Raw genomic sequence first — 229,732 nt, forward strand, 5'->3', positions numbered from 1 at the left:
ACCTTCGAGTTCACCCGCGGCGACGAAAAGCTGATCATTCCGACGGACCCGCAGAACGTCGTCGCCCTCGACCCGCGGGACGGCCTCGAATTGTCCATCCTCGCCGGATACCCGGTGACCGCCTACCCGACCGGCGCCGCCGAACACCTGCGCCGTGAGGTCCCGGGTGCCACGGGTGTCGAGATCTTCGCCGAAGGCGCTTCGGATCCCAACTTCGAATACATCTCGACCCTCGGCGCAGATCTCCTTGTCCTCAGCGCAGGCTGGTGGGACACCGGGTCGTACGGCAACGACCGGATGCAGCAGATCGCACCGGTCCTGCCCGTCGGCAAGGACTTCACCCCGGAGTGGCGGAAGGTGATGTCGGACTTCCTGACCGGTATCGGGCGCAGCGATCGCGCCGAAGAAGTACTGGCCGAGTACGACGCCCATGTCGCTCGGGTCCGCCCGACCGTCGAACCGCTGATGGCCGGGAAGAAGGTTGCCTTCGTTGCCGCCGCAGAGGATCAGATCGCGTGGTTCCAGAACGATTTCCGCACCGCCGTCGCCGAGGACCTGGGGTTCGAGGTGCTCCGTGAAGGCCCCGACCTTCGCGTGATGCTCGGGTCGGAGCAGTTCAACCGTCTCGAAGAAGCCGACGTCATCTTCGCCTTGGATCGCAGCGCCTCCGGCAGCGTGTACACCTCGCCGACGTGGCAGCGCCTGCCCGCCGCACAGGCCGGTCGCGTGATTCCGTTCGACTACTACAAGGCCGCGGGATACGCCTTGACCGCCAAGGTCCTGGTCGACGACTTGGCGGCCGGGGTCAAGCGGTAGAACCGGTCCTGCGTCAACCCGACGGGCCCCGATCATTCGGCACCGGCGGCTCGTCCTGTCACGCGGTCCCGAAACTCGCGGAACGCTTCGAAGCCACCGGTAAGCGCCTGCGCCAGTTCCTCGGCGCTGTCGACCCAGACAACGTCCTCCAACTCGGAAACGTCTTCGGGCTCGTGATTGCGCTCGGGAACGAGAAACGTCGGGTCACCCTGAGGGTTGACGATCAGGAATCCAGCGGCGGCACAGAGGTCGTAGACGAACGCGCACTCGGCAGGCGACAGTGTCGCGTGGAAGATTCCACCACTGAGTGGATTCCTCTGCTCGAGCGAGTCGAGATGAAGGTCGGAGAAGACCCCGTCGATCGTCAATGCCCTGTCGTCACGGTCGACGATCTCGCCTCCGTACGGGCTCTCGACCACGTGCAGCCCGTGCTGATCGAGGAAAGCGGCGACCGCCGCCCGATCAACATCGAGTTGCACGTCCTTCGTCATACGCATGAAGTGCAGCGAGAAACCCATCGATCCCCCTCGTCCATTCACGACGCACTTGCGCTCGCCAGTACCTCGACAGTCAAGAAGCGTCAAAACTACCTTTTCAGTAGGGTGCGGATCGTTTCGACCACTTCGGCAGGCGACTCTTCTGCCATGAAGTGACCAGCGGACAGCGTGCGGTGTTCGAGATCGGGCGCCCACGCTTTCCACAAAGCCTCGGCGTCGTAGCCGAGCATCGAACCCCAGTCCTGCTGAATGACCGTGACCGGCATGTGTAGTTGGTTGCCCGCATCGCGATCGGACTGATCGTGTTCGACGTCGATGCCTGCCGACGCCCGGTAATCGGCAACGATCGACGGCACCGCCTCCCGTGAGGCGCGCAGGTATTCGGACCTCACGTCTGCCGGAATCGCTTCGCGGTTCTGCGTCCACACGTCGAGAAAGTACTCGAAGAACGCGTCGGCGCTGGCGCTGATCATCTGCTCGGGAAGACCGGGTGGCTGAGCCATGAGATAGAGATGGAATGCCACAGCAGCATTCGATCCGTGCAGGATGTCCCACATATCCAAGGTGGGGAGCACGTCCAGCGAACCGAGCTGCGTGATCACATTCGGATGATCCAGCCCCGCTCTGATGGCAACCAGTGCGCCACGATCGTGGCCGACAAGGGCGAACTTCTCGTGTCCCAATTTCTTCGCCACCTCGACAATATCGGCAGCCATTGTTCTTTTGGAGTAGCTGTCCGGGTTTTCCTCGACCGGTTTGTCGCTGGCTCCGTATCCGCGGAGATCCGGGCAGATGACGGTGTGATCCGACGCCAATGCAGTGGCTACGTGACGCCACATGAGGTGTGTCTGGGGAAAACCGTGAAGAAGGACGAGTGGTGTTCCGCTACCGCCGACCGCGACATTGAGTCGCACGCCGTCCGTGGCGGAAATCTGCTGGTAGTCGAAGTCTGGAATGGTGATCGTCATCGGTTGCTCTCGTTCGTCGGGGTGATGGACATCAGCCTCGCCGCAGTCGATGAGCATTCGATGAGCGCGATAGCGTGGGGAAATGCGAGACCACACATTTATCGGAGTTCTCGGACCCGTGGTCGCGTGGAACGAGACTTCACACCAGATCGATCTGAAGGGCCCACGACACCGAGCGGTCCTCGCTCGTCTGATCGTCGCCCGCGGACGTGTTGTTCCGGTGGACGTGATTGTCGACGACCTCTGGGTCGATCCTCCGACCGGTGCGACCAGCGCAATACGAACATTCGTTTCCGCACTGAGGCGCGCGCTCGAACCGGATCGCGCGCCGCGAACGAAGCCGAAAGTCATTGTGACCGAAGGGCCCGGCTACGCCTTTCATGAGGCACCCGAAGCGGTCGACGCTTGGAAATTCGAAAGACTGGTGCGTGAAGCCGCCGATTCGTCGCCGGCGCGATCACTCGAACTGCTCCGAACGGCGCTCCAACTGTGGAGAGGGCCAGCGTACGCGGAATTCATCGAAGAGTCTTGGGCACGATCGGAGCGATCGCGCTTGGAGGAACTGCGTCTGACGGCCGTCGAACGAATGGCGTCCGCCCAACTGGATCTCGGGCAAGCCGCGGAAGCGATTCCCGATCTGGATGCTCATGTGACGGAACAGCCTTGGCGAGAGGATGGTTGGCGATTGCTGGCCCTCGCCCTGTACCGCTCCGACCGTCAGGGCGATGCGCTGGCAGTCCTTCGTCGCGCACGAAAGTTACTCGCCGAAGAACTGGGTATCGACCCCGGTCCACGACTGACTGACCTCGAGTCCGACATTCTCCGCCGGGAAAGCCACCTGAATCCTGTAGCGGCAGAACAGATCTTTGCCCAGGTGTCGGCAGCGTACGACCGGACCGTAGCGGCAGGATCGAAATCGAGATTGGAGTCCACCGTCGGCCTCCTCCGAAGTTTGGCAGTTACGGGCGGAAGCGGACTGGAGACTGCCCGAAACCAGCGACTGACCATCATCGGCGCCGCTGAGCAAGTGGACGATGTCGAACTCACCGCACGGATCATCGGCAACTACGACGTGCCTGGAATCTGGACACGATCCGACGATCCTCGGCAGGCTGCGCAGATCGTCGAGGCCGCTCAGCGCACCCTCGATCGCCTTCCGGACGGCGACGAACTCGCTCGGGCCCGACTGTTGGCGACGATCGCACTCGAATCGCGCGGACTATCCGGTCATCGTGGACTCAAATGTGCCCGTGCCGCAGTGCAGATCGGTCGCGCTCTCGATGATCCAGGGCTCCTGGCGTTCGCTCTGAACGGATTGTTCATGCAGACGTTCTGGACTACCGGTCTGGCCTCCGAGCGCGACAACATCGGCCGTGAACTGGTCGACCTCGCCATTCGACACGGCCTGGCTACCTTCGAGATCCTCGGCCATCTGATCCGCATGCAAGCCCTCAGCGCGATGGGGCAATTCGATGCAGCCGGGCTACATGCCGGGACAGTTGACCGATTGGCCGGACGTCATGAGCGACCGTTGGCAGCGGTGTTCACCACCTGGTTTCGCGCTATGCGTGCTGCCGCTACCGGCGCGGAGGCGGCGCACTGCGAGAAGCTGTACGAAGCTGCGGCGGTGAACCTTTCCGATTCCGGTATGCCCGGCCTCGAGGACTGCATACTGTCTCTCGCAATTCTGTCACTCCGAGTGTGGCGCGGTTTGCCGGCAAGATTCGACGCCGCCACACAGTGGGGCCCCTACGAACCCTGGGCCCGGCCGCACGTCCTTCTCGCGCACGGAAAGGTGAACGAGGCCGCCCAGGCAGTGGACGCAATGCCGGGCCCACCCAAAGACCTACTCTCCGAGGCACTGTGGTGCCTGACTGCTGCTGCGGCGATTGCAGTCGGCGACAGTCGAGCCAAGGAGCAAGCCCGAGCGGCACTCCTGCCTGCCGCAGCCGAAATTGCCGGCGCTGGAAGCGGAATGCTCACTGCGGGACCTGTCTCGCACTATCTCGCGAAGCTGGGCTAGACCGGGCCCATCAGGTGAATGCGATCACCGTGTCACCCCATGCCTCCCGGATCTCGCGGTCGAGGTCAGCGACGACGGCATCGTGCTTGTCGATCAACAGTGTCGAGCGTGTGCCGGTGTCGTAAGTGGGCCACCCCGGGGCCGCACCCAGTTCGCGATCGGACCCGGTCTCGTAATCACTTGCAGCTCTGGCGAAATCCAGCCACCTCGCCTGCATACGCTCCGATACCTGACGCGCCGCGCTCAGCCCGCCCAGTTTGTAGGTAATGTCCCGCGCTCCATGATTGATGTTGCCGAAGACGTAGGCAAGTTCGGTACCGTGGGTCGCACCGATCTTCAACGCCTTGAGCATCGGCGGCGCGTAGTCGAATCGGTACAACCACGTCGGTGCAATCTTGCTGTGCGCCTCGGCAATCCACAGCGTAGGCAGTCGAAATCCGAAGTCACGGGTCAGCCCGAGACCGGCGCCCAACTTGGACAGCCCCGAATACGCGCCTTCGATCTGAGAATGATCGGGTAGCTCGAGCCCAGGGTGCTCGTCGGCGATCTCTGCGAACATGGACGTGATCACGACGGGATCGATCGGCATCAACGGCGACTTCATCATCCGGAAGAGCGAAGACTCGTCCTTGTTGGTTCCGATGATCAGCGGAATCGGGTGTGCGTTACCGTGACGGAACGCTCGCACCGGGTAGTCGGGGAGCAGATCACCGTCGACAATTGGCGCGAACGCAAGAGTTCCAGGCGTCTCCTGAGGGACGCGCGCGAACAACTCGTCCGAAGGCCCGACCAAGTCTTCGGCGGACGTGGACCGCAACAGCCCCAGATCGGCTTCGCCGCCGCTGAAGATCTCGAGAAACAGCTTCGCGACGATCTCGCCACGTTCACTCCCGTATACCGAAGTGGCGGGCGAACTTTCGGCGATGGCGCGGTGAAACAAGCCGCGGGCGGACGGGACGGTCATCAGCGTCGTCACGGCGCCGCCACCTGCCGACTCGCCGAACAACGTCACTTTGTCGGGATCACCACCGAAAGCCGCGATGTTGCCTTGAACCCATTGCAGCGCTGCGATCATGTCGCGGAGAGCGACATTGGGCTCGAAGGTATGTTCACTCGAATTGAAGGAAGAGAAATCGACGAAGCCGAAAACACCGATACGGTAGTTGATCGAGACGACGACAACGTCACCGTTCTCGGCCAATGTGGTTGCATCGAAAAGTGGTTGGCTGGATGCTCCACGGAAGTACGCACCGCCGTGAATCCAGACCATCACCGGTTTACCCGGCGCATCCGCACCGCCCGGGCGCGGCGCCCACACGTTGAGGAACAGACAGTCCTCGTTCATCGGAACGTTCTCACCGAGCGGGATCATCGCGAGTCGACTTTGCGGCTCGCATGGCCCGAATTCTGTTGCGTCCTGGACTTCGGTCCACGGCTGCGGCGGAACCGGCGCGCGGAATCGCAGCGGACCGATCGGAGGCGCGGCGTAGCGGATCCCCTTCCAACTCGACACCGAGCCTTCCGTCGATCCTCGAACCGGCCCGTACGTTGTCTCGACTACCGGCGCTTCGCTGGGTGTGATCGTCATTCGATTTCTCCTCGAAAACAAAGTGGCTACTTCGACAGGGCTTCGACAACGTGCGAGAGTTCCAATGCTGCCAGCATCAGGAATAAAACGGTCATGATTGCCGCATTGTGGCGGATCAGAGTGCTTTTGGTGGAGCTCAGCGCATCGGTCACCTTCGCCGAGGGCACGGCAGCCAAGGCGGACAACACGATCAAGGCGATCGACGCCCCGACCGCGAACAGTACCGAGTACGCGATCACGGTTATCCAACTGAAGTGCCCGCCACCGATGATCGAACCTGCCTTGAGTTCGAGCGGCAGGTTCTTCGCGTTGGGTACGGTCAGCAACAGTCCCAGGACGGCAGCTTTTCCCGGTTGCATCGAGTCGATCTGCGCCAGCCACGACGGCATCGCCGGCTCGGCATCGTCTTTCGGACGGCTACGCCAACTCGAGTAAGCAAGCGCCAGAAAACCGACAGTGAACACAACGGCAAACACCGTCTGGACGGTATGCGCGCCGCCGCTGGACTTCGATTCCACTCCGGTGGTCGAAAGTGCCGTCGCTGCTGTAATCGCAGCCGCGGCCAGGACGATGCTCGCGGTGTACGCAAAAGCATTTGCTTTCGCCCGAGTCGACAGCAGGATCGCAATTATCGCAACCAGAGGAATCGGGCTGATGACGACGCCGGTGGCGATCGGGATGAGCTGCGCAGTAATCGATTCCATTTCTGTGACCGTACAAGCCGCCAATCCGGCCACTGGCGAAATGTTCGGCCACCACGACATCGCCACTCACGGTGTCACAGAAGCACGGCGGTGAGGACCACCCGGTCTTCCTCTTCGACAAGTTCGAGGGACGTTACCGTACCGGCGAGCGATTCGAGCCCGATCCCTGAGTCCCGTGCCACCGGCAGCCGACCCGGCGAACTGATTCGCGCTACTACCGCCCGAGCATCGGAAAGTGTCACCTCGAGGAAGACGGGGCCTCCTGCACCGTGTTTCACGGCGTTGGTCAGTCCCTCCGACAGGATCTCCACCACGCTGTCGAGCCGAGCGCAGCCTGAACCGATCACCGCCCAGACTTCGTCGTCGACGTGACTGACAACAGGAATTGCGTAGCGCCACACCGTGACAAGATCATGGACGCGTTTTCGGGCGTCAGCATTGGCCGGCCGATCCGGAGGCGCGGACAGGTCACTTTCCAGGCCGTCGAGAATGTGGGCAATGGTTGCAGCAACATCGACTCGACGATCGGCAACGGTGCCCGAAGACCATGCGGCCGCAATGAGTTCGCCCTGAACCGACGAGTGCAACAACCTGGCGAGGCCACGTCGCGTGTGCATCAGCTCACTGTGAGTGCGAGCTGCATCGAGCGCTTGCCGACTCAGGGCACTGCGGAGTTGATGCTCCTCGTCCTGGCGCTGAGTATCCGCCGCCCGGATCAGGCACACGGAAAGCGCAACTACCGGGTAGATGGCAATCGACGAGAGATAGAAAGTGGCGGCACGGCCGAACATCGTCAGGAGCAGACACGTCGCGGTACTACTGATCAGAGCACTCGAGCAGTACACGGCGGTAAGAGTTGCGAGCCTTCGGAGAGGGCCGTCTCCCTTGCGAACGGCTCGGCGAGCACACACATTGCCACCGACGAAGATCCCGAATCCGAGGGCAACCTGGACCGCCGTGAACGTCACGCCGTAAGTCGCGAGCAGGTAGACGGTCACCAGTGCCGTGTACGCGAACACCGGTACGTACAGTGGCGCCGGTTCAACGCTGCGTACGACGCCGATCAGTCGATCTCTCGCCGTCAGCCGCACAGTCGGCGTCGGTGATTCGATCGGGGGAATCTCCCGGAACAGTCGATGACTCATCGGGCGAACCACGTCGTCGGAGATTCGCTTCAAGAGAGCTGCCCCTCGCACTCCCTCGAGTTCCGTTTCAGCAACCGCGTGCATGACTGTCTCGATACTGCGCTCGAGCTCTCTCCGACACTGCGCACGGGTCTGCTCAAGGCGGAATCGATCGCGGGTCTGTTGGAGCTGCACGGCGGCCACGGCAACCTTCAAACTCCGTTGCAGCGCGATGCGGTCGCGGAGAGCACTTACCAGTACGGCAGTCAACGACAAGAAAACAACGGTGCACACGACATTGAGTGCCACCCGTACGAGCATCGGTCTGGGGTCGACGGGGAGTTCGAGCGCGCGGGTGATCGCGTCGAGGACGAACGGGCGGATCGCGCCGATCACTGCGAACAGGGCCAGGGCCGCGAGCTGCGATCGGCGTGCTGCAAGGACAGCCCTCGCAATCAGCAGCATCACCCCGACAACGCAGTGGGTCGCAAAGGCGCCGACTGCCATCACGCCGACCTCGCGCACCCCGGTACACAGGTAGTAGTTGGCCATCACGGTCACCGCGAACGGCAGCGTCAGAATCCAAGACCATTTGGTGACGATGTTCCGATCACCGAGTCGAAGCCACCACTCGCGCGGGTTCACACCGAGTCGGTCACTTCGGGTACACCGAAATGGCGGATGAAGATGCTCGCAGCAAGCACTCTCGGATTGGTGGACGAATCGTGCGTCAATCCCAGGCTCTCGAGAGTGCGCGCTATGAGCTTCTCCACACCTCGGATCGAGGACCCACGATGCGCTGCGATTGCGCTGTTCGACCAGCCGAGCGAGATGTAACGCAGAAGATCGAGCTGTGATCTGGTGAGGCTCGACAAGGCGGAGTCCGGATCACTCCCGAGCGTCGGTGGCTCGGTTTCCGTCAACGCGGCCTCCACTACGCCGATCAACTGATCCGCCGACTGGACAGCCGCCTTGTCCACGAACAGCGATTTCGGCGGCACACCTGCAGAACCAGGTGCCGTCGATGCGTTGGGGTAGTTGGTCAGGAACACGATCGCGCAATGCGGAGCCTTCACTGTGACGATGTTCGCGAGATCAACGCCGTTCGGCCGCACGCCCAGATCGATGTCGGTAACCAAGAGGTCGGGGTCGAATCCGTCGAAGTCCGCGAGCGCTTCGACCGCCGATCCGGCGGCATGGACCACGAACCCGGCGTGGGTGAGCGCGTCACCGACGAGTGCACGCATCAGTGGTTGGTCCTCCACCACCAACACCCGTCGCATCCATCGGCCGCTCTCCATGACCAGAGATTAACCGTTGGGAGAGTGCGGATTCGACCGAGCAGGCAGCGCCGGATTCCGAGTAACGCGGTAGTTATCGACAATATGTGTTCCGAGAATTTCGCCCGATATGTCCCAAGCGTCGGAACGCAGCCGTCGAGATCGACCTGGTACCCATCACACGCGTCGACCCGGAGAAGATCGCCCGAACCTACGACGAGCCGGATTTCGTGAACTTTGCCAACTCGCGCAATCGGACCAGATCCCAGGCATGCCTGGGGCGACGGACGCCCGGACGGTCTCGGGGGACTCTGACTCTCAGTGCTTGCGGACTGACCGTGCACCTGACGGGAGTTGGCATCACCAGAGCCTCACCGTCGACGCCGACCGGAATCTCGTCGGTGTCTGCGTCGATGACCACCTCGAATCCGGTGCCCTGAGCCAGCCCGTGTTGATGCGCCCGATGGAGCAACCCGACGGCCTGACGGGCGCTGCCGACGGAGATCGCGACGATCCCGAGAGTGCCCCGGTCCAATCGCGGGCGATGGCCGAGCCCCGCCAGGTCGTTCATCTCGTAGGGTCCGTTGCTGACCAGCACAGCCTGGGGCCCGACCGCGGACACGCTCGGGGAGCGCGCGGTCAGCACCGCTCCGGCGCGTCCGGCGAGCAGATCCGGGAGTTTCTGCAGGAAGGTGCTGGTCTTGGCGTCGCGGTACTCCGGACTCTGGACAACTTCGGCGTATGCCCCGAACGATGCGTTGTTGACGAAAGTTCGACCGCCGACATTTCCCAGATCCACCTTCACCTCGACGCCGTCGACAAGAGCGTCGAGGCACCGGGACGGATCGTCGAGGTCGAGACCCAGGTCTGCGGCGAAGTGGTTGCGCGTCCCGGCGCTGACAACGAGGAAGGGCAGGTCGTGTTCGGCCGCGACAGCGGCAACCAACCCCTGAGTTCCGTCACCACCGGCAACGCCGAGCAGATCGGCGCCGTCCGCGACCGCCTCCCTGGCCAATGCCGTCACGTCGATCTTCTCCGGCCCCTCGAGCAGTGCAACCATGGCACCCAGTCCTTCGGCCTTGCGTTTCAAGTCGAACTTCTCGACCTTGCCACCGCCGGAGTTCGGGTTCATCACCAGGAACGGTTTGGTGGGCGGCGATGCCGGTCGCTCGACCACCGGCAATTCCTTCTCCTCCCCCTCCAAGGCGGCCCGCGCGCAGATACCGGCTACGACGAACAACCCGATCGCGAGCAGCACCACCCACAGGAGGCGTTCTCGGACCAGGAAGGTGAGCACCACGATCGGTGTCAGAACCGCCACAGCCAACGAGATCCAGCGGAGGAATCCGCGGGTGGTCAGAAACCAGTACACCGCTATAACGCACACAATCACCCCGCCGGTCCCCAGGATCAGCATGGTCAAGGTTTTCAGTCCGGCGAAAATAAGCAGCACCATCACTGCAAGAACAAGCGCCGCAAATGCCGCGCGAGCCAACCAACTCTGTTTCGACGAGGGTCGATCCGTGTGGGCAGGAGTCGCCATCGAGCCACCTCCCGTAGTTTGCCTCGTCGGTTATTCAACTGTTGATGCTGCCGTGTCTGTCTCCTCAGGACTAGCCACTTACCTACCCTCGGAAACCCACTTGTCACGCACTGCTATTTTATGACGACACCTCGTCATAAAAAGGAGAAGGCCCGTGACAACACCGACGCCCACAGCATGGGGATCTTCGGAGGAGCCTCTGACCGTGACGCGGAAAGCCGGTCTTCACGGACTGCGATGGACGGCCTGGCTGGCCGGCGCGACAGGCCTCGCACAATTGGTGTCGATCGGGCTGAACCTAACCGACACCGTCCGCGGAATCGTTCCGGCAACGTACCCGCCCGCAGATGTGGCCTGCGGCGTCGTCGCGCTCGTTCTTCTGGTCACGCTGCTTGTCGGCCGACCCAACGGTCCCGCGATGTTGTCAGGTCTCGCCCTCCTCATGGCCATGCTGATGTCGCCGACCCTCCACAAACATGCACCCGAGTCGCTCTGGCTGGCGGCGGCACACGCCGTCTCGGTCGTGGCCGTCGTCATGTTGTCTGTGATGACTTCGCGGTTCTCCAGTGCCGAGTTGGAACGGACGTGACACCGGGTTCACCCCTCTCGCTTGCGGCCGAAGAATGGATCACTGATCTGACTTCCGCGGAGATGGAGCGATTGCGCAAACGCACGACGCTTACCGCCGCCGAAGAGCAAGAGGTCTGCCGATCCGTACGCTCGATCGCGCAGCAGATGATGCTTGTACCCGTCTCGATGTGGCAGGGTGATCCACGCCTTGTTGCGGATCTGTTCGGCCTCCCCGTGACCACGAATCAGACACAGGAGGATCGACCATGCCGAAGCTGACCGGTGGCGCGACAACCGCAGAACACAAGATCGCGACCCGAGAAGCCATGTTGGACGCGTTCATTCACGAACTTCACGAGCAGGGCTGGCAGAACGTGAAGCTGCAGACCGTGGCTCAGGCAGCCGGCGTCTCGCGGACAGCGGTGTACAACTACTTCCCCGACAAATCTGCGTTACTGCTTGCCTGGTCCACCCGCGAGATGGATAGATTCCTGCTCCTGGCCGAGCGTGAACTCGCGGATCGCGAGAATCCTGTCGACCGAATCGAGATCCTCGTCAAACTGACACTCGTCGAGTTCTCACTGCAGCGATTCACGGGAATCGCTTTGGTCGAATTGTTGTCAGCGCAGGATCGCGAAGGCTTCCTCGAACATATTGTCCCCCTGTCTGTTCTGGTCGAACAACTCGTCCAGGAAGGTATCGACGCAGGCACTTTTGTCGATTCGGACGCCGGCGCTACGGCGCAACTCATCCTCGCCTGCGTGGAGAGCCGACGCCCGATGCTCATGGCCGGTGACCGAGTGGATAGCGCCGTGGCAACCACCGTCCCGTTCATCATGCGCGCGTTGGGCGTCTCGTGGCCGACTTCCCTCACCGCCGATCCCACCGATCGGTCTGCTCACGATCGGTAGGATCGCAGGTATGCACTTCGACCTCCCGACCATCGATCAGCAGGCCGAGCGATTGATCGAACTCGGGGTACACGAGATGGCCGGACTTTCTGCGGACGACGTCAGGGCAGCCGCCGCAGCCGGACAAGGAGATGTGGGACTGCTTGCCGTGCACGAAAAACTCGCTCCAGCTTCTATTTTGGCTTCACTGCTCGAACACAAGAACAAGCGGGGCTTCATCGTCGTCGACATGGCCGACGTCGATCTGTTCGCCCCTACCGAGCCGGCCGCGTTGCCTGACACCGCGATGTATCTGCTCGGTGAAGTCGACCGCGGGGATCACATGGCCAATTGGAGCCCGGACGAAGCGCTGCCTGCAATCGTCCAGGTAGAGCGGACGCCGCTGACACTCACCGAAGGCATCCACTGGTTGCTGCAGCGACCCGACGTCCTCGAACGCGGAAAGTGCTTCATGACCATCGGTTCCCGATTGCGCAAGCCCGATGGATCTTTCGACACCAGGACTCCCGCCGTGTGGATCAGCAACGGAACCGGTCGCGACGGCAAAGACAACCGCAACGCCCCGAAAGTCGGGTGGTGCTGGTGGGGTAACCGCCACACGTGGTTGGGGTTCGCATCGGCGAGCGACCGGGTTCCTCTCTCGAACTAGAGCACGGTTGCGCGGTCGAATCGGTACCGATCCTTCCACGGCATCTCGGCCTCGAGCATTGCAGCGGCAGAGAGCAATTCCGCGTCGCAACCCCACTTCGCCGAAATCATCACACCGAGCGGAACGCCGTCTTCCGTCCAACCGAGTGGCAGACTGATCGACGGGAAACCGGTTGCATTGGCGACGACGGTGTTTCCGGTGAATGCGACCATGTCGATCAATTCGGTCGCGGGATCTTCATCGTTGCGCAACTCCCCGATCGCGAGCGGAGGCTTCGTCACCGTCGGGGTGACAACAAGGTCGGCGTCGGCGTAGTCGAGGCTCCATCGCCGCGCCCAAGCCTGAACAATTCCGATTGCCGCGGCCAGATCGCCCGACGGCACCTCGCTTGCTTGAACTCGCAAGTGCTGCACTATCGGACGGAGAAGGTGCTCGTACTCCTCCGGGATCGGCTTGGTGCCGGCCAAGGACGAGAACATCTTGACGAACGCATCGACGAAAACATCATCGCGGGCTTGGGGTCGCTCGAACACGTTGTGCCCCAGGCTCTCCAAAACACTGCCAACCTTCGATACAGCGTCCGAGAGTTGCGGATCCACCACTCCGCCGGAGACCGATCCGTGAGCTAGAGCGACGGTCAAAGGCCGAGCGCGCACTCCCCCAGCCTGGACGACGAACTCTTCGAACGACTTCGGCCGGGGCGGGTGGATAGTTCCGCGCCAGGTCGCGTCGCCAGAACGTCCAGCAGCGCAGCGGTATCGCGAACCGTCCGGGCGATCGGCCCCTTGCTCGCAAATCCGAAGTTGTCATGCCCCGCCACGCCCATCGTGATCAAACCGCGGCTCGGCTTGAGGCCCACCACTCCGCACGTACTTGCCGGAGAACGCAACGACCCCGCCGTGTCACTTCCCTGCGCAAACGGCACCAGACCAGCTCCGACAGCGGCAGCAGCACCACCACTGCTGCCGGCAGCACTACGTGTGCGATCGAACGGACTGCGAGCAGGCGGAGCAACTTCCGGCTCGGTGTAACAGGCTGCCCCGAACTCGGGCACCGTCGTCTTACCGATGTCGATCAGCCCACCTTCTCGGATCGCCTGGACGATCTCGTCGTCAGCGTCCGGCACGAAGTCGCGAAAGAGCGCCGATCCGAAGGTCGTGCGAATGCCACGAGTAGCGTCAAGGTCTTTGATTGCCGTCGGAACGCCGAACAGGCGGGGAAGGGGCCCGGCGTCCTGCTCGTCCAACCTGCGCTGCGCTTGTTCGGCGAGGGCGACTGCGTGCTCCCCGGCGATCGTCGCGAAGGCACCGACGTCGTCGGAAGTGGTCGCACGGTCGACGAAGTACCTGGTGACTTCGGGAATCGAGACCTGCTTGGCGGCGATCACACCGGCAAGTTCGACGGCGGACAGTTGATGGAGGTCAGTCATCGGGCAGCGCTCCTTGTAGGTCAATAGACACTTGTAATTTCGATACGCGTATCGCTATTGTTGTAAGCATGGTATCCGAATCCGCCAGCTCCGCAAGAGCCGGTCGACCAAAAGCATTGAGTCACAGACAGATTCTCGATGCAGCGGCAGCGATCGCCGATACGGACGGCCTGGATGCAGTGTCATTTCGAGTGCTCGCCGAACGACTCGGCATATCGCCGATGTCCGTCCACCGCACAACCGGCGGCATCGACGCCTTGAGGCGAGATCTGATCTCGACCCTCGTAGGTGAAGCCGTCTCGTCGATCGAATGGCCGACCGACTGGCGCGAGGTTGCCCGCACGTTCGCCTACGGCCTCCACGATCTCCTGATGCGCCATCCCCTTGTCCTGGAGGCCCATCGGCAGGCATCACTGGAAGCACCTGGTGCCGACGACACTGCCCACCGAGTCGTTCGAGCGCTTTCGCAGGCCGGCCTCGAGGACGAACAGGCCACGTACGCGTACGGCGCCCTGCATGATTTCGTGACCGGACACGTCGCAATTCAACTGGGACGCGGAGCTTTCGACAGTGCACCCGCCGATCGACGCGAGGCATCGGTGTTCACGCTTCATCACGATCCCACCCGAAGGTTCGAGTTCGGAGTCGCCCTCATCCTGGACGGTGTGGCGTCGATCGCGCAGCAAGGAACCACACCATGACGAGCAGCGTGACCACAACCGAAATTCGCGACGCCTCGGGGCGTCGTATCGCATTCTGCGAGTACGGCGATCCGACTGGCCACCCGGTAGTCGTGGCCCACGGATCACCTGGCAGCCGATACGAGGGGCTCTCACTCCACAACGCGGCTGCGACGGCAGGCATACGGCTGATAGTCCCCGATCGACCCGGCTTCGGACGCACGGATCCTTATACGGACAGGGGATTTCATTCCTGGGACGACGACTACGTCACCCTGATCGATCACCTCGAGGTGGACTCGGCCACACTGATGGGTTTCTCCGGAGGCGGCGGCTACGCGCTCGCAGTCGCTGCAACCGCTCCCGAACGAGTCTCGAAATTGGTGCTGGCGTGCGCCATGATTCCCGGAGCCCCACGAGATACTTTGCGGCGCAGGATAAAATTGGTATCCGCGCTGTATTTTGCCGCCAACTGGGCACCCCGCGTGGCCGGCGCAATGCTCGCGGGAACTGGAGTGTTCTCCAAACTACGCAGCGACTCCGTCTCGATCTGGCCGGCCGCCGATCAAGCTGTCATGACCGATGAGTCGCATCGTCCCGCTCTCCAATTGGATTCATCCGAAGGGATCGCGCAGGGCGGGTCAGCAGCGGTTGTCGACTTGGCTCGGTATCGCCACGAGATGCCTGGATTGTTTCAATCCATCTCGGTACCAACGGTTTTCCTGCACGGAACCGAGGACGGGAACGTACCCATCGAAGTAGCCCGCTGGGCACACTCTTTGATCCCCCACTCTCGCTTCGAAGAGGTCAGCGGGGGCGGTCATCTGTTCGTAGTCGCGGACCCCACCCCCCTGATTCGCGCCCTCACATAATCCCCCTTGACTCGAATGCATGTTCGAGTATGGTTTGTGTAGGGGATCGGGGGATTCAATGAGTGTTCTGTTGTCGGATGTTGTGTGTGGCTCTGCGGTGGGATTGCGTGGTCGTCTGTGGCGGTTGTCTGCTGCCGAGTTGCGTGAGGCTGCTATCGAGGCGAGTGCGGAGATTCTGCGTCTCGAGGCGGTGCGGGTGGCTGTGGTGGACGAGCTGTCGATGCGTCCCGATGATCAGGTGATCGCGTGCCGCGGAGTGGGTGCGTGGTTGGCGGCGAACACGATGCTGCAGGTTCGGGACGGGAAGAAGATCGCCGCCCTCGGTGCAGCGCTGCGGCCGTTTCCGGCTGTGGCGGCTCGGTTCGATTGCGGGGACTGCTCTTTCGATCACGCCGTGTTGATCGTGGCGTTCTGCGAATCACCACCGAAGGGGATGCCTGAGAAGGCACTCCCTCGCTGTATCGACCTGTTGCTTGCGGCTGCGTCGGGGGTGGAGGCGACGACCACGAAAGTGCGGAACGTTATCGCGACCTTGGAGCGAGTGTTCGAGTCCGATGAGATTCCGCCCGCCGAAGATATCGACCGGAACGAGCTCCGGATCGCGTCGACGTTGAACGGTCGGGTGGTGGTCCGCGGAGATTTCGACGCCCTCACCGGCGAAATGCTGCTGTCGGCGTTGTCGAATCTGACGATGCCGACACCAGCGCCCGATGGAACGCCCGATGCCCGGTCCGCGGCGAAGCGAACCGCGGACGGGTTCACCGAACTGATCCGCCGCTACCTCGACTGTGCCAAGACCGGTACCGATGGTGGGCAACGTCCGCACGTGAACGTGCACATCAACGCTCGCGATCTGGCGGAGCACCGCGATTGCGCCGCAACACCAACTGATGGTGGAGAGTCACTGTCGGATCCTGATGTGGGGCACATGCCCTGGCTCGGGCCGCTGTCGGTCTCGCAGACCAGGCTTCTCGGGTGTGACTGCTTCCTCTCGACCGTCCTACTCGACGATCACGGCGCACCGCTGGATGCGAAACCCGGAAAACGGTTGGTCACCGCCGAACAACGAGTCGCGTTGATCGCCCGAGACAAGGGCTGCGCGTTCCCGGGCTGTTCATGCGTGCCCGCCTGGACTGATGCGCACCACATTAGGCACTGGGCTAACGGCGGCCCGACGGTGATGAACAACCTGGTCCTGCTGTGCCGTTCACATCACCGGCTGATGCACCGGAAACGGGGTTCGTCGGCAAGTGGTCGATTCGGATCGGCGTCGACAACAAACCCTGGTTCATCCCGCCGCCCTCGATCGACCCCGGGCAGCATCCCAGGCCGGCGAACACCACATTCAAAACCTGACGACGAACCTCAGGCACAACAGAACATGGCCCAGCACCGCATCGAAGGAGTCCTCGATGCGGTGCCGAAAGCCGTGCTCAGGCCTAGCCGGTGATCGTTCAGCCCAAGTCGGCGACGATCCGCTCGGCGAGCGGCTTCGACGAAGCCGGATTCTGGCCGGTGTAGAGCTTGCGGTCCACCACGACATAAGGCGACCACGCCTCAGCCTTCGAGAATTTGCCGCCCAACTCGCGTAGCCGAGTTTCGAGCAGCCACGGAGCCTTGTCCGCCAGACCAGCCTGCGTCTCCTCTTCGTTGGTGAACGCGGTCAGCTGATAGCCGTCGAACAGCCAGCTTCCATCGGGTCTCTGTGCCGGCAAGAGTGCCGCCGGCGCGTGACAGACCGCCGAAACCACCTTGTCCGCGTCCAAGAACTTCACCAGAAGCTCGCCGAAGGATGCCGACACCGCAAGATCTTCCATCGGTCCATGTCCACCCGGTACGAAAACCACGTCGTAGTCGGCAGCATCTGCGTTCTCCAGAGTCTCCGGCGAATCGAGAACCGGCTGCAGATCGGCGATGTACTTGCGCATACGGTCGGCGCCTTCTTGCCCGCCGTTCACCTCGGGTGCCAGGCTTCCCTCGTCCACAACGGGAGCCTTACCGCCAGGCGTCGCGATCACGATGTCGTAGCCGGCGTCGACGAAAACGCGATGCGCCTCGACCAACTCTTCCGCCCAGTACCCGGTCGGGTGGGGTGTTCCGTCCTTCAGCGTCCAGTGATCTGCAGAAGTGACCGCAAACAACAGCTTTGTCATCGCGCAACCTTTCGTCGGTAACAGGAACCCATTGGTGACAAGACACCATTTTCAAGGCCCGATCAATGAAACAACGTCCAGTCAGTGCAACACGCTGCCCCTGTGAGAATTCCTCACCACCGCAGAATCACGTCGCCCATTAGGCCCCGATCGGCTTGCCGAACAGGCCTGCGACGAGTTCACCAACCGCATCCACCCAGACTGGCCAGGTCCTCTGATCAAGCGCCATAGTTCCAGCGTCGAAGGTGCTGCATCCCTGTTGGGCAGGGACACCAGCGAAGCGATCACGAAGCCACAGTAGAGCACTCGGCAATGCGACGACTTCCATGCTGACGTGCTCACTGAAGTGGTCTCTGGTGTAAACGACACTCGCAGAAGGATCTTGGCAATAGGTATCGACAAGTTTGTTCACCGGGCCCACGGGCACCAACCAGTCGGGATTCGACTGATAGATGTACATCGGCACGTCAGGAACCGACTTACCCATGGCAGCGCGGGAGAGCGCGGCTCTCACTGTGGGGTGTTGGACGGGATCTCCCGGGACATCGAGGAAACCTTTGATGTTGAGAAAGGGCACCGCAGCCGACGTCCAGAGCATGCACAGGTTGTCCTTGGCAGCGAAAAGCGCTCGACCGGCGGGGTTTATGTGCTGATCGATGAAGCCGGCGAGTTCCGAATCTTCTCGGCTCACTCCGATGACACCGGCAGCGACGATCCCGGCACCTAGAGCGTTGTTGGCATTGTCGAGCAAAGCGCCGAGATCCGCGGCAACACCACCTTCGGCGACTCCGACGATATTCAGTTCCGGGGCATACGCCTGCCGTATTTCAGCTGCGTGACCGGTAGGAATCGATCCACCCGAGTAGCCGAGCAGCCCTACGCGAGTTGACCGCCCTTGCAGCTCCATGGGTTCGAAGTTCTCAGCGGCACGAATACCGTCGAGCGTGATCCGGGCCGCGACGGGGCCGGAGGCGAAGGAAGAATTGGGTCCCTGATGATCGGGCACCGACAATGCCCAGCCCTGCGCCAGCGCCGCCTGTACTTCGAGGAACTGAGCCCCACCCGTCGCAGCGCCCGTCACCAGCCACGGCAACGCGCCTTGCTGCATGACATACGAAGGTGCGCAGTAGCTTCCGAGTGAATCCTCTGCCATCTGAAAGGACAGCAGCGGGCGCGGGCCTCCATCGCGAGTGTCGCCGCGCGGCTTGATTACTGTCGTGACAGCCGGAATCGCCTCGCCTGCAGCATTATTGGATCGATAGGAGATCTGCCACGAATCTACGCTGGTCGGAATCAGGTTGAGAGTGCCGAGATTCACCGCGCGAGCGGCGATGATCTCACCCGGCTGCTTGGATTCGACGACCTCGACAGGCGGTTCATAGAAGGCCTGGTCCAGTTCAAGCAATGGCGGTGCAACCGCAGGCGGCAGGGCAGGCTGGACTTGAACTTGGGCGGCAACACCTTCGTCCGGTGCCGCTGAGGCGGGTGCCGAAAATCCGATCTGCCCGATTACTGCAACCACGGCAATTGCGAAGCCCCCGCGCTGTCGGTCAGTTGTCCAGCGTCGTCCCATACCAATTCCTCCCCGGAAAAGCACAGATTGCCTTGTGTTGCCGCGGTTCTCATCACAAGCACACAAGTTAGATGCGAGTGTCTAACATATTGAGGACGAGAGTAGAGCGTTGTGGGCTGGATTACAATCCCCTGGTGTTCGTGACCTATTCGCGGGCACGAAGGGGCGCGTCGTCAATCAACGCATTCAAGAGCACCGTCATCAGATCGACCAGTACCGACACAGGAGGACGAGGCTCCGTAGTGCTCCACTGGTGCACCAGCGCGGTAAGGGCGCCGATGAAGGCGGTGGACGCCCACCGGTAACCACCCGGTGGTTCGTAGTGGTCGCCCACAATCCCTTTGATAATCGACTCGAAAAATGTTGCCCAGACCGAACGTTGGTCCACACGATGCTTTTCCACCCGAGGACTCACACCTACGACGTCGATGAAGGCAACGTGTGCGCGTCGTGGGTCACTTCCGACCGACTCGACGAAGGCGGCCATGGCCGTTGCCGCCTTGTCACGCAGGTTGACCGAAGGCTCCGCATCGAGTGCATCGACCATTGCAATTCTGGCATCGAGTTGAATCTGGTCATACAGCGCGAGGAGTAGATCCTCGCGGCTACCGAACTCGTCGTAGAACTGTCTTCTCGCCAGACTCGCGGACGCGCAGATGTCCGCCACCGAACTTCCGGCGTACCCCTTGTCTGCAAACACGCTGAGAGCAGCATTCAAAAAGAGGGAACGGCGTTCGGCCTTGCGAGCCGCGACCGACCTTCCGCCGTAGTTTCTGTCCGTTTCAGCGATTGCCACGCCTGCCAGAGTATGCGGCATCGTGCCGCACACAAAACGCATCTGACCTGCTGCGTAGTTCCTTCACCGCCACCACTGGCGCACTAGGACGGCAGCTCGATCAGGCCAATACGAAGGCCACGGCAAAAAGTGTCCAGGCGGCAGCGAGAACCGTTGACGCCGCAGTAACTGCCCCGGTCACGGCAGGTCGAGTGCTGCGGTTGCGTGCCGCGATGATCCCGACCGCTATCAAGGTCAGCGCGACCAGGAACGACAAAACCACGATTTTCACCAGCAAACCCTTCGACGTCGGTCAACAGAACCGGAGACTATTTAGATAGTACAGAAATAGATCGTGCATTAATCAAACTTAGAATCCGTCAGGAAGTTCTTGACTAAACTCAAGGGGGACTGTCAGGCGAATCCTGACGAAAGGAGAACTTCTGATGGAAGACCTGATCGAACTCGCCCTGACTGCGAAGGTCGAGACCGCCGCGATCACCACGGTCAACGCCGCGATCACCTAGGCCGGCACTCAGGCAGACAAGATTGTCGGAACAGACCCTTTACCTGGCAGCCCTGAGTGGGAGGCAGAACAGGACACCGATATCCCGGCGCAGCGTCAGATGGCGTGGCAGGTGGCCTGTTTCCGGATCCAACTCGCCGCGGGTATCGATTCGACGGCAAGCGTCATGAGCCTGCGTAGATTCGGCGCAACGTGGACAACCATAGGCCGGGCAGCCGGAATGACTCGTCAGTCCGCGCATGAACGGTGGGGTCGACGCGTATCGGACATGCTCGATCCTTATGGAGTCGGAATGCCGCCCATGGTCCCTGCCGACGATCCGTCGCAAGCGTGACCACTCATCACAGGCTACAGATCCGGGAGTAGTGCATCCGCCTTCGCGACCAGCACTGCACGCTCACGATCGTTCCCAGCCAGCCGAGCGGCATCGAGGAGTTCGGTTCTAGCCTCCTCGGATCGGCCGAGCTGACTGAGTAACTCGCCTCGAACGCTCGGAAGCAGGTGATAACCGGCCAATTCACCTGAAGCGACAAGCTTGTCGACGAATTCGAGCGCAGGGCCAGGACCGTAGGCCATCGATACCGCCGCCGCATGATTGAGGTCGACCACAGGTGAGGGCGCCAGTTGCGCCAAAGCCTCGTAGAGGATGACGATCTTCTTCCAATCGGTGTCCTCGAAAGTTGCTGCTCGCGCGTGGCATTCGGCGATCGCGGCTTGCAAGCCGTACGGGCCGCGTCCACGCCCGACGGCGTCAGCCCGTTCCAGCGCCGCAAGCCCACGCGAGATCTGTAGGCGGTCCCACCTGGTCCGGTCCTGATCCGCCAGCAGGATGGGCTCACCTGTCGAGGTAGTCCTGGCACCGAATCGTGAGGCCGTCAGCTCCATCAACGCGACAAGGCCGTGCACCTCGGATTCCCGAGGTACCAGCTCGGCCAGTATCCGCGCGAGCCGCAGCGCTTCTGCACTCAGATCCGCACGCATCCACTCGTCCCCCGAACTGGCTGCATAGCCTTCGTTGAACACCAGGTACAGCACTCCGAGTACGGCGCCCAACCGTTTCGAAAAGTCTTCTCTCCCTGGAACTTCGAATACCGCTTTCGAAGCGGTCAATGCCTTCTTCGCGCGCACGATCCGCTGCTGCACTGTCGCCGTCGGCGTGAGGAACGCTTTCGCAATCTCTTCCGTGGTCAAACCGCCCACCACCCGAAGCGTCAACGCCACCTGCGCTTTTCGATTCAGCACGGGGTGGCAGGCGATGAACATCAGCCGAAGGATGTCGTCGTCGATGCGATCCGGATCCCAGCTGACGTCGTCGAAGTGCGAAGCGTCGTTCTCGAGTTCGCGCGCAAAGTGGGCGTAGCGTTCGTCCAATCTCTCGCGTCGTCGCCACCCGTCAATTGCCCGTCGCGTCGCAACAGATGTAAGCCAGGCACCGGGATTTCGCGGAACCCCGGTGGCAGGCCACTGCTCGACGGCTTCGAGCAGAGCCTGCGCGGCCAGATCCTCGGCAAGATCAAGATCTCCGACGGTGCGAGTCAACGTGGCGACAATCTTCGCGGATTCGATACGCCAGACCGCGTCGACAGCCGTTCTCGTTTCCTCTCGCACCGCCTCGTCGGTCATGGTTCAGCCTGCGACCGGACGATCAGTACCGAGTTCTTCGCGCCAGCCGGCCTCTTTCTGGATGTACTCGTTGTCCTGATCGAAGTCCGACATCTCACTCACCCGACGCACCTCGAGCTTGCTTCCCGGCCCCAACGGGCAGCGCTTTGCCCACTCCAATGCTTCGTCCTTGGTCGACGTCTGAATGATCCAGAATCCCGAGAACAACTCCTTCGTCTCCCCGTATGGACCGTCGGAAACCAGCGGAGGATCGGACTCGAAATCGACGATGAATCCCTCCTCCATCGCCAATCCCTCACCCGCCAGCAGCACACCGGCCTTGATCAGGGACTCGTTGTACTGGCCCATCGCGGTGATGATCTCGTCGAAGTCCATGTCCTTGGATGCTTCGATGGCCTCGTCGGTGGAACGCATGATCAGCATGTACTTCATGAGAATCTCCTTCGTTTGTGGGCCGTTCCGTTCGGCCCCTCTGCCTACACGTCGAACGGCACACTCACCGATCGACAAACTTCCGAAAATAATCTTCCGAGGACATAACCGCCGGTCGGGATACGCTGCCCACGGTATCGGCAGACGGGCCGTCCGGCCGGTCAGAAGTCGAGAAATCCCGGCACAACTTCGCGAACGAGCCCAGTCGCGTCAGCGCTCCCGTAGAAATACACCGAGCCGTAGCCAAACAGGTATTCCTCGACGAACTCGGGTTGCGGCTCGGCAACCACTGGCCACCCCTCTTCATTGATTTGGAACAGGAAGCGGTGCCCGTCCGCCTCGACAGCATCGGCGTAGGACGGTTCATTTTGTATGAGTACCGGTTGCTGCGCGATCAGTACCAACGGCATCACCTCACCCTCTGCGGGAAGATTGATCAACGCCGCGCTCCCGAGCCCCTTATGACCGCCGGCCGATTCCGCACTTCGTGATGACGGCGGGTGCAGGACTGCCCTAAGCCCGATATCCGGGTATTCGAGGTCGTCGTCGCCGATGGTGAAACCTCGACGGATGAATACCGAAAGCTCTCGCGCACCGAGCCACGGCGCCGTGTGTGTCCCGAGCGTCAGGAGATACTCATGCGTCTGCAAAATCGGCTGACCAGCGAAAACCTGCGGCGGGCGTCCACCGATCCTGGCCCCGACTTCCGAGTCGATCGAACCCACCCCGAGATGTACTCTGTCCACCGGCGTCATCCTAGGGAGATCCGACGGGCGTCGGAAGAAGACTCTCCGATTTCCTACAAGCCACTGGTGACGTAGGCCACATTCAGGCTCGATGATGAGTGCATGACAACCTTCCCCACTCTCGACCCCGAACTCGCCGCAGCACTCACCATGCTCCCGAAGGTGGACTTCGCTGACCTCCCCAACGCACGGGCCACCTACGATGCTCTGGTCGGCACCATGTTGGCCGACCTGTCATTCGACGGAGTCACGCTTCGTGAACTGTCCGCTCCTGGTCTGGACGGCGATCCGGAAGTCACGATTCGTTTCTTCACCCCGGACAACACCGCCGGTGCTGTCCCCGTTCTGCTCTGGATCCATGGCGGCGGATTCGCAATCGGCACCGCAGAGTCCAGCGATCCATTTTGTGTCGAGGTAGCGCGCGAACTCGGATTCGCCGTTGCAAACGTCGAGTACCGCCTCGCCCCCGAAACCCCCTTCCCCGGCCCCGTCAACGACTGCTACGCCGCACTCCTCTACATCCACGCCCACGCCGAGGAGCTGGGAGTCGATCCCAGCCGCATCGCAGTAGGAGGGCAGAGCGCAGGCGGTGGACTGGCCGCAGGCACTGTCCTCAAAGCCCGAGACGAGGGCGTTGTGCCCGTGGCATTCCAATTCCTCGAAATCCCTGAACTCGACGACCGTCTGGCGACGGTCTCGATGACGAACTTCGTCGACACCCCCTTGTGGCACCGCCCCAACGCCATCCTGTCGTGGAAGTACTATCTCGGCGAGTCGTATTCCGGTCCCGAAGATCCTGACGTCTCCATCTACGCTGCACCGTCCCGGGCCACCGACCTCACAGGTCTGCCGCCGACCTATCTGTCCACCATGGAACTCGATCCGCTCCGCGACGAAGGAATCGACTACGCCCTTCGGCTGCTGCAAGCGGGAGTCAGCGTCGAATTGCACTCCTTCCCCGGAACCTTTCACGGGTCGGCACTGGTCGCGACCGCAGCGGTCAGCGAAAGGGGTGCCGTCGAAGCCCTCACTGCGCTCCGGAGAGGGTTGCGTTGGCTGTCGCCAGTCTCGTAGCGTTGCGAGATGCAAGGACTGATGTACCGGCTTGCCGAGCTCGATGCAGACTCGGCAGGCCTGGTACGTGTCATCGACTACTTCGACGCCCTCGTGCGGCACGGCTCCGACACCGCATCTTTGCTTCGCGCGAGCGCGCAGTTGGCGGACTGCGTTGTGGGTATCGAAATCGTGGAACACGGTAGAAGCAAGAAGAATTTGCGCCGTTGTGACCCCCGCGGCCGATGGTCACCCGAACCCCAGTTCCCTCCGAGCATGGCCAGGGACATCACTGTAGACGACGAAGTTCTCGGGAGAGTATGGATCGAGCGTCCTGGTGCGCACTTGCCGCTCGACGAAATGCTCGTCGACCGGTTGGCCCTGACCGCAGCGATAATCCTGCAACCCCGACGCTTGCCTACCGAAGCCGAGCACACTCGAAATCTGTTGTTCCCGATGGATGAACTTGCGGTGCTCACCTCCTGTGCCGGTCTCGGTATCGAACCCCATACACCAGTCCGTGTAGTGGCAACCAAGGCAGTCTCAGACACAGCCGACGGCACTGCACACCTTGTTATTTCCCAAGATTGCACACCTGGCAAAGCCGCTGGGATAGAAGCTGACGGCGAGTATCTGAATCTCGTGGCGGGTTCGTTCGCACCGACACCCGAGCTGTCCGACGCAGCGCTGTCGTCATCCATTCGCGCCGGAATATCTTTGACTGCTTCGGCTTCCGAAGTGAACACAATACTCAGCACTGCACGATTCGCCCGCGCACAGGCGTCAGCAACAACACCGATCGTGAACGCCGACGATCTCGGCGCCCTCAACCTCCTGGCGCCGGGATCACACATCGATCACTCACGAATACCAGATCTAGTTCTTGCCAAAGAGATCGGCAACACCAAACAAGGATTAGAACTACTCGAAACCTTGAGGGCATACCTGCAATCCGGAACATTGAGGGCCGCAGCCGATGCCATGCATCTTCATCACAGCAGCGTCGCGCACCGATTGTCGAAGCTGTCCCAGCACGTCGGATTCCACGTCGACACCATCGAGAACCGTGCACGCACAACGGCCATGATGCTGGTCCTCGATGGCGGATAGGCCCCACCCCGCATCACATGCGCTACGCAGTCGTCGACGATCTTTCGCGTTCAGCGAGCGCAACAAACGGTGCAAGCGCCGGATTCGGATTATCCGGGCGGTAGGTCACTGCAACGTCGAGAGTTGGTTGCTCACCAGCGATCTCACATAGATGGACGCCTGGGATTCGGAGCATCCGTGCCCTGCCCTGGGGAATCGGCGCAATACCCACCCCGTCCGAGACGGCATGTAGTACCTGCTCGTCGTCGGCCTCAAATCGAACGATGCTAGGCGCCCCGTTAGGCCAAAGTTGTTCGAGCGTACGCGAATACATTCCGGGAGCATTGGCCTCGGGCCAGAACACAACGGGGACGTCCACCAGATCTCCGAGTTCGACTGTCGCTCGGCCCCCGAATGGATGATCCGCGGGAACCGCAACCAGTATCGGTTCCGTATCTAGGACGATCAGGGGAAGTTCGCGATCGCCGTCATCGAGTGGCGGGCGCACAACCGCGATGTCTACCGCTCCGTTTCGGACGAGATCAACTGTCTGCGCTGAAGTGCCACGATGGACGACGACCTCCACGCCCGGGTACAGCTTTCGATAGGTGCTGACCAGATCCGCGACTGCGCCGCCTGCCCACGAGCGGGTGTACGCAATGCGCAGTTCCCCATCCACACCGCGCGCAGCCAACCGAATTCGTTCGACCGCACGGTCTGCACACCCGAGCAAAAAGCGCGCCTCTCGTACCGCCACTCGGCCGGCGGCGGTGAAGGTGAACTGCGGACCACGACGATCCACCAACGGCACTCCGAGTTCGCGCTCGAGAACCTTGATCTGCTGACTGAGCGCCGATTGCGCCACGTGGACGTTCGCGGCGGCGCGAGTGAAGCTGCCGTGATCCGACAGAGCGATCAGATAGCGGGCACGCTGCAGGTTCATACGGCGATTATAAGAAGAACAGATGGAGGTGTCACTACTTGGTCTTGGACAGGGCATCACCTGAGGTCGGAGGATCGAGTTCACGGTGCTCCACCACTTGTCCCCCGAAAAATTGTCACCCGAACGATCACAAGGTTGCATATGAACCCCCGAACACTCGTCGAACCTCGCGAACCTGGAACGGACGCGAGACTCCTCGATGCCATCGCGGAGATCGTCGGCGAAACGCACGTCCTCGCCGATCCCGAACTGATCGAGGGCTACACACGCGACTGGACGGGACGTTGGATCGGCGACGCGATCGCGGTCATTCGACCGGGCAACACTTCCGAAGTGTCTGCGGTGCTTCGAGCCTGTTTCGACGCGGGGGTTCCCGTCACACCTCAAGGCGGAAACACCGGACTGGTCGGCGGTGGAATCGCCTCGGCTGGGTCCGTGGTGCTGAGTACCAGACGTCTCGAGACGATCGAATCCGTCGATCCTATCGGCCGGACAATCGCGGCCGGCGCCGGTGTGACCGTTGCTCGCGCCGACCTTGCCGCCTCTGCACACGGACTCCGATTCGGAATCGACTTGGCATCAAAGGAATCCGCGACACTGGGCGGCATCGTCGCGACCAATGCCGGTGGTACACGCATGGTCCGATACGGAAATACACGGGCGCAGATCCTCGGCATCGAGGCAGTACTCGCCGACGGTTCCGTCTTGAGCAGGTGGACGCCACTCGTCAAGGACAACGTCGGTTACGACATTCCAGGCCTCCTTGCCGGTAGCGAGGGAACTCTCGCCGTCATCACCAAAGTCTTGATGAAGCTGGTCACCCCCGCGACCGACACCCAGGTCGTGCTCGCCGGTGTGCGCGACGTCGATCAAGCGCTTCATTTGTGTAATCGCGTGCGCCAGGGCGGATTGACCGTCGAAGCCGCCGAGATCATGACCGACGACGGCATCGCCCTCGTCTGCGCTCACACCGATGCCCGACGTCCGTTCGGCACCCCTTCACCGATGTACACACTGATCGAGGTTTCGTCGCCGCGCGAGACGGAAGAGTCGCTCCTGGAAGTTCTCTCCGCCTCTGCCGATCTCATCGAGGACGCGACAGTCGAGCCAGGTCCGGCCCGGAAGCTGTGGACCCTGAGAGAGAGCCACACCGAAAGCATCAGCGCATCGTCGACGACTCCGGTGGTCAAACTCGACATCTCCGTCCCCCTGTCCGTGATGGGTATGTTCATCGAAAGCCTCCGAGAGACGCTGGCCGATCGTTTCCCCCTCGTCCGGCCAATCCTGTTCGGGCACTTCGCCGACGGAAACATTCATGTGAACCTCCTGGACGCCGAGCCGAGGGTCGCCGACGAACTGACCGATACGGTGTTCCGACTCGTCGCTGCCCACCATGGAAGCATCAGCGCCGAGCACGGGATAGGTCGCGCGAAGTCGCCGTGGATATCGCTCGGGCGCACTGAGACCGACATCGCCGCAATGCAGTTGATCAAATCGTCCTGGGATCCACGTGGAATCCTCAATCCTGGAATACTGTTGCCGGAAAAGGTGTAAGCAGAAGGGGTCTCGTGCAGGATCTTTACGTCGTCACTCATCCTCATGCCGAACACACCGCGCAGGATGTGGTCGGAGGCTGGCACAATTCGGTTCTCACGCCTGCCGGCCGGTGTGATGCCGAATTGATCGCCGAAGAGTTGAAGCGTCGACGCACAGGCACTTCGGACCCGATCCGCATCACCTCGTCCGACCTCGAACGGTGCTCTGAGACATCCGCAATCATCGCCCGGACACTCGATGCTCCGGCGACGACAGACTCTCGATTGCGCGAAATCAGCTTCGGAGAAGCCGAAGGGCGCTCGAACTCGTGGCTTGCCCAGCGGCAGGTACCGGCTCCCGACAACAACCGCCTCGATCACCGTGGCCCCGTTGCCGGTACCGAGACCCGCCGCGAAATCGCGTCGAGGGTCGGCGAATGCGTTCACGAATTGATGACCGACCTCGACCACGATCACATCGTCGTAACACACGGCTTTGCACACACATTCGTCGTCGCCGCCTGGTTGCAGATCCCCGTCGAAGCCACAGGGTTTGCAACCTTCGCGACCACCCCGGGTGCAATCACCCATCTCCAACACGACAACTACTGGCGCAACCGCACCCTCGCGCAACTAGCTGATACGACGCACCTGGACTGTGGCACGATGTCCTGATGCGACATGTCTCCGACGACGAACGCCGTGCACGCATAGGAGTACGTCATGCGCTGGCGCCTTCGTTCCGTGTCGATTCTCCGGAAGGTGCGGCCAAGGCCATGACGGTGCTTCACGCCACCGAGTCGGCGACGGTCTACCTGTCTTGCTGGGCGAGGGTGCGGTCGTTGGACGCCGCCGACGTCGACTGCGCCCTGTACGAGCAGCGAAGCCTCGTGAAGCAATTGGCAATGCGCCGCACACTCTTCACTTTTCCCCGAGACTTGCTACCTGCCGCGTGGTCGAGTGCGTCCGTCCGCGTCGCGAACACCGAGCGCGCCAGAATGTCCAAGGACGTAGTCAAAGCCGGACTCGCCGTCGACGGCAACGACTGGCTCGATCGCGCACGCTCCGAGGTACTGTCACTGCTCGCCGATGCACCTGAAGGGCTTTCAGCAGTCGACGTCCGTCAGGCAGTGCCGATGATCGATGTGAAGGTCGAGGGTTCGGCAGGTGAAATCTGGTCGGCGCCGAGGGTTCTCACTCATCTGGGCGCCACCGCAGACGTCATGCGCGGCACCAACACCGGACGCTTCCCCGTCTCACGCCCACTGTGGACTCTCACTCGATACTGGCTCGACGACGCCCCCGTCGCTCTCGAATCTGCAGACGGATACCGAGAAATAGTCCGACGCTGGCTCTACACCTTCGGGCCGGGGACGGAGGACGACATCGTCTGGTGGTTGGGCTCGACGAAGACGGTCGTCCGGGCTGCCCTCGCCGAACTCGATGCCGTTGCAGTCACACTCGATGGCGGTGGCACAGGCTGGTTGCTGCCGAACGACGTCGCGGAGGTGGTGGATCCAGGTCCTTGGGTGGCACTCCTACCGGTGCTCGACCCGACGATCATGGGATGGAAGGGCCGCGACTTCTATCTCGGACCGCACCGCAACCAACTCTTCGACACCCGCGGCAACGCCGGTACCACCGCATGGGTCGATGGTCGCGTCGTAGGGTGCTGGATCCAAGACGAAACCGGTGCGGTGCACGTTCGATTGCTCGAGACCGTGTCAGAGCCTGCGCGACGTTCTCTCGATGCCGAGGCGGCGCGCCTGACCGAGTGGCTCGGTGGCGTCAGAATCGGCACCGGATATGTCTCACAGGCCATGAAGCAAGCGGCTGGAATTGCTGCAGCCACGCCTTGAACGGTCACGACGAACCTCCTCGGGACAATTCGCTTGGTCGGCCAGTTCATCCCGCATCTGTTGACGAAGCCCAGCGCCACTATCGTCACTGTCTCATCCGCTGTCGGCTTCGTCCCGCTACCCATCACGTCCACGTACAACGCCACGAAAGCTGCTGTTCATCTCTTCACTGAGAGCATGCGCGCACAACTCGCCGATACTTCGATCCAGTGCATCGATCTCATCCCACCGGGAGTCCGCACTACGCTGATGGGCCAGGAGAACTCGGAATCTTCCCTACCCCTTGATGATTACGTCGCAGAAACCCTTGCTCTGTTGAAGGCTGACAACAACGCCACAGAGATCGTGGTCGAGGCCGCCAAGCCGCTTCGTCATGCCGAGATGAACGGTGAGTACCAGAACGTCCTGAAGATGCTCAGCTGACGGTACCGAATTGACACCCGCCGCAACGCTGGAGAGGGCCGGATCACCCTCTCCCACACAAGCGATTTCAACAGTCAACCCTCTTGATCGCCACTCCGGAGCCCACGAACTGCGTGATCGATGATCGACCGCACTGTGTTGTCGTCGATACTCGAGTGCCCGACCAACATCCGGTAGATCAACGGCCCGAAGAACAGATCGATCGCTTCCTCGGTCTCGATGTCTTCACGGAAGTAGCCGGAATTCACACATCGCCGAATCAGTTCGGCGAAGCCTCGACGACGTTCGTCGAGGAAGAAAGTACGGAAGTATGCCGCCGTCGTCGGATCGTTGGCACACGCACCGACAAGTTCGGCAAAGATCGAACCGAGTGGACCCCGGTAGAACTCTCCGATGTCACCCAGATAGTCGTTCAAATCGGCTTGCGCACTATCGGTCTCAGGAAATGTCAGATGACGAGCCATGAGCACACCGAATGCTTCAGCAGCGATCGCCTGCCGCGACGGCCAGTGCCGATACAGAGTCACCTTGCTGACGCCCGAGTGTTCGGAGATCGCATCGATGGTCGCAGCCTTCATGCCACCGGACTTCAAAAGAGATTCCGCCGATCGGAGGGCCTTCTCGTGGGCCACCTCACTACGTGTACCGCTCGGAGGAGTGAGCAATCCCGTCTCGGCATCACCCGGGCCGCGAGACACATCGCCACCGGGAGCGCACTTACCCATGTCTACCCCTTTGTCCTTCAATACCTTGCAGCACAGAGCATTTCCCGACACCAGACGCCCCTGAACGGCTATGGGCGACCCAAGGCAGCAGTTCGACGCGATAGCTACTAGTCGTATCGTACACATGACGCCCTGGACTGAATCATCCAGAAACCGGTGACGATCTCAATCCCATTGCATCCATAAGTGATCCAAAGAGGCAAGACACACTCTCTCGTTTATTACTCAAAAGTAAGATAGCGTGTGTTCGTCATCACAGCAGTTCGTCAAGCGTCGAAGGAAATACGACATCGAAGGGTCGATCGTGACAACAAGGATTCTCTTTCGTGGAGTGGTGGCGCTGACCGCCATTGCACTCACAGGCATCACAGCACCTACTGTCGCCGCGCAACCGTCGGCGGATTCCTTCTACCAGTACGACGGTTCGGCACCGCTGTCGACGTATCCGCCTGGGGCCGTTCTCAAAACGAGAACCTTGCCCTATCACGTCGTCAACATTCCTACCCCATTACAGGCCGTGCAGGTGTTGTACCGGTCGACCGACGCTCTCGGCCGGCCGTCTGCGAATGTCACATCGATTCTTCGACCGCCCAATGCCCAGCCGGACAAAGTTGTCTCGTTCCAGTCGGCTTACGATTCACTGAACCCGGAAGACGGTCCGTCACGAGCTATCGCTGGGGACACCCTGATCGGCGGCCTGACCACCAGCGGACGCAATGTCGCCTTCGGCGGGACTCTCGCTTCCGGCGAAGCGGTCATGTTCGGTCCCCTACTGGCGCTGGGGTACACCGTCGTCATTCCCGACACCGAAGGGCCGAACGCAGACTTCGCTGCGGGACCCGAATACGGAATGATGACTCTCGACTCTCTTCGCGCCGCCCGGAATACTCCCGAGACAGGTATTGCCGAATCAGCCGAGATCGGCCTGATGGGATACTCGGGCGGAGCAATCGCCACCAACTGGGCGTCCATCCTCGCTCCTGACTACGCCCCGGAGATCAACGAGGACCTGATCGGCGCCGCCCAAGGTGGACTGTTGGTCAACCCCGCAAACAACCTCCGGTACGCAAACGGAAGCATCGGTTGGGCAGGCGTTGTCGGGATGGCAGTCGTCGGACTTGCCCGTGCCTACGAGATAGATTTCGATCCGTATCTCGGCGATCGGGGACGCGAACTCCTACCTCGCATCGAGGATGCCTCGATCGGGAACGTCATCCTGCAGTACCCGGGGGTGACCTGGCAGGACCTTGCCAAACCAGAGTATGCGAACCCCAACTCGGTGCCCGAGTACGTCGACGTCGCCAATAAGATCAACATGGGCAACGCGCCGATACCCACCATCCCGATGTTCATCGCTCAAGCCGCAAACGGAGCCCTCGAGGGCACCCAGCCAGGTGGACCGGGCGTCGGCCCTGGCGACGGAGTCATGGTTGCCGGGGACGTCCGTTCACTCGCTACTCGCTATTGCGCCGCAGGTTTGTCCATCCAGTACGACCAGTACGACACCATCAGTCACGTTCCGGGTGGCGCGCTGTGGCTCCCCGGCGCCATCACCTGGCTCAACGACCGTTTCAACGGGGATCCGGCGCCGGACAACTGCTCGAACATCGCACCGGGCAATTCCCTGGTGCCGGAAGTACACGCGGCGGGTTGAAGAATCCAACAGTCGCGTCAGATTCCGATTGCCAGATCGTCGATATCCGCAAGTGTGCCGCCGCTTTCGAGGATGCTCGTGTAGTTCCGAAGTCGATTCTGATAGATCTCGGTGGTGCTGACTCCACGCTTCCAGTAACCGAAGACAACCACGTCATCCTTCGCCAGGCCGACTGTCTCACGGAAATGCGCTCGGATGGCCCGCATCTGGTCCAGTTCCCTTGCTCCCCACACCGCGAACGCCTCGGTGTCATCGGTAGCGACCCAACCGACGCCGGTCAGACCCTCGGGCCGCTGAAGCCGAATCAGCACGACGTCGAAGGTCATCGAACCGCTCGACGCGTCGAAGGTGCGCACCGCGTAGATACGAGAAACGTCGTCGTACCGCGGACCTAGCTGGTTGCGGAATGCGACGTTGGGACGCAACCAGTTCGGGTCGTCCGCCGACGAAGTCAACTGGACGGTGATGCGCAGGATGCTCTCGGTCGGGCGTTCGACTCGTTCGACGACGGGGCGAGGGAGGTAGTCATCGATTTCGCCTGATCGGGGTTTCACTTCTAGACGGGTAGCTGGCTGACAGGTCTAGCGGTATTTCGTGGAGGAAACCGGCCTCACCTTCACTCGGTGGCGCCTTCGAACACGGATCGCCGCCTCGTCGGAGTACCTGAAACAGAACCGCGAGATCGGTTGGATAGCAAAAGAATTCGGCTCCGAAACGGGCAGTGGATTCACCCGCGCCTTCCGGGCGCGGACGGGAGAGAGCGCGAGCGACTATCACCGACGGGTTCACTGCTGCTACTGCTCGGCTCCCGTGCCGCGAACGGGTCGACCGTATCTGCCGACGTCCTCGGAGCTATCCAGTTCTCCCCACACACGAATTGGCACTGTTGCACACATTCGTTGCCGCGTACACACCCGTGCGGCCCCGTGACCACAACAGCACCGCGGTCTTCTATATCATCGCCACCGACCCTCTCGCGCACCCAACTCCAACTCGGGATTGCACCCGGCACGGCGGACCGAGCCGAGCACTCGGGTTCTTCACACCCACTGAACGAGTTGCCACACGATTCCGTTGGGGTCGACGAACTGGCAGTAACGCTCACCCCACGGTTCGGTCTCCGGCCCGGTGACAACGGAGGCACCTTCGGCGGCGATTCGGGCAAACTCGGCGTCGAGGTCATCGACCACGAATGCGATGAGCATGCCCTGGCCGGCTGGACCTGCGACGAAGTCGGGCTTGAACGTCCCGAGGCCGGTGCGCAGGAACACCACGTTGACCCCGGCATCCGGATGATTCAGGGAAACGAAGCCGTCGTCGGCCATGGCCTCGGTGAAACCGAAATGGGTTTTCGCAAAGCGCGCCGACGCGTCGGTGTCGGCAACGTTCAAGGACAGAGCAGTGCTGGTGATTTTCATCGTGGCCTCCATGATCATAAACCTTATGCAGTGAATACAGTATGCACCGTATAAGGTATATCACGGTTGAGATATTCCCGATTCTTGGAGATGACTGATGGCACGCGAACTGATCGACCTACTCTGGCGCGATCACCCCCTCGCGCCGAAGGGTGGCGCCCGCGGCCCGCGTGCGAAGGTCACGACCTCGCAGGCGGTCGACGCTGCGCTCGCCCTCGCAGATACCGAGGGGCTCGACGCCGTGACCGTGCGTCGCCTCGCCACCGACCTCGGCATCTCGGGAATGGCGCTGTACACCCACGTCGGATCCCGCGACGATCTGCTGGTGCTGATGGTCGACGCCGTACACGGAAACAACCCACGCCTGCCGTACGCAAACTTGACCTGGCGCCAACGTGTGCGCCAGGTCGCTGTGGAAGAACTTGCCCTCTATGCGGAGCATTGGTGGCTCCTCGACATCACCGACCAGCGCACCGCGTTAGGTCCGGGCACCATCGCGAAATACGACCACGAACTTCATGCCTTCGACGGCGCGGGACTGACCGACATCGACCGGGACTCCGCGCTGACATTCGTGGCCGACTTCGCCCGATCCTCGGCGCAAGCGCGGCGCCCCGACCCTCGCGCAGCCGACATGGCCGAGGTGTGGTCGTCCTGGAACCAGCGTCTGGCCGCATACCTCGACGACGACTTCCCGTTGGCGCAGCGAGTCGGCGGCGCGGCCGGCGAGGCCAAGAACACCCCGTACAGCCCCGAGGCGGCGTGGGAGTTCGGACTGGACCGGGTCCTGGACGCCCTAGAGGGCCTTGTTCACATAGAGTGACCAGCTCACATCGAATGACCAGTTCACTTCGAATAACATTCTTGCGATTCGTGGGCGAGAATATGTCCGTGCTGCGCTTCGGTTGGTCTCGACGGTCTGGTGGCAACCCCTCATTGTTCGATCCGCGAGAGCTGTTGCACGCCTACGAGAATCGATCGACCCGAGAGGTACGAGATTCAGGTGAGCTTCTGATCGAGATCCCGCTGAGCGACGCGAGCATCTTGGAGATCACCATCCTCGATCCCTCCGCGGACTGGATCGAGCCCCGAGTACGAGGGCTCTGCAGTTCGCTGGACGAGATCGACCGACGAGCCCAACGCATCCTCCGCGGGGGATTCAGCATCGGCTGGATCGAACTCGAATCAGAGCGACACGGCATCATCGACTACTGGGAAACCGGGGTGAACAACGAGTACCCCGTCGCCATCGTGTGGAACGGAAATTCCTGGGAAGAAGCGACGACCTGCTAGCCCCGAATTCAGCGGCATATATCCGCCAAGACGGGGTAGACGAGTAGATACCAACGGCTCATCGACCGAGCTCATCAACTCAACTCCTGCGGTGGTGAAAAATGTTTCTCAGCGACCAGTCGATCCGTCGCCGCACCCGCCGTTTCGGAGCAGCGCTGACGCCTTCTCACAAGTGGCCTCCCCCGACCGAAACACAGCGCGTCGCGCGCTGGAGTGAAAGATCGGAGATGCTCGGTGCGCTGTCGGTGCTTCTGTTCTGGGCTTTCGGCTTCGGCATCCTGCTGGGCGCCGGCGCGATTACAACAGGAATCTTCGCGCTCCGACGTCACCCGAGGAAGTCTGGCGGGCATTTGCTCTCGAATGCCCGCCAGCTGCCCTGGGATGCAATAGTCGGCCTCTTCACCGGATTCATCGGTCTTGCGCTGAGCGGATGGTTCTTCGTGGTGGTCCTACCCAACATGTAGGCGTCTGCTAGCCAAGGCCGTTCGCGTCCGTGGCCAATGTTCGGAGTTCACGTCGGAGGATCTTGCCGGTAGTGGTGAGCGGCAAGCTGTCGATGAACGTGATCTCCCTGGGGTACTGGTAGAAAGCAAGGCGGCTTTTCACGTGGGTCTGCAACTCCTGGCGAAGCTCTTCCGAAGAGTTCGTACCTTCGGACAGAACGACAAAAGCGTGAACAGCTTCCCCGCGCAACGGATCCGGAACACCGATGACGCCGGCCATGGCTACCTCGTCATGCGAGAGCAGGCACTCTTCGATCTCTCCGGGGCCGATGCGGTACCCCGCGGACGAAATGACGTCATCGGCACGCCCCTGGTACCAGAAGTTCCCCGCTTCATCGGTCCGACCCAGATCACCGGTATGAATCCACCCGTCGTAGACCTTTTCATCAGTCTTCAACGGTTGGTTCCAATAGCCGAGGAACTGTCCGGGGTTGCCTGCCTTCACACAGATCTCGCCTACCTGCCCCACCTCGACCGGCTCGCCGAGCGGATCGAGGAGGGTGACGTCGAAACCCGGAAAAGCGCGACCCATCGAGCCGCTGGCGGGACTCCACTTCGACCGCGACGTGCCGATGGTCAGATTCATTTCTGTCTGCCCGTAAAACTCGTTGACAGCCACGCCGAGCGTGCTCGCAACCCATGCCTGCAGCGCGTCACCGAGCGCCTCGCCACCAGTTCCCAATGCCCGCAACTGAATACCACGCGCCGCAGTCTTGTCGACACCGATGCTTCGCATCTGCTTGAGCGCAGTGGGCGGAATGAAGGCGCCCGTCACCTTGTGGCGGCTCAGAACCTCGACCGCACGCAACGGCGTGAATTTGTCGGGCGTCGCAACAACAGGGCATCCCAACGCAAGAGCAGGAAAGAGAACGTCGAACAGACCACCGATCCAGGCCCAGTCTGCAGGTGTCCAGAAGACATCTCCCCGCTGCGGCGCATTGTCGAATGCCGTCCGCATACCGGGCATGTGCGCCAAGAGAATTCGATGCCCGTGGAGGGCGCCTTTCGGATTCCCCGTCGTTCCCGAGGTATAGATGATGATGGCGTGTGAATCGGGGCCTGTCGCTGCCAGTTCACTACTTTCCGCGGCGGCGTCGATGAGGCCGTGGAAATCGAGGAGTCGCGCGGGCCTCGAATCGGAGGGCTGATCCGTCTTTCCGACGACGATCACGGCTTCGAGGCCGGGGATCTCACCTATTCCGTCGGCAACTCGTTCGTAACAGTCCTTGTCGACCACAAGCACTTTCGCACCGGAGTCACGCATTCGATGTACTAGCGCGTCCGACCCGAACTTGACCGAAAGCGGAACGGTGACCATTCCGGATCGGAAGGCGCCCAGATGTGTCGCGAGGACCTCGATCCCCTGTGGGACCATCACACCGACGCGATCCCCTGAGACAAGGCCGAGATCCGCAAGCACGGTTGCGAACTTTCGGCTTGTCGTAGCGACTTCGCCGAATGTGTACCGACTCCAGTGTCCACCGGTGTCTACGACGAGGGCTAGATCATCTGGATTCTGCACATCGACACATGCGTGCGCGATGTTGAATTGCTCTGGCACAGTCCATTCGAAGTGTTCTGCTTCGAGATCCTGCCACCATGACATATGCGGCCGAGAACTCACCGAGCACCCACTTCGAGGTCGAGGAAATGGGTCTCGCCTACCAGGAAAGAGAATTCGCCGGAGAAAACAAGGTCTCCGTCTTGGTTGACGAGTGAGCCTTTCGACGTCACGATCGCGGTCTCACCGTCCGAGCGAGGGCGCACCGACAGCACTTCCGACACCGCATGCACCGAGTCGCCGAGATAGGTCGGCCGGTGGAACCTGACGTGGTCGAGCCCATAGAAGCACTGCAGGTAACGGGGATCCAACTCCACCAGGCCGAGCAAGGTGGACAACATGAGAGCACCGTGGGCGATCTGTCGACCGAAGCGCGTCCGCTGCGCGTAGTCGGGGTCGAGGTGAAGAGGATGGCGGTCCCAGGTGAGGTCGGCGAAACTTCGCACATAGTCTTCGGTGACGACTCGCGGGTCTGTTACCGCAATGTCTCCGATAGAGATCTCTTCGAAACTCTTTGTGATCATTGAAGTTTCCTCTATTAGTTGACAGCCGTTGAGCGTTGATCGACCGGCGGCAGATACGCCCCGTTGTCATCGATGTACATGTCGCGACTTCCTTCGTCGAGATCGGTGTCACGGACGAAGTAGACGCTGATCAGCGAAATAACCGACAGGGCAGCGATATACACAGCGACCGCGAACGATCCACCTGTCGCGCGAACCAACATGGCCGCGACCATCGGTGCGATTGCGCCACCCAAGAGAACACCGATCTGGAAAGCGATGGACGCCGCGCTGTAGCGCACCCGCGCATCGAACAATTCGGCGATGAACGTCGCCTGCGGTCCGTACGAAATGCTGAGCATGAAGGCGCCGACGGCCAATGCGCCTGTGGTGATCCAGAAGTTGCCGGTATCTATCGCGGCGAAGGCAACGAAGACCCAGAGACCCATGCCGGTGATGCCGACCATCAGGATCCGGCGTCGGCCAAATTTCTCGGACAGTTGACCGAAGATCGGAATGAAGATGACTGCAACGAGTGCGGACACCATGACCGCTCCGAGCATGAGGTTTCCGGACAGCAGATCGAACTGGTCGGCGTAGGTCAGGCTGTAGGTGTTGAGGATGTAGAAGTAAGCGCCCGTGCTGATCATCGAACCTGCGGCAAGAATGATCTGACGAGGATAGTTCTTGAACGCGTCGACCATCGGAATCTTGACCGCGGTGTTCTGCTGCTTTACGCGTGCGAATGCGGGAGTCTCTTCCAACGCGGTGCGAATGTAAAGTCCCACGGCGACCAACGCGATACTCAGCAGGAAGGGAATTCTCCATCCCCACACCAGGAATTGGTCTCCGGTGAGCGCCTTGGTGCCGAACATGACGGCCGTCGCCAGCAGAAGACCGGCCGGCACACCGACCTGCGGCATGCTGCCGTAGAAGCCTCGGCGATTCTTGGGTGCGTATTCCACAGCAGTCAGAACTGCGCCACCCCACTCACCGCCGACACCGAAGCCTTGGATCAGCCTCAGCACAACAAGAAGAATCGGGGCCCACACACCGATCTGATTGGACGTCGGAAGGACGCCGACCAGGAATGTTGCGGCTCCCATCAGAAGAAGTGCAAGAACCAAGACCTTCTTGCGTCCGATACGGTCCCCGAAGTGGCCCATCACAACACCGCCGAGTGGCCGCGCTAGAAAGCCGACCGCGAAGGTAGCGAAGGAGAGAATCGTCGCCAGAGCGGGATCTGCGCCCGAAAAGAACAGCGGCGCAAAGACCAAAGCGGCGGAGGCACCGTAGATCTGAAAGTCGTACCACTCGATCGTGGTGCCGACCAGAACTGATCCGGCCACCCGCCGCAGGGCGGGCCTGTCGACAGTTGCGGGAGATGGGGGATTCGCGTCGTTCATGTCATTGCTCCTTGTATGGAGTGCCCTGTTAGCTCTCGCACCGAGAGGGAGGCTCGACAAGCACACTATGCAGTGACCCAGGGCACAGTCAAGCTTTTTTCAATCGATCGATTGATTATTTGAGATGCAATTTGCCAGTATATGAGCAGCTATCAATCGAATGATTGACCGTCGTTCGATTTCGGCGGCGATGCTAGCATGATTGGGCAACCAAACGAAATGAGGATCATGGACCTGGGGCGCGTTCAACGGGCGGCAGTCACGCTGTTCGCGACGAAAGGGTTCGCCGCCACGGGCATTCGTGAACTCGGAGCAGAAGCCGGCATCAACTCGGCAACGCTCTATCACTATGTCGGCAGCAAAGAGTCACTGTTGGCTTCGATCATTCGGTCGTGCCTCGACGAGCTGACACAGTCGGGAGAGCGGGCGATGCGCCGCAGCGCCGATCCCGTAGTCCAGCTCGCCGGCCTGGTGTCGTCACACGTCGGCATTACCGCCGTCAACCAACTGACTGCCCGCGTCGCCGAGTACGAGATGCGCGGGTTGACCGGCGACAACCGCATCGAGTTGCAGACGCTGCGCGACGAGTACGAGCTTCTTTTCGGACAGGTCCTCGAACGCGGCCAACGCGTGGGCGCCTTTGACATCGAAGATCTGGCATTGAGCCGACTCGCAATACTCGAGATGTGTACCGGGGTCGCGCACTGGTACCGGCCCGGTGGGCGTCTCGAGTTGGAAGATGTACAGCGATTCTTCGTCAGCACCACCTGCAAGCTTCTGTCGGTTCCTGCCGAAGAATTGCACGGTGTGGAGTTCATTCACGACGTCCGAAAGCTGGACAGCGAACCCGAGACTCAGTCGTCCGAGATTTGGGGAAGCACTGCACAGAGCGATTTCGCGCGCCAGTCCGAGCTGTAATCAGGCCAGAACGCCCGGGCTCTGATACGAACTGAACATGCAACTACCCGCGGACAGTCATGTTCACAGCGAGTGGTCGTGGGATACCGGCGGGCCAATCCGACGCTTCCGGGCGAATGCAACAGACTTGCGCGCGTGCCGAAGCAATCGGATTGCCCGCGTTGGTGTTCACCGAGCATCTCGACTTCGATGCTCGTTGGCGCACAACCGCCGCAGATCTGATGCCCCATCAACATCACCTGTTGAGCACCAACGGCTACGTCCGCGCACCCATCCTCGACCTCGACGGCTATCTCGACAGCATCGAACAATGCCGACACCGTTTTCCTCAATTGCGAATTCTCACCGGAGTCGAGTTCGGACAACCGCACCTGCACGAAGCGCAAGCGGCGCAATTCCTCGATCTCGGCGGCATCGACCGAGTATTGGGTTCCTTGCACACGCTCGAAGTCGGCGGCGATCGGAGTGAACCGAACACTTTGTTCCGAATTTGGGGCGCTGACGAGGTGATCTGGGCGTACCTCGAAGAGATTCCGTGCATGGTAGCGGGTTCCCGCGCCTTCGAAGTGTTCACCCACATCGACTACGCGGTGCGCGCATGGCCGACCGAAAGCGCCGGACCTTTCGATCCCCGCCGATTCGAAGACGGATTCCGAAATGCCATGCGCGCCATCGCCGACAGCGGCCGAGCCCTCGAGATGAACACCCGTCGGCTGTGGCCCTGGATACCGCAGTGGTGGAGCGAAGAGGGAGGCAAAGCGGTGACATTCGGAAGCGATGCCCATGTGCCCGAAACTCTAGCGGCGAACTTCCCGGAAGCGACAGCGATGCTCGAGCACTACGGATTCCGTTCAGGTAGGAGGCCCGAAGACTATTGGACTCGCTGATCGACAGGATCCGCCAGACCGATATTTCCGTGAACAAAGGTTGTCGGAGGCGGATCTACCCGCAATAGTCGATGTATGGATCGGTACAAGATCACGATGCCCGACGGCTCCTCGACCGAGGAACCTTTCGACTCCGACAAGGAAGCAATCACTTGCGCAGTGGATGCCAACCGCGGAGTCAGCAAGAACCTCGTAGTCGAGAAGTACACGGCCGACGGTCATCTGGTTCCAACCTCTCAGGCACCTGCGAAATATAAAGGTCATCACAGGAAGAACCGTTCGAAGAGTTGAATACTCGACTAGTTCACAACTCTCGAGCTCGCTGTGTCGCGGCCGGATGCGTGACGCAGAAGTAGTTGGATCGCGTGCTCGACAGTTGCTCTCAGGACGACTTCGGGGGCACCTGAGAACACCTGCTTCTCCGTGTCAGCGGTCCCATGGTCGACGACCCCGAACCACACAGTTCCAGGTGGATCGTTCTCCTGTGTATCCGGTCCGGCTTCGCCGGTGACGGCCAGCGTCAAGGTCGCGCCCATCAGCGTGGCAGTGCTGTGTGCCATGACCAGGGCAGCCTCCTCACAGACCACTGGCCCGTCCGGAACATGAAGTAGGGAATGCTTGACCGCTCGGGTGTACGCGACGATCCCGCCACAAAACCACGATCCGGCGTTCGGTGCCTTCCCCAGGTGCGCGGCGATATTCCCGGCAGTCAGCGATTCCGCGGTAGCGACTGTCAGGTCGCGCTCCTCGACCAAGGTAGCGAGCCGAATGCACAGCGCATCGAGGTCCTTGTCCGACGGAAGCGCGGGGCGTGGATCGTCATTCATATGTTGTCCCTCCGGCCATCTGATCGACACAGGATGGCCGATGCAGCAAACATCACGTCCGACGCACCGACGTGAACGCGTAACACGATTGATCTGTCAGATCATCACGTTTTCCTGTCTTCGCTCCTCCCTACGCCGGTTTGATGTGCCGGCCCCACTCCGCTTTCACTGGAAGCCGATTCAGTCGTCTCCGCGGCGGGTTGCTCGTCTGCAGGGGATGCAGTTCGTCCACCAGGAGTCTCTTCCGCCGGTGGTGCCTTGAACTCAGAATCGACGACAGGTTCGCCGGCCCCTCCCGTATTCGGTCCACCAGAACTCTCGGCCTCCTTGAAGGCCGACTTCTTTGCGGCCTCCTGACGTCCGTCGTACGGCGGCACAGCCGGTTCGGATGCGGTGGGCTCGGCGGGAGTTGTCGCGGTTCCTTTTACCCCCGAAATCGTCTCCTCGTCGTCGAACGAGCCGGAAGGCCGATCTACCGGACCGCCTCCAGGTTCATTCGAGCCCGTACCTCGGGAGCCCGGCGCTCCGCGCGCAGACTGAGGTTCTTCGGACGCCCGTTCGCCAGATTCGTTTTTCATGACTAACCCTTCGCCAGTATGCAACTCGCGACACGACCTACAGACGGGATGATCTCTGCACGGGAGGAGTCGACAAGTCCTCATTTCCAGTGAACTCGGCACAAAATTGGAAGTCAACGCCTCCCCGTTGCCTACATCTCACTGCTCCCGTGCGAACTGCACCCTTCGAAAGTGCGTCGGGCGCACTCGTCGATCACATCAGCCACCCGTGACCGGCGGGCGAGTTGCCGGCGCTGCACGATCGCTCCGTTTCCGTTGCTGAAGACCTTGTCCAAGGAAGCCGTGACCTGCTCGAACTCTCCGAATGCGGTCAGCGCAGGTTCAACATGATCCACCAATCGCCGAACTGCCTGGTGGGCGGTCAGCAAGCGCACGGATTCCACGTCCAGCGACCTCCCGTCGAGTCCGTCGCGTGCCGCCCGCCAGCAAGCCGCCCGGAGTAGTTCGTGATCCACAGCGGGCGCCGCCTCACCTTTGGTGATCGCGGCGGATGCGGTGCCGACAAGGGCCTGCACCAGCGTGGCGAGAGTCAGCGTCTCCTCGACGGTGGCGGGCACGTCGCTGATCCGAACCTCCACGGTGGGAAGGTGATCCGACATGCGCACGTCCCAATAGACCATGTGCGGATCGAGAATGACCCCTGTCTCCAGCATCGCTGCAACAGCATCTTCGTAGTGCCCCACAGACTCGAAGTACGGTGGCGGGCCCGAACTGGGCCATCTGCCGAACAGGACGTAACGCCAACTCGCATAGCCGGTATCGCGTCCACCGCTGATCGGGGAGTTCGCCGTCAACGCCAGCAAGGTCGGTAACCACGGGCGCAGATGATTGACGATCTGGACCGATCGTTCTCGATCTTCCACACCCACATGAATGTGGCAGCCACACATCACACCTTCGGTGATCGCACCGAATTGACCGGCCATCCGCTGATATCGCGACTTCTGAGTGATCTCGTCGACCGGCGGATCGTAGAACGGTGTCCCGACTGCAATGAGCTGACAACCCACGCGAGCAGCAGCGTCGGCGGTGAGGGCACGAGATTCACAGAGTTGATCACGAAGATCACGAATATGACTTCCGATCGAAGTGGACGTCTCCACCTGACAACGCGTGAGTTCGAGTTGCAGCGAGATACCGAGTTCTCGCCCGGCAGATGCAACTTCGACGTTGCGCGGACTGGGATGCCCAGTCCGCGGATCGCAGAGCAGAAACTCCTCCTCCACACCGAGAGTCGGTGTACCTACGGAGAATAGGTCGGGATTCGGCTTCGCATTCATAGGCCTTCCTCGCACCGGTTTCCTGCACATCCGATACGTCGAGCGTACGACGTTCTCCGTCTTTCGGCACTACTCCATCCGTTTCATCCAAGCGTCGATGGGGTAGTTGCCCTGTGAAGCGACCACAAGCGAAGAATCTCAGGTCTTCACGAGTTCAGGATGGAGTGCGCCGTGACCAACACGAGCGGGAGTTCACCGGTAGATGACGAACACACCAATCGATCGCACGTCGGGGAGGCAATCAGCGACGGCCGCAACTATCCCGGATATCTGCTGATCGGGCTGGGCCTGGCCACGCTCGGATTGACCTTGGTGGCAGCGGGTTACGGATTTCGCGGATGGTCGATCATTGCCGGCGTCGTCTGCGTGGTGTCCTTCATCGTCGGGACAGCGGTCATCTTGATGGAACACCGTCGGGTCAAACGACTGGAAGGTCAGGAACTCTTCGATCAAGAAGGTCATTGAACCGAACGCTCGAGTCGTATTCCGCACAAGCAGAATACGACTCGAGCAGAATGACGCTCAGTGATTTCGGAGTTTCTCGATCAGCTCACCCTTGTTCAGTTTCGAATACCCGTGCAGATCGAGTTCCTTGGCGCGTTCTTTCATCTCGTCGACCGTCCACTCCTCGTACGGTGAGGATTGACCACCGGACTTGGCGACGTTCGACCGCCCTCGATTGGCGGCCGCATTGGAGATTCGGGCCGCCTTCTCCTTGGAATCGCCGTTCTCGCGTCGCTCTTCGTAGAGTTCTTGATCCTTGAGTTGAGGTTGTGAGTCCTTGCGAGCCACTATTTCGTCCCTTCCCTCGTCTTCACTCCGGCGGTGTGGCCGAACTGCCGATTCGGCCACACCGCAAGTTCGAACGTACGCCGGCACTCAGGATGTGGGCGGCACCTCGAAACGCCCCCACACGCGGTGCGTCTTCAGAAGCTGAGCCAGCGAGGCCAGGGCCCCTTCCGCGTCCGCATCGACCACGACTCCCAATGCAGACTCGTCGATACCGGCGGCAGCCAGCGCACTCATGCTCTCACCCCAACCACCAATTGCCTTGCTGTGACGATACATTTCGTTCAGCAGAGTCTCCACCCGTGGATCCAACTTGCCCTCGCCGATCCGAGAAACGTCGCCGCTCAGCAGAATTGCATCGAATTCGATCGAACGAGCGGTGAGGTAAGTCCGCTGCACTGTCACCGCGTCGTCACCGTCCCCGATGGTTCCGCCGTGCGGGCCGAGTATCAGCGGCACCATACCGGCGTCAAAGATCTTGTCTCGAACGGCGGCAACCGTTTCGAGGTCGGAGTTCTCGTCGACCAGTAGTGCGATGATCCTTCCGTCTACCGGCCATTCCCCACCAACCTGGGACAGCGCAGGGCTGAGCTCCGGATCACTCAACGGCTCCGTCGGTTCGGGAACCGGAAGGCCAAGCCCCCCTGCGACGATCGACACGAGACCCGCGTCGATGTTCGCCAAGATCCCCAGATTCCGGGTCTTGATGTTCTCCTCGTAGCACTTGCCCAATTCGAAGGTATACGCCTGCGCGACGTGCTCCTGTTCGACAGGGGAGAGACTGCGATAGAAGAGTCGAGCTTGCGAGAAGTGATCGTCGAACGATGCCGGCGCCTGCCTTACCTTTCGCCCTGAAACTTCCTCGGGCACCTCGATATAGGCCGCGCTGTCCGCCGAGGCCAAGAACGGGCACCCACCGTCCAACGAATTGGGATGGTACGGCGCGACTCCGGTATGCACACCGTCCTGATGGAAGCCGTCGCGAAGCATGTCGTTGACAGGCGCGTGAGGACGGTTGATCGGAATCTGGTCGAAGTTGGGGCCACCGAGTCGCGTGATCTGGGTGTCGAGGTACGAGAACAAACGCGCCTGCAGGAGACGATCGTTGGTGATGTCGACGCCCGGAACCAAGTGACCCGGATGGAATGCAACCTGCTCGGTCTCGGCGAAAAAGTTCGTCGGATTGGCGTCGAGTGTCATCGTTCCGATGACCTGAACCGGCGCGAGTTCTTCGGGCACGATCTTGGTGGGATCCAATAGATCTATGCCTTCGAACATTTCGTCTTCGGTATCAGGGAACACCTGCACGCCCAGATCCCAGGACGGATATGCGCCCGCCTCGATGGCGTCGGCAAGATCGCGTCGATGGAAATCCGGATCCACACCGCCGGCGATCTGCGCTTCCTCCCACACGAGTGAATGCACTCCGGCGGCCGGCTTCCAGTGGAATTTCACCAAATTCGTCTTACCGTCGGCGTTCACGAGCCTGAATGTGTGAATGCCGAAGCCCTCCATCATGCGATAGGAGCGCGGGATGCCTCGATCGGACATGTTCCACAGTGTGTGCGCGGTGGCCTCGGTGTGTAGCGACACGAAGTCCCAGAAGGTGTCGTGAGCGCTCTGTGCCTGCGGAATCTCGCGGTCCGGGTGGGGTTTCGCGGCATGGATGACGTCAGGGAATTTGATGCCGTCCTGGATGAAGAACACCGGGATGTTGTTGCCCACCAGATCGAAGACACCTTCGTCGGTGTAGAACTTGGTGGCGAACCCGCGTGTGTCACGGACGGTGTCCGCCGAACCGCGTGAACCCAGAACCGTCGAGAACCGCACGAATACGGGGGTTCGGGCACCTGAAGCGAAAACCGAAGCTTTACAGATGTTTTCGGCTGCACCGTTTGCCAGGAACGTACCGTGTGCGGCCGCGCCGCGAGCGTGGACGACTCGCTCCGGAATTCGCTCGTGATCGAAATGTGTGATCTTCTCACGAAGGTGGTGGTCTTGAAGAAGAGTCGGTCCTCGCTCACCCGCAGTGAGTGAGTGGTCGGTCTCGTAGAGTCGTGTACCGGTTGCGGTGGTGAGGTACTCACCCCGCTGGCCGCGACCGTTTCCCTTCACCTTCCCCTCGGCACCCGCTACCGTACGCACTTCCGGTTGCCTCTGGTCGTCCTTGGGAGGCAACGGCTGTCGCGGCTTTACCGGCTCTGTCAGGTCCGGCGTTCTCGGGGCCGGTGCACCTGGGACGGACTGGGATGAAGGCATCGAACAGCTCCTCTTGATCGTGTTGCTGGGCGCATGAATTCTGTTACGCCGCAATAAAGTAGAGATTTCATTTCGAACGCGGAGCCACGACACACCCCCGGGCTGGGATCAATCCCAGGCCGAGGGTGACGAGTGCGCCAGGGCTATTGCTCGGACTTCTGCCGCGCTTCGTCCGCGGCAGCTTCCGCGCGGGCCTTCTCGGCTTCTGCCTCTTTCTTCGCTACTTCTCGCTGGCTCTCGGCCTTGTCCTGCTGGGCGCGGCCCTCTCGGGTCAAACTGTCGTTCCCGGAGACCGCACCAACGGCTTCCTTGGCCTTACCCTTGACGTCCTCTACGACGCCTTTGATGCCCTCGCTGGGGCCGCTCTTGTCGTCTGTCACGTTGTTCCTCCAGGTCGTTTCGATTCGCGCTCGAGATTCCTGCCTCGCAGGATTCCCACGAAGAAGCCCTACCCGGTCGAAATTCGCATAAACATCCGTGCACCGACCAGGCGCGGACCATGACTCGTCGTAGTCGAACGACGACGTTGTTCCTCGAGTAGCGATCAGCCGTTCTCAGAAACTGTTTACTGGGCACAGGAATTGGCGGGACTCGTTCCAGAAGGGGAAGAGGTCCGTGGTCGTGGCCGCGGGGTGGTCGATCCCGGCGAGAGTGTAGAAATCGAGAATCGTCCGACCAGCTGCGGCGCTGACCTCGCATGCTTGCAAGCTCAGCTTCGCCTCCGCCACGAAGCCGATACTGCGGGCGAAGGGGCCGAGAGTTCCCGCATTGACAAAACTGTCGAGGTCTTGTCCCCACTGGTTGTAGTCCGACTGCAAAGCGAAGCTGCACGTTTCGCCGAACAACTCGCTGCAGGTGGTCGGCTTTCCGCCGATCGGGTGCACCGTATCGGCAAGCTCGTGCGAGGTGCGTTCGCGCGGAGATCCGGAAAGGAAAAGCAAGATGGCGACGGCCAAGGCAACCACCAAAAGGATGCTTGCGGCCGTTGCCAGTATCGCCTTCACAATCCCTCGATCCACGTAAGTTCATGAGGGCAACCGATTTTGGACCACCGGCCACTAGATTTGTACCCGTGGCGTTCAGGGTCCAAACATCGACCAGGCTGGGAGCCGTACGTCAGTCTGGGGGATCTGTTACAGGAACTGTGAGGGAGGATCAACACTCCCTTCCACTATCAATATATAGCTCACCGGGGGCCTTGCGGCAAGGCCCGGGTAGTGCCGCAGAATGGCTCTTCCGTTCCCGCACGACCGACTACGGGATCGGAACAGCCAGCGGAAGTGAGGGCACGTGCCAACCCAGGGATACGAAGAAGAACTGCGATCCGAGCGGAACTATGTGGAGGGGCTCTACGCACGCCTCGATGCGGAGCGCGCCCGAGTCAAAGGCAGGTACAACACCGCTCTGCGCGGAAACGGCGAAGCACTCATGGAACGCGACGCCGAGGTGCGCGCGCTTGCCAAAGAGGTGAAAAGGCTGGACGTAGCCGACAACGGACTGTGTTTCGGCCGGTTGGACTCGCTGTCGGGCGAGACCTCCTACATCGGCCGGATCGGCCTTCTCGATGCGGACAACGACTACGAACCGGTGCTGCTCGATTGGCGGGCGCCGGCGTCTCGCGCGTTCTACGTTGCCACCGCTGCCAACCCGGAGAACATGCGTCGACGCCGTCAGTTCCGCACCCGGAGTCGACGCGTGGTCGATTTCACCGACGAGGTACTCGGGCGCCCCGACGGCGTAGAACACGACACGCACAGCGATTCCGCCCTACTCGCGGCAGTCAACGCACCCCGCGGCGAGGGAATGCGGGACATCGTGGCAACCATCCAGGCCGAACAGGACGACATCGTCCGACTCGAACACCCCGGAGTGCTGGTGATCGAAGGTGGCCCAGGTACCGGGAAAACCGTCGTCGCCTTGCACCGCGTCGCCTACCTGCTCTACACCCAGCGAGAGCGGATGGAACGTCACGGCGTTCTCGTGGTCGGGCCGAACCCGGCGTTCCTGAACCACATCGGCCGCGTACTGCCCTCGCTGGGAGAGTCCGACGTGGTGTTCATGACCACCGGTGATCTCGTTCCCGGTCTACGCGTCACCGCCGAGGACACTCCGGAGGCCGCTGGGCTCAAAGGTTCGCTGAAGATCCTGGACGTTCTCGGCGCAGCGATTGCCGATCACCAACGATTGCCCGAGAACCCGTTGTTGATCGAATTGGCGGACGTCACGGTGCGGATCGACACCGAAACCGCGGAGTGGGCCCGAGAAGAAGCCCGTTCGAGCAGACTCCCCCACAACGACGCACGCACTGTGTTCACCGAAATCCTCACCTGGGCGCTGACCGAACGGGCGATAGCGCGGATCGGCAAGGGGTGGTTGACACGCAGTGACCGTGAAGCCTGGGAGCAAGTGCGGACGGACCTGACCGCAGAGCTGGTGGAGAACAGCGCATTTACCGCGGCGCTCGACACTCTCTGGCCGATCCTGACTCCGAAAGAGCTACTGACACAGCTGTTTACTTCTCCCGCTCGACTACGCGCGGCAGGCGCGGACGAGAAGCTGTTTCGCCAGGACGGTGACGCCTGGACTGTCTCGGACGTTCCGTTACTCGACGAGTTGGTGGACATGCTCGGCCGGGACAAGCCCGTCGACCAGAGTGCCGAACGTGAACGCCGCGACGAAGCCGCGTATGCAGCGGGCGTGCTGGACATGATGATCAGCCGCGAGGATCTGATGGACGACGAGGATCACCTTCTCGCCCAGGACATGCTGTACGCCGAGGACCTGGCGGATCGTTTCGTCGAACGCGATACCCGGGAACTCGCCGAACGCGCTGCTGCAGACAGAGACTGGACTTACCGGCATATCGTCGTCGACGAGGCACAAGAACTGTCCGAGATGGATTGGCGCGTCCTGATGCGCCGTTGTCCGGATCGGTCCTTCACGGTGGTAGGTGATCTCGCGCAACGACGTTCACCTGCAGGTGCCCGCTCGTGGGCGACGATGATGGAGCCGTATGTCCCCGGTCGCTGGATCTACCGATCACTGTCGGTGAACTACCGCACGCCGGCCGAGATCATGAGCGTCGCCGCCGCCCTGCTCGCCGAGTTCGCGCCGGGAGTCCAACCACCCGAGTCCGTCCGCGACTGCGGGATGGCGCCGTGGTCCAAACAGATCTCGGCCGACGAACTGGCCTCCGCCATCGACGAATTCAATCAGGACGAGGACGGACGCGAAGGTACGAGCATCGTCATCGGGCCTGCGGATGTGCCAGGCGCTGTGCCGGTTTCGGAAACGAAGGGTCTGGAGTTCGATGCCGTACTCGTGGTGGAACCGGAACGAATCATCGCCGACGGTCCGCGTGGCGCGTCGGAACTCTATGTCGCCCTCACCCGCGCCACCCAACGTCTCGGCGTCTTGCACGAGGGGCCATTGCCGCAGGCCCTGAGCGGCCTCGTCCAGTTCGGGACGGCGAGGTCACCGCAATCGTTCGCGACGAGCAATCGTGCTGTGTAGCCCTTCGGCAGCGGCGCGCACGTAGGACACTTGGCTCTCGGGAACGAAGCGACTGGTGGGACCGGTGACGCTGATGGCGGCGACGGGTTTGTCATTGGTGCCAAATACCGGCGCCGCAACGCACGCGAGACCCGGCGCTGATTCCTCGCGCTCGAATGCAATACCGGTCTCAACCACTCTGTTCAGTTGGGTGTTGAGAATGCCGGGCGCGACAATTGTGTGCGGGGTGCGCCTGGTCATCGGTTCCGACAGCACTTCGCGGCGAAAATCGGTGTCGGAGAACGCTAGGAGTGCCTTTCCGATCGCGGTGCAGTACAGCGGTATCCGGCCACCGGTCCGAGACGGGGAGTTGGCTTGTCGATGTCCGCCGATCTTCGCGATGTACACGACGTCGTGGCCGTCACGGACCCCCAGGTGGACTGTCTCGTGGGTCCGCTCGTACAAGTCTTGGAGGAACGGCATCGCCATCTCCAGGAGGCTACGTTCGAGGGAGGCGAGCATGCCGAGTTCGAAGAGACCGCCGCTGAGTCGGTAACCGCCGTCGATACGGTCGAGTAACCGGTTCGCGACCAGTTCGTTGGCCAGGCGGTGCACCGTCGCCTTGTGCAGTCCTGTCCGTTGAACCAGGACGGCCAGCGGCAATATGTGGTCGTCGGCCCGAAAAGCCCGCAGGATCGTCACCGCCTTGCCCAGCACGGTGTCGAGGTTTGCGCCGCCAGTCACGTGCCCAGCGTATCGCTGAGTGAGACAGTTCCCTGGCGCAACCTCGGTACTGCGGCGAAGGTAGTGGTCATGAGCCAGCCCACGAATACCAGTACAGCTAGCGAGACCGACATCGCAGCTGCTGCGGACCGCCTCGCAGCCGCCATCGCGAGCGGTACTCCCTGCGCGCCCGTGCGCGATCTGATCGGCGCCGACGATCTTGTCGCTGCCTACGCTGTCCAGCGCCGCGTCGATGAAATCCGTCGGCAGGCGGGTGCCGTCGTCGTAGGCCGCAAGATCGGCCTGACCTCGGTGGCAGTCCAGCAGCAACTCGGTGTCGACCAGCCCGACCTAGGCGTTCTGTACGCCGACATGGAGTTCCCGGCCGGCGGCGCCATCCCCATGAGCCGTTTGATCCAGCCCAAGGTCGAAGCGGAAGTGGCCTTCGTACTGGGCGCCGACCTCGTGGATGGACCGCTGGACAGCGCGCAGGTGCGCGGGGCGATCGACTATGCCGTCGCAGCGATCGAGATCTGCGACAGCCGCATCGAGTCGTGGGACATCAAATTCGGTGACACCGTCGCCGACAATGCGTCCTCGGGCGTCTACGTCCTGGGCACCGAACGTCGGACCCTCGACGAGGTGGAACCCGCCGGCGTCGTCATGTCGATGTCCGTCGACGGCACCGAGGTGTCCACCGGCGTCGGAACCGCCTGCCTGGGCGATCCGATCGAAGCCGTCGTCTGGCTCGCCCGCACGGCCCGCGAGTTGGGGCAGCCACTGACGGCAGGCCAGGTGATCCTGTCCGGCGCACTCGGCCCCATGGCGCCGGTCACCGCAGGCAACGAAGTCACCGTGACCGTCTCCGGGCTCGGTTCCGTCACCACCAGTTTCTCCAGCGAAGAGGACAACGCATGAGCAAGGTCAAGGTCGCGATCATCGGATCGGGCAACATCGGCACGGATCTGATGATCAAGGTGCTGCGTAACTCCGACTACCTGGAGATGGGCGCGATGGTCGGCATCGACCCGGCGTCGGACGGCCTCGCCCGCGCGGCGCGTCTGAACGTGCCGATCACGGCTGAGGGTGTCGAGGGTCTGATCGGTCTCCCGAACTTCGACGAGATCGAGATCGTCTTCGACGCCACCTCGGCAAAGGCTCACGTCGCCAACAACGCGCGGCTGGCTCCCCTCGGCAAGCGCATGATCGACCTGACGCCTGCCGCCATCGGCCCGTACGTCGTGCCGGCCGTCAACGCGGACGAGCATCTGGATGCACCCAACGTCAACATGGTGACATGTGGTGGCCAGGCCACGATCCCGATGGTTGCCGCTGTTTCTCGGGTTGTCCCGGTGGCGTATGCGGAGATCGTCGCATCCATCGCCTCCAAGTCGGCCGGTCCCGGAACGCGCGCCAACATCGACGAGTTCACCGAGACCACGTCCGAGGCGATCGTGGCAGTCGGCGGCGCTCGTCGCGGCAAGGCCATCATCATCCTCAACCCCGCCGAGCCGCCGCTCATCATGCGCGACACGGTGTTCTGCCTCGTCGACGCCCCGGACCCGGCTGTTCACGAGGAGATCCGTCAGTCAATCGAGAAGATGGTCGGCGACGTCTCCGCCTACGTCCCGGGCTACCGCCTCAAGCAGGAAGTCCAGATCACCGAGATCCCGGTCGACCAGCCCGTCGAGACGTTGCTCGTCGACGGCAATCGCCCCACCCATCAGGTGTCGGTGTTCCTCGAGGTCGAGGGCGCGGCACACTACTTGCCTGCGTACGCCGGCAATCTCGACATCATGACGTCCGCCGGAATGCAGATCGCGGAGCGCATCGCCCAGCAGAAGGAAGCAACCAAGTGAGCAACCGCAAGATCTTCGTCCAGGACGTCACCCTTCGTGACGGCATGCACGCTGTTCGCCACCGCATTTCGCCGACCGACGTCAAGCGAATCGTCACAGCTCTCGACGCTGCCGGCGTCGACGCGATCGAAGTTGCACACGGTGACGGGCTCGCTGGCGGCTCGCTCAACTACGGTCCCGGTTCGAACACCGACTGGGAATGGATCGAAGCTGCGGCCGAGGTGCTCGAGCACGCTCGCCTCACCACGCTGCTGCTTCCAGGTGTCGGCACGATCAGTGAACTCAAGCATGCCTACGACCTGGGTGTACGCTCCGTTCGCGTTGCCACGCACTGCACCGAGGCCGACGTCTCCGCGCAGCACATCGAGACTGCCCGCGAGATCGGCATGGACGTCTCGGGCTTCCTGATGATGAGCCACATGGCTCCGGCCGAGGAGTTGGCTAAGCAGGCCAAGCTGATGGAATCGTATGGCGCGCACTGCGTCTACGTCACCGACTCGGGTGGACGTCTGGTGATGAACGACGTCGCGGATCGTGTTCGCGCATACCGCGATATTCTCGACGAGGGCACCGAAATCGGCATCCACGCCCACGAGAACCTTTCACTCTCGGTCGCCAATTCTGTTGTGGCCGTGCAGAACGGCGTCACGCGCGTCGACGCTTCCTTGGCCGGACACGGTGCCGGAGCCGGCAACTGCCCCCTCGAAGCGTTCATCGCTGTTGCGAACATCGAGGAGTGGGAGCACCGCTGCGACCTGTTCGCCTTGCAGGATGCTGCCGACGACATCGTCCGTCCGCTGCAGGATCGACCGGTCCGCGTCGATCGAGAGACCCTCACACTGGGCTACGCAGGCGTGTACTCGAGCTTCCTGCGCCACGCCGAAGCCGCGTCGGAGCGCTACGGAATCGACGTTCGCACACTGCTGCTCGAAGCCGGGCGTCGCCGTCTGGTGGGTGGCCAGGAGGACATGATCGTCGACATCGCGCTCACCCTCGCAGCGCAGGCGACAAAGGAAGCTGTCTGACGCGCTGCCGAGTTCGCTGATCCCCGAGTCCCGCTCCCGTCTCCAGACGGGGGCGGGACTTGTCAGTTCGGCCAAGAGAAGCCACCGACATAGCACTCGAAAACTGACAAAGTTCTTCGCACGACGTCTCTGACGCTCAGAATCGAACCTTCTCCGCTACAGACGAATTCAAGAGACTTACTTCATCGATACAAGGCCGGCAGGGCGATACTTTCGATATGCTGAGCTCGTGGAACCTGCCGAATACCGTGACGAATTGAGATCTGTCCTCGATACCGCGTCGGCGGTAGTGAGCGGTCGACTGTCAGCGATTCACAACGCGGCAACCCCGCGCACCGAAGGGATCGTCATCGATGTCTCACTCGACCAAGACGGCGAGGGAACATTCGGAGTCTGGGCACGATTCGAGGGTCCTGACGCATTCAGCCTCAATCAGCAAGTCGGTGACGAGAGAGAGCTATTCGGCGTGATCTGGGGCGAGGAAGGCTGGGAACCGCCGGTTCCGCATCGACCGCGAGAGTGGTCGCACGCGGCACTCGAGGAAGTTATCGTCGGTGTCGTCGCCGAGTGGATCGGCGCGCTCGTTCCCCCGACTGCATCCGAACTGCGCTGGGAAGTAACGACTCCCGACGGAGCGACCGACCCGATACCTGTAGGCCCCGATTTCAGTCGTGGACATTCGCCACGATGAAGCGCGGAAGCTGTCGGCGAGATGGACGACCTTTGCGATGTCACCGGCCGGCTGAACCGTCGATCAATTCGCGGAGGATGTCAGCGTGCCCGGCATGGCGTCCGGTCTCTTCGATCATGTGCACGAGCGCCCAGCGGACACTGGGAGATGGTCGTTTCGCCCCCGGTCGCGGGATGTGCGCGGCAAGATCTGCGCATCCGTCGAGAACTGCGTTGGCGCGCTCGACCGTCTCGCGATAGCGACTGACGACACCGTCCACGCTGTCTTCCGATGACGGTTCAAACGTCGCTTTCCAATCCGTCACGTTTTCTGCAAGGAACATCGATCGTTCGACAAAGGTCAGATGATTGGCCAGCCCGAGCAAGGTTGTTCCCGACGGAACAATTGTGGTGCGCACCTGAGGTTCCGGAGCACCTTCGACCTTGGCGGCAATCGAATCACGGAGGTAGTCGAGAAACGCTCGTAGTGTGGCTGCCTCGCTATTCCCTGTCCGGGGTGGTGGGGCATCTCGGCGGCTGCGACGCGACGTTGCCATGGCGGTTCTCCTTCCTCGGCGAAGAACGATGAAGAGGCTTCATTCCTGGATGGGCAGAACCGATCCTTCCGAACTCACTCCGATCCCGCATCAAATTTTGCCGTTACAGCAAAGACAACTTGGTTGCCGGTGTCAGCGTGCCGAGTTCAGGTCGCGCACAAGTTGGGGTCTCCGCCAGTTGCCGACCTCGAAAGGCCACCGCCGCAGCGGATAGGCGAGACGAGCCACGAAGTAATTGACGTACTCGACGACGCCGAAAGCCCACACCGCCACGACGGCCACCGCCGCGCCGGAGTGATCTGGTAACCAGATGACAACGCCGAGAAGAGCTATCGCCAACAAGAGAACATCGAGAACCCGAAAAACGCGGTAAAGCGCTGCGAGGCGGGCCGGCATCGGCTCCAACTCGACCCAGCCCCGCGCAAGCAGCCAATAGACACCTACTTGCACGAGGATCACAAGCAGTGGGGCCAGCGCCGACCACAACGCCGCGGAGTCTCGCGAACCTTCGAGCCGGGGCATCACGACACCGACCGCCACAGCGGCAAATACAGCCGCTGCAGCCAGTTCGCCGAGGCCGAGGCTCAGGTACCTGCGTCTCAAACTCTGTTGCCGTTGATCCACCACGTAAGAACCCTATCCGTTGATCACCATCCCTTGCCACGTGGCGGTCGGACCGATTCTGCAGCGCGAGTGAGGAATACACTTCATCTCGACTTCGATCTCGAGCGCCATGAGGCGGGTGGATCATCCTGGGACGTGTTGGCGGATCCGGCGGGAAACCTTTTCTGCCTGGGTGATCCGCACTAGGCCGGTCTGAAAGCTAGTCGAGATCGAGTCCCACTACCCATCCGACAGAGCCTGCAAATGCGTCACCCGAATAGCTGCACATGCATTCGTTGACTTACAGTCTGGGTGTCCCGGCGGCACCCCAGACTGGAATGTCCGCTGCGTCAACATCTGCCGATTGGGGGCTGGACGGATGGAATCGCCTGACTTACTGGGTCTGACGGTCTCACTGACGTCGTCGACGCTTATCCTCGCGTTCGTTGCTGGGCTCATGCCGCGACTCGTCGGTGATGAACCGAATCCCGTTGTCGGCATACGGACGAAGGCGACGATCGCGAGTCCAGAGGCGTGGCAGTTGGCACATCAGAGTGCGCAGCCGCTTCTCCGTCGGACGATGTGGACTGCCGTAGCGGGACTGTGCATGCAGGTCGCCATCGGCGTCGTGACAGGTTTCGGATCTGTGGTGTCGGCTGTCACCTCAACAGTCGTGTTTCTTGCGGTGCTCCTTGTCCTGCTCTTTGCAGGAGTGAAGGGCAACGCCGCGGCGAAGTCGTTGCAGCGTTGACCGCCTGACCCCGCCGCTGTCAGACGCGCCTTGGATCTCGGCTTTCAGTCCCCGATACGCGGTCGTTCGCGCCGACGTGGTCCTCGATCGCGCATCTCGAGAATCGCTGCTGCCGTGGACGCGACCGTCTTGTCGTCGTCGTGGGTGATCCTGGCGAGCGCTTCGCGTGCTGCCGCGCCGGGAATCTCGGCGAGCGCCTGCGTAATTCGCAACCTCGTCGGGGCGTCGTCAGTGCCGTCGAGCCTTGCCTGCACGGCATCGACGACCTCACCGCTTGTAGGTGAGCGCTCCGCGAGAAGACCGAGCACCTCGCCTGCCTCGACGTCGCGGCGCCCGTCAGCGACCATCTCGAGGAGAGCGGGCATCGAGACAGCCTCTCCGCGAGATCCGAGGGCGAGAGCGGCGTCGGCGCGGACTATCGCGTCCGAATCATCGAGAGCTCGCTTCAGAGACCGAGTTGCTTCCTCGGTGTTGATCCCGGATATGGCCGACGTCGCGCGGCGTCGAACCTCGACGTCCTCCGATTCGAGCCCCTTCGTCAGACCTGCAAGGCCCGCACCTTCGGTTCTCGCCAACGCCCACTGCAACGCTCCCGCCACGTTGGCATCCCTCTCCGACAGGATGGCCTCGACGAGTGCGTCGACCGGCAATGCCGCATTCGCGTCCTGCGACAGGATCGCTTGCTGACGGTGGGCGGCGAACTCGGATTCGAGTGCACGCAACAGCGAGACCATGCGCAGGACGTCGTCCCACTCCGAAGGGGCGGTGGCGTCGACCCTTTCGAGTTTGGTCAGCAATTCCTCCTCCGCCGCGATCCGTTGCCGAGTGTGTTGCATGAGTTCACCCACCAAATCGGCCGGTGCGAAGTCTGGTTCGTCGAGTGCACGCTTGGCCTCGTTCAACGAGAGCCCCAATGTCCTCAAGCTCTCGACGTGGAAGAGGCGACGGATGTCGTCAGCGGAGTACTCGCGGTAGCCACCGGACGTGCGGCCCGTCGGCTTCACCAGCCCCAAAGTGTCGTAGTGACGCAGCATCCGTGTGCTGACACCACAACGCCGCGACACCTCGCCGATCAACATCCGTCTCCCCTTCCTACGCGTCCGGGCCGATTGCAGCGACGCGCTTCGCCAACTCGTGTGAGAGAGCGAATCCACCGTCTGGGTCGTGCCAGAGTTGCTTTGTAGCATCAACATGCGCTCGGACACGCGGATTCGGGCTCGTACCGGCCGCGTCGAGCACAGGTAGTACAGCCTCGCCGAGTCCTGTCAGAGCTCGGCTGAGACTGAGCTGCATCTGGAGTTCGCCCCGTCCGAGTTCGGTGGCCAGCTCGGCCGCGAGCGCGCCCTCGTCTCCTAACGGCACGAGGGCCACAGCCGCACGCCACGCACTGCGCGCGACCTCGTCGTCCTGGTCGTGAACCAGCGCAGAGACCTCGGGCCACGCGATCGGATCGCCGATCTTGGACAAGGTGTGGAGCGCCTGACTGCGGGCTTGCGAACCGTCGGACCCGAGCTCACGTATCAGCTTCGGCACGGTGATTTCGGCCGGCAGGCGGCACAATGCCCAGGTCAACATGTCGCGGACGAAGAAGTCCGGCTCGACGGCACACCGATCGACCAGGGCATTCGTCAGCTCAGGGTCCGGGCGTGTGCCGGCGGCTAGCGCGGCGCTCAGCCGAACCGAGGGATCAGCTGCGGCCAGTGCATCGACGAGGTGAGCATTCTGCCCACCGTGGTTGGTTGTGTTCACGACAACCACCTCCTTCGTCGACCATTGGAGTCCTTGTCACTGTGTCAAGGTCAAGCGCCGCTGTCACCGACACGTGAAACATCGCCTCGGTTCACACACCGGTTGTCGATCCTGGCCGAAAGATCATCAGCACAACGACGACGACCCACAGCAGATTGAAGATTCCCGTCGCAGCACCCAATCGGCGGGTGAGCCGCGTTGCGACGTCCACGCCGGACCCAGCTCCTTCGATCGCCGCCAGAATCAGCCGCTGGGCGGGAGCACTACCGCTGTAAGTACTACGGCGGCAACGGCGGTGAGTGCGATCGAGCTGATGAGCCTCCATCACGCGCGGCTCCGCCAAGCGCAATTTCTGCTCGAGACTACCGACCACTCGATCGAACGTGTTGCGGGACAAGTCGGATTCAATGCCGTCACCACGTTCCGCGAACGCTTCCGCGACTTGGTCGGCACCAGCCCACAGCGGTACCGGACACAGTTTCGAACTTCCCGCTAGCGGGCCGGTCAGCCCTTGACGTTGCCGGCAGCGGTGTTCAGAACTGTGGCGACGTCGTCGAGGATGTACGGGATGGTCAGGACCGTCAGTCCGCCGAACGCGAAGTTCTTGTCGACGCTGAAGTCCTTGGTGGATGCAGTACGCCCATCGACGATCACCGGCTGAGCTGCCACCAGCGACTCGGCGAGGAACGCGTTCAGCGAGTCCTTGTCGTAGGCCACCACGAACAGCACGTCAGACGCAATCAGAGGCGCCTGCTCGGTGCTCAGCTCGAAGTGAAGGTAACCCTACCCTCAGTTGTTGTGCCCTACTCTGCACTCTGTCGTCGCACCATCTCCGCGATCCAGATGGGCGCAAACGGCGAGGTGCAGTTCGGGGGAGTCGGGTAATCCTCGAGCACCCGAAGTCGCTCACCGATCCCGATTGCCCGGGCGCGGTACCCGACATGTTCGATCCCGATCTGAGCCAGGCAGTGATTCATCGCCCATTGCAGGCGATCAGGGGCATCCTTCATCTCCGCCTCGATGACGTCGAGTAGCCCTGAAAGGTCAAGGCCCTCAGGCTTCTTCGCAACACGTTCGGTGGTCAGAGCCCACCCGGCGCCAGCGACCACGGGATCAGGGTCAGCGGTCCAGGCCACCCGCAACTCCTCGGCGTGCGGGTTCTTCTTCACCACGTAGTTGACGAGCCAGTCCTGCACCTTGGGAGTTCGAGCCTCACGCAACATGACATCCAACTCGTCACGCTCGAACGCCTTCGGGCGGCAGATCAAAAGGGCCAACAACCGGGCCGCGGTATCGCCCGTCGCCCAAAGCTGTTGTGCGAGTTCCTGCTGAGTCTTCAATCGTTTCGCAACAGCGCGCAGCTTTGTGAGGTTCACTCTGTGATCGTCACCGTGCTTCTCGTTCACCACACGCGCCTTCGGATCTTCGAGAGCAGCCAATTCTTCCATCACTGCGGCAACCGTCGTTTCGGCCACTTCGTCCTCCAGTCACTACTTCTGCGATTCCCCTGCTGCAATTCACCCACTGCAATCCACCTACAAGCAAAGCACGGGAAGGCGGGCGACCTACGTTTGAAACTTCGCCCAATGGGTACATGACTGCTCCTGAGGTGGCGGCACGTCACCATGAAGACAGGATGAACCTTGCACATGCGACGCGCCGCGAGGGCCGAGAACGTGGACGAAACCGCACGCCGCGACGAAGGCGGAGGTACGAACGTTCTCACCCGGGCGATAACCGGCCCACTCCTTTTCGTGTTCATCCTCGGAGATGTTCTGGGCGCCGGTATCTACGCATTGGTGGGCGTCATCGCCGGTGAGGTGGGTGGAGCCGTCTGGGTACCGCTGCTCGTAGCGCTGGTCATGGCGTTGTTGACAGCAACGTCGTATGCGGAACTGGTCACCAAATATCCGCGCGCGGGCGGTGCTGCGGTGTTCGCCCAACGGGCGTATGGGAAACCACTGATCTCGTTCCTCGTCGGCTTCTCGATGCTGGCGGCCGGTGTCACGAGTGCAGCAGGACTCGCTCTCGCATTCTCGGGCGACTATCTCAAAGCCTTCGTCGACGTCCCGACCGTTCCGGCAGCGCTCGTCTTCCTTCTGCTAGTAGGACTTCTCAATGCGAGAGGCATCAAGGAGTCGATGCGCGCCAACGTCGTCATGACAGTCGTGGAGGTCACCGGGCTTGTCCTGGTTGTCGTCCTTGCCTGCATAGTTCTCGGGCACGGCGACGGAACCCTGAGCCGCGTCGTCGAGTTCGACGACAGCCGATCACCTGCACTCGCGGTGTTGGCAGCTGCGTTGCTCGCGTACTACTCGTTCGTCGGCTTCGAAACGTCCGCGAACGTCGCTGAAGAAGTGAAGAACGTGAGCAAGGTCTACCCACGCGCACTGTTCGGAGCCTTGCTGACGGCGGGTGCCGCCTATGTCCTTGTCGGCCTTGCTGTCTCGGTGGTCCTGCCCGCCGACGAACTCGCCGCATCCTCCGGCCCCCTGCTGGCGGTGGTGTCTGCCGCCGACGTCGGTGTTCCGCCTCGCCTGTTCAGCCTGATCGCACTGGTCGCCGTCGCCAACGGCGCACTGCTGACGATGATCATGGCGAGCAGGCTTACATACGGAATGGCGTCGGAAGGCCTGCTCCCGAGCGCATTTGCACGGGTGCTCCCGCGTCGCCGGACCCCCTGGGTGGCGATTGTCGCGACCACAGCAGTTGCCATGACTCTGTGCGTCACCGGTTCGTTGTCGGCCCTGGCGGAGACGGTGGTACTGCTGCTGCTTTTCGTATTCATCAGCACCAACATCGCCGTCCTGGTTTTACGTCGTGACGCAGTGCAACACAAACACTTCCGAACGCCGATCATCTTTCCGATCCTCGCGCTCGGTACGTGCGTTGCATTGCTCACCCAGCAGAGCGCCGCGACATGGATGCGGGCATCATTGCTCCTGGCCGTAGGAGTAGTGCTGTATGCCATCTCCCACCGTCGATCCACGAAATGAGGTGCGATGTTCAGGAGGGGGTGTGATGACCGACAGTTCTGACGCGTCAGATGTCATTCAGCGTCGGGAGCGAAAGATCAACAGGCGAACCCTGACATACGGGCTGTCCGTCGTTCTGGCTACCGCGGTGCTGGTTGTCGCGATCGTGTGGTTGGGCTCCCGACGAGGCGAATGCTTCGGCACCGATACCTTGCTGTGCTCACCGAAAGATCGCCGGCTGGCAGTCTTCGTCCCGAGTCTGATGTTGCTGCTCGGGACCGTAGGCGCGTTCTTGCGAGCCTCCCTGCGATTACACCGGCTGCGGCGCCTCTACATCCGTCCTTACATGGCGTGGGCCCTGGCGGGACTCACTCTGACGTATCTGACCGGAGCTTACTTCTTGATCGGGGTTTAGATTTTCTGAATACGTCTGTTCAGCAACCAGATTTACAGACAGAGTCGACACCTGTAAATCAGAATCGCGGATCGTCGATCGCCGTGAGGACTACTTCCCGCACTGACGTCGAAGACGACAAACTCGAGATCGAGCGCACCGTGTCCACAACGTCGTGCACCGGGACCAGGGAACCCTCTCCCCTGGCCGCAGCGATGTCTCGGGGTACATCCAGTCCATCTTCTGTATTGAGATAGCCGAGGTGCAGGACCGTCACTGCGAGTCGGTCCTTCCGGTAGCCCTCTCTCACCGCATCGGCAATGCCGTTGATCGCGGACTTCGATGCACCGAACGCAACCTCCGGCCTGCCACTTCGCGGGAGTCCCGAGGTAGAACCGGTCAGGATGATCCGAGGTCGAGGGCGGTCGATCATCCGCGGGATAAGGCGCTTGAGCAGGAGGACCGTGCCCGTAACATTGGCATTGATCATTTCCAGCATTTCGACGTCGGATTGATCTGTGAACACATAATCGGAAGTGAAGGCATCCCCTTCCCAAATTCCGACGTTGCAGATCAGGGTATCTACACCACCGACAAGCTCCTGATCGATCGAGTTCGCTGCGGTAACAGGGTCGGTCAGGTCAGCTTCGATCCACTCGGAGACGTCGAACCCGTCAGGGCGCCGACGAGAGATGCCGAGAACATCGTGGCCATCGCTCCTCAAACCCTCGATCAACGCACGACCAAGACCTCGGCTCGCACCGACAACAACCGCCCTCGCCACAATTACACCCTTCGTCGCTTGCTCATTCCCATCCTATCGATCCAGCCGTCGCCGAACGCCTTGACGACTCGCACATTCAAGTGAGGGGTTTTCCACCCGTCACACCGATGACTTCCCCAGTGGTGTAGCTGGATTCGCCTGAAGCGAGAAATACGTAGGCAGGGGCAAGCTCGGCGGGCTGACCTGCCCGCCCGAGTGGAACGTCGTCCCCGAATGTCTCGAACTTCTCCTTGGGCATCGTCGCCGGAATCAGTGGCGTCCAAATCGGTCCAGGTGCAACGGCATTGACCCTGATCCCCTTTCGTGCGACATCGGCGGCCAGCCCCTTGGTGAAGTCGATGATCCCCGCCTTCGTCGTGGCGTAATCGAGCAGCTCGGGAGAAGGGGAGGCTCCTTGGATGGATGAGGTATTCACGATCGTCGAGCCGGGCATCATCTGCGCAATCGCCGCTTTGGAGAGCCAAAAGAGTGCGTAGAGGTTGGTTTTCATCACACGGTCGAACTGTTCGGTGGTGATGTCGGCGATACCGCCCATCTGCACCATCTGAAAGGCCGCGTTGTTCACCAAGATGTCGAGTCCTCCGAGTTCACGCACCGCGGTTTCGACCAAAGCAGAACAATGTTCCTCACTTCGGAGATCTCCCGGTACCGAGACGGCTTTCCGACCTGCCTCTTCGACCCAGCGAGCGGTTTCCCGAGCGTCTTGTTCTTCCTCGTCGAGATAACTCAGGACAACGTCAGCGCCTTCCCTCGCAAATGCAATCGCGACCGCTCGTCCGATTCCCGAATCTGCTCCGGTGACGATCGCACGCCTACCTTCGAGTCGACCACTTCCGCGATAGGTGTTTTCACCGTGGTCGGGAGGAGAGATCATGTCTGCGGTGAATCCGGGGTGGGCGATCTCCGGCTGCCGCTCACGTAGGGGGGCAGGGAATCGCGTCGTCGGGTCCTGCATTGCGTATTGGTCCGGCATATCGGCGCTCCTCGGTTGACGCAGTTTCTGGGTGGACTTGTGGATGGACGCACAGCACATGCCACCTTCCCGCCGATGCGAAATCGAAACCTCGGGGTGGCCGGTGTCTCACTCGTCCAGGCAATGGCAATCTGTTCATTCGCCGTGGTTGCCAAGCGGTGGTTACTAAGCGGTAGGTCGGGGTAGCCCGCGTAGCGGCGGTGGCTCCGCGGCCCGCGGAGCACTCGTCGAGCAGAAGCTGAACATCACGTAAAGCACGCACCGACGAAGGGACGACCCCGATATGAGCAACTCCGAAACCGCGTCCGCCTTGATCACCCAGCTGCGAATCCTCCTCGGTCTGACACACACCGAAATCCAGGTCGCCGAAACACGCGTCGCGCAGGCCAGAACCGAGGCTGTTCGACGCGAACTCACGGAAAACGCAGAGAACGGTCGCGAAAGGGCCAGTTCGATCGAGGCCACCATTCGCGATCTGGGCGGCGTACCCGAACTTATCGGTCCGTTCATCGGACGGGCGACTGCCGGAATGAAAGCAATGGTCGAACAGGCTCAGCCCTTCGACGAAGCGATCCTCGGCGACCTCGGGCTCGAACATCAGCTCCTCGACCGTTCCCGCTACCTCAAGGCCCTGGCCACCGCCGGCGGTGGCCAGACCGTCGCGACATTGGCCGACCGACTCATCACTGCACATTCGGCCACTGTGGACTGGCTGACGACCGTCCTGGCTGAGGAGGCACTCGGAGGACCGGCAGCTTTGCGGCGTACTCCGATGCAAGCTGCCACCGGCGCAGCGATACGGCTGGTCAATGTTCCGGTCTCCTGGTCCACCCGCAGTCTCGACCGTGCCATCGACGCGGTTCGCACCTCGCCGCCGGTATTGGGTGAGCTGATCAGTTGGGGCGCATACGCCGGCGACGTGACCGTGAAAACGCTCTCGGCCAGCAGGGACGCCGCTATTGCCACTGCAGAAAAAGTCACTCGCCGAGAAGGCGCGGACGGTGCCGCAGATGTCTTCCGTTCGGTACGGAAGTCGAGTGGTCTACTCGAGCCCGCGGAACTTCCCATCGAAGACTTCGACGAACTCAACGTCACCCAAGCCGTCTCCGCGGTAAAGGAACTGACTGAAGCCGCACAGGTACGAGACATCGTCGCGTACGAGGAAGCGCACAAGAACCGACATGGCGTCGTCTCCGCTGCCCAGGCCAGACTCGCGGCGATCGCCCAAGAAGTCGTCGGAATAAACTAGAGCGCTCGATCGAGATGCTCGGCGTCTGACCCGTGGAACCAGATACGCGAGAGTTAGACCTACGAGACCGAACCGAAAGGCACGAAACATGGTCGAAGTCACCCGAAAGTTCACCGCCGAAGTACCGATCGAAAAGGCGGCCGCGTTTCTCCGCGACTTCGCCAACGCCCCACTGTGGGATCCGGGCACCGAGAGTTGCACCCAGATCTCGGACGGTCCGATCGCAATCGGAACCCAGTGGCACAACGTATCCAAGCTGTTCGGCATCGGCACCGAACTGACGTACACCTTGGTGACCGACGAGCCGACTCACGTTGTACTCGAAGGCAAGAACAAGACCGCTACCAGTACCGACGACATCACCTTGACCGCGATCGGCGCAAGCTCCACCGAAATCAACTATCGAGCGAACGTCGAATTCAACGGCGCGGCCAAGATCGCCTCCCCACTCCTGAAAGCGGGATTCGAAGCCAAGGTGGCACCCGAAACTGTCAAGAAGATGACGAAGGCTCTCGAAGCCCTCTGATCAGTGCAGCGCGCGCGGAATCGAGAATTTCCTCGGAGAGAAGAGAACCCTTGGTAGCTCGCGAAAGAACTAGTGCACCGATCATGGTGGAAAGCCGGACGAGACCGTCGGCTTTTTCGTCAGCTGTTTCATCGGCTGTTTCATCGGCTGTTTCATCGGCTGTTTCATCGGCAAGGGCTGCGGCAAAATCCCTCACTCCCTTCGTGTAAACCCGACGGGCCTCGCTGTCTGCAGGCTCGCGCGCCATGTCGGCCGCGAGCGCGGCAGCGGGGCATCCGTCTGCCGGGTTGTCGCGATGCCCAACGGAGAGGTAATTGTCGATCAGGGCTTGCCGAGCCTCGTCACGTTGCCCTGCATGCCTTTCCAGTCCCGCAGCGTGCAGCTGAGTCAGTTCTGCAAAGGCATGGCCCGTCGCTTCGTCGATGAGCGCATCCTTGGACGCGAACTGCTTGTAGAAACCACCGTGGGTCAGTCCTGACGCCTTCATCAAGTCGGCAACGCTGAGGTGAGTGCCCTTCTCTCGGAACAGGCGAGCTGCGGTTTCCACGACGCGCCGACGGTTCTCTTCCGCTTGTTGCTGCGATACGCGGCCCATCAAACGCCTTCCTGTTTGGATTTCACTTGACATCTATCTTAGCTCGAACTTAGATTTGATTCATAATCTAATTGTCGGAGCCGCCGACGATAGCCATAGCACTGGGAGAATCATGGATCTGAACAAGACGGTTGCCATCGTGACCGGGGCCAATCGCGGGCTCGGACGCCATCTGGCCGCGGGGCTCGTTGAACGCGGCGCAAAGGTGTACGCAGCCGCCCGCAATCCGGAAACTGTCGATCTGCCCGGTGTCATTCCCCTGAAATTGGACGTGACGGACACCGAATCGATCGCGGCCGCGGCACGCACCGCCTCCGACGCGACGTTACTGGTGAACAACGCAGGTATCTCTACCTCGGCACCGTTGATCGTCGGCGACATAGATGACGTTCGCCGCGAGCTGGACGTCAATTTCTTCGGCCCACTCACCGTGACCCGAGCCTTTGCTCCTGTCATCGAAAACAACGGCGGCGGAACAGTACTCAATGTTCTTTCCGTACTGTCCTGGCTCCATCCGGCCGCACTCGGGTCTTACGCGGCATCGAAAGCCGCGGCGTGGGCGATGACCGACGCTGTTCGTGAAGAACTGGCGCCGCGCGGAATCTCCGTCTCTGCACTACATGTCGCATACATGGACACCGACATGGCCGCGGGCGTACCCGCCGAACAGAAAATCGATCCCGCCGATGTCGCCACTCAAGCACTGGACGGCATCGAAAGCGGGGTGGCCGAGATCCTCGCCGACGACACCACCCGCTACGTCAAACAAAGCCTGTCGTCGTCGAACTCCGAATGACCTAGACCCTCTTGGCGGGTGACACTCATCCCACCGTCTTGAGACTGGCCAATCTGCTCAGAATCGGTGCCCGCCAAGCCTCGAGGTCTTCGGGACCGTTCTCTTCCCACAACTCGTGCAACTCCGACGTGTCGCTGTCGGAGACTGCGCGCTCGAGAGCGTTGAGGATCCAGGTCTTCTGCTCCGGGCTCAAGGTTCCGGCATACCCTGCCGCGTCAATCTCGTCCAGCTGCACGGGCTTCGGCGCAACCCCGTGCGCAACCGCAAGAATCTCGGCGACAGCGATGGCTGTTTGAGCATCATCGGCATCGAGGTAGCCGTCGTCGGGGTGGCTTGCGTAATCGTCGATGTCGTAGTCACCCGCCTGTATCGCGCTGAGCAGGTCGCCCGCTACGTCGTTGTCGAAAGGTCCTGAACCCCAAGTCCCCATGCTGTCTCTCCGATCCGTGCCCGCGTCATCTGTCGTAGCGATAGTAGTGAATCACCGGCCTCGGCCAGGTTCGTCCGGCTGAAAGTGCTGCATTCGCCGGATATCGACTCAGCGCAACGGGACGCGAATGATCTGGTCGTCACCGGGGTTCGGGTCGCCACGACCGTCTGTGTTGTTCGTCAGTATCCACAGCGACCCATCGGGAGCGATGGCAACGTCGCGAAGGCGTCCGTATGTGTCGACGAACTGCTCGTCAGCCGTTGCGGGGTCGGTCAACGGCACAGCCCGCAGTCGCTCACCGCGGAGATTGGCGATGTAGATCGTGCCGTCGTGGATGACGATTCCGCTGGGGCTTGCATCATCAGGTGACCATTGTTGGAGCGGGTCGATGAATCCGCCTTCACCCGCAATCCCTTCGACCTCGGGCCACCCGTAGTTTCCGCCTGCTTCGATCTCATTGAGCTCGTCCCAGGTGTCTTGCCCGAACTCGCTGGCATACATCGTGCCGTCCTCGGTCCAGGCAATGCCCTGCGAGTTGCGATGCCCGTAGCTGTAGACAAGCGAGTTCGGAAACGGGTTATCTTGCGGCACATCACCATCCGGAGTCATGTGAAGGATCTTCCCGGACAACGAATCGAGATCCTGAGCCCGGTCGCGACCACCGGCATCACCGACGGTGGCGTACAGCATCCCGTCCGGGCCGAACGCGATGCGACCTCCGTTGTGGTAGTTGGCCGACAGGAGGCCGTCGAGAATCGTCTCGGCCGGTCCGAGTGCAAGCGCTCCGGGATCGCCGGTGATTCCATAACGTTCGATCCGGTTTTCCCCGTCGGCGGTGAAGTACACGTACAGGTCGTTTTCATGTACTGCGATCCCGAGGAGACCGCCCTCTCCCCTAGGGCTGACGCCGTCAATTGCTCCCACTTCACGGACGCTTCCACTGCCGTCGACTTCGAGGATTCGTGCGCTGTCGCGCTCACTGACAAGTGGAATCCGGCCGTGGAAAGCGATCGACCAGGGCGCGTCCAAGCCGTCGGAGAAGGTCTCGGGTTCACCGAACGCCGCAGCTGGCGCCGATCGTGTTGTCGTACTTGCCCCCGGACCAGGCCCTTCAGCGTCCTCGGCACTGCAAGCAGTCATCAAGGCCGATACGAGCACGGCGGCGCCAAGTACTCGGATCTGTCGTCGTGTCATGGGCGAGTCTCCCTGGTTCAGACAGTCTTTGCGCCGACGGTAGCGCGGAATCGGCCACGTCGGGAGCCCCTTCGAGTACCCCCAACAATCGGGACTCCCTCGCAGGCGACGGGCGTGATGCCCTGGACGGGCGCGCCACGACATGCGCGTCGTGAACAGAAAGAGAACTGACCACCTCATGATTTCCGCCCCGACCGTCGAAGAAACCGGCCGCCTGCCGCTCGTGATCTACGTGCTGGCCGTCGGAGTTTTCTTGATGGGCACAACCGAGTTCGTCGTCGCCGGCATTCTTCCCGAGATCGCGAGCGACCTCGATACGTCGATCGCGAACGTCGGCCTGATGATCACCGTCTTCGCGATCGGAATGATCGTCGGCACGCCGACGATGGCGATCTTGACACTCAGGGTTCCCCGACGCGCGACCTTGAGTTCGGCGCTGGTTGTCTTCGCGATCGGACACGTCGTCGTCGCGCTCTCGTCCAACTTCGGGCTCATTCTCGGCGCCCGCTTCCTCACCGCCGTGGCGACGGGCGCATTCTGGGCAGTCGCCGCAGTGGTCAGAGCGAAAGCGGCAGGCCCGGCGTCTTCCTCGCGCGCGCTCGGCATCGTCTTGGGCGGAGGCATGCTCGCGAACGTCATCGGTGTTCCGCTCGGCGCTCTGGCCGGTCAAACCATCGGGTGGCGTGGTCCTTTCTGGACCCTCGCAGCCCTCGCACTCGTTGCCGCGGTCGTCGTCCATCGATTGGTGCCCGCCGAATCCGACTCCGGTGCGGTGCCGTCTTGGCGAGCGGAGATCGCGAGCCTGCGGGACGGACGCATCTGGCTCGTTCTGTCCGGTTGCGCCGTCGTATGCGGCTCGTCGCTGGCGGCATACAGCTTCATCTCGCCGCTGTTGACCGAAAACACGGGACTTGTTGCGTCGGCAGTGCCACTGGTGCTTGTCGGCTACGGACTCGGTGCGTTCGTCGGCTCCAATCTCGGCGGCCGACTCGGTGCAAAGCATCAGTACGGCGTCTTGTTCGCCTCGGCAGCGATGACGTTTCTCGTACTCGGTGCGCTCTGCCTCTTCTCGTACAACGCATTCGCGACGGTGATTCTCGTAGTCATGCTGGGACTGTTCGGCATGTCGACCAATCCCATCCTGATCGGGATGGCTGTGCGGTACGCCGATCAGGCGCCGACGATGGCTTCTGCTCTCAGCACCTCGTCGTTCAATCTGGGCACAGCGGTCGGCTCCTGGATCGCCGGGTTCGCGTTCGCCTCGAGTCTCGGTGCCACTGGTCCGATGTTGGTAGGCACCGGCGTCGCCGCTCTCTACTTTCTGCCGCTGATCATCCTGTTGCGTAAGGAACGCACGAAGCGCACCGTCGTCGAAGTCTTCGACTGACGACGCACATCAACCGTCGCGCAGTTCCTCAGCCGTCCGTCAGCGAACGCTCCGACACGTGAGGCGCAGAGTCCGCATTATCACTGGCTGCCAACGAGGCGAGTAGCTGCATCCGCTCGGCGGAGGGCGATCCCGGCTCTGCGGTGTAGATCGTGAGTGTCAACCCTGGCTCGGCGGCCATCTCCAAACCTTCGAAAGCAAGCGTCAGCTCCCCCACGGCGGAGTGGTGAAAGGTCTTGAATCCGGTCCCGTGATGGCGGACGTCGTGCGCACCCCACCGCCGCCGGAATTCCTCACTCCGAGTGCTGAGTTCACCGATCAGGTCGTGCAATTCCTTGTTGTGCGGATCTCGCCCAGCCTCGGTTCGCAGAATCGAGACAGTCACTTCGGCAAAGGCGTTCCAGTCCGGATAGAACTCGAAAGCCCTTTCGTCGAGGAACGTGAAGCGTGCGATGTTCGGCGGCTGCCCCGGCATGTCGTACACATCCTTGTAAAACGCACGCGCGAGTGGGTTGACCGCAAGAAGATCCATGCGACCGTTCCGGACGAAGGCGGGTCCCGCTGTGACTGCATCGAGCGCCCACTGCAGGCTCTGATGGGGCTTCCAGCACTTCGTATTTCGCCGACGCGGGGGCCTGGCTACCGGGCTTGCCGCGTGCGCGAGATCAAAAAGGTGGGCACGCTCGGCGGCGTCGAGTAGTAGTGCCTTCGCAATGCTGTCGAGCACTCCCGGCGATGCGCCGCTGATCGCTCCGCGCTCGAGCCTCGTGTAGTACTCGACGCTTACTCCGGCAAGGGTTGCCACTTCACTTCGACGCAAACCTTCCACGCGGCGGTTCGATCCGGCCGGAAGCCCAACTTGCTCAGGCGTGACTCGGGCGCGCCGCGAGGTGAGGAATTCGCGTACCTGCGCTCGATCGTCCATGCCATCGAGGGTAAGTCAGTGACCGGTAGCGAGGGAGTCCCTCGCAGTACCACTATCGCGCAGGACTCCCGCAGGCCGCCAAATCGTGATCAGGTTGAAGGGACACGAAGAAACCGATGGTGAGGAGCCACGTCATGCGCGCTGTCGTCATGCATGCCCCCGGCGATGTCCGGGTCGAAGAGATCGAAGCACCTGTGATCGTCGAACCGACCGACGCGATCATTCGCGTTACAGCCACCTGCGTCTGCGGTTCCGATCTCTGGCCGTACCGCGGCATCGAAGAGCTGAATGGTCCGACGCCGATGGGACACGAATACGTCGGCGTCGTCGAACAGGTCGGCGCTGACGTCAACGACATCGAAGTTGGGGACTTCGTCGTAGGCTCGTTCGTCGCGTCGGACAACACCTGCGAAATCTGCGAGGCGGGCTTTCAGTCTCGCTGTATCCACCAGGTCATGATGGGCTCGGTCGGCACCCAATCCGAATACGCTCGCATCCCGCTCGCGGACGGCACCCTCGTCCCTGTCCGCGGAGAGCCGACCGAGCGGCAGGCCCGCAGTCTCCTTGCAGCCTCCGACGTACTCGGCACCGGCTGGTTCGCCGCCGTAGCTGCGGAAGCTGGACCTGGCAAAACGGTCGCCGTCGTCGGCGACGGCGCAGTCGGACTCCTTGCGATCCTCGCTGCCAGACAACTCGGCGCCGAGCGGATCATCGCCATGTCACGTCACGCCGACCGGCAGGCACTCGCCACGCAATTCGGCGCCACCGACATCGTCGAAGAGCGGGGCGACGCGGGCATCGCGAAGATCAAGGAACTCACCGGCGGCTACGGCGCCCACTCGACCGTCGAAGCCGTAGGCACCCAAGAATCGATGATGCAGGCTATCGGAGCTACCCGCCCCGGCGGGCATGTCGGCTACGTCGGGGTATCCCACGGCGTCGAACTCGACGGCATGAACCTGTTCTTCGCGACGGTGAGCCTGCTCGGCGGTCCCGCGCCGGTCAGGCGATTCCTACCTGAGCTGATCGAGCTCATCATGACCGACCAGATCGACCCAGGCATCGTCTTCGACCTCACTCTCCCGTTGGAGGAAGCCGCCGCCGGCTACCAGGCAATGGACGAGCGGCGCGCCACCAAAGTCCTACTCACCCTCTGACCGATACCGAAGGCGCGCAAGGCAGAACTCGGGCTCTACGCACAGATCGAGGAACGTCTCGGCTACCAACGAAAGGCACCTTTTGTTTACCGAGCAGCATGTTCACTGATCACCGCACATGCGTACGACACCGAAGGTGAGTTTGGGCACTTCGCTTGGCGCGCAGCTGCTTTGAGTCAAAATGATGCCACGCGACTGATCTGAACCCCGACAGCGGAAACCGATTGTACGAGTGAATGTTCGACGAAATGGACTCAGCGCTACTTCGTAGCAACGACGCTCGTCTCTACCTACGGTTGCGTACTGAATTCCTTGTGGGGCAGTCTTTCTGTGTACTGCTGACGAGCCGTATTACTGACGAGCCGTATTACTGACGAGCCAAGGTCGGAGAACAATGGGTCATTACAAAAGCAACGTCCGTGATATCGAGTTCAATCTGTTCGAGGTACTCGGGCTCGGCCAACTGTTGGATGCAGGTGCTTACGGGGACCTCGACACCGACACTGTGCGCAACATTCTTGCCGAGGTAGCGAGGCTGGCGGAGGGCCCGGTCGCCGCGTCCTTCGCCGACGCAGATCGGAACCCTGTCGAATTCGACGCACCCAACCACGCGGTAGTCGTCCCGGAACCCCTGCGCAAGACCGTCGAGGCGGTGAACGAGGCTGGTTGGTCGCGGCTCGGACTACCAGAGGGCATGGGCGGCGTTCCTGCTCCCGCGCCGCTGGTCTGGGCGATCGGCGAGATGTTGGTCGCGGCAAACGGATCGGCGAGCTTTTTCAACATGGGTCCGCTGATGGCAAGCGTGCTCTACAGCATCGGAAACGAACAGCAAAAGCACTGGGCCAAAGAGGGTTTCGAGCGGGGCTGGGCCGGAACGATGGTGCTGACGGAACCCGATGCCGGCTCAGACGTGGGCGCAGGCCGAACGAAGGCGATCGAGCAGAATGACGGCACGTGGCACATCGAGGGTGTCAAGCGGTTCATCTCCGGCGGCGACGTCGGGGACACTGCCGAGAACCTCTTCCACTTGGTGCTTGCACGACCGGAAGGGGCAGGCCCCGGAACCAAAGGGCTGAGCCTGTTCTACGTTCCGAAGTTCCACTTCAACTTGGAGACACTTGAACTGGGAGGGCGCAACGGCGTCTACGTCACCGGCGTCGAACACAAGATGGGCCTCAAGTCGTCCCCGACCTGCGAACTCACGTTCGGTGCCACGGACGTGCCCGCGGTCGGCTGGCTCGTAGGTGATGTGCACAACGGTATCGCCCAGATGTTCCAGGTCATCGAGAATGCCCGGATGATGGTGGGTACCAAGGCGACAGGAACCCTGTCCACCGGCTATCTCAATGCTCTGGAGTACGCAAAAGAACGAATTCAAGGTGCGGACCTCACCGAACTGACAAACAAAACCGCACCCCGTGTGGCCATCACGCACCACCCCGACGTCCGACGCAGCCTGGCGATGCAGAAGGCCTACGCCGAAGGCCTCAGGGCGGTCTACCTCTACACCGCTGCCCATCAGAATGCCGATGTCGCCGAGTTGGTTTCGGGGGCTGATGCCGAATTGGCGGCGCGGGTCAACGATCTGCTGCTGCCGATCGTCAAGGGCGTCGGCTCCGAGAAGGCCTACGAACTGCTCACCGAGAGCCTGCAGACCCTGGGCGGCTCCGGGTATCTGCAGGACTACCCCATCGAGCAGTACATCCGCGATGCCAAGATCGACACCCTGTACGAGGGCACCACGGCAATCCAGGCGCAGGACTTCTTCTTTCGGAAGATCGCACGCGACCGCGGCGTTGCACTCGCTCACGTAGCCGGTCACATACGAGAGTTCATCGACAGCGAGGCCGGCAACGGTCGTCTCAAGGCCGAACGATTCTTGCTCGAAACCGCGTTGACCGACGTGCAGGAGATGGCCGGGACGCTCACGGGCTACCTGATGGCGTCCCAAGACCAGCCTTCCGAGTTGTACAAAATAGGCCTCGGCTCGGTGCGCTTTCTGTACGCGGTAGGTGACCTGCTCATCGGATGGCGACTGCTGGTGCAAGCCGAAGTCGCGTTGGCAGCCTTGGATCGTGATGCGTCGGCAAAGGACCGATCGTTCTATCGGGGCAAGGTGGTCGTCGCGTCGTACTTCGCAAAGAACATCCTGCCCGTCCTGGCGTCGACCAAAGAAATCCTGGGTTCCCTGGACAACGAGATCATGGAACTCGAGGAAGACGCGTTCTGACAACGTGCCATAGTGAAGGCATGTATATGCCCGACTTCGACTACGTGGGGGTATGGGGCTTTCCGATCATGGGGCCGGATGCACCAGACGGCGCCCCTACCAACGTCGTCGAGGCGTGCCACGCTGTCGGCAGGGATCTGCAATGCCGCTGGCACGGCCCTGACACGTACATGCAGAACTGCGTGTGGACGGTGTCGATGCTCGATGACGGTCAGTGCCACCTCGCGCTCGACGCTGGACCACGGCCAAAGGGCAAGAGTGCAGGAACCAGCCCACTGAGGGGCTTCGGGTTCGGCGGGCCGCACATCGAACAGCCTGTACAGGAGTTGACGGCCCTGATCGCCGGCGAAGTCCAGGACGAGCTGGCCGGCGGATTTCCCTATGTTCACTGGCCTATTGAGAAGGACCGATTCCTGATGCCTTCGTTACGAGACGGACGCGCGGTATGGGTGGTTCGCAGCGCTGATCGCATTGTCTCCGAGATCGGCGAGCTCTGCCCGAGATGAAAATGCTTGCTGCGTGATTCAAACGTGGTCGTGAACCGGCGACGGAATCTTGTTGGAACGATACGAGTCTCCGCTCCGGTTCGGCCGCCAGAGACGCCAGTGTTTCGCGGATAACCTGAACGGGAGATGGTCTTGTAGGTGACGAGCACCGGACGACAACCGTTCGTCTGCAGGCAGGTTGAGCCACAGGGACAGTGAGGATGCCGCGTTGCCGAGGGTTGCGCGTATGCCTGACTCGCCGAGAGTCCGGCCGTATCCATCCACGGCAAAACGGCCGAACGCGTCGGGGGTGATGTCGGGGTGCGGCGCGCGGGTGTTGGGGTCGATCAGGCGTACGGGCGCGCTGTATGTCAGTGCCGCCACAGAACGTCCGTGGGTTGTGACTGCATCGCAACCAACGAGGGCATCGAGCGCTTCGTTGACAGAACCAGGTGGGACGTTCCATTCGGTATGGGTTTGCGCTTTGTAGCGGGGCCCACCGAAGAGCTCGGTAGCGAACGATGACAACTGCGCGGTCGGCTCGGATGGCCCACTCTGGTAGATCTCGAACGTCCACGACGGCAACGACACTGGTTCGGTGCAGGATTCCAGGAATGTCTGCAGCCGCTGAAATGCAACATCGGGACGCTTGACTCGAAGCGAGTGTGCACCACCGGCGGACCCGGGCAACCCGTCGTATGTCACTACTTCCGGCAATCCGGCTTCCGGTGTCCGCGCCGTCACAGGTTAGCCAATCGCGAAATCACTACCCCGGCTGGTTCCTCCGTCGCGTGGCGATAGCCGGTGCCGGCCCACAGGTGCATTCGCTCGGGATCTGCCTGCGCAACAGCGGCTTTGCGCATCGGGTTGGTCAGGTGATGGATGGCCGGATACCCGATGGGCGCTTGTGCGTCGTAGCGATCGATGAACTCGTTCCGAAGTGCTCGTGCAGGACGTCCCGTGAAAGCTCTTGTGACGACCGTGTTCCCGCGGGACGTGTCGGCCAGAGCTGCCTTGTGCGGAGCCGAGGCACCACTCTCCTCGGTGCGCAGCAGCACAGTACCGACCACTGCCGCGTCCGCTCCGGCACGTAAGGCAGCAGCGACGTCGGCGGAGGTCGCCAGTCCACCTGCCGACAATAGCGGAACAGAGGTGCGATGACGGATTTGTGCGATCAGTTCGGTGATCGGTGTTTCTGCCGGAACCTGCAGGGGAGTGAGCGTTCCGGAGTGGCCGCCGGCAGCCGACGATTGCACGACAAGCAGATCGGCACCGGCGTCGACGGCAAGGAGCGCCTCTGCCTCCGAAGTCACAGTGAGGACGACAAGTGAACCGGCAGCGCGCAGCGCCTTGATGACGCCGGGTGTGGGAAAGCCGAAGGTGAAGCTGACCACCGGAACCGGGCTGGCCAGGAGCAGATCGATCTTGTCCTCGAAGTAGTCGTCGTCTTCGACCGGCTCACCGTCAGCCAGTGTGATGCCGTAGCGATCCGCCTCAACCTGAATCGCCCTGGCATAGGCACGGTAGGCATCGACGTCGACAGGCACCGGGTTGGGCGCAAAGACGTTGACACCGAACGACACTCCCTCGGCGCGCACGGCGTCGATCTGGTCGGACAGAGCCTGAGGCGTCTTGTACCCGGCGGCGAGGAAGCCGAGACCGCCTGCGCGAGAGGCAGCAGCAACAAGTTCCGGTGTGGAAGCGCCGCCAGCCATGGGGGCTGCGATGACAGGGACCTTCAGGTCGAGATCGGTTGTGAGTGCGCTCATTCGAACATCTCCAGTCCTACGTCGGGTAGTGCTCCGGCGGTTTCGTCATCTGACATCAAAAACTACCTCCTCAGTCGAGGTGGCCGTCCGAGGGTCCGCATCGAGATCGGAAGGGAATCGGAACCGCAATGCCGCGGCGGCCACTGCCGCGCCCAGGACGACGGCCGCACCCAACAGCAGAGCGTCGCGATACCCGTCTCGCAGCAACGGAGTGACAACGAGTGGGCCGAGAATCTGACCGACGCTGTATCCAGCGGTCAGCAACGCCACTGCGCGTGGGAACTGCAGGTGCGCGCCGATTGCCAACACAATTGACCCGATACCAAGGAAGGTGACACCGAACAGGAAAGCTGAAATCAGTGCGGGGCCGACGCCTCCGATCACAGCAGGAAGCGCTATGCCCACCGCCTGAATCAACAGGGCAACGAGAAGCAGAGTCGGCCTCGACCAACGCAGGCTGAGCCAAGCCCACAGGGCGCACGAGGGAAATGCGGCCAGACCGACCACTATCCAAGCGCCGCTGCCGACCCATTCTGGAGCGGCGAGATCGATTGCGGCAACAAGGAACGTGCCCGCGATGATGTAGCCGATGCCTTCCAGGAAATAACTGATGAACAGGGCAGTGAACCCGCGTTGGGAACTGGGAGTTCCCGGCGCGTCCGGTGTGATGATCGGACGCGTTTCCGGCGTCAATCCCCAGGCGGCGACCGCACACACCACTGCAAGGGCCGCAGATGCCAGCCAGGCTGTACTCCAGGTACCGATGAAGCGGACGACGAACACGAGGACCCCGGACAGGGCGATGCCCAACCCAACTCCACCGAATCCCCATCCGGCCAAGAATTGGGACTGCCCCCGAAGGTGCGCGTGCAAAGCGCTGACGGCGATCATGAAGACGAGGGCACTGGCAATGCCTGCGACGAGCCGCAGGGCGAACCAGATGGATCCGTCGTGGGTAGTGGGCATGAGCGCCAAAGTCGCGATGAGGACCACCAACGACGTACGCATCACCGCTGCCGAGCGCACCACGCCGGGAATGAGGATTCCCGCGAGCGCGCCGATCAGGTACCCGACGTAGTTGGCCGTCGCCAGGGTGGCACCGAGCGAGGCGGACAGACCGGCCTGCGTGTGCATCAACGGCAGGATCGGTGTGTAGACGAATCGACCGATTCCCATGCTCGCCGCCAGCGCAGCGGCAGCTTGGACAGCGTGCGCTCGCGGGGAGACGCCGTTGTGGACTGTGGTCATGGTCTTATCGTGTGCCCCGGCCGCGCCGGACCGCCACGACCGCTTTGCTCCTGACTGATAGGCACAACCTCCCACCGCACGTAGCATGAAGGATCGTGGAGCTGCGTCAGCTGAGATATTTCGAGGTCGTCGCCGAGGAACTGCACTTCGGCCGAGCCGCGGCACGACTACTGATAGCCGGGCCGTCATTGTCGCAGCAGATCATGGCACTCGAACGCGACCTCGGCGTCAAGCTGTTCGTCCGCGACCGTCGTTCCGTCGCTCTGACGCCAGCCGGCGCGGCCCTGCTCCCCGATGTCCGTGCGCTACTCGAGAGTGCCGAGAATCTGCGACGCCGCGCGGAACGTCTGTCCGGAGCGGAGCCCGTCCGGATCGGCTACGTCAATTGGCTTCCGACGGATCTCGTCGCACACACCTCAGGGGTCGCGCAACTGCACGTCGATCCGTGGGTGGCGCCCTCGCACGCGCAGGCCTCGCGAGTGGCAGACGGTAGCCTCGACCTTGCTATCGCCTGGGTGCGGAAAACCGATCTCGCCCAACATGCTCTGAGCGCAAGACTGCTCGGTGCGGATCGGCTGTTCGCGGTCTCCTCCGGTGCGGACACCACACCGGTGCGGGCACGCGACGTCGTCGTACTCGTCGACGACGACACCACGTCCTGGTATTCATGGAACGTCTACGCCGAAGAATTCGCCCGCGATACCGGCGCACAGATCCTGCGCATCAACGACGGTGGTATCACAGGCCCCGCATTCTTCGATCACGTCCGAGCTATCGGCCGCCCCGTGGTCAACTCGCCCAAGGGTCAGACCACAACGCTACCAACCGATCTCAACGCACGCTCAATGGTCGATCCGGCAGCAATCTGGACGTGGTCGCTCCTGTACCGCGATAACGAAACACGCTCTGCTGTTCTCGCCGCTGTCGACGCTCTCACTCGAGACGTCACTGATCTCGGAATCCAAGAAGACGGAATATGGCTACCCAAGGACGATCCCTACCGGAGGAATTGATGGCACGACGTGCAATTCGTGTGTTCTGGGGGCGGCGGCCCGAATCGGTTCAGGCCGTGTCGATCCGGTGGCGCCGGACCTTGGAACAAGTCGAGTTCCTGTTGCCGGAGGCAGTCGGTGGGTCGTGGCAACAGGTCCACTCATCCGGACCTGCCACCACCCTGACCGTCGAACAACTGACCCGGGTGCTCGATAATGCACGGACTGCCGAGAATTGGTCGGATCGTCTGGGAATCGGATTGAGACTCACATCCGGCGGTGGCCCCGAATGGGAACTCGAACTCTCCGGGCTGGCGGGCGGCGAACCGGAAATCGTCCTTCAGTCGATGGTTCTCACTGTCAGCGCGCCAGCTACCGCCGAAGTTCCTGAGACAGAACTACTTCGAATGCTCGCCGTTGTGTGGGAACCGGACTTCGGAGACGTCACCGACGACAACATCCTCGACGCTCTCGAAGACGAGTCCGACTATCGCGTTGGTGATCCCGTAGTAGGCCGAGTCGGTTTTCTCTCGGCAGCCAGGGCAGATGCGCTCCCTGCCGAGTTGGGAGTCACAACCTCCGAAGTGCCGGGCCGGGGCGTACTGCTTCAGATCGGATCCGTCGATACAGTCCTTCGGGCATACGAACGCCTCCGTGACGCCGGGGCGCTGGAACCGCTGCCCCGTCCATTGGATCGGGCAGTCTTCTGAAACCTTGCTATCGACGATGATCGCGAATCGGTAAAATTTCAGCCCTCTCCCGGCTGCCTCTTCGCGCCGCCGTTGCGAGCTTCGATAGCCTCGATGGACTTCGTGAACGACTTTCCCAACACCTGAGTGCCGAAGAGCCCAAGTACCGATGCCAGGAGCTTTCCCTTGAGATTCTTGCCATCGCGGACCACGACGGCGTCGACATCGGTCAGCCCCGTCGGTTGCTGCGTGAGTGTGTAGGTGTGGCTCGACGCCCCGCCCCACAAGTTGGAGTCAGTAGTTGTCATCACGACGCGATGCGGGTCGGTCCAGTCGTAGTGCAGGCGTTCCCAAATACCGCTGGAGCCCTCCGTGACATCCGCGTCGTGGGGCCCTTGTTGGTGCACTTTCAGGTAGGTGTCCGCGCTGCGGCCGAAGATCTCCTCGCGGCCCGGCCCGAAGTCGGTCAGGCCGGCGAGGACCTGTTCGGGCGTCGCGGTGGTCGTCTGGTGAAGATGGATCGTGGTCATGGCGCCTTCCTTCAGCTGTGGATGATCCGGTGCTGAAATACGGAGGAGTGACCCACCCAGCACACCACTCAGACGAAATGAATGAAAGAGGACAGTTCGCTCTGCCTCGATCCGCTATTCGCCGCTGCGCCGCCTGGCAGTGATCGCGCCGTGCGGCCGGTAGCCGCTCCCCGTCCGGGTATGGGTCTCGATCACGTCGAAACCCGCTGTGACCAGAACCTGGGCAAGTTCAGCCACCGGCCATCGATAACCAGTCGTCGCGGCGTGGTCAAAAGGCTCCACGCTTGAGCCCTCGAAGAAGCCGACCAACAAACCACCACCTGGGCGGATCACTCGCGCGAATTCAGCGAGCGGTGCCTCGATGTCTTGCGGGTGGTGATGAATGAGCGAGTACCAGGACAGCACGCCGCCCAGTGAATTCGTTCTCGCGTCCAATGCCTCGAAGCCCCCGACCTCGAAGGAGAGATCTGGGTATTGGGTGCGTGCTCGTTCGACGAACTCGGGAACCAGATCGATCCCGCTCACAGCCAGACCGCTCTGGGCCAGGAAGTCTGTCCACTGCCCCGGCCCGCACCCGGCGTCGAGCACGGGGCCGGGCAAAGTGGCGGCCCAGCTGGTCACCAGGGCTCGATCAGACGGGTGCGTCGAATCCATGGAGCCGAAGAGATCCGTGTACTCCTGGGATCGGGCCGAATACGAGTCTCGGACTACGTCACGGCGCGTTGCACTCGAATTCTCCACGCCGTCAATGATCGTCGATGTGCACCTTTCCTTCACTACAACTCGCCGGACCGAAGGTTCATACGCTGTTGACTGCGAGCGATCACGACCGGAAGGTGTTTCATATGGAGGAAGAAAAGGATCTGTCGGCGAAGATCCGCGAACTACTCAGCACGCGATCAGCCGAGTCAAGCATCTGCACTTCAGACGTGGCCCGCGCGACGACACCCGACAATTGGCGTCCGCTGATGGAACCCGTCCGAGAGGCTGCCCGCCGAATGGTCGCCGACGGCGAAGTCCAGATCACCCAGGGCGGCGAAGTCGTCGATCCTGAATCGGCACGAGGTCCGATCAGGATTCGCTGGGCTCGTTGACCAACCGAGTGACTTCTGCCGGGTACTGCTCTCGCAGCGTGAAATCAGCGGAAACGGTCCAGATGCTCACGCAGGAACGCATCCAGGCTGCGGGGCTCACGCCCCAGGACACGTGTAACCGTGTCGGTGGGTGCTTCCGGGCGCGAGACGGCAAGTTGCTGGATCTCCAGAATGTGCTCGGCCAGCCACGGAGGCATGTGGGCATGATCGACGAGGTTTTGCCGCAGTTCGTGCGGTGGCAGGTCGATATAGCGGACGGGGCGACCGAGCATACAGGTCAGAGAATCGGCGATTCCGTCGTAGCCGACTGCCTCGCTGCCCGTCAGGACGTAGGTGCCGCCGGCGAGATCGGCGCGCGTGAGTACGGCGGCGGCAACATCACCGATATCTCGGCAGTCGATCCAGTTGCACGGCGCGTCCCGCATCGCGCCCAGAATCACCCCTTGCGCAGCCACCGCCGGAGCCAGGAGCAACAAATTCTGCATGAACGCGTAAGGGCGGAGCAGGGTGTGGCGGATCCCGGATGCGCGCAGGTGTTCTCCGACGGCATGGTGGCCACGGGAGAGAGCGATGGGGGAGTCGGCCGCGGCGGCAGGGTCGGAGATCTTGACGATGTGTTCGACGCCGCTCTCGGCGGCTATGTCGATGACACGCGTTTCGAGCTCGACCTGTTCCGGGCCGTTGGCCATGGCGAGGAAAAGCTGTTCGGCCCCTTTGAAAGCCGTGCGTAGCGAGGTGGGGTCTGCGGCATCGGCCGGCACTACTTCGACGACACCGTCGGCCAAGTCGCCGAGGTGGGCGCGCAGCCTGTCCGGGTCGCGGGACAGCGCTCGGCTCGGCACACCCGAGGATGCGAGACTGTGTAGCAACGCGCCGCCTGTGGTTCCGGACGCTCCCATGATGACGATCATCGTGTTCCTTTCGGTTGTTCCCCGGGAAGCCAGGGATCTTTGACATGTGTTGTCTGTCAGGGATTCTGACGTCGCCATCGCCAGCTCACGATGACGGCAGCGACAGCGGCGGAGATAGGCAGATCGAACTGCAGCCGAGCGAGCCAAGCGGTATCGACCATGCTCGTGTGGGCTGGTAGCCAACGGGAGGCGAACCACCCGACGAGACCTGCAATTACAGCGGCTCCGACGGCAAGAATTGCCGCCACCATGGTGCGAGGCAGGGCCGTGGTCCACGGCCGTGCCCGTGCGCGGCGCTGCAGCCAGGAGCCGATCAGCAACGCCACCACTGCCGACGTGCCCGCGATGGACGTAAATGCCGCCATCGTGAGGCCCGATTGGCCGGATGCGACTCCGCCCGCACCCGCCATCAACGCCGGGGCCAGATAGGCGACCAGCACCTCTCTCCACAGGGTGAAAGGTTCGTGCGCCGCGACGATCGGCGACCGGGACGCGTCGATTGGAATCGGTTATTTCCCTTTTGTTTTCGCGACGGATCGGTGGGGTGAGTCCGGACATGAAGGAGACCAACTTTCCGATTATAATTAGGTGGCTAACTATGTGGGCATGGAAGGAGAAGCCTCCGTCGAGAATTGACGACGATTCGAATCGCTACGCGAATGCCTGGAATCCCAGCCGACTACTCCGCAGTCAGCGCACCGATACCGCGAACGACCCGCGAGAGCAGATCCAGAAAGACCGCACGCTCGTCGACAGTGAGCTCGTCGACCATTTCCTCGAGGCGAGCAAAGTGTTCGGGCGCCATGTCACGTAAACGCTGAGCGCCACGAGCAGTCAGGACGACCACCGCACCACGCCCGTCCTCGGCGGACGGACGTCGAGCGACCAAACCCTCCTGCTCGAGCCCATCGACCAGGCCGGTGACCGTGGCTCGTGAGACGCCGAGATCAGCGGCCAGCCGCGAGGGAGATTTCTCCCCGTCGTGGTCTTCCAGATCCGCAAGCAGTCGGTAACGGCCGGTCGACAGTCCATACCTCGCGAAGTGAACCTCGGTTGCTCGACCGAGCCGCGCGCCCGCCGAGATCAGCCGCACCGCAACCAGCACCGCCTGCGGATCGGACCCGAGGCCGTAATGCTCCAACTGCCGCCGCGCCTGATCCAACGTGGGTGAGTCGTGATCGGTTCCGTCCACTGCCATGCAACTAATATGGCACCTAACTACATTCTGGTCAACCCGGCATCTGAGCTTGTTTCAAACCCCGAGCAATCCCTGCGGGTCGCGTAGCAGTCTGGATGCTCATTCGGATATGGCAAAACCTTCTCGAGGGCGAGACCAATCGAAAAGGCCGTGTGGTCGTCGTACGGCCGCGTAACTATCTGTGTGCCCGTGGGGATTCCGTTCCGAGCGAAACCGGTGGGGATTGTCAGCACCGGGCAGCTGCTCAGGATGTTGAAGGTGATGGCCGGGACAGCCTCGAGGTAGAACTCCAATTCTGTTCCAGCCACATTGATTCCGTGCCCGACGTAGTCGTCGCCGGCAAGAAACCCGCCCGTCGCCACTGCCGGTGTGATCAATGCGTCATAGGTGTCGAACAGAGACCCGATCGACTCATACAGTTCGGCTTCGATCGCGAGTCCGTCGAGGAAAGTCGCGTCACCACGGGTGCGGCGTGCCCAGCGGGCGAATTCCTTCGCGTACTCCGTGACCTTGTCGGGGTGCGCGGATGCTTCGGCAGAAATCGAAGCACCGAACACGTGGTCGTAGTGAATGGCAGCAGCGCGCATGATTGCAGCGCGTGACAGGTCGACTTCGATGATCTCCGCGCGTGCGCCCAGTGCAGTGAGGGTGTCCACCAACTTGGCGGTGTTCGCGACAACGTCCGGATCAACCGGCCAGTCACCCAACGCGGGGATCACGGCGATACGCATTCCTGCGCACGAATGCGTTGCGAGGCCGGGCAGCGGTGATGCCGGCACATGCGAGGCAATGTCAGTGGAGGTCGGTCCCGCGATGACCGACTGCATTGTGAGGCAATCACTTACGGTGCGAGCCATCGGACCGCTGTGGCAGTAGCGATCGAGATTAAAGGGCGGATCGACGGGGACACGGCCGTGCGGTGGCTTGAACCCCACAACGCCGTTGAACGACGACGGAGTTCGAATCGATCCCGCGACGTCGGAGCCGGTAGCCAAGGTCGTCATGCCGGCGGCAAGCGCGACCGCTGACCCGCCGGACGAACCGCCGGAGGAGTATTTCGTGTTCCACGGATTGCGAGTCACTCCCCACAGTTCGGACTGTGTGAACGCGGCCGAGGAGAATTCGGGCGCCGTCGATCTAGCGTGAACGATCGCACCGGCGTCGATGATCCGCTGCACGAAAGTCGAAGTGTGGGTGGCAATCACATCTTCGTAAACCTTGGAACCTTGGGTCCACGGTTGCCCTTGGATCGGTTCGTCCTCTTTCACGACAACGGGAACACCGGCGAGCGGAAGCCCCGCATCCCAGCCGCGGGCGTAGTGGCGTTCGGCTGATTTCGCTTGTGCCCGTGCAGCATCGAAGAAAGTATGTCCCACTGCATTCAAGGTTGGGTTGAGTGTCTCGATACGTTCGATTGCAGATTCGAGCACTTCCACCGGAGACAGCGATTTGTCTCGGTAGCGACTGAGCATCTCGGCCACGTCCATGAAGGTTGAATCGAGTGTCTCGCGCATATTTGTTGTCCTGCCTGTACGAAAGTTTTGCGTGGGCGACTAGGTTGTCAGTTCATGTCCGCTGCGACGGGTTTGCGGATTGTCGCGAGAAGGATTGCGAGAGCAGCGATTCCAGCCGCGATCCAGAAGACCGACTGGGAACCGGCGTGGTCGTGAATGCGTCCGCCGGCGAACGCGCCGAGGGCGATGCTTGCATTGAAGACTGCGACCCACAGAGCCGCAGCGGCCTCTCGGTGAACGGGGGCTGCTTGTGCGATCCATGTTTGAGTACTCACCGATACACCACCGTAAAAGAGGCCCCAAGCCGCCATGAGCAGAGCAGCTGTGATCAAGGTGGTAGCCGAGATCGGGAACAGGGCAAGGGTGATCGCTACTCCCGCGCTGAGGATGACGACCACAGTCTTCGGAGACTTGGTGGCAGATGGCCCGGCTATGAAGTTGCCGACAACGCCCAGAACCCCGTAGATCAAGAGCATCGTGCCGATCTGCGCAGGGTGCAATCCTGCGAAGAACTCCAGCCCCGGACGCACATAGGTGTACGCCGCGAAATGAGCGGTGACGATGAGCGCGGTAATCGCGATTCCGACGCGGACTCCCGGGTTCCGAAAAGCCACCGCGAGACTCCCGAGCGACAGGGCTTGATCAGCCGGCATCGTTGGTAGGACAGCGATCATAGCGAGCGCGATCAGCGTCGCTGCGCAGCTGAGAGCCCAGAATGCAAAGCTCCACCCGGCCGCTGCCCCGATGTACGTCCCGGCAGGAACACCGAGAACTGAGGCAACAGCGATTCCGCTGAAGATGATCGTGGTCGCCAACCCGACGGATCTGGTCTCCACCAACCTGGGAGCCAGGCTCGCGGCGAGTGCCCAGACTCCGCCCATGCTCACCCCTAGAAGGACGCGAGCCACAGCGAGGACAGCGAAGCTCGGCGCAAGGGCAGTGACGGCGTTCGCCGCGGCGACGACAAGCATCAGAACAATGAGCGTCGACCGACGATCGAAGCGCCGGGTCACAATGGGCACGAACGGCGCAGTGGCCGCTGCCACCAACCCGGTAATGGCCAGTGAGAGCCCGATGGTCCCTTCGCTTTCCATCAGAGCAGCACCGATCGGGGTGAGTAGTCCGACCGGCATCATCTCCGCTGCGACAACAATGAAGGTGGACGATGCGATCAGGGCGACAGCAGCCCAGTGGTTCTCGGTGGTGTGTGCGTGGGTTGAGGACGTGGGCGCAGGGCTGTGCTGCCCGGGCGCGGAATGTGGCATGTAACCAGGGAAGCTCTCGCAGGCCACCGGATCAACGGCGAATCGCTCATCCAACCATTAGCCCAATTCATCGATGGGCAAGGATGGGGTGCGCGGACGAGGCGAGGATCGGAGTGAAATATGTCGGAACTTCCGATGCGTGAGATCGAGTGCTTCCTCGTACTCGCTGAAGAACTGCACTTCGGTCGCACCGGAGAAAGGTTGTTCATCTCCCAGAGCCGGGTCAGTCAGCTGATCAGCGCGTTGGAGCGTCGTATCGGCACAAGCCTCGTAGCGCGGACCAGTCGCCGTGTGCATCTCACTGAATTCGGCGCCGAATTTCTTGCGTCGCTGGCTCCCGCCCACAGAGCACTCTCAGCAGTGATCGACGACGCTCGAACGAAGGCGCGCAACATACCGACACCGCTTCGGGTGGGTTTCCAAGGAGCAATTTACGATTCGGTCGCGACGGCCGTCTCTCGCTTCGAGATGCAACATCCGCAAATATGCGTGACCATCAAGGAATTACCCCTGGGTGATCCGTTCAGTGATGTACTCGCCGGGCGAATCGATGCGGCGGTAGCCCTTCTCCCTGTCGAAGAACCCGAGCTGACAACCGGGCTCGTCTTTTCTCGACAGCCCCAGACGCTGGCCGTCTCAGTCCATCACCCGTTCAGTGAACTGGACGTGATCGACGCCGAGCAGTTAGCGCAGATATGCCTGGTACCCATCACCGGACCCGCCCCTGACTATTGGCATCGCGCGAATTCCCCGAGCACGACGCCGAGCGGAGCCAAGGTTCCCACGCAGGGTGGGGCGAGCACCGTTCAAGAAGGCCTGTCGCAGGTCGCATTCAGTCAGGTCGGCCTCATCCTTTGCGCCGCGACCGCCGCCTACAATCAACGCTCGGACATCAGATTCGTACCGATCAATGGTTTACCCGAATCCGCTTTGGGTCTCGTGTGGCGTACCGATCTCGAGTGCCCCCACCATCGCCATTTCGCGAAGGCCATCGAGGAAGCACACAAAAGCCTTGTCTGACGGCGATCAGTCAAGTCACGGAAGGACTCCGGGACATTGGTGCGCATCGTCTGTGGGATGATCGCGCCATGTCTGCGATCACCGACTACTTCACCGCGCGCACGGATGAGCATGCCACCTCCGCCCTCGAGGGACTCGTCGACTTGGAACCAGCGGCGAACGATGCCTCTCGCCCGCGGATTCAGTTGACTGCGGGTGGGACTCCAGTTCTGCAGGCGAAAGGCATCGATCCAGTTGTCGCGCTGGGCCGACTGGAAGCAGCCCTCACCGCTCGCTCCTACGACGACGTCGCAAAAGGTCCACGCTGCGGGAAACTCGTCGCAATGAGCGACGACGGCGACACCCTTGTGCTCACGGTTACCGACGAATTACGTGATGCACTAGCGGAATTGAACGCTGAAGGCGTCGCGGCCGCCGCGGCCGCCTGGGCGATCGACGAGACGAGTGAACCGTCGGAGGACTCAGTGCCGTTCCTGACCGCCTTTGCCGAACTAGCGACCAGAGCTGTGGCTCAGGGCGAACGAATGTACGGCTACGTCGTCATTTGAGCTTCGCGACTCCACCGATCTGATCGGACAGGCCGTTCGTCTTCGACAACTCCCGACTTACCGTCAGCCCGGGATCTGCAGGGCCAGATCGTTGCGGTCGAAGTCGGAGAACTGCTGGGTGTCAGTGCAGTATCCGCAGCCCGGCCCGAAGAACTCGGTGCGGGCATTCGGATCGTCGAGTAGCCAGTACCGCAGCCACGCCGTGCTCGGCCCGCGCATATCGCCGCCGTTGATCGCAGTACCGAAGTGCGTGGCGCCGCGCAGTTCCAAATACTCGGCAGGCACGTGGTCGGCGTCCTCGTACATCGCCCGCACGATCGCCGGCCAAACGATTGCGTCGGCCTGGCCGGCCAGATAGAGAACTGGCTCGTCGATGAGGTCGACATCATTGAGCGGGCCTGGCTGGATCGCGACGGCGGTGTCGACGCGGTCGTCGATCGCAGCATTGATTGCCGCAGACCCGCCCTGCGAGTGCCCTACCGCACCAATGTGTTCCAGGTCGACTTTGCCGAAGAAGACGCTCGACGGGCTGGCCGCCTTGTCCGCGATGAGGTCGATTCCCGACCGCATAGTGATGGCGAAGTTGCTTGCCGGGGTATTGGCGGCGACCACGATGAATCCGTGGCTGGCGTAGTGGCGCAACAAGGAGGTGTACGCACCGGGGAGCACACCGGTCCCGTTCCCCCAGATCACAACAGGGTGCTTCTCGCCGCGTGCGCCGAGCTGGCGCGGGTAGTACAGAGTGTGCACCAGCCCGATCGAGACATTCGGCGTGTACGGCCCCGCACTCGCCCAGTCATGCCCGACGCTCGGGATGCCGAGCGTATCGGCGGCGGCCGGTCCGGCCGAACCAGCGAGTCCGAGTGTCGCGCACAACGCAACCGTCGCTGCAGCATTCGCGAAATACTTCAGCGATTTTCGCATGAAGGCCAACCTTTCGAAGTTGATCCGGAGTGACGCGTATTACATATTTACGGCACGGTGACCCGTCGGCTTTGTTCGCGGAAACGGACTATCCCAGAAGTGTTGTGCCTGTGCACAAAATCATCGTTCTCGGCGGATGACCGGCCGCCGCGATTACCCAGAGCCCCAGGGAGAGATCGCCTCCGCCTACGACGTTGGCGCGGAGCACACAGCCATAGGAAATATTCGACGATCTAAGGGTTCTGGCCGCCCGTTGCCACGGCTGCGATCTTCCGTGGTGGCGCGTCCTCGAGCTCACGGTCCATCCAATCGAAGAAACAGTTCGCGTCGTACGACAGCAGCGGATTTACCCGTGGGTATGCCCAATCGCGGAGTCCTAGCAGAAGCCGAGGATCTCGACTGACTTTGCCGGACCGACTGCAATGGTCAGCTTCGGCGGAGTGAAGAGTTCGAGGCGCTGCCGCACTGGATTCGACGGCCGTCACCAGAGTGCCAGAGATGGCTACAGCCCCAATGCTCAAACCACACGTCATCACGCAGCTGTTCCCAGGAACAGACAATCAGTGGTTAGGTAATTCGGTATTTCGAGGATCGAATCCACCAAAGCCGATTCTCGTCCGGAACTGGAGATGCAACGGCACGCTTCATCTAAGCCGTGAGCATTGGTAAATAATTGCAGATCAAGCCTGCAATATCGCCCATGAACTCACCTCGCCCCATGGTTTCGCCAGCCAAGCACACAATAGATTGTGGCGTGCGCCACAAATCTCCTATAGGATAACGGCTGTTAGCCTGCGACGGGGTGCGAGACATTGCCCAGCGCCGGATCCACGCTCTATCCCACTCCTGAACAGACCAAGCGAGAGCTGAGCGCTCCTGACGACGTCGTGGTGGATTGAGGATCAAGAAAGAAAGATGGTATTGCCGTGCAGTCATCACTTGTCTCTCTGCCGTCCATGGAGAGAGTCCGCATTGGCGCTCCGGTCGCGGAGGCCGCAGCCCAGGAAGCAGAGTTGCTCGGGGCGAACCGAGTCTTCGTCGTATGCAGCGGGACGCTCAACTCGCAGACCGACGAGATCGCTCGGGTGATCGAGGCCCTGGGTGATCGATTCGTGGGACTGTTCGATGCGGTTCGACCTCATGTACCGCGCGAAGACGTCATTGCCGCTACCCGAGTTGCTGCCGACGCCAATCCGGACATGCTGTTGTGCGTGGGCGGTGGATCGGCGACAGACCTGGCGAAGATCCTCGCGATCACTCTGGAGCACGGAGTTCGCGAGGCATCGCAAATGGACGCCTATCACCTGCAGGTCAATCCCGACACATCGGTGACCGCCCCCACCTTCTCCGCCCCGAAGATCCCGGTAGTGGTGGCGCCCACGACCCTGGCGGGCGGTGAGTTCAACGCGTTGGCCGGGTCGACGGATGAGAAGAGCAACGTCAAGGAGGGTTACTTGCATCCGGCGATGACCCCGAAGGCCGTCATCCTCGATCCTGCACTCACTCTGCACACGCCGGAGTGGCTGTGGCTGTCGACCGGGGTTCGCGCACTGGACCACGCCTTCGAGACCTTGGGCTCGCTCGAATCGAACGGGTACTACGACGGGATGGCGATGAATGCCATACGACTGCTCTCCGAGGGACTCGTCCGAGTGAAGGAAGACACCGAAGACGTGGATGCCCGTCTGATGTGCCAGGTCGGTGCGTGGTCGTCAATGGTCGCGATCGTCGCAGGCCTCGACATGGGCGTCAGCCATGCCGTCGGGCATGCACTCGGCGGTTCGTTCAACGTCCCACACGGGTACACCTCCTGCGTCATGGCGCCTTTCGCGCTCGAGTACAACCGCGAGGTCAACGAGCATCGCCAGGCGCTGATCAGTGCGTCCTTGGGTGCGCCGCAAACGCCGGCACACGAGTTGGCGGACTCGCTGATCCGGCGACTCGGCATGCCGAGATCGCTGGGAGAGGTCGGGCTGACCGACAACGACCTCCCCAGCCTGGCTACGTACACGTTCAAGGACATCTGGTGCGGGACCAACCCGAACCCCATCGCGAATCCGGACGCTTTGGTTCCTTTGTTGCGGCGGGCACTCTGATCGAGCCCGAAAACAGGTGATCCCCCTCCACGTCGGGTGGAGGGGGATCACCTGTTTTCGGGCTGAACAGGCGTCACCGTCGGCTGGACGTACCGCCGGTACCACTCTGCGTTCCGGGACGGTGACGGAGAATTCCGACGACGATGTAGTCCACGTAGGTTGCCACCAGCGCCTCGATATCGTGGTCGTCCCGGAGCCACCAGCTCACACCATTCATGAGGTCGAGCACGGCAACAGCCGCACGTTGTGGGTCGGCGATCTCGAACTCTCCGGCGCGGACCCCGGCAGCAATCACATCGCGCACACGCCTCTGGTAGTACTTGCGGTACTCGAGCACCCTCAGACGGTGTTCATCGGTAAGCGCCGAGATCTCTCGAAGGCTGACCAGATGCTCGACCCTGTTCATCGCTAAATACCGTAGATGAACATCGATCAGCGAGGTGAGTCGCTCGGCCGGTGTTCCAGTCTCGTCGAGGACAAGTAAATGCTCCTCGACCGGGTCCCGGGTCATCTTGAGCGCGATCGCGTAGAGGATCTCCTCTTTCGAGCTGAAGTGGTTGTAGAGGCTCGCGCCCTTGATTCCCACCGAATCTGCGATGCCACGCATGCCTGCCGAGTGGTAGCCCTGATCAGCGAAGTATTCGGCCGCCGCGGCCAGTATGTCGTCACGTCTGCTTGGAAGACCTTCAAGCCGTGGTCGACCGGATCCGGGTCTCGCGCTGCTGGCAGGATCGATGTTCAGCGTTTCAGTCCTTTGCATACAGGCGGCGTAGTTCTCTCTTGAGCAGCTTCCCCTGAGGGTCTGTGGGCAGCTCATCCACAATCGTGATCGCCTTTGGAACCTTATAGCCTGCGAGCACGGTCTTGCAGTGGTCTCGCAACTCCTGGCCGGTGAGGTCGCTGCCGTCTACGACGATGACGAAGCCGGTGACCGCCTCGGACCAGTAGGCGTCCGGAAGTCCCACGACGGCGGCGCGCGACACCCCGGGGTGGGCTTGTAGTACGCGCTCGACCTCCTGCGAGGACACGTTGTAGCCGCCCGTCTTGATCATGTCCTTGCTGCGATCGAGGAAGAACATGTTGCCCTCGGAGTCGCGACGGACGATGTCGCCGGTGTGGACCCAACCACCGTCGAGGACAGCGGCGGTCTTCTCGGGATCCTTGTAGTAACCCAGCATCACCGACGGCGTGCGACAGAGGAGTTCACCTCTCTCTGCTTCATTTCCGTCGGCGTCGACCACCTTGACCTCGAGATGGCCTACAGGCTTGCCGATCCAGGTCGGATCCTGATCGGGGATGTCCTCGAGTCGCTTGAACCAGCCGACGGAGCCCAACTGCGTCAACTCGGACTGTCCCCAGTAGGTGCCCCACACCGATGCGGGCGCCGCGTGGTGCCATGCGTCCACCGTTCGCGGCGAGACCTGACCTCCGTAGGTCAGGCAGCGCTGGATGGTCCCGACAGTCTCAGGACCGAAGTCAGGATGATCTGCGAGCGAGATGAAGAATGTCGGGGTTTGAGCCAGGACGGTGATCTGCTCCGTTTTGATCATCTGCAAAGCGTCGGCAGGCGCGAGGCTGGCCGGGAGCACGAGCGTCGCTCCCAGTAGCAGGAGCGAGGTCAGGGAGCCGATTCCGGCAATAGTGTGGAATGGCATGACGTAGAGCCAGACGTCATCGTCCAGGCATCGCAGTCCCCATGTGTACGCCGGTGCGGTGGAGACCAGGTAGTTGCGATGCGGCAGCATGACGCCCTTCGGAGCCGCCTCGGTTCCACTGGTGTACACGATCATTGCGAGATCGTGCTCGTCGACGTCGCAATCCGGCTCTGTCGGCGACGAGGACTCGAGGAGTCGATCGAAGCAGTGGCCGCCGAACTCGTCCGCGCTGTCGAGAACAACGATTTCAGGGCGGGTTCCGAGCTCCGCCAGTGCTTCTTCCAGAACCGGCAGGAATTCCGCGGCCACGACTACAACCGCGGGCTCGAGGTGCCCGATCTGTTGGGCCACTTCGTTCGGTCCGAAGAGAACATTGATCCCGGAGTACACCGCCCCGATTTTGAGAGCACCGTAGTAAGCGACTATCGATTCCACGCGGTTGCGGGCCATCACGGCGACCCGGTCACCGCGGGAGACCCCGAGTCCGAAGAACATGTGGGATGCCCGGTTGGCATCCTGATTGAGCGCGCCGTAGGTGGTCACGGTGCGTCGACCACCTGGGGCGTACGACACGATCGCCGGCTTCGAGTATCGACTCTGCGAGTGGCGACGTAGCTGGTCGCCCAACGTCGCTCGTCCTAGCGGTGACGACTGGATCGTTGTGAGGGATCGGACAAGCGGACCTGAACTCCGTCGCATATCGGTGGCATCCGATTCGACACTTATCGACAGATCCATGGTTCCTCAACTTCCTGAATACTTACAGCCGTTAGTATGATGTGTCTCATACTGTCATCGGCATCACCCCGGGTCAAGCAAAGTTTTCGAGCAAGAACCGGAATATTGAAATCACACTTGGTTGTACCGCTAACGACTGTTAGCCTGCATGGCATGACTATCGTCACTGACCTGGACCGTGACCACCTGCGTTCGGCGGTGTTACGGGGCAATGTTCCGACCATGCTCGCCGTGTTGCTGGAGCTGACCGCCGATGAGCGGTGGATGGCACCTCGCTATCAACCCACTCGCAGTCGGGGAATGGATGACAATTCCACGGGAGGGCTTTCGGAGGAGGTTCAGTCCGAAATCCGGAGCGCGTTGATCGACGCAGTGGAACGCTGGTGGACGCTGGACGATCCGTCCCGGCGGACGCTGGACAGCTCGGAAGTCGAGCGAATCCTCAACTTCACCTGCAGCGAGACCGTACCGCCGGACTTCGCGCCGATGATGGCGGAGATAGTCAATGGCCCGCAGATCAAGCCTGCCACCGCCAAGTGCGACGAGCGACTCCACGCCATCGTGATCGGAGCCGGCATCGCGGGGATGCTGGCCTCTGTCGAGCTCACCCGCGCTGGGATCCCTCACGTGATCCTGGAGAAGAACGAGGACGTCGGCGGATCATGGTGGGAGAACCGCTATCCGGGCGCCGGAGTCGATACACCGAGCCACCTTTACTCGATCTCGTCGTTCCCTCGTAACTGGTCGACCCACTTCGGCAAGCGCGACGAGGTTCAGGGATATCTCGAAGACTTTGCTGAGGCCAACGACATCCGGCGCAATGTCCGCTTCCGTCATGAGGTGACGCGCGCCGAGTTCCAGGAGTCGAGTCAGAGTTGGCGTGTGACCGTCCGGCGACCAGGCGAGGCGCCGGAGACCCTCGAGGCTCCCATCCTGATCAGCGCGGTCGGTCTGCTCAATCGTCCGAAGATCCCGCGCCTTCCGGGAATCGAGACCTTCCGTGGTCGCCTCTTCCACTCCGCCGAGTGGCCGAGCGAGCTCGACGATCCCGAGTCGCTCCGTGGGAAGCGAGTGGGCATCGTCGGTACCGGAGCCAGTGCTATGCAGATCGGCCCGGCTATCGCGGATCGTGTCGGATCGCTGACGATCTTCCAGCGCTCACCACAGTGGATCGCACCGAACGACGACTACTTCACGACCATCGACGACGGCGTCCATTGGCTGATGGACAACATCCCCGGGTATCGCGAGTGGTACCGGGCGCGTCTGTCGTGGATCTTCAACGACAAGGTGTACCCGTCCCTCCAGGTCGACCCCACCTGGCCCGAGCCGAGCGCCTCGATCAATGCGACCAACCATGGTCATCGCAAGTTCTACGAACGCTATCTCCGCGATCAGCTGGGTGATCGAACAGATCTGATCGAGGCATCTCTTCCTGACTATCCGCCCTTCGGTAAGCGGATGCTGCTGGACAACGGCTGGTTCACGATGCTTCGTAAGCCCGACGTCACACTGGTGCCCCACGGAGTCGACGCCCTGACACCTTCTGGACTCGTCGACACGAACGGCGTCGAGCACCAGCTGGACGTCATTGTCATGGCGACGGGTTTCCACAGTGTGCGCGTTCTTTACCCGATGGACATCGTCGGTCGATCCGGCCGGTCCACCGGAGAAATCTGGGGCGAGCACGACGCGCGCGCCTACCTGGGGATCACAGTTCCTGACTTCCCCAATTTCTTCGTCATGACCGGACCGAACACCGGCCTGGGACATGGGGGGAGCTTCATCACGATCCTGGAATGTCAGGTCCGCTACATCATGGATGCCTTGAAGTTGATGCAATCGGAAAACCTCGGCGCGATGGAGTGCCGGGCCGAGGTCAACGATCGATACAACGAGGCCGTCGACCGACAGCACGCACAGATGGTCTGGACCCATCCGGCAATGGAGAACTGGTACCGAAACCCGGACGGTCGTGTCGTGTCGGTCCTTCCCTGGCGGATCAACGACTACTGGGCCATGACCTACCGAGTCGACCCGGCAGATTTTCGAACTGAGCCGGCCCGCTCCGAGTCGGTCCCGACCCCGACCGCGCAAGGGTGATCATGCAGGACGAAGCCACCGGCGGAGTGCACGGCGGGCCGCTGTCGGGTATCCGGGTCATTGAAATGGAGGCCATAGGGCCGCTACTGCACGCCGGTCTCATGTTGGCAGATCTTGGCGCCGATGTCGTGCGCATAGTGCGCCCCATCTCGATGGGAGCAGATGACGGAATCGACGATGCGAATGCGGGGATGCTCCGAGGGCGGACCGAAATCACTGCAGATCTGACCAAGACCGAGGATCTCGCCAAGGTGCGCAGGCTGATCAGCCGAGCGGACGTCCTGATGGAGGGCTCTCGGCCCGGCACGATGGAGAAGCTCGGCCTGGGCTCCGAGGTCTGCCTGCAGGACAATCCGGGGCTGATCTACGGCCGAATGAGTGGCTGGGGCCAGAAAGGACCGATGGCCCGAGAGGCCGGGCACGATCTGAACTACCTTGCGCTTTCAGGCGCGCTCGAACAGCTCGGACCGGCTTCCGGGCCGCCGTCACCGCCACTTAACTACGTCGGGAACTTCGGCGGTGGATCAATGTTCCTGCTCGTAGGGGTACTTGCCGCGCTGCACGAAAGAGAACGCACTGGCCGAGGCCAGGTGGTGGATACAGCGATGGTCGACGGCGCCAGTTCGTTGACTGCGCTCGTCCGATCGTGGCAGCATGCCGGCCGCTGGTCAGCCCGTCGTGGAACCAACCTCCTCGACGGATCTGCCCCGTTCTACCGCGCGTACGAGTGCGCAGACCACAGGTACATGGCGGTAGGGGCCCTCGAAGACGTGTACTACGACCGGTTCGTGTTCGGACTCGGATTGGATCCCGCCTCGTTGCCGAATCGCTGGGACCAATCGAACTGGGACGACTTGTCCGAACGCTTCGGCAGAACCTTCGCCGCACAGGATCGCGACGCCTGGGTCGAGGTCTTCGACGGCCTGAACGCTTGTGTCACACCCGTGCTCACACTCCACGAGGCAACACTCCACGACCATGCAATACAACGGACGGCCTTCGTCGATGCAGGAGGCTTTTCGATGCCCTCCGCCGCACCACGGCTGGACTCGTCACAGGGAGCAGCCCCACCACGGAAAAACGACGAACTGGACGCAACCGTGTCGCGATGGGAGATTGCCTCAGAGCACCACGGGGGCAATTCCACTCGACATCGGTCCACTCGCATGGCGGTTGGTCCACGGATGTGGTGAGCGAGAGAACCGATGGCGCCAGGCGGGCTACGATTTCGGTATGCGCAGGCTGGCCGGATCGTTCGATCGTGACCTCCCCGGGTTGCCGCGTGGCCGCGGCCGACTGGCTGTGGACGAGGTCCAAGACGCGCAACGCGATCGCATTCTGCGTGCAGTGATCTCATCGACGGCGGAGAAGGGGATCGCCTCGACCACGATCGCCGATGTCGTCGGGCGTGCCAGGGTGTCTCGCCAAGCTTTCTACAAGCAGTTCGAGAGCAAAGAAGCGTGCTTGATCGCGGCGATCGACGCCGGCATCGAGGTGATCGTCTCCAACATCACCTCGACACAAAGCTTGACCGCCAATTTATCTCTACACGAACAGCTTTCGGCTGTCATCGAGAAGTATCTCGAGACGTGTTCGTCCGAACCGGAGTTCGTGCGAGCTTGGGTGGTGGACCTACCTGTGGCCGGCCCGGCAGGGGTGGCGAAGCGCAACGAGTACGTGGAACTGCTCGCCGACGCATTGCTCGTCGGCTACGCGTCCAGATCTTCAGAAGTCCCAGGGCGTGAAGTGTTTCTCGCGGCGATCGGCGGATGCAACGAGTTGTTCTACCGCCACGTGGTCGACGGGTCGAACTCGTACATGAATCTTCATGCGCCGATCATGTCTTTCCTTGAACGGGTACTGGATCTCTCGTCCGACGGTTCGTAGTCCGGTGTTGACAAGCCTCGGGTAGATCGCCATGCTCGTTCATAAGTACTGCTGCGTACTTATGAACGAGGAGTGGTCATGCGAATTACGAGTGGACCGGCAAAGCGTCCGATCGCACCGCCCGGCCGGGTAGCGATCCGTCCGCGGCGAGTCGATTTCGACTGGGAGAAAGCGCCTTTGGTGTGGTTGCCGAACGAGCCGATCGCCTCATACCTCCTCGGCTCGATGAACCTCGTCATCCCGGAGGGCGAACGGATGATGATCCAGGCGTTCGAGCAGGCCCTCCCGGACGTGCACGACGAGAAGCTTCGCGAGGACATGCTCGGTTTCATGGGTCAAGAATTGCTGCACGCAGAGGCGCATGACGAGGTCATGAACGAGGTGTTCACACGGCACGGCATCGACCCGGCCCCGTTCAACCGCCAGATGCAGTATTTCTTCCGTAGAACTTTGGGCATCGGTGACGACGCCGATCCGCGGGCCATCCGGCAGCGTCTGATCGAGCGTCTCGGGATTTGCGCGTCCTCGGAGCATATGTTCGCGTTCGTGGGCGACTGGGCGTTGAACGCGGACTTGGAGAAATTCGGCGCGGATCCGCAGATGCTTGACCTCTACCGGTGGCACGGGGCCGAAGAGGTCGAGCATCGTGCCGTGGCACACGAGGTCGCCACGTACTTCGGAGTCGGCTACTTTCGCCGCTGTATCTCCATGATCATCACGTGGCCAATCTTTTTGGGGTGGTTGCTCCGTGCTGCGATGTATCTGAGCCGCAACGACCCCAACACGCCGAACATCGGTTATCCGCGATTGCTACTGGAATTCGTCCGCGCCGGACGCCGCGGACTGGTGCCTGGTGTATCGAAATGGTTCTGGAGCGGTGCGTCGACGTTCGTGCCCGGATTTCACCCCGACAGTGTGGGGTCCACCGCCCAGGCCCTCGCCTACGTCGCGCAATCGCCAGCGGCCAAGCGGGTCAACACATGACACCCAACGCGCCCGAACTCACACAGCGGTGGCCGGCCCCACGCGAGATCCCGGTCGACCTACGCCGCGGCAAGCGCCGCGACTCGATTCTGCGCATTCTGGATGGCCTGGTCTCCACGCAGGTCAAGTGGGCGGTCTTGATTCATCGCGACGAGCCACCGGAAAACCGGATCGACGAGTACAAGACAACGCTCACGGTGTCGGAGCGCACGACGGTGTCCACCGACAACGACGTGGTCAGCCTCGAACTGCGAGCACCTGACGGCAGCGACCTCGAACGGTGGTATCCCGGGGCACACCTCGACCTGTACCTGCCCTCGGGACGGATACGTCAGTACTCGCTGTGCGGCGATCCCGCCGATCGACGCTGCTACCGGATCGCGGTACGCCGGATTCCTGATGGTGGCGGCGGATCGAACGAGGTGCACGACGAGTTGCCAGTCGGTACCGTCGTCGGCGTTCGCGGTCCACGCAACGCGTTCGGGTTCGTCGAACCCGGGCGAATCGAGCGCGCGAAGCGCGTTCACTTCGTGGCGGGTGGCATCGGCATCACACCGGTACTCCCGATGGTCTGCGAGGCGGAGCGTATGGGCCTGGATTGGTCACTGGTGTACGTCGGTCGCGAGCGTCGGACGCTACCGTTCCTCGACGAATTGTCGCCGTTTGGTGATCGGGTCACCATCCGCACCGACGACGAATACGGCCTACCCGCTGCGACCGATCTTCTCCCGCCGAATGTTCGCAGCGGTGATGCGATCTACTGTTGCGGTCCGGTCCCGATGATGGACCTGATCACAGCAGGTGTGCGCAACGAGCCCGGTGTGGAAGTGCACGCCGAACGCTTCTCCGCCGCACCGGTCGTCGATGGACGTCCCTTCCGCATCCAACTGGCTCGCACCGGTCAGGTCATCGATGTCGCCGCTGATCAGACCGCACTGGACGCGGTGCTGCGTGTGAACCCGAAAGCCCCCTACTCGTGTCGTCAGGGCTTCTGCGGCACCTGCATGGTCCGCGTCAGCGACGGCGTCGTCGATCATCGTGACAATTCGTTGAGCCCAGCCGAGCGCGCCGCCGGCAAGATGCTCCTGTGCGTTTCGCGCAGCAACAGTCCCTGCCTGACGGTCACCACATGAATCCACCGATGAGAAAACACAATTCCCGACGACCGGAGTACCTGTTGAACGACGATCAACTGACATCGCGGGTGGTGGACCTCCTGATCGCACTGGAGGAAATGGACGCCGATGCCGTGCGAGCACTCGTGGATCCCGACATCGAATGGCGCAACACCGGCCTGCCCAGCGTGAGGGGAAGCAAAAGCGTCGAACGGGCGCTCACGATCGTCTCTCGCCTGATCACCAGGTACGAGGTCGTGGAAGGGCTCACGATGACCACCGACCACGACACGGTGTCCTCCCGGCGAAGAGAGATCATCCGCATCGGATGGTTTGCCATGCACCTCGACGTAGACGGCCACTACACATTCGCAAACGGCCGGCTGCGCGTTTGGGACGACCGCTTCTCCTACCGCCGACTGCTCCGCGGATTGCGATTCGGCCCACCCACCCGCACCGCCGTGCAGATCCTCTTCCAGCGTTGGTGTCGACAACGTCGGGCAGTGTGAGAAACACCGGTATCGCACTACCGACCGGGTTGGCTCTCAACGCGGCCGGCGCCGCGGTCATCGCCGGGGGCGCCACTCTCCCGGCCGCCGGGGCCGAGGTCGCTCCCGACATCGCACCCAACTTCGAGGCCCGCTGCTCCGGGAATGGGACTTCCGGTAATTCGGGCAGTACCCCGAAACCGAGTCCTAGCGCGCAAACCGCACCCAGGTCGAGGCCCAATAGCGGGTTCCGTGGGTCACAAGGACATGCCTCCGTCAACGGGAATGACGGCGCCGGTGGTCCAGTTGTCTTCGAGAGCGAGGCGGGCGATCCAGATCGCGGCTTCTTCCGGGGTGCCGGCGCGTCTGAGGGGGAGTGTGGCTGTTCGGGTGCTGAGAAGTTCTGTTTCTTGTGCTTCGGTCATGCCGGCACTACGAAAGAGTGAAGTGGGCATGGGGCCTGGTGCGATGGCGTTAACACGTACTCCGTCTGGGCCTAGTTCCAGGGCCCAGCATCGGGTGAGCTGGGCAAGTGCTGCTTTCGAGGCTGCGTAGTGCGAGTTGCTGGCTGTGGGCTTGAGTGCCACAGTGCTGGCAACGTTGACGATGGACCCGTGCGATGCGCGTAGAGCAGGCAAGAATGCTTGCGTGACGAGCGTGGGTCCGATGACGTTGAGGTCGTGGAGTTTTCGAATTTGCTGCGTGGTTGTGTCTTCGAGTGAGGCGTAGAGATAGGCTCCAGCGCAGTTGACAATGTAATCGATGCGCCGGTGACGTGCGATTGCTTCGGCAGCTGCTGTGGTCACGCCTGTCTCGTCGGTGACGTCAACGAGGCAGGTGAGAAGGTGCTCGTCGGAGGGAAGAGCGTCGAGAGTGCTCTGATCCTTGTCCCAGGCTTCGACGGTTGCGCCGAGTTGGCGGAGCAGGGCGACGGATGCCCGTCCTATCCCTGAGCCCGCGCCGGTGACGATTCCGATCGGGGAGGATGGGTTGTGTGGCATCGCACTCACTTCCGTTCTGTGTGTCGCTCTAGGATACTGGGCTGGGTCGAGACCTGCGGGCGTACAACAGAGTCGGGCATTCCTCACGTGTGGGTATCTGTGTCTTGCCGCAGGCCAGTAAAGTGGAAAGTCATGCGTCAGAATCCCAATAGTTTTCCGGTGCAGGCAAATCGGTCCTGCGGGTGGCCACTGATCCGACCTCATCTGCACCGTTTCGCGCATCACTACTCAATAAGGGACACTCAGACAACAATCCGCTCGCCGCAGCTCATAACTGTCAGTACTTCGGGAAGTTCGCCGAACCGCACAAGGGTTGGGACGGGGGCGGACGGCGTGGATCAGGGCGGGTGGCCATCACTCTGCGAGCTGGAGATCGGATGCACTTCCCTTGTGCAGGCTCCCTCGGCGTTGCTACGACGGGCTGCTGCCGGTGATGCGTTCGCTGATAAGGTTGTTCGGCATACATCCGGCGTCCCCGTTCGGGGCGCATGTTGTCCCGCCGCTGCGGCTAGCGTCAGTTGAGGTGCGGTCGGATCAGACCGTTCTCGTAGGCGGCGATGACGAGTTGTGCCCGGTCGTGGGCCTGCAGCTTGGTCATGATGCGGTTGACGTGGGTCTTGGCGGTGTGCGGTGAGATCACCAGGTCAGTGGCGATTTCGTCGTTGGACCGGCCGGCGCCGACGAGAGTAAGGACCTCCATCTCCCGCTCTGTAAGGTGCGCGAGCGCTGGCGGCACCCGTTCGCTGTCGGCGGCGGGGTGAACGTACCGGTTGATCAGGCTACGCGTCGCGACCGGTGAGAGCAGAGCATCACCGCGGTGGATAGCGCGGATCGCGGCGATGATCTGGTCGTGATCGGCCCCTTTGCCGATGAACCCGCTCGCGCCGGCGCGCAGCGCTCCGACGATGTACTGATCCTCCTCGAAAGTGGTGAGTATCAGTACCCGCACCGACTCGAGGTTCGGGTCGGAGCAGATGGTCCGTGTGGCGGCAATCCCGTCGACACCTGGCATCCGGATATCCATGAGCACCACATCCGGTCGCAGACGGCGAGCGAGTTCGATCGCGCGCTCACCGTCGCCGGCTTCGCCGACGACGGTGAGGCCGACGCTGTGGGTGGCAAGGGTGGTGATCGCAGACCGGATAAGAGTTTGGTCGTCGACGACAAGAATGGTGATCATTGTGTGTCCCCCTGTGCGGCCACGTCGTCCGGTGCGTCCACGTCGTCCGGTGCGTCCAGGTCGTCCGGTGTGTCCAGGTCGTCATGGGCGGGTTCTGTGGGTAGATCGGCAACAAGCAGCCACCTACCTGTTCCGTCGGCCCCGTAACGGAGGGCGCCGCGAACCGAGTCGACCCGTTCCCTCATACCGATCAGCCCCTGGTTCATCCCGAGGTGTCGGGCCCCTGCTCCGTCGGAAGCGGTCGGGTTGCTGACGGTAATGCGGAGCGCACGAGGCAGGTAACCGATCAGCACGTGAGCGCGGTGTCCGGTGCCGTGCTTGTGGGCGTTGGTGAGCGCTTCCTGGACTACGCGCAGTGCAGTCACATCGATCGACGCCGGCAGTTCGTACGGATCGCCATCGATGTGGACAGCGACTTCCATTCCATGACTGGCGAATTCACGCACTACATCGTCGAGTTGGGACAGGCCGAACGGGCCGATCGCGGTGGTGGGGTCTCGTAGGGTGGCCATGAGGTCGCCGATCTCGGTGAGCGCGGTGCGCGACGCGCTGCGAATGATAGCCAGCGATTTCTCGGCGTCGGCCGGTCGGTTACGTAGCGAGGACGCAGCGACGCCGGCATGGAGGTTGATCACCGAGATCTGGTGCGCGACGACGTCGTGCAGGTCGCGAGCAATCGCCAGCCTGGTCTCGGCGACCCGCTGCCCGGCCACCGCGTCGCGAGTTCGTTCGGCACGCTCGGCACGTTCGGTGACGGACGCGACGTAGTCGCGTTGCGTGCGAACCGCATCGCCGATCGCACCACCGAGCAGCACGGTCAGGACGTTCTGGAGGCCGCTGTATCCGTCGACGAAGACGAAAGCGAGCATGGCGAGGGCAACGAGAGCGGTGAGTACGAAACCACGGCGCCGGGTCGCGTACAGCATGGTCGTGTAGACGGCGACTCCCGCCGCCAAGACGAGGCCCGGATTGAACAGTCCGAGTGGCACACTCACTGCGACGACGCCGATCACCGCGGCCAGGACCGCGAGCGGCCGCTGGTGTCGGCCCATCAGGATCGCCGCGGCCACCGCATTGAGTGCCAGGACGTCAGGTGACCACACGAAACCCGCACCCGGGTGGGGCGGGACCACGCCAGGGATAATCACGAGGACCACCGTGGCGGCCGAAACGATCCACCCCCTCGCACCGCGATGCCCGGCCGAGGCGCTGCGCGCGACCATGTCCGTCTCCTATCGGTCGCCGAATATCCCACCCGCATGGCGGCCACCTCATCATTTCAGAGGATCGAGGTGTCCACGTCCCACGAGGAGATCAATCCGTGTACCGCGCCTGCGGTACGACGGTGTCCACGCGTGGGGGATTCTTCCACTCGCGAATCGGAGGAAGGTCTATTCGACGCCGAAACGACCTCCATGAAAGACAACCAGACGGCGACGCCCTTGATTTCCGTACGGGATCTGCACAAGGCCTACGGATCCGACGGCAGCACATTTTCGAGCACTCCACCACGTAGATATCCGACTTCCAATCCAGGAGAACCTGAGGCATGAGCATTTTCGACCGGTTCCGAGATCCTCCCTCGAGGCAGCAAGAGGTGAACATTCCGACTGCTCTCCCCTCCAATGGTTTTCAGCAGACCGCTAGCAAGCTGCACTCGTTCAACCGCTACGAGATCAAATACTTCGTCGACGAGTTGAAGGTGCCGGAGTTGCGCCGAGAGCTAGTGGCACGAATGGAGACCGACCCTTACTCGCCGAAGGGCGGGTATCCGGTGACATCGCTGTATTACGACACACCTGATCTGTTGTTCTACTGGGAAAAGATCGAGGGGCTGAAGTTTCGACGCAAAGTGCGACTTCGTCTCTACGGAGAGCCGTCGGACTGTGTCGATGACACACCGGTCCAGATCGAGATCAAGCAGCGGGTCAATCGAGTCACGCAGAAGCGACGGATCGCGCTGCCGTACGGGACCGCGCAGCGGTGGCTCGACGGTCGAGAAGAAATCGATGTCGATATTTCGCAACGTCCATTCGTCAACGAAGTGACAACGCTGATGGGAAATCTTGATCTTCGTCCGATAGTGACCACTGGGTATCTGCGGGAGGCGTACGTCGGTACGGAAGCCGATCTCGGGCTGCGTGTGACCATCGATCACAAGGTGCACGGGCGGGACCGAGACTTCCACTTCGCTTCGGGAGCGGAGAACAGGTTCATCATCCCTCCGAAGCTCGCGATCGTGGAACTCAAAGCCAATGAACGAGTGCCTTATTGGGCTACGGATATGACGGCGCGAATGAATATGTCCATCATTCGGGTATCGAAATATTGTCAATCGATCGAGGCCTTCGGCATGGCCCCTCGATCACGTAGCGGTGCACCGGAATTGGCGATGCCCGCAGGTTTCGACAGTCGCGCACCGGAAGATCTACTTCGGCACCGCACACGTATCGCGTGATCCGACAGCACTATTGAGCATCCACTCCCAACACCGAAACAGGAAACCATGAACTTCGAGATACAGGACCTGAGTGGAACGTTCTCCACTTTCGACATCATCGTGTCGTTGTCGTTGGCGTTCGTTCTCTCCGCCATCATCGGCTGGGTCTATCGATACACACACAAGAACGTCTCGTACAGCCAATCGTATGTGCAGACACTGGTCATGGTGGGCATGATCGTTTCGCTGATCATGCTTGTCGTCGGGTCCAACGTCGCTCGCGCATTCGCTTTGGTCGGCGCGTTGTCGGTGATCCGATTCCGCAACGCGATCAAGGAAACCCGGGACGTCGGGTTCATTTTCCTGGCGATGGCGATCGGTATGACGACGGGCACCCGTTTCTATGTTCTGGCGATCGCTGCGACTGTAGCGGTGTGTCTTGTCATGTTGATCATGTACAAGTTCAACTGGTTCAAGCTCGATGTCCAGCGTCAGGTTGTCAAGGTTCAGGTTCCGCCTGGACAGGAATACGTCGCATACGTCGAGGACGTACTCATCAAACACTGCTCGGAGTTCGAGTTGGTCTCTACTGATTCGGCGCGATCGGGTGCGCTCAATGAGCTGTATTACACCGCGCAAATGAAGAAGGGCAATAAATCTGCAGAGTTGATATCTGCACTGAGCGCCGTCAATGCAGGTCAGCGCGTGACCGTTCTGACCGGATACGACCAGACGGACATCTGATGACTGTGACGGGCACCGGCTCTCCGCCTCCGCGGAGCAAGTTCAAACATCGGATACCGAAGACGCTGCGTCAGCATTGGAAGCTGTTGGTTGTGTTCGTCGCATTCGTCTCCGTCCTGGCCTTCGTGTTCGGTGAGACACGAATTCGTCCCTACATCACTGGTGACACATCTGTCATCGCCTCCGAGATCACCGACAACATCAGTGGCACCGTGGAATTGTTCGACCCCTCGGTCTCGCATCAATTGTCACTGGAGATAACCGATTCCGAGTACAACGACATGATCTCCTCGTTCCGGAAGAGTGGCGACAAGAAATGGATCACCGCGGACATCACCATCGACGGAACTTTCGTCAACGATGCCTCGGTGCGGCTGAAGGGTAACTCCACCCTCATGGGTGTTCGAGGAGATGGGGTGATGCCAGGAGGGGAAGGGTTCACGCCGCCTGACGGATTCGAGATTCCTGAGGGACTGGAACTACCAACAGATTTCGACCCACAGGACATGATGGCGGGAATGGGGTCGACGGCCTCGGCCGATGACCCGACGTCACTTCCCTTACTCATCAGTTTCGATGAGAACTCCGAGGGCCGCGCGTATCAGGGGATGACCGAGTTGTCGGTCCGGCCTGGATCGCCGGTGGTCAACGAAGCGATGGCGTTGTCGTTGACTGCCGATAGTGATCAACCGACGCAGCGTTACGCGTACACGGTGTATTCGATCAACGACAGTGCGACGTCGACTCGTCTGGTACTCGAACATCCGGACGACACTTATGCGAACTCACTCTTCGAGTCGGACGGGTACCTTTACAAGGCGGATGCGAGCTCACGATTTGCGTACGTGGGCGATGACCAGACCGCCTATGCGGGCCAGTTCAAACAAATCAATGCCGTCGACAACGGAAACCTACAACCGGTCATCAGCTTTCTGAAGTGGATGGATGCAGCCAACTCGGAAGAGTTCGACGCGCACCTCTCCGATTGGATCGACGTCGAATCCTTCGCTCGATACGTTGCCACGCAAAACCTCATCGTCAACGGCGATGACATGAGCGGCCCCGGCCAGAACTATTACCTCTGGTACGACCTGAACACCAAGAGGATCTCCGTGGTGTCCTGGGATCTCAACCTCGCCATGCAAGGTGATGCCGCCACCGGCCCTCATGACAGTGTTTCGATCGCTATGGGCCCAGCCGGCGGCGGAGGACCCGGGGGCGGCGCGGGGCCGGGGGGCATACCGGCTGGCGGAGGACCTGGGGGCGGCGCGGGGCCGGGGGGCATACCGGCTGGCGAAGCCCCAGAAGGCATGCCGGAAGGCGGCGCCCCTCGACAAGGCGTGGACGCGACAGCACCTGGTCAACAGGGATTTCCCGGTGGTCCACTCGGTACCACGAACTCTCTCAAGAAGCGTTTCCTCGAATCGCCTGCATTCGCCGAGCTGTACGAGAAGACGTATTGGGACCTGTTCGAGCAGATGTACCAGAGCGGCCGCGCGACCGAAATTCTCGACTCACTCGCGACGTCCATCCCGACCAGTGACGAACTGACCGCAGAGACGCTGCAGTCGAGCATCGATCAGATGCGTACGTGGATCGTCCAGCGCACATCAGCGCTGAACGAACTGCACACCCCCTGAACTGACCAGGGCAGTGGCACCGTGTCCCTCATCCACGCTGCCACTGCCCTGGTCTTCCCTGCAGCGACGCGAAAGACACATTCATGTTCTCCGGTTTCAAACCCAAGTCCGAACTGTTCTACGCACTGTTCACCTCCACGGCACAATATCTGGAATTCGGGGCCAAAACTCTTGCCGAATTGGCCAGCCCACAAGCCGATACCGCCAGCATTGCCGAACGCATGGTCGGGTTCGAGCACGAATGCGACCGCATAAAGCGCGAGCTGTTCCGAACCGTGAATTCAACTTTCGTCACTCCGTTCGACCGCTCTGATATCTACATGCTGGGATCAACTCTCGACGACGTGATGGACCACATGGAAGCGGCGTCGCATCTCGTGTCTTTGTACGGAGTGCGCGAACTACCGCACCATCTCTGCGACGTGATCGACACCCTCGACGCGTGCGCAAAGATAACGGCGGAAGCGATGCCCAAACTGGCATCGATGCAGGGACTCGAAAGCTACTGGATCAAAATCAATGAACTCGAGAATACGGCCGATCACCTCTATCGAACATGTCTCGCCAACCTCTTCGACGGCCATCTCGATGCCCTGACCGTCATGAAACTCAAAGACATCGCCGACGAGCTCGAAGACGCAGCCGATGCTTTCGAAAAGGTCTCGCATGTGATCGAAACCATCGTCCTCAAGGAATCGTGACCGGCTGTGCTGATGCTGCTCCTGGTCATAGCACTCGCTATGGCATTTACCTTCACCAACGGTTTTCACGACTCGGCCAATGCTATTGCGACATCAGTGTCCACGCGTGCGCTGACATTGCGTTCAGCATTACTGATGGCCGCAATCGGCAACCTTCTCGGATCCTTCTTCGGCGCCAAAGTCGCTGCCACAGTGGGAGAGGGAATAATCGAGCTCGACGTCAGCACTCACGCCTTACTGATACTCGGGTGCGCCTTGGTAGGTGCAATCGGCTGGAATCTCATCACGTGGTGGTACGGATTACCGTCATCGTCCTCGCACGCTCTTGTCGGCGGGATGGTCGGGGCCGCACTGGCCGGCGGGATGACTGTGCTGTGGGGTGGTGTGATCGAAAAGGTGCTGATCCCGATGGTTGTCTCGCCGATCGCCGGCTTCATCCTGGGATATATGGCCATGTCAGGCATCATGTGGCTGTTTCGACACGCATCTCCGGCATCGACCAGTCGAGGGTTTCGAAAGGCCCAGACATGTTCTGCGGCGGCCATGGCCTTCGGCCACGGGATGCAAGACGCAGCCAAAACCATGGGCATCGTGGTCCTGGCTCTTGTCGTCTCGGGTAGACAAGACGACTACTCGATTCCGTGGTGGTGTTTCTTGCTGACGGCAGTTGTTCTTGCCCTCGGTACCGCAACAGGTGGGATGCGTATTATGCGGACTCTTGGGCGCAGGATCATCGAATTGGATCCTCCCCAGGGTTTTGCAGCGGAACTGACCGCATCCTCGGTGCTCTACGTCGCTTCTGCCGGCATGGGGGCGCCGGTATCGACAACACATGTGATTTCGTCGGCGATCATGGGTGTCGGCTCGACCAAACGTCTCAGCGCCGTCCGGTGGGGCGTAGCGGGAAACATGCTCATCGCCTGGGTTACCACTTTTCCTGCAGCAGCAACGATTTCAGCCGTCGCCCTATACGGCGTCACGGCACTCCTGTGACGACGACGTACACAGCAAGCGATGGAAACAGTGTCGCGGACGGAACGTGCTTGTGTAGTGAAAACTCTTGTGCGCGTTAGTCCCGACGATCGGGACACTGCTCGGGTTTGCCATCATCGATACTCCCGACGTACTGCTGATCAGGAGTGACAGCCTCGTTCGCAGACGACCCACTGCCCACCCACTTCCTGACTACCCTGGACCATGTGATGGTCGAGCTACGCGGTGCGGCCCCCAAAACGCACGATTTCAACTCGATCGGTTTCGGAAACGAGCTGTCCGGGGTGACGAACCGGGCGCCCATTGATCGACACGGAATCCTCCATGACCATCGCTGCAGCCTGCTGCACCGTCAGCACGGGGTGTCGGGCGATCAGTGCGTCGACAACCGATCTCGTGGTAGCCATGAAAGAAAGTCTCGGCTGTCGCAGTGGATCGAAAACCTCGGCGAACCAAGCGCCCGCAGAACATTGGGTGAACAACACCGAATCCCGACACGCAGCCCGCCCGCCTGACATCAGTGAGCCTGCATCTCCGCCGTACGAACCACCGGAGTCCTGGATACCCGCCGATCAGCGGCGCTTCGGACTCGACCGACGCCCACACCAACCGGGGCGCGATCCCCGGGGAGACGACCAGGCTGTGAACGCATGATCGATCGGCTATCGGCCTGCCTGGGTCAGGTACGTCATTCGTTCACCGCGACTTTTTCGGGGAAACCGCATGGCGGTGGGAACTTTCCCGGCAAGGTAAACGTAGATTAAAGAACAAGGCTTCTTCCGCATCGACAGAGAGACCCATGGACAGTCACAGACCCAGGCCGGACACACCCCACTACGTCACCGCGTGTGATGGCGAGGTGTCCGGCTCATGATGATCGCCCTGACACTACTGCTGGGCGTCCTGGTCGTTCTGCTGATCACCGCAGTGACCGGCTACTTCGTTGCCCAAGAGTTCGCCTACATGGCCGTGGACCGATCCCGGCTCAATTCTCTCGCCCAGACGGGCGATTCTGGTGCAAAGCGGGCCCTTGCGGTGACCCGCCGCACCTCGTTCATGCTCTCCGGAGCTCAACTGGGCATCACCGTCACCGGTCTGCTGGTCGGTTACGTCGCCGAACCTCTCATCGGTCAATCGCTCGGAACGATCTTCGGCGGCATCGGCATCCCCACCGCAGTGGGGCTCGGGATCGGTGCCGTGCTGGCGTTGCTGTTCTCCACCCTGGTCCAGATGCTCTTCGGTGAACTGTTCCCGAAGAACCTGGCCATCGCACGTCCCGAACCGGTGGCCCGGTGGCTGGCTCGCTCGACCACCCTCTATCTGAAACTGTTCGGCTGGCTGATCTGGATCTTCGACCAGGCATCGAACCTGCTACTTCGCGCACTGAAGATCGAGCCGGTGCACGACGTCGAGCACTCCGCCTCCGCCCGCGATCTCGAGCACATCGTCGCCGAGTCCCGCGAAACCGGGACTCTGCCGCCCGAGTTGTCGACGATGCTCGATCGCATTCTCGATTTCCCCACCCGCCCGGTGGAGCACGCGATGATCCCCCGCACCCATGTCGATACCGTCCGCGCCGACGACTCCCTCGACCACATCCTCACTCTCATGGGGCGAGGGCACTCCCGGTATCCCGTCGTGGGAGCAGATTCCGAGGACATCGTCGGTGTCATCCACCTGCAGGATGTTCTCGACCTGACACCGACCACTGATCTGACCGTGCGCGCACTCACCCGCCCCGCCCTGATCCTCCCGACCACACTTCCCCTGCCGAAGGCCTTGTCCGAACTCACCGACAGCAAGAACCAACTTGCCTGCGTCATCGACGAATACGGCGGATTCGCCGGTGTCATCACCCTCGAGGACATCGCTGAAGAGCTCGTCGGCGAAATCACCGACGAACACGACCCCGATCTTCCACGCGAACTCCCCAGCGAGGACGGATCGTGGACCGTCAACGGTGGCGTGCACCTCGACGAGATCGAGCGCACCATCGGACACGACCTCCCGAGTGGTGACTACGAAACGATCGCCGGCTTCACCATCGCCCATCACGGCGAACTCCCACCAGAGGGAACCCGGATCCGCGTCGAACTGCCACCTGATCCCGCCGACCTGATTTCCGACGACGAACAACCCCGACATTCACTGGTCATCGATGTCCTGACCGTCAAGCGGCACGTCCCCGCCTCACTACGACTACGCCTCGACCCCACCGAGATCGCCGGGACTGAACCCGCGGAGGAGAACCGATGAGCAACCCCTGGATCGTCATCGCCATCACCGTCGCTCTCATCGCACTGAGTGCCTTCTTCGTCGCCGTCGAATTCGCCCTCATCTCCGCCAAACGGCACCGCCTCGAAGATGCCGCCCCCAACAGCCGCTCCGCCCGAGCCGCTCTGCGCAGCGCCTCCGAGCTGACCGTGCTCCTCGCCGGCTCCCAACTCGGCATCACCGTATGCACCCTCGCGCTCGGCGCGATCACCAAACCCGCCGTCCACCACTGGCTCACCCCTGCCTTCTCGAGTTGGGGCATGCCGCTCTGGACCGCGGACGTCGCCGGTTTCGTTCTCGCGTTGATCATCGTGACTTTCCTGCATCTGGTCGTCGGCGAAATGGCACCGAAATCCTGGGCGATCGCCCACCCCGAGAAATCAGCCACACTGCTCGCCATCCCGATGCGCGGATTCATGTGGCTCACCCGACCTCTACTGCAATGGCTGAACTCGATGGCCAACTGGCTTCTCGTCAAAGTCGGTGTGCAACCGGTCGATCACGTCGGCAGCGGCCAGGACCCCGACACCTTGCGGCACCTGGTCGAGCACTCCACCAACGTCGGAGCCCTCGACGCCGGTTACTCTGCGCAACTCTCCGGCGCCCTCGACATGCAGACCTTGACCGTCCGCGATCTGCTACGGAGCAACAAAGCTCCGACCTCCGTTACCAGCTCCGCGACCATGGACCAGGTGCGGGCAATCTCGAAACAATCAGGACACCTACGAATCCTGGTCCGTGACAACGGCGTCCCCCTCGGGATTGTGCACGCCCGCGACACCCTGCTCCAACCCGACCACACCCGCGCCGAGGCCATCATGCGACCGGCATTCACCCTCGCCTCCGAAACCCCCGTCCACCTCGCACTCGCGTCGATGCGGGAAAGTCGCAATCACCTCGCCGTGATCACCGACGAACGAACGACAGTCGGCATCATCACCCTCTCCGATGTTCTCTCACGACTGTTCCCCCGCCCCGAACCGGCGATCTGACACCGCATGAGGACGGCCTTTCTCACGGACAGCGCTCTCCGAACGGCAATAGTTCGGGGAAGCTCGCGATCTCAGATCTCCCCGTCCCAGGCATCGATGCCCTCGTGGGTATCCGGAGTTGGAATGCCATGCCCGAGTCCCCGTGCCCTCATTTCCTCGTTCACGAAATAGAACCGCGCTGTCTCGCGCGGAGTCAGGCGATCACACCGGCGGTACAGCGAGCGGTACTCCTTGACGAGATCGTCGCTCGCCATTCGGTAAACCGACAACGGCACCGGCTCACCCCACATCTGATCGCGTCCTCGGACTGCATGATCTGCCGCCCGGTGCTCGTCGCGGTTTGTCATTGGGCATGCCGTCTTCGGTCAGCTTCGCTCATGCCACCCCACGTTCCATACAGCTCGCCCGCACCGAGGGCGTACTCGCGGCACTGACCGAGCACAGGACAGGTCTGACATATCCGCCGCGCCCGCAGTTCCCGGCGGGATCGGGCATCGCCACGCTCGCCTTCCGGCGAAAAGAACACCGCCGCTTCGACCCCACCGCACGCGGCGTACTTCTGCCAACAACTTGGTTCAGCGGCAATCTCTTTCCCGGACTGCGCCGAGTGCACTGCGGACATCACTGCGAATTCCTCTCTCACCCCAGGACCTCGGATCGCTGAAACCAGATCCGAAACCAGAAGACGTATCTCAAAACTTCGCTCTTACAACGCCACTGACAGGCAATCAGGCGACTTCCTACGGGTTCATGCCAATATCAGAATGTGGCATGGCCGCCAAGTGACGCCGTGAAGATCGCCGGCCGCGGCAACGGGTGAAGACGGTAGTAGCTGTCGAGGTTGATCGCTTCCTCTTCGGTCAGGCGCCCTCGACGGAAAAGACCAGCCAGGTGCAGGTGATCAACGAGATGATTCATAGCGGGATCCTCGTCAGCATTGGGTGCAATCAGAGCCAATCAACACGAAACAGGCTGCAACGCAGCACCTTCTCCCCATACTCCGGCCAGGATGTATGGCCGGCCGGAGATAGAGCGTCCACTGCGGACGGCGTTGCCGCATTCGACATCACAGCTACGTCCAGCCCCGGCCAACAATGACCGAATTCGATCCGTCGTCACGGTTTGTATCGGCCTGACCGACCTGACTGCAAACCGCAGGTCGATCCGATTCGGGCACCCACCCCCCGGTAGGTAATCGGGCGCTGAATGCGCGACAGATCGCCATCACATGCCATGCCGTCACCGCAGCACCCGCGGTCGAGCACCCAACCGGCCGCCTCCCGGGACCGGACGGACCTTCGGAACGCCGAGGCGGGCCGACTGTCCGGCATTGGCGTAACGCAGAAGCAAAGCGAGCACGAGGAAAGAGAGGACGAGGACAAGGGTGAGAACAATCGAACCCACGGCGGAGCTTCCTTTCCGAGACCACGAAAGAACCAAGTTCACTCAGAATCGATCACCGAACCGGCCGAGGGAAGGATCCGCCCCAGATCTTCGCGATATCCATACAGCCGAGGTGCCAATCCGCGGCTCGGTAACCCTCGCCGGTCACATCATCCGCGTGTGTAGGTCACCTCTGCTGCACGCCGGAGCTTCTTAGCCGAGTGGTCAATCACCGCGATACAGCGTCCGCAAGAACAGCAAAATCCGTCATCAGTGTCACCGCCGGTCGAGGGAATCGATTGGCAGCGCACACATCATCGAGCGCATCGTCGAACCCCCTCGACAACTCCTCCTCCCGATCAACTGCCGACACCAGATCGGGAAGTGACATTGCTCCGACTTCGAGCACCAACTCCGTCAAGATCAAGCCGGGCTCACGGCGCACGGTGGGGCCCCAACTGAGCATTTCTGATCCAGCGGGCATGTTCACCGAACTTGTGGAGACACTCTCGGACCGCGCATGTAGATTCCGGGTCTATTTGTCCTATCGGACTGCGACTTTCGAGTTTTCCCACAACAATTGTCGCTGAAATTCCGCGGAAAGATGACCTTTTCCACGGCTCAGAACTATCCCAGCAGAAACGAGAAGTCCTGCTTCACTTCCATTCAAGTCAGTTCAGACTCGAAACACTTTGTAATAAAACGAGTTTGAAGTGCTTTCTTACACGCGTACCGAGTCGACTCGACTGAGTACACTTCTCGTGATCTACCGATGCCTGGGTCGAATGAGCGACGGACCGCACGCCACAGCCGCGCACGCCGGCAAAGCTCTCCCGAATCGGGTGTGGCTGTGGCACAACTATATTCGCAGCCGAAGTGTGACGGTCGCCGACTGGGCTTGCCTAGTCGGTCGTTCAGAGTTTTTCAGCGAGAACGTCGAGGTGGCTGATTTCGGGCGGCGCAGCGAAGAGTTCGTCGGCACGTTCGCCGAGAGCCTTGCCGACCGGACCATTGAGATGTGTCTCGCGGGCAGCTTGGTCGGGGAATGCGTCGATGATGCCGAACGACGAGGGCCCGAACCGCACCGCGAACCAGGGTTTCGTGCCGGGCTCCTGCTCGACGAGTGGCAGCGCCGATCGGAGAAATTCCTCGACCGCCTCTTCCTTGCCGGGTTTGGCTTCGAGTCGGACCAGCAGCGCCTTGGTAGCCATATCGGATCTCCTCTTCGAGGTGGTGGACACTGTCAAGCATCACACCAGCCATCGGTTAATGGAAGGAACCCAAACCCGCCGATCGAGGAAAACCGATCCCGCCCCTAGCGATCGTGGAGCCGAAAGAGGAGACTCCATGGTGAGGGAATACGACGCCTGGAATGCAGCCTCAGCTGCGGGCCGCGACGGAAAATGTTGGTGTGCCATTGTTTTGGCACGGCCTTGAGTTCCGTGCGCCGTGGGCCTGCCCCGAACAGCACGATTCATTCGGTCGGTCGCTCACGCGTAATCACCTGTGACCGGACGAGATCAACCGGAAACGCCGCAGCTAAGGGAGTGTCGCCATGAAAGCACTTGTGTACGACGGGCCACGTGAGGTTCATGTGAAGGATGTGCCCGACGCGAGGATTGAGCAGCCGACCGATGTGCTGGTGAAGATCACGAGCACCAACATATGTGGGTCGGATCTACACATGTACGAGGGCCGCACCGATCTGGAGCCCGGAATGGTCCTCGGTCACGAAAACTTGGGAATTGTCGCCGAAGTGGGCAATGCGGTGGTCAAAGTATCGCCCGGGGATCGAGTGTGCTTGCCGTTCAACATCGGCTGTGGTTTTTGCCGAAACTGCGAGGAAGGGCTGACGGCCTTCTGTCTGACGGTGCATCCGGATCCGAAGATGGCCGGTGCCGCATTCGGTTTCGCGGGGATGGGTCCGTTCTGGGGTGGACAGGCGGAATATCTGCGGGTGCCGTTCGGCGACTTCAACTGTCTGCGCCTGCCCGAGGATGCCCAGGACAAGGAAACCGATTACGTGATGCTGTCGGACATCTTTCCCACCGGATGGCATTGCACCCGCCTGGCCGACATGCAACCCGGCGATTCGATGGTGGTCTACGGCGCTGGCCCAGTCGGTTTGATGGCCGCGTATTCGGCGATGATCCAGGGAGCGAGCAAGGTGATGATCGTCGACCGTCACCCAGACCGGCTACGCCTGGCCGAAGAGATCGGCGTCGTACCCATCGACGACTCGAAGGGCGACCCCGTCGAGCAAGTCCTCGCGCAGACCAACGGGAAAGGCGCAGACAAAGGTTGTGAATGCGTCGGCTATCAGGCACACGACCCGCAAGGCCACGAGGACGCCGCCATGACGATGAACCGCCTCGTGGATTCGGTGCGATTCACCGGCCACATCGGCGTGGTCGGCATCTTCCTTCCCCAAGACCAGAACGGCCCCGACGAACTCGAGCGAAACGGCAAGATCGCCTTCGACATGGGCAAATTCTGGTTCAAGGGCCAAAAGATCGGCACTGGACAAGCGAACGTCAAACACTACAACCGGCAACTGCGCGACCTCATCCACGAAGACCGGGCAAAGCCCTCCTGGATCATCTCCCACGAACTCCCGCTCACCGAAGCCGAATCCGGCTACCAGCACTTCGACGCTCGCGACGACGGCTGGACCAAAGTCGTACTACATCCCTGAGGCGGCTTCGACCCGAGACAAACACAACCACGGCCAGACCTGGCACACCTGCGCCACGACGGGGAGAGAGCAAACCGACCCCCTGATCGAATTCCTGCCAAAGGATGTAGCAGAGGAACAGACGAGATCCCACGTAAGTCCCGATAAGGGGCGGAGGTCGAAACTTGTTGAATTGCAACCTCTTCCAATTCGGGCGATCTTCTGACCAGTCACGGAACTGGGCACTGAACTGTGCAGCGCGCGGGTTGTCGCCCCCACTCGCAACCACCTGAAACTGTCGATAGGTAGGTCATTACCTCCCTGCCACAACGAAATTCGATAGAGCCACAATGAATCCCATCCGGGTTCAACGAAGCTGCTGCCCGCTCGCTGCAAGAATCTTTCGCAACGGGAGTTCTACTTATGGATGCGCCGCGGTAGTGTGGACGTACCGCAGTAGCGGCCGACACTCGAGTTTTCACGTAGCGGCCGATACTCGGAGTTTCGTGCGATGGCCGCCTCGATCGGGTTCCGGTGGACATCTTCGATCAAGGGCAGGTGTGGTCGCCGCTGCCCCGTTGAACCCCACAACATCAACGCTGAGGGGCGTGATGTCAAAGCTCAGTGATGTCAAAGCTCAGTGGCGGAAATCCCCGCTGCGGCCGCTCTTGGACCTCACGCCGTCGTCCGTGAATTGGCGTCAGGTGCCGTTGCCGGCACCCTGCTCGGCCGCTCCTGCATGGGATGCAGGAGCAGGCAGCGTGATTCACCTCAATCCAGCCCTCAATCCAGTCATTGAAACCAGGTCACCACGAAGTCCTTGCCGACATCGAGGTCGCGGGCGGAACCGTGCACTTGCTCACCGGCCAGGCGATCGAAAGGAATGAGTCATGACAACTGCTGTAGGCATCGACTTGGGCACAACCAACTCGGTCATCGCAAGCTGGCAAGGCGGCGAGCCGGTGGTGATCTCCAATGTAGAGGGAGCACGGACGACGCCTTCGGTGGTGGCGTTCACCGAGAACGGTGAGCGTCTGGTTGGCCAGCTTGCCCGACGGCAGGCGATCTTGAATCCGAAGGGCACGATCTACTCGGCGAAACGCTTCATCGGACGTCACTACGACGAGATCTCCGAAGAGGCCAAAGCGGTCAGCTTCGACGTCGTACCGGGCGACAACGGTGAAGCCCGATTTGACGTGCACGGCAAGAAATACGCACCAGAGGAGATCAGCGCTCTCGTGCTGCGCAAGCTCGTCGACGACGCGAGTAAGTTCCTCGGCGAAAAGGTGAAGGAAGCGGTCATCACCGTTCCTGCCTACTTCAACGACGCGCAACGAAACGCCACCAAGGACGCAGGGCGTATCGCAGGCCTCGAGGTTTTGCGGATTATCAACGAGCCGACCGCTGCGGCACTCGCGTACGGCATGGACAAACAGACCCACGAAACCGTATTGGTCTTCGACCTCGGCGGCGGAACCTTCGATGTGAGCCTGCTGGACGTCGGAGAGGGGGTAGTCGAGGTTCGTTCCACGGCCGGCGACTCCCACTTGGGCGGCGACGACTTCGACCGACGCATAGTGGACTACCTCGCCGACGAATTCCAGAGCACGGAGAACATCGATCTGCGTAAGGATGCACAGGCGTTGCAGCGACTGTTCGAAGCCGCGGAGAAAGCAAAGGTGGAGTTGTCCTCGGTGACCCAGGCCCAGGTCAACCTGCCCTTCGTCACCGCTGACGCGAATGGTCCCAAACATCTCACCACCACGATCATGCGATCGAAGTTCGATGATTTGACAGCCGATCTGGTGGAACGGTGCCTCGGCCCGGTGAAGCAGGCGATGAGTGACGCCAAGGTCGCCGCCAACGACATCGACGAAGTGATACTGGTCGGCGGTTCGACACGTATTCCGGCTGTGCAGGCGCTGGTTCGCCGGCTGACCGGCGGTAAGGACCCCCACATGGGCGTCAACCCGGACGAGGTCGTTGCACTCGGAGCCGCAGTCCAGGCGGGCGTGCTCAAGGGCGAGGTTTCCGATGTGTTGTTACTCGATGTCACCCCACTGTCCCTCGGCGTCGAGACGCAGGGCGGGGTGATGACCAAGATCATCGAGCGGAACACGACGATCCCGGCACGGCGCAGCGAAGTGTTCTCCACGGCGGAAGACAATCAGTCCGCCGTGGACGTCGTGGTGCTGCAGGGCGAACGCGAACGTGCGGCCGACAACCGGGTGCTGGGTCGGTTCCGACTGGAAGACATCCGCCCCGCGCCACGTGGCGAGGCCCAGGTGGAAGTCATTTTCGACATCGACGCCAACGGCATCCTGAACGTCACCGCTCGCGACAAGGACACAGGCAAGGAACAGAGCATCACGATCAGTGAACAGGGCAACCTGGACCAGGGTGAGGTCGAGCGCATGCTGGCGGAGGCCGAACGGAACCGGGGTGAGGACGAGGCGCTGCGCAAGGCGGTCGACGCGCGCAACGGGCTCGATTCGGTTGCGTATCAAGTGGAGCGGCGACTCGCCGAACTCGGTGACAGTGCCCCGCCGCATGAGAAGGCGCGGGCCGAGATGCTGATTGCCGACGCCAGAAAGGCCGTGCAAGACGGCGCTTCACCCGCGGAGGTTCAGCCACTCACCTCGGAGCTGCAACAGCTGCTCTACGGACTTGTGCCGGACCAGGCAGACGCCGGCCAGGCAGGCGGCGCTGAGGCTGCGTCGTCGGATGACGGCGACGTGATCGACGCCGAATTCGATCGAAGCTGAGGTGCACGATGGAAGCATCTGCAGATCATTCGACGACTGAGCCGGCTATCGCCAGTACCGACACGGATCAGAGCAAGACGGCGCCTGATCGCACCGACATGGAAACCGAACTATCGCAACTCGAGGACCGTTGGCGCAGGACCCTCGCAGATCTGGACAACCTGCGCAAGCGGTACGCCAAGGATCTGGACCGTGAACGCGCCGCGGAAGTAGCGAAGGTTTCGGCGGCGTGGCTGCCGATACTGGACAACTTGGAGCTTGCGCTTGCACACGCGGGCAGCGATCCGCAGGCCGTCGTCGAAGGTGTGAAGGCGATCCGGGACCAGGCGGTGCAGGTGCTCTCACGACTCGGCTTCGAGCGCCACGACGAGGTCGGTGTGCCGTTCTCCCCGGAACTGCACGAAGTGGTCAGTGTGGTATCCCAACCCGACCTCCCGTCCGGGACCGTGGTCGAGGTCTTGCGCCCGGGTTATGGAGAGGACGGGCGACAGTTGCGGCCCGCCGCGGTGGTCGTCAGCCGCCCTGAGGGGTGAGCACCGATGGCCCGTGACTACTACGAGGTGCTCGGGGTACCGAAAGGCGCCGGTACCGACGAAATTCAGCAGGCGTACCGCAAGCTGGCCCGCAAGTACCACCCCGATGTGAACAAGGATCCCACTGCGGAGGACAGGTTCAAGGAGGTCAACGAGGCCTACCAGGTGTTGTCCGACCCCGACACCCGGAAACGCTATGACCGATTCGGTGACGACTTCCGGCATGTACCCGAGGACTACGACGAACGGGTGCGGGCAAACGCCGCCGGGTACGGCGGTGGCGGGAGAAGGGTGCACTTCGGCCACGGAGTCGGTAGTGAGGGTGCCGTCGACTTCGAAGACCTCTTCGGGCAGATGTTCGGCGGAGGCGGTGGGTTCGGACCGATTCCCGGCGCCGATCAGGAAGCCGAACTGGGACTGGCTCTGGAAGAGGCCTATCAGGGCGGAAAACGCACTCTCAGACTGGACGGACGGCAGTATGACGTCGACATTCCAGCCGGCGTCCTGGACGGACAGCGAATCCGGTTGGCCGGGCAAGGCGGCCGAGGCAACGGTGACGCGCCGCCTGGGGATCTGTACCTCGTGGTGCGGATCAAACCGCATTCACGGTTCCGCGTACAGGGCCGGGACATCTACGTCGATCTGCCCGTATCGCCATGGGAGGCGGTTCTCGGGTCGACAGTCGTCGTTCCCACACCGGGTGGTGAAGCGAAAGTCAAAGTGGTGCCCGGCTCTTCGACTGGCAGGAAGCTGCGCCTGCGCGGAGAGGGTATGCCCAATCCGCGCGGTGCCAACGGCAACCTCTACGCCGAAATCAAGGTGATGGTTCCGTCGAAACCGACAGCACGCGAACGTGAACTGTTCGAGCAGTTGGGCGCCGAATCGAACTTCAATCCGAGGAAAGAGACATGAGCACCTCAACGCCGATCACTCAGTACGTATTGGTTCGCCGTGCCGGCTTGTCGCCAGACGCCTTCGCCGAACGTACTGGCCTGCACCCGGATCTGGCACGAAAACTCGTGGCTCTCGGTCTGCTCGACGCCCACTTCTACGCCGGCGGGGAGATGTCGTTCGACCCATCCGAAGTAACCCACGCCGCACGCATCCAACGGCTGCGGACGGGTCTGGGCCTCAACTACTCGGCAATCGGGCTCGTGCTCGATCTGCTGGATCGAATCGAAAGACTCGAAGCCGCGGCCCGCAGAAGGAGGACGTCCTCATGGACACCGGCAGCTTGACCGAAAAGTCACGAGAAGCCTTGCAGGAAGCCCAGAATGTTGCGACCAGAATGGGCCACACCGAGGTCGACGGAGAGCATCTGCTGCTCGCATTGGTCGATCAACAGGATGGGTTGGTGCCCCGACTGCTCGAGCAGGCCGGCGCGAACGTCGACGCACTGCGATCCGATCTGGATCGCGAACTGTCGCGTAGGCCGAAGGTCAGCGGCCCCGGTGCAACTCCCGGCCAGGTGATGATCACCCAGCGTCTGGCCAAGCTGCTCGATGCCGCAGAGCGGGAGGCGAAGAGACTCAAGGATTCCTACGTGTCGGTGGAGCATCTTGTGATGGCCCTCTCCGAGGAAGGATCGGCCAGCGCGGCCGGGCGGGTCCTCGCCAGTCATGGGGTCACACGGGACGCCTTCCTCACAGCGCTGACGAAGGTGCGCGGCAATCAGCGTGTCACGTCGGCAACCCCGGAGGGGGCGTACGAGGCATTGGAGAAGTACGGGCGCGACCTCGTCTCCGAGGGGCGGGCAGGCAAACTCGATCCGGTCATCGGCCGGGATGCCGAGATACGCAGGGTAACTCAGATCTTGAGCCGGAAAACGAAGAACAACCCGGTGCTGATCGGCGACCCCGGTGTAGGTAAGACTGCGATTGTCGAGGGTCTCGCCCAGCGGATCGTCCGCGGCGACGTGCCCGAGGGCCTACGCGACAAGACGATCTTCTCGCTCGACATGGGTTCTCTGGTGGCCGGTGCGAAGTACCGCGGCGAGTTCGAGGAGCGACTGCAGGCCGTGCTGTCCGAGGTGAAGGCTGCCGAGGGGCGCATCCTGTTGTTCGTCGACGAGTTGCATACCGTGGTCGGAGCGGGCTCGGTCGGCGGCGAGGGGTCTCTCGATGCCGGCAACATGCTCAAACCGATGCTCGCACGCGGCGAACTGCACATGATCGGTGCCACCACTCTCGACGAGTATCGCAAGCACATCGAATCCGATGCGGCACTGGAGCGTCGATTCCAGACCGTTCTCGTCGACGAGCCCAGTGCCGAGGATGCGATCTCGATTCTGCGCGGACTTCGAGAACGCCTCGAGGTGTTCCATGGCGTGAAAATTCAAGACGGTGCATTGGTGGCCGCCGTGACCCTCTCGCACCGGTACATCACCGACCGCTTCCTTCCGGACAAGGCGATCGATCTCGTAGACGAGGCATGCGCTCGGCTCCGCACCGAAATCGATTCGATGCCTGCCGAACTCGACGAGCTCACCCGGAAGGTGACCCGTCTGGAGATCGAAGAGGCCGCACTGTCCAAGGAAACGGACGCGGCCAGCAAGGCGCGCCTCGAAGAATTGCGCAAGGAGCTGGCCGACCTGCGGGCCGAGGCAGACGCCCGGCACGCTCAATGGGAGGCGGAGCGGCAGGCGATCCGGCGGGTGCAAGAACTGCGAGGAGATTTGGAACGGTTGCGCGTCGAGGCCGAGGCCGCCGAACGCAACTACGACCTCAATCGGGCAGCCGAGTTGCGATACGGCGAGATCACCGAGCTCGAACGCCGGCTCGAGGCGGCGGAGGAGCAACTGGCCACCAGACAAGGCCGAAATCCGTTGCTGCGTGAAGTGGTCACCGAAGACGAGATCGCAGAGATCGTGGCCGCATGGACGGGTATCCCGGTCGCCCGGCTGCAAGAAGGTGAGCGGGAGAAGTTGTTGAAGCTCGACGAGATCCTGCACGAGCGGGTCGTCGGTCAGGACGAGGCGGTGCAACTGGTCGCGGACGCTGTGATCCGGGCGAGGTCCGGTATCCGTGATCCGCGTCGACCGATCGGTTCGTTCATTTTCCTGGGCCCGACAGGCGTCGGAAAGACCGAGCTCGCAAAGACATTGGCCAGCGCCCTATTCGACAGTGAAGACAACATGGTGCGCCTCGATATGAGCGAGTACCAGGAACGGCACACGGTGAGTCGGCTCATCGGTGCACCTCCCGGATACGTCGGGTACGACGAAGGTGGCCAGCTCACTGAGGCGGTGCGGCGCAAGCCGTACTCCGTGGTGCTCTTCGACGAGATCGAGAAGGCCCACGCCGACGTCTTCAATACCCTGCTGCAGGTGCTCGACGACGGCCGGATCACCGATTCTCAAGGGAGGCAAGTCGATTTCCGGAACACGGTGATCATCATGACCTCCAACATCGGATCCCAGCATCTCCTCGACGGGGTCACAGTCGACGGCGAAATCAAGCCGGACGCCAGGGAACGAGTGATGGCAGAACTGCGCGGGCATTTCCGCCCCGAATTCCTCAACCGGGTCCACGACATCGTGCTGTTCTCCCCACTCACCCTGCCCCAGATCGAGCACATAGTGGAACTGCAACTCACCGACCTTCGAAACAGGTTGTCGGAGAGACAGATACACCTGGAAATCACGCCGGAGGCACGCCGACTGATCGCCGAACACGGGTTCGACCCTGTCTACGGTGCGCGGCCGCTGCGCCGATACATCGCACACGAGGTCGAGACCCAGATCGGCCGTGCACTGTTGCGCGGCGAGATCAAACCGGACGGCACCATCAGCGTCACGGTGGACGGCGGCGAGCTTGCCGTCACGTATGCCGAACCCGCCTTCGCGGCGGCCTGAGAAGAGGTAACTGGTCATGGGATCCGAAAAGGTGAAGTGCCCGAACTGCGGCAAGACCAACAACATCCCGGCAGCAGGGGAAGGAAGACCTCGCTGCGGCAACTGCCACGAGCCGCTGCCATGGATCGCCGCAGCGGGAGACGGTGACTTCGCGGAGATCGTCGAAAAATCCTCGGTGCCTGTGCTCGTGGATCTGTGGGCGACGTGGTGCGGCCCGTGCCGCATGGTCAGCCCCGCGCTCGAGCAGCTCGCCAGAGAACACGCCGGCCAGATCAAGCTGGTCAAGGTCGACGTGGATGCTGCACCCCGGACGGCTGAACGATTCACCGTCCGCGCCGTGCCGACTCTGCTGGTGATGGACCGGGGTGAGGTTCTCGCTCGCCAGTCGGGCGCAGCTCCGGTACCCCAGCTGCGCACCTGGCTCGATCAGGCGCTCTCGGAAAATGCCGGCGAGGAGGCGAAGTCATGAGTCCTGTCCATGCGGACCCACATGTAACCGCGATCCGGGCCGTGGTGCCCCGTACCCCGCAGGGCTGCGAGGAATGTCTTCGCCTCGGCACCCCGTGGGTGCATCTGAGGCTGTGCCTGACGTGCGGACACGTCGGTTGCTGCGACTCTTCGCCGGGCAGGCACGCGAGTGCGCACGCTCACGCCATCGGGCATCCGATCGTCCAGTCGATGGAGCCCGGTGAAGATTGGCGGTGGTGTTATGTCGACCAGAACTTCGTCTGAGGGCGCCTCACCGATCGGGTACAGCCCGCCGGTCGACGACGAGACCCCAGACGAGGAGGGCGCCTTCCCGCGGCTGACGGACGACCAGGTCGCGAAGCTCGAGGTCGGTGGCTCGCGTCGACCGGTTCACGCCGGCGAGGTGCTGATCCGAGAAGGCGCGCCTGACAACGATTTCGTCGTCGTCCTTTCCGGAAAGATCGCAGTCGTCGACGAAGGCGACGCGGACGGCGAGCGCCGGATACTGCGCGTGCACGGTCCTGGGCGTTTCCTGGGCGAGCTCGGACTCCTGGAAGGTCAGGTGGCGTTCTTCACCGCCGAAGCGATCGAGGACGGCGAGATACTCGTCGTCCCGGCCGAGCAGGTACGCGAGCTGATTGCCCACGATCCCGTGCTCAGCGATTTGATCCTGCGCGCCTACCTTGTGCGTCGGCACTTGCTGATCGGGCTCGGCTCCGGGTTCCGGATCATCGGCTCCTGCTTTTCCCCGGATACGTTGCGACTTCGTGAGTTCGCGATGCGAAACCGTTTGCCCCACAAGTGGTTCGACTTGGAACAGGACGAACGAGTGGAGCAACTGCTACGCAGCCTGAACGTCGCACCCGAGGACACACCCGTCGTGATCTGGCACGGCGAGAAGGTGCTGCGCAATCCGACGAATGCGGAACTCGCACGCGTCGTCGGGCTTCCTGTCCCGGCACCCGTCGCGGACGGAGCCAAGGACGTCTACAACCTCGTCGTCGTGGGTGCCGGACCGGCCGGCCTGGCCGCATCGGTGTACGGCGCCTCGGACGGGTTGAACACGGTGACGTTGGAGCGGATTGCTGCGGGCGGCCAAGCCAGTACCTCATCCCGGATCGAGAATTATCTGGGATTCCCCGCCGGGGTCTCCGGCTCCGAATTGGCCGAGCGAGCCGTGCTCCAGGCCGGGAAGTTCGGCGCCCGCATCCTGGTGTCGGCAGAAGTGATCGGTTTGGGATCCGAGGCCGGGAACCATGTGCTCCGACTGGCGGACGGCGGGTCGGTGCACGCCCGGGCCGTTGTGCTCGCCGCCGGGGCGCGGTACCGCAAGTTGGCCGTTCAGGGGATCGAGGCGCTGGAAGGAACAAGCGTGTACTACGCCGCAACGCATCAGGAAGCACGGATATGCGGCACCGACCCGATAGCCATCGTCGGTGGCGGCAACTCCGCCGGCCAGGCCGCCGTCTTCCTCGCCGAGCATGTCTCACAGGTGCACCTGCTCATCCGCGGCGATGACCTCGGGAAGAGCATGTCCCGATACCTGGTCGACCAGATCGAACACCATCCGCGGGTCACCGTGCACCGGCACACCGAGATTCGTGCGGTCCACGGCGAGAAATACCTCGAAGCAATTGCGGTCGAGGACAATCGCACCGGCGACCAGGACACGATTCGGGTGCGCGCCCTGTTCGTCTTCATCGGGGCAGTACCGCACACGAGGTGGCTGGCCGAAGCGATCGCACTCGACGACCACGGCTTCGTCCTCACCGGCATGGACGCCATCCACGCCCGAGTAGACGGCAACCTGCCGAGCAGCAACGGTCTGTCCAGGACACTCGAAACCAGCCTGCCCGGCCTGTTCGCGGCCGGCGACATCCGCCGCGGCTCGGTGAAACGAGTCGCATCCGCCGTCGGTGAAGGAGCGATGGCCGTACGCCAAATCCATGAATACTTCGAAAGGAGCTGACGACATGCCAGTAATGGGCACCGTGAAATTCCAGCGGTTCTTCAGGGCAGCGGCTGGACTGCAGGTCGACCGGAACGACCTCAAGCGCTATACCGATTTCATCGACGACAAGATCTACGACGTGATCCTGATGGGCAAAGCCTCCGCGAAAGCAAACTTGCGCGACGTGATCGAACCGTGGGACCTGCCGATCACCAAGGGATTACAGGAGAGCATCCACCGGTTCGAAAAACTCGACGAGGAGATCGAACTTCAGCCGCTGCTCGACCAGCTCACGGCCCGCCCACCCTTGGACGTGGCCCTCTCCGAGGAGACCGAGCAACGACTGCCGCTGATCGCAGGAGGGTTGAGCGTAGCGCTGGCGCAAACTTTCGCCACGGTCGAACCGGACCGCAAAAACCCCGGCACAGCCCAATGGACAGTCGCCTTCGATATCTTCCACCTACTTCTGTGACCACTACCCGTCGCGTCTGACAGCGAGCGTGAGTTCGAATATGCTGTCCTGCTCCGAAAATACCGGTGCGATTCAGAACTGTCTGTCAGTTGGCGTCGACAGCAGAGGATTTCCCGAGAGAGGTGCAATTTCCGCACTCGATTCTTCAGCAGCGAGAGCTCCAGTGAGGGAATCGATTACAGCCCTCAGATCTTCTGCCGTGAGCGAGTTCGGCTTACATGCCGAACCTCTGACACCAGTAGTTGGCGTGGCCAGGCGGCGAGCAGAACTTGTCGATCGCCGATCGCTCCTTCGGCTCATTTCAGAACCTTTCGTCATCGCTTTGTCGATCCCCGCATCGGCGGGCCCTGAGCACTTCTCGGACTTCTGGGCGCGCACAGCCCAGGGCCCGGCAAGGAGACCAGAGAGGGTGATATGGCCTTGCCTTGACGAACACCCGCCCGATTGTTTGCCCCTCAAACGGAACGGGTGCCCCCGACCCGACATAGGTTATTTGCGCACTGTTTGTGGCCGACAGGGTCGAAAGTCCCAGTTCCATTGTGATGAGCAAGCTTTGACGGTAGCCGAAGTGTTTTCCCTTAGAGCCGGTTCGGTGTGTGCACGAACACCGACATCGGTCGCAGCGACTCCGACGAACGAGCACCCGCGATGTTCGATACCCGATCCACCCGCAAAAATCGGGAAAAGACCTATTTTGCAAAAGCATTCGGAACAGACGTCTGCAAACCAAATACCAGGCACGGGCCACCTTCCCAGCCACCGCGGCTACTGCGCAGCTAGCCTGACGACCAAGATGTTCACCTTGCCATGCAACGGCCATGTCACTTCTTGGCATCGAAGGTGACTGAACAACAATTTATACCGACTGTACCGTTTATGGTTGAAGATGTGTGGACGACATGGACGTCGACTGCGCACGGATAGTGGGTCATCGGTGTTGTGTGCTCAATGCCGACGTCGGTCATACGCCCCGACTCGCACACGCAGAGTCGGGGCTCCGGCGGATCCATTGCCGCACCGCCGCTACTGACGAAGTGCCATACCGCGGTGCCCGAATCGAGGTCGAAGGCGACCACCGCTTTCGCCGAAATCAGGCAACGCAGCGTCATCCCGACATGGGTTACATTGCCCCGGAACACGGCCGTGCGCAGCTGAATTTCGGCTTGGGTGGTGCACAGCATCGAGACTTCGACTGTTTCCAATTTATCCCCACCCCGCGCGCAGCAACCGTTTCTCGCGACCCCGCTGCTGCGATCTTCAGGGACCGGAACACTTCCCCAAAGATCTGGCACTCTCGGTTGCAGAGTGCTAATTCGTGTGGTTATCATGTTCCCGCACAGTAAGTTCGGTCGACCGCCACAGTGGCGGTGACCTTTCTTTTCACGACATGGGAGGTGTGTTGCTGTGCTTCGTTTCGATCCTTTCACCGACATCGACGCGATCACCAAGTCCGTTCTCGCCGCGGGAACCGGCAACGGACGCAGTCCACGGTTCATGCCGATGGACCTCTACAAGGTCGAAGACCAGTACGTCCTGCACGCCGATCTTCCCGGCGTCGACCCAGGATCAGTGGACGTGCACATCGACGGATCGACCCTGACGTTGACCGCGCGCCGCACTGCCCTCTCCGCAGAGGGTGTGAGCTGGCTGGCGAGTGAACGTTTCGCCGGAACATTCAGACGGCAGCTGTCGATCAGCGACGACATCGACGCCGAACAGATCGAGGCCTCGTACGACAACGGCGTGTTGACGGTGACGTTGCCGATCGCAGAGAAGGCGAAACCGCGGAGGATCGAGGTCTCTTCCGGACCGCCCTCCCGAACCGATAACGCCGGAGCGAAAACACAGGTGCAGATCGAAGCCTGATCTGGCTGGCCCAAACACCGTTTGATGGTGGGGTGACTCCCGAGGACACGCGATGGGTTCTCGGGCCTCACCCCACCATCGTTTCGATCTCCCACTGCACACCCGTGGCGCACACCAGCACATCCACCACACGAAAGAATTAGCACGAGAACCCTTTAGCTGTCATGACTGCATCCACCATCCCCCCGCACGAACAATCCGACAACACCGGCAACACCGAATCCCGCGCGCACACCCCACCCGATTGGTGGGATCACCACCGTCCTATCACCAGCGACGAATACAGCGACATGGCGTTGATGCTCGGTGCCCTCTCGATACTGACGTTCTGGATGTTCGGCCTCGGCATCCTCCTCGGTGCCGCCGCCATCGGAACCGCCCTGGCAGCGCGCCGACCCGACACCCCCGGACGCGATCTGGGCGACAACACCGCCGGCGTGGTCGGGATCCTCACCGGCATTGCCGGAATCACCTTCGGCGCCGTCTTCCTCACCGCAGCACTACCACACCTGTAGACAAACCGAATTCGGCACTAGTGGAATCGGATTGGTGCTTGTCGCAGAATCCCACAAGATCTGAAATCCGTCCCACCTTCAGGCGATAGCGGCGGCAGCAGCTATCCCCGCGCCATATCGACGAACTTCGAGAGGTGAAGCTGGTGCGCCACAGTGATTGTCGCGGTCGGGCCGTTACGGTGCTTACCCAGAATCAGGTCGGCCTCGCCACCACGGGGATCGTCTCGCTCCGTCGCGTCGGGGCGGTACAGCAGGATCACCATGTCGGCGTCCTGCTCGAGGGAACCGGACTCACGAAGGTCGGCGACCTGAGGACGCTTGTCGGTTCGCTGCTCAGGACCACGGTTGAGCTGACAGATCGCGACAACCGGAACTTCGAGCTCCTTCGCCAAAAGCTTTAGGCTACGGGAGAATTCGGAAACTTCCTGCTGGCGGGACTCGACCTTTTTGCCGGAGCTCATCAGCTGGAGGTAGTCGATCACGATCAAGCGAATATCGTGTTTCTGCTTGAGCCGCCGCGCTTTTGCGCGAATTTCCATCATCGTGAGGTTGGGGGAGTCGTCGATGAAAAGCGGCGCCTCACTGATCTCACTCATACGACGTGCGAGCTTGGTCCAGTCGTCGTCGGTCATCTTGCCGGAGCGCATGTCACCGAGCTTGATCTTTGCCTCTGCGGACAGCAGACGCATGACGATCTCGGTTTTGCTCATTTCCAGTGAGAACATGACGCTGGCCATGCCGTGCGTGATGGAGCAGGAACGCAAAAAATCCATTCCAAGGGTCGATTTGCCCACACCAGGTCTAGCCGCGACGATGATCATCTGACCAGCGTGAAGACCGTTGGTGATCTCGTCGAGATCCTTGAATCCGGTGGGCACACCGAGGGAAATTCCGCCGCGGCTGGCGATGGAGTCGATCTCGTCCATCGTGGGCTGGAGGAGCTCGGTCAGGGGTACGAAGTCTTCGGTGGTGCGGCGCTCGGTGACTTCGAAGATCTCGGCCTGCGCGCGGTCGACAACCTCGGCCACGTCCTGGCCCTCGGTGCCGGCGTAGCCGTACTGGACGATGCGAGTACCGGCGTCGACCAGACGACGCAGCACGGACTTCTCGGCCACGATCTCGGCATAGAAGGCGGCGTTGGCCGCCGTGGGCACTGTCTGGGTCAGGGTCACCAGATAGGCAGCACCACCGATACGACGAAGCTCACCGCGACGGTCGAGCTCGGCGGAAACCGTCACGGGGTCGGCAGGCTCGCCACGGCTGTAGAGGTCCAGGATCACGTCGTAGACGGACTGGTGGGCGGGCCGGTAGAAGTCACCCGGACGCAGTACCTCGAGCACGTCCGCGATGGCGTCCTTGCTCAGCAGCATGCCGCCGAGCACCGACTGCTCGGCAGTCATGTCCTGTGGTGGCTGGCGTCCGAACTCCTGGTCGGGCTCGGCCTCGGGAGGGCCCGGGTAGTCCGGCCCTGAGAAGTCGGAAGGTCCTCGATCATCTACAACAGCCACAAGCGAGACCTTCCCGTAAAACACTCGACGACACTGCCAGAAACCGCAGCGCCCTCATCATTTGTACCTGCCCCCACCGACATCCCCTAGCCGCATTCGGCCGGACTGTAGATAGACGCCGAGATGACGTTAGGGACTAGTAGGTCCGCATACAAACCGGACTGTGGATAAACCTGTGGATGCTTTGTGGAAACTCCCGCCCCACGGTGTGCACCGCCTGTGGAGCATTTGGGGACTACTTTGCCAAGTAACTATAAAAGACCAGGTAGATGGCTATCCACAATTTCACAGGCCTGTTGATGAAAATAGTTTTTCCACAGTCGGCGCGTCGGCGTGTCGGGCGTGTTGCCTCGCCCGATTCGTCACTGATCACCAAGTCGAACATCACAGTGTGAGAGTTATCCCCAGGTCCGATTCGGGACGCTGCCAGGCGGCACACCGCACCCCGAAACAAAACGTCGGGCCCCACACACCGAAGTGTGCGGGGCCCGACGAGACGAACAGTCGACTATGCGCCGACGACGTTCAGGTTGAACTTGGCAACCACATCGGGGTGCAGGTTCACGACCACGGCGTGCTTGCCCGTGTTCTTGATGTGAGCCTTCGGCAACACGATGGAGCGCTTGTCGACAACCGGTCCACCGGCAGCCTTGATCGCAGCAGCGACGTCAGCGACGGTAACCGAACCGAAGAGCTTGCCCGAGCCACCGGCGGTCTTGACCGTCAGTGTTACGGACTCGAGGCCCTCGATAGCTGCCTTGAGCTCCTTGGCGTGATCCAGGCCGCGCACAGCGCGCGCTTCCTGTGCACGACGGATGCCCTCGACCTGCTTCTCGGCGCCACGAGTGGCGACGATTGCCAGTCCGCGGGGGAGCAGGTAGTTACGGCCGTAGCCGTCCTTGACCTCCACGGTGTCGCCAGGCGCACCGAGGTTGTCCACGTCAGCGGTGAGGATGAGCTTCATGTTCTTTCCTCCCTTTCCTTAGCGAGCCACGGTGGCGTAAGGCAGCAGTGCTACCTCACGTGAGTTCTTGACGGCAATGGCAACGTCGCGCTGGTGCTGGACGCAATTGCCGGTGACACGGCGAGCACGGATCTTTCCGCGATCGCTGACGTACTTACGCAGCAACGTCGTGTCCTTGTAGTTGATCTGCGTGTTCTTCTCTTTACAGAAGGTGCAGACCTTCTTCTTCATAACCTTGTCGCGCAAGGGCGGCTTCGGCATGTCTTTGCTCTTTTCTGGATGTTCCTGATCAGGTACGGATCAGAAGGGCGGTTCGTCGCTGCCCGCACCACCGAAGGAGCCCGAAGCCTGAGGCGCACTGCCCCAAGGATCGTCTCCACCCGAAGGTGCAGCGCTCGGACGTCCGCCACCCGATCCGCCGGAGGAACCGCCGAAGTTGCCGCCTCCACCGCCGCCGCCACGGTTGGCCTTGTTGACCTTTGCCGTGGCGTACTTCAGTGAAGGACCGATTTCATCGACTTCGAGCTCGACGACAGTTCGCTTTTCGCCCTCGCGAGTTTCGTACGAACGCTGCTTGAGCCGGCCGCTCACGATTACTCGTGAGCCACGGGTCAAGCTCTCCGCGACGTTCTCGGCTGCTTCGCGCCAGATATTGCAGCGCATGAACAGCGCATCGCCGTCTTTCCATTCATTGGAATTACGGTCGAAGGTGCGGGGCGTGGAAGCAACCGTGAAGTTTGCAACCGCGGCACCCGCCGGGGTGAAACGAAGTTCAGGATCAGCCGTCAGGTTTCCGATGACGGTGATGATGGTGTCGCCAGCCATGTGGTTCCTCCTGCATTGATGTAAAACCGTTGGGCGCGAGAGTAGAGCTCGCTACCGACAGTAATTACTTGTTGTGGCGCAGAACCTTCGTGCGCAGAACCGACTCGTTCAGACCGAGCTGACGATCGAGCTCAGCGACGGTGGCGGGAGTGGCGTTGATGTCGATCACCGCGTAGATACCTTCAGCATGCTTCAGGATCTCGTAGGCGAGACGACGCTTACCCCAGACATCGACCTTGTCGATCGTGCCGCCGTGCTGGCGCACAACATTGAGGAACGTATCCAGTGAAGGAGCGACAGTGCGCTCGTCCAGGCTGGGGTCAAGGATGACCATCAATTCGTAATGACGCATAAGACCTCATCACCTCCTGTGGACTAAGTGAAAACGGCCACGGACTATCCGTGGCAGGAGGGTCGTTGCGTCAGCAACCCTCGTAGGTTACACGAGGGGCCTTGACCAGGGAAATCGTCCCGCCCCTCAGGGAGGATCATCGGGTCGATACGCGACGCGTGGCGCAGACGCGTCGCCCCGCAAGCCACTCCGCCCCCTAGGGTGAGAATCATGCGAACAGACCGCAAGACCCCGGCGTCGATCCTGGCGTTGGTCGTCGGATTGTGCGGCCTGACGATGGCGCTGGGCTATTTCAACAAGGCCAGATGCGGCGGCGCACCGTTCGCTCCCGACGGGCGAAGCCTGAACTTCGACGTCAACAAGAACATCGACGTCTGCTACTCCGACATTCAGTTGCTGTGGCTAGGACGAGGTATCGATCAGCATCTGTTCCCCTTCGTCACCGGCGGGATAACCCCCGAAGGGTTCCTGACCGGCGGAACCGTCGAGTACCCGGTGCTCAGCGGGATTCTGATGTGGCTGGGCGGAATCGGCTCACACACCGACACTGATTTCCTTCTGCACTCGGCACTGATCCTGGCTCCTTTCGGACTGCTCACCGCGTGGATGCTCGGCAAGATGAGCGGCGCGTACGCGCTCGTGTGGTCGGCAACACCGCCGCTGGTGTTGTACGCATTCCACAACTGGGAGCTCCCGGTGGTGGCTACCAGCGTCGGCGCGATCTTCCTGATGACGTTCGAGCGGATCCCGCTGCGAGCTCGCGCGATTCTGGCGGCCGTCATCCTGGCGATCGGCTTCTGCTTGAAGCTGTACCCGGGAATGTTCGTGCTGCCGCTCATGGCCTACGTGCTCCTGCACGGAACTGAAAGCAAGCGCTACGACGTTCGTGGGGCGCTGATGACGGCGGGCGCGGCGATCGGCACCGTGGTCCTGGTCAACCTGCCGTTCGCCCTCATCTCGTACGAAGGCTGGCGCGCGTCGTTCAGCTTCCAAGAGAAGCGAAGCGCGGACATCACCACAAACTCCGTGTGGTTCTGGGGTTTGCGCCCGTTCTACGGTTTCGGAGTTCGCGAACTCAACGCCGACTACGACGCGCTGGTGAGCATCCTGTCCCCGGTGATGATCCTGTTGTCGTTCGCGCTCGCGATGTATCTGGGTTGGCGTCGCTACGTCCGCGACGGCTACTTTCCGTGGATTGCAGTCAGTGCCGCGATGCTGTGCGGATTCGTGTTGCTGCACAAGGTCAATTCACCGCAGTACACACTGTGGATCCTGCCCTTCCTCGTACTGTTCAAGATCCGGTGGTTCTGGATCGTCGCCTATCTGATCGTCGATGCAGCGTTGGGCATCGGCGTCTTCCGGTACTTCTACCAACTGGACATGAATCTCGATCCGAGCAAGTACGAAGCCGTCGTCCAGGCGAGTGTGTGGGGCCACGTCATCCTGCTCGCCGTGTTCTTCTTCCTGTTCCTGCGAGTCCCGTTGCGGTATCCGCTTGCCGGTGGAACCGATCGGATTGTCAACTCCGACAACAACCTTCCGACTCACTCACGGGAGCACGCCTGATGACTGCATCGTGGTTCGAATCACCGACGCTGACCGGTGATCGTGTCCAACTCGAACCCCTGGGCGCCGCGCACACCGACGCTCTGCTCGCAGCTGCTGACGACCCGGCGATCTTTCGTTGGACCGCGGCGCCGATCACCGATCGGGAACAGGCAGAGAAGTACATCTCTGCAGCCGTCGACGACCCGAATCGGATCGCCTTCGCGCAGGTGAACATCGCGACGAACGCCGTGGTCGGCACTACGTCCATGTACCAGATCGACCCGGTAAACCGCAGTCTTGCAATCGGATACACGTGGTTGTCGCGATCGGTTCAGGGAACCGGGATCAATCCCGAATCGAAGCTGCTCCTGCTTCGTCACGCCTTCGACCAGCTCGAAGCCGTACGCGTCGAGTGGCATACGGACGAGTTCAACGAACAGTCCAGGGCAGCGATCACAAAGCTCGGCGCTCAGTTCGAGGGCCTGCTGCGCAAGCACCGACGACGCGTCGACGGCAGTTGGCGCACAACGGCACTGTTCGCGATGACCGACGACGACTGGCCGACCATCGCACCTCAGCTGGAGACACGTACCCGAAACTAGCCATCACCTGCACTCTTCGACGAAGTCCATGCCAAGATTCACCTCATGAGCGATCAGGGTGGGTACGGGTACCAGGGCAATCAGAATTGGCAACCGGCTCCGTACGGGCAGCCTGATCCGTACGGCAGGCGGCCGACGAACACGCTCGCGGTACTCGCTCTCGTCTTCGCCTTCCTCATCGCGCCGTTGGGGATCGTCTTCGGGCACATCGCACGCGGCCAGATCAAGCGGACCGGCGAAGAAGGTGACGGACTCGCTCTTGCCGGACTGATCATCGGCTACATCTTCACCGCACTGGGCATCCTGGCCGTGGTGGTGTGGATCGCGTTCTTCGGGCTGCTCGCGGCCGCTTTCGGCAACGCCGCGAACGAGGCGAGTTCGCGGAGTTTCACCTACACGACGCCGTACTCGTACTCCACGACCACGACTCGGGCACCGAGTGCACCCACCACAGCGCCGAGAACGACGACACCCCCACGCGTCACAACCTCGATCGGTCCGGCGCCTACCGTCTCCGGCACCGACCGTCAGGGCTTCATCTCCGGCGGTCCCAGTTGCAACTCCAGCAATCCTGCCGTCGCCATTGCCGTCACGACTGGATCCCGAATCGTCATCTGTGAGACCGGAGTTGGCCGTTACTACTACAAGGGTCAACGGCTGAGCGACGGCGCCACCATCGAACTCGACGATCCAACCCCCACCGGCAACGGATTCACCGTCACCAACAAGGACGTGACATACAAGCTCACCTCCGCCGGATTGGTCATCTCCGGTAGCGGAGGCGAGTTGAGCAGGGAAGCGGCGGTCGAGTTCTGGATGAACTGACCCGCGTCAGCCGGCGCACGGATCCTGGTAGGGAACAGGCGGTGACGTCAAACCGTGACGGGATCCGGTTCCTTCGCCTTGGACGGCTTCAACCAACCTGGTAGCCAGGCAGGTTGGTTGTCCGGTGCCTGATCGAGAACGCCGCCCGCCGGATCGTCGATGAACCCGTACCGCACGAGATCCCCCGACGGCCGGTAGATCTGCCGCACCACCAGCGCGCACAGAACCAGCACTGCGATGTCCCGGATCACGACGGTTCCGGTGAACCACTGCTCGGGCAGACCCTTGTTGGACACCCCGAGGTAATACATCATTCGTGGAACCCAGACCAGGGCGTCGATGGTCATCCACGCGAGCAGGAGTCTGCGATGCGGCAAGGCCAACACGGCCAGCGGCACCAGCCACAGCGAATACTGCGGGCTCCACACCTTGTTGGTGAGCAGGAAGCCTGCCACGAGCAGGAAGCACAGCTGCGCAACGCGCGGACGACGCTGCGCCGTCAGGGCGACGTATCCGACACCGATGCAGACGGCCACGAACAACAGCAGAGAGACGGCGTTGAGATTCGACGGCGACTCACCTTGCGCGAGAGGACCGTCGAGGCCCTTCCACGACGTGAACGACGCGATCACGTTGTAGAGCGAATCCGGATCGGCCCCGCGTTCGGAGTTGAGCCGGAAGAACTCGTACCAACCATGGGGGTACAGCGCGGCAATGGGCAGGTTCACCGCAAGCCATGCCGCGACCGCGCTGAGAGCGGTCACCAGCCAGTCCCTCGTCTTGCCCGCGCGCAGACACAGGACCAAGAGCGGTCCCAGTAGGAGCAGCGGGTAGAGCTTCGCGGCGCCGCCCAGGCCGAGCAGGATTCCCGCGAGCACGGGCCGCTTGCGTGCCCATGCCAACAACCCACCCGCCGCGAACGCCGTCGCCAGAGGATCGAAGTTCGTGAACACGTGCACGATCACCAACGGGGAACACGCGATGAGAGCGCCGTCCCACACTCGTCGTCCGGCCAGCAGGGTGCTCGCCCACACGGTGACCAGCCACGCCAACGCCAACCCGAACGCCACGACGTTGAAATAGAGCGCCACCTGAATCGCGCCCGGCAGCCAGGTGATCGAATCCCACGCCTTGGCGACTTTCATTGCGCCGTACTGATAGAGCCCCGAGATGACCGGATACTCCATGTACCGCATCTGGATCGAACCGTCGCCGCGTACTTCTTCCCACGACGTCTTGTACGGAAAAGCTCCCTGATCGAGGCGCTCGGCTCCGTACAGCGGAACGGTGTCGGAGTAACACATCGCCACGTACTGACGGCTGCCACTCCAATCGAGGCCGACCTGCCCGCTCTCGCCGACCGGCGCCTGCTGAATACAGCCCGCCTTGGCGAACCAGCCGAAAGCCAAGAACACCACGGCGAGCAGAAGGATCACTCGCATCGGTGTGAAGAAGCGAGTGCGCCCGATCAGTGCGTGACGACCTACCGGACCGCCGACGGTTCCCGACAGCGCAGACACCATCGCGTCGTTGCGACTGGGAACGTCCCGCCAATCCGCCGAACGACGATCTTCGGCCAGCGGAGCGGGGGAGGTCGGTTCGGCATCATCAGCATTCGCGGCCACTCCGCGAGGTTACCGTCTTTCGAACCGACCACCCTCCAACTACTGGCCGGGGCTCACACCTGCCGGTTCTTCCTCGGTGGTCTCGCCTGCCCCTGGTACCTGCGGCGTGGTCGTCGTCGGCCTGGAGATTCCCGGGATCGGAATCGTGATGCCCGGCAGAACCTCGACCTGCGTCGTCGTCACCACGGGCGGCGGAGTGGTTTCCGTCGTCGTCGGTGCGGTGGTCGGCGGCGCCGACGTCTTGGGCGGTGCGGGTGCCGTGTACTCCGGAACACCACCGGCCTGGCCGTTGATCTTGCCCGGCGTCGGGAACTTCTCGTTGTCAGTGCCGTCGAGGGCGCCGTCCATCGTGTCCTTCCAGATGTCCGAAGGCAGACCCGAGCCGTAGATCATCGCGCCACCCGAGTTGGTGATCGCTTCACCGTCGGGAGTTCCGACCCAGACCGCGGTCGAGAGTGACGGCGTGTAGCCGACCATCCACGCGTCCTTGTTGGCTCCGGTGTCACCGAGCTGCGCGGTACCTGTCTTCGACGCCGACAGACGTCCGCCGGCCAGGTTGTGACCGCGCGAGTACGCCGCGATCGGCTGCATCGCTGCCGTCACGTTGTCCGCCACGGCAGCGTCGATGCGATCCTCTCCCGCGGGTGCGCCGCGGTCCAGCAACACGGTGCCGTCGGCCGCGACGACCTTCTGCACGAAGTGCGGTGCGTGATAAGTACCGGACGCGGCGAGCGTCGCGTACGACGACGCCATGTCGAGCACGCGGGCCTGGTACTGGCCGAGCACGATGCCGTTGTTGGGACCGGAACCGTCAGCCTCGGTGAGAGACGGGCCGACGCCCGGGATGTCCTTCGGAATGCCTGCCTTGTGAGCGATGTCCGCGATTTCCTGCGGGCCGTTGCCGTCGAGGCTGAGCATCTGGCGGTAGAAGCTGGTGTTCAGTGAACGCTTGAGGGCTTCGGCGATGGTGCAGGTGCCGCAGCTTTCACCTTCGACGTTGCCGATGGAGATGCCGTTGACGGTCAGCGGCGAGCTGTCGTACATCTGCGAGAGCGGAATTCCCTGATCCAGGGCGGCTGCGAGGCCGAACACCTTGAACGAAGAACCGGTCTGAAGTCCGGCATTCGCGAAGTCGAATCCCGCGCCGTCCTCACCGCCGTAGTACGCCTTGACCGCCCCGGTCTTCGGGTCGACCGAGACGACTGCGGTGCGCAGGTTCTCCGGCTCGCCTTGCATGTTGGAACGGGCTGCCTCGACCGCTGCGGCCTGAGCCTGCGGGTCGATGGTCGTGGTGATCTGCAAGCCCTCAGTGTTGAGCAACTGCTCGCTGATTCCGGCGTCGCCGATCTCCTTCAGCACCTGACGCTTGATCAGGCCTTCGGGTCCGGTCGAGCCTTGGCTGCTGTTGTCGACCTGGGCGAGCGGGATGTAGGCGGGGTACTGCATCGGCGTGCGCGCAGCCTGATCCAGCGTGCCTGCGGACACCATGCCGTCGAGCACGTAGTCCCAACGAGACTTCGCGCCGGTCGGGTTGGTCTCGGGATCGAGGAGCGACGGAAGCTGAATCGACGACGCCAGGACGGCGCCTTCCTCGATGGTCAGCTGGTCGACGGGCTTACCGAAGTACGCCTTGGACGCTGCGCCGATGCCGTAGGCACCGCGACCGAAGTAGATGGTGTTCAGATACGCGGCGAGGATGTCGTCCTTGGACCATTCATTTGCCATCTTCGAGGCGATGACAAGCTCTTTCATCTTTCGCGTCAGCGAACGCTCCGAGCCGACGAGCGCCTTCTTCACGTACTGCTGCGTGATGGTCGAGCCACCACCGGCACTGTCGCGACCGAGGACGTTGTCTCGGGCTGCGCGTGCGAAACCGGAGATCGAGAAGCCCGGGTTCGAGTAGAAATCGCGGTCCTCTGCGGCCAGAACGGCGTTCCGAACGTGAAGCGGTACCTGATCGAGCGAAACCTCGACGCGGTTGCCGTCCGGCGGGACGACAGTACTGATCACCGTGGTGCCGTCGGCGGCGAAGACCGTCGCCACCTGATTGGTCTTGAGGTCACCGGGCTTGGGGACGTCCTGCACGATGTACGCCGCCATGAAGGCAAGGACGGGCAGAACAAGACCGAGCGCCACCAAGACGTAGGCCGAGCGGCGAACTGTGCGCCACTTGGACTTCTTCACGGTGCTCTTTCTTCCCTTCGGGGGTTGTCCGTCATTGCCACCCCCACCGGAGCCACCAGTCGGCGGCTTCGTCGGCGGAGGTCCGACCGGCGGGCGGGTGCCCGCGTTGGTACGGGTGGTCGCTGCTGCTGCCGCGACGCGCTGGGTCGGTTCGTTCGCCTGAGCGCGGGCAGGGCGATCTTGTGGCGGTGGGCCGGAAGGTCGGCCTTGCGGCGGACGACCCTGCGGCGGGGGTCCGGCAGGACGGCCATGAGGAGGCGGGCCGGAAGGTCGACCCTGTGGCGGGCGCCCCTGGGGCGGGGGCCCCATCGGACGGCCTTGCGGCGGACGCCCCTGAGGGGGCGGACCCATCGGAGGACGTCCCTGGGGCGGCGGACCCATGGGACGTCCCTGCGGCGGACGACCCTGAGGAGGTCCGGCGGGACGGTTGGGACCGACGGGACGGCCACCCGGGTTGTTGCCGCCCGGGTTGTTGTTGCTGGGGGAACTCACGAATCAAATCTCCAGTGGTCACGGACCGATCACGTGCAGACTTCGATCGGGCCCTTCTTCGGGTGTGGCGTTACTCGCTGGCGGTGCGCCGGCTTGGTGGGCGTGCTCGCCGCGGTCGCGGCGGCGCAGGTACTGCGCCGAGCACATAGGACTGCACCAAGTGGTTCCAACTGCAGGTACGGCACACCTCTACAACGTGCACCGTGAACTCCTCTGCTGTTTCCGCAAGCCGAGCGAGCTCGTCCGAGGTTCGGGCGGATCCCGAAACTTGGCCGAGCTTGTCGCCGAACACCCAGGACACGAGCGTCAACTGTTCCTTGCGGCAGATGGGGCAGACGACGTCGCTGCCCCGGCCGTGGAACTTCGCGGCTCTGAGTAGGTACGGATCGGCGTCACACACTTGCTTGACGTCGGTCCTACCCGCAGACACTTCGGCCAGCACAGACCGACGCGCGAGCGCGTAGTCCACAACTTGCCGCTGTATCCGCACCTGACCAGCGTACGTGCGTCGGCGCTGCGACGGACGGTTCGGGAGGGTCACGATGAACACATTTCGGGGGCTGGGGGCATAGCGACCAGCAATTATCATTGGAACCTGTGAGTTCTTCCAAGACGCCGGCCACCCGCGCACGCGATACGGATCGTATCGACGCCTGCGCCAGACTCGACGCCGCTTACGCCGAGGGACAGCTGGGCGCCGCCGAATACTTCGATCGCACCGAGCAAGCGCGAACTGCCACGACGGTGGTCGAGTTGGCGTCGTTGATCGGCGATCTACAGGAACCTGCACCTCGTGCACACGTGAAATCTCCCCACGTGACCTTTCGACGAAAAGTGCTCTACGTTTCGCTGGCCGCTGCGGCGGTGGCGGGCGCGATTGCACTGGCTGCAGCCCAACGCGGTCCGCTCGAGCCACCGGCCGACGTGGTCGAACGGTTCACAGCAAGCACCGAGCCTGCCGATTCTCCGTTTACTCCCACCGGCATCGACGACGTCTTCGCGTCGTTCGTGACGACGTACGGTTCCGAGCCGGTGCGGGTTGCCACCTTTTACCCCGATCGAGCGGTGGTCGGCCGCGTCGACGGATCAGGGAACTTCCGGAACTTCGATTTCCGCGGCACTCTCACTCCGTCCGACGAACCCGCGTCGGTGGCCGGCAACACGGACATGGACCTCACCTACGTGAACCGCGACGCCTTGGTATCGGTGATCGCACAGTCCCCCGCCGCGCTGGCCGGTACCCGCGTGGACCACATCACCTTGGCCGATTCGGGTGCGCCGGTGATAAGCATCTACGTCGTCGACGACACCGGGGCGTACACGGGCGTGCGCAAGATGACCTTCGACGGCAGGGTGTTCTGACGCACAGGCCTTGAATTTAGGATTCTCGGCATGGCCCAGAAATATCCGCCGAACACCCGCGCCGCAAACCGGGACAGGGAGACAACCGCGGCCGTCGTTGATGCGGCGTTCGGGGACGGACAGTTGAACGCCGCCGAGCATCGCGCCGCCGCGCAGGCAGTGGCGAAAGCGCGCACCCTCGACGAACTGGCCGCCATCGTCGCCGACTTGCAGGGCGCAGCGAATCCGCCGTCCGATCGACGTCGCCCACCAAAACGACCGGTGCCGTGGTTCGCAGCGGCAACGGTGGCGGCAGCGCTAGTCGTCGGCGTCGGGGCCTATTCGCTCACGCACCGAGATCCCGTGACGCCGCCGTCCGCAGTTGCGCCTGCCGCTGTCCCGAACCCGGAGCCCTTGGTCATACCCACACCCTTCATGGCGAGCGCGGAAGGGATCGCCCTCTTACGTGACCGGTTGCGGGAAAAGTTCGGCTCCACCGTCGTCGACGAGATCACCTTCAACAACAGCGCAGCCTATTTCTCCCTCGCTGTTCCCGGTCAACCCAACCGGAAGATCAAGTACTCCTTTCGCGGCGGCTTCACTGCGGATGGCGATCCGGAAAGCCGTAAGATCGACACTGCGACAGTCGATCTCGACGCGATTGATCTCGAAGCCGTACGACGAAACATCGAGGCGATCCAGCGGCACGTCAATGTGCCCGACGCCCAGGTCTACTACATTTCGTACACTGCCGGAGAAGAACCTCTGCTGGATATTTCGGCGAAAAACAGCTTCGGCGAAGGCGGATTCGTCAATACCACCTCCGCTGGCGAACTCGTCCGCGTCTACGCCTTCACCGACTAGGAATCAGATCATGCCGTCGAGTCCCTCCCCGTCCAAACGTGCACGAGATTCCGACCGAGCCGATACCTGCGGGGTGCTGGACAACGCCCTCACAGACGGGCAGTTACATGCCGTAGAATACGAGTCTCGAACATCAAAAGCAATGTCCGCCAAAACAATTCATGACCTTCAGGTTCTCGTGAATGACCTTCAGATCCCCTCTCGATATCTCGACACCGAGGTGGTCCGGCCCCGCCTGCCTGCGCCACCGAAATCGGTGAAAGCTGCTGCGTCCGTCGTACTTGTCGCCGGTGTCGTCGGGGCGCTGATCGGTTCGGCCACCAACCCGGACACGTCACCGCTCGGGACCGACGCACCGATCCCCAATCTGATGACCGGCCACGGCGTGGCGCAGTTCATCGACGATTACCGGGCCGAATTCGGCGACACCATCGCCGACACCGTCTCGCTCAGTACCGAAAACGCAACCGTAGAACGAGTGGCCCATGATCAGCCCGGCAACTACGTCAGATACATCTACGATGGTGACTTCAAATCCTGGTCGACACCTTCACCCCGAAAAACCGGGACACGAACAATCGACCTGTCGACGGTCGATCTCGAGATTCTGGCGCGGCTGATCGCCGGCGCACCGGAAACGCTCCGAGTTCCGGGCGGAGTGGTCGACCAGATCCGTTTCGAATACCCCACCATCGGCCGAGCCAATGAGCCGACTGTCTCCATGTACGTGAGAAACGAGGCCGACGACTCCGGCCACCTGGAGACCACACTGTCGGGCGAGCCGTTGAGCGTCTACGCGTTCACCCCCTGATCTAGCCGTGACACCTTGGTACACGTATCGGGCCGCAGTGTGGTTTTATATATCGGCGCGATATAGTTGGTTATCGCATCAAGCGGTTAGGTTCAACGACTCGGGAGGTTTGTCAGTTGCTCGAACTCGCAATCCTCGGGCTGCTCCTCGAGTCACCGATGCACGGATACGAGCTGCGCAAGCGGCTCACTGGTCTGCTCGGCGCATTCCGCGCGTTCTCGTACGGATCGCTGTACCCGGCACTGCGGCGCATGCAAGCCGACGGATTGATCTCGGAAAACGTCGACACTGCCACCGGCGCTCTCAAGCGTCGGGCGCGGCGCGTTTACGAGCTCACCCCGGAAGGGCGGCAACGGTTCACCGAACTGGTCGCCGACACGGGACCGCAGAACTACACCGACGACGGTTTCGGCGTTCACCTCGCCTTCTTCAGTCGCACCCCCGCAGTAGCGCGGATGCGGATCCTCGAAGGCAGGCGACGCCAGGTCGAGGAGCGCCGCGAGGGGCTCCGCGAGGCCGTCGGTCGGGCCAGCGGATCGCTGGACCGCTATACCCGTCAGCTCCACCAGCTCGGACTCGAATCGAGTGAGCGCGAAGTGCGTTGGCTCAACGAATTGATCGCAGCCGAGCAATCGACAACAGGAACATCCCGGAAAGAAGGAGAACCCGACCATGGGTGAGAACAGCACCGCGGTGCGCGTAGCCATTGTGGGCGTGGGTAACTGCGCCTCGTCCCTGGTTCAGGGCGTCCACTACTACAAGGATGCCGACGAGACCCAGACGGTCCCCGGCCTCATGCACGTCAAGTTCGGTAAGTACCACGTCCGCGATGTGCAGTTTGTCGCCGCTTTCGACGTCGACGCCAAGAAGGTCGGCTTCGACCTCTCCGAGGCCATCCTCGCGAGCGAGAACAACACCATCAAGATCGCCGACGTCCCGCCGCTGGACATCCCGGTGCTGCGCGGCCCGACCCTCGACGGCATCGGCAAGTACTACGCCGAGACCATCGAGCTGTCCGACGCCGAGCCCGTCGACGTCGTCAAGGCACTCAAGGACGCCAAGGTCGACGTCCTCGTTTCCTACCTGCCCGTCGGTTCCGACGACGCTGACAAGTTCTACGCACAGTGCGCGATCGACGCAGGCGTTGCATTTGTCAACGCCCTGCCCGTCTTCATCGCTTCCGACCCGGAGTGGGCTGCCAAGTTCAAGGACGCCGGCGTCCCGATCGTCGGTGACGACATCAAGAGCCAGGTCGGCGCCACCATCACCCACCGCGTGATGGCGAAGCTGTTCGAAGACCGCGGCGTCGTGCTGGACCGCACCTACCAGCTCAACGTCGGTGGAAACATGGACTTCAAGAACATGCTCGAGCGTGATCGCCTGGAGTCCAAGAAGGTTTCCAAGACCCAGGCCGTGACGTCCAACCTGACCGGTGCACTCGCCGGCAAGGTTCACGACCGCAACGTCCACATCGGTCCCTCGGACTACGTGGAGTGGCTCGACGACCGCAAGTGGGCATACGTCCGCCTCGAAGGTCGCGCCTTCGGTGACGCTCCCCTGAACCTGGAGTACAAGCTCGAGGTCTGGGATTCGCCCAACTCTGCAGGCATCATCATCGATGCAGTCCGTGCAGCCAAGATCGCACTGGACCGCGGCATCGGCGGACCGGTCTACCCGGCTTCCGCTTACCTGATGAAGTCCCCGCCGGTCCAGATGGCCGACGACAAGGCTCGCACCGAGCTCGAAGCGTTCATCATCGGCGCTGACGAAGCGTAGTTAGACTCACACTGATTCGGGGTCTTGCGCCAGTGGCGCAAGGCCCCGATTCTTTTATCCGCAGGGTGTTTCCGCATCCGCGCGGGTAATCACGCCTGCGGCTGCCGAATCGCCGCGCGGGTCCGTGTGCCGATCAGCGTGGAATGATGGACATCAGAACCATCACACGGATCGAGGACCCCATGTCGATTACGTCGCTGCCAGTGCTCGATCTGTCGCTGGCGCAGAACCCCGACACCGCCGAGCAGTTCCGCACTCAGCTCCGCGAGGCCACCCACGAGGTCGGATTCTTCTATCTCGTCGGCCACGGAATTCCCGACGACCTGCAGCGGCGCCTCCTCGACGTCGCCCGCGAATTCTTCGCGCTACCGACTGCCGAGAAGCTCGCGATCGAGAACGTCCGCAGCCCGCACTTCCGTGGATACACCAGGCTCGGCGGCGAACTGACCGAAGGCAAGCAGGACTGGCGCGAGCAAATCGACATCGGCACCGAACAGCCCGCTGCCGAGCGCACCGACTCCTCACCGGCCTGGGAGATCCTGCAGGGGCCCAACCAGTGGCCCGACGCCCTTCCCGAACTCCGCGACGTCATCAGCGAGTGGAACGACACGCTCACCTCGATCGCATTGAGCCTCTTGCGCGAATGGGCGGTCGCGCTAGGGCAGGACGCAAACATCTTCGACGACGCGTTCGCTCACGATCCGTCGATCCTCATCAAAGTGGTGCGTTACCCCGGACGCCCGGAAGGTGCCGGCTCCCAGGGCGTCGGCGGGCATAAGGACGCGGGCGTCCTGACACTGCTCTATGTCGAACCAGGCAAGGGCGGTCTGCAGGTCGAGCACGACGGCGACTGGATCGACGCACCGCCGATCGACGGGGCACTGGTGGTCAACATCGGCGAACTGCTCGAGGTGGCAACCGGCGGATACTTGAAAGCGACTGTGCACCGGGTAATTTCACCCGAGGGTGACGGTGAACGTATCTCGGTGCCGTTCTTCTTCAACCCGAACTATGCGGCACAGATCCCGGAGTTCGACCTACCGTCCGAGTTAGCGGCGCGCGCCACCGGCGTCACCGTGGACGCGAACAACCCGATCCACGATTCCTACGGGGCGAACGCCCTCAAGAGTCGACTACGCGCGCATCCTGATGTCGCGGCCCGATGGTGGCCGGACATCGTTGCGGCACAGAGCGCTACCTGAAACTGAACTACAAGTCCATCGCAACTTTCCACGCCGTGTGCATCGCACCTTCGATGTAGTCGACGTTCACCGCGTCACCAACCACATGCACGTCGGAGACGACGCCGATCAGAGCGTCGGCCAGTGGCGCCTGCGCCGACACACCCGACGCGACGACAACCATGTCGGCCGAAGCTGTCAGTGTCTTGTCACCGGAACGGAATTCGACGTGTTCCTTGGTGATTCGCTGCACCGTTGAATTGCGGTGAATGTTCACACCGACATGCTTGGCGTGGCGCACAGCCGTCCAGCGGCGCGGCATCGCCATCGGAATGCCCAACTGCTGACCTTCTTCGATCAGCGTCACATTTCGACCGCGCTCGGCCAGGAACTCCGCAAGCTCGAGTCCGACAAGCGAACCACCGATCACCACCACGTCCTTGCCCATGGGCAGGAACTTGCGAGTCACAGCTCGGATCGCCGCGGGACTCTTGGTGATACCGGACAGCTTGCCCAACTTGGCCATCGTCCGCAGAAACGGCGGTACCTGTGAGACGTCGCCGGCGCCGGTCAGCAAGGCGCGCAACGAGTCACCGGTATGTACGTGCGGGAGATCGCCGCCCGGAACACTCGGCCGCTCGCGGACTGCACCCGTAGCCACGACTACGGCGTCGGGATTCAGTGCCCGGATCGAGGCGACCGAGGCTTCGGTCTTCAGTCGAACATCGACACCGAGACGCTTGATTTCCACTTTCAACCAGCTGAGCAGACGCCCGTTGTCCGGGGTAGTGAGGCTCGAGAACCACAGGGTGCCGCCGAGGCGATCGGACTTGTCCAACAACGTGACTCGGTGCCCGCGTTCAGCTGCCACGCGGGCCGTCTCGAGACCGCCGGGGCCCGCGCCGACCACAACGACGTGCTTCGCAGTGCTGGTGCGAACGAAGGGGAGCAGCGCCTCGTTGCCCAGGGCGGGATTGACAGCGCACAGCGGGGTCGCGTCCCAGAAGTTCTCCTGCACGCAGACGTAGCAATTGATGCAAGGCCGAACACGCTCGGGTGCACCGTCTTTGAGTTTGTTCACCAACTGTGGATCTGCCAGCAGCTGACGGCCCATTGCGGCGAAGTCCGTGCGACCTTCCGCGATCATCTTCTCGCCGACCTCGGGGAGCATACGTCCGACGGTGATCACGGGAATCGAGATCGCCTGCTTGATTCGCGTTGCATTGTCGGTGTAGTAGCCGACCTTGTCGGGCAGGGGGCCGTCCGTGAAGTTGGCAAAAGCATTCAGTGCGGTACCGGTGACATGGATGGCGTCGGCGCCGGCCTCTTCGAACATCTTCGCGGCCGCAGCAGCCTCGTCGACCGTCAGCCCGTCGGTTTCCCCATACTCTTGACCGGCCAGACGCACGATGACGGCAAGCGAACCGCCGACCTCCTCCTTGACCGCCCGAATAACCTCGCAAGCCAGGCGAGCACGGTTCTCCATCGAACCTCCGTACTCGTCGCTGCGCTGATTCGTATACCGACTCAGGAACGCTCCGAGGACGTAGTTGTGGGCACAGTGAATCTCGACGGCGTCGCCGCCCGCCGCCTTCACCCGTCCGGCAGCCTCGGCGAACATGAGGACCAGCCAATCAAGATCTTCCTTGGTGGCCTCGTGGTAGGTCGCTCTCTTGCCCTCGTTGATGGCGGCCATCTTGCCCAGTTCTTCGGGTGTGCAATCGGCCATCGCACTCATGTCACCCGGCGGCTTCGGCGTGGACGGGACCAACTGCGGTCGGCCGTCGAGGGTATCGATGCGCGCCACCTTGCCGTGGTGTGTCATCTGCACACAGAGCTTGCTGCCTGCGTCGTGCACCGCGTCGGCCAGCGCTTTGAGTCCGGGGATGAACCGGTCTTCCGAGAGCCCCGGTTCCTTGCGGCTCGTGCAGCCAAGCGGGTACGCGACAGCGCAGCAACCGGTGATGATCAGACCCGTTCCACCGGCCGCGCGCGCCACGAAGTGGTCGATGTCGCCCTTTTCGATTTCCCCGTCTTCGCACAGGTTCATGTCCATGGCAGGGAGAACGACGCGATTGGGCACGGTCATCGGGCCGATGGTGCCTGGTGCGAGCAGGTGCGGAAAGGTCTGGCTTCGGATCGTCACGAGTGGACGCTAGAACTCGACGACACCCATCCGTTGCCGCACTCCCGATCATCGAGACTTCACGCGCTGTGACGTGCGAGGCACTCGGTTACCACCTCGAGCGCATATTCGAGGTCTGCGGAATCCACTCGCCCGTAGCCGATCACCAATCCTCCGGGGTCTCCGTGCGTTCGGGTGGACTCGACCAGGGTGGGCACTTCGACGCCGTGCTGGAGTGCCTCGCGAGCGACAGTGGCTGCCAGATCCGCGTCGAGCATGAGCGTCGTGTGCATGCCGGCGCCGAGTCCGCGCAGTTCACCGAACGATGACAGTGCTTCCTCGACCGCCCGATCGCGCTCGCGGTACCGGCGCCGGGCGGTACGTACCGCCCGATCCCATTCGCCGTCACGGAGCAGGGACAGGAGTGCTTGCTGCAGCGGAACCGACGGGAAGTCGCCGATTCGTTTGCGGTGTACTGCTATGCGGTCAGCCAGGTCGAGGGGAGCGACCAACCAGCCCAATCGAATTCCGGCACCGAGCGTCTTGGCAACCGTTCCGAGATACACCACCCGGTCAGGAGCCAACTGCGCAAGCGCAGGCAAAGGCGCTACGTCGTAACGGAATTCGGAGTCGTAATCGTCCTCGAACAGGACGACGTCGCGGGCGCGTGCGAACTCGATCAACTGGTTGCGCCGACCTACTGGAAGCAACCCACCCGTCGGATACTGATGGGACGGTGTCACATACACGCCGCGAACATTCTCCGGCGCCGATTCGAGTTGGTCTACACGGAGACCGTGCGCGTCAACCGGTACGTCCAGCAGCGACCATCCACACGCTGTTGCAGCCGAGGACGCATACCGGTACCCGGGGTCTTCCATCGCCAGCACTGCGCCACTGGTACGCAGCGCCGACAACGCCAGTCCGAGGCCGTGGGTGGCACCCGAGGCGATCAGGATTCTCTCGGGTTCAACCGACATTCCGCGAGCCCTTGCCAGCAATTCCGATAGTGCCGAACGCAATTCGTAGTCGCCCGCAGGATCGGAATCCTCGAATGGTGGCGGTTTGGCCCCGACGTCACGCCACGCCCGCCGCCACGCTGCCGATGCACGCGGCGGCGTCCACGGCACGCCCGGCCGGAGCTGCACCCTGGGCGACATCTTCTCGGCGGGCTTCGCGGTCGTAGTCGTGGGAGTGACCACAGGGGAGGGCGCCTCGGCAACGAAGGTGCCCGAGCCGTGCACAGCGACCAGCCAACCCTCTGCGATCAACTGCTCATACGCCCGTTCCACGACGCCCCGCGCGACCGCGAGTTCCGCCGCCAGTTTCCGGGAGCTGGGTAACCGCAGACCCACCGCAGCCTGGCCACTGCGAATGTCGGCTCTGAGGTGGTCGGCGACCTGGACGGGGAGCGCCCGCCGATCTGTCCGATCGAGGACCACGGCTACCGCCGAAGGAAGAAACATTCAGAGCCTTTCTAAAGTGGCCAATCAAAAGTGGCCTATCGAAGTCTCCCTTGATTGGACCATGACTTGAAGCCACTTTGCCAGCAGCATTGTTTGCATGACAGATTCCGTTGTCTTTGCTGCCCCTGCTCCTGCCCCCACTGCACCTGTTCCGCTGTCCCCGACAGCACGCACGACGCACAAGCGCGCCCGCCACCACGGCATCGCAGAACGCGCGGCACTCGTCGACGTCTTGCAGTCCGCGAAGCTGTGCCACATGGGCGTGACCGTCGGCGGAGTTCCCATGGTGTTTCCCACCGCCTACGGATTCGACCTCGACGGCCCTGACCGTGACGGGTCTATCTATGTTCACGGTTCAGTGGCTTCACGGAGCTTGGCTCCCGACAGCGAAATCTGCATCACCATCACGATCCTCGACGGACTCGTGCTGGCTCGATCGGGATTCCATCACTCGATGAACTACCGCAGCGGCGTCATTGTCGGATCACCTCGAGTCGTGACCGACAACGACGAGCGAGTGAAGGCTTTGGATCTGATCGTCGACCAGGTGGTCCCCGGACGTTCTCAACACTTGCGGGATCACACGCGCAAGGAAATGGCGGCAACCGTCGTTCTTGCACTGCCGTTGTACGAGGCTTCCGTCAAGGCTCGCACCGGCGGTCCCGGTGATGATGCCGCCGACATCGGTGTCGAAACCATTTGGGCTGGAGTAGTTCCCGCAGCTACGCACTTCGGTGAACCGATCCCGTCCGAGGATCTCGACTCCGGTATCGCGCTACCGGACCATATCTCGACGATGCTCTGACCGCACACGCCTTACACACCGGGGCATGGCGATGCCCCGGTGTGTACGTATTCAGTTGCGCCCGTTCAGGCTGCTGTAGGTGGGCTGTTCCCGCCGATCGGCTGCTGATACGGATCGATCGACATCGGTGGATAGAACACCGTCTTCCGATCCGGACCGATCTCCACCCGCCACTCCGTGTGGTGCAACGTCCGATGATGATGACCGCACAACAAGATCAGATTGTCGAGATCCGTTGGGCCACCATCACCCCAGTGAACAATATGATGGGCATCGCACCACCCCGACGGAGTCCCGCACCCTGGGAACGCGCACCCACCATCCCGAACTGCCAACGCCCGCCGCTGCGGCACCGTCGCCGTTCTCGCTTCCTTACCGCACTTGAGCGGAACACCATTCTCATCCAACAGAATCCGGGTGACCGTGCAGTCACACGCCAGCATCCGTGCAGTGTCGATACTGATCGGGCCCACCCAATCCGTCCACGCGAACCCCAGTTCCTCAGTGGACGGCAAGAGGTCTTTCAGAACTTTAAGGTCCGTCATGTCCTTGGCCGACGCGGTCACCGTGATGTGCGGTTTCACCCCGCCCTCGATCGGACCCAACCCCGCCCGCTCATACCGGCGCAACAACTCACAAAACCCATCCGCACGCCGTAATGCCGGCGTGCGGGTGTCTTTGACGCCGTCTTTCTCCGGTGTCGGAGCGGACAGGCTCGACAACAACGTGATCAACCGGGCACCGTTGACCGCATCCAGATCACCCTTCACCGTCACCCGCCCGTACAAGCCTTTCGAGGCGTAGAACTCATTGCGCTCAGAGTCTTCCCCTACCGGAACTCCGTCCTCACGCTTGCCGTACTGCTTCTCGATCCGCCGGATCGCAGCACGCACCGCATCACAATCCGCAATATTCTTCGACGCCAGGCCAAGCAAGATCTCGCGGGCCTTGTCCACATCCGCCAGGGTCATGTTCTTCGGTGGATGCTGACAAAACGACGCCACCTGACGAGCCTTCAACGCATCCACATCGCCCCGGTGAAACGCATCCGCGACAACAGGTTCGAGCATCAACAACCGCGCCAACCCGACCAGTAAGCTGCACTCACCGATCTCCAGATTCGTCGAACCATGCAACCACTGCGCGATCGACCGAAAACCCTTCCCGCCGAGAACATCCCGGGAAAACATCTCCACGATCAACAACACCAACCGCGACTGCAACTCGTGCCGGACACGCACCAGATCCAGAACCTCACACTTGAGATCCTCGCCACCCAGCTGCCACGCTTCCCGACTGTCCATGCAGCAATCATATTCGAACACAGTTTCGAATGCAAGAGCGGGATTGGTTGAAACTAGCTGCTAATCAACGACTTTCGCATTCCAGACAGAACGGGCATGTTCTTGGGTGGCAGGAGAAACCTCTGCTTGGCCGCCCATGAAGGGCCGGACGAGGTCCAGAGGCAAGGGGAAGACAACGGTGGAGTTGTTCTCACTACCGATCTCGTGAAGCGTCTGCAGATAACGCAATTGCAGAGTGGTCGGATTGCGGCTGATCACCTCGGCCGCCTCGGCGAGCTTGGCCGAAGCCTGAAATTCGGCGTCGGCGTTGATGATCTTGGCTCGCCGTTCACGTTCGGCCTCAGCCTGCCGGGCGATGGCGCGCTGCATGTTGGCTGGGATCTCGACGTCCTTGATCTCCACGGTCGTGACCTTGACTCCCCACGGCTCGGTCTGCTGGTCGATGACCTTCTGCAAGTCCTCGTTGAGGCGTTCACGTTCGGAGAGCAGCGAGTCCAACTCGGCCTTACCGAGAATGGAGCGCAGTGTGGTCTGGGCGATCTGCGAGGTGGCGGCCAGAAAGTCCTCGACCTCGACTATCGAACGGTCGGCGTCGACGACCCGAAAGTACGTGACGGCGGTAACCTTCACCGGAACGTTGTCGCGGGTGATCACTTCTTGGACCGGTATTTTCAGCGTGACGGTTCGCAGACTGACCCGCTCCATGCAATCAATAGCCGGAACCAGAATCACCAAGCCTGGGCCTTTCAAGGTGATCAGTCGACCGAGGCGGAACACCACTGCGCGCTCGTACTCGCGCAGGACCCTCACCGACATACCCAGGAGCACTGCAACCAGCACGACAAACACGGACAACACAACAAGCACGGTGGTCATAGCGGCAGCTCCCACGGTTCACGACGGCGCACTTTCAGAGTCAGGCCTCGAACCTGCTCTACGACGACGGATTCGCCCACGGCGGGCACAGAATCGTCGTACCCGAATTCCATTCGAGCACGCCATAATCCACCGTCGAGCTCGACCTGACCCTGCGCACCGGTCCAACTGCGAACGGTCGCGTCCGAGCCGACAAGAGATTCCGTCCCCGTACGCACGGGAGCGCGGCGCGCGGTAAGCGCTTTTCGACTCGCTACCGCCACCACGCCCAGGCCGACTACCGCGACCCCCGCCGTCACCGGGATCGCGATCAATTGGCCGATACCGTCGGATGTGAAAAGCATCCAGACGCCGGCACCGATCATGAGTGCTCCAAGCACACCGAGCACCCCCGCGGTTGGGGCATGCGCCTCGACCACGATCAACAGGACGCCCAGCAGCAGGGCAACGACACCGATCGTCGTCATCACTCGTCTCCACGCTCGCGAGGACGCGGTCACGTCGCGTAGCCAATGTGCGATCGCGCCCTCGACTTCAACGGTAATCACGTTCGGCCGGATCTGCCACAAGCGCTTCACGCCAGTTCAGAGAAGCACTTCACCGATCTGTCGCGCGGTCACCTTGGCGAGATCCGCGAGGAACGGAATCCGCTCGTTCGGAAATCCGGGGTCAACTCCTCGTCGTTGAATCCGTATCCTCGTTCGCGAGTCAGTTCCAATTCCCGGCGGATACCGGCAACATCGGTGATCGCACGCTGGGTGGTCGCTTCACGTGGCAGAGCAGCGAGTTCGGAATCGTCGATATCGGACCAGGCCAGAAAGGCTTTCCCCAGAGCGCTCGCATGCAAGGGAAGGCGAACACCCTGCAGCACGTGTCCGTCGGCCTCGCGCCACCGACTGAATCCGAGCAACACCTGCGCACGCTGATCGCCACCGACGGGCTCTTCAGCCACCCCTCACTGTGGTTCACCCGGCGCGATTTCGCGGATACCAACCCGGAGGCCCTCCAGGCGATCATCGAGGCCCTGCAGGAATCCGACGCCTGGATCGAAGCCAACCCCCGCGAAGCCGCCCAGGTCTTCGTCGACGACGTCGAGAAGCGTGGCGGGTCCGCGAGCCTCGATGCCTGGGAAGCTGCACTGCGCGGACGTCCTTTCGGTGTCAACCCTGTTACCTAAGACTCCCTGGACGAACAGCAGCGCGCGGTCGATCTCCTGCTGAGCAACGGACTACTGCCGAAGGCGGTCACCGTCCGCGAAGCAGTCGTGCCGTGGATCAGCGAGTTCGTCGGTTCGGATCGTTCGTCGATCTGAGAACCCACACCTGACAGATCCGCTTCACACGTGACAGATACCGAACGGTCTGCCATTGTGAAGGGATGCGGCGGTGCGTGGGTGAGAGTTGGTCCACGCGACCAGTCTCAGGGGTAACCCCTGGGTCGGCCAGAAGAATTGGATACTGCGTCCACCGGCGTTCGGCACGCTCCGCGTGCTTGCCGCCGCACCGGACAAAGGATTTGGTCACCCCACGCCGCCGCATCCCGGGCTCGAATCATGCGTGACTTCGAGCTCGATCCCGAGTTGGCGCGGCGCCTGGCAGTTGCTGCTGCCGATGCTCCATGGACTCTCGGTGAGCTCGAAGAGGCATTCGGAACGGTCCACGGTGTCTCAGCGACATCGCTCGCCGTCCGAGTGCTCGACCTCATGCCGGCCCCACCGTTCGAACCACAAACCCTGTACCGATTGCTACGCGAACTTCCGCGGCTTCGACCAGTCCCGGTCTCACTGGACACCAACGAATCCTCGGTGTGGCGGTTCGACGTCCCCCGTTACAACACCAGTGCAGATCTGGCGCGTTCACTGGATCTGACGATCTCCGAACTCGAATGGTTTGCCGACCGCGGGGAGTGGCTGCGAACGAAACCCCTACCGCTACGCCACTACCGGCCGATGCAGATCAGCAAGAAGGCCGGCGCTCGCCTCCTCGAGGTACCGAAACCCCGGTTGCGCGAAATCCAACGGAAGATATTGCGCCGCATACTCGACCAGGTGCCCGCACACGACGCGGCCCACGGGTTTGTCCGTGGTCGAAGTCCGCTGACCTTTGCAGCGCCGCACGCACAGTCGGAAATCGTGATCGGTGTGGACCTCGCACAGTTCTTCCCGTCGATCACCGGTGAGCGAGTCCACGCGATCTTCGCCGCGCTCGGGTATCAGCCCGCCGTGGCAGGAGCTCTCACCGGATTGTGCACCGTCGCAACACCTGCCGATACCCTGCGCGGTCTGCCGTACGCACAGGCGTCGCAGCTACGAACCGCGCATCTTCCGCAGGGCGCGCCCACTTCGCCTGCACTGGCGAATCTCGTCGCGCGCAAACTCGACATCCGGTTGAGCGTTCTCGCACAAGCGAACTGGCTCACCTACACCCGATACGCCGACGACCTCGCCTTCTCCGGAATCGAAGTGGCAGATGTCGGCACCCTCCTATGGACGGTCGAGCAGATCGCCAGGGACGAAGGGTTTGCCGTCCATCCGCGAAAGACCAAGGTGATGCGCCCTCATCGACGCCAACACCTCACCGGGCTGGTGATCAACGACCAACCGTCGTATCCGCGTGACGATTACGATCGTCTGCGCGCCCTGCTTCACAATGCTGCGAATACCTCTGCACAGGAACAGAATCGGGACGGTATCGAGAATTTCCGGGCTCACATCCACGGCCGGATCGCGCACATCGGCGAAACCAGCACTACGCGCCGACGCACATTGCTGCGCCTGGCCGAACGTGTGAATTGGGACGACTGACACCCCCGAATCAGATCCGCGGGGTGTACGCCATGCATTCGACTTCCATGTGCGCACCCAGCGCCAGTCCGTCTGTTCCGAACGCGCTGCGTGCCGGCAGTCTCGATGCCGGGAAGTACTCGAGATAGACCTTGTTGAACTCCTGCCAGCGAGACATGTCGTCAAGCATGACAGTGCATTTGAAGATCGCTTCGACGCCCGAGCCGTAGGCGATCAGCGAAGCGACAATGTTCTCCATGGTCTGGCGGGCTTGCGCTTCGAAGCCGTCGGCCAAGGTTCCGTCTGGGAGCATGCCGATCTGGCCCGACAGATACAGAACATCTCCGACACGCACTCCGGTGGAGAACGGTGTGTCGAAAGCGGGTGGGATGAACTCGACGGTCTGAGATGAATCCATTAGGTCTCCTCGGAAGTGGAATATGTTTGGCGAGTGGACGGTTTCAGCGCACTGGACGGGCGCGAACGTCGGCCAGGAAGTGCGCCACCAACTCGTTCCACGCGTGTGGGTCCTCGAAATAGGGGGAGTGACCGCGGTCGGCAAGCTCGACCACTTCTGCGTGAGGCAGGAACTCGGCGGCGCTGCGAATCCGCTCGGGTGTCATCAAATCGTCCAGCTCACCCGCGATCAGGAGAACCGGTGCAGCCACCGCCGCAAGATCGGCCGGCAAATAGTTGTGGGCCTTCAGAATTCGGAAGAACTCGGTGTCTGGTGGGCGATGGCCGAAGGTGCCGAGAGCTTGATACAGATATGCTCTCGCCATGTCCAAGCTCGGCAACCGTCCGCCCACAGCGGGGTGTTCCCCCAGTGGCCGCGCCGTGACGGGCGCCGCGGTGAGGGGAGGTGCGCTGTCCGGACCGAAGCCGACGGGAATGCCGCCGGTCGTGCAGGCCAGAACTACCGACTCCACCCGGTCCGGAACAGCGATCGCGGTCCCCAATGCGGCCCAACCGCCCATCGACTGACCGACCACATGCGCTCGATCGACCTCCAACAGGTTCATGATTTCGATCAGATCCGAGACTGCCGCTACCGGGCCGTGGTTGCCATTTTCGTTAGTGGACCGGCCGAATCCTCGCTGATCCCAGCTGATTACCCGATAGTGCTGAGCGAAGTACGGTACCTGTTGGTACCAGACCGCAGCGTTGCCGCCGAGACCGTGCGTGAGAATCAGATCCGGGCCCTCGCCGGCAGTCTCGTACCAGACCCGTTCGCCGTCTGCGACGGTGATGAAGCCCTCGGTCCGTGGAATCATCCTTCTTCTCCTGCGTCGGACGGGCGCTTGCCCGAAGTGTGGTCAGTAAGGAGTTGCTGCACTTCATCGGTCGCCCGCAGCAGGTGTTCTTCGACCATCCGCGTCGTTTTCGCGTCGAAGTCCGTGTCGAAACCGATCACCGTCAACGCGCAGAGGGGAGAGCCCTTGCGAGAAGACACTGCCCGCGAGACCGAACCGATGATGTCCTGAGATCGTTTGTGGACAACGGCGAATCCGGTTTTCTGCGTCTCGGCTATGTCGGCGAGAAAGCCGGTGGGGCCTTCCAGCGGATAGCCACTCTTCTCCACCATCGCCAGGTAGGGCGCCCGGGTGTTGTCCTCGAGTGCCGCCACCAACGCGAGCGGTCCCGCGAACCGGTGCGGCGGAAGTAGATCCCCGAGCATCCGAGTGATCATCTTGAGCCGCTCGGGACGCAACGCCGCGATGATTCGCGTCCCGCCGCTCTCGAGAACCTGCAGATTCACCATCATGTCCGTGCTCTCGGACAGCACCCGCATGGTCGGATCGCACAAGGCCGCCAACGAATGCGCTGCCGCTTCGTGGGAAACCTGAAGTGCAGCCGGGCCGGGGAGATAGCGACCGTCGTAGCGGAAGACCCAACCACGGTTCGCGAGTTCTCCGAGCACTCGGTGCGCAGTCGGGCGGAGCATCCCGACTTCTTCTGCCAGTTCGCTGAGCTTCATCGGCGTGGTCGAGCGCGCGATGGCCTCGAGTAGATCCAGCGCTTTGTCGACGGCGGACGCAGAACCCTTCGTCATCCGATCCCCTCCCGGTGCCGTGGATGTACCCGGCGATCCGAAATCTCGTGTTCTTGGAAAACCCTTGGCATTCGTCTTGGAAATTACTATAGTCACAACAATCATTCCGGCGTACGGAATTTCTTTGAGCGTCTTCACCTTCCCACCGGACTCCCGGCAAGGAAGTCCTATCTTTCCCAGCGAGAGGTTTTCGGACATGACGGTTGGACATACCCTCCGGTCGACACCACGGTTCAGAGTTGTTGCCATAGCGGCGGTCGCGACCGCGGCATTGGCACTGACCGGCTGCTCGAGCGACGCCACAGCCTCCGACGATGGGGGCACGCAGACCACCACGATTCGCATCGCTCCTCAACCGATCGCCGACTTCGCACCGATCTGGCTGGGCATGGAACAGGGGTTCTTCACCGCTGAGGGACTCGACATTCAGCTCGTCGAGGGCGGGGCCAGCTCCTCGGCTCAAATTCCGTTGCTGCTCAGCGGAAATGCAGATATGGCAGCCACAACTGCCGCTGCCGCCATTCAGGCACGCAGCCAGAACATGCCCGTCACCATCGTCGGAGGACTCACGAATTTTGCCGCGAGTGACGACGTCGACCAGTCCGGCCTCGTTGTCGCCAAGGACAGTTCCATCAGTGGCTTCCGTGACCTCGAAGGCAAAACCGTTGCGATCAGCGGTTTGAAGTCCGTCAGCGAGGCGGTCATCTCTGCCGCGGTGGAGAAATCTGGTGGAGCAGCCGACAAGATCTCGTTCATTCAGGCGCCCATGCCCAACCTCGGCGACCTGGTTTCCACTGGCGGAGCCGACGCTGCATTCCTCATCGATCCGTTCCTGAGCAAAGCAACCGACTCGGGGCTGAAGATCCTCGGCCACCCCTTCCCCTTGGCCGCACCCGGTGTACCGGGGACCTCGCTGGTCGCTTCGGAATCGTTTGTCAATGCGAACCCGGACTCACTCGCGAAATTCCTTACGGCGCTTGCCAAATCAGTTGACTACGCCAATCAGAATCCGGGCGCGGTCAAGGCCGCACTCTCGACACAAGCCAAGATTCCGCTCGAAATGCTGGCTAACAGCAAGAATCCTCAGTTCGTCGCAGTAGTGGAACCGGGCGCTCTCGGCACGGAGATCGAACTGCTGGTCAAGTATGGGGTTCTGACGGAGTCGGTTGACAGCGACTCCTTGCTGACTCCGGCCAACTAAGTTGCCTGCCTTGACAACCCCGAAAACACGCCGCAGGCAGGTACTGCTCGGACGGCTGCTGACTCTCTTCGCGTTGGCAGTCGCCTGGCAGGTCTTCGGAATGCTGGGCGACGAGAACGTCAAAGGTGTGCCGAAGTTCAGTGACGTGGCAGTGGCGTTCGTGGACGAACTCGGTACCTCTTCGCTGTGGACGTCGTTGGGACAGACCTTGACCACAACCGCCGTCGGATTGGCTCTGTGCCTGGTCATCGGAATCCCGGCAGGACTGCTGCTCGCCGCGCACCCGTTCCTGACAGTCTCTTCGCGCTTCGTCATCGACTTCTGCCGGACCGTGCCTCCGCTCGCGATCATCCCGCTCTTTCTGTTGATCATGGGCCCGACACAACGTATGGCGGTTGCGCTGATCGTGGCGGTAAGCGTGTGGCCGATCCTGCTCCAGACCATCCACGGTGTCCGCAACGTCGATCCGGAACTACTGGCCACCGCACGATCCTTCCGGCTTCCCCTGTGGCGCAGACTCGCTCTCGTAGTTGCACCCGCGTCGATGCCGTACATCTTCACGGGAATTCGTATCTCGGCAACACTGAGTTTGCTGCTGACCATCGGCGCCGAACTGATCGCCGGCGTTCCCGGACTCGGCAAGGAAATCCTGCTGAGCCAATCCGTCCCGGACCGAATGTTTGCACTCATCGTCGTCGCCGGAGTGCTCGGCATGCTGCTCGCGTTCGCTGTGATGGCAATCGAGAATCGTTTACTTGCTTGGCATTACATCCCGAGGAGGATGACGACGTGAAGATGATGTCCGGGATTCGACTCCTCGCGTGGGAGTTGTGGCTGCCGATCTTGATCGTCGTCGTGTGGTACTTCGGATCCGCGTCGAGTAAGTCGCCGTACTTCCCGCCGTTGTCACGAATCTGGAAAGCATTTGCGGACAACTGGTTCGGGTCAGGATTTGCACGCGATGTCGTGCCGAGCCTGACCAATCTTGCCTTCGGCCTCACCGTGGCACTGGTGCTCGGCATCGGGGCCGGTCTGCTTCTTGCGCTGTTCCCACTGGCTGCAGACATCGCCGATCCGTTCCTCCAGTTCTTCCGCGCCATACCCGCACTCGCTGTACTGCCGGCCCTGTTCATCGTCTTCGGCACAGGTTCTTCGGGCAACGTCGCCGCCATCGCTTTCGGCGCGGTCTGGCCGATACTCCTCAACACACTCGACGGCATACGCTCCATCGACCCGAGTATTCGATTGGTGGCGCGCAGCTATCGGATCCGAACGCCCCTGCTGGTCACGCAGGTACTCCTCCCCGGAGCGATGCCTCAGATAACGGTCGGCATCCGCACCAGTCTCGCGATCGGTGTCGTCATCATGGTCGGCAGCGAAATGTACGTCTCCACTGCAGGAATCGGTCACTTCGTGATCGTCGCCCAACAGACCTTCGCGATCGCAGACATGTGGTCCGGAATTCTCCTGCTGGGAATCATCGGATACGTGCTCAACCTCGGATACGGCGTGATCGAACGCTGGCTGCTCAAATGGCAGCCTCGGACCCACGGCGCACTCGCAGTGAAAGGAAACTGATGTCATCCACAGAATCTGCGGCATCCACTCCCGCAGTCGAACTGAACGGCCTCGGGGTGACCTACGGCGGATCTACCGGCCGCGAAGTGCTTCGCGGGATCGATCTTTCGGTTGCACCGGGAGAAATCGTCTGCATCGTCGGACATTCCGGAATCGGCAAGAGCACGCTGATTCGTTGCATCGCCGGTTTACAGAAGCCGACTACGGGTGAGGTCCGCATCGCCGGGATCACGATCGACGCTCCGCCCGCCACTCTTGCGCTCGTGTCGCAAGATTACGGACGCACACTGATGCCGTGGCTTCGAGTAGGTGAGAACATTCGCCTGCCGCTGCGGGGCAACGGCCTGGCACGCAAGGTTCAGAACGAGAGGGTAACCGAGGCACTCGCCGTCGTCGGTCTGGAAGGTGCTGTGCGTTCCTACCCTTGGCAGTTGTCCGGCGGAATGCAGCAGAGAGTGGCGATAGCTCGCGCTCTCGCCTACCGACCGCAGGTACTTCTCATGGACGAACCCTTTGCGTCGGTCGATGCGCAGACCCGCGCGGAACTCGAGGACCTGCTGCTCACCCTTCAGCGTGATCTTGGCATCACCGTCCTCCTGGTCACCCACGACGTCGACGAATCGGTGTACCTGTCCGATCGAGTGGTCGTCCTCGGCGGAACTCCGGCATTGATGCAGGACATCGTCGACGTTCCTCTGACCGGTGCTCGAGATCAACTGACCACGAAAGCGGACCCACTGTTCATCGAGGCCCGCACGAGAGTGTTGACGTCGATCCAGCAGTCGAAGGTGGTGACGACCGTCGGGTAGAGCGGCCTCGCTTAGGCTGGCTCCGTGATCCTTCTCCTCATCGGCCTCGCGCTGCTCGGATTCTGCGGCTACCGGTTCAGACAGGACAGGCGGAGGCTGAGCAACGGCGTCTATCTACTTCTCGGACTGATCTTCACCGGTTTCTGGATGTTGCAGTCGGGTGCGCCGGGAACCGAGGTCCCGTCGTTTGTGATCGCGACGATCGCTCTGCTCTCGCCGTTGCTTGTGCTCCTGCTCGCGGGGTTCCTGATCGTCAACGGGGTCACGATGCTGCGGCGCGAGGGATTCAGCATCGCAAATCTGCTCTCGCTCGTCGCCGGCCTCGGACTGCTCGTTCCCTATGTGCTGCTCGCATCCGCGTTGCTGACGCAGAGATACTGGCTCGCAGTCGTTCTCGGATCACTCAGTCTGGTCGCGTCGTACCTGGGGTTCTTGTTCACAAGCTTTCTGCTCTACTCCTACGTCTACGGACGCCAGAAGTACCAGCCCGGGATGGACGCGATAGTGGTGCACGGAGCTGGGCTTTCGGGCGCCGACGTAACGCCCCTGCTGGCCAGCCGTCTGGACAAGGCAGCGGACGTCTTTCGTGCCGAGGTCGGCGAAGGACGTTCACCGCTGTTGGTCGTCAGCGGCGGGAAAGGATCGGACGAGGCCGTCAGCGAGGCGGAGGCAATGTGCGTCTACCTCGTCGATCACGGGATCCCGCGTGAGAACGTGATGCTCGAGGACCGTTCGACCACCACGCTCGAGAACCTCGAGTACACGCGGGACCTCCTCCGCGCCGACACCACGGACCCTCGGATGGTTCTGGTCACCAGCAACTTCCACATCCTCCGAACCGCGACGTTTGCCCGAAGCCTCGGATTGGACGCAGAAGTCATCGGTTCCCGCACCGCCCGGTACTACCTGCCGAGCGCGATCCTGCGCGAGTTCGCCGCCGTAACGGTGGAGCACAAGTGGCTCAACGGAACGGTCTGCCTGATCCTGGCCGCCCTTCCACCGCTCGTGGTCTGGGCGGCAGGAGGCATGTCGTAGCAAGCTTCACCGAATCAGGCTCTCGATTCCCGTCGGTCGGCGACCCAACAGCAGTTCGACGGCCGCACTGCCGGCGAGGAAGTCGTGGTGGTTGTAGAAGTCGAACATCGCGGCCAGACGCGAGCTGGCGTTGACGTCGAGGTCGTTGCCTATCCGTTCGCGCCATTGATCCACACTGATCTGATCTATCGTGACGGTCCGTGACGTCTGCTTCTCCACCATCTGTGCCACCTCCATGACGCTGACTGCTTCAGGACCGCCCACTTCGTACGTCGCTCCGTGATGCTCGCCCGGGCCCTCGCTCAGAACCACAGCAGCAACGGCCGCCACGTCCGCCAAACTCACGAACGAGAATTTCGTGTCCGCGCTGTACGGCAGGACGATGGTCTCGGATCGACCAGTGAGTACCGCCTCGAAGTTCTCGGCATACGCGCACGGCTGCAACACAGTCCACTTCAGCGGGGAGCGATGCAGTTCGTCCTCACACCTGGCTTTGTCCAGGTGATGCGGCATGGACGGGCTGAACGGCCACGCGACGGAGTGATAGACAAAGTGCTCCACTCCCGCCGAAGCCGCTGCCGTCAGCGCATTGCGAAGAAGCGCCGGCTCGTCGGGATGGACGTTGGGGGCGATGAAATACACGCCTCGGCACCCGGCGAGCGCCTTGCGCAGTCCGTTTCCCGTTTCGAGTTCGACCTCGAAGTCGCCGTCGATACGGGCCTTTCGCACCAGTCGCCGAACTGTCACGCTCGGGGAAAGTGCGGCGACAACTGCCTCACCGGTCTTACCCGCGGCGCCGATCACCGCGATGTCGGCGCCGCAAGCAATTCCGTTCTCCATGAGAGTTTTCCGTCCTAGACGTAGTCGTAGACCGCTGAGGTGGCGCCACCGGAAAGCTGTGCGTAGCCCGGACCCCGATCGAAGAAGGGTTCGTTCTCACCGCGCTCCGAACGCAACTGATCCCGTAGCTCCGTGGTAGCAGCCTCGTCGACAGACGGCTCGTCACCCTCGATCACGACAACTCCGTAGTCAGCGCGTGCGCCCTCGACGGAAACCTTGCGCCACTGAATATCTCGCAAGACTTCCTCGGTGGGACGCTCCAGTGGATCTCCCCAACCGCCGCCACCGGTGGTACGAATCCGTACAACCTCGCCGGCCTTGATCGGCTCGGCATCGGTCAGAGCGTCGAACTCACGCTCGTTCGGTCCACCCGGATTCAGGACTACGGAGAACGGCCGGCCGGCCTTGCCGCCCTTGACTCCCCAGCAGGCGAGGATCGAACGGTCCGCGATGGACATGAAGTGCGCATCCTTGAGCATGCGGATGTGCTTCTCGTATCCCAGGCCGCCGCGGTAGCGTCCGGCTCCGCCGGAATCCATGGCCAGACCGAGCTTCTCGACAATGAACGGGAAGCGGCTCTCGGTGAACTCGGTCGGCAGGTTCCGCGAGTCGGGAACGACGTGAATCGTGTCCTCACCGTCGGCGTAGTAGCGTCCGCCCGAACCGCCGCCGAGTACCTCACGCATGAGGTACGAGTGACCCTCGAAGTCCTCACCGTAAACACCGGTGTATCTGATGGTTTCCTGATCGGCGGGCATGTTGCCGTCCACGGCCTTGGCCACGACGCCGGCCAGCACACCGAGCAGGCGGAGGATGACAAACGTGCGAGCGTTGGTGGGAGCGGGGAAGATCGGAGTGATCAGCGTTCCCTTCTCGGGGAACTTCATCTCGATCAGCGGTACGACGCCTTCGTTGACATCCAGTTCGGCCATGCGCTCCGGGGTGTCCGCGAGGTTACGCAGAATCGGCGCCAGCCACTTGATGAGGAAGTTTCCGTCCGCGTAGTCGCCGCAGTGGTTGATCGGGCCCTTTGCCTGCGGCCCGGTTCCGTTGAAGTCCAGGATGAGTCGCTCGCCGCCCTCGTCTTCCGGCCGCGTCTTCGTGAGCGTGATCCGCTGAATGTGGAGCATCGGCTCGTCGACGCCGTCATGCTCGGCGTAGTCCTCCCAGGTGTACTCACCGACCGGGATCTTGCTGAGGATCTCGCGGCGGTACGTCTCGGTGGTCGCGTCCATCATCGCGTCGAAGCACGACTCGACAGTGTCGACGCCGTAGCGCTCGAACAATTCGGTGAGTCGACGCGCACCCATCAGGCACGCCGAGCACTCGGCATCGAGATCGGCTGCGAGAGCGTCGGGCATGCGGGAGTTGCGCGTCATGATGCGCAGCGCCGCCTCGTTCGGAATGCCCTGGTCCCACAGTTTGATCGGCGGAACCATCAGTCCCTCTTCGTACACCGTGGTCGCACCGGACGGCATGGAACCGGGGCAGCAACCGCCGATGTCGTCGTGGTGACCGAATGCCTGAACGAAGGCGACAACTTTCGGTTCGGCATCGGGAGTGACGCGTGCGAAGACCGGCACGGTGACGCAGAGGTCGGGGAGATGGCCGATTCCACCTTCGGACAGGTAGACGTCGTTGTGGAAGTACACGTCTCCCGGCTTCATCGTCTCGAGCGGGAAGTCCCGCGCGATCGGATGAACCAGAGCGGAATACGAACGGCCCGTGAGCTTGCGGAGGTTCCGGTCGTGAATACCTGCGCGGAAGTCGTGAGCGTCACGGATCATCGGTGAACGCGAGGTGCGCGAAATGGAGGTCTCGACTTCCATTTCCACGCTGGCGAGGTAACCGGCGACGATCTCGACCAGAATCGGATCAGGTGACGCGCCGTCGGTAGCGGTGAGTCGGTACGGCTTGGCCGCGGTGGCAGCAGCAGCATCGAGAATGGCGGTCATCACTTCACTCCGTTCGAGTCGGAAGACTTCGAGATACGAATGTTCCCGAAGGTGTCGATACGTGCCGAGAATCCGGGATGGATCGGAACAGTCGAGCTGAACTCCTCGATCACGGCGGGTCCTTCGATGACGTCACCCGCACCGAGCAGTGTGCGATCGTAGGTGGCCGTCTCGACCCAGCTGTCGAAATAGGATTGGCGCGAACCGGTTCGGGCGGTCTCGGCACCGTTTCCGGCGGCGATCTCCTTGAGCGTCGGACGCTTGATCGGACCGATGCCGCTCACGCGCAGGTTGACCCATTCCACGTGCTGCGACGGGTCTCCCCGGAAGTCGTAGCCGTACAGTTCGCGGTGCGCCTGGTGGAACGCCTCGGCCGCGTCGTCCATGATCTGCGCCGTGACGGTACCTTCCGCCACCGGGACGCGCACCTCGAAGGCCTGACCGAGGTAGCGCAGATCCGCAGTACGGGAGTACTTGCGCTGCGTCTCGTCGAATCCTTCTTCGGCGAGCGCGATCTCGGCTTCGCCGGCCAACGCATCAAACTGGCTCTGCAGGTCTTCTGCCTTCAACCGGTCGTGACGACTGACGTGCGTCTGGACGTAGTCGTTGCGGACATCGACCGTCAGCAGACCGAACGCGGAGACGTTACCCGGATTGAGCGGGACAAGAACGTCTTTCAGACCCAGGATGTCGACGAGACGGCAGGCGAGCAGTGAGCCGGAGCCGCCGAAGGTCACGAGGGTGAAGTCGCGAACGTCGAGACCACGCTTGACGGTGATCTGGCGCAGGGCGTTGGCCTGGTTCCACGCCGAGACCTCGAGGACACCGACCGCGCACTCTTCGTACCCCAGACTCAGCTGTGCTGCAAGCTCTTCGAGTCCCTTGCGCGCCAGTTCGGTGTCGAGGGGGATCTCACCACCGAGCAGGTGGGGTGGGATGCGACCGAGCAGGACGTGCGCGTCGGTGATGGTCGGTTCGCTGCCGCCCTTGCCGTAGCACAACGGTCCGGGATCGGCGCCGGCCGACTGAGGACCGACTCGGAGGGTGTGCTCCGGCGTCATCCACGCGATCGACCCACCACCGGCGCCGACGGTCACGACATCGATCATCGGGATCTTCGACGGGTAGTTGCCCACTCGCCCTTCGGTGGTCAGCGCGGGCTCGCCGCGAACCACGACGGTGACGTCCGTCGACGTTCCGCCGCCGTCACAGGTCAACACCTGCTCGACGCCGGCTGCGTCGGCGATCAGCGCGGCACCGAGAGCGCCGGCAGCCGGTCCGGAAAGTACTGTCGTAATAGGCTGGTGAACAACCTCTTTGGCCGAGAGGACACCGCCGTTGGACTTCATGACGTAAAACGGGATATCGCGAGGTTCGCCGTCGGTGGTCGAGAACTCACGCAGACGATTCGCGATGTTGTTCACGTAGTTGCGGATGTTCGGCTTGACCGCGGCGTCCACGAGTGTGGTGATGGACCGCTCGTACTCGCGGTACTCACGAAGCACCTGGCTCGAGATGCTCACCGTCGCGTCGGGGAAAACTTCGAAGAGGATGTCGCGTACGCGCTCCTCGTGCGTCGGATCGGCGTACGAGTGCATGAGGCAGACACCGATGGTGCGGATGCCGCGGTCCTTGAAGAACTGCGCTGCGCTACGGACGCTCTCTTCGTCGAGCGGGCGAATCTCGCTGCCGTCGAAGGAAAGCCGTCCACCGACGGTGCGTACACGATCGGCAGGAACGATGCGTTCGGGCTTGACCCAGAAGTACGAGTTGCCGTAACCGTCCGGCACCGACTGACGAGCGATTTCGAGAACGTGCTCGTACCCCTCGGTGGTGATGAAGCCGAGATTCTCGACCTTGCCTTCGAGCAGCTTGTTGGTCGCGACCGTCGTCCCGTGGCTGACCGCACCGATCGAGTCGCCGCTCTCGCCGAGCTTGGCGAGCACTTTCTCGATACCGGCGAGAAAGCCCTCGGCGGGGTCCGCCGGAGTGGACGGGGTCTTGGTAGTGACGATGGCGCCGGTTTCGTCGTCCACTGCAACGATGTCGGTGAACGTTCCGCCGGTATCGATACCGACCCGAATCTTCCTGGGTTCCACGCTTCCTCCTGGGATCTTTGGCTCGTCTCGTCTGGTACCGATCGACGGTTGCGGCCTAGCCGGTAAGTGGCTCGTACCTGACGTGTAGTGCTATTCCACAGGTTCGGAAGAGCGGATTCTTTGTCACAATTCGCCGAATCGGGGGACCAAGGTTCGGCGCACGATCACGAGCGGATCTTCGCCGGCGCCCATGTGGGTTACGGGGACGTGAAAAACGCCCCGAACCTGGTCGGTTCGGGGCGTTTCCCTCATCGTGAAACAGCTGCTGACACTCCGGTGAACTACTCGCGACACCCAGAACGGGCCAGGAATCCGCCTATAGCAACACCTGACAAAGCAATGGCCGCACCGACGACGGCGCTGACCATCACCGTGCGAGCATCGGCGCCACCCGCTGTCGGTACACCGGCCGGAAGAACCGTCGGTGCCGCGACAGCTCCGGAAACTACCGGCACAGCCTCGACCGACGCTGCCGGGATTGCCGCCGCCACGGCGGCAGTGACCTTCTCGGGGATGCCGTTGGCAATGACGCCGTCGATGCTCTTGAAGAACACCCCGGCCATCTTCTTGGCGACACCGGTGATCATCCGCTGTCCGACGCCGCCGACCATCCCGCCGACTACCGCGTCGGCGTCGTACGAAAGCAGCGTGCCACCCTCGTTCTCCGTCAACGTGACCGTGACGTCCGCCTTCACCGTGCCTGGAGCACCAGCGCCCGAAGCCGTCATGACAAACGAATTGGGCCGATTTTGTTGCGAAAGAACAACTTCACCGTCGTAGACGCCCTTGATCGACGCGACTCCTGCCATGATCGAGAGCTTGTAGTGATTGTCCGTGAGCTGCTCGAGCGACTGCACACCGGGAATGGTCGCGGCCAGTACACGACCGTCCTGGAGCTTGTCGTAGACCTCTTCTCGAGGTGCCGTCAGCTGCGCGGTGCCGGCGATTCTCATGCATTCTCCTCTGATGACGAACCCGCATGTGCGAGTCGAAGTTCGAACAGTTCGGACGGTGAAATGGGCATGGACGTGATCGAAATTCCTTCGGCATCCTCGATGGCGGCCGCGATGACGGCGCTGGTCGGGATCACACCGGCCTCGCCGGCGCCCTTCATACCGAGTGGGTTGAGCCCCGACGGCGTGACGGTGTGATCCATCTCGAGTGAATCCGGCATCTCCGTGACAAACGGCATCAAGAAGTCCATGTACGACGCGTTGAGCATCTGCCCGTGCTCGTCGTAGACGATTCGTTCGTAGAGTGCGCCGCCGATACCTTGCGCGACGGCGCCCATGACCTGGCCTTCGACGATGCGCGGATTGATCACGTTGCCGCAGTCGTGGATGACGACGTAACGACGGACCGTGATCTCGGCTGTGACGGGATCGGTTTCGACGATCGCCGCGTGCACTCCCGAAGCGAAAGTCGAACTGGGCGGCGAGTAGTAGCCGGTGGCTTCCAGACCGGGCTGCTCGCCCTCGGGAATCGGCGGCTTCGACATGTCCGTGTCGGTCTTGGCAAAACCGGTAGCCAGCTTCGACTCACGGTCGAACGCATATCGTAGCGGGTTCGACAGAACGGCAACAACACTCAGCGGCACAGAAGTACCTTCCACTCCGGGCTCGGTGCCGAGTTTGCACACGTGACCACCCTTGAGTTCCAGTTCGCCTTCCGGCAGATTCAAGATTCCGGACGCGATCTTCTTCGCTTTCTCCGCGACCATCTGCGCCGCGACGTGGAAAGCCGAACCCGACATGACCGCGCCACGTGAGGCGAAAGTGCCGACGGCATAACCGAACCGGCGGGTGTCACCGGTGACGATCTCGACGTCGGAGACCTTGACTCCGAGATCGTCTGCAACGATCTGGGCGAACGCTGTCTGGTGACCCTGGCCCTGCGTCGTCAAGCCCGTTGCCGCCTTGACCTTTCCGGACGTCTCGACCACAACGTGTGCGCCCTCGTAGGGTCCGGGACCGGTTCCCTCGACGTACGCGCCGATGCCGATGCCGACACTCCGCCCCTCGGCGCGAGCCTTCTTCTGGTACTCGGGAAATCCGTCCCAGTCGATGAGCTTCTTGAGCTTGTCGATGCCGGCCTGGTAGTCACCGGTGTCGTAGATCAACGGGCGTCCGTCCTGGAACATCAGACCGAAGTCGTACGGCATGTCCTCGGGGCGAATGAAGTTCGCCTCGCGGACCGCGATCTTGTCCTTGTTCAGGTACTTGGCGATGGCGTCCATTGATCGCTCCATCGCGAACACGGCCTGCGGACGTCCGGCGCCTCGGTACGGGGTCACGATGACTGTGTTGGTGTACAGCGAATAGGCGTTGACCCGGAACGACTTCGGCTTGTACGGCCCGAGAACCTGCGTCGCGGTGTTGATCATGACGATGATCCCGTACGGCAGGTACGCGCCGTTGTCGTGCCAGAACGTGAAGTCGAAAGCCAACAGACGGCCCTCGTCGTCGAATCCGATGTCGATGTTCTGGATCTGTCCACGCTCGTGTGCGCTCGAGATGAAGTGCTCACGGCGATCCTCGACCCACTTCACCTCACAGGAGATGCCGGCCTGGCCGAGGCGTCGAGCGGCCCACGTGATCATCACTTCTTCGGGCCACGGATGGACGATCTTGACACCGAATCCACCGCCTACGTCGGGAGCGATGCAGTGAACCTTGTTCAGCGCCATACCCAATCGCGCGGCAATGGCGGCGCGGGCGGAGGTGGACGTCTGAGTGGAGGTCCAGAACGTGAGGGTGTTCTCGTCGCCGTCCCAGCGTGCGTAGACACCCTTGCCCTCCATCGGCATGGATGCCGAACGCTCGATTTCGAGATCCAGCGTCAGTCGGTGCGGCGCGGCCGCAAGTTCGGCATCCGGATCACCGAACCCGTGCTGCAGATGAGCGGCGATGTTGTCCGGAACGTCAGTGTGAACGGCATTGTCGGCAGTGCGAGCGACGTCGATTCCCACTACCGGCTTCAGTGTCTCGTACGTGACGTCGATCTTCGCGCACGCATCCTCGGCGATGTACCGATTGTCGGCGACCACCATGGCGATGGCTTCTCCGACGTGGTTCACCTCGTCCTTTGCAAGGGGGTACCCGTTACGCGGAGCGATGATTCCCGGATGCGGAATGAGCAGTGGCAGGTTCTCCGCCATCTCCGGGGTGTCGGCCAGGAGATCTTCGTAGGTGTAGATGGCATGTACGCCAGGCACTTCCAGTGCCTGATCGATGTCGATGTCGATGATTCGCGCATGTGCATGCGGCGACCTGACGAATGCCGCGATCAGCGCGTTGTGACCCAGATCGTCGAGATACCGCCCCTGACCGCTGAGCAGACGCGTATCTTCCTCGCGCGGAATCGGTTTGCCGAAAAACTTGCCGTCGTCGGCAACCGAATGATCGGCCGTCGAATGATCGGAAGCGGGGTGCTTGGCCCCGTTGCGCTTTGCTGGTTTGACCGGAGTACTCATGCCTTACCCACCCGTCCTCCGACGGGATTCGTTGTTCCCCGCACCTTGCGATCCAACGCCTCCCGAGTGGATGCGTCGTCGATTCCGAGCGGGAACTGCCCGGCTCGTTCACGCTTGATCTCGGCAGCGCGTAGAACCGACGCCCTGATGTTCTGGTATCCCGTACAACGGCAGAGGTTTCCCGCTATCGCGTCGGTTGCTTCCTCACGCGTGGGATTGGGGTTCTCCTCGAGAAACGCCGCGATGGTCGTCACGAAACCCGGTGTGCAGAATCCGCACTGCAAACCGTGACAATCCTTGAACGCCTGCTGAACCGGATGCAAGGTGCCGTCCGGCTCGACGAGTCCTTCGACGGTGGTGATCGATCGACCTTCGAGGCTGGCGGCGAGGACGAGGCAGGATCTCACCGGCTTTCCGTCGAGCAGCACAGTGCACGCACCACACACACCGTGTTCACAACCGACGTGCGTTCCCGTCTTACGGAGGTGGTGACGAATGGCGTCCGAGGCCAGAGTGCGGGAGGGGAGAACGACAGTGCTCGTCACCTCGTTGAGCGTGAACGTCACGGCCACATGGTGTTCACCGGTATCTGCTGCCAACTCGGCGAGTTGATCATCGATGGAGCGATCGTTTTTGGACATGGTCACCACTTTCCTGCCAGTACTGCGTTCTCACTGAGAGCATCTGTTGCCGCTGCAAACCCGACCCGCGCGGTGAGCGCGGACACCAGTTGCGAGCGGTACGCCGCCGTCCCGTGAATGTCTGCCTCGGTATCTATCTGCGCGCGGGCGCATTCCCCGAGGGTGCGCCAGCGCGGATCTCGCTGATCCGTCGCAGATGCCCCCGCCAGCACGTCCGTATAGTCCACGACCTGCCCCAGCTCTCCGGCGGACACGTACGTCATGTGTGCTTCGGCCACCAGACCGTCGACCACGCGAATACGCGCGACGACACCGACCAGTGCGTAGTCACCGTGGCGACGGGCGATCTCGTCGATAGCGGTTCCCACACCGGGCTCGGCGGCGGGCACCGACACCGACACCGCGATCTCGTCAGATTCCAGGCTCGATTCGAGGGGACCGACAAAGAGATCCGGCGACGCGATCTCGCGGGTGCCACGCACCGACTGGACGGTCACGCTGCCCCCGAGCAGTGTCAGGACTGCCGGCATCTCCGCCGACGGGTCGGCATGGACGATGGAGCCGACGCTCGTCCCGCGGTTACGGATCGTGGGGTGCGCCACCAACTGCAGAGCGCGGTTCAGCAGAGGCTGAACTCGGCGAGCACCTTCGTCGGCCGCCAGCACCGAGTGCGTGGCCAGGGCCTGGAACCGCACTCCTTCGTCTTCGGACGAGGCCACAGAAGCGAGGTCAGGAATCGATCCGATGTCGACGATGTGGGCGGGGGCGGCGAGGCGCATGGACAGCAGCGGCACAAGCGATTGCCCACCGGCGAGCACCTTCCCCTCGTGAGATACCTCGGAGAGGATTCGGCACGCGTCCTCGACCGAGGACGGTCGGTGATAAGTCAGCGGCGACGGTTTCATTACTCAATCCTGCCTCTATGAGTCACTTCACGTTTTGTGCAGATGTGACAACGGTCACGGGTCATACCTGGCATACATTCAACTTGGCATCACGTGAGCTGCGCCACGGGCACTTCCCTTTCGTCATCCGACGCATTCGCCCCCGGCGTTGCGCTCGGTTGCCGTCCGGACTTAGGCCTGTTCAGCTCGGGGTTCCAGGACCCGACGAACTGGCAGAGGTGGTACATCACGATCACGACGATGGTGCCGAGCGCGATACCTCCGAGCGAGAACGTGTCACTGAACTTCAGAGCCGTGTCACCGATACCGATGATCAGGCCGGCCGCGATCGGCATCAGATTGAGGGGATTCCCGAAGTCGACACCGTTCTCTTTCCAGATCTTGGCGCCGAGCAGACCGATCATGCCGAACAGAACCACAAGAATTCCGCCGAGAACGCCGCCGGGCGTCGCTGCCATGACGGCTCCGAACTTGGGCGAGAAGCCGAGCAGGATCGCGATGAAACCGGCAATCACGTACGCGGCGGTCGAGTACACCCGAGTGGCTGCCATGACACCTATGTTCTCGGCGTGTGTCGTCGTGGGGGAGCCGCCTACTGCGCTGGCGATGGCGGTGGCAAAACCGTCACCGGCAATTGCGCGTCCGATGTACGGGTCGAGATCGTCGCCCGTGATCTCTGCGACTGCCTTGACGTGGCCGGCGTTTTCCGCGACCAGTGCGATGACACCGGGAAGGACCAGGACGATGAACGTGAGGCTGAACGAGGGAGCGTGAATACCGACGATTCCGTTGGCTTCGTCCGAGAACGGCGGCAGGCCGAACCAGGACGCCGAGTGCACCGAATCCCAGTTGACACGAAAGTGCTCGGTGGGTGCGCCACTACCACTGGCGGACGTGATCGGACCGGAGACCCGGTCGAGCACCCACGAGAAGATGTAACCGAAAACCAGCGCGACGAGAATGGCGATACGTCCCAGGAAACCGCGTAGCGCAACGCTCATCACGATCAGTACCACCATCACGATCAGTGCCACCCATTGGTCCTGCGGCCAGTACAGCCCCGCGACAACCGGCGCCAGGTTGAAACCGATCAACATCACCACTGCGCCGGTGACCACCGGCGGTAGCGCTTTACCGATGACGCCACCGCCGAGAAAGTGGATGGCGATACCGACGAACCCCAGAACCAACCCCGACACCAGAATCGCACCGGTCACTTCCGCCGTCGTTCCGCCCTGGGCACGAATAGCGGCGACGCCGCCGACAAAGGCCGCGGACGTACCGAGGTAACTGGGGACGTGCCCCTTGACCACCAGAAGGAAGAAGAGTGTACAAAATCCCGACATCATTACGGCAAGTTGAGGATTGAGCCCCATGATGATCGGGAACACGAACGTCGCGCCGAACATCGACACGACATGTTGACCACCCAATCCGATGGTTCTCGCCCAACTGAGTCGCTCGCCGGGAGCAACCACCTCACCGGGCCCGATGTTCTTTCCATCTCCGTGCAACGTCCATATAGGCATGACGAGACCTCTCGCGAAGAAGGAAGGTGTTCGAAATGCTTTGTGCCCCAGCTCACAAACACCGTGTCTGGAGTGAAACGCTAATACAGCACCAAGATTTGGACGTGATGACAATCTGCCAGAACCCGCTCACCGAGATTGGCAACAATGGTGACAGATGATGCGGGCAGGGGTCATCGTCAGTGTTGGAGACAGTTTCGACGGAAATTGGGACCGTGATACGACAGGCCCCAACATTTTCGTCGGCTTAATGATTCCGTAACACGATGTCTGTCAACGGAAAACGAGGTACCTAGCCGAGGGCTGCGAGGATCCCTGCTGCCATCTCCGCGACCTGATCATCGGTCATGACAAACGTCGGCGAAATCTGCACCGCGCCCTGACCCGCAGCACGACCCGAAATACCGTGCTCACGCAACGTCTTCACAAACGGCAACGCCTCCGCCGGATCAGCCAACTGCACCGCCGCGACCGCACCGAGCCCACTGCGCACCTCCGCCACCCGCGGATGCTCCGCCAGCGGCTGCAGATGCGTATGCAACGACGCCTCCAAACGCTTCGACTCCACGAGCAAATTCTCACGCTCGACAATGTCGAGGTTCGCCATCGCCGCCGCTGCAGCACCAGCATGCCCGCCGTAGGTGTACCCATGGCGCCACCACGAACCGGCATAGAACGGCTCCGCCACCCGCGGCGCAATGAACACCGCACCCATCGGAACATAACCCGACGTCAAACCCTTTGCCGTGGTCATCATGTCAGGCTGCAAATCGAAACGAGTGGACGCGAACCACTCACCACCGATCCGACCGAAACCGGTCACGACCTCGTCGACCACAAACAGGATGTCGTGCTCACGGCAGATGTCACGCACCTCGGCCAGATACCCCTCCGGCGGAAGATACACCCCACCCGCACCGATGATCGGCTCCGCGAAAAACGCCGCGATCTTGTTCGCACCGATCCGCTCGATCAACTCGAGCAGACTCTTCGCATCATCCCAACCAACCGTCGCGGCATCCGCCATCAGCTCGCCGTAACCCTCACGGTTCACCGGAATACCAGCCAAAGCCGTTCCCGCAACATGCATCCCGTGATACGCCTTCTGGCGTCCGACGATGATCGTCTTCTCCGGCTGCCCCACCTCGTGCCAGTACCGGCGAGCCAGCTTCGCCGCGGTGTCCACCGAATCCGAACCACCTGAGGTGAAGAAGATCTTGCTCCCGGAAGCCGGCGCGATGGCCGCCAGACGCTCGGCCAACACCTGCGTGGTCTCGGGAACAAAATCACCGAAGTTGGAGAAATGCGCGATCTTCGACAACTGAGCCGCCACCGCATCCGCGATCTCGGTGCGCCCGTGCCCGACATTGGTGAACCACAGGCCCGCCGTCGCATCCAGATACCGCGTGCCCTCACGGTCCCAGATGTACGCGCCCTCACCGCGAGAGACGACAAACGCGCCGTTCTTCTCCACAGCGCCCATGTCCGCGAACCCGTGCCACAATGCCGAAGCCATCGTCGTTCTCTCCCAACTGGATACGTTCGAAATAGATGAGTCAGTTCACGCGGAGTGCGGGCGGAAGTACCCGCTCGACCCACTTGGTTGCCTGCTCGAATGCGTAGGCGAGTTGGAGTACGTCCACGTCGGCGCCGTGCCGACCGATGATCTGGATACCCATGGGGAGCGAACGATCGTCGAAGCCGACCGGCATCCCCGCAACCGGAACTCCGGCCATCGTCCAGGGAACAACCGTCTCCATCCACCGGTGATACGTGTCCATCGACCGCCCGTCGACGGTCTCGGGCCAGTGAGTGTTCTTGTCGAAAGGAAACACCTGAGCACTCGGCGCAAGAATGTAGTCGTACGTTTCGAACATCTTGGTAACGGCCGACAGCCAGCCGTTTCGGGCCTCCGCAGCCTTGGTCACGTCGAGCGCCGAGAGGGTGACAGCATGCTCGAGTTCCCACAACATTTCGGGCTTCATCAACTCACGCATACTCGGGTCGTTGTACTGATCGATCAAGCCGAGCTGCGCCCACCAACGCCATCGCAAGAACAGTTGCCAGATGTCCTCGGGTTTGAAGTCGGGAAGCGCCGCCTCGACGTGACATCCCAGCTGTTCGAAGACCTCGAACGAGGATTCACACAACTCGAGAACCCCAGGTTCGGTTGCCAGGTAACCGTTCCAGTCACCGACCCATGCAATCCGAGAGCCTTTCAGATCACGTGCGAGGCTTTCGGTGAACACAGCGGGATCCTCACGAATCCCCAGCGGTGCATAAGCATCGGGCCCTGCCATCGTGGAGAGCAGGTGAGCCACATCGGTGACGGTTCGGCCCATCGGGCCTACAACCGCGCCCTGCGCGATGAATCCCGTCTCCGGTATCCGACCCCACGATGGTCGAAACCCCACGACGTTGTTGAACGCCGACGGGTTTCGGAGCGAACCCATGTAATCGCTTCCGTCAGCCACCGGCAGCATGCGAAGCGCCAACGACGCTGCGGCGCCTCCGCTGCTACCGCCGGCAGTGCGCGAATTGTCGTACGGCGACAACGTCGTACCCCACACCGGGTTGTACGTCTGGGATCCGAGCCCGAACTCCGGGGTGTTTGTCTTGCCGATCACAATGGCACCGGCAGACTTGATCCGCCTGACGAACAGGTCGTCCTCTTCGGCGATTCGGTCCGCGAACATCGGCGACCCGGAGGTGAACGGCAGACCCTTGGCTGCCGAAAGATCCTTCACTGCATGCGGAAACCCGTGCATCCAACCGAGATACTGCCCACTCGCCAACTGCGAATCACGCTCGCGCGCCTCCGCCGTCAATGCTTCCCGATCCCGCAAGGCAACTATCGCGTTCACCGCCGGGTTATGTGCTTCGATCTGGTGGAGGAAGCTGTCCATCACCTCGACACACGACACTTCACGCCTACGTATCAGACCACTGAGCGTGACCGCATCGGCCATGACGAGCTCGCGATTCTCGGGCGCACCGGAAACGCTCTCGTCGACAGGGTCAGCAGCATGAACCATCGTGAATCCTTTCAAGCAGTGAAGTGGGGTGCGCCAGGAAATACACCGGACGGACTCACCGCCACCGGCAACCGATTCGAGTGACGAATTGCCGGTGGCGGCGCGACTGTCGAGGTTTCCAGCGAGGTTCTTGCCTGTTACTGACCGAGGTCGACGATCGCGGCGACAGGGCCGCCACCCTCGGGGCCCTGATGCGCTGCCGAGACCGAAACGAACACAGCCGGATCACCGGTGACAGCGGCAGTGACTCCACCGACACACGACTTGATCTGGCGGTGCCAGTGCACGTCGGAATCGTCGAGCATCGCATTACGACGGCCGCGGACCGTTCCGTCCTGGCTGGCCTCGCACTTCAAGAACACGTTGACGAGTTGACCGTCGAGGTCGCTCGAGTGCGGCCGCTCCGGAAGCTCGAGGCCGGCGTCACGGATCGCCGCCCAGATGCCGTCCTGATCGAGCGGATCCTTCATCACGCTGTGGCCGATCCGGTAGCGTCCGCCGACGCCACGTGCATTACCGACGACGACGATCTGAGCCCGGTCCAGCTCGACGCCGGACGAGCAGGACGCGACAGAAGAGAAGAGTTCGCGGCTGTGCATGACATCCTCGTCGGACGGCATGTCGATTTCGCCGAGTGCAACCGCGATCCCGAGGGCCGTACCGCCGTTGGACAGGTCCATCGACTCATGAGTCTGTTCGGTCCACACCGTCTTGCCGCGGCTCTTGGCGTCACGGATGGTGTGGATTGTCAGCAACGGAGTCTTGGTCTGTACGTAGTGCACGTCGGCAGGATCGGTGATGCCGGCATTGGCCATCGCATCTTTGACTGCCGCAGCTACTTTGGTGATCATCGCCGTACGGCCGATGTCCTCGGGCAGCAATTGCTCACTCATGGCGACGCCCACGGTCAGTCGCGGCTCGTCGGTCTTGGTGACCTTGTCTGCCGGTACCGTCGCGAAGATCGTCGCGTGCGGGCTGATCACGCCATCCGTACCACCTGACCAGACGATCGGTACCTGCGCCACCTCTTCGAGGCTGCGATTGCCCTTGGCGGAGAGAACCTCTCGAAACGCTCGGTCCGCGATGATGCGCGTGTAGTCGTTGACGCCGCCGTTACCCTCGGTTTTGCCGATGACTGCAATGACGCGGTCGGCCTCGAGGACACCGTCGTCGATCAGCTTGGCGAGCTCACTGGCGTCGGAGACGCTGTGTAGCGGAACCTTACGGACCTCGATTGCTTCGGGCATTGGCATCTCCTTGTATAGGGAATCGTGGAGGCAAAATTGGGCCTTGACAGCTCCCGGCGCCCAGTCCAGCCGAGCGGTTCGGAACTGCCATGCCGACCACGCTATGACGACTCGAACCCTTCGGCATCGTCAATACTTGCCCAAACGAAAACCGCGATTGGTTATTTCGACTCCGATTCACCGGTTCCGCGCCGCCCCATCGGTTCTCACTTACGATTCGACCATGGACACCACTGTTGTCGACCATCCGCTGGCGGCATCTCTGCTCACGACCATGCGCGACGCTCGCAGCGACAACGCAACATTTCGGTCCGCCCTACGCAGACTGACGCACATGTTGGTCTACGAGGCCACGCGCGGCGCAGAAGTGGAACAGTTCGACATCGAGACGCCAGTTGCTCCGACGCAGGGAGTGCGACTGGCGAATCCACCGCTCCTGGTACCGGTCCTGCGAGCCGGCCTCGGGATGGTCGAACAAGCGAGCGCCCTGATTCCGCAGGCGGGAGTCGGTTTCGTGGGAATGGCGCGAGACGAGAAGACACACCAGCCGGTTCCGTATCTGGAGTCCCTGCCTGCTGATTTGTCGGGCACCCCCGTCTACGTCCTCGATCCGATGTTGGCAACCGGCGGATCCACCATCCGCACAATCGATCTGCTCATTGCACGCGGAGCAACCGACGTGACTGCAATTTGCGTCGTCGTGGCTCCGGAAGGGATCGAAGCATTGAAGAATTCCGGACATCCGGTCCGACTCCTCACCGCGAGCATCGACGACGGTCTGAACGAAAATGCGTTCCTGGTACCTGGACTCGGAGACGCCGGCGATCGCCAATTCGGACCAAGATAGTCGGCAGACATACGGAGACCACTCATTCCGGGAGGAGATTTTCGTCAACTGTTGACAATGTTCACTGTGCGATCGAGCGTAGTCTCGCGACATGGATAGATCTGCCAAATATTCGAGCGAAGAGCTTCAACATTTGCCAGAAGGTGGCGACTACAGACTGACGGTTCGGGATGTCCTCGAGCTGCCCAGTCTGCGTGGAGCCGAAGTCCTTGCCGGGCGCGGGGGCTTGCGCCACCTCGTTCAATCGGTGAACGTGATGGAAGTACCGGACATCCTCGCTTGGGTGAAGCCGAACGAACTGTTGGTGACAACCGGGTTCCCGCTGCGCTACGGGCGAACCGGAGAGCTTCTCGACGACACAGATCTCAGTGACCTCGTCGACGGTCTTGCACGTCGAGGAGTCGCGGCACTTGCCGTGAAAACGGGCCGCTATCTCGACGAACTGCCGGAAGCCATGCTGCACATGGCAGAGCAGCGAGGCCTGCCGCTATTGGTTCTTCCCGTCACCGCAGGATTCGACGAGGTGATCTCGGAGGTCTTCACCAAGTTGGTGGCAAAGCAGTCCGCGGCACTCGACATCGCCGATCGACTTCACCGCTCGTTGACGTCGATCGTCTTGGAAGGCGGCGATCTACCTCAGATTGCCGCAGAATTCGCCGCGCTTTTCGACGTCAGCGTTCTGATCTGTTCGCCGGACGGAAGGGTATTGACCGAGGCCGGGGATTCAGCCGCGCTGAACGCGCTTCCGTTGTTCGAGAGCACCGGTCGGTTCCTGACCGAGCGGGTTGCTGTCGGTTTACAGAACGCGCCCAAGGGATTTCCCGGCCAGTTGGCGCTCACCCGAGTGGTGGCCGGCGGCACAGACCACGGCCGAATGGTGGCGTACGCCGGTACCCACGAACTCGGCGCAGTTGTCGTGCAAGCGTTGGAGCGAGCGGCCACCGTTGCTGCTCTGGCCGTCACCAAGCAGTTGGCAGTTGCGGCAGTGGAATCCAAATTTCGCGGCGACTTTCTCCGCGACGCACTGATAGGCGAAGCCGGCTCGCCGGCGGAAGTGAGCGCGCACTTCACCCAATTGGGGTGGGACGTTACTCGCCCCCTTGCCGTTGTGGTTGCAGAACTCGACGTCGACCACCCGGAATCCCAGCACGCGAATTCCACTCGCACGGACCAAGATCGACTCAGCGACGGCTGGCAACAAGTGGTACGCACCCACGAGCGGACGGCACCGTCCGTCGGGTTTCGACACGAGGTGGTCACACTTTTCCCGACCAGCACCGACCGTGCGGTTCGGGACATCGAAGGGTTGGTGCGCAAGGTTGCCGGAGACCGCACCAGCGGCCGCCGATCCTTCAGCACGGGAGTGAGCCGGGTGATCTACTCCCTGGCCGATCTACCCGCGGCCTACGACCAGGCCTGTACAGCCGTGGTTGTCGGCCGACGTATCAACGGGCCGGGGCAGATAGCGCACTTCGACGAACTCGGCGTACACCGACTCCTCTCGCTCCAGACGGACAAGAGCGAACTGCGTTCGTTCACCGATGATGTTCTGAAGTCCCTGTCGGCAGACAACGCCGAAGCCGCGGACTTGCGTCTGACACTCCAGACGTTGCTCGACTGCAATTGCAATGTCGCCGAGGCGTCCCGCGCACTGCATATGCACTACAACACTTTGCGATACAGAATCGGAAAGCTGGAGAGCGTCGTCGGATCGTTCACCGACGACCCCGTCCTTCGATTGAACGTCTCACTCGCCCTGCAGGTCATGAAGATGCACGAGATGAGCTGACAGAACGCCCCAATTACGGTTCGATACAACCGCAATCCAGCCGTGCGGTGAGCGTTCGTCACTTCTTACCCACCACTGACACCCGTCGTCGGCAAGGTTACCCATGTGCCGTTGACCGGTGCGCGCTTACCGTTCGAAAGACGGGCCGCACATACCTCCTTCAGTGGCCCTGGCCGGTTTCTCGGTCCAGCGGACCGGAGTCGACCGAACTACGGAGGCCTCAACCACCAACTGGCTCAGCCAATTACACCAGAACACGGCGGTGCGACATGAACTCGACTTCGAAGCCTCACAACACAAGTGCTCGTAGTGGTCCGTTACACGACGTGATTGTCGTCGACCTCACGCGCGCACTCGCGGGTCCTCACGCGGCAATGATGCTCGGCGATCTGGGTGCCGACGTGATCAAGGTCGAATCACCTCACGGTGGCGACGACACCCGTGGGTGGGGGCCGCCTTTTGTGGAACCACCGTTGGAACCGCCGAACACGCAACGGGAATCGACGTATTTCCTGTCCACGAACCGGAACAAGAAATCGATCACGCTCGATCTGAAATCCGACAGTGGGCGCGCGACCCTCGAAGATCTCGTCTGCCGCGCCGACGTTCTCATGGAGAACTTCCGCACCGGAGTGCTCGATCGACTCGGATTCTCCACCGAGCGGCTAGCCGAACTGAATCCTCGACTGATCGTCCTGTCCATCAGCGGTTTCGGCCACGACGGCCCGGAAGGCGGTCGCGCCGGCTACGACCAGATCGCCCAGGGGGAAGCCGGACTCATGTCGCTGACCGGCTCGAGTCCGGACGACGTCCAAAGGGTCGGAGTTCCGATCGCCGATCTTCTCGCCGGAATGTACGGCGCCTTCGGTGTCGTCGCAGCTTTGAAGGAACGCGAACAGACGGGGAGAGGCCGTGTCGTTCGAACGTCGCTCTTGGCCAGCGTGGTCGGTGTTCATGCGTTTCAAGGAACAAAGTGGACCGTCGCCGGCGAGGTAGGAACAGCGCAAGGCAACCACCATCCCTCGATCGCACCGTACGGACTCTTTCGTACCGGCGATGGCGCAGTACAGATCTCGGTCGGCAGCGAGAGCCTGTGGAGAAGATTCTGCGAAGGATTCGACCTCGATCCCGACGCCCCGGGTATGGCAACAAACGCCGAACGCGTCGAGAATCATTTCCAGGTAGTCGAATTGATCGAACGTACCTTCAAGCCGTACTCGCGTGACGAGCTTCTGACCGAACTCGACCGCATCGGAGTACCGGCAGGACGGGTTCGGACGATCTCCGAAGTGTACGAATGGGAGCAGACCCGATCACAGGGATTGCTCGTCGATGTCGACCACAGCACGCTCGGCAACATCACTCTGCCCGGTCCGCCGCTGCGGTTCTTCGATCCGGACGGAACCGAAGTGACGGAGACCCGCCACACTGCACCTCCGGTTCTCGGTGAAGACACTGACGAAGTCATGTCATGGCTACAAGGATTCACCCGATGAACCGCCTGACGGCTCGCGACTTGCTCGACCTGGTGATCGATGCCGGCACCTGGGAGTCGTGGGATACCCCTCCGATCCCCGTCGCGACCGACTCCGATTACGCGGAAGCACTTCTGCGGGCCCAGGAGAAGACCGGGCTCGACGAGTCCGTCCTGACGGGCAGCGCCTCCGTCCGAGGCCGCCGTGTGGCAATCATCGTCTGCGAGTTCGGTTTTCTCGGCGGATCGATCGGCGTGGCAGCTGGCGAACGCCTTGTCGTCGCCATCCGACGAGCTACGCAGGAGCACCTGCCCCTTCTTGCGCTTCCCACGTCCGGGGGAACACGCATGCAGGAGGGGACGACGGCGTTTTTGCAGATGGTCAAGATCACCGCGGCGCTCATCAAGCACAAAGAAGCGCACCTACCCTACATCGTCTATCTCCGAAACCCCACCACCGGAGGCGTATTCGCGTCCTGGGGATCACTCGGTCACGTGACGATCGCGGAACCGGGAGCCCTCGTCGGATTCCTCGGCCCCCGAGTGTTCGAGGCCTTGTACAACTCACCTTTCCCTGCCGGTGTCCAGACAGCCGAAAACCTTCACGAGCACGGACTCATCGATGCAGTGAGGCCGCCAGACCAGCTCGCCGAAATCGTCGAACGCGCATTGCGCATCATCACCGGGGCGCGTCGTGGGTACTCACTGCCAAGTGACCCGTGCGCGTACGACTGCCCACCCGATACGTCGGCGTGGGAATCGGTCGTCGCATCCCGACGCGAAGACCGACCTGGGATTCGTGAAGTGCTGCTCAATTCCGCTTCGGACATGCTCCCGCTCAACGGAACCGGCCAAGGCGAGAATGATCCCGGCATCATGCTCGCACTCGTCCGCTTCGGCGACATGCCCTGTGTCCTTCTCGGACAGGACCGACGCGGACAGACTCCTCACTCCCCACTCGGCCCCGGCGCTCTCCGGGAAGCTCGGCGAGGAATGCGGCTGGCCGCAGAACTCGACCTGCCGTTGGTGACGATCATCGACACGGCAGGCGCGGCACTGTCGAAGGAAGCCGAAGAAGGCGGACTGGCCGGCGAGATCGCTCGGTGCATAGCCGACATGATTTCACTCGAGGTCCCCACCATTTCCCTCCTGCTCGGGCAGGGCACCGGCGGCGGTGCCCTGGCACTGATTCCGGCCGATCGAGTGCTGGCGGCCCGCCATGGTTGGCTGTCGCCCTTACCTCCCGAAGGTGCGAGCGCAATCATGTTCCACGACATCACGCACGCGCCGGACATGGCTGCCAGTCAAGGGATTAGGTCCTTCGATCTGCTCGCGGGCGGCATCGTCGATCGGGTCATCCCCGAATTTCCCGATGCCGCGGACGAATCCGCCGCATTCTGCACCCGTATCGGAGCGGTCCTGCACTACGAGCTGAGCGTGCTCACCGCTACCGATGCGACTGAACGGCTCATCACCCGCACCGAACGAATCAACCGGATCGGCCTGGTCGAAGCCAGTACCTCCGTCTGATCGGTCAATACCCGGAACACCGAAAAGGCCGGACATCCTCCACGGAGGATGTCCGGCCTTCGGTGTGAGCACACATTCAGCTCTACATCACGTGAGCTGTGGGGCAGGTTCCTCCCGATCGCCGCCGGGAGCCTTCGAGACCGGCTTGTTCGGTTCCGGATTCTTCGCATTCAGTTCAGGATTCTTCGAACCTATGAACTGGCACAGGTGGTACATCCCGATCACGACGATGGTGCCGAGCGCGATGCCGCTGAGTGAGAACGTGTCACTGAACTTCAGAGCCGTGTCGCCGATACCGATGATGAGGCCGGCCGCGATCGGCATGAGGTTGAGCGGATTACCGAAGTCGACACCGTTCTCCTTCCAGATCTTGGCGCCGAGAAGGCCGATCATGCCGTAGAGCACCACGGTGATTCCGCCGAGAACGCCGCCGGGCGTCGCCGAGATGACGGCACCGAACTTGGGGGAGAAGCCGAGCATCATGGCGACGATGCCGGCAACCGCGTAGGCGGCGGTGGAGTACACACGGGTCGCTGCCATGACACCGATGTTCTCGGCGTACGTCGTGGTGGGCGAGCCGCCGACGCTGCTGGCGATAGCGGTGGCAAAACCGTCGCCGGCAAGCGCACGTCCCATGTACGGGTCGAGGTCGTCCCCGGTCATCTCGGCCACGGCCTTGACGTGGCCCGCATTCTCCGCGATCAACGCGATGACACCCGGAAGGACCAGGATGATAAACGTGAGGCTGAACGACGGGGCGTGGATGCCGACGATTCCGTTGGCTTCGTCCGAGAACGGGGGCAGTCCGAACCACGACGCCGAGTGCACCGAATCCCAGTTGACGCGGAAATGCTCGGTGATTTCACCGGTGCCTGCGTCGTACGAGGTGATCGTGCCCGAGACGCGATCGAGGATCCAGGAGAGGGCGTAGCCGAAGATCAGCGCGAGGAAGATGGCGATGCGGGCCATGAAGCCGCGTAGCGCGATACTCATGACGATCAGGGCCACCATGACGATCAGGGCCACCCACTGGTCCTGCGGCCAGTACAGCCCCGCGACGACGGGTGCCAAGTTGAATCCGATCAACATCACCACCGCGCCGGTCACCGCTGGCGGAAGAACCTTGAACACGACCCGGCCGCCGAGGAAGTGGATCGCGATACCGATGGCCGCCAGGACGAGTCCGGACACCAAGATCGCGCCGGTCACCTCTGCGGACGTTCCACCTTGGGCACGAATGGCGGCGATACCACCGACAAAGGCCGCCGACGTTCCGAGGTAGCTGGGAATGCGTCCCTTGACCACCAGCAGGAAGAAGAGGGTACAGAAACCCGACATCATCACGGCAAGTTGAGGATTGAGGCCCATGATGATCGGGAACACGAACGTCGCGCCGAACATCGACACCACGTGCTGGCTGCCCAGCCCGATGGTTCTTCCCCAGCTGAGCCGCTCGCCGGGAGCGACCACTTCACCCGGCTTGATGTTCTTTCCATCTCCGTGCAACGTCCAAATCGGCATGATGGGACCTTTCGTGCAGAGGAAGGTGTCCGAACGCTGAGTGTGCTCCAGCTCACAAAACACCGTGACTGGAGTGAAACGCTATTACAGCGCGGGGGTATCGACGTGATGACAATCTGCCAGAACCCACCGACCCGGATTGGCAATATTAGTGATTGATGCCGCGCATCGCGGTTATCTTCAGTGCTAGAGACAGATCGAGTCGGAGTTCGGGTTGCGCCGTAAAGGGTCCCAGCATTTTCTCCAGCTTAACGACCCTGTAACGCAGTGTGTTGTAATGGAAGTGGAGCTTGCGCGCCGTCTCGGCAATGTTGATGTTGGTCGCGAGCAGGACTTCCAATGTCTTGCGCATGTCCTGCGCTTCGGCAGTTTCCTCCGTCAATTCCCGCAGCGTCTCGCGGGCGAACGTCTCGAGCTCGTTTTCGTCCTCGACCAGACTGAGCAGTCTGTACACGCCCAGATCGTCGAACTGAGTCACCGTCCACGGACCGGAAATCCGCCGGCCGACGGTCAGTGCGGTTCGCGCCTGACTGTAGAGCGCAGGGACGGCGTCGATCGCAGCCGTCGGCCGGGACACCCCGACACTGAACGGCCTTCTCCCGCCGCCACCTTCACCACGAACGACCGTGACGAGGTCCCGCACCAATGCCATCGTGTCGGTGCCGACGCCCATCACGATCACCGTCTCGCCCGTCAGCGCGGTCACCGCCGCACCGGGATCACGGTGAGCGATCGCGCCGGAGAACGCCATCGCCTGACGATCGACGACGGGCAGCCGAGCGGGCGCCGCGGAGGTCGGTTCGTCCACCGGATCCGGCTCGATCGAAACGATCACCAGCGGGCGATCGAAGTCCCACCCGAACGTCTTGGCGTGGGAGACAACGTGATCGTGGTCCCCGGCCCGGCCGAGGAGCAGATCGTGAACGAAGTTGGCGCGATGGCGTTCCTCCACCGACGCCACGGCCTGTTCGCGGGTGATGACCAAGGCGCACACCGAAGCGGCACGCTCGACCAGGTACTGGTCGTAACTCGTCATCACGCGCTCACCGGTGAACAACGCGAGACGCCCGTGGTCGATGTGATTGGCGGAAATCGCGGACACCGCGATGAATTGACCGTCGAACTCGTGCAGACCCAACCCGCCCTCGACGGTGTCGGTCCGCAGACGACCGGTGGAATCGACAGCCGGGCAGGCTGACAGATGCTTGCGCTCCGCGGCGTCCCCGGCGCGGCAGATCTCGCGTCCGTCCGAGGTGGTGACCAGAGCCGCACCCTTCATCTCCCGTGCGATGACTTCGGTCAACTGCGGGAGTCCGCCGCCGCCCATCACGACGTCGACCAGTAGCCGCCGCAACCGCTCGGCCCCGAACATGGCGTCGATCTGCGCCGACTCCGTCTGCTCACGGTCCCGCGCCGCGGGGTGATCGCATGCGCCGTGAAAGACCAGAAGCGGAAAGTCGGCGCTTTCGGCCGCGTCGACCAGTTCCGGCGCGAGAGTGTCCCCGTCTGCTCCGAATTGGACGGCGAGCGCTGCAACTCCGCGCGTCGACAACCGTCCGACAAATGCTTTGAAGGTTTCGGTGACCCGGGCGAGGGTTTCCGGCGTGGTGATCAGCAACTGTCCGTGTCGCAGCCACGGACCGATGTCCGGAACCGCCATGAATCCCACCCGGGCTACCGTCGGGTCTTCGGAGCCGCCGGCGACCTTTCGAACACCAGGAAGGAGCGGGGTTCGAAGAAGTTCGGAGAGAACAGCATTCACCTCGGATGCCGGTACGGCCGGGTTTGCCACTTGGCAGGCACCTCGATTTCATTCGGATCACGGAAGATGGTTCACGAAAGAAACGATCCTATCCCCACCGAACACAAGATGTCCGAATTCAGCGCAGTCGACTCAGGCCGTTCGATGCAGGGCGGTCGGATTCTCCTGAGGTGGCGGGTGGATCGGCCCCTGCAGATCCCGCAGTTCCAAACCGGATGCATTGCGCAGGGTCTTGGTCATCTCGGCGAGGATCGACACTGCAGTCTCCTCCGGCGTCCTGGCGCCGAGGTCCAACCCGATCGGTGAGTGCAGACGCCCCAACTCGGCGTCGGTAACGCCTCGCTCCTTCAACAGCGCCACCCGACGCTCATGCGTCGCACGACTTCCCATCGCGCCGACGTATGCAGCCGGCGAACGCAGCGCGATCTCGAGCAAGGGGATGTCGAACTTCTCGTCGTGCGTGAGCACGGCCAGGACGGTTTTGTTGTCGATCGGTGCGGTTTCGAGGAACTTGTGTGGCCACATGACGACCAGATCGTGGGCGTCGGGGAAGCGCGCTCGTGTCGCGAAGACCGGCCGTGCGTCCACGACGGTCACTCGGTAACCCGCAAAGGCGCCCAACGTACACATCGAGGCGGCGAAGTCGATGGCTCCGAAGACGTACATCCTCGGTAGCGGCGCGAAGATCTCGACCAGCAAGTCGTGCTGCGAATCGATGAGAGTTCCCGCCGGCGCGACGAAGGCTACGGACTCACCGGTGTCCATAGTGCGCAACAGGATGGAGACCTCGTCCTCCGTGGCATCCAGATCCCCGCTGCGTCGTCCGTGCTCGACGACGAGGTGCCGTGCCGGTGCTCCCGGACGCACTTCGGTGACCACGACGACAGGCGTATCAGCCTCGATTCGCTCACAGACCTGACCGAACTCGGTGAAATCGGCTCCGACCGCCTGGACAAACACTTCGATGGTTCCGCCGCAGGTCAGACCTACTCCGATGGCGTCGTCATCGGAGACGCTGAAGACCTCGACGCGGCTGGTGCCGTCAGCGAGAACCTCCTGGGCGATCTCGTACAACGCACTCTCGATGCACCCGCCCGAGACGCTGCCGACCACCTCACCGGAGCGTGAGACGGCCATCGAAGCACCCGGCATGCGTGGTGAGGATCGCCAGGTACGGACAACCGTCGCCAGTGCAAAATCCTCGCCACGGGCGTGCCACTGCGCCAGCTGAGTGGAAATGTCGCGCATCGTCTCGCCTCCCGCTTGCATCGCCGTCCGTAGAGAGTTCACGGTATCGGCCCACCGCAATCCTGCCTGTCACACAATGCGCCTAAATCCGAGCCCTGCAGTTGTGCAATGTCGCCGTCGCATCACCGTGCGCTCTCGACCAGTGTTGTCACCGAGCCCAGCCGAAAGCAGGCCTGACCTTCATTCTTCCCCTCTCCGACGATCACTGCAGCGGTAATTCACGCAGATGGTGCGACCGGATCGAGTGGGCGACGTTGCACACCACAGAACCGAGGTTTCTCCCATGGACCAATTGCTCAGCGGTATCAAAGTTCTCGACCTCACCCGCGCTCTCGCGGGGCCTCTGTGCACGTCACTACTCTCCGACTTCGGCGCCGACGTGGTCAAGGTCGAAACCCGTGGCTCCGGCGACAGTTCGCGTCAGTGGCCGCCGTTCGACGGCGATCGAAGCCTCTACTTCGCTTCCGTGAACCGCGGCAAACGATCGATCGCCATCGACATGCGCAGTGACCGCGGGCGGAAACTGCTTCGCAGCCTGGCACTCGACGCAGACGTGCTGGTCGAGAACTTCCGTCCGGGAGTGCTGGCCGACATTGGGCTCGATCCTGATTCCCTCGAGCAGGAGAATCCGGGGCTCGTCGTGATGAGCATCAGTGGTTTCGGCCCGGTGGGCCCGGACCAGTTCGCGCCCGGACTCGACCAGGTGGCCCAGGGGATGTCCGGGCTGATGTCGGTGACCGGCGCCGGGGATCAGACTCCGATGAGGGTCGGTATCCCCATCATCGACACCGTCTCGGGCATCTATGCAGCGTTGGGGATCACGGCGGCGCTGGCCTCTCGCGGTCGCGACGGTCGAGGACACCGCGTGCAGACCTCGCTGCTGGAATCCGCGATCTCGATCATGACCTTCCAGGCCCAGGACTACCTGAGCACCGGACGCGTTGCGACGCCGAACGGCAATACGCACCCGACGATCACGCCGTACGGCGCTTTCGACACCGCGGACTTCCCGATCAACATCGCCACCGGCTCGGACAAGCACTGGATCGCTCTGTGCTCGGTACTCGGAGACCCCGACCTCGCCTTTCGTGCCGAATATGCCACGGGTAAAGAACGTTTGGCGCACCGAGACCAACTGACCAAAGAACTCGAGGACCTACTGACCACCAAGGGCGCGGCGCAGTGGATCACCGAGATCCGCGGTGCCGGAATTCCCTGCGGCCCGATCCATTCGATGGATCAGGTGTTCTCCGACCCGCAGGTCGAGGCATTGCAGATGGTCGAGCAGACACACAGCGCCGACGGGACCTCGATTCCTGTTGTCCGCGGGCCGTTCTGGGTGGACGGCAAAACTCTTCCCGTCAGGAATGCACCACCCATGACCCTCGGCGGTGACGCCGACGACGTACTCGCCGACTTCGGCCTGCGTCCGGAGGAGATTGAAGACCTTCGCGCGAATTCGGTGATCTGACCGCACACTAGTAACAGAGCAGACGCTCTGTTACTGTGCGTTCATGCCTCGGCCACGCGTCCACGACCTCGACACGCTGCTCGACGCTGCCGAAAAACTTGCCGCCACCGCCGGGCCGAGTGCTGTCACGGTCAGGGCTGTCTCCGACGCCACCGGCGTGTCCAATGGGGCGATCTATCACGCATTCGGCTCTCGCAGTGGACTGGTCGGTAGCGCGTGGCTGCGTGCAGCGCAGCGGTTTCTCGCGCTTCAGCAATCGAGAGTGGACGACGCACTCGCGGACCCGTCGCCAACTTCGGCGGTTTCCGCCGTCGTCGCAGCTGCCGAAGTTCCGGCCGTCTTCTCGCTCGACTACTCCCAATCTGCGTTGCTGCTGTTGACGATCCAGCGCGACGAACTGCTCGGCACCGACGTCCCTGCCGACATCGCCGAGCAACTCACACAACTCGACCGGTCTCTGGTCGACTTGTTCATCCGGTTGTCGACCGCGCTCTGGGGCCGCACAGACGGCCGAGCCGTCGAGGCAATCGAGGCCTGTGTTGTCGGCCTGCCTACCGGGCTACTCATTCACCCCGCCAAACGCGCCGACGGTTGGCGAGTCCCCGACGCTGCAGCACGCGCGCGGTTGGATGCGGCGGTTCGCGCCGTTCTGAGTTTGGATCCACCACTCCCACAGTCCCGCAACAGGAAAGGCCAGTCATGACCGCAACTCTGCGCTTCGAAGACAAGATCGCCGTTCTCGATCTCGGCGAGGACGAGAACCGTTTCTCGCCGGATTGGCTCGATGCCGTCGACAAGCTGCTCGATCAGGCTCTCAGCGAAGGCGCACACGCTCTGGTCACCACGGCGACGGGCAAGTTCTACTCCAACGGACTCGACCTCGACTGGCTGGGCGCGAACGGCGACAAGGCGAAGTGGTATGTGCAGCAGGTGCAGTCGCTGTTCGCTCGGATGTTGACGTTCCCGATGCCTACCGTCGCTGCGATCAACGGCCACGCCTTCGGGGCCGGCGCAATGCTCGGCATCGCGCACGATTACCGCGTCATGCGCGATGATCGCGGCTACTACTGCTTCCCGGAGGTGGATATCAACATCCCGTTCACCGAAGGAATGGCAGCTCTCATCCAAGCCAAACTCAGCCCGGCGTCGGCAATCGTCGCCATGACCACGGGGCGGCGATACGGCGGAAGTGACGCATTCGCAGCCGGTTTGGTGGACTTCACCGCATCTGTCGATGCTTTGACCGCCAAGGCCATCGAAATGGTTGCACCGATCGGCCCGAAGAACCCCGGCACACTGGGCGCCATCAAGTCGACGATGTTCGCTTCAGTGGTCACCGCTCTGAATACCGACGGCTAGAAGCGATGGACTGCTTTCTCGCAGAGCCGCTTCCAGATCATCGGCAACACTTTCGGCATCGCGGCCTTCGGTGCCCAGAACCACGTCGACTCCACTGAGTCTCGGCATCGAACCGGCCAGCAGTTGTGACGCTTCCACCAGATCGTCCAGCCCAGCCCAGCCGGCCGGTTCACGTTCGATGATTCTGGTGCGCAATGTATCCGGATCGGCCTCGAGGCGCGCCAGCAGGTGCCCATCGGCGCCGGTCGCGGCCAGCAGCGCACGCCCGTAGTCGTCGTCTTCGACAGTCGCCGTGAGGAAGAGGAGTTCGTACCCCGCTTCCCGGTACGACGCGCACAGCATCCCGACGTGTGCGATTGCCCGTTCGGTCCCCAGTGGCGGGTAGCACCGCTCGAGTTCGTCCACCTCGATCATCGCGTTGCTCACCCCGACCTCGCCGAGTCGATCGTGAAGCGCGGTCAGCACGGAACTCTTCCCCGCGCCCGGCGGGCCTGTCAGCAGCAGTACGAACACGTCCTCCACTATTGCAGAGCCGTGAGCATGTCCAGAACCTTGTGCCGGAACGGGGCGGCGAGAAGGCTGGAGAGGGCAGCTTGACGAGTACTACAGCCCTGATCGGAGCACAGCAATGACCACCACGATCACCGAAATCGCGCCGGACATCTACCGACTGTCGACGTTTGTGGACGAAGCCAACCTCACGATGAACCAGTTTCTCGTCGACGGCGAGGAACCCCTGCTCTTCCACACCGGGCAGCGAGCGTTGTTCACCTCCGTTTCCGACGCACTCTCGACTCTGATCGACATCGACCGCCTGAAATGGATCACGTTCGGTCACGTCGAGGCCGATGAGTGCGGGTCCATGAACTCCTGGCTTGCGGCAGCCCCCGAAGCACAAGTGGCACACGGCGCGATGGGGTGCTTCGTTCAGGTCAACGATCTGGCCGATCGGGCGCCACTTCCCTTGCAGGACGGCGACGTACTCGAAACCGGCAGGCGCCGGGTTCGGCACATCGACACCCCGCACGTCCCACACGGTTGGGACGCGGGCCTGATGTTCGAGGAGACGACGTCCACGCTGTTCTGCGGAGATCTCTTCACCGCCTTCGGGCACCACCCCGCGACCACCGAGCACGAAATCGTCAGTTCCGCTTTGGAAGCCGAGGACTTGGGCCACGCCACCTGCCTCACCCCGGATCTCGAACCCACGATCCGTGCCCTGGCCGACCTCGAGCCGCGGATTCTGGCGACCATGCATGCACCGACGTACTACGGCGATTGCGTCACCACGCTTCACGACCTTGCCGACTCGTACGCAACACGTTTCGCAGCCGAAACCGAAAAGTGGAAGTCAGACTAGAGCTTGCGCATTCGACGTGATTCGCACCGCCACGGACAGCGCAACGTGCTCGTGGAACGGCCGCGCAACCACTTGCACTCCGATCGGTAAACCGTTGCGGGAGAGCCCTATCGGAACCACGACCGACGGAAGGCCGAGCACACTGATCGCCCGGCAATTCGCGAGCGCGTCCATCCACGTGAGTTTGCGACCGCCCACCTCGAAACTCTCCACACCGAGCGGCGGAGCGAGCACCGACGCAACCGGCAGAATCAGGACGTCGCCCATCTCGCCGAGGAAGTCGGCGATCAACACCGCGCGATCCGCCCACAGCGCTTCCACCTCGGCGGAACTCCGATCACGGCCTGCCGCAAGCATGGCGGTGATGTCCGCGTCGAAAGAGTGCGCTGAATTTTCGGCGAGAGAGTAGATGTCCGCGTGGGTCTCGACCGATCGCAACGCGCCGAAAAGCGCGTTGGCCCGCGGCAGAGCCAGACCGTCATACTCGCTCGCGTCCAGGCTGTTCGCCACCGAGCGAACCGCCGACAGGATTTTTTCGTCGACAGGCATGGTCCCTTCGCCGGGCGCCCAGCGGATGTCAAGGTGTTCGACGTCGACCGAGTCCGGCTCGGTCCACGAGAAATGCGGCTTCGACAGGACGCGCAGCGCAAGCGTCGCATCACCGAGGTTGCGGGCCAGTGGGCCGATGGTCTGGATCGTGCCGTGCATCGTCGCAGGGTTGGCGAGCACCCGTCCATCCGAAAGCACGCCGGGGTACTGCCCTTCAGGGTCGATACGGCCGAGCGTCGGACGAACCGAAGTGAGGCCGGTGCAGTGGGCGGGCCAACGCACCGAGCCACCAAAATCCGTACCGAGTCCGAGCACGCTCATTCCGGCAGCAACCGACGCGGACTCGCCGCCACTCGATCCGCCGGGGGACCGGACGACGCCGTCGGGTCGCACCGGACTGGCCGTGGTGCCGAACAGTTCGTTTCGAGTCAGCCCGCACGCGCCGAACTCCGGGGTGTTGGTCTTGCCGATCAGAATTGCGCCGGCGGCCTTGAACGCCGCAACGGCCGGGGCGTCGACGGTCGGGACGTTGTCCGCGAGAGTGCGAGAACCCGCGGTGGTACGCACGCCGGCAGTGGCGATCAGGTCCTTGACCGTGAACGGAACCCCGGCAAGAGGGCCGAGTGTCTCACCGAGAAGGCGTCGCTCGTCCTGGACGTCTGCGGCCGCGCGAGCCTCCTCGGCGCACCCGGTGACCAGTGCGTTGAGTTCGCCATTGCATTCGTCGATCCGTGCGAGATGGTCTTCGACGACGGTCCGGGCCGACACCTGACCCGACTGCACGGCCTCGGCGATGGATCGAGCATCGCGGCCCACCCAGCTCTCACGACTCATCGCACGCCTCTCCTCGCCGGACTCCTCTGCCGAGCGTAGAGACAGCGAGTGAGCCGAGAAACGACCACAATGCACATACCGACGGCTCCGGCGATGTGAGGTTTTGCCACAACGCCTGCAGCCCCGAGGGATCGGTCAGCTGCTGGTATCTACAAACCCTGCCTGATGAATGCAGCAAGCTTCTCGATCTGTTGCTCGTTTCGTTTGTAGTGCCTCCACTGGCCGATTCGTGTGGTGGTCACCAGATCCGCAGCCTGGAGTGCGGCCATGTATTGAGACGCAGTCGATTGCGATACCTTCGCCCTCGCCTGAATGTGTTTGAGGCACACTCCGACCTCCTCGGCAGGCTCGAGCTGAGGGGGAAAGCTTCCCGGGTCTTTCAACCACTGCAGGATTTGCACACGCATCGGGTTGGCCAGCGCCTTGAACGCCGTTTCCCACTCGGTTGCTGTGTCTTCCATGCTCGTCAGCATACCGCTAGATCGCGAAATGCCGATATGTATGGTTCACTCCCTATATCGCAACATCGCGATATACCAATGGGAGGCTGAAATGGTGCAGCACGACAAAGTGGCACTCGTGGTCGGAGCCCGAGGTGTGATCGGTGGAAACTTGATCGATCACCTCGAGTCGACCGGCGAATGGAAGATCGTCGGACTCTCGCGCCGAGGCGGCACGGACACCGACCGGGTCGAACACATCGCAGTCGACCTGCTCGATCCTTCCCAGACCGCGGAGGCACTGAGCGGACTGCACGGCGTCACCCACGTCTTCTACGCAGCCTATCAAGACCGCCCGACATGGGCCGAGTTGGTTCCGCCCAACTTGGCGATGTTGGTCAACACTCTCGACGCCATCGAGCCCGTTGCCGGCGGACTCGAGCACGTCAGCCTGATGCAGGGCTACAAGGTTTACGGCGCACATCTCGGACCGTTCAAAACTCCCGCCCGCGAGAGCGATCCACCGCACATGCCACCCGAGTTCAACGTCGACCAACAGCAGTTCCTCGAACGCAGGCAGCTCGGCAAGTCGTGGACATGGTCGGCGATCAGACCCTCGGTCGTTTCCGGATTCGGATTGGGCAACCCGATGAACCTCGCGATGGTCATCGCCGTCTACGCAACCATCTCGAAGAAACTGGGTGTCCCACTCCGATTCCCCGGCAAACCCGGCGCGTACACCAGCTTGATCGAAATGACCGACGCCGGACTCCTGGCCGAAGCAACGGTCTGGGCCGCTACCAATCCCGAGTGCGCAAATCAGGCGTTCAACATCAACAACGGCGACCTGTTTCGCTGGCATGAAATGTGGCCGAAGATCGCCGCCTTCTTCGACATGGACGTCGCACCTCCACTCCCGATGTCCCTCGATGTCGCAATGGCGGACAAGGAGTCGGTGTGGGATGAACTCGTCGAGGAACACCACCTTGCTCGGACCCCGTACTCCGATGTCTCGTCCTGGGGGTTCGGTGACTTCGTATTCGGATGGGACTACGACTTTTTCGCTGACGGATCGAAAGCTCGGCGGTTCGGATTTCACCGCCACGTCGACACCGAAGCGATGTTCCTCGACATCTTCGCCAATCTGCAGGCTCGGAAGATAATCCCCTGACTGAAAACACGGTCACTTCGGACGCTACGGATACTCTTGTCGGGATAAGCGACTCGCGTCGAGGATCGTTATGCAACTGAGGTGCCGTCGGCCCTCATGGAGATTCCTTTCGTCTCTGGCGCCGAAAAGATTTCAACCAATCGTTTCGGGCGCCGGCTATTGCATTCGACAAAGCATTCTCAGAGGCTCGTTGCCCGCTCACTTCGGGCGAACTCACGGCGACGCTCGCGTCGGGCCTTCTGCTCGACGGGATCTGCCACCGGTGCTGACATTTGCAGCTTCTGCGTGTACGGGTGCGCCGGCCGGTCGGAAACCTGCTCCGTGGCACCCACTTCGACGATCTCACCGTTGAGCATCACCGCGATTCGGTGACTGACTGCACGAACGACGGCCAGATCGTGAGTGATGAACAGGTAGGCAATCCCCTTTTCTTCCTGAATCTCGACGAGCAAATCCAAGACCTTCGCCTGGGTCGACAAGTCCAGCGCACTGGTGGGTTCGTCGCAGATCAGCACGCTCGGAGACAGGGCGAGTGCACGTGCGATCGCGATTCGCTGCCGCTGTCCACCGGAGAACTCGCGGGCGGTACGGGCGCCCGCGTCTGCCGGAAGATGCACCTGGTCCAGCAGCGACCGCACCAATTCCCGGCCTGCCTTCTGCCCGCTCGCAAGCAATGGTTCAGCGAGGATGTCCTCGATTGTCATCGACGGGTTGAGCGACGAATAGGGATTCTGAAACACCACCTGGATGGAGCTGGCGATGGAGCGTCGTTCCTTGCGGCCCAAACGGCTGATGTCTCGGCTGCCCATGTGGATGGATCCACCACTGACCGGAGCCAGTCCCAGGATCGCGCGGCCCAGAGTTGTCTTCCCTGAACCGGATTCACCGACCAATCCGACCGTCTCGCCGGCATGTAGGTCGAGCGAGACGGTCTTGATCACGTGAGCTTCCGGCGAGCGGAAAGTTCGGCCCGGGTACCGGACATCAAGATCCCTGATCGACAACAGCGGGGTAGTTACGGTCGAGTCACTCACGGCGCCACCTCGACTGATGTGGCCCCGAACGGGATCCGACTGGCAAACCGGTCAGGCATGGAGTCCAACAGCATTCGGGTGTATTGGTGCTCCGGTTCAGCGAACAATGTACGTACGTCACTGCTTTCCACTATGCGACCCTCCTTCATCACGCTCACACGATCACAAATATCTGCCACGACCCCGAAATTGTGCGTCACCAGAAGAACTCCGAAATCTCGCTCGTTCTGCAGATCACGAAGAAGGTCGAGGACGTCGGCTTGAACGGTGACATCCAGTGCCGTTGTCGGCTCGTCCGCCACGATGAGCTCGGGTTCACCGGCGAGAGCGCCGGCGATCAGCACACGTTGAGCCATCCCACCGGAGATCTGGTGCGGATACAGATCGAACATCCGACGTGGATCGTTGATTCCCACGCGTGCAAGGAGATCGAGCAACCGTGCGTGCGCATCGTGTTTGCTGATGTCGGCGACAGCACGCAGGCCGTAGGTGAGTTGTTGCCCAACCGTGAAGGTGGGGTCCAGGTTGGTCATGGGCTCTTGCGGGATGTACGCGATACGCCGGCCACGCGCCTTCTTCATCGCATTCGAATCATTGAGAATGTCCTGCCCGCGGAAGAACACGGATCCACCGACCACTGCGGCTTCCGGAGGCAGGATACCCAGAATCGAGTAGGCGATCTGAGACTTACCCGAGCCCGATTCACCGACCAGACCGTGTATTTCGCCGCTCCTCACCTCGAGATCGACGCCGTGAACCACAACACCGACCGTCTCAGCCGACGACGGGTATCCCAGTTCGAGTCCCTGGATCCGCAGCAGGGCTTCGGATTTCGGCTTCGTGTCGGTAGGGAGCGCGGTTGACCGCTCACGGGTGCCCTCGCGCTCGGCCCGGATCTCTTTCACCTTCGACGCCGACAGAGCTGGATGGCGGGTGCCCGACGTTTCGAGTGTGTCGCGCAGTGTATTTCCGAGGATCACCAACGAGAGTGTGGTTGCACCGATGAGCAGGGCCGGCCAGACGACGGCGGTGCCGTTGTTGTAGATGTTCGCGAACGCTTCGTTGAGCATTCCACCCCAGGACGGTGTGTTGCTGTCTCCCAATCCGAGGAACTCCAGTCCGGCCTGAACGGAGATGCCTGTGGCCAGAACGAATGAGCTCTGCACGATCAGCGGCCCACGGATCGAACGCAGGACATGCCGCGAAATGATCCTCCCGTCGGACAAACCCGCGACTCTGGCGGCGTCGACGTACAACTCACTTCGGATACTCAGGACGAGGGAGCGGACCAACCGGAAGAAGTTGGGGGCAATGAGCACGCCCAGAATCGCCATGGAGACAGTGATGTTCGGACCCACGACGGTGTAGAGCGAGATGAGAAGAATGAGTCCCGGAAATGCCAGCACGATGTTCGAAACCCAGTCGAGAACATCGTCGATCCGGCCACCCCAGTAGCCTGCCACCAGGCCCGTCACGATGCCGATGCCGGCCGAGACGGCGAGAACCACGAGGCATGCCATCAAAGTGCCGGTCGTTGCGTACATCAAGCGGGAGAGAATGTCTCGACCCGAGCGGTCACCACCGAGCAGGAATTCCGTGTCGAACGGTGCCGCATTCGTCAGTTCGAGTTTGGCGAGATTGGGGTCGAACGGGGCAAGCAAGGGTGCGGCAACCCCGAAGATCACGATGGCGATAAAGACGACAAGCGAGCCCACCGCCATCGGGTTCTTCAGAAGCCGTCGCCAGACCGACTTGTTTGTCGGCGCCGTCGATGCCGGACCGGCCGACATGATCGCGTCAGTGCTCACGAAATCCTCACCTTCGGGTTGATCCAGCCGTTGAGCAGATCGGCGCAGACATTGACGACGATGACCACCAGCACGCTGAAGACGACACAACCCATGACGGCAGGAAGATCGCCGGTGATCGCCGCAGTCTGCGTCAACTGCCCGACACCGGGCAGAACAAAGATTCTTTCGATCAGGACCGCTCCACCAACAAGTCCGATGGTCTGGAGAGAGAGAACTGTCAGTCCCGGACTGGCCGCATTTCGCAGTGCATGACGAAGAACGATCGCCCGCTCGGATACGCCGCGCGAGCGAAGCGTCCGTATGTAGTCCTGCGAGAGAGTGTCGATGAGGGCGCCGCGAAACTGTTGCGCCGAACCTGCCACCAGGCCGACGAGTATCGCGGTCACGGGGAGCACCAGTGATGCAACCCATTCGCCTGCATTCTCCTCGATCGGCACGTAACCGGTGGCGGGGAAGAGCGGGATCGCAATGGCGAAAGCGAAGACGAGAGCGATCGCAACGAGGAAGTTCGGGAGCGCGAGACCGCCGATCGAAAGGAACTGCAGGCCTTTGTCGACCCACCCGCCGAACACCGCCGCACAAACGCCGACGACCACGCTCAGGACCGCAGTCAGCAAAATGGCGAGCACGACCAGCGAGATCGTCACCGGTATACGCGTCGTCAACATGCTGCTGACGCTCTCGCCGGTGGCGAAGCTGGCACCGAGGTCCCCGGACAGCAAACCTTTGAGCCATTCCAGGTATTGAAGTAACACCGGACGATCGAGACCGAGTTGAGCCACGCGTGCGGCAACTTGTTCATCGGTTGCGGTCTCGCCCAGAGACTGACGCACACTGGCAACTCCGTTGGAGAACACCATCATGAAGGTCAAAGCTGTTACTGCCAAGAAGAGTACGAGAGCGAAAAACAGTTTCCGCCCAAGGAAGTTCAACATATGGTGCCTCGGAATTCGTGATTTCGGAGTGCGGTCTGCCCAGCGCGATGCTTGTGCCGGTGTATCCCGTGCGTGGTCACCACTGTGCGGCGACCACGCACGGGCCGACTCACTTGAAGGTGTACAGGTAGGGCGCAGAGTTTCCGGTCATCTTCTCTGCGGAGACGCCACCCTTGAACGCCCAGAAGCTTTCCGGGAAAGCCAGGACGCTGAACCAGGCCTGATCCGTTACGAACTCGTTGATCGACTGCACGATCTCTTTCTGCTTGTCCTCGGGAGCAACCTGCAAGTCGGCGACGAGTTGCGTGAGCTTCGGATCCTGAGTCTTGAAGACGTTCCAGATCGCGTTCGGAGCCAGTGAAGCGTCGACGTCGGCTACGGGAGTGCCCGAGGGCAGCCCGAAGGGGATCACCGGGTAAACCCCCTTGAGGAACCTGTCGAGATACTGTGTCGCCGGGACGCTTTCGATATTCACATTGATACCGATCAGACCCAGTTGCTGCTTGATGATCGGGGAGAGCATGTCGGTACGTCCGGGAATCTCCGGGATCGTCAGATCGAATCCGCCGGAGTATCCCGCGTCGTTCATGAGTTTCTTGGCGGCCTCAACGTCATAGGCCGATGCTGCAAGCAGGTCCGCTTTGTACGCGTCGCTGTTCGTGTTGAAGATCTGGTTGTTGACGACGCCGTGTCCTTGGTAGATAGCCTTGACGATCGCGTCACGGTCGAAGACCTTGTTCATGGCCTGACGCACCCGGACATCCCCGAGTGCCGGAACTTGCTTGCCGTCGCGGTCCATGATGAACATGCCGTTCCAGTTGACGGCATTTCCCAACAGCATCAACCCTGCCGATTCAGCTTGATCGGCATTCGCCGCCGAAACCGGGCCGGCATCGATCTGCCCCGATCGCAGAGCATTGAGACGCGCGGTCTCGTCTTCCATCACGCGGATGACGACGCGGTCGTACGGGTAAGCATCTGCATTCCAATAGTTCGGGTTGCGTTGGTAGACAAGCGAGGTTCCGCTGGTGCTTTCCTGGCTCGCGAACGTGTACGGGCCACTTCCGACGGGATTGGTGGCGAGATCAGGCGATGCCAGTGACGCCGGGCTCGCCAGGATGCCAGGCGCCCACGTCAGGAACTGTGCAAGTAACGCATTGGGGCGTTCGGTCGACAGTTCGACAGTTCGTTCGTCGAGGGCTTCCACCTGGACCCCGGCCAGGCGTACCGAGTCCGGTCCAGCGCTGTCCCGCATGTGTTCAAGTGAAGCCTTGGCAGCTGCGGCGTCGACTGCAGCGCCGTCGGTGAACGTCATCCCGTCTCGCAACTTCAGAGTGAGAGCGGTGCGATCCTCGTTGTATGAGAACGATTCAGCGGCGTTCGGCTCGATGGAGCCGTCGGGTGCGTATTTGAGAAGAGTGTCGTAAACCGGCTGCCACAGGACCACGCCCGTTCCGGCGCTGACTTGCTGTGCCGGATCCCAGGATCGAGGTGCCACGTCCACACCCAGTGTCAATGTTCCTCCAGTCGAGTCCTTTTCGCTGCTCCCACCACCGCAGGCTGCGACCAACATCGACGTTGCGGCAAGCACCGCAACCCCTTGAACGAGCCGTTTCAGCCTGCGCCTCGGCGCAGGCCGCCTTGGTCCGGAATCATCCGCACGGGTTCTCGACAACAATGTCCACCTCCGATTGCCCGGCGCGAACCGGAACTTTTGAAACGATCAATGTTGCCGAACAATACGTGTTCTGAGACACATTTGGCAAGATCTTGAACGAAATTCCATATCCGCCGTTCAAGCTGCATATATGGACTGAAGGAAGGCGGAAATTTCTTGACATTGAGCACTATGGAGCGTTTCAATTATCTGGAATAGCCACTCGCTCACACATCTCTTCGGCACGATCTGCCGCCGGCACTGCGCAGGACAGGACTTCCGTTGAACCCCACAACCGTTCCACCACGCTTTCCACTGCAGTGGCGTGGCCACTGGATCTCACACCCGAACGGCGCACAGACAGACATCGTCGTCGGTCCAATCCAGCCGCCACTACCACCGCATCCGTTTCATCGCGTGGAATTCGCCACCACAGTCGAACTGCCGACTCCAGTCCCACACGCCCCGTGCCGGGTCAGTGCCGATTCACGATACGTACTGACAGTGGGCGGTGAAGTCGTCGGACGTGGCCCCGTCAGATCACAGGCAGACCGCCTGCACTACGACGAATACGACCTCGCTGAATTCCTGGTGCCCGGACCGAACCGCATCGAACTCCTGGTCACCTACTACGGACAGCCCAATCCCTTCTGGGCACCCGCGCGTAGCGGGGCCGGCTTCGGCAATCAAGCAGTGGCGGTCTTGGAAGCCCGGATCGGTGACATTTGGCTGGCGACCGACGAGTCCTGGACGGCACGCGAACTCGGCGAATGGAGTGCGCCGACCGATCTCGGCGCAGACGCACGACTACCCCTCGAAGCGTTCGATGCCACCGCGGCGCCACGTGAGGCCGTACCCGCACTCGTTCGGACGGTCAAGCACATGGGCGGGCTCGCCCGCTCCCAGCCACCGACGATGCCGTACGGACGAATGCTCCCCAGACCGATCGGCGCACTCACCGAGAAGAACGTCCACGCGACGTCCATGTCGTCGGTCGATCATCTCGAAACCGATCTGCTCACGGCCGGGGCTCCGATTCGGCGAGTCGGTGAGATCTTCGAGCGCCCCCAGCAATACCGAACACAGAACTATGCCCCCGGCGATGTACTGACAGTGGAACCGCACAGTCCGGTGATCATCGAAGTCGACATGGGCGAAATAGTCGCCGGTCGGGTCAACTACCTGGTGGACTCGGAACACTCCGTGACCGTGCGGGTAGCACTTCTCGAGAAAGCATTCGGCTACGAAAGCGACTCGGGCGAAGCCCACGTAGCCGGCAGTATGATGCGGTCCGAACCGGGCAAATCGAAGTTCGAGGCGATCGAGGTGAACGGATTTCGATACGCCCTTCTGCTCGTGGAATCGACAGAGCAGACGCGATTCTCACTCGAGCAGTTCGACGTCGACGAATTTCTGTACACACTCGCCGGAGACCACTTCTTCACCAGCGCGGACGCACAGATCAACGAATTGTATCGGGCCGGACGTCGCACCGTCGAGTTGAACTCTCATGACGCCTTCATCGACTGTCCGACGCGCGAGCAGCGGGCATGGGCGGGCGACGCATACGTACACGCGATCACGCATTTGACGTGTTCGGACGACTGGCGACTGGTGCGGCGAAGCCTCGAACTCGGCGACTCACCCCGATCCGACGGTCTACTGCCGATGGCCGCATCCGGCGATGTCGAATTCATCGACAACATCACGATTCCGGACTGGTCGCTCTATTGGATCCACGGCTTGTCCCTGTACTACCGCTACTCCGGCGACACCGCCTTCGCTCATGCTCGAATACCGAGCGTTCAACGCATTCTTCGCTGGTTCCTCGCCTACAAGCTCGAGGACCGAAACCTGATCGGCAACCTGCCCGAGTGGGTACTCACCGACTGGTCGGCAGTATTCCTCGACGGATGCAGTTCCATCGTGAACGGTCTACTCGGCCGCGCGCTGCTCGAGTTCGCCGAATTGAGTGAGGCAATCGGCAACAACGGCGATGCACGGTGGGCCCGTGACGAATATGACTCGCTGCGTATCGGTTTCGAAACGTTCTGGGATGAGGAGCGCGGCGTCTACATCGACCATGTCGATGGAAAGAACGCACCGGATGCGTGTTCACAAATGGGTCAGGCTGCCGCTGTCGTCTCGGGATTTGCGCCGGCCGAACGCTATTCCGCACTGACGAAAGCACTTTCAGACGAGGATGCGACGGTATACCGCAACTGGATAGGTGGAGCCAGCGGTTACTCCAAGGAGCGCCGGCACATGCACCTGCAGGGCAGGCAGGAAATCGACTGGGACACAAGGACACAAATCACGCGAGCAGAACCGTTCGGCCAGGCAATGGTGCACGAGGCGTTAGGGAGGATGAACGCCATGGAGCCGCTTCTCACAAGCGTGCGGCATTGGAGCGAATTGCTGTGGGAGGGAAATTCGACCTTCGCAGAGTGCTGGGGATTCGGAACACCCTGCCACGGTTGGAGTTCCTCGCCGACTTCTGCGCTGATAACCAATATCCTGGGGATTCGCCCAGCCGAACCCGGATACCGATCGGCAGTCGTCGCCCCTCGCTACGATCTACTGCCCGCGCTCTCGGGAAGCTGCCCCACCCCGTTCGGTGCAATCCGTTTGAAGTGCACCGAGTCGACGATTACCGTGCACAGCCCGGTCCCCGTCTCCTTCCGGCGACCTTGCGGTGACGTCGAAAGACTCGCGGCCGGATCCCACGAGCTGACGCCGTAGGTTAGGCGACTACTGCGGGGTGCTGCTGGCTGATGAGGGCAAGCAGCGCCCCGCTTCTTTCCGCCGACTACCCGTCGATCGAATTCCTTTTCAGCACACGAGCATCGCGTAGAGCGCCGCGTCGCACCTTGCCTGCGTCGTCTCGCAACGGTGTCTCACTGAACTCCACCGAGCGAGGCAACTTGTAAGGCGCCAGGCGCTCTTTCAGATGTGCGAGAAGTTCGTCCGCGCCAGTATCGTCGGCAACCTGAACGATCGCGTGGACGACGTTGCCGAGGTCCTCGTCGGGCAGTCCGATCGCAGCGCACGTCAGCACCGCCGGGTGTTCGGCGAGCGCAGCTTCGATCTCGGCCGGGTAGACGTTGGCTCCACCCACCAAGATCATGTCGCTCGTGCGATCGGTGAGATAGAGGAACTTGTCGTCGTCGAAATATCCCAGGTCGCCCAAGGACTCCCAATCGCCGTGAGTACGCGATTTCGCACCGACGTATCGATAGGTTTCAGGCGTGCCGGGCGCCCGACGCATCCACACTTCGCCGACCGTTCCACTCGGCAACTCGCGAAACTCTTCGTCCCGAATGGTCATTTCGCCAGACAGCACCGGCCCGACCGATCCCGGGTGAGTCAACCAGTTGACGCCGTCGATCATGCAGTTCGCCTGGGCTTCTGTGCCCGAATACAACTCGACGACCTTCTCCGGTCCTATCCAGTCGAGCCACCCACGTTTGACCACAGGCGGGCAGGGCGCCCCGACATGCAACACGGTTTCGAGTGTCGAAACATCGGCCGCGCTGCGGATCTCGTCGGGAAGTCGCAGCATACGGCCCATCATCGTCGGGACTACGTAGAGCCACGTGACGCCGAATCGGTCTATCGCACGAAGGGTACGTTCAGCGTCGAATCGATCCATCAGCACCACGTGCTGCCCCTGCAACAAAGCCATCAGCGAGAACATGTTGGGCGCATTGTGGAACATCGGCGCCGTGTTCAGCATGACTCCGCCTGCCCTGAGTCGCAGAGCATCGGCACGACCGAGCACCGCTTCAGCGCTCGCTTCCTGCCCCGACACGATCAATTTCGGACTTCCCGTACTTCCGCCTGAGGTCGGAGCTTTCCACGCCGGAGAGATCATGTCCGGCAACGGCTCAGCTGATTCGCCCGACACGTCTGCGCTTACGCTCATCCAAGCCCGTCCATCACCTGGTTCGAGTCCTAACACCAGCGACGGATTCGCCACTTCCAGTAGCCGGCTCAGCTCGTCGGCCGGCAGCCGGGCCGAGAGTGGTTGCGGAACGGCTCCGAGTTTCCATGCTGCGATGGATGATTCGATGTGACGCACACCGTTGGGCAGCGCAATGGACACCATCGAACCGGCAGTGACCCCCAGCGCTGCGAAGCGGCGTGCCAATTGATTCGTGCGGCGCTCCAGTTCACTGCGAGTGACGCTCTCGTGATCATCGGTCACAGCCAGTCTGTCCGGTGCCTCGAGCGCCAATGTCTGCAGTCGAGCAGGAAGTGATGTCAGTTCGTCGGTGCTCATGCCTCGCGCTTTCGAAGGTTGTATTTTTCGCAAGTGTGGTCAGTTCCGAGCTAGGTGAATCGCGATGTTTAATCGTTTCATTCGTTTCTTCGTGACAGTAGGCAGCGGCACCGGGTGAAGTCAAGGCTCGGCGGCCCCGATCGCCGGCGGGTCCCGACTGGCGCGAAGGTGTGCAGGCCGCGCCGCAGAGTCGGAGCAGGTCTCAGCCCCACAATTACTTCCGATGCGCAGCAGGCGAACGTAGGATTTACCGATACACGACCACACAGCGGTTCGGCGTTGCTGATTCATGCAGCCGCGAGGGCCTTGTAGGCTGGCTCAGTCCAGCGGACCGAACGCAATCGTTTCAATAGGAGTCTTGGTGACAGTGCACGACGGTCGGTCGTCTTCGAACCAGGTCATCGGCATGCGCGATGTCGCTGCTGCGGCAGGCGTCTCCATGGGCACGGTCTCCAATGTCCTCAACCGTCCGGAGATGGTCAGCGCCAAAACTCGATCCCGGGTGCAGGCAGCCATGTCCGAGCTCGGCTTCGTCCGTAACGAATCTGCACGTCAGCTACGCGCGGGACACAGCAATACGCTTGCGTACGTCATGCTCGACGGCGCCAACCCCTTCTTCACCGACGTCGCCAAGGGCATCGAGGAAGCCGCCGAGGCCCATGACCTGTCGGTATTCCTCTGCAACAGCAACAACCGAGCCGAACGAGAACTGACTTACCTGAACAGGTTGGAACAACAACGAGTTCAAGGGGTACTCATCACACCGATGGACCCGGAGGCCGCGATTCTCGACGAGCTACCCAAGCGCGGTACGCGGGTTGTCATCGTCGATCGACGTCGGGCACGCCCGACTCACTGCTCGGTGACGGTCGACGACGTCGAGGGCGGAGGCCTGGCTGTCGAGCATTTGCTCGAAATGGGCCATACCAGTATCGCATTCGTCGGCGGACCGCCTTCGATCGGACAGGTCCGCGATCGGCGGGAGGGCGCACTCAACGCCGTTGCTGAGGCCGGGCTCTCACCCGATCACCTGATCGAAATCGACACCGCCGGACTGACAGTCTCAGAGGGCATCGGGGCGGGCGAGCGCATCCTCGGTCTCAGCGCGAAGAACCGCCCGACTGCGGTGTTCTGCGCCAACGACCTGTTGGCTCTCGGATTGCTACAGCAATGCGTCGCCCTCGGAGTTCGAGTGCCGGACGATCTGGCCATCGTCGGCTACGACGACATCGAGTTCGCGGCAGCCGCAGCGGTGCCACTCACCTCGGTACGCCAGCCACGCAAACTCTTGGGCGAGACCGCGGCCAATCTCCTCTTTCGTGAAGTCGAGGACCCTGACCACACCCATGAGCAGGTACTTTTCTCTCCCGAACTGGTCGTCCGTCGCTCGTCACGATCCACGAACTGACACGGGCTTCTACCGCCGCACCTCCGAGCGACTACTCCCTAGTCAGACGCACTGGGGTTGACAGTTGTGGAGCCCATCACATAATTTGAATCGATTCAAACATTCTCGATTCAGTGGAGCGGCATGCCTACATTCAGTGAAATCTCGGAAGCGCTCGCGGACCAGTCCATCGAATTGCCTTCGTGGGCGTTCGGTAACTCCGGAACTCGATTCAAAGTGTTCGGTTCCGCCGGCGCGCCTCGGGATCCCTACGAAAAACTCGCCGACGCGGCCAAGGTTCACGAACTGACCGGACTCGCACCGTCGGTCGCTCTGCACATTCCGTGGGATCTCGTCGATGACTTCGACAAGTTGGGCACCCACGCCGCCAACCTCGGAGTGCGACTGGGAACCGTCAATACCAACACATTTCAGGATGACGACTACAAGTTCGGCAGCCTCACGCATGTCGACGAACGAGTACGTGCGAAGGCAATCGCACACATGCATCAGTGCATCGACATCATGGATGTCATCGGCAGTCGCGACCTGAAGATCTGGCTACCGGACGGCACCAACTACCCCGGCCAAGGTGACCTGCGTGATCGACAGGACCGACTTGCCGATTCGCTACGCCAGGTCTACGACCGTTTGTCCGAGCATCAGCGACTTGTGCTCGAATACAAGTTCTTCGAACCCGCCTTCTACGCCACCGACGTCCCGGACTGGGGAACCTCGTACGCCCACAGCGTCGCCCTCGGCGAGCGCGCTTTCGTCTGCCTCGACACCGGACACCATGCACCTGGTACCAACATCGAATTCATCGTTGCGCAGTTACTGCGCCTCGGCCGTCTCGGCTCCTTCGATTTCAATTCGCGATTCTATGCGGACGACGACCTGATCGTCGGCGCTGCGGATCCATTTCAGTTGTTCCGCATCATGTTCGAGGTCATTCGTGGTGGTGGATACGGGCCCGACAGCGAAGTCGCGTTCATGCTCGATCAGTGCCACAACGTCGAGGAAAAGATCCCCGGACAGATACGCTCGGTCCTCAACGTCCAGGAGATGACCACCCGGGCCTTGCTCGTCGACCGTGCCGCCCTCACCGAGGCGGAGAAACTCGGTGACGTGCTCGGCGCACACGAAATCTTCATGGATGCCTTCTACACCGACGTCCGTTCGGACCTGGCAGATTGGCGCGTATCTCGCGGTCTTCCCGCCGAACCCATGCAGGCATACCGCGAAAGCGGATATGCAGACCACATCAACTCCACCCGGACGGGTGGAATCCAAGCCGGTTGGGGAGCCTGAATCTCGCTATGACTGAATCGACGAACACCACTGTCGCGCAACTGCTTGCCCGTTCGAACAGACTCGGATCCGATCCGAGGAACACGAACTACGCAGGTGGAAACACCTCGGCCAAGGGCCACGTCACGGATCCGGTCACCGGTGATACCGTCGAACTCCTGTGGGTGAAAGGGTCCGGTGGCGATCTCGGCACACTGACCGAAAACGGTTTGGCGACACTCCGGTTGGACCGGGTGCGGGCTCTTACCGACGTGTATCGCGGCGTCGACCACGAAGACGAGATGGTCGCCGCCTTCGACTACTGCTTGCACGGCAAGGGCGGCGCCGCTCCGTCGATCGACACCGCGATGCACGGTCTCGTCAGTGCCGCACATGTCGATCATCTACACCCGGATTCCGGCATCGCCATTGCCACCGCCGCAGACGGGGAACACCTGACCAAGAACGTCTTCGGAGAGAAAGTTGTGTGGATTCCGTGGCGCCGACCAGGTTTTCAATTGGGCCTCGACATCGCCGAGGTGCACAGGACGCATCCTGAGGCGGTAGGCACCATCCTCGGCGGTCACGGAATCACCGCGTGGGGCGCATCCAGCGATGAAGCCGAAGCCAATTCTCGGTGGATAATCGAGACCGCTCAGCGGTACCTGGACGAGAACGGATCGGCCACACCGTTCGGTGAAACAGTCGACGGTTTCACAGCGCTGCCCGTCGACGAAAGGCGAGCGCGGGCCGCAGCGCTCGCACCGCACCTGAGAAGGATCGCGTCTTGCGACCGGCCGATGGTCGGGCACTTCAGTGATTCAGACGTCGTACTCGAATTCCTTGCTTCGGAAAAGCTTGCACCACTTGCGGAATTGGGAACCTCATGCCCTGATCACTTCCTGCGGACCAAGGTGAAGCCGCTCGTTCTCGAGCTCCCGACTTCGGTGACGATCGACCAGTACATCGCCCGTCTGACCGAGCTCCACGAGGCATATCGCAGGGATTATCTGGCCTACTACGACCGCCATGCGACCGCGGACACTCCTCCCGTCCGCGGAGCCGACCCGGCGATCATTCTGGTTCCCGGTGTCGGAATGTTCTCCTACGGCAAGGACAAACAAACTGCACGCGTCGCCGGTGAGTTCTACACCAACGCCGTCAACGTCATGCGCGGTGCCGAGTCCGTGTCCACCTACGCGCCTATCGACGAGAGCGAGAAGTTCCGGATCGAGTACTGGGCGTTGGAAGAGGCGAAGCTTCAACGGATGCCGGCACCACGTTCGCACGCCTCCCGCATCGCGTTGGTGACAGGTGCTGCGAGTGGAATCGGACGAGCGATTGCGACTCGTCTAGCAGCCCAGGGCGCGTGCGTGGTGATCGCCGATCTCGACGGCGAGAAGGCCAGAGCTGCAGCGGAGGCAATCGGCAACACGGACGTCGCGATCGGCGTGCAGGCCGACGTCACCGACAGCGCCCAAGTCCACGCTGCCGTGAACGCTGCACTCCTGGCATTCGGTGGCCTGGATCTACTGGTGAACAATGCCGGACTGTCGATTTCGAAACCACTACTCGACACCACCGAGCAGGATTGGGATCTGCAGCACGACGTGATGGCCAAAGGCAGCTTCCTCGTGGCGCAGGCCGGGGCGAAGGCGATGATCGATCAGGGCCTCGGCGGCGACATCGTGTACATCTCGTCGAAGAACTCGGTGTTCGCCGGGCCGAACAACATCGCGTACAGCGCGGTCAAAGCCGATCAGGCCCACCAGGTTCGCTTGCTCGCTGCCGAACTCGGCGAGCACGGCATCAAAGTCAACGGTATCAATCCCGACGGAGTTGTGCGTGGATCCGGAATCTTCGCCGGCGGCTGGGGCGCCAAGCGAGCTGCTGTCTACGGAGTCGACGAGGAGAAGCTGGGTGAGTTCTACGCGCAGCGAACCCTCCTCAAGCGTGAAGTCCTTCCGGAACACGTCGCCAACGCTGCCGCGATGATCACATCAGACGAGTTCAGTCACACCACCGGATTGCACATCCCGGTCGATGCCGGCGTCGCTGCCGCGTTTCTCCGGTAGACCGGTGCCGGCCAGAATCTTCGCAGCGGTCGACATAGGGGCTTCGAGTGGCCGAGTGATCGCCGGCGTGATCGACGCAGGCACTACTACACTGCACGTCGTTCATCGTTTCGCCAACGGCGCGAGCGCGGTCGACGGGCACCTACGCTGGAGCCTCACCGATCTCTACGGTGAGGTGCTCGCCGGTCTGCGCGCTCTCGCTGCATCCTTTCCGAGCGTCGAGTCGATCGGAATCGACACCTGGGCTGTCGACTACGGCCTACTCGACGCGGACGGAATTTTGCTGTCCGAACCGATTTCTTACCGCGACAACCGAACTGACGCCGTGATCGGCGAGGTGCACGCACGCGTCGATCCGCAGGCGATGTACACCGTCAACGGGCTGCAGTTCCTACCGTTCAACACCGTCTACCAACTTGCCGCAGAACAGCGATCGCCCGACTGGGGGCGAACGGCACACATCGTGCTCATACCTGACTTGTTGGCGTACTGGCTCACCGGAGAACTTCGTACCGAATCGACTAACGCGTCGACAACCGGTCTACTCGACGTGCACAACGGCCGGTGGGCAACGGAGTTGTTCGAGAACCTCGGTATTTCAGAGACGCTCTTCCCGACACTCGACCAACCAGGCGCGCAACGAGGCACGATTCGGCCCGAAGTTGTTCGGTTCACCGGACTTTCACCGTCCACGGTCGTGACGACCGTCGGCTCGCACGACACCGCATCCGCAGTGGTCGCGGTTCCCGCCTCCGGCACGCGTTTCGCGTACATTTCGAGCGGCACCTGGTCGTTGGCTGGTCTCGAACTCGCACGCCCGGTAGTCACCGAAGACGCACGCCGCGCTAATTTCACGAACGAACGAGGCGTGGACGGGCGAACGCGATTCCTGCGCAACGTCGGCGGGCTGTGGCTGCTTCAGGAGTCCCTACGATCGTGGGCTCGAGAGGGTAGGCAGTTGGAGCTGCACCAACTGCTCGAGGAAGCAAGAGGGGTGGGTCCGTCAACGAAACGAATCGACGTCGACGACGTGAAGTTCATCGCGCCGGGCGACATGCCTGCGCGGATCAGCGACGCCGCGGGGCTGTCGACGTCGGCAACGCCGGCCGAGGTGACCCGCTGCATTCTCGACTCACTGGCGAGCGCCTACCGCCACACTGTGCACACAGCCGGAGAACTCGCCGGAGCGAAAGTCGAGACGATTGCAATCGTCGGCGGGGGCTCGCAGAATTCGCTGCTCTGCCAGCTCACCGCCGACGAGTCAGGTCTCCCTGTCACTGCTGGGCCCGTCGAGGCAACGGCGCTGGGAAACATCTTGGTCCAAGCTCGTTCTCGCGGAGCAGCACCGTCGTCGCTGGAGGAGATTCGTCAGACGATCGCACACACCCACCGAATCCGACACTACGAGCCGCAATAGGTCATATCGCCGCACTGCCAGGGATATCGCGATCCTCCTTCTTCTTCGCCCAATGGTCACTGTCGGACCCCAGGACTACCGTCGTAGGCGGGGTTTGAAAAGCAGGGGTTTCGGCGTGTCGTCGATAGGGCCTATGCGCCCCCGGACCAGAGGAGCGACGATGTCGGACAATACTTTCGATCTGGAAATCCTGAGTGCCTGGACTACTTTCGAGACTCATCTCGCTCGCTACATCTCCGTGATGGAGGACGACGACACCCTCGTGGTGGAGTCGCATTACGACAGCATGGACGAACTGGCAGACGCACCCGCGTGCATCCAGTTCTTCGCATGGAACCAGACCTCCGTGCGCTGTGAAGTTCCTTCCAACAGGTTTCTGCATCCACTGCGGATGCTCGAACCGGAAGACCACTCCTCACTACTCGACATGGGGTTCAACGCTCCCGATCTGTGCGAGCACGAGCCCGAGGGCAACGGGTCCATGTCCTTCTACATCGACGTCGACCGCGCTCGTCCCGAGGAACTGGTGACAAAGGTGCTCCGCGTCTTCCGCGAGATGTGGAGCATTGCGCACCCGTCGTTCCTGCGTGCCAGCACCAGTGGACGCGAGTCGACGCCGGCGTTCGCCACGACGCCGTCGCACGCTCCCTCGGGTTCGGGCGACATGCTGCGGATCCTGGTCGACGGGGCCGTCGAACGCCTTCTCGGTCATCCGCCCAAGCGTGACGACGACGGCGACATCCCGCTGGTCCGCGGTGAGCAGGTCACCTATGTTCGTGTCCTCGAGGACGACGAGTACGTGGAGGTGTTCTCACGGGTCGTGCATTCGGTCGAGAACCTCGAGAACGCTGCTGTTGTTCTTGCCCAGCTCAATCGGCAGTGGCCGACCATCAAACTCATTCTTGTCGAGCAGAGTGTGCTGGGCGTGGTCCGCGTGGACGGCGCACCCTTCGTCGCCGAGCATCTGCTGCGGGCTCTGCGCTCGTTCGCCGAATTGGCCGAAGCATCGGACGAACTCGCCGAAGAACTGGGCGGGCAACCCATTCGCGCAACCGGAGACACCGCCTTCAACGACGGCATGGCCTCCGAGCACGAAGATCCCGGTGCCGAATACGAGTCACACGAGTGCCACGAATTTCCTCCGGCGCTCATGGCGCTCCTCGAACTCGACGCCGACGGAACGGGTGAGCTCAGCGCCGAAGAGGTTGCCGTGATCTGTGAACACGACCGCGACACTATTCTCGACTACCTGCGGATCAGTCAGGAGCAGGAGACGGCGTGGCACGAGGCGTTGACCGAGTCCATCCGGCGCAAGGACGACGACACCGACCTGTGTGCGGGCGAGAAGCGCGCGTGGACGCACGCGATCCGCAACCTCAGGCGCGGACTGCGCGTCGTCGTGCTTCCCGCCAAAGATGCAGCGCCGACGCAACTCGGCCTCTTCGACGATCAGGCCTGAGCGCCAGAGAATCGAGCGCTGCTTGTCAGCCCGGGAGCGGGATGACGATGCCAGGCAGGATCTCGATCTGACGCGGCAACTGGGGAAGCTGCGGCACTTCGATCGGCGGTAGGCCGGGCACCTCGATGGGCGCTGGGGGAGGGGCTGCCCCCGTCGTGGGCGTGCCCGTTCCGTCGCCCGAGGTCACACCGGAGTTCGCGGGAACGCCGGCCTGCCCGCCGATGGGGTCCGGCCACGGGAAGCTCTCCCAGTCGGATCCCTTCAGCGCGCCGTCCATCGTGCTCTTCCAGATGTCCGCAGGCACTCCGGAGCCGTAGATCAAACCACCGTAGGAGTTAGTGATGGCCTGCGCATCGGAAGTTCCGATCCACACCGCGGTGGACAGCGACGGCGTGTAACCGACCATCCATGCATCCTTGTTCTGCCCGGTGTCGCCCAGCTGCGCGGTGCCGGTCTTGGCAGCGGACGGGCGTCCACCGGCAAGCGCGTGACCGTTGGAGTACGACGCGATCGGGAGCATGGCCTGCGTGATGTTGTCCGCAACAGCCGCATCGAGACGACGCTCACCGGGAGACACCGGGCGATCGAGCAGGACTTCACCTTCAGCCGTCACGACCTTCTGGATGAAGTGCGGCTGCTGGTACACACCGGAGTTGGCGAGCGTCGCATACGCGGACGCCATGTCGATGACGCGAGACTGATACTGGCCGAGCACGATTCCGTTCTCCGGCGGACCACCCTCTTGCGTAAGCGTCGGGTAGTCGAGTCCGGGAATGTGTTCTGGCAGTCCGGCCAGGTGAGCGGCGTCGGCGATCTTCTGGGGACCGTCCTCCATCGAGAGCATCAACCGGTAGAAGCTGGTGTTCAGCGAGCGCTTGAGTGCCTCGGCGATGGTGCATCGACCACAGGATTCGCCGCCGACGTTTCCGATCGTCACACCGTTGATCGTGAGCGGTGAACTGTCGAACCGTGCGGACAGCGGAATATCTTCCATCAACGCCGCGACCAGGCCGAAGACCTTGAACGCGGAACCGGTCTGCAGCGGCGCCTGGGCGTAGTCGAATCCGGCTCCGTCGTCACCGCCGTAGTAGGCGTCGACGCCACCAGTCTTGGGGTCGATGGACACTACTGCGGTCCGCAGATCTTCCGGTTCACCGTCGAGATTCCGCTTGACCGCGTTCAGCGCAGCTTCCTGCGCAACCGGGTCGATGGTCGTCGTGATCTGCAGACCAGCGGTGTTCAGCGTCTGATCGCTGATACCCGCCTCGGCCAGTTCCTTGAGCACCTGAGTCTTGATGTGGCCTTCGGGTCCTGGTGCCTGGTTCAGATCGGTCGGCCGATTGGCGGGGGCGACAGCCGGGAACTGCATCGCGTCGCGATCCGTCTTGGTCAGGCTGCCCAGTTCGACCATGCCGTTGAGAACGTAGTCCCAGCGTGCTTGCAGCGCGGACAGATTGGTCTCGGGGTCCAGGAACGACGGGCTCTGGATGACGGAGGCAAGAACTGCGCCTTCCTCGACGCTCAGCTCACTGACCGGCTTGTCGAAGTACGCGTTGGATGCGGCGGCGATGCCGTAAGCACCGCGGCCGAAGTAGATGGTGTTGAGATACGCGGCAAGGATGTCGTCCTTGGACCACTCGCGCGCCATCTTCGCGGAGATGACAAGCTCACGCAGCTTTCGGTCGATACTGCGCTTGTCGCCCACCAACACGTTCTTCACGTATTGCTGCGTGATCGTCGAGCCACCGCCGGCGCTTTCCTTGCCCATCACGTTGTCGCGAGCAGCGCGAGCAAATCCCGAGATCGAGAATCCGGGGTTGGTGTAGAAGTTACGATCCTCCGCCGAGAGCACCGAATCGCGGACGTGAATCGGGATGGCCGACAACGCGACCTCGGTCCGGTTTCCCTCTGGCGGCACCACTTTGCCGAGCACGGTCGTGCCGTCGGCCATGTAGATGGTGGACACCTGATTGGTCTGCATGTCCGAGGGGCGCGGGACGTCGGTCCGGCTGTACGCGACAGCAAAAACCGACGCAGGCACGATGATCATCAGGAGCACGAGAACGTAGATGGTCCGCCGGACGTACCGCCACTTCGAGCGCTGCTTCTTCGCCGGCTTGGCCGACTTACTCGACCGAGGCGAATTAGCCGACTTGCCCGATCGAGCCGACGACTGATCGCCACCCGTCGCACTCGATCTGTTCGATGGACTCACTCAACACTCCCGGTCGTGGATCCGGACTTACCGGCACCATTCCACCAGGGTCATATCTCGATCAGATAACTCCCGGCAACTGCGATACCGAAATGTCACCCTACCGGGCTGGCTATTCGCGACGTTCTGCTCGGACCGCGTTCCGGTATCCGCGGAACGCCAGCCCGAGAGCGACGACGCAACCGAGCAGCACCAAAGACGGCATCACGCCGGGGTCACCCTTGACGATCGCGACCACAGCGCCGATCAACGCCATGAGGGTGAAGACCGAGATGAAGCCGGCAATCAGCTCCATGCGCTGGGCGCGCGAAGCCCGCCTCATCGCAACCGTGCGGCCCGCATCACGACTTGACGCCGCCTGCGGTCAGACCGGCGATGATGCGTCGCTGGAAGATGAGAACCATGATGACCAGCGGGACCATCACGAGGGTTCCGCCGGCCATGATCGAGGTGTACGGCGTGACGAATGGGTCGGTTCCGGAGAATTTGGCCATCGCCACCGTGACAGGCGCGGTTTTGTCACTCGAGAGTTGCAGCGATAGCAGGTACTCGTTGACCGTCGCGATGAAAGCCAGGATCGCGGTGGTGAACAGTGCCGGCGCGGCCAGTGGCAGCATGATCAGACGGAAGGCCTGGCCACGGGTGGCGCCGTCGATACGCGCCGCTTCTTCGAGCTCCCACGGAAGTTCGGAGAAGAACGACGTCAGCGTGTAGACCGTCAGCGGCAGCACGAACGAGATGTTCGGGATGATCAGCGCTTTGTAGCTGCCGATCCAGCCGATGTCGGTGAACAACTGGAACAGCGGAGTCACGAGGGCGACGACCGGGAACATGGACGCACCGAGGATGATTCCGGTGACGAAGTATTTGCCACGGAAATCGAAACGCGAAAGCGCGTACGCAGTGAACACGCCGATGACCAAGGCGATCAGCGTGGTCGCGCCCGCGATGATGAGGCTGTTCATCAGTGCACGAGTGAAGTTCACCTTGGCGTCGGGATCGAGCGCCGCGGTGAAGTTGGACAGCGTGAGATTGGTGGGCCACAGCGACGTGGAGAACGTATCCGCCGGGTCGCGCAGCGCCGTCACGATCATCCAGTAGCAGGGAGCGAGTCCCCACACGATGATCAGTACGACGCCGATGTAGGTGCCGATCTTGCCGCGTAGTGCCTTGTTCATACCGGCTCCCCCTTCCGCTGCTTTTCCTGCGTGCTGACCGCATTGGCTCCGAGGAATCGGACCAGGATGAAGGCCACAGCGAAGATGATGAGGAACGTGATGGTGGACAGTGCCGACGCCGAATTGGCGCCGACGCGCATCTGATCGACCACCAGAACCGAGATGGTGGAGGTGGCGGGGTTGGATCCCATCATGATCGCGGGCAGGTCGTACATGCGCAGCGCGTCCATCGTGCGGAAAAGCACCGCCACCATGAGTGCGGGCTTGACCAGCGGAAGCGTGATCATGCGGAACCGCTGCCACGCCGTTGCGCCGTCGACCTTGGCGGCCTCGTAGACGTCGGCGGGAATCATCTGCAGACCCGCGAGAATCAGCAACGCCATGAACGGCGCGGTCTTCCAGACGTCGGCGACGACGATCGCGAATCGTGCCGGCCAGGGATCGGCCGTCCACAGGATGTTGGTGCCGAGGATCTTGTTGGCGATGCCGTCGTTGGCGAAGATGAAGAACCACAGCTTCGCGGTGACGGCGGTGGGGATGGCCCAGGGAATCAGCACGGAGGCGCGGAGCAAACCGCGTCCGCGGAACGTCTTGGCCATGATCAGTGCCATCGACAGACCGATCACCGTCTCGAGCAGGACGGTGACGACGGTGAAGCCGAACGTATTTCCGATCGACTGCCAGAACTGCGATCCGAGTGTGCCGGGCGGGCAGGGAATCGAGCCGTTGGCGGTGTTGCAGGACTGGGTGATCCAGTTCTTGTAGTTGTCGAACCACGTGAACTGACCGGTGACGAACATGCCGGTCTCGGGATCGAGTTTCTTGCCGTCGCTGTGCATCGACATCCAGATCGCTCGTCCGAGCGGATACAGAATGATGACGGCGAGAACGATCAGCGACGGTGCGACGAACGCCCACACGGGAACTCGTCGACGCTTCTTCGGCTTGTCGGCCGACGCAGGCGGGGGCGAGGTTGGTGGGGGTGGAGTAGCTGCAAGGTCAGGCAGAACCTTGGTCAGGGATGTCCCTGCTGCCTCGGATGCCGACGGCTCTTCTAGCGGTTCCGGTGCACGGTGTCTCCCACCAACGCCCGAACGGTCGGGACCGGTTGAACCGGCCCCGACCGTGGGGTTGGTAGGCACAGCCGCGGAAGGATCCTGCGGTTCTGCCATTGCTTATTGCTCCTGGTAGATCAGTTACCGGCGGTTTCGATGCCGGCCTTGGTGTCCGCCAAGGCCTGCTCGACGGTCTTCTCGCCGCGAATAGCAGCGTAGGTGTTGTCGGAGATCGACTTCGACACCTGCGTGTAGTACGGCGTGACGGGGCGAGGCTGAGCGGTAGCGAGTGCTTCCTTCAGGGTCGCGAAGTACGGGAACTGAGCGAGCACTGCCGGGTCGTCGTAGACAGCCGAGAGGACGGGGGCGCCGCCGACCTCGGTGAAGTACGTCTGCGACTTCTTGGTCTGCATGAACTCGAGGAAGTCACGAGCCGTGGCCGGTGCGTCCGAGTACGCGCTGATACCGACGTTGTAGCCGCCAACCGTCGAAGCGCCCGGTCCGTCGACACCCGGAAGAACGGTGTAGCCGTACTTGCCGGCAACCGAGGTCTTCTCACCGTCGACCGAGAAGCCGGACCACGTGCGCATGAAGAGCGCCTTGCCGTCACCGAACGCAGTCTGCGACTCGCCCTCGGAGTAGGTCAGTGCTTCCTGCGGGATGGTGTTGTCGGCGAAGTTGTCGACGATCGACTGAACGCCTGCCTTCGTCTTGTCGTCGATGGCCGGGGTGAGTCCGTCCGGGCCGACCCACGGGCCGTCGAAAGCGTTGGTGATCTCGGTGGTGTTGACCGTCAGGCCCTCGTAGTTCTTGAACTGACCGATGTAGCAGGAGATGCCGGCTTCGACAGCCTTCGGGCAGTTTTCCTTGAGCTCGGCCCACGTAGTGGGAGCCTTCTCGACGAGGTCCTTGCGGTAGTACAGGAACGCGGCGTTGGTGTTCTTCGGCGCTGCGTAGAGCTTGCCGTTGTAGGTGCCCGAAGCGACGGTCGACGGCAGGAGGCCGGACTCGTCGATCGCGAGGTCACCCTCGAGCGGCAGCAGCCAGCCGTTTGCGGCGAACTGGGCGGTGTTGACGACGTCGACACCGATGAGGTCGTACTCGTCGCTCTTGGCCTGCATGCGCTGGGTGATGTCGTCGACCTGCGCGTTGGCTTCCTTGGCCAGCGGCTTGAGCGTGACCTTCTCGTCCGGATGCTCGGCATTCCAGTCGGTGATGATGTTTTCGAGCGCCTCGTTCAGGGCATCCTGCCCCTCGACGATCGTGATGGGTCCGCGGCCTTCGCTCGAGGACGATCCCCCGGATGCGGCCGTGGTGCTGGTTCCGCTGTCCTTGTCAGAATCGGACGAGCAGCCCGCCAGTACCAGCATGGACGCTGCCGTGGCTGCAATTGCAGCGCGGCGCATCGCCTTCGAGTTCAGAACCATGGATTCGCTCCCCGTATGTGTATGACAAATAGACGGTCACCGAGAGCCTGCTCACGGCATGCGCCATGAGTGCCGGCTCCCGGCATCGGCCCCTACTGTGGCACGAGACACCCGTACTTGTGGGTATTACGCCGAACCTGAATCGGTCATGTGTCGTTTGACAGGTCCACCTAACCCAGGCGACGCCCGTCGGTGGTCGCAAAAATGTGCACCTTCTCGGGGTCGACGCGCAGGTTGACGCGCTCGCCCTTCTGCGGCGGATTACGCCAGTCACCACGCGAGACGATCTGCTGCAACCGTCCACCGATCGTGGTCCGGCCGTAGACGTAGGCATCCGAGCCGAGTTCCTCGACGACGTCGACCTCCATCGGCAGGCCTTCGGCGGCGATCTCGAGGTGCTCGGGGCGAATACCCAGGACAACCTCGGTTTCGACGACGCCATTCATCGTCTCGCGCGGCACCGGAACGATTCCGTCGCCGAAAGCCACGCCGCCGTCGACGACGGGGAGGGTGAACAGGTTCATCGCGGGTGAACCCATGAAGCCGGCGACGAAGACGTTCTTCGGCTTGTTGTAGAGCTCGCGCGGCGAGGCGCACTGCTGCAGGATTCCCTTTTCGAGGACAGCGACGCGGTCACCCATCGTCATGGCCTCGACCTGGTCGTGGGTCACGTAGACCATCGTCGTCGCGAGGCGTCGTTGCAGCTGAGCGATCTGCGTGCGCGTCTGAACACGGAGTTTCGCGTCGAGATTCGAGAGGGGCTCGTCCATCAGGAAGACCTGCGGCTGGCGGACGATGGCGCGGCCCATCGCCACTCGCTGACGCTGACCACCGGACAGCGCCTTGGGCTTGCGGTCGAGGTACGGCTCGAGGTCGAGCATCTTCGCGACCTCTTCGACGCGGGCGCGGATCTCCGTCTTGTTGGTTCCGGCGAGCTTGAGCGCAAAACCCATGTTCTCGGCCACCGACATGTGCGGGTACAGCGCGTAGTTCTGGAAGACCATCGCGATGTCACGCTCTTTCGGTTCCTGACCGGTGACGTCTCGGTCGCCGATGAGGATGCGTCCGCTGTGGACGTCTTCGAGCCCGGCGAGCATGCGCAGGGTTGTCGACTTTCCGCAGCCGGAGGGTCCGACGAGGACGAGGAACTCGCCGTCCTCGATCTCGAGGTCGAGCTTGTCCACTGCCGGAGTGTTCGATCCGGGGAACAGGCAGGTGGTGCTCTCGAAAGTCACTGAAGCCATGACGAGGTTGATCCCTTCTACCGGCAGGAACGTGCCGGACGATCCAAGTTGAGGGTGAGCGTGTGCGCTAGCAGCATAAACGTCCGTGTCGGCGCGCGAGCGTAGTCTTTCACGGTGAGTTCGGAGAAGATGCTGACCCGCATCGGTGCGCTGCTTCGCCAAGCGGAGTCCACCGACAATCCACACGAAGGTGAAGCCTTCATGGCCGCCGCGCAGCGGTTGGCCACCAGTTCCGCCATCGATCTGGCGGTCGCTCGTGCGCACACCGCGTCTTCGGAAAAACGTGCGACACCCACTCAACGGCTCATCACCATCGGCGAACCGGGTAAGCGCGGGCTGCGAACGTACGCTCAGTTGTTCATCGCGATCGCCGCTGCCAATGACGTGCAGTGCGACATCGCTCAGACGTCGGCCGTCATCTACGCCTACGGCTTCGCCGGTGACATCGACGTGTGCGAAGCCCTGTACTCGAGCTTGCTCTTCCAGATGGTGCGTGACTCCGACGCGTACGTGCGCTCCGGGGCGTACCGCGGCGAAACGTCCGTGCGGACCGTCGTCGAAACTCGTGGACGACGACGCGTCAACACTCAGGTCCGCAAGCCGGTAGCCGGAGTGACGGCGCGCCTGAACTTCCAGATGGCGTATGCGTCTCGCATCGGCGCTCGGTTGGCCGAGACGAAGCAGCAGACGGAGAAGGCGGCGATCGCCGAGTCGGCCGCGTCATCTTCGGAAACCGCACTCGTGCTGCGTAACAAGGAAATCGAGCTCGAGGACTACTACTCGTCCAACTCCAAAGCGCGTGGGACGTGGCGAGGCGGTGGCCGCGCGAGTGCCGGGCATTCCTCGCATGCTCGACGGGCGGGTGATCGGGCGGCGCGCTCCGCGCGTCTAGGCAACCTTCCGGAAATCGGCGGGGTGCGCGGACAACTCGACTCATGAGGGATACCCAGCGCAGCGCGGTCTACGAGGCAGAGACGTTGGTACGCAACATGTTCGATCGCGCCGACGAGCGCGGCCTTCGGAGCGTCGAGGTCATGGGTTCCACCATCACCCTGCCGGTCGAGCGCAAATTCGGTTCCGTGGAGTCGGTCCAGGCGTACTGCGACCAACTACTCGGGCTGAACTGGATTCGGGAGACCTGGCCTCGCGCAACCGTTTCGGTGTCCGTACGCTCTCGCGCCGGTAATGCTGCCGCCCACTATTCGAACGACGTCATCGCCGTTCCAGACGACCGTGACGGCCGGTGGGCGCTACGCGAATTCGTTGTCTTGCACGAACTTGCGCACCACCTCGGTGACCCCACTTCCGACGAGGCTTCCCACGGGCCCGAGTTCGTCGACCGCTATACGAACCTGGTCGGCGAGATCGTCGGACCCGAGGCGGCCTTCGTTCTTCGCGCGATGTTCCTTGCCGGTGGTGTCCGGACAAGTTGAGGGTTATCAGCCCTCGGCGAACCCGGTGGTGTCCGAACCGGCCGACTGGAATACTCGGCCTATGGATGCGCCGCGCAGATTAGTCCTGGTCAAGGATGGGTCCGAACATCCCGATCCTGCTGTTGCCGTGCGCAAACCCCCACTGATTCGTGAAGCCTACGGACGAGTATTGAGGGAGGTCCGACGCGACCAGGACCGAACTCTCGACGACGTCGCCGCAAAGGTCGGGATGTCGAAGCAGTACCTCTCCGAGATCGAACGGGGCAAGAAGGAACCGTCGTCGGAAATTCTGCGCGCCATCTGCGAAGCGCTCGGGATGCCGCTCGAGCACCTGCTGTTCCGAGCGGGCAACAGGATCGTTGCGCTCAACTCCCTCACCTTCGGACATTCTCCCGCACCGATCTCCGGTCCAGTCCTGATGGCAGCCTGATCAGTTCCCTTCGATGAGGGTGTCAGCCAGTCCGTAGGAGATAGCGTCGTCGGCAGTGAAGATCCTGTCGCGATCGGTGTCCTTTCGTAGTCGCTCGACGCTCTGACCGGTGTGCTTACTCAGAATCGCCTCGGTCTGCTCCCGGATTCGCAGGATCTCGGCGGCTTGAAGCGCGAGGTCCGAGATGGTGCCACTACCTTGCGTCGACGGTTGGTGCAGCAGCACCCGCGAATGGGCGAGAACATGCCGATGGCCGGGAGTACCGGCGGCCAGAAGCACTGCAGCAGCCGACGCCGCTTGCCCCATGCAGTACGTGGAAATGGTGGGTTTCAAGAACTGCATGGTGTCGTAGATCGCGAGCATTGCCGTGGTGGAACCGCCGGGAGAGTTGATGTACAAACCGATTTCGCGATCCGGGTTGTCGGCCTGCAGATGCAGCATCTGAGCCATCACGACATTGGCGACGCCGTCGTCGATCTCTGTGCCGAGAAAAACGATGCGTTCGTTGAGCAGCCTGCTGAAGATGTCGAAAGACCGCTCACCCGTTGGCGTTCGCTCGATGACACTGGGAATCGTATACTGGGACATGACGTCACAATCCGATCTTGGGGAAGGTGGCTTGCGGTGCTATCTCGGCGAAGGACGTCACGACGCGGTCGACGATTCCGTACTCGCGCGCCTGCTCGGCGGTGAACCAACGATCCCGATCGCTGTCGGTCTCGATCTCCTCGACGGTCCGGCCCGTCTCGGCGGCGAGGATTTCCTGCGATTGACGCTTCATCAACTCGAGGCTCTCGGCCTGGATCGCAATGTCCACCGCAGTGCCACCGATACCTGCCGAAGGTTGGTGCATCATGATGCGGCTGTGCGCCAGGCTGATTCGCTTGCCGTGGGTACCGGAGCAGAGAAGCACCTGGCCCATGCTGGCGGCGAAGCCCATCGCGACCGTCACGACGTCGTTGGGGATGAGCTTCATCGTGTCGTAGATGGCCAGACCGGCAAACACCGATCCGCCGGGTGAATTGATGTAGAGCACGATGTCGCGCTTGGGGTCGGTGGTGGCGAGTAGTACCAGTTCCGAACACACACGTTCGGCCATGGCGTCGTTGACCTCGCCGGTGAGCAGAATGGTTCGCTGTCGGAAGAGCCTGTCTGTCAACAGGTCACGGTAGCCGGTATCGGTGGGTGCTTCGGTAGTCATGAATCCATTCCTACCGGCGCAGCGGTGTCGGGACCCCGCCTGTCTGCTGTGGGCAGACCACCCCTGTTTTGCCCCCCCATTTTGAGCGAACGGCACGTTCAGTCGATCTAAGGCGCCGAACGTACCGTTCGCTCGAAAAGGGGTGGGAACAAAGCGGGCATACCCGTCACCGACGGCGGCGGTAGCGGTACCGCGCACACCCGGCCATGATGGGAGAAGACAACCATTCCTCTCGTCAGGAGCGTGGCATGACTCGTCCGGTACGTATCGGTGTTCAACTCCAACCTCAGCACGCACCCGATTACGGGTTGATACGCGACGCCGTCTTGCGGTCCGAGGACGCCGGGGTGGACATCGTCTTCAACTGGGACCACTTCTACCCGTTGACCGGCGATCCCGACGGCGCCCACTTCGAATGCTGGACAATGCTGGGAGCCTGGGCCGAGCAGACCGAACGCGTCGAAATCGGCGCCCTGGTCACCGGCGGCGGCTACCGCAATCCGGATCTGCTGGCCGACATGGCGCGAACCGTCGACCACATCAGCGGCGGTCGTCTGATCCTCGGTATCGGTGCCGGCTGGTTCGAGAAGGACTACGACCAGTTCGGATACGACTTCGGCACCCCCGGCTCACGGCTGAAACTGCTGGGCGAATACCTCCCCCGCATCACGGGCCGCCTGGCGAAGGGCAACCCGCCGCCGACGCGCAGCATCCCGGTCCTCATCGGCGGTGGCGGTGAGAAGAAGACCCTGCGCCTGGTCGCCGAGTACGCCGACGTCTGGCACAGCTTCGGCGACCGCGAGACACACCTGCGCAAGTCAGACATACTCTCCGACCACTGCGCCGACGTGGGCCGGAACCCGGTGGAAGTGGAGCACTCGGTGCCGTGGCCTGGGCTCGAAAATGCTGCCGACCAGGTCGCCGACGGCGTCTCGCTCTTCACCGTCGGCGTCAGCGGACCTGACTACGACCTGACGACGCTTGTCGAGGCCATCGGCTGGCGGGATGACAACACGGCACCGGCATTGAGCGGACTCGCCTGAGTGGTGCCCAACACCTCGTCGTTGTCGGCGCCGAGAACGGGCGGCGCCGACGTCAGGCGCGGCCTCTGTCCGGAGAAGTTGACCGGAAAGGCCACTTGCTTCAACGGTCCGAGCGCCGGATGGTCGACGGTTCCGACCATGCCGAGCGCGGCGGTGTGGGGATCGGAGTAGATCTCGTCGAGATGCCGGATCGGAGAGACCGGTACCGCTCGTTCGGCGAGCAGAGCGCACCAGTATTCGACGGTTCCGGACGCAAAGGCGCTGGTGAGTTCTCGTTCCAAGCTCTCGCGGTTCTCCACCCGCTCGCGGTTGTGGACAAAACGAGGCTCGGTCGCCAGTTCGCCTCGACCGATCGCCTCGCACAGCGACGCCCACATCGCGTCGTTGCCGACAGCGATGACGAAGTACCCGTCGCTGGCAGGAAATGCTTGGTAGGGAGCAAGATTCGGGTGACCGGAGCCTAACGCCGTCGGACGCTCACCGGTGGCGAAGTAGCTGGTCGCCCAGTTCACGTGCATGGCGAGTTGGCACTCGTACAACGACGTGGTCACGTACTGTCCGCGCCCGGTCCGGCCCCGCTCGACCAATGCAGCCAGCACCCCGACCAGTCCGAACAGCGCTGCACCCAAGTCCCCCAACGCAAATCCGGACTTCATCGGCGCGCCACCCGGTTCACCGGTGAGCGACATGAGCCCACCCGCGGCTTGCGCGATCATGTCGTACCCCGGTTCGTCGCGCAGCGGCCCTTCTTCACCGAAGGCAGAGATGTGCAGGGTGATCAGATGTGGGTATCGCTCGGACAGTGCCTGGTAGTCGAAGATCTTCTGTAATCCACTGCCCGGCTTGAAGTTCTCCACCACCACATCGGTCTCTTCGAGCATGCGGTGGATGATCTCCTGCCCTTCGGTGGACTTGAGGTCGATCGTCACCGACTTCTTACCGCGGTTGATCGCGAGGTAGTAGGCGGCATCTACCCCGACGAAGGGCGGTCCCCACGAACGTGTGGGGTCGCCGCCCTCGGGGTGCTCGATTTTGGTGACGTCCGCCCCGAGATCGGCAAGCGACATAGTTGCGTACGGTCCGGCAAGGATCTTCGACAGATCGAGAACGCGGACACCGGCAAGAGGTGCGGGGCCTTGGGAAGAATTCACCGATGAACTCCTGCCACAGAGAGGAACTCGGCGACGACCTCGCGTGCGTCATCCAACTCCACGTCGCCGCCATCGGTAATCACCTCGAGATTGCCGAGCGCGGCCGACGGCGCCTTCCCGGCAAGACCTGCCAGGTAGGAGTTCGCCACCAACAGTGACCGGTACCCGTTACCTTCTCGGATGCCGTGATCCGCAAGATCGAACAGCAGGCTCGCCATCACGGTGCGAGCCAACTCATCGGCATATTTTGCACAGGCAGCCTGCGCGGCATCGTCAGATCCGGCGATCAGACGATCTCCCTCCTCGGCCAGTTCCTCCCAGCGCCGCAACAGAACTCCGGCCCCGGCGTCACAGTCAGGTCCGACAGTGGACAGGATGTCCGTCATCGTTCCCGCGACCGTGCGGTGCGAGTCGAACTTGCGTAGGCACCGAAGTACGTCCAGCGCAATGACATTGCTCGACCCCTCCCAGATCGAGCCGAGGTGAGCGTCTCGCACCAGTCGCGCGTTCACCCATTCCTCGATGTAGCCGTTGCCACCGCGCACCTCCATTGCCTCACCGGTGACCACTCGCGCACGTTTGCACACGAAGTGTTTGGCGATCGGCGTCAGCACCCTGATCAGTGCTCGCGCTTGATCGTCACCGCCGTCTGCAGCCTGAAGACACTGCGCGCTGTACGCCACCAGCGCGAGCGAAGCCTCGGCATCGAGTGCGAGGGGAAGAAGAGTCGCCCTCATCAGTGGCTGATCGAAGAGCTTCTTACCGAACACGACTCGGCTCTTCGAATGTTCGACGGCTTCGCGGACTGCTCGGCGCATGAGAGCGCTCGAACGCATCGCATTGGACAGCCTAGACGTGTTGACCATCTCAGCCATCTGGCGGAATCCTCGATCGAGTTCGCCGACCTGGAGTGCGTGCGCGCGGTTCAGCGTCACCTCGCCGCTCGGCATGGAACGCGTACCCAGCTTGTCCTTGAGACGATCGATCGTGAGGTTGTTGCGCTCGCCGGATCCCAAGGTCTTGGGCACCATGAACATTCCGACTCCACGCGTCGAACCATCCTGTCCGCCCGGGAATCTTGCGAGGGTGATGATCACATCGGCATCCGGGTTGGAGGCGAACCACTTCTTGCCCGTCAGAACCCATCCGTTACCGTCGCGCTCGGCGCGTGTTTCGGTGCAGGCGATGTCGGTGCCTGCCTGAATCTCGGTCATGAACATCGCACCCGTCTTCGCCTGCTCTGGGTCCGTCGACGTCAACGCGTCGATCCAGGGCGCGAACACGGCCGGATCACCGAACATACGCAGCGTCCGCGCAGCAGCATCTGTCATCGACACCGGGCAGGCCAGCCCGAACTCGGCCTGCACGAAGATGTACGACGCGAGGTACTTCGCGAGTGGCGGATGCACGGAGTCCCATCCGTGCAACCCTTTTCGGTGCGACATGGCGGACAGGCCGTACTCGTTGTACGCCGCCCGGCACAGCTCCAGGTAGGCCGGGTGATAAGAGATGCGGTCAATGCGGTCACCGGCCTTGTCGAATTGCTGCAGCACCGGCGGGTTCTTGTCTGCGATGTCGGCAAGCTCGGACAAACGGCCGGCGGCATCTCGGCCCAGTCGGTCAAGCAATCCGTTCAACGTCTCTCGGCCCGCCCCGGCGGTCCATCTGTCCACTACCGCTGTCAGAGCGGGGTCGGTGTGTGCAAAGTTCATCAGTGGTCAACGCCTTTCAGGGTGGAAGCATCGGTCATGTTCGAGGAGCTCGTCGACTCCGGCCCTTGCGCGTGCAGCACACTCCTGCGCAACAAAGCAGTCATACAGACAAGGGAGAGAACGACATACACGAGCCCTAGAGCTACGACCGGCCAGATCGAGTTGGTTCGCGTCAGCAGATACTGGCTGACCATCGGGGCCGTTCCGGCAAATACGGCGGTCGACAATTGGTACGACAGAGAGATGCCGGTATACCGAACATTGGTGGGGAAAACCTGCGCCAGGATGCCGGCCAACGCGGCGTAATACATTGCGTGAGGCGCCGTCGCGAGGACCATACCCAGAATCGCCAAGGGCACGGAGCCCGTCTGAACCAGCACGAACATCAGTGGTAGGAGCACGATCTCCGGAAGCAGCATCCAACGGACCGCTTTCGACGGATCGATCCGCGTGGCCAGCACAGCACCGAAAGGCTGTACGAGCGCCTGGGCTACCAGTGCGACGGTGATCACGAGGAGGAAGTCACTGCGCTCGAAGCCGAGATCCGTTGTCGCCCAGGAGAGCGCAAAGGTTGTCTTGACGTACGTGATGGCAACACCGGCAACCACAGCGCCGACGCCGAGAGCAAGTTCGACGGGATGCGAACGCAACACTTCGACCAGCGGCATCCGTGTACGTTCTTGTGCCGCAACAGCCTTCTTCATCTCGGGTGTCTCGGAGATGTGCAATCGGATGTAGAGAGCGACGATCACCAAAGCTGCGGATCCGAGGAACGGCAGACGCCAACCCCACGACTCGAACACGGAATCCGACATCAACGTCAGGCCGAGGAAGGCCAGCGTCGCGAGCAGGTTGCCAACCGGTGAACCCTGCTGCGCAAACGCACCGTAGAGCACCTTTTTCTTCGGGGGAGCGAACTCGGTGGCGATCAATACCGCGCCACCCCATTCGCCGCCCATGGCAATGCCCTGGAGAACACGCAGTGCCACAAGCAGTATCGGTGCCCAGATCCCGATCTGGGAGTACGTAGGGAGGAGGCCGACACCTACAGTTCCCAACCCCATGAGCGCGAGGGTGATGATCACGGCGTTCTTGCGACCGAACTTGTCTCCGAAATGACCGAACACCACTCCGCCGACCGGACGAGCCACGAATCCCACGGCAAAAGTCGCGAAGGCGGCGAGTGTTCCCACCGCCGGCGACGCATCCGGGAAGAACAGCGGGCCGAGCACCAGAGCGGATGCAGTTCCGTAGATGTAGAAGTCGAACCATTCGATTGTCGTTCCGACAAACGCCGTGATTCCGGCCTTGCGCGCCTGTTTGGTGCTGTATTCAGGCGGATTGGTGTCTTGACCTGGGTGTTGATCCACGGTTCTCCCTGATTCTCGCGTCGGGCATCACCAAGGGATGCAATGTGAGGCGTGAATCACTATCGTCCGAAATCCATGTAGAGTCCAAGACTTAGTTCGACTCATTTATGTGGGCAAACCACATAATGAATGACGGGAGTAGCGACGTGGAACTGCGTCAACTGCGCGCGTTTCTCGCAGTCGCCGACGAACTTCATTTCGGCCGCGCTGCCGAGCGACTCCACATCGGGCAGTCCCCGCTCAGCCAGACCATTCGCGCGCTCGAGCGCGAACTCGGCACCGACCTGTTTGTCCGGACCACCAGATCAGTGCAACTGACCGCCGCCGGCGAAGCCTTGGTCACGCCCGCACGGATCATCGAAGCGCAGATCGCCCTCGTCAGAGATATCGCATCGGCCGCGTCGACTGGCGAGACGGGCCGTGTCACAGTGGGTTTCGGCGGAACGGGCGGATACACGGTGCTGTCGGCACTCACACGGTCCTTGGCCGACTCCCATCCGGGAATCGAGTTGGATCTACGGCCGCAGATGTATTCGGGTGAAGTACTCGAGGCTCTCCGCCGCGGAACCCTCGACATGGGTATCGTCGGCCTGCCCATTCCGCGCGGATTCGAGACACACACAGTGCGCGAGGAAACCTTGATGGTCGCGGTTCCGGCCAGGCATCACCTCAGTACCCATGACTCTGTGTCACCGGAAGACCTGGCAACCGAACGATTCGTGATGTATCCCGCCGAGCACGGCTCGGTGGTGCGCGATGCGACGTTGTCCGTTTGCGCCACAGCAGGTTTCACGCCCACCGTCGCGCACGAAGCCCCCGATCCGTACAGCCTGTTGGCCATGGTCGGAGCGGGGGTCGGGATCGCCGTCGTCGTGGAGTCGACGGCGCATCTGTCCATGGACGGGGTCGTGTACCTGCCGATCGCCGGGGCCACGCCCACGCTGAAAATCGCGATGGCGTGGCGACCGAACAATCCGACGCCGGCAGTGCACACCGTCACCAGGGTGCTGAGGGAGCAGCCTTAGGCTCTCGCGAGAATTCCCGCGAAATCGGTTCCTACAGGAAGAGTTCCGTACTCGTGACCACGGTCAGCGCCGAGGCGAGCGGCAATGAACGCATCGGACGAAGCGGCCGGGGAGTGGCGCACCATGAGCGAGGCTTGAAGTGCCAACGCCATAGCCTCGACGACGGTCCGAGCGCGGAGCTGGGCGTCGGCGGGTGCCATCGTGGCGAGCTCACCGAGTTGGCGTCGCACCCGATCGAGGTGCTGATCGAGGACCGGGTTGTTCCCGCGAGCGAGGTTGATCTCGTGGTCGAAGGCGGCTACGGAATCGGGTTCACGGGTCATCGCGCGCAGGACATCGAGCGCGATGACGTTGCCTGACCCCTCCCACACAGCCATGACGGGCTGCTCACGGTAGCGACGGGCAAGCGGGAAGTCCTCGGTGTAACCGTTGCCGCCCAGGCATTCGAGGGCTTCGTAGGAGTGGTGCGGACCGCGCTTGCAGATCCAGTACTTCGCAACGGCTGTCGCGAGTCGGCGGAAAGCCTTCTCCTGCTCGTCTGCGTCCTCGTCCTGGGCGCGAGCCAATCGCAGTGCGGTGATGGTCGCGGCTTCGGATTCGAGAGCCAGATCGGCAAGTACCGACGTCATTGCCGGCTGATCTGCCAGGACGGCACCGAAAGCGCTGCGGTGCCGCGCGTGCCACACCGCTTCGGCCACCGACTGACGCATACCCGCCGTGCTGCCGAGAATGCAGTCGAGTCGCGTCTGGGACACCATTTCGATGATGGTCCGCACACCACGGCCCGGTTCGCCGATCATGGTGCCGACGGTGCCGTCGAGTTCGATCTCGGACGATGCGTTGGACTTGTTGCCCAGCTTGTTCTTCAGACGTTGGATACGGAAAACGTTACGTGTGCCGTCAGGCAGGATGCGGGGAAGAAGGAAGCAGGAAAGTCCCTCGCCGGCCGCACCTTCGGCCTGAGCGAGAACCAGGAAGGCGTCGGACATCGGCGCCGAGCAGAACCACTTGTGTCCGGTGAGCAGGTAGTCCGCACCCGGACCGCCACGTCCGGCCGGCTTGGCGATGGTCGTGTTGGCTCGCACGTCGGAGCCGCCCTGCTTTTCCGTCATCGACATTCCGAAGATCGCGGATGCCTTTCCGGGAGCGTCCAACTCGGGGGTGTAGCTCCGAGAAAGGGCGCGCGGGGTCCAGAGAGCGGCTACATCTGGCTGCAGCTCGAGCGAGGGGATCACGGCGTGCGTCATGGAGATTGGGCATGCGTGACCCGGTTCGACCTGGGAGAAAAGCATGAATGCCGCGGCCCGAGCCACGTTGGCACCCGGCTTCGGATCAGCCCAGGCAGAGGTGTGAGCACCGTGCGCAACGGCGGCAGAGATGATCCGGTGATACGACGGATGGTATTCGACCTCGTCGATGCGGTTTCCCCAGCGATCGAAGGTCTTCAATTCTGGGATCACCGTGTTGGCCAGCTCGGCGTCGTGCTGGAACCCGGCACTGCCGACCAGTTCACCGATGTCGGTGAGTTCGCTTGTGGCCCAATCGGCGTCGTGGCGCGCGACGCCTTCGGCCAGGACAGTATCGAGCTGGAACTCGTTGACGTCCGTGCGCGGTACCGACTGGTTGAGCACTGCATGGGTGCGATGCGGCGCCGGGTGGGTGACGGTGTTCTCGGAGACAGTCTTCTCGGAAATATCAGTCATGACAGGCCTTTCAGCTCGCTGCGCGGATGAGGTGCTTCTGGATCTTGCCGGTTGGTGTACGCGGAAGAATCGTCGCGAACACCACTTCACGCGGAATCTTGTAGCGCGCCAACTTGTCCGAGAGGTAGTCCTTGATGTCGTCGGCGCTGATGACATCCGGTTCACGCCAGACGACGTGCGCGACGACGGTCTCGCCCCATTCTTCGTTGGGTTTTCCGACAACGGCGACGTCGACGACGTCCGGGTGGCCGGAGATCACGTCCTCGACCTCCTTGGAGTAGACGTTCTCACCGCCCGTGATGATCATGTCCTTCGCGCGGTCGACGATGAAGAGGTAACCGTCCGCATCCTTGCGCGCCAGATCGCCGGTGCGATACCAACCTCCGTCGGCAAAAGCAGCCTTCGTGGCAGCGGGGTCGTCGAGGTACCCCTGCATGACGGTGTCGGCGCGCAGCCAGATCT

223 protein-coding genes and 4 pseudogenes (2 of these 227 running past the window's edge) are annotated in these 229,732 nt (G+C 62.0%); 108 read left to right on the forward strand and 119 right to left on the reverse strand.

Features of this window, described 5'->3' with window-relative positions:
* Positions 1–816, forward strand: partial view of an ABC transporter substrate-binding protein gene (locus R4P65_RS13440; RefSeq protein WP_317826866.1) — the 3' portion only. The gene continues 162 nt to the left of window position 1, outside the view; 816 of the gene's 978 nt are visible here — the last part of the coding sequence; the start codon falls outside the window, past its left edge; it ends in the stop codon at positions 814–816.
* 32 nt (positions 817–848) lie between these two features.
* Here R4P65_RS13440 and R4P65_RS13445 read toward each other — a convergent pair whose 3' ends face one another.
* Complete coding sequence (locus R4P65_RS13445; RefSeq protein WP_317826867.1) at positions 849–1,334, reverse strand: hypothetical protein; 486 nt, start codon at positions 1,332–1,334, stop codon at positions 849–851.
* A 68-nt stretch (positions 1,335–1,402) separates the two neighbouring features.
* Positions 1,403–2,281: an alpha/beta hydrolase gene (locus tag R4P65_RS13450; protein WP_317826868.1), complete on the reverse strand. Its 879-nt coding sequence runs from the start codon at positions 2,279–2,281 to the stop codon at positions 1,403–1,405.
* Between the two features lie 82 nt (positions 2,282–2,363).
* Between R4P65_RS13450 and R4P65_RS13455 the strand changes: the two genes are divergently transcribed.
* Positions 2,364–4,304, forward strand: coding sequence for a BTAD domain-containing putative transcriptional regulator (locus R4P65_RS13455; RefSeq protein WP_317826869.1), 1,941 nt, complete (start codon positions 2,364–2,366; stop codon positions 4,302–4,304).
* A 10-nt stretch (positions 4,305–4,314) separates the two neighbouring features.
* Here the strand turns inward: R4P65_RS13455 and R4P65_RS13460 are convergent, their stop codons facing one another.
* From R4P65_RS13460 to R4P65_RS13480, 5 genes are all read right to left on the reverse strand, one after another.
* On the reverse strand, positions 4,315–5,892 hold the full coding sequence (locus R4P65_RS13460) for a carboxylesterase/lipase family protein (protein WP_317826870.1): 1,578 nt from the start codon (positions 5,890–5,892) through the stop codon (positions 4,315–4,317).
* A 26-nt stretch (positions 5,893–5,918) separates the two neighbouring features.
* Complete coding sequence (locus R4P65_RS13465; RefSeq protein ID WP_230815913.1) at positions 5,919–6,596, reverse strand: GAP family protein; 678 nt, start codon at positions 6,594–6,596, stop codon at positions 5,919–5,921.
* A gap of 74 nt (positions 6,597–6,670) precedes the next feature.
* On the reverse strand, positions 6,671–8,365 hold the full coding sequence (locus R4P65_RS13470; RefSeq protein ID WP_317826871.1) for a two-component system, sensor protein: 1,695 nt from the start codon (positions 8,363–8,365) through the stop codon (positions 6,671–6,673).
* Positions 8,362–9,021 carry a response regulator gene (locus tag R4P65_RS13475; RefSeq protein WP_230815911.1) on the reverse strand — a complete coding sequence of 220 codons (660 nt, stop codon included), beginning with the start codon at positions 9,019–9,021 and terminating at the stop codon, positions 8,362–8,364. Before R4P65_RS13475 ends, R4P65_RS13470 begins: the two co-directional genes overlap by 4 nt.
* A 190-nt stretch (positions 9,022–9,211) precedes the next feature.
* Positions 9,212–10,543, reverse strand: coding sequence for a diacylglycerol/lipid kinase family protein (locus R4P65_RS13480; RefSeq protein WP_317826872.1), 1,332 nt, complete (start codon positions 10,541–10,543; stop codon positions 9,212–9,214).
* 154 nt (positions 10,544–10,697) lie between these two features.
* Between R4P65_RS13480 and R4P65_RS13485 the strand changes: the two genes are divergently transcribed.
* From R4P65_RS13485 to R4P65_RS13500, 4 genes are read left to right on the forward strand one after another with little or no spacing between them, the layout of a single operon-like run.
* Positions 10,698–11,132, forward strand: a complete 435-nt coding sequence (locus R4P65_RS13485) for a hypothetical protein (RefSeq protein WP_317826873.1) — start codon at positions 10,698–10,700, stop codon at positions 11,130–11,132.
* Positions 11,129–11,392, forward strand: a complete 264-nt coding sequence (locus R4P65_RS13490) for a hypothetical protein (protein WP_317826874.1) — start codon at positions 11,129–11,131, stop codon at positions 11,390–11,392. Before R4P65_RS13485 ends, R4P65_RS13490 begins: the two co-directional genes overlap by 4 nt.
* A complete protein-coding gene (locus tag R4P65_RS13495) occupies positions 11,380–12,024 on the forward strand; it encodes a TetR/AcrR family transcriptional regulator (protein ID WP_317826875.1) in 645 nt (214 codons plus the stop codon). Before R4P65_RS13490 ends, R4P65_RS13495 begins: the two co-directional genes overlap by 13 nt.
* A 10-nt stretch (positions 12,025–12,034) precedes the next feature.
* Positions 12,035–12,673: a DUF5701 family protein gene (locus R4P65_RS13500; RefSeq protein WP_317826876.1), complete on the forward strand. Its 639-nt coding sequence runs from the start codon at positions 12,035–12,037 to the stop codon at positions 12,671–12,673.
* Here the strand turns inward: R4P65_RS13500 and R4P65_RS13505 are convergent.
* Both R4P65_RS13505 and R4P65_RS13510 read right to left on the reverse strand, forming a co-directional pair.
* Entirely contained in the window at positions 12,670–13,329 is a 660-nt protein-coding gene (locus R4P65_RS13505; protein WP_317826877.1) for an amidase family protein, read from the reverse strand. The two genes, R4P65_RS13500 and R4P65_RS13505, sit on opposite strands and share 4 nt — an antisense overlap.
* On the reverse strand, positions 13,311–14,102 hold the full coding sequence (locus R4P65_RS13510; protein ID WP_317826878.1) for an amidase: 792 nt from the start codon (positions 14,100–14,102) through the stop codon (positions 13,311–13,313). The genes R4P65_RS13505 and R4P65_RS13510 overlap by 19 nt, the downstream gene beginning before the upstream one ends.
* Before the next feature lie 116 nt (positions 14,103–14,218).
* Here R4P65_RS13510 and R4P65_RS13515 point away from each other — a divergent pair, with 116 nt between their 5' ends.
* The 3 genes and pseudogenes from R4P65_RS13515 to R4P65_RS13525 all read left to right on the forward strand — a co-directional run bounded on the left by R4P65_RS13515 (position 14,219) and on the right by R4P65_RS13525 (position 17,010).
* Positions 14,219–14,803: a TetR/AcrR family transcriptional regulator C-terminal domain-containing protein gene (locus R4P65_RS13515; protein ID WP_317826879.1), complete on the forward strand. Its 585-nt coding sequence runs from the start codon at positions 14,219–14,221 to the stop codon at positions 14,801–14,803.
* On the forward strand, positions 14,800–15,654 hold the full coding sequence (locus tag R4P65_RS13520) for an alpha/beta hydrolase (RefSeq protein WP_317826880.1): 855 nt from the start codon (positions 14,800–14,802) through the stop codon (positions 15,652–15,654). The genes R4P65_RS13515 and R4P65_RS13520 overlap by 4 nt, the downstream gene beginning before the upstream one ends.
* A 58-nt stretch (positions 15,655–15,712) precedes the next feature.
* Positions 15,713–17,010 (forward strand): annotated as a pseudogene (locus R4P65_RS13525) (DUF222 domain-containing protein).
* A 98-nt stretch (positions 17,011–17,108) separates the two neighbouring features.
* Here the strand turns inward: R4P65_RS13525 and R4P65_RS13530 are convergent.
* From R4P65_RS13530 to R4P65_RS13545, 4 genes are all read right to left on the reverse strand, one after another.
* Positions 17,109–17,807 (reverse strand): type 1 glutamine amidotransferase domain-containing protein, encoded by a 699-nt coding sequence (locus R4P65_RS13530; protein ID WP_317826881.1) that lies wholly within the window; start codon positions 17,805–17,807, stop codon positions 17,109–17,111.
* Between the two features lie 139 nt (positions 17,808–17,946).
* The gene (locus tag R4P65_RS13535; RefSeq protein ID WP_317826882.1) at positions 17,947–19,380 is read right to left on the reverse strand and encodes a lipase family protein; all 1,434 of its coding nucleotides are present in this window, start codon (positions 19,378–19,380) and stop codon (positions 17,947–17,949) included.
* A gap of 145 nt (positions 19,381–19,525) precedes the next feature.
* Positions 19,526–20,218, reverse strand: a complete 693-nt coding sequence (locus R4P65_RS13540; RefSeq protein WP_317826883.1) for a TetR/AcrR family transcriptional regulator — start codon at positions 20,216–20,218, stop codon at positions 19,526–19,528.
* A gap of 58 nt (positions 20,219–20,276) precedes the next feature.
* Positions 20,277–20,447, reverse strand: a complete 171-nt coding sequence (locus R4P65_RS13545) for a hypothetical protein (protein WP_317826884.1) — start codon at positions 20,445–20,447, stop codon at positions 20,277–20,279.
* Between the two features lie 154 nt (positions 20,448–20,601).
* Here R4P65_RS13545 and R4P65_RS13550 point away from each other — a divergent pair.
* A pseudogene (locus R4P65_RS13550) lies at positions 20,602–21,015 on the forward strand (hypothetical protein).
* Between the two features lie 14 nt (positions 21,016–21,029).
* Here the strand turns inward: R4P65_RS13550 and R4P65_RS13555 are convergent.
* The 3 genes from R4P65_RS13555 to R4P65_RS13565 all read right to left on the reverse strand — a co-directional run bounded on the left by R4P65_RS13555 (position 21,030) and on the right by R4P65_RS13565 (position 23,491).
* Positions 21,030–22,304: an RNA polymerase sigma factor gene (locus R4P65_RS13555; RefSeq protein ID WP_317826885.1), complete on the reverse strand. Its 1,275-nt coding sequence runs from the start codon at positions 22,302–22,304 to the stop codon at positions 21,030–21,032.
* Positions 22,305–22,307: 3 nt separating this feature from the next.
* Positions 22,308–22,736: a YciI family protein gene (locus R4P65_RS13560; protein ID WP_230815898.1), complete on the reverse strand. Its 429-nt coding sequence runs from the start codon at positions 22,734–22,736 to the stop codon at positions 22,308–22,310.
* A 161-nt stretch (positions 22,737–22,897) separates the two neighbouring features.
* Positions 22,898–23,491 (reverse strand): hypothetical protein, encoded by a 594-nt coding sequence (locus R4P65_RS13565; protein WP_317826886.1) that lies wholly within the window; start codon positions 23,489–23,491, stop codon positions 22,898–22,900.
* 93 nt (positions 23,492–23,584) lie between these two features.
* On the opposite strand from R4P65_RS13565, the gene R4P65_RS13570 reads away from it, so the two are divergent.
* Together R4P65_RS13570 and R4P65_RS13575 are read left to right on the forward strand one after the other, a co-directional pair.
* Positions 23,585–24,556: an alpha/beta hydrolase gene (locus R4P65_RS13570; protein WP_317826887.1), complete on the forward strand. Its 972-nt coding sequence runs from the start codon at positions 23,585–23,587 to the stop codon at positions 24,554–24,556.
* Positions 24,557–24,565: 9 nt separating this feature from the next.
* On the forward strand, positions 24,566–25,645 hold the full coding sequence (locus R4P65_RS13575; RefSeq protein WP_317826888.1) for a helix-turn-helix domain-containing protein: 1,080 nt from the start codon (positions 24,566–24,568) through the stop codon (positions 25,643–25,645).
* A 22-nt stretch (positions 25,646–25,667) separates the two neighbouring features.
* On the opposite strand, the gene R4P65_RS13580 is transcribed toward R4P65_RS13575, so the two are convergent.
* On the reverse strand, positions 25,668–26,567 hold the full coding sequence (locus tag R4P65_RS13580) for a LysR family transcriptional regulator (protein ID WP_317826889.1): 900 nt from the start codon (positions 26,565–26,567) through the stop codon (positions 25,668–25,670).
* Between the two features lie 141 nt (positions 26,568–26,708).
* Here R4P65_RS13580 and R4P65_RS13585 point away from each other — a divergent pair, with 141 nt between their 5' ends.
* From R4P65_RS13585 to R4P65_RS13600, 4 genes and pseudogenes are all read left to right on the forward strand, one after another.
* Positions 26,709–28,121 (forward strand): FAD-binding oxidoreductase, encoded by a 1,413-nt coding sequence (locus tag R4P65_RS13585; protein ID WP_317826890.1) that lies wholly within the window; start codon positions 26,709–26,711, stop codon positions 28,119–28,121.
* A gap of 14 nt (positions 28,122–28,135) precedes the next feature.
* A complete protein-coding gene (locus R4P65_RS13590; protein ID WP_317826891.1) occupies positions 28,136–28,777 on the forward strand; it encodes a histidine phosphatase family protein in 642 nt (213 codons plus the stop codon).
* A complete protein-coding gene (locus tag R4P65_RS13595; protein WP_317826892.1) occupies positions 28,777–29,961 on the forward strand; it encodes a winged helix DNA-binding domain-containing protein in 1,185 nt (394 codons plus the stop codon). Before R4P65_RS13590 ends, R4P65_RS13595 begins: the two co-directional genes overlap by 1 nt.
* Positions 29,962–29,976: 15 nt before the next feature.
* A pseudogene (locus R4P65_RS13600) lies at positions 29,977–30,384 on the forward strand (SDR family NAD(P)-dependent oxidoreductase); the annotation flags it as partial.
* 74 nt (positions 30,385–30,458) lie between these two features.
* On the opposite strand, the gene R4P65_RS13605 reads toward R4P65_RS13600, so the two are convergent.
* Positions 30,459–31,109 (reverse strand): TetR/AcrR family transcriptional regulator, encoded by a 651-nt coding sequence (locus R4P65_RS13605; RefSeq protein WP_317826893.1) that lies wholly within the window; start codon positions 31,107–31,109, stop codon positions 30,459–30,461.
* Positions 31,110–31,413: 304 nt separating this feature from the next.
* Here R4P65_RS13605 and R4P65_RS13610 point away from each other — a divergent pair, with 304 nt between their 5' ends.
* Complete coding sequence (locus tag R4P65_RS13610; RefSeq protein WP_317826894.1) at positions 31,414–32,763, forward strand: lipase family protein; 1,350 nt, start codon at positions 31,414–31,416, stop codon at positions 32,761–32,763.
* 17 nt (positions 32,764–32,780) lie between these two features.
* On the opposite strand, the gene R4P65_RS13615 is transcribed toward R4P65_RS13610, so the two are convergent.
* Complete coding sequence (locus tag R4P65_RS13615) at positions 32,781–33,317, reverse strand: SIP domain-containing protein (RefSeq protein ID WP_317826895.1); 537 nt, start codon at positions 33,315–33,317, stop codon at positions 32,781–32,783.
* Positions 33,318–33,357: 40 nt separating this feature from the next.
* Between R4P65_RS13615 and R4P65_RS13620 the strand changes: the two genes are divergently transcribed.
* Entirely contained in the window at positions 33,358–33,693 is a 336-nt protein-coding gene (locus R4P65_RS13620; protein WP_317826896.1) for a helix-turn-helix domain-containing protein, read from the forward strand.
* Positions 33,694–33,803: 110 nt separating this feature from the next.
* Here R4P65_RS13620 and R4P65_RS13625 read toward each other — a convergent pair whose 3' ends face one another.
* Complete coding sequence (locus R4P65_RS13625) at positions 33,804–34,181, reverse strand: VOC family protein (protein ID WP_317826897.1); 378 nt, start codon at positions 34,179–34,181, stop codon at positions 33,804–33,806.
* A 97-nt stretch (positions 34,182–34,278) separates the two neighbouring features.
* On the opposite strand from R4P65_RS13625, the gene R4P65_RS13630 reads away from it, so the two are divergent.
* The 3 genes from R4P65_RS13630 to R4P65_RS13640 all read left to right on the forward strand — a co-directional run bounded on the left by R4P65_RS13630 (position 34,279) and on the right by R4P65_RS13640 (position 35,938).
* Positions 34,279–35,004: a TetR/AcrR family transcriptional regulator gene (locus tag R4P65_RS13630; protein ID WP_317826899.1), complete on the forward strand. Its 726-nt coding sequence runs from the start codon at positions 34,279–34,281 to the stop codon at positions 35,002–35,004.
* Between the two features lie 50 nt (positions 35,005–35,054).
* Positions 35,055–35,474 (forward strand): hypothetical protein, encoded by a 420-nt coding sequence (locus tag R4P65_RS13635; RefSeq protein ID WP_317826901.1) that lies wholly within the window; start codon positions 35,055–35,057, stop codon positions 35,472–35,474.
* A gap of 101 nt (positions 35,475–35,575) precedes the next feature.
* Entirely contained in the window at positions 35,576–35,938 is a 363-nt protein-coding gene (locus tag R4P65_RS13640) for a hypothetical protein (protein WP_317826902.1), read from the forward strand.
* Positions 35,939–35,945: 7 nt separating this feature from the next.
* On the opposite strand, the gene R4P65_RS13645 is transcribed toward R4P65_RS13640, so the two are convergent.
* Genes R4P65_RS13645 through R4P65_RS13655 form a run of 3 tightly spaced genes read right to left on the reverse strand, consistent with a single transcriptional unit; the run spans position 35,946 to position 39,447 of the window.
* Positions 35,946–37,583, reverse strand: a complete 1,638-nt coding sequence (locus R4P65_RS13645; RefSeq protein ID WP_411742545.1) for an AMP-binding protein — start codon at positions 37,581–37,583, stop codon at positions 35,946–35,948.
* A gap of 14 nt (positions 37,584–37,597) precedes the next feature.
* The gene (locus tag R4P65_RS13650; protein WP_317826904.1) at positions 37,598–38,062 is read right to left on the reverse strand and encodes a MaoC family dehydratase; all 465 of its coding nucleotides are present in this window, start codon (positions 38,060–38,062) and stop codon (positions 37,598–37,600) included.
* 14 nt (positions 38,063–38,076) lie between these two features.
* The gene (locus tag R4P65_RS13655) at positions 38,077–39,447 is read right to left on the reverse strand and encodes an MFS transporter (protein WP_230815884.1); all 1,371 of its coding nucleotides are present in this window, start codon (positions 39,445–39,447) and stop codon (positions 38,077–38,079) included.
* A 219-nt stretch (positions 39,448–39,666) separates the two neighbouring features.
* On the opposite strand from R4P65_RS13655, the gene R4P65_RS13660 reads away from it, so the two are divergent.
* Both R4P65_RS13660 and R4P65_RS13665 read left to right on the forward strand, forming a co-directional pair.
* Complete coding sequence (locus tag R4P65_RS13660) at positions 39,667–40,365, forward strand: TetR/AcrR family transcriptional regulator (RefSeq protein WP_230815883.1); 699 nt, start codon at positions 39,667–39,669, stop codon at positions 40,363–40,365.
* A 116-nt stretch (positions 40,366–40,481) separates the two neighbouring features.
* Positions 40,482–41,252 (forward strand): PHP domain-containing protein, encoded by a 771-nt coding sequence (locus R4P65_RS13665; RefSeq protein ID WP_317826905.1) that lies wholly within the window; start codon positions 40,482–40,484, stop codon positions 41,250–41,252.
* Between the two features lie 299 nt (positions 41,253–41,551).
* On the opposite strand, the gene R4P65_RS13670 is transcribed toward R4P65_RS13665, so the two are convergent.
* Positions 41,552–42,079, reverse strand: coding sequence for a CinA family protein (locus tag R4P65_RS13670; protein ID WP_317826906.1), 528 nt, complete (start codon positions 42,077–42,079; stop codon positions 41,552–41,554).
* A 709-nt stretch (positions 42,080–42,788) separates the two neighbouring features.
* Entirely contained in the window at positions 42,789–43,937 is a 1,149-nt protein-coding gene (locus R4P65_RS13675) for a glutamate--cysteine ligase (protein ID WP_317826907.1), read from the reverse strand.
* A gap of 159 nt (positions 43,938–44,096) precedes the next feature.
* On the opposite strand from R4P65_RS13675, the gene R4P65_RS13680 reads away from it, so the two are divergent.
* Positions 44,097–44,402, forward strand: a complete 306-nt coding sequence (locus R4P65_RS13680; RefSeq protein WP_317826908.1) for a hypothetical protein — start codon at positions 44,097–44,099, stop codon at positions 44,400–44,402.
* A 57-nt stretch (positions 44,403–44,459) separates the two neighbouring features.
* Here the strand turns inward: R4P65_RS13680 and R4P65_RS13685 are convergent, their stop codons facing one another.
* The 4 genes from R4P65_RS13685 to R4P65_RS13700 all read right to left on the reverse strand — a co-directional run bounded on the left by R4P65_RS13685 (position 44,460) and on the right by R4P65_RS13700 (position 48,004).
* Positions 44,460–44,729 carry a Rho termination factor N-terminal domain-containing protein gene (locus R4P65_RS13685; protein ID WP_317826909.1) on the reverse strand — a complete coding sequence of 90 codons (270 nt, stop codon included), beginning with the start codon at positions 44,727–44,729 and terminating at the stop codon, positions 44,460–44,462.
* 87 nt (positions 44,730–44,816) lie between these two features.
* Positions 44,817–46,985 (reverse strand): catalase, encoded by a 2,169-nt coding sequence (locus R4P65_RS13690; RefSeq protein ID WP_317826910.1) that lies wholly within the window; start codon positions 46,983–46,985, stop codon positions 44,817–44,819.
* 143 nt (positions 46,986–47,128) lie between these two features.
* On the reverse strand, positions 47,129–47,365 hold the full coding sequence (locus R4P65_RS13695; RefSeq protein WP_283306332.1) for a CsbD family protein: 237 nt from the start codon (positions 47,363–47,365) through the stop codon (positions 47,129–47,131).
* A 174-nt stretch (positions 47,366–47,539) separates the two neighbouring features.
* The gene (locus tag R4P65_RS13700; protein ID WP_317826911.1) at positions 47,540–48,004 is read right to left on the reverse strand and encodes a hypothetical protein; all 465 of its coding nucleotides are present in this window, start codon (positions 48,002–48,004) and stop codon (positions 47,540–47,542) included.
* A 271-nt stretch (positions 48,005–48,275) separates the two neighbouring features.
* On the opposite strand from R4P65_RS13700, the gene helR reads away from it, so the two are divergent.
* Positions 48,276–50,498: an RNA polymerase recycling motor ATPase HelR gene (gene helR, locus R4P65_RS13705; RefSeq protein ID WP_317826912.1), complete on the forward strand. Its 2,223-nt coding sequence runs from the start codon at positions 48,276–48,278 to the stop codon at positions 50,496–50,498.
* On the opposite strand, the gene R4P65_RS13710 is transcribed toward helR, so the two are convergent.
* Positions 50,460–51,221, reverse strand: a complete 762-nt coding sequence (locus R4P65_RS13710; RefSeq protein ID WP_317826913.1) for an IclR family transcriptional regulator — start codon at positions 51,219–51,221, stop codon at positions 50,460–50,462. The two genes, helR and R4P65_RS13710, sit on opposite strands and share 39 nt — an antisense overlap.
* Before the next feature lie 69 nt (positions 51,222–51,290).
* Between R4P65_RS13710 and R4P65_RS13715 the strand changes: the two genes are divergently transcribed.
* From R4P65_RS13715 to R4P65_RS13730, 4 genes are all read left to right on the forward strand, one after another.
* On the forward strand, positions 51,291–52,118 hold the full coding sequence (locus R4P65_RS13715) for a 2-keto-4-pentenoate hydratase (protein ID WP_064113555.1): 828 nt from the start codon (positions 51,291–51,293) through the stop codon (positions 52,116–52,118).
* On the forward strand, positions 52,115–53,059 hold the full coding sequence (locus R4P65_RS13720) for an acetaldehyde dehydrogenase (acetylating) (RefSeq protein WP_317826914.1): 945 nt from the start codon (positions 52,115–52,117) through the stop codon (positions 53,057–53,059). The genes R4P65_RS13715 and R4P65_RS13720 overlap by 4 nt, the downstream gene beginning before the upstream one ends.
* Positions 53,056–54,084 carry a 4-hydroxy-2-oxovalerate aldolase gene (dmpG, locus tag R4P65_RS13725; protein WP_317826915.1) on the forward strand — a complete coding sequence of 343 codons (1,029 nt, stop codon included), beginning with the start codon at positions 53,056–53,058 and terminating at the stop codon, positions 54,082–54,084. The genes R4P65_RS13720 and dmpG overlap by 4 nt, the downstream gene beginning before the upstream one ends.
* 229 nt (positions 54,085–54,313) lie before the next feature.
* Positions 54,314–54,775, forward strand: coding sequence for a DUF6389 family protein (locus R4P65_RS13730; RefSeq protein WP_317826916.1), 462 nt, complete (start codon positions 54,314–54,316; stop codon positions 54,773–54,775).
* A gap of 40 nt (positions 54,776–54,815) precedes the next feature.
* Here R4P65_RS13730 and R4P65_RS13735 read toward each other — a convergent pair whose 3' ends face one another.
* Positions 54,816–55,310, reverse strand: coding sequence for a DinB family protein (locus R4P65_RS13735; protein WP_317826917.1), 495 nt, complete (start codon positions 55,308–55,310; stop codon positions 54,816–54,818).
* A 132-nt stretch (positions 55,311–55,442) separates the two neighbouring features.
* Positions 55,443–55,937 carry a hypothetical protein gene (locus R4P65_RS13740; protein WP_317826918.1) on the reverse strand — a complete coding sequence of 165 codons (495 nt, stop codon included), beginning with the start codon at positions 55,935–55,937 and terminating at the stop codon, positions 55,443–55,445.
* A gap of 355 nt (positions 55,938–56,292) precedes the next feature.
* Between R4P65_RS13740 and R4P65_RS13745 the strand changes: the two genes are divergently transcribed.
* Entirely contained in the window at positions 56,293–56,664 is a 372-nt protein-coding gene (locus R4P65_RS13745; RefSeq protein WP_084324725.1) for an SdpI family protein, read from the forward strand.
* 44 nt (positions 56,665–56,708) lie between these two features.
* Here R4P65_RS13745 and R4P65_RS13750 read toward each other — a convergent pair whose 3' ends face one another.
* The 3 genes from R4P65_RS13750 to R4P65_RS13760 all read right to left on the reverse strand — a co-directional run bounded on the left by R4P65_RS13750 (position 56,709) and on the right by R4P65_RS13760 (position 58,810).
* Positions 56,709–57,743: a MerR family transcriptional regulator gene (locus tag R4P65_RS13750; RefSeq protein ID WP_317826919.1), complete on the reverse strand. Its 1,035-nt coding sequence runs from the start codon at positions 57,741–57,743 to the stop codon at positions 56,709–56,711.
* Positions 57,744–57,756: 13 nt separating this feature from the next.
* Positions 57,757–58,422, reverse strand: coding sequence for a HEAT repeat domain-containing protein (locus R4P65_RS13755; RefSeq protein WP_317826920.1), 666 nt, complete (start codon positions 58,420–58,422; stop codon positions 57,757–57,759).
* A gap of 82 nt (positions 58,423–58,504) precedes the next feature.
* Complete coding sequence (locus R4P65_RS13760) at positions 58,505–58,810, reverse strand: hypothetical protein (RefSeq protein ID WP_317827142.1); 306 nt, start codon at positions 58,808–58,810, stop codon at positions 58,505–58,507.
* Between R4P65_RS13760 and R4P65_RS13765 the strand changes: the two genes are divergently transcribed.
* The gene (locus tag R4P65_RS13765; protein WP_230816032.1) at positions 58,727–58,909 is read left to right on the forward strand and encodes a helix-turn-helix domain-containing protein; all 183 of its coding nucleotides are present in this window, start codon (positions 58,727–58,729) and stop codon (positions 58,907–58,909) included. The two genes, R4P65_RS13760 and R4P65_RS13765, sit on opposite strands and share 84 nt — an antisense overlap.
* An 8-nt stretch (positions 58,910–58,917) precedes the next feature.
* Here the strand turns inward: R4P65_RS13765 and R4P65_RS13770 are convergent, their stop codons facing one another.
* Together R4P65_RS13770 and R4P65_RS13775 are read right to left on the reverse strand one after the other, a co-directional pair.
* Positions 58,918–59,142, reverse strand: coding sequence for a hypothetical protein (locus R4P65_RS13770; RefSeq protein ID WP_317826921.1), 225 nt, complete (start codon positions 59,140–59,142; stop codon positions 58,918–58,920).
* A 74-nt stretch (positions 59,143–59,216) separates the two neighbouring features.
* A complete protein-coding gene (locus R4P65_RS13775; RefSeq protein ID WP_317826922.1) occupies positions 59,217–59,888 on the reverse strand; it encodes a DNA alkylation repair protein in 672 nt (223 codons plus the stop codon).
* A gap of 174 nt (positions 59,889–60,062) precedes the next feature.
* Between R4P65_RS13775 and R4P65_RS13780 the strand changes: the two genes are divergently transcribed.
* Both R4P65_RS13780 and R4P65_RS13785 read left to right on the forward strand, forming a co-directional pair.
* Positions 60,063–61,409, forward strand: a complete 1,347-nt coding sequence (locus tag R4P65_RS13780; RefSeq protein WP_317826923.1) for an APC family permease — start codon at positions 60,063–60,065, stop codon at positions 61,407–61,409.
* A 25-nt stretch (positions 61,410–61,434) separates the two neighbouring features.
* Positions 61,435–61,803, forward strand: coding sequence for a hypothetical protein (locus R4P65_RS13785; protein WP_317826924.1), 369 nt, complete (start codon positions 61,435–61,437; stop codon positions 61,801–61,803).
* Positions 61,804–61,861: 58 nt separating this feature from the next.
* Here R4P65_RS13785 and R4P65_RS13790 read toward each other — a convergent pair whose 3' ends face one another.
* Positions 61,862–62,566 (reverse strand): SDR family oxidoreductase, encoded by a 705-nt coding sequence (locus tag R4P65_RS13790; protein WP_317826925.1) that lies wholly within the window; start codon positions 62,564–62,566, stop codon positions 61,862–61,864.
* A 76-nt stretch (positions 62,567–62,642) separates the two neighbouring features.
* Complete coding sequence (locus tag R4P65_RS13795; protein WP_317826926.1) at positions 62,643–63,539, reverse strand: SDR family oxidoreductase; 897 nt, start codon at positions 63,537–63,539, stop codon at positions 62,643–62,645.
* Between the two features lie 283 nt (positions 63,540–63,822).
* Between R4P65_RS13795 and R4P65_RS13800 the strand changes: the two genes are divergently transcribed.
* Both R4P65_RS13800 and R4P65_RS13805 read left to right on the forward strand, forming a co-directional pair.
* A complete protein-coding gene (locus R4P65_RS13800; RefSeq protein ID WP_317826927.1) occupies positions 63,823–64,788 on the forward strand; it encodes a ferritin-like domain-containing protein in 966 nt (321 codons plus the stop codon).
* Between the two features lie 88 nt (positions 64,789–64,876).
* Complete coding sequence (locus tag R4P65_RS13805) at positions 64,877–65,314, forward strand: SRPBCC family protein (RefSeq protein WP_317555670.1); 438 nt, start codon at positions 64,877–64,879, stop codon at positions 65,312–65,314.
* On the opposite strand, the gene R4P65_RS13810 is transcribed toward R4P65_RS13805, so the two are convergent.
* The gene (locus R4P65_RS13810; protein WP_317826929.1) at positions 65,280–65,909 is read right to left on the reverse strand and encodes a TetR/AcrR family transcriptional regulator; all 630 of its coding nucleotides are present in this window, start codon (positions 65,907–65,909) and stop codon (positions 65,280–65,282) included. The genes R4P65_RS13805 and R4P65_RS13810 overlap by 35 nt on opposite strands.
* 112 nt (positions 65,910–66,021) lie before the next feature.
* Here R4P65_RS13810 and R4P65_RS13815 point away from each other — a divergent pair, with 112 nt between their 5' ends.
* Positions 66,022–66,705: an SDR family oxidoreductase gene (locus R4P65_RS13815; protein ID WP_317826930.1), complete on the forward strand. Its 684-nt coding sequence runs from the start codon at positions 66,022–66,024 to the stop codon at positions 66,703–66,705.
* Positions 66,706–66,730: 25 nt separating this feature from the next.
* Here the strand turns inward: R4P65_RS13815 and R4P65_RS13820 are convergent, their stop codons facing one another.
* Together R4P65_RS13820 and R4P65_RS13825 are read right to left on the reverse strand one after the other, a co-directional pair.
* Positions 66,731–67,135 carry a DUF4259 domain-containing protein gene (locus R4P65_RS13820; protein WP_230815839.1) on the reverse strand — a complete coding sequence of 135 codons (405 nt, stop codon included), beginning with the start codon at positions 67,133–67,135 and terminating at the stop codon, positions 66,731–66,733.
* Positions 67,136–67,243: 108 nt separating this feature from the next.
* Positions 67,244–68,329, reverse strand: coding sequence for a PQQ-dependent sugar dehydrogenase (locus tag R4P65_RS13825; protein WP_317826931.1), 1,086 nt, complete (start codon positions 68,327–68,329; stop codon positions 67,244–67,246).
* Between the two features lie 178 nt (positions 68,330–68,507).
* Between R4P65_RS13825 and R4P65_RS13830 the strand changes: the two genes are divergently transcribed.
* Positions 68,508–69,716, forward strand: coding sequence for an MFS transporter (locus R4P65_RS13830; protein ID WP_317826932.1), 1,209 nt, complete (start codon positions 68,508–68,510; stop codon positions 69,714–69,716).
* Positions 69,717–69,744: 28 nt separating this feature from the next.
* On the opposite strand, the gene R4P65_RS13835 is transcribed toward R4P65_RS13830, so the two are convergent.
* Positions 69,745–70,641, reverse strand: coding sequence for a helix-turn-helix transcriptional regulator (locus R4P65_RS13835; protein ID WP_317826933.1), 897 nt, complete (start codon positions 70,639–70,641; stop codon positions 69,745–69,747).
* A gap of 134 nt (positions 70,642–70,775) precedes the next feature.
* Here R4P65_RS13835 and R4P65_RS13840 point away from each other — a divergent pair, with 134 nt between their 5' ends.
* The 3 genes from R4P65_RS13840 (at position 70,776) to R4P65_RS13850 (ending at position 74,534) form a co-directional block, all read left to right on the forward strand.
* Positions 70,776–71,798: a zinc-dependent alcohol dehydrogenase family protein gene (locus R4P65_RS13840; protein WP_230815835.1), complete on the forward strand. Its 1,023-nt coding sequence runs from the start codon at positions 70,776–70,778 to the stop codon at positions 71,796–71,798.
* A 394-nt stretch (positions 71,799–72,192) separates the two neighbouring features.
* Positions 72,193–74,028, forward strand: a complete 1,836-nt coding sequence (locus R4P65_RS13845) for an acyl-CoA dehydrogenase (RefSeq protein WP_317826934.1) — start codon at positions 72,193–72,195, stop codon at positions 74,026–74,028.
* A 20-nt stretch (positions 74,029–74,048) separates the two neighbouring features.
* Positions 74,049–74,534, forward strand: coding sequence for a hypothetical protein (locus R4P65_RS13850; protein ID WP_317826935.1), 486 nt, complete (start codon positions 74,049–74,051; stop codon positions 74,532–74,534).
* A gap of 18 nt (positions 74,535–74,552) precedes the next feature.
* Here R4P65_RS13850 and R4P65_RS13855 read toward each other — a convergent pair whose 3' ends face one another.
* Genes R4P65_RS13855 through R4P65_RS13865 form a run of 3 tightly spaced genes read right to left on the reverse strand, consistent with a single transcriptional unit; the run spans position 74,553 to position 77,530 of the window.
* A complete protein-coding gene (locus tag R4P65_RS13855; protein ID WP_317826936.1) occupies positions 74,553–75,257 on the reverse strand; it encodes a hypothetical protein in 705 nt (234 codons plus the stop codon).
* Positions 75,254–76,282 carry an NAD(P)H-dependent flavin oxidoreductase gene (locus R4P65_RS13860; protein WP_317826937.1) on the reverse strand — a complete coding sequence of 343 codons (1,029 nt, stop codon included), beginning with the start codon at positions 76,280–76,282 and terminating at the stop codon, positions 75,254–75,256. The genes R4P65_RS13855 and R4P65_RS13860 overlap by 4 nt, the downstream gene beginning before the upstream one ends.
* Positions 76,283–76,327: 45 nt before the next feature.
* Positions 76,328–77,530: a YbfB/YjiJ family MFS transporter gene (locus tag R4P65_RS13865; protein ID WP_317826938.1), complete on the reverse strand. Its 1,203-nt coding sequence runs from the start codon at positions 77,528–77,530 to the stop codon at positions 76,328–76,330.
* A 95-nt stretch (positions 77,531–77,625) separates the two neighbouring features.
* Between R4P65_RS13865 and R4P65_RS13870 the strand changes: the two genes are divergently transcribed.
* A complete protein-coding gene (locus tag R4P65_RS13870; RefSeq protein ID WP_317826939.1) occupies positions 77,626–78,543 on the forward strand; it encodes a LysR family transcriptional regulator in 918 nt (305 codons plus the stop codon).
* Positions 78,543–79,232 (forward strand): Imm52 family immunity protein, encoded by a 690-nt coding sequence (locus tag R4P65_RS13875; protein ID WP_317826940.1) that lies wholly within the window; start codon positions 78,543–78,545, stop codon positions 79,230–79,232. Before R4P65_RS13870 ends, R4P65_RS13875 begins: the two co-directional genes overlap by 1 nt.
* 38 nt (positions 79,233–79,270) lie before the next feature.
* On the opposite strand, the gene R4P65_RS13880 is transcribed toward R4P65_RS13875, so the two are convergent.
* Together R4P65_RS13880 and R4P65_RS13885 are read right to left on the reverse strand one after the other, a co-directional pair.
* On the reverse strand, positions 79,271–79,741 hold the full coding sequence (locus R4P65_RS13880; protein WP_230815827.1) for a hypothetical protein: 471 nt from the start codon (positions 79,739–79,741) through the stop codon (positions 79,271–79,273).
* Positions 79,742–79,855: 114 nt separating this feature from the next.
* Positions 79,856–80,482 carry a class I SAM-dependent methyltransferase gene (locus R4P65_RS13885; protein ID WP_317826941.1) on the reverse strand — a complete coding sequence of 209 codons (627 nt, stop codon included), beginning with the start codon at positions 80,480–80,482 and terminating at the stop codon, positions 79,856–79,858.
* A 104-nt stretch (positions 80,483–80,586) separates the two neighbouring features.
* Between R4P65_RS13885 and R4P65_RS13890 the strand changes: the two genes are divergently transcribed.
* The gene (locus R4P65_RS13890) at positions 80,587–80,835 is read left to right on the forward strand and encodes a DUF3253 domain-containing protein (protein WP_317826942.1); all 249 of its coding nucleotides are present in this window, start codon (positions 80,587–80,589) and stop codon (positions 80,833–80,835) included.
* A gap of 44 nt (positions 80,836–80,879) precedes the next feature.
* Here the strand turns inward: R4P65_RS13890 and R4P65_RS13895 are convergent, their stop codons facing one another.
* From R4P65_RS13895 to R4P65_RS13915, 5 genes are all read right to left on the reverse strand, one after another.
* Positions 80,880–81,746 carry an NmrA family NAD(P)-binding protein gene (locus R4P65_RS13895; RefSeq protein WP_317826943.1) on the reverse strand — a complete coding sequence of 289 codons (867 nt, stop codon included), beginning with the start codon at positions 81,744–81,746 and terminating at the stop codon, positions 80,880–80,882.
* A gap of 56 nt (positions 81,747–81,802) precedes the next feature.
* Positions 81,803–82,186: a hypothetical protein gene (locus R4P65_RS13900; RefSeq protein WP_317826944.1), complete on the reverse strand. Its 384-nt coding sequence runs from the start codon at positions 82,184–82,186 to the stop codon at positions 81,803–81,805.
* Positions 82,187–82,425: 239 nt separating this feature from the next.
* Positions 82,426–82,944, reverse strand: coding sequence for a MarR family winged helix-turn-helix transcriptional regulator (locus R4P65_RS13905; protein ID WP_003943230.1), 519 nt, complete (start codon positions 82,942–82,944; stop codon positions 82,426–82,428).
* A 20-nt stretch (positions 82,945–82,964) separates the two neighbouring features.
* Positions 82,965–84,458 (reverse strand): amidase, encoded by a 1,494-nt coding sequence (locus R4P65_RS13910; protein ID WP_317826945.1) that lies wholly within the window; start codon positions 84,456–84,458, stop codon positions 82,965–82,967.
* A gap of 47 nt (positions 84,459–84,505) precedes the next feature.
* Complete coding sequence (locus tag R4P65_RS13915; protein WP_317826946.1) at positions 84,506–85,723, reverse strand: MFS transporter; 1,218 nt, start codon at positions 85,721–85,723, stop codon at positions 84,506–84,508.
* 120 nt (positions 85,724–85,843) lie between these two features.
* On the opposite strand from R4P65_RS13915, the gene R4P65_RS13920 reads away from it, so the two are divergent.
* Together R4P65_RS13920 and R4P65_RS13925 are read left to right on the forward strand one after the other, a co-directional pair.
* On the forward strand, positions 85,844–86,743 hold the full coding sequence (locus R4P65_RS13920; RefSeq protein WP_317826947.1) for a LysR family transcriptional regulator: 900 nt from the start codon (positions 85,844–85,846) through the stop codon (positions 86,741–86,743).
* Positions 86,744–86,811: 68 nt separating this feature from the next.
* A complete protein-coding gene (locus R4P65_RS13925; protein WP_317826948.1) occupies positions 86,812–87,291 on the forward strand; it encodes a hypothetical protein in 480 nt (159 codons plus the stop codon).
* Positions 87,292–87,354: 63 nt separating this feature from the next.
* On the opposite strand, the gene R4P65_RS13930 is transcribed toward R4P65_RS13925, so the two are convergent.
* The gene (locus tag R4P65_RS13930; protein WP_317826949.1) at positions 87,355–88,215 is read right to left on the reverse strand and encodes a chlorophyllase/cutinase-like alpha/beta fold protein; all 861 of its coding nucleotides are present in this window, start codon (positions 88,213–88,215) and stop codon (positions 87,355–87,357) included.
* Positions 88,216–89,141: 926 nt separating this feature from the next.
* Between R4P65_RS13930 and R4P65_RS13935 the strand changes: the two genes are divergently transcribed.
* A complete protein-coding gene (locus R4P65_RS13935) occupies positions 89,142–90,311 on the forward strand; it encodes an iron-containing alcohol dehydrogenase (protein ID WP_317826950.1) in 1,170 nt (389 codons plus the stop codon).
* Positions 90,312–90,384: 73 nt separating this feature from the next.
* Here the strand turns inward: R4P65_RS13935 and R4P65_RS13940 are convergent, their stop codons facing one another.
* Entirely contained in the window at positions 90,385–91,071 is a 687-nt protein-coding gene (locus tag R4P65_RS13940; protein ID WP_317826951.1) for a TetR/AcrR family transcriptional regulator, read from the reverse strand.
* Positions 91,058–92,665 carry a class I adenylate-forming enzyme family protein gene (locus R4P65_RS13945; protein ID WP_317827134.1) on the reverse strand — a complete coding sequence of 536 codons (1,608 nt, stop codon included), beginning with the start codon at positions 92,663–92,665 and terminating at the stop codon, positions 91,058–91,060. The genes R4P65_RS13940 and R4P65_RS13945 overlap by 14 nt, the downstream gene beginning before the upstream one ends.
* Positions 92,666–92,857: 192 nt before the next feature.
* Between R4P65_RS13945 and R4P65_RS13950 the strand changes: the two genes are divergently transcribed.
* From R4P65_RS13950 to R4P65_RS13975, 6 genes are all read left to right on the forward strand, one after another.
* Positions 92,858–94,807 (forward strand): NAD(P)/FAD-dependent oxidoreductase, encoded by a 1,950-nt coding sequence (locus tag R4P65_RS13950; protein WP_317826952.1) that lies wholly within the window; start codon positions 92,858–92,860, stop codon positions 94,805–94,807.
* 2 nt (positions 94,808–94,809) lie between these two features.
* The gene (locus R4P65_RS13955; protein WP_317826953.1) at positions 94,810–96,000 is read left to right on the forward strand and encodes a CaiB/BaiF CoA-transferase family protein; all 1,191 of its coding nucleotides are present in this window, start codon (positions 94,810–94,812) and stop codon (positions 95,998–96,000) included.
* A gap of 40 nt (positions 96,001–96,040) precedes the next feature.
* Positions 96,041–96,694: a TetR/AcrR family transcriptional regulator gene (locus tag R4P65_RS13960; protein WP_317826954.1), complete on the forward strand. Its 654-nt coding sequence runs from the start codon at positions 96,041–96,043 to the stop codon at positions 96,692–96,694.
* A 78-nt stretch (positions 96,695–96,772) separates the two neighbouring features.
* Complete coding sequence (locus R4P65_RS13965; protein ID WP_317826955.1) at positions 96,773–97,678, forward strand: metal-dependent hydrolase; 906 nt, start codon at positions 96,773–96,775, stop codon at positions 97,676–97,678.
* Positions 97,675–98,811, forward strand: a complete 1,137-nt coding sequence (locus tag R4P65_RS13970; RefSeq protein WP_317826956.1) for a PDR/VanB family oxidoreductase — start codon at positions 97,675–97,677, stop codon at positions 98,809–98,811. The genes R4P65_RS13965 and R4P65_RS13970 overlap by 4 nt, the downstream gene beginning before the upstream one ends.
* Before the next feature lie 44 nt (positions 98,812–98,855).
* Positions 98,856–99,302, forward strand: coding sequence for a limonene-1,2-epoxide hydrolase family protein (locus R4P65_RS13975; RefSeq protein WP_317826957.1), 447 nt, complete (start codon positions 98,856–98,858; stop codon positions 99,300–99,302).
* Between the two features lie 236 nt (positions 99,303–99,538).
* Here R4P65_RS13975 and R4P65_RS13980 read toward each other — a convergent pair whose 3' ends face one another.
* From R4P65_RS13980 to R4P65_RS13990, 3 genes are all read right to left on the reverse strand, one after another.
* A complete protein-coding gene (locus R4P65_RS13980) occupies positions 99,539–100,282 on the reverse strand; it encodes an SDR family NAD(P)-dependent oxidoreductase (protein WP_019746030.1) in 744 nt (247 codons plus the stop codon).
* 514 nt (positions 100,283–100,796) lie between these two features.
* Positions 100,797–101,462 carry a response regulator transcription factor gene (locus R4P65_RS13985; RefSeq protein WP_230815812.1) on the reverse strand — a complete coding sequence of 222 codons (666 nt, stop codon included), beginning with the start codon at positions 101,460–101,462 and terminating at the stop codon, positions 100,797–100,799.
* Complete coding sequence (locus R4P65_RS13990) at positions 101,459–102,685, reverse strand: sensor histidine kinase (protein WP_317826958.1); 1,227 nt, start codon at positions 102,683–102,685, stop codon at positions 101,459–101,461. Before R4P65_RS13990 ends, R4P65_RS13985 begins: the two co-directional genes overlap by 4 nt.
* A 326-nt stretch (positions 102,686–103,011) precedes the next feature.
* Here R4P65_RS13990 and R4P65_RS13995 point away from each other — a divergent pair, with 326 nt between their 5' ends.
* The 5 genes from R4P65_RS13995 (at position 103,012) to R4P65_RS14015 (ending at position 107,980) form a co-directional block, all read left to right on the forward strand.
* On the forward strand, positions 103,012–103,920 hold the full coding sequence (locus tag R4P65_RS13995; protein ID WP_230815810.1) for a polyphosphate polymerase domain-containing protein: 909 nt from the start codon (positions 103,012–103,014) through the stop codon (positions 103,918–103,920).
* Between the two features lie 48 nt (positions 103,921–103,968).
* Entirely contained in the window at positions 103,969–104,646 is a 678-nt protein-coding gene (locus R4P65_RS14000; protein WP_019746034.1) for a DUF4956 domain-containing protein, read from the forward strand.
* Positions 104,646–106,286 (forward strand): CotH kinase family protein, encoded by a 1,641-nt coding sequence (locus R4P65_RS14005; RefSeq protein WP_317826959.1) that lies wholly within the window; start codon positions 104,646–104,648, stop codon positions 106,284–106,286. Before R4P65_RS14000 ends, R4P65_RS14005 begins: the two co-directional genes overlap by 1 nt.
* An 83-nt stretch (positions 106,287–106,369) precedes the next feature.
* Positions 106,370–106,987, forward strand: a complete 618-nt coding sequence (locus R4P65_RS14010) for a DUF47 domain-containing protein (RefSeq protein WP_317826960.1) — start codon at positions 106,370–106,372, stop codon at positions 106,985–106,987.
* Between the two features lie 6 nt (positions 106,988–106,993).
* Positions 106,994–107,980 (forward strand): inorganic phosphate transporter, encoded by a 987-nt coding sequence (locus tag R4P65_RS14015; RefSeq protein ID WP_317826961.1) that lies wholly within the window; start codon positions 106,994–106,996, stop codon positions 107,978–107,980.
* A 218-nt stretch (positions 107,981–108,198) separates the two neighbouring features.
* Here R4P65_RS14015 and R4P65_RS14020 read toward each other — a convergent pair whose 3' ends face one another.
* A complete protein-coding gene (locus tag R4P65_RS14020; RefSeq protein WP_317826962.1) occupies positions 108,199–108,387 on the reverse strand; it encodes a S4 domain-containing protein in 189 nt (62 codons plus the stop codon).
* 463 nt (positions 108,388–108,850) lie between these two features.
* Here R4P65_RS14020 and R4P65_RS14025 point away from each other — a divergent pair, with 463 nt between their 5' ends.
* Both R4P65_RS14025 and R4P65_RS14030 read left to right on the forward strand, forming a co-directional pair.
* The gene (locus tag R4P65_RS14025; RefSeq protein WP_317826963.1) at positions 108,851–110,236 is read left to right on the forward strand and encodes a hemolysin family protein; all 1,386 of its coding nucleotides are present in this window, start codon (positions 108,851–108,853) and stop codon (positions 110,234–110,236) included.
* Positions 110,233–111,246: a hemolysin family protein gene (locus R4P65_RS14030; protein ID WP_317826964.1), complete on the forward strand. Its 1,014-nt coding sequence runs from the start codon at positions 110,233–110,235 to the stop codon at positions 111,244–111,246. Before R4P65_RS14025 ends, R4P65_RS14030 begins: the two co-directional genes overlap by 4 nt.
* 71 nt (positions 111,247–111,317) lie before the next feature.
* On the opposite strand, the gene R4P65_RS14035 is transcribed toward R4P65_RS14030, so the two are convergent.
* The 6 genes from R4P65_RS14035 to R4P65_RS14060 all read right to left on the reverse strand — a co-directional run bounded on the left by R4P65_RS14035 (position 111,318) and on the right by R4P65_RS14060 (position 113,840).
* A complete protein-coding gene (locus R4P65_RS14035) occupies positions 111,318–111,593 on the reverse strand; it encodes a hypothetical protein (RefSeq protein ID WP_317826965.1) in 276 nt (91 codons plus the stop codon).
* On the reverse strand, positions 111,590–111,868 hold the full coding sequence (locus R4P65_RS14040; protein WP_317826966.1) for a WhiB family transcriptional regulator: 279 nt from the start codon (positions 111,866–111,868) through the stop codon (positions 111,590–111,592). Before R4P65_RS14040 ends, R4P65_RS14035 begins: the two co-directional genes overlap by 4 nt.
* Positions 111,869–112,005: 137 nt before the next feature.
* The gene (locus R4P65_RS14045) at positions 112,006–112,164 is read right to left on the reverse strand and encodes a hypothetical protein (RefSeq protein WP_317826967.1); all 159 of its coding nucleotides are present in this window, start codon (positions 112,162–112,164) and stop codon (positions 112,006–112,008) included.
* A 321-nt stretch (positions 112,165–112,485) separates the two neighbouring features.
* Complete coding sequence (locus R4P65_RS14050; RefSeq protein ID WP_230815802.1) at positions 112,486–112,650, reverse strand: hypothetical protein; 165 nt, start codon at positions 112,648–112,650, stop codon at positions 112,486–112,488.
* 208 nt (positions 112,651–112,858) lie between these two features.
* Positions 112,859–113,113, reverse strand: a complete 255-nt coding sequence (locus R4P65_RS14055; protein WP_317826968.1) for a hypothetical protein — start codon at positions 113,111–113,113, stop codon at positions 112,859–112,861.
* A 430-nt stretch (positions 113,114–113,543) separates the two neighbouring features.
* Complete coding sequence (locus R4P65_RS14060) at positions 113,544–113,840, reverse strand: putative quinol monooxygenase (RefSeq protein ID WP_045065850.1); 297 nt, start codon at positions 113,838–113,840, stop codon at positions 113,544–113,546.
* Positions 113,841–114,184: 344 nt separating this feature from the next.
* Between R4P65_RS14060 and R4P65_RS14065 the strand changes: the two genes are divergently transcribed.
* The 10 genes from R4P65_RS14065 (at position 114,185) to R4P65_RS14110 (ending at position 125,345) form a co-directional block, all read left to right on the forward strand.
* A complete protein-coding gene (locus R4P65_RS14065; protein WP_279163349.1) occupies positions 114,185–115,324 on the forward strand; it encodes a glutathione-independent formaldehyde dehydrogenase in 1,140 nt (379 codons plus the stop codon).
* An 869-nt stretch (positions 115,325–116,193) separates the two neighbouring features.
* Positions 116,194–118,068, forward strand: a complete 1,875-nt coding sequence (gene dnaK / locus R4P65_RS14070) for a molecular chaperone DnaK (RefSeq protein ID WP_317826969.1) — start codon at positions 116,194–116,196, stop codon at positions 118,066–118,068.
* A gap of 8 nt (positions 118,069–118,076) precedes the next feature.
* Entirely contained in the window at positions 118,077–118,601 is a 525-nt protein-coding gene (locus R4P65_RS14075; RefSeq protein WP_317826970.1) for a nucleotide exchange factor GrpE, read from the forward strand.
* Positions 118,602–118,607: 6 nt separating this feature from the next.
* Positions 118,608–119,513, forward strand: coding sequence for a DnaJ C-terminal domain-containing protein (locus tag R4P65_RS14080; RefSeq protein WP_317826971.1), 906 nt, complete (start codon positions 118,608–118,610; stop codon positions 119,511–119,513).
* Positions 119,510–119,839 (forward strand): chaperone modulator CbpM, encoded by a 330-nt coding sequence (locus R4P65_RS14085; RefSeq protein ID WP_317826972.1) that lies wholly within the window; start codon positions 119,510–119,512, stop codon positions 119,837–119,839. The genes R4P65_RS14080 and R4P65_RS14085 overlap by 4 nt, the downstream gene beginning before the upstream one ends.
* Entirely contained in the window at positions 119,821–122,454 is a 2,634-nt protein-coding gene (gene clpB / locus R4P65_RS14090) for an ATP-dependent chaperone ClpB (RefSeq protein WP_317826973.1), read from the forward strand. Before R4P65_RS14085 ends, clpB begins: the two co-directional genes overlap by 19 nt.
* A gap of 16 nt (positions 122,455–122,470) precedes the next feature.
* Positions 122,471–122,923: a thioredoxin gene (trxA, locus tag R4P65_RS14095; RefSeq protein ID WP_045065867.1), complete on the forward strand. Its 453-nt coding sequence runs from the start codon at positions 122,471–122,473 to the stop codon at positions 122,921–122,923.
* The gene (locus tag R4P65_RS14100; RefSeq protein ID WP_007735548.1) at positions 122,920–123,186 is read left to right on the forward strand and encodes a UBP-type zinc finger domain-containing protein; all 267 of its coding nucleotides are present in this window, start codon (positions 122,920–122,922) and stop codon (positions 123,184–123,186) included. Before trxA ends, R4P65_RS14100 begins: the two co-directional genes overlap by 4 nt.
* Positions 123,164–124,891 carry an FAD-dependent oxidoreductase gene (locus tag R4P65_RS14105; RefSeq protein ID WP_317826974.1) on the forward strand — a complete coding sequence of 576 codons (1,728 nt, stop codon included), beginning with the start codon at positions 123,164–123,166 and terminating at the stop codon, positions 124,889–124,891. Before R4P65_RS14100 ends, R4P65_RS14105 begins: the two co-directional genes overlap by 23 nt.
* Positions 124,892–124,904: 13 nt before the next feature.
* On the forward strand, positions 124,905–125,345 hold the full coding sequence (locus R4P65_RS14110) for a DUF1931 family protein (RefSeq protein ID WP_317827135.1): 441 nt from the start codon (positions 124,905–124,907) through the stop codon (positions 125,343–125,345).
* A gap of 821 nt (positions 125,346–126,166) precedes the next feature.
* Here R4P65_RS14110 and R4P65_RS14115 read toward each other — a convergent pair.
* Positions 126,167–126,547, reverse strand: a complete 381-nt coding sequence (locus tag R4P65_RS14115; RefSeq protein ID WP_317826975.1) for a hypothetical protein — start codon at positions 126,545–126,547, stop codon at positions 126,167–126,169.
* 202 nt (positions 126,548–126,749) lie between these two features.
* Here R4P65_RS14115 and R4P65_RS14120 point away from each other — a divergent pair, with 202 nt between their 5' ends.
* Together R4P65_RS14120 and R4P65_RS14125 are read left to right on the forward strand one after the other, a co-directional pair.
* Positions 126,750–127,211, forward strand: coding sequence for an Hsp20/alpha crystallin family protein (locus R4P65_RS14120; RefSeq protein ID WP_317826976.1), 462 nt, complete (start codon positions 126,750–126,752; stop codon positions 127,209–127,211).
* 164 nt (positions 127,212–127,375) lie between these two features.
* Positions 127,376–127,726 carry a hypothetical protein gene (locus tag R4P65_RS14125; RefSeq protein WP_317826977.1) on the forward strand — a complete coding sequence of 117 codons (351 nt, stop codon included), beginning with the start codon at positions 127,376–127,378 and terminating at the stop codon, positions 127,724–127,726.
* Positions 127,727–127,827: 101 nt separating this feature from the next.
* Here R4P65_RS14125 and dnaB read toward each other — a convergent pair whose 3' ends face one another.
* The 5 genes from dnaB to rpsF form a co-directional block, all read right to left on the reverse strand.
* Positions 127,828–129,234: a replicative DNA helicase gene (gene dnaB / locus R4P65_RS14130; RefSeq protein ID WP_019746049.1), complete on the reverse strand. Its 1,407-nt coding sequence runs from the start codon at positions 129,232–129,234 to the stop codon at positions 127,828–127,830.
* 508 nt (positions 129,235–129,742) lie between these two features.
* On the reverse strand, positions 129,743–130,198 hold the full coding sequence (rplI, locus tag R4P65_RS14135; protein ID WP_007735531.1) for a 50S ribosomal protein L9: 456 nt from the start codon (positions 130,196–130,198) through the stop codon (positions 129,743–129,745).
* 18 nt (positions 130,199–130,216) lie between these two features.
* Positions 130,217–130,459, reverse strand: a complete 243-nt coding sequence (gene rpsR, locus R4P65_RS14140; RefSeq protein ID WP_003941245.1) for a 30S ribosomal protein S18 — start codon at positions 130,457–130,459, stop codon at positions 130,217–130,219.
* A gap of 39 nt (positions 130,460–130,498) precedes the next feature.
* A complete protein-coding gene (locus R4P65_RS14145) occupies positions 130,499–131,023 on the reverse strand; it encodes a single-stranded DNA-binding protein (RefSeq protein WP_003941248.1) in 525 nt (174 codons plus the stop codon).
* A gap of 64 nt (positions 131,024–131,087) precedes the next feature.
* On the reverse strand, positions 131,088–131,375 hold the full coding sequence (gene rpsF, locus R4P65_RS14150; protein ID WP_003941237.1) for a 30S ribosomal protein S6: 288 nt from the start codon (positions 131,373–131,375) through the stop codon (positions 131,088–131,090).
* Between the two features lie 210 nt (positions 131,376–131,585).
* Here rpsF and R4P65_RS14155 point away from each other — a divergent pair, with 210 nt between their 5' ends.
* From R4P65_RS14155 to R4P65_RS14165, 3 genes are read left to right on the forward strand one after another with little or no spacing between them, the layout of a single operon-like run.
* The gene (locus R4P65_RS14155) at positions 131,586–132,941 is read left to right on the forward strand and encodes a hypothetical protein (RefSeq protein ID WP_317826978.1); all 1,356 of its coding nucleotides are present in this window, start codon (positions 131,586–131,588) and stop codon (positions 132,939–132,941) included.
* Positions 132,941–133,525 (forward strand): GNAT family protein, encoded by a 585-nt coding sequence (locus tag R4P65_RS14160; RefSeq protein ID WP_317826979.1) that lies wholly within the window; start codon positions 132,941–132,943, stop codon positions 133,523–133,525. Before R4P65_RS14155 ends, R4P65_RS14160 begins: the two co-directional genes overlap by 1 nt.
* 45 nt (positions 133,526–133,570) lie before the next feature.
* The gene (locus tag R4P65_RS14165; protein WP_317826980.1) at positions 133,571–134,350 is read left to right on the forward strand and encodes a DUF4190 domain-containing protein; all 780 of its coding nucleotides are present in this window, start codon (positions 133,571–133,573) and stop codon (positions 134,348–134,350) included.
* Positions 134,351–134,397: 47 nt separating this feature from the next.
* Here the strand turns inward: R4P65_RS14165 and R4P65_RS14170 are convergent, their stop codons facing one another.
* From R4P65_RS14170 to R4P65_RS14180, 3 genes are all read right to left on the reverse strand, one after another.
* A complete protein-coding gene (locus R4P65_RS14170; RefSeq protein ID WP_317826981.1) occupies positions 134,398–135,975 on the reverse strand; it encodes a glycosyltransferase family 87 protein in 1,578 nt (525 codons plus the stop codon).
* Positions 135,976–136,014: 39 nt separating this feature from the next.
* A complete protein-coding gene (locus R4P65_RS14175) occupies positions 136,015–138,159 on the reverse strand; it encodes a transglycosylase domain-containing protein (protein ID WP_317826982.1) in 2,145 nt (714 codons plus the stop codon).
* A 562-nt stretch (positions 138,160–138,721) separates the two neighbouring features.
* Positions 138,722–139,141: a DUF5318 family protein gene (locus tag R4P65_RS14180; RefSeq protein WP_042448217.1), complete on the reverse strand. Its 420-nt coding sequence runs from the start codon at positions 139,139–139,141 to the stop codon at positions 138,722–138,724.
* Between the two features lie 107 nt (positions 139,142–139,248).
* Between R4P65_RS14180 and R4P65_RS14185 the strand changes: the two genes are divergently transcribed.
* From R4P65_RS14185 to R4P65_RS14210, 6 genes are all read left to right on the forward strand, one after another.
* Positions 139,249–140,013 carry a DUF1707 domain-containing protein gene (locus R4P65_RS14185; protein WP_317826983.1) on the forward strand — a complete coding sequence of 255 codons (765 nt, stop codon included), beginning with the start codon at positions 139,249–139,251 and terminating at the stop codon, positions 140,011–140,013.
* A 30-nt stretch (positions 140,014–140,043) separates the two neighbouring features.
* Positions 140,044–140,856 carry a DUF1707 domain-containing protein gene (locus tag R4P65_RS14190; protein ID WP_317826984.1) on the forward strand — a complete coding sequence of 271 codons (813 nt, stop codon included), beginning with the start codon at positions 140,044–140,046 and terminating at the stop codon, positions 140,854–140,856.
* Positions 140,857–140,866: 10 nt separating this feature from the next.
* On the forward strand, positions 140,867–141,667 hold the full coding sequence (locus R4P65_RS14195) for a DUF1707 domain-containing protein (protein ID WP_317826985.1): 801 nt from the start codon (positions 140,867–140,869) through the stop codon (positions 141,665–141,667).
* Between the two features lie 116 nt (positions 141,668–141,783).
* The gene (locus R4P65_RS14200) at positions 141,784–142,347 is read left to right on the forward strand and encodes a PadR family transcriptional regulator (protein WP_230815794.1); all 564 of its coding nucleotides are present in this window, start codon (positions 141,784–141,786) and stop codon (positions 142,345–142,347) included.
* A complete protein-coding gene (locus R4P65_RS14205) occupies positions 142,340–143,443 on the forward strand; it encodes an inositol-3-phosphate synthase (protein ID WP_230815793.1) in 1,104 nt (367 codons plus the stop codon). Before R4P65_RS14200 ends, R4P65_RS14205 begins: the two co-directional genes overlap by 8 nt.
* Positions 143,444–143,586: 143 nt before the next feature.
* A complete protein-coding gene (locus tag R4P65_RS14210; RefSeq protein WP_317826987.1) occupies positions 143,587–144,645 on the forward strand; it encodes an isopenicillin N synthase family dioxygenase in 1,059 nt (352 codons plus the stop codon).
* A 7-nt stretch (positions 144,646–144,652) separates the two neighbouring features.
* Here R4P65_RS14210 and R4P65_RS14215 read toward each other — a convergent pair whose 3' ends face one another.
* Positions 144,653–146,770 carry an FAD-dependent oxidoreductase gene (locus R4P65_RS14215; RefSeq protein ID WP_317826988.1) on the reverse strand — a complete coding sequence of 706 codons (2,118 nt, stop codon included), beginning with the start codon at positions 146,768–146,770 and terminating at the stop codon, positions 144,653–144,655.
* 59 nt (positions 146,771–146,829) lie between these two features.
* Positions 146,830–148,215 carry a PLP-dependent aminotransferase family protein gene (locus tag R4P65_RS14220; RefSeq protein ID WP_317826989.1) on the reverse strand — a complete coding sequence of 462 codons (1,386 nt, stop codon included), beginning with the start codon at positions 148,213–148,215 and terminating at the stop codon, positions 146,830–146,832.
* 97 nt (positions 148,216–148,312) lie between these two features.
* On the opposite strand from R4P65_RS14220, the gene R4P65_RS14225 reads away from it, so the two are divergent.
* Positions 148,313–149,020 (forward strand): pyridoxamine 5'-phosphate oxidase family protein, encoded by a 708-nt coding sequence (locus R4P65_RS14225; protein ID WP_317826990.1) that lies wholly within the window; start codon positions 148,313–148,315, stop codon positions 149,018–149,020.
* A 65-nt stretch (positions 149,021–149,085) separates the two neighbouring features.
* Here the strand turns inward: R4P65_RS14225 and R4P65_RS14230 are convergent, their stop codons facing one another.
* The 4 genes and pseudogenes from R4P65_RS14230 to R4P65_RS14245 form a co-directional block, all read right to left on the reverse strand.
* Complete coding sequence (locus tag R4P65_RS14230; RefSeq protein WP_317826991.1) at positions 149,086–150,324, reverse strand: HNH endonuclease signature motif containing protein; 1,239 nt, start codon at positions 150,322–150,324, stop codon at positions 149,086–149,088.
* A 60-nt stretch (positions 150,325–150,384) separates the two neighbouring features.
* Positions 150,385–151,200, reverse strand: a complete 816-nt coding sequence (locus tag R4P65_RS14235; protein ID WP_317826992.1) for a slipin family protein — start codon at positions 151,198–151,200, stop codon at positions 150,385–150,387.
* Positions 151,197–151,667, reverse strand: coding sequence for an NfeD family protein (locus R4P65_RS14240; RefSeq protein WP_054781168.1), 471 nt, complete (start codon positions 151,665–151,667; stop codon positions 151,197–151,199). Before R4P65_RS14240 ends, R4P65_RS14235 begins: the two co-directional genes overlap by 4 nt.
* A 117-nt stretch (positions 151,668–151,784) precedes the next feature.
* Positions 151,785–152,113, reverse strand: a pseudogene (locus R4P65_RS14245) (IclR family transcriptional regulator C-terminal domain-containing protein); the annotation flags it as partial.
* Here R4P65_RS14245 and R4P65_RS14250 point away from each other — a divergent pair.
* Together R4P65_RS14250 and R4P65_RS14255 are read left to right on the forward strand one after the other, a co-directional pair.
* On the forward strand, positions 152,072–152,377 hold the full coding sequence (locus R4P65_RS14250) for a hypothetical protein (RefSeq protein ID WP_411742543.1): 306 nt from the start codon (positions 152,072–152,074) through the stop codon (positions 152,375–152,377). The pseudogene R4P65_RS14245 and the gene R4P65_RS14250 sit on opposite strands and share 42 nt — an antisense overlap.
* 375 nt (positions 152,378–152,752) lie before the next feature.
* Positions 152,753–154,003, forward strand: a complete 1,251-nt coding sequence (locus R4P65_RS14255; protein ID WP_317826994.1) for a reverse transcriptase family protein — start codon at positions 152,753–152,755, stop codon at positions 154,001–154,003.
* A gap of 10 nt (positions 154,004–154,013) precedes the next feature.
* Here R4P65_RS14255 and R4P65_RS14260 read toward each other — a convergent pair whose 3' ends face one another.
* From R4P65_RS14260 to R4P65_RS14270, 3 genes are read right to left on the reverse strand one after another with little or no spacing between them, the layout of a single operon-like run.
* Positions 154,014–154,400, reverse strand: coding sequence for a RidA family protein (locus tag R4P65_RS14260; RefSeq protein WP_317826995.1), 387 nt, complete (start codon positions 154,398–154,400; stop codon positions 154,014–154,016).
* 43 nt (positions 154,401–154,443) lie between these two features.
* The gene (locus R4P65_RS14265; RefSeq protein WP_317826996.1) at positions 154,444–155,256 is read right to left on the reverse strand and encodes an alpha/beta hydrolase; all 813 of its coding nucleotides are present in this window, start codon (positions 155,254–155,256) and stop codon (positions 154,444–154,446) included.
* Positions 155,253–156,035 carry an IclR family transcriptional regulator gene (locus R4P65_RS14270; RefSeq protein WP_095971653.1) on the reverse strand — a complete coding sequence of 261 codons (783 nt, stop codon included), beginning with the start codon at positions 156,033–156,035 and terminating at the stop codon, positions 155,253–155,255. Before R4P65_RS14270 ends, R4P65_RS14265 begins: the two co-directional genes overlap by 4 nt.
* Before the next feature lie 196 nt (positions 156,036–156,231).
* Here R4P65_RS14270 and R4P65_RS14275 point away from each other — a divergent pair, with 196 nt between their 5' ends.
* From R4P65_RS14275 to R4P65_RS14295, 5 genes are read left to right on the forward strand one after another with little or no spacing between them, the layout of a single operon-like run.
* Positions 156,232–157,236, forward strand: a complete 1,005-nt coding sequence (locus tag R4P65_RS14275) for an ABC transporter substrate-binding protein (protein ID WP_317826997.1) — start codon at positions 156,232–156,234, stop codon at positions 157,234–157,236.
* A 10-nt stretch (positions 157,237–157,246) separates the two neighbouring features.
* On the forward strand, positions 157,247–158,029 hold the full coding sequence (locus R4P65_RS14280) for an ABC transporter permease (RefSeq protein ID WP_317826998.1): 783 nt from the start codon (positions 157,247–157,249) through the stop codon (positions 158,027–158,029).
* A gap of 2 nt (positions 158,030–158,031) precedes the next feature.
* On the forward strand, positions 158,032–158,814 hold the full coding sequence (locus R4P65_RS14285; RefSeq protein WP_317827136.1) for an ABC transporter permease: 783 nt from the start codon (positions 158,032–158,034) through the stop codon (positions 158,812–158,814).
* Complete coding sequence (locus R4P65_RS14290) at positions 158,814–159,623, forward strand: ABC transporter ATP-binding protein (RefSeq protein WP_317826999.1); 810 nt, start codon at positions 158,814–158,816, stop codon at positions 159,621–159,623. Before R4P65_RS14285 ends, R4P65_RS14290 begins: the two co-directional genes overlap by 1 nt.
* 24 nt (positions 159,624–159,647) lie before the next feature.
* A complete protein-coding gene (locus R4P65_RS14295; RefSeq protein ID WP_317827000.1) occupies positions 159,648–160,658 on the forward strand; it encodes a YdcF family protein in 1,011 nt (336 codons plus the stop codon).
* A 6-nt stretch (positions 160,659–160,664) separates the two neighbouring features.
* On the opposite strand, the gene R4P65_RS14300 is transcribed toward R4P65_RS14295, so the two are convergent.
* From R4P65_RS14300 to R4P65_RS14350, 11 genes are all read right to left on the reverse strand, one after another.
* A complete protein-coding gene (locus tag R4P65_RS14300) occupies positions 160,665–161,498 on the reverse strand; it encodes an NmrA family NAD(P)-binding protein (protein WP_317827001.1) in 834 nt (277 codons plus the stop codon).
* A 14-nt stretch (positions 161,499–161,512) separates the two neighbouring features.
* Positions 161,513–163,453: a hydantoinase B/oxoprolinase family protein gene (locus tag R4P65_RS14305; protein WP_317827002.1), complete on the reverse strand. Its 1,941-nt coding sequence runs from the start codon at positions 163,451–163,453 to the stop codon at positions 161,513–161,515.
* Entirely contained in the window at positions 163,453–165,552 is a 2,100-nt protein-coding gene (locus tag R4P65_RS14310; protein ID WP_230815769.1) for a hydantoinase/oxoprolinase family protein, read from the reverse strand. The genes R4P65_RS14305 and R4P65_RS14310 overlap by 1 nt, the downstream gene beginning before the upstream one ends.
* Positions 165,553–165,833: 281 nt before the next feature.
* Positions 165,834–166,505 carry a carbon monoxide dehydrogenase subunit G gene (locus R4P65_RS14315; RefSeq protein WP_317827003.1) on the reverse strand — a complete coding sequence of 224 codons (672 nt, stop codon included), beginning with the start codon at positions 166,503–166,505 and terminating at the stop codon, positions 165,834–165,836.
* Entirely contained in the window at positions 166,502–169,024 is a 2,523-nt protein-coding gene (gene cutA / locus R4P65_RS14320; protein WP_317827004.1) for an aerobic carbon-monoxide dehydrogenase large subunit, read from the reverse strand. Before cutA ends, R4P65_RS14315 begins: the two co-directional genes overlap by 4 nt.
* Positions 169,021–169,665 (reverse strand): (2Fe-2S)-binding protein, encoded by a 645-nt coding sequence (locus R4P65_RS14325; RefSeq protein ID WP_317827005.1) that lies wholly within the window; start codon positions 169,663–169,665, stop codon positions 169,021–169,023. The genes cutA and R4P65_RS14325 overlap by 4 nt, the downstream gene beginning before the upstream one ends.
* A gap of 2 nt (positions 169,666–169,667) precedes the next feature.
* Positions 169,668–170,570 (reverse strand): FAD binding domain-containing protein, encoded by a 903-nt coding sequence (locus R4P65_RS14330; RefSeq protein ID WP_317827006.1) that lies wholly within the window; start codon positions 170,568–170,570, stop codon positions 169,668–169,670.
* Positions 170,571–170,659: 89 nt separating this feature from the next.
* On the reverse strand, positions 170,660–172,099 hold the full coding sequence (locus R4P65_RS14335) for a uracil-xanthine permease family protein (protein WP_317827007.1): 1,440 nt from the start codon (positions 172,097–172,099) through the stop codon (positions 170,660–170,662).
* A 292-nt stretch (positions 172,100–172,391) separates the two neighbouring features.
* On the reverse strand, positions 172,392–173,615 hold the full coding sequence (locus R4P65_RS14340) for an aspartate aminotransferase family protein (protein ID WP_317827008.1): 1,224 nt from the start codon (positions 173,613–173,615) through the stop codon (positions 172,392–172,394).
* A 40-nt stretch (positions 173,616–173,655) separates the two neighbouring features.
* Positions 173,656–175,134: an amidase gene (locus R4P65_RS14345; RefSeq protein ID WP_317827009.1), complete on the reverse strand. Its 1,479-nt coding sequence runs from the start codon at positions 175,132–175,134 to the stop codon at positions 173,656–173,658.
* A 137-nt stretch (positions 175,135–175,271) separates the two neighbouring features.
* On the reverse strand, positions 175,272–176,381 hold the full coding sequence (locus tag R4P65_RS14350; protein WP_317827010.1) for a ring-opening amidohydrolase: 1,110 nt from the start codon (positions 176,379–176,381) through the stop codon (positions 175,272–175,274).
* Between the two features lie 223 nt (positions 176,382–176,604).
* On the opposite strand from R4P65_RS14350, the gene upp reads away from it, so the two are divergent.
* From upp to R4P65_RS14370, 4 genes are all read left to right on the forward strand, one after another.
* The gene (upp, locus tag R4P65_RS14355) at positions 176,605–177,228 is read left to right on the forward strand and encodes a uracil phosphoribosyltransferase (RefSeq protein ID WP_317827011.1); all 624 of its coding nucleotides are present in this window, start codon (positions 176,605–176,607) and stop codon (positions 177,226–177,228) included.
* A 91-nt stretch (positions 177,229–177,319) separates the two neighbouring features.
* A complete protein-coding gene (locus R4P65_RS14360) occupies positions 177,320–179,017 on the forward strand; it encodes a PucR family transcriptional regulator (RefSeq protein ID WP_317827012.1) in 1,698 nt (565 codons plus the stop codon).
* A 269-nt stretch (positions 179,018–179,286) separates the two neighbouring features.
* Positions 179,287–180,513: a CaiB/BaiF CoA transferase family protein gene (locus R4P65_RS14365; protein ID WP_230817699.1), complete on the forward strand. Its 1,227-nt coding sequence runs from the start codon at positions 179,287–179,289 to the stop codon at positions 180,511–180,513.
* Positions 180,510–182,021 (forward strand): carboxyl transferase domain-containing protein, encoded by a 1,512-nt coding sequence (locus R4P65_RS14370; RefSeq protein ID WP_317827013.1) that lies wholly within the window; start codon positions 180,510–180,512, stop codon positions 182,019–182,021. Before R4P65_RS14365 ends, R4P65_RS14370 begins: the two co-directional genes overlap by 4 nt.
* A gap of 87 nt (positions 182,022–182,108) precedes the next feature.
* Here the strand turns inward: R4P65_RS14370 and R4P65_RS14375 are convergent, their stop codons facing one another.
* The 3 genes from R4P65_RS14375 to R4P65_RS14385 all read right to left on the reverse strand — a co-directional run bounded on the left by R4P65_RS14375 (position 182,109) and on the right by R4P65_RS14385 (position 186,552).
* The gene (locus R4P65_RS14375) at positions 182,109–183,542 is read right to left on the reverse strand and encodes a uracil-xanthine permease family protein (RefSeq protein ID WP_317827014.1); all 1,434 of its coding nucleotides are present in this window, start codon (positions 183,540–183,542) and stop codon (positions 182,109–182,111) included.
* A gap of 148 nt (positions 183,543–183,690) precedes the next feature.
* Positions 183,691–185,334, reverse strand: a complete 1,644-nt coding sequence (locus R4P65_RS14380; protein WP_317827015.1) for a PucR family transcriptional regulator — start codon at positions 185,332–185,334, stop codon at positions 183,691–183,693.
* A 102-nt stretch (positions 185,335–185,436) separates the two neighbouring features.
* Entirely contained in the window at positions 185,437–186,552 is a 1,116-nt protein-coding gene (locus tag R4P65_RS14385) for an XdhC family protein (protein WP_317827016.1), read from the reverse strand.
* Between the two features lie 283 nt (positions 186,553–186,835).
* Between R4P65_RS14385 and R4P65_RS14390 the strand changes: the two genes are divergently transcribed.
* The 3 genes from R4P65_RS14390 to R4P65_RS14400 are packed head-to-tail and all read left to right on the forward strand — an operon-like array spanning position 186,836 to position 189,382.
* Positions 186,836–188,023: a CoA transferase gene (locus R4P65_RS14390; protein ID WP_317827017.1), complete on the forward strand. Its 1,188-nt coding sequence runs from the start codon at positions 186,836–186,838 to the stop codon at positions 188,021–188,023.
* A 43-nt stretch (positions 188,024–188,066) separates the two neighbouring features.
* Positions 188,067–188,726, forward strand: a complete 660-nt coding sequence (locus R4P65_RS14395) for a helix-turn-helix domain-containing protein (RefSeq protein ID WP_317827018.1) — start codon at positions 188,067–188,069, stop codon at positions 188,724–188,726.
* Positions 188,723–189,382 (forward strand): enoyl-CoA hydratase-related protein, encoded by a 660-nt coding sequence (locus tag R4P65_RS14400; protein ID WP_317827019.1) that lies wholly within the window; start codon positions 188,723–188,725, stop codon positions 189,380–189,382. Before R4P65_RS14395 ends, R4P65_RS14400 begins: the two co-directional genes overlap by 4 nt.
* Here the strand turns inward: R4P65_RS14400 and R4P65_RS14405 are convergent.
* Positions 189,350–189,895 carry a hypothetical protein gene (locus R4P65_RS14405; RefSeq protein ID WP_317827020.1) on the reverse strand — a complete coding sequence of 182 codons (546 nt, stop codon included), beginning with the start codon at positions 189,893–189,895 and terminating at the stop codon, positions 189,350–189,352. The two genes, R4P65_RS14400 and R4P65_RS14405, sit on opposite strands and share 33 nt — an antisense overlap.
* A 115-nt stretch (positions 189,896–190,010) precedes the next feature.
* On the opposite strand from R4P65_RS14405, the gene R4P65_RS14410 reads away from it, so the two are divergent.
* Positions 190,011–190,742 (forward strand): MBL fold metallo-hydrolase, encoded by a 732-nt coding sequence (locus R4P65_RS14410; RefSeq protein ID WP_317827021.1) that lies wholly within the window; start codon positions 190,011–190,013, stop codon positions 190,740–190,742.
* Here the strand turns inward: R4P65_RS14410 and R4P65_RS14415 are convergent.
* Positions 190,734–192,125: an amidase gene (locus R4P65_RS14415; RefSeq protein ID WP_317827022.1), complete on the reverse strand. Its 1,392-nt coding sequence runs from the start codon at positions 192,123–192,125 to the stop codon at positions 190,734–190,736. The two genes, R4P65_RS14410 and R4P65_RS14415, sit on opposite strands and share 9 nt — an antisense overlap.
* Before the next feature lie 149 nt (positions 192,126–192,274).
* Positions 192,275–192,586, reverse strand: coding sequence for an ArsR/SmtB family transcription factor (locus R4P65_RS14420; protein WP_230817715.1), 312 nt, complete (start codon positions 192,584–192,586; stop codon positions 192,275–192,277).
* 91 nt (positions 192,587–192,677) lie between these two features.
* Here R4P65_RS14420 and R4P65_RS14425 point away from each other — a divergent pair, with 91 nt between their 5' ends.
* Positions 192,678–193,736 (forward strand): SDR family oxidoreductase, encoded by a 1,059-nt coding sequence (locus R4P65_RS14425; RefSeq protein ID WP_317827023.1) that lies wholly within the window; start codon positions 192,678–192,680, stop codon positions 193,734–193,736.
* Positions 193,737–193,915: 179 nt separating this feature from the next.
* On the opposite strand, the gene R4P65_RS14430 is transcribed toward R4P65_RS14425, so the two are convergent.
* The 4 genes from R4P65_RS14430 to R4P65_RS14445 form a co-directional block, all read right to left on the reverse strand.
* Positions 193,916–194,770 (reverse strand): ATP-binding cassette domain-containing protein, encoded by an 855-nt coding sequence (locus R4P65_RS14430; RefSeq protein ID WP_317827024.1) that lies wholly within the window; start codon positions 194,768–194,770, stop codon positions 193,916–193,918.
* Entirely contained in the window at positions 194,767–196,578 is a 1,812-nt protein-coding gene (locus R4P65_RS14435; protein WP_317827025.1) for a dipeptide/oligopeptide/nickel ABC transporter permease/ATP-binding protein, read from the reverse strand. Before R4P65_RS14435 ends, R4P65_RS14430 begins: the two co-directional genes overlap by 4 nt.
* On the reverse strand, positions 196,575–197,516 hold the full coding sequence (locus R4P65_RS14440) for an ABC transporter permease (protein ID WP_317827026.1): 942 nt from the start codon (positions 197,514–197,516) through the stop codon (positions 196,575–196,577). Before R4P65_RS14440 ends, R4P65_RS14435 begins: the two co-directional genes overlap by 4 nt.
* 109 nt (positions 197,517–197,625) lie before the next feature.
* Positions 197,626–199,107, reverse strand: coding sequence for an ABC transporter substrate-binding protein (locus R4P65_RS14445; RefSeq protein ID WP_317827027.1), 1,482 nt, complete (start codon positions 199,105–199,107; stop codon positions 197,626–197,628).
* Positions 199,108–199,590: 483 nt separating this feature from the next.
* Here R4P65_RS14445 and R4P65_RS14450 point away from each other — a divergent pair, with 483 nt between their 5' ends.
* On the forward strand, positions 199,591–201,915 hold the full coding sequence (locus R4P65_RS14450) for a hypothetical protein (RefSeq protein WP_317827028.1): 2,325 nt from the start codon (positions 199,591–199,593) through the stop codon (positions 201,913–201,915).
* A 67-nt stretch (positions 201,916–201,982) separates the two neighbouring features.
* On the opposite strand, the gene R4P65_RS14455 is transcribed toward R4P65_RS14450, so the two are convergent.
* Positions 201,983–203,455: an AMP-binding protein gene (locus R4P65_RS14455; protein ID WP_230817726.1), complete on the reverse strand. Its 1,473-nt coding sequence runs from the start codon at positions 203,453–203,455 to the stop codon at positions 201,983–201,985.
* Between the two features lie 406 nt (positions 203,456–203,861).
* Between R4P65_RS14455 and R4P65_RS14460 the strand changes: the two genes are divergently transcribed.
* The 5 genes from R4P65_RS14460 (at position 203,862) to R4P65_RS14480 (ending at position 211,083) form a co-directional block, all read left to right on the forward strand.
* Complete coding sequence (locus tag R4P65_RS14460; RefSeq protein ID WP_411742546.1) at positions 203,862–204,863, forward strand: LacI family DNA-binding transcriptional regulator; 1,002 nt, start codon at positions 203,862–203,864, stop codon at positions 204,861–204,863.
* A gap of 123 nt (positions 204,864–204,986) precedes the next feature.
* A complete protein-coding gene (gene rhaI, locus R4P65_RS14465; protein WP_030003070.1) occupies positions 204,987–206,153 on the forward strand; it encodes an L-rhamnose isomerase in 1,167 nt (388 codons plus the stop codon).
* Positions 206,154–206,161: 8 nt separating this feature from the next.
* Positions 206,162–208,207 carry a bifunctional aldolase/short-chain dehydrogenase gene (locus R4P65_RS14470; RefSeq protein WP_317827030.1) on the forward strand — a complete coding sequence of 682 codons (2,046 nt, stop codon included), beginning with the start codon at positions 206,162–206,164 and terminating at the stop codon, positions 208,205–208,207.
* 4 nt (positions 208,208–208,211) lie between these two features.
* Positions 208,212–209,624, forward strand: coding sequence for a rhamnulokinase family protein (locus tag R4P65_RS14475; protein WP_317827031.1), 1,413 nt, complete (start codon positions 208,212–208,214; stop codon positions 209,622–209,624).
* 160 nt (positions 209,625–209,784) lie between these two features.
* Positions 209,785–211,083, forward strand: coding sequence for a T3SS (YopN, CesT) and YbjN peptide-binding chaperone 1 (locus tag R4P65_RS14480; protein WP_230817730.1), 1,299 nt, complete (start codon positions 209,785–209,787; stop codon positions 211,081–211,083).
* Positions 211,084–211,108: 25 nt separating this feature from the next.
* Here R4P65_RS14480 and R4P65_RS14485 read toward each other — a convergent pair whose 3' ends face one another.
* From R4P65_RS14485 to R4P65_RS14510, 6 genes are all read right to left on the reverse strand, one after another.
* Positions 211,109–213,298 carry a transglycosylase domain-containing protein gene (locus R4P65_RS14485; protein ID WP_317827032.1) on the reverse strand — a complete coding sequence of 730 codons (2,190 nt, stop codon included), beginning with the start codon at positions 213,296–213,298 and terminating at the stop codon, positions 211,109–211,111.
* 112 nt (positions 213,299–213,410) lie between these two features.
* Positions 213,411–213,620, reverse strand: a complete 210-nt coding sequence (locus R4P65_RS14490; RefSeq protein WP_230817733.1) for a hypothetical protein — start codon at positions 213,618–213,620, stop codon at positions 213,411–213,413.
* Positions 213,621–213,639: 19 nt separating this feature from the next.
* Positions 213,640–214,476 carry a carbohydrate ABC transporter permease gene (locus R4P65_RS14495; protein WP_003946046.1) on the reverse strand — a complete coding sequence of 279 codons (837 nt, stop codon included), beginning with the start codon at positions 214,474–214,476 and terminating at the stop codon, positions 213,640–213,642.
* Positions 214,473–215,648 (reverse strand): carbohydrate ABC transporter permease, encoded by a 1,176-nt coding sequence (locus R4P65_RS14500; protein ID WP_007735224.1) that lies wholly within the window; start codon positions 215,646–215,648, stop codon positions 214,473–214,475. The genes R4P65_RS14495 and R4P65_RS14500 overlap by 4 nt, the downstream gene beginning before the upstream one ends.
* A gap of 20 nt (positions 215,649–215,668) precedes the next feature.
* Positions 215,669–216,958 (reverse strand): ABC transporter substrate-binding protein, encoded by a 1,290-nt coding sequence (locus R4P65_RS14505; RefSeq protein WP_003946022.1) that lies wholly within the window; start codon positions 216,956–216,958, stop codon positions 215,669–215,671.
* A gap of 170 nt (positions 216,959–217,128) precedes the next feature.
* Complete coding sequence (locus R4P65_RS14510) at positions 217,129–218,202, reverse strand: ABC transporter ATP-binding protein (protein ID WP_003946073.1); 1,074 nt, start codon at positions 218,200–218,202, stop codon at positions 217,129–217,131.
* 114 nt (positions 218,203–218,316) lie between these two features.
* Between R4P65_RS14510 and R4P65_RS14515 the strand changes: the two genes are divergently transcribed.
* The 3 genes from R4P65_RS14515 to R4P65_RS14525 all read left to right on the forward strand — a co-directional run bounded on the left by R4P65_RS14515 (position 218,317) and on the right by R4P65_RS14525 (position 220,065).
* Positions 218,317–219,141: a DUF2786 domain-containing protein gene (locus R4P65_RS14515; protein WP_317827033.1), complete on the forward strand. Its 825-nt coding sequence runs from the start codon at positions 218,317–218,319 to the stop codon at positions 219,139–219,141.
* Complete coding sequence (locus R4P65_RS14520; protein WP_317827034.1) at positions 219,138–219,635, forward strand: TIGR04338 family metallohydrolase; 498 nt, start codon at positions 219,138–219,140, stop codon at positions 219,633–219,635. Before R4P65_RS14515 ends, R4P65_RS14520 begins: the two co-directional genes overlap by 4 nt.
* A gap of 61 nt (positions 219,636–219,696) precedes the next feature.
* A complete protein-coding gene (locus tag R4P65_RS14525; RefSeq protein ID WP_217018135.1) occupies positions 219,697–220,065 on the forward strand; it encodes a helix-turn-helix domain-containing protein in 369 nt (122 codons plus the stop codon).
* Here the strand turns inward: R4P65_RS14525 and R4P65_RS14530 are convergent, their stop codons facing one another.
* Positions 220,066–220,653: an ATP-dependent Clp protease proteolytic subunit gene (locus tag R4P65_RS14530; protein WP_003945993.1), complete on the reverse strand. Its 588-nt coding sequence runs from the start codon at positions 220,651–220,653 to the stop codon at positions 220,066–220,068. It lies immediately after the preceding gene.
* Positions 220,654–220,657: 4 nt separating this feature from the next.
* Entirely contained in the window at positions 220,658–221,266 is a 609-nt protein-coding gene (locus tag R4P65_RS14535; RefSeq protein WP_020909763.1) for a ClpP family protease, read from the reverse strand.
* Between the two features lie 248 nt (positions 221,267–221,514).
* Here R4P65_RS14535 and R4P65_RS14540 point away from each other — a divergent pair, with 248 nt between their 5' ends.
* Entirely contained in the window at positions 221,515–222,309 is a 795-nt protein-coding gene (locus tag R4P65_RS14540) for an LLM class F420-dependent oxidoreductase (protein WP_317827035.1), read from the forward strand.
* Here R4P65_RS14540 and R4P65_RS14545 read toward each other — a convergent pair.
* From R4P65_RS14545 to R4P65_RS14555, 3 genes are read right to left on the reverse strand one after another with little or no spacing between them, the layout of a single operon-like run.
* Positions 222,231–223,460: a CoA transferase gene (locus R4P65_RS14545; protein ID WP_317827036.1), complete on the reverse strand. Its 1,230-nt coding sequence runs from the start codon at positions 223,458–223,460 to the stop codon at positions 222,231–222,233. The two genes, R4P65_RS14540 and R4P65_RS14545, sit on opposite strands and share 79 nt — an antisense overlap.
* Positions 223,457–225,172, reverse strand: coding sequence for an acyl-CoA dehydrogenase family protein (locus R4P65_RS14550; protein WP_317827038.1), 1,716 nt, complete (start codon positions 225,170–225,172; stop codon positions 223,457–223,459). The genes R4P65_RS14545 and R4P65_RS14550 overlap by 4 nt, the downstream gene beginning before the upstream one ends.
* Positions 225,172–226,542 carry an MFS transporter gene (locus R4P65_RS14555; RefSeq protein WP_317827039.1) on the reverse strand — a complete coding sequence of 457 codons (1,371 nt, stop codon included), beginning with the start codon at positions 226,540–226,542 and terminating at the stop codon, positions 225,172–225,174. The genes R4P65_RS14550 and R4P65_RS14555 overlap by 1 nt, the downstream gene beginning before the upstream one ends.
* Positions 226,543–226,688: 146 nt before the next feature.
* Between R4P65_RS14555 and R4P65_RS14560 the strand changes: the two genes are divergently transcribed.
* The gene (locus tag R4P65_RS14560; protein WP_317827040.1) at positions 226,689–227,567 is read left to right on the forward strand and encodes a LysR family transcriptional regulator; all 879 of its coding nucleotides are present in this window, start codon (positions 226,689–226,691) and stop codon (positions 227,565–227,567) included.
* Here R4P65_RS14560 and R4P65_RS14565 read toward each other — a convergent pair.
* Together R4P65_RS14565 and R4P65_RS14570 are read right to left on the reverse strand one after the other, a co-directional pair.
* A complete protein-coding gene (locus tag R4P65_RS14565; RefSeq protein ID WP_317827041.1) occupies positions 227,564–229,270 on the reverse strand; it encodes an acyl-CoA dehydrogenase family protein in 1,707 nt (568 codons plus the stop codon). The two genes, R4P65_RS14560 and R4P65_RS14565, sit on opposite strands and share 4 nt — an antisense overlap.
* 10 nt (positions 229,271–229,280) lie before the next feature.
* Positions 229,281–229,732: the 3' portion of a class I adenylate-forming enzyme family protein gene (locus tag R4P65_RS14570; protein WP_080909408.1), read on the reverse strand. The gene runs 1,054 nt beyond the window's last position; the window shows 452 of its 1,506 coding nt (coding positions 1,055–1,506); its start codon lies off the right edge, out of view; it ends in the stop codon at positions 229,281–229,283.

It is taken from the genome of Rhodococcus sp. IEGM 1318 (assembly GCF_033142465.1).
Taxonomy (GTDB): domain Bacteria; phylum Actinomycetota; class Actinomycetes; order Mycobacteriales; family Mycobacteriaceae; genus Rhodococcus_F; species Rhodococcus_F qingshengii_B.

Excerpts from the sequence above, each read along its gene's own strand:
- R4P65_RS13445 (WP_317826867.1), bottom strand. The coding sequence starts at position 1,334 with ATGGGTTTCTCGCTGCACTTCATGCGTATGACGAAGGACGTGCAACTC.
- R4P65_RS13450 (WP_317826868.1), bottom strand. The coding sequence starts at position 2,281 with ATGACGATCACCATTCCAGACTTCGACTACCAGCAGATTTCCGCCACG.
- R4P65_RS13455 (WP_317826869.1), top strand. The coding sequence starts at position 2,364 with ATGCGAGACCACACATTTATCGGAGTTCTCGGACCCGTGGTCGCGTGG.
- R4P65_RS13460 (WP_317826870.1), bottom strand. The coding sequence starts at position 5,892 with ATGACGATCACACCCAGCGAAGCGCCGGTAGTCGAGACAACGTACGGG.
- R4P65_RS13465 (WP_230815913.1), bottom strand. The coding sequence starts at position 6,596 with ATGGAATCGATTACTGCGCAGCTCATCCCGATCGCCACCGGCGTCGTC.
- R4P65_RS13475 (WP_230815911.1), bottom strand. The coding sequence starts at position 9,021 with ATGGAGAGCGGCCGATGGATGCGACGGGTGTTGGTGGTGGAGGACCAA.
- R4P65_RS13480 (WP_317826872.1), bottom strand. The coding sequence starts at position 10,543 with ATGGCGACTCCTGCCCACACGGATCGACCCTCGTCGAAACAGAGTTGG.
- R4P65_RS13495 (WP_317826875.1), top strand. The coding sequence starts at position 11,380 with ATGCCGAAGCTGACCGGTGGCGCGACAACCGCAGAACACAAGATCGCG.
- R4P65_RS13500 (WP_317826876.1), top strand. The coding sequence starts at position 12,035 with ATGCACTTCGACCTCCCGACCATCGATCAGCAGGCCGAGCGATTGATC.
- R4P65_RS13510 (WP_317826878.1), bottom strand. The coding sequence starts at position 14,102 with ATGACTGACCTCCATCAACTGTCCGCCGTCGAACTTGCCGGTGTGATC.
- R4P65_RS13520 (WP_317826880.1), top strand. The coding sequence starts at position 14,800 with ATGACGAGCAGCGTGACCACAACCGAAATTCGCGACGCCTCGGGGCGT.
- R4P65_RS13530 (WP_317826881.1), bottom strand. The coding sequence starts at position 17,807 with ATGACAAAGCTGTTGTTTGCGGTCACTTCTGCAGATCACTGGACGCTG.
- R4P65_RS13535 (WP_317826882.1), bottom strand. The coding sequence starts at position 19,380 with ATGGGACGACGCTGGACAACTGACCGACAGCGCGGGGGCTTCGCAATT.
- R4P65_RS13540 (WP_317826883.1), bottom strand. The coding sequence starts at position 20,218 with ATGCGTTTTGTGTGCGGCACGATGCCGCATACTCTGGCAGGCGTGGCA.
- R4P65_RS13555 (WP_317826885.1), bottom strand. The coding sequence starts at position 22,304 with ATGACCGACGAGGCGGTGCGAGAGGAAACGAGAACGGCTGTCGACGCG.
- R4P65_RS13560 (WP_230815898.1), bottom strand. The coding sequence starts at position 22,736 with ATGAAGTACATGCTGATCATGCGTTCCACCGACGAGGCCATCGAAGCA.
- R4P65_RS13565 (WP_317826886.1), bottom strand. The coding sequence starts at position 23,491 with ATGACGCCGGTGGACAGAGTACATCTCGGGGTGGGTTCGATCGACTCG.
- R4P65_RS13570 (WP_317826887.1), top strand. The coding sequence starts at position 23,585 with ATGACAACCTTCCCCACTCTCGACCCCGAACTCGCCGCAGCACTCACC.
- R4P65_RS13575 (WP_317826888.1), top strand. The coding sequence starts at position 24,566 with ATGCAAGGACTGATGTACCGGCTTGCCGAGCTCGATGCAGACTCGGCA.
- R4P65_RS13580 (WP_317826889.1), bottom strand. The coding sequence starts at position 26,567 with ATGAACCTGCAGCGTGCCCGCTATCTGATCGCTCTGTCGGATCACGGC.
- R4P65_RS13585 (WP_317826890.1), top strand. The coding sequence starts at position 26,709 with ATGAACCCCCGAACACTCGTCGAACCTCGCGAACCTGGAACGGACGCG.
- R4P65_RS13595 (WP_317826892.1), top strand. The coding sequence starts at position 28,777 with ATGCGACATGTCTCCGACGACGAACGCCGTGCACGCATAGGAGTACGT.
- R4P65_RS13605 (WP_317826893.1), bottom strand. The coding sequence starts at position 31,109 with ATGGGTAAGTGCGCTCCCGGTGGCGATGTGTCTCGCGGCCCGGGTGAT.
- R4P65_RS13625 (WP_317826897.1), bottom strand. The coding sequence starts at position 34,181 with ATGAAAATCACCAGCACTGCTCTGTCCTTGAACGTTGCCGACACCGAC.
- R4P65_RS13630 (WP_317826899.1), top strand. The coding sequence starts at position 34,279 with ATGGCACGCGAACTGATCGACCTACTCTGGCGCGATCACCCCCTCGCG.
- R4P65_RS13640 (WP_317826902.1), top strand. The coding sequence starts at position 35,576 with ATGTTTCTCAGCGACCAGTCGATCCGTCGCCGCACCCGCCGTTTCGGA.
- R4P65_RS13645 (WP_411742545.1), bottom strand. The coding sequence starts at position 37,583 with ATGTCATGGTGGCAGGATCTCGAAGCAGAACACTTCGAATGGACTGTG.
- R4P65_RS13650 (WP_317826904.1), bottom strand. The coding sequence starts at position 38,062 with ATGATCACAAAGAGTTTCGAAGAGATCTCTATCGGAGACATTGCGGTA.
- R4P65_RS13655 (WP_230815884.1), bottom strand. The coding sequence starts at position 39,447 with ATGAACGACGCGAATCCCCCATCTCCCGCAACTGTCGACAGGCCCGCC.
- R4P65_RS13660 (WP_230815883.1), top strand. The coding sequence starts at position 39,667 with ATGAGGATCATGGACCTGGGGCGCGTTCAACGGGCGGCAGTCACGCTG.
- R4P65_RS13665 (WP_317826905.1), top strand. The coding sequence starts at position 40,482 with ATGCAACAGACTTGCGCGCGTGCCGAAGCAATCGGATTGCCCGCGTTG.
- R4P65_RS13670 (WP_317826906.1), bottom strand. The coding sequence starts at position 42,079 with ATGAATGACGATCCACGCCCCGCGCTTCCGTCGGACAAGGACCTCGAT.
- R4P65_RS13675 (WP_317826907.1), bottom strand. The coding sequence starts at position 43,937 with ATGAATGCGAAGCCGAATCCCGACCTATTCTCCGTAGGTACACCGACT.
- R4P65_RS13680 (WP_317826908.1), top strand. The coding sequence starts at position 44,097 with ATGGAGTGCGCCGTGACCAACACGAGCGGGAGTTCACCGGTAGATGAC.
- R4P65_RS13690 (WP_317826910.1), bottom strand. The coding sequence starts at position 46,985 with ATGCCTTCATCCCAGTCCGTCCCAGGTGCACCGGCCCCGAGAACGCCG.
- R4P65_RS13715 (WP_064113555.1), top strand. The coding sequence starts at position 51,291 with ATGAGCCAGCCCACGAATACCAGTACAGCTAGCGAGACCGACATCGCA.
- R4P65_RS13720 (WP_317826914.1), top strand. The coding sequence starts at position 52,115 with ATGAGCAAGGTCAAGGTCGCGATCATCGGATCGGGCAACATCGGCACG.
- R4P65_RS13735 (WP_317826917.1), bottom strand. The coding sequence starts at position 55,310 with ATGGCAACGTCGCGTCGCAGCCGCCGAGATGCCCCACCACCCCGGACA.
- R4P65_RS13745 (WP_084324725.1), top strand. The coding sequence starts at position 56,293 with ATGGAATCGCCTGACTTACTGGGTCTGACGGTCTCACTGACGTCGTCG.
- R4P65_RS13750 (WP_317826919.1), bottom strand. The coding sequence starts at position 57,743 with ATGTTGATCGGCGAGGTGTCGCGGCGTTGTGGTGTCAGCACACGGATG.
- R4P65_RS13765 (WP_230816032.1), top strand. The coding sequence starts at position 58,727 with ATGAGCCTCCATCACGCGCGGCTCCGCCAAGCGCAATTTCTGCTCGAG.
- R4P65_RS13780 (WP_317826923.1), top strand. The coding sequence starts at position 60,063 with ATGCGACGCGCCGCGAGGGCCGAGAACGTGGACGAAACCGCACGCCGC.
- R4P65_RS13785 (WP_317826924.1), top strand. The coding sequence starts at position 61,435 with ATGACCGACAGTTCTGACGCGTCAGATGTCATTCAGCGTCGGGAGCGA.
- R4P65_RS13795 (WP_317826926.1), bottom strand. The coding sequence starts at position 63,539 with ATGCCGGACCAATACGCAATGCAGGACCCGACGACGCGATTCCCTGCC.
- R4P65_RS13800 (WP_317826927.1), top strand. The coding sequence starts at position 63,823 with ATGAGCAACTCCGAAACCGCGTCCGCCTTGATCACCCAGCTGCGAATC.
- R4P65_RS13805 (WP_317555670.1), top strand. The coding sequence starts at position 64,877 with ATGGTCGAAGTCACCCGAAAGTTCACCGCCGAAGTACCGATCGAAAAG.
- R4P65_RS13810 (WP_317826929.1), bottom strand. The coding sequence starts at position 65,909 with ATGGGCCGCGTATCGCAGCAACAAGCGGAAGAGAACCGTCGGCGCGTC.
- R4P65_RS13815 (WP_317826930.1), top strand. The coding sequence starts at position 66,022 with ATGGATCTGAACAAGACGGTTGCCATCGTGACCGGGGCCAATCGCGGG.
- R4P65_RS13820 (WP_230815839.1), bottom strand. The coding sequence starts at position 67,135 with ATGGGGACTTGGGGTTCAGGACCTTTCGACAACGACGTAGCGGGCGAC.
- R4P65_RS13825 (WP_317826931.1), bottom strand. The coding sequence starts at position 68,329 with ATGACACGACGACAGATCCGAGTACTTGGCGCCGCCGTGCTCGTATCG.
- R4P65_RS13830 (WP_317826932.1), top strand. The coding sequence starts at position 68,508 with ATGATTTCCGCCCCGACCGTCGAAGAAACCGGCCGCCTGCCGCTCGTG.
- R4P65_RS13835 (WP_317826933.1), bottom strand. The coding sequence starts at position 70,641 with ATGGACGATCGAGCGCAGGTACGCGAATTCCTCACCTCGCGGCGCGCC.
- R4P65_RS13840 (WP_230815835.1), top strand. The coding sequence starts at position 70,776 with ATGCGCGCTGTCGTCATGCATGCCCCCGGCGATGTCCGGGTCGAAGAG.
- R4P65_RS13845 (WP_317826934.1), top strand. The coding sequence starts at position 72,193 with ATGGGTCATTACAAAAGCAACGTCCGTGATATCGAGTTCAATCTGTTC.
- R4P65_RS13850 (WP_317826935.1), top strand. The coding sequence starts at position 74,049 with ATGTATATGCCCGACTTCGACTACGTGGGGGTATGGGGCTTTCCGATC.
- R4P65_RS13860 (WP_317826937.1), bottom strand. The coding sequence starts at position 76,282 with ATGAGCGCACTCACAACCGATCTCGACCTGAAGGTCCCTGTCATCGCA.
- R4P65_RS13865 (WP_317826938.1), bottom strand. The coding sequence starts at position 77,530 with ATGACCACAGTCCACAACGGCGTCTCCCCGCGAGCGCACGCTGTCCAA.
- R4P65_RS13875 (WP_317826940.1), top strand. The coding sequence starts at position 78,543 with ATGGCACGACGTGCAATTCGTGTGTTCTGGGGGCGGCGGCCCGAATCG.
- R4P65_RS13880 (WP_230815827.1), bottom strand. The coding sequence starts at position 79,741 with ATGACCACGATCCATCTTCACCAGACGACCACCGCGACGCCCGAACAG.
- R4P65_RS13890 (WP_317826942.1), top strand. The coding sequence starts at position 80,587 with ATGGAGGAAGAAAAGGATCTGTCGGCGAAGATCCGCGAACTACTCAGC.
- R4P65_RS13895 (WP_317826943.1), bottom strand. The coding sequence starts at position 81,746 with ATGATCGTCATCATGGGAGCGTCCGGAACCACAGGCGGCGCGTTGCTA.
- R4P65_RS13905 (WP_003943230.1), bottom strand. The coding sequence starts at position 82,944 with ATGGCAGTGGACGGAACCGATCACGACTCACCCACGTTGGATCAGGCG.
- R4P65_RS13910 (WP_317826945.1), bottom strand. The coding sequence starts at position 84,458 with ATGCGCGAGACACTCGATTCAACCTTCATGGACGTGGCCGAGATGCTC.
- R4P65_RS13915 (WP_317826946.1), bottom strand. The coding sequence starts at position 85,723 with ATGCCACATTCCGCGCCCGGGCAGCACAGCCCTGCGCCCACGTCCTCA.
- R4P65_RS13920 (WP_317826947.1), top strand. The coding sequence starts at position 85,844 with ATGTCGGAACTTCCGATGCGTGAGATCGAGTGCTTCCTCGTACTCGCT.
- R4P65_RS13925 (WP_317826948.1), top strand. The coding sequence starts at position 86,812 with ATGTCTGCGATCACCGACTACTTCACCGCGCGCACGGATGAGCATGCC.
- R4P65_RS13930 (WP_317826949.1), bottom strand. The coding sequence starts at position 88,215 with ATGCGAAAATCGCTGAAGTATTTCGCGAATGCTGCAGCGACGGTTGCG.
- R4P65_RS13940 (WP_317826951.1), bottom strand. The coding sequence starts at position 91,071 with ATGCAAAGGACTGAAACGCTGAACATCGATCCTGCCAGCAGCGCGAGA.
- R4P65_RS13945 (WP_317827134.1), bottom strand. The coding sequence starts at position 92,665 with ATGCGACGGAGTTCAGGTCCGCTTGTCCGATCCCTCACAACGATCCAG.
- R4P65_RS13950 (WP_317826952.1), top strand. The coding sequence starts at position 92,858 with ATGACTATCGTCACTGACCTGGACCGTGACCACCTGCGTTCGGCGGTG.
- R4P65_RS13955 (WP_317826953.1), top strand. The coding sequence starts at position 94,810 with ATGCAGGACGAAGCCACCGGCGGAGTGCACGGCGGGCCGCTGTCGGGT.
- R4P65_RS13960 (WP_317826954.1), top strand. The coding sequence starts at position 96,041 with ATGCGCAGGCTGGCCGGATCGTTCGATCGTGACCTCCCCGGGTTGCCG.
- R4P65_RS13965 (WP_317826955.1), top strand. The coding sequence starts at position 96,773 with ATGCGAATTACGAGTGGACCGGCAAAGCGTCCGATCGCACCGCCCGGC.
- R4P65_RS13970 (WP_317826956.1), top strand. The coding sequence starts at position 97,675 with ATGACACCCAACGCGCCCGAACTCACACAGCGGTGGCCGGCCCCACGC.
- R4P65_RS13980 (WP_019746030.1), bottom strand. The coding sequence starts at position 100,282 with ATGCCACACAACCCATCCTCCCCGATCGGAATCGTCACCGGCGCGGGC.
- R4P65_RS13985 (WP_230815812.1), bottom strand. The coding sequence starts at position 101,462 with ATGATCACCATTCTTGTCGTCGACGACCAAACTCTTATCCGGTCTGCG.
- R4P65_RS13990 (WP_317826958.1), bottom strand. The coding sequence starts at position 102,685 with ATGGTCGCGCGCAGCGCCTCGGCCGGGCATCGCGGTGCGAGGGGGTGG.
- R4P65_RS13995 (WP_230815810.1), top strand. The coding sequence starts at position 103,012 with ATGAGCATTTTCGACCGGTTCCGAGATCCTCCCTCGAGGCAGCAAGAG.
- R4P65_RS14000 (WP_019746034.1), top strand. The coding sequence starts at position 103,969 with ATGAACTTCGAGATACAGGACCTGAGTGGAACGTTCTCCACTTTCGAC.
- R4P65_RS14005 (WP_317826959.1), top strand. The coding sequence starts at position 104,646 with ATGACTGTGACGGGCACCGGCTCTCCGCCTCCGCGGAGCAAGTTCAAA.
- R4P65_RS14010 (WP_317826960.1), top strand. The coding sequence starts at position 106,370 with ATGTTCTCCGGTTTCAAACCCAAGTCCGAACTGTTCTACGCACTGTTC.
- R4P65_RS14020 (WP_317826962.1), bottom strand. The coding sequence starts at position 108,387 with ATGGCTACCACGAGATCGGTTGTCGACGCACTGATCGCCCGACACCCC.
- R4P65_RS14025 (WP_317826963.1), top strand. The coding sequence starts at position 108,851 with ATGATGATCGCCCTGACACTACTGCTGGGCGTCCTGGTCGTTCTGCTG.
- R4P65_RS14030 (WP_317826964.1), top strand. The coding sequence starts at position 110,233 with ATGAGCAACCCCTGGATCGTCATCGCCATCACCGTCGCTCTCATCGCA.
- R4P65_RS14035 (WP_317826965.1), bottom strand. The coding sequence starts at position 111,593 with ATGACAAACCGCGACGAGCACCGGGCGGCAGATCATGCAGTCCGAGGA.
- R4P65_RS14040 (WP_317826966.1), bottom strand. The coding sequence starts at position 111,868 with ATGTCCGCAGTGCACTCGGCGCAGTCCGGGAAAGAGATTGCCGCTGAA.
- R4P65_RS14045 (WP_317826967.1), bottom strand. The coding sequence starts at position 112,164 with ATGAATCATCTCGTTGATCACCTGCACCTGGCTGGTCTTTTCCGTCGA.
- R4P65_RS14055 (WP_317826968.1), bottom strand. The coding sequence starts at position 113,113 with ATGCCCGCTGGATCAGAAATGCTCAGTTGGGGCCCCACCGTGCGCCGT.
- R4P65_RS14060 (WP_045065850.1), bottom strand. The coding sequence starts at position 113,840 with ATGGCTACCAAGGCGCTGCTGGTCCGACTCGAAGCCAAACCCGGCAAG.
- R4P65_RS14065 (WP_279163349.1), top strand. The coding sequence starts at position 114,185 with ATGAAAGCACTTGTGTACGACGGGCCACGTGAGGTTCATGTGAAGGAT.
- dnaK (WP_317826969.1), top strand. The coding sequence starts at position 116,194 with ATGACAACTGCTGTAGGCATCGACTTGGGCACAACCAACTCGGTCATC.
- R4P65_RS14075 (WP_317826970.1), top strand. The coding sequence starts at position 118,077 with ATGGAAGCATCTGCAGATCATTCGACGACTGAGCCGGCTATCGCCAGT.
- R4P65_RS14080 (WP_317826971.1), top strand. The coding sequence starts at position 118,608 with ATGGCCCGTGACTACTACGAGGTGCTCGGGGTACCGAAAGGCGCCGGT.
- R4P65_RS14085 (WP_317826972.1), top strand. The coding sequence starts at position 119,510 with ATGAGCACCTCAACGCCGATCACTCAGTACGTATTGGTTCGCCGTGCC.
- clpB (WP_317826973.1), top strand. The coding sequence starts at position 119,821 with ATGGACACCGGCAGCTTGACCGAAAAGTCACGAGAAGCCTTGCAGGAA.
- trxA (WP_045065867.1), top strand. The coding sequence starts at position 122,471 with ATGGGATCCGAAAAGGTGAAGTGCCCGAACTGCGGCAAGACCAACAAC.
- R4P65_RS14100 (WP_007735548.1), top strand. The coding sequence starts at position 122,920 with ATGAGTCCTGTCCATGCGGACCCACATGTAACCGCGATCCGGGCCGTG.
- R4P65_RS14105 (WP_317826974.1), top strand. The coding sequence starts at position 123,164 with ATGTCGACCAGAACTTCGTCTGAGGGCGCCTCACCGATCGGGTACAGC.
- R4P65_RS14110 (WP_317827135.1), top strand. The coding sequence starts at position 124,905 with ATGGGCACCGTGAAATTCCAGCGGTTCTTCAGGGCAGCGGCTGGACTG.
- R4P65_RS14125 (WP_317826977.1), top strand. The coding sequence starts at position 127,376 with ATGACTGCATCCACCATCCCCCCGCACGAACAATCCGACAACACCGGC.
- rplI (WP_007735531.1), bottom strand. The coding sequence starts at position 130,198 with ATGAAGCTCATCCTCACCGCTGACGTGGACAACCTCGGTGCGCCTGGC.
- rpsR (WP_003941245.1), bottom strand. The coding sequence starts at position 130,459 with ATGCCGAAGCCGCCCTTGCGCGACAAGGTTATGAAGAAGAAGGTCTGC.
- R4P65_RS14145 (WP_003941248.1), bottom strand. The coding sequence starts at position 131,023 with ATGGCTGGCGACACCATCATCACCGTCATCGGAAACCTGACGGCTGAT.
- rpsF (WP_003941237.1), bottom strand. The coding sequence starts at position 131,375 with ATGCGTCATTACGAATTGATGGTCATCCTTGACCCCAGCCTGGACGAG.
- R4P65_RS14155 (WP_317826978.1), top strand. The coding sequence starts at position 131,586 with ATGCGAACAGACCGCAAGACCCCGGCGTCGATCCTGGCGTTGGTCGTC.
- R4P65_RS14160 (WP_317826979.1), top strand. The coding sequence starts at position 132,941 with ATGACTGCATCGTGGTTCGAATCACCGACGCTGACCGGTGATCGTGTC.
- R4P65_RS14165 (WP_317826980.1), top strand. The coding sequence starts at position 133,571 with ATGAGCGATCAGGGTGGGTACGGGTACCAGGGCAATCAGAATTGGCAA.
- R4P65_RS14190 (WP_317826984.1), top strand. The coding sequence starts at position 140,044 with ATGGCCCAGAAATATCCGCCGAACACCCGCGCCGCAAACCGGGACAGG.
- R4P65_RS14195 (WP_317826985.1), top strand. The coding sequence starts at position 140,867 with ATGCCGTCGAGTCCCTCCCCGTCCAAACGTGCACGAGATTCCGACCGA.
- R4P65_RS14205 (WP_230815793.1), top strand. The coding sequence starts at position 142,340 with ATGGGTGAGAACAGCACCGCGGTGCGCGTAGCCATTGTGGGCGTGGGT.
- R4P65_RS14210 (WP_317826987.1), top strand. The coding sequence starts at position 143,587 with ATGATGGACATCAGAACCATCACACGGATCGAGGACCCCATGTCGATT.
- R4P65_RS14220 (WP_317826989.1), bottom strand. The coding sequence starts at position 148,215 with ATGTTTCTTCCTTCGGCGGTAGCCGTGGTCCTCGATCGGACAGATCGG.
- R4P65_RS14225 (WP_317826990.1), top strand. The coding sequence starts at position 148,313 with ATGACAGATTCCGTTGTCTTTGCTGCCCCTGCTCCTGCCCCCACTGCA.
- R4P65_RS14230 (WP_317826991.1), bottom strand. The coding sequence starts at position 150,324 with ATGGACAGTCGGGAAGCGTGGCAGCTGGGTGGCGAGGATCTCAAGTGT.
- R4P65_RS14235 (WP_317826992.1), bottom strand. The coding sequence starts at position 151,200 with ATGACCACCGTGCTTGTTGTGTTGTCCGTGTTTGTCGTGCTGGTTGCA.
- R4P65_RS14240 (WP_054781168.1), bottom strand. The coding sequence starts at position 151,667 with ATGACGACGATCGGTGTCGTTGCCCTGCTGCTGGGCGTCCTGTTGATC.
- R4P65_RS14255 (WP_317826994.1), top strand. The coding sequence starts at position 152,753 with ATGCGTGACTTCGAGCTCGATCCCGAGTTGGCGCGGCGCCTGGCAGTT.
- R4P65_RS14260 (WP_317826995.1), bottom strand. The coding sequence starts at position 154,400 with ATGGATTCATCTCAGACCGTCGAGTTCATCCCACCCGCTTTCGACACA.
- R4P65_RS14265 (WP_317826996.1), bottom strand. The coding sequence starts at position 155,256 with ATGATTCCACGGACCGAGGGCTTCATCACCGTCGCAGACGGCGAACGG.
- R4P65_RS14270 (WP_095971653.1), bottom strand. The coding sequence starts at position 156,035 with ATGACGAAGGGTTCTGCGTCCGCCGTCGACAAAGCGCTGGATCTACTC.
- R4P65_RS14275 (WP_317826997.1), top strand. The coding sequence starts at position 156,232 with ATGACGGTTGGACATACCCTCCGGTCGACACCACGGTTCAGAGTTGTT.
- R4P65_RS14285 (WP_317827136.1), top strand. The coding sequence starts at position 158,032 with ATGATGTCCGGGATTCGACTCCTCGCGTGGGAGTTGTGGCTGCCGATC.
- R4P65_RS14290 (WP_317826999.1), top strand. The coding sequence starts at position 158,814 with ATGTCATCCACAGAATCTGCGGCATCCACTCCCGCAGTCGAACTGAAC.
- R4P65_RS14300 (WP_317827001.1), bottom strand. The coding sequence starts at position 161,498 with ATGGAGAACGGAATTGCTTGCGGCGCCGACATCGCGGTGATCGGCGCC.
- R4P65_RS14305 (WP_317827002.1), bottom strand. The coding sequence starts at position 163,453 with ATGACCGCCATTCTCGATGCTGCTGCTGCCACCGCGGCCAAGCCGTAC.
- R4P65_RS14315 (WP_317827003.1), bottom strand. The coding sequence starts at position 166,505 with ATGAGAATCGCCGGCACCGCGCAGCTGACGGCACCTCGAGAAGAGGTC.
- cutA (WP_317827004.1), bottom strand. The coding sequence starts at position 169,024 with ATGAGTACTCCGGTCAAACCAGCAAAGCGCAACGGGGCCAAGCACCCC.
- R4P65_RS14325 (WP_317827005.1), bottom strand. The coding sequence starts at position 169,665 with ATGTCCAAAAACGATCGCTCCATCGATGATCAACTCGCCGAGTTGGCA.
- R4P65_RS14330 (WP_317827006.1), bottom strand. The coding sequence starts at position 170,570 with ATGAAACCGTCGCCGCTGACTTATCACCGACCGTCCTCGGTCGAGGAC.
- R4P65_RS14335 (WP_317827007.1), bottom strand. The coding sequence starts at position 172,099 with ATGCCTATATGGACGTTGCACGGAGATGGAAAGAACATCGGGCCCGGT.
- R4P65_RS14340 (WP_317827008.1), bottom strand. The coding sequence starts at position 173,615 with ATGGCTTCGGCATTGTGGCACGGGTTCGCGGACATGGGCGCTGTGGAG.
- R4P65_RS14345 (WP_317827009.1), bottom strand. The coding sequence starts at position 175,134 with ATGGTTCATGCTGCTGACCCTGTCGACGAGAGCGTTTCCGGTGCGCCC.
- R4P65_RS14350 (WP_317827010.1), bottom strand. The coding sequence starts at position 176,381 with ATGCCCGAAGCAATCGAGGTCCGTAAGGTTCCGCTACACAGCGTCTCC.
- upp (WP_317827011.1), top strand. The coding sequence starts at position 176,605 with ATGGACACCACTGTTGTCGACCATCCGCTGGCGGCATCTCTGCTCACG.
- R4P65_RS14360 (WP_317827012.1), top strand. The coding sequence starts at position 177,320 with ATGGATAGATCTGCCAAATATTCGAGCGAAGAGCTTCAACATTTGCCA.
- R4P65_RS14365 (WP_230817699.1), top strand. The coding sequence starts at position 179,287 with ATGAACTCGACTTCGAAGCCTCACAACACAAGTGCTCGTAGTGGTCCG.
- R4P65_RS14370 (WP_317827013.1), top strand. The coding sequence starts at position 180,510 with ATGAACCGCCTGACGGCTCGCGACTTGCTCGACCTGGTGATCGATGCC.
- R4P65_RS14375 (WP_317827014.1), bottom strand. The coding sequence starts at position 183,542 with ATGCCGATTTGGACGTTGCACGGAGATGGAAAGAACATCAAGCCGGGT.
- R4P65_RS14385 (WP_317827016.1), bottom strand. The coding sequence starts at position 186,552 with ATGCGCGACATTTCCACTCAGCTGGCGCAGTGGCACGCCCGTGGCGAG.
- R4P65_RS14390 (WP_317827017.1), top strand. The coding sequence starts at position 186,836 with ATGGACCAATTGCTCAGCGGTATCAAAGTTCTCGACCTCACCCGCGCT.
- R4P65_RS14395 (WP_317827018.1), top strand. The coding sequence starts at position 188,067 with ATGCCTCGGCCACGCGTCCACGACCTCGACACGCTGCTCGACGCTGCC.
- R4P65_RS14400 (WP_317827019.1), top strand. The coding sequence starts at position 188,723 with ATGACCGCAACTCTGCGCTTCGAAGACAAGATCGCCGTTCTCGATCTC.
- R4P65_RS14410 (WP_317827021.1), top strand. The coding sequence starts at position 190,011 with ATGACCACCACGATCACCGAAATCGCGCCGGACATCTACCGACTGTCG.
- R4P65_RS14415 (WP_317827022.1), bottom strand. The coding sequence starts at position 192,125 with ATGAGTCGTGAGAGCTGGGTGGGCCGCGATGCTCGATCCATCGCCGAG.
- R4P65_RS14420 (WP_230817715.1), bottom strand. The coding sequence starts at position 192,586 with ATGGAAGACACAGCAACCGAGTGGGAAACGGCGTTCAAGGCGCTGGCC.
- R4P65_RS14425 (WP_317827023.1), top strand. The coding sequence starts at position 192,678 with ATGGTGCAGCACGACAAAGTGGCACTCGTGGTCGGAGCCCGAGGTGTG.
- R4P65_RS14440 (WP_317827026.1), bottom strand. The coding sequence starts at position 197,516 with ATGTTGAACTTCCTTGGGCGGAAACTGTTTTTCGCTCTCGTACTCTTC.
- R4P65_RS14455 (WP_230817726.1), bottom strand. The coding sequence starts at position 203,455 with ATGAGCACCGACGAACTGACATCACTTCCTGCTCGACTGCAGACATTG.
- R4P65_RS14460 (WP_411742546.1), top strand. The coding sequence starts at position 203,862 with ATGCGCGATGTCGCTGCTGCGGCAGGCGTCTCCATGGGCACGGTCTCC.
- rhaI (WP_030003070.1), top strand. The coding sequence starts at position 204,987 with ATGCCTACATTCAGTGAAATCTCGGAAGCGCTCGCGGACCAGTCCATC.
- R4P65_RS14470 (WP_317827030.1), top strand. The coding sequence starts at position 206,162 with ATGACTGAATCGACGAACACCACTGTCGCGCAACTGCTTGCCCGTTCG.
- R4P65_RS14480 (WP_230817730.1), top strand. The coding sequence starts at position 209,785 with ATGTCGGACAATACTTTCGATCTGGAAATCCTGAGTGCCTGGACTACT.
- R4P65_RS14490 (WP_230817733.1), bottom strand. The coding sequence starts at position 213,620 with ATGAGGCGGGCTTCGCGCGCCCAGCGCATGGAGCTGATTGCCGGCTTC.
- R4P65_RS14495 (WP_003946046.1), bottom strand. The coding sequence starts at position 214,476 with ATGAACAAGGCACTACGCGGCAAGATCGGCACCTACATCGGCGTCGTA.
- R4P65_RS14500 (WP_007735224.1), bottom strand. The coding sequence starts at position 215,648 with ATGGCAGAACCGCAGGATCCTTCCGCGGCTGTGCCTACCAACCCCACG.
- R4P65_RS14505 (WP_003946022.1), bottom strand. The coding sequence starts at position 216,958 with ATGGTTCTGAACTCGAAGGCGATGCGCCGCGCTGCAATTGCAGCCACG.
- R4P65_RS14510 (WP_003946073.1), bottom strand. The coding sequence starts at position 218,202 with ATGGCTTCAGTGACTTTCGAGAGCACCACCTGCCTGTTCCCCGGATCG.
- R4P65_RS14520 (WP_317827034.1), top strand. The coding sequence starts at position 219,138 with ATGAGGGATACCCAGCGCAGCGCGGTCTACGAGGCAGAGACGTTGGTA.
- R4P65_RS14525 (WP_217018135.1), top strand. The coding sequence starts at position 219,697 with ATGGATGCGCCGCGCAGATTAGTCCTGGTCAAGGATGGGTCCGAACAT.
- R4P65_RS14530 (WP_003945993.1), bottom strand. The coding sequence starts at position 220,653 with ATGTCCCAGTATACGATTCCCAGTGTCATCGAGCGAACGCCAACGGGT.
- R4P65_RS14535 (WP_020909763.1), bottom strand. The coding sequence starts at position 221,266 with ATGACTACCGAAGCACCCACCGATACCGGCTACCGTGACCTGTTGACA.
- R4P65_RS14540 (WP_317827035.1), top strand. The coding sequence starts at position 221,515 with ATGACTCGTCCGGTACGTATCGGTGTTCAACTCCAACCTCAGCACGCA.
- R4P65_RS14550 (WP_317827038.1), bottom strand. The coding sequence starts at position 225,172 with ATGAACTTTGCACACACCGACCCCGCTCTGACAGCGGTAGTGGACAGA.
- R4P65_RS14565 (WP_317827041.1), bottom strand. The coding sequence starts at position 229,270 with ATGACTGATATTTCCGAGAAGACTGTCTCCGAGAACACCGTCACCCAC.